Annotated in this window: 208 protein-coding genes, 3 tRNA genes, 3 pseudogenes and 1 other annotated feature (2 of these 215 only partly in view); of the genes and pseudogenes, 124 read left to right on the top strand and 90 right to left on the bottom strand. The window is 62.6% G+C overall.

Going from position 1 to position 227568, the window contains the following annotated elements; genetic code table 11:
- Positions 1-429 carry the 3' portion of an HlyD family secretion protein gene (locus BSG19_RS12160; protein ID WP_092988121.1) on the top strand. 639 nt of this gene lie to the left of the window's left edge, so 429 of the gene's 1068 nt are visible here — the last part of the coding sequence; its start codon lies off the left edge, out of view; its stop codon occupies positions 427-429.
- Positions 430-514: 85 nt separating this feature from the next.
- On the opposite strand, the gene rplI is transcribed toward BSG19_RS12160, so the two are convergent.
- From rplI to BSG19_RS12135, 5 genes are all read right to left on the bottom strand, one after another.
- Positions 515-1090: a 50S ribosomal protein L9 gene (gene rplI, locus BSG19_RS12155; protein WP_092988119.1), complete on the bottom strand. Its 576-nt coding sequence runs from the start codon at positions 1088-1090 to the stop codon at positions 515-517.
- 36 nt (positions 1091-1126) lie between these two features.
- The gene (locus tag BSG19_RS12150) at positions 1127-2113 is read right to left on the bottom strand and encodes a DUF2232 domain-containing protein (RefSeq protein ID WP_092988117.1); all 987 of its coding nucleotides are present in this window, start codon (positions 2111-2113) and stop codon (positions 1127-1129) included.
- Positions 2114-2269: 156 nt separating this feature from the next.
- Positions 2270-2518 (bottom strand): 30S ribosomal protein S18, encoded by a 249-nt coding sequence (rpsR, locus tag BSG19_RS12145; RefSeq protein WP_062468866.1) that lies wholly within the window; start codon positions 2516-2518, stop codon positions 2270-2272.
- 20 nt (positions 2519-2538) lie between these two features.
- Positions 2539-2979 carry a 30S ribosomal protein S6 gene (gene rpsF, locus BSG19_RS12140; protein WP_092933040.1) on the bottom strand — a complete coding sequence of 147 codons (441 nt, stop codon included), beginning with the start codon at positions 2977-2979 and terminating at the stop codon, positions 2539-2541.
- Positions 2980-3276: 297 nt separating this feature from the next.
- Entirely contained in the window at positions 3277-4320 is a 1044-nt protein-coding gene (locus tag BSG19_RS12135; protein WP_092988115.1) for an aldo/keto reductase, read from the bottom strand.
- 291 nt (positions 4321-4611) lie between these two features.
- Here BSG19_RS12135 and fabD point away from each other — a divergent pair, with 291 nt between their 5' ends.
- From fabD to gmk, 7 genes are all read left to right on the top strand, one after another.
- A complete protein-coding gene (gene fabD / locus BSG19_RS12130) occupies positions 4612-5553 on the top strand; it encodes an ACP S-malonyltransferase (RefSeq protein ID WP_092988113.1) in 942 nt (313 codons plus the stop codon).
- A 79-nt stretch (positions 5554-5632) separates the two neighbouring features.
- Positions 5633-6370, top strand: coding sequence for a 3-oxoacyl-[acyl-carrier-protein] reductase (gene fabG / locus BSG19_RS12125; RefSeq protein WP_062594962.1), 738 nt, complete (start codon positions 5633-5635; stop codon positions 6368-6370).
- Between the two features lie 326 nt (positions 6371-6696).
- A complete protein-coding gene (locus tag BSG19_RS12120; RefSeq protein WP_062468856.1) occupies positions 6697-6933 on the top strand; it encodes an acyl carrier protein in 237 nt (78 codons plus the stop codon).
- Positions 6934-7208: 275 nt separating this feature from the next.
- Positions 7209-8468 (top strand): beta-ketoacyl-ACP synthase II, encoded by a 1260-nt coding sequence (fabF, locus tag BSG19_RS12115; RefSeq protein ID WP_092988111.1) that lies wholly within the window; start codon positions 7209-7211, stop codon positions 8466-8468.
- 355 nt (positions 8469-8823) lie between these two features.
- Positions 8824-10026, top strand: coding sequence for an endolytic transglycosylase MltG (gene mltG, locus BSG19_RS12110; protein ID WP_092988109.1), 1203 nt, complete (start codon positions 8824-8826; stop codon positions 10024-10026).
- Positions 10027-10194: 168 nt separating this feature from the next.
- Positions 10195-11082 carry a YicC/YloC family endoribonuclease gene (locus BSG19_RS12105; protein WP_092988108.1) on the top strand — a complete coding sequence of 296 codons (888 nt, stop codon included), beginning with the start codon at positions 10195-10197 and terminating at the stop codon, positions 11080-11082.
- Between the two features lie 2 nt (positions 11083-11084).
- The gene (gmk, locus tag BSG19_RS12100) at positions 11085-11753 is read left to right on the top strand and encodes a guanylate kinase (protein ID WP_092988106.1); all 669 of its coding nucleotides are present in this window, start codon (positions 11085-11087) and stop codon (positions 11751-11753) included.
- 42 nt (positions 11754-11795) lie between these two features.
- On the opposite strand, the gene rsmA is transcribed toward gmk, so the two are convergent.
- The 6 genes from rsmA to lptF form a co-directional block, all read right to left on the bottom strand.
- Entirely contained in the window at positions 11796-12635 is an 840-nt protein-coding gene (rsmA, locus tag BSG19_RS12095; protein WP_092988104.1) for a 16S rRNA (adenine(1518)-N(6)/adenine(1519)-N(6))-dimethyltransferase RsmA, read from the bottom strand.
- Positions 12635-13687, bottom strand: coding sequence for a 4-hydroxythreonine-4-phosphate dehydrogenase PdxA (gene pdxA, locus BSG19_RS12090; protein ID WP_092988102.1), 1053 nt, complete (start codon positions 13685-13687; stop codon positions 12635-12637). The genes rsmA and pdxA overlap by 1 nt, the downstream gene beginning before the upstream one ends.
- A 10-nt stretch (positions 13688-13697) precedes the next feature.
- Positions 13698-14666, bottom strand: coding sequence for a SurA N-terminal domain-containing protein (locus tag BSG19_RS12085; protein WP_092988100.1), 969 nt, complete (start codon positions 14664-14666; stop codon positions 13698-13700).
- Positions 14667-14858: 192 nt separating this feature from the next.
- The gene (locus tag BSG19_RS12080; protein WP_092988098.1) at positions 14859-17192 is read right to left on the bottom strand and encodes an LPS-assembly protein LptD; all 2334 of its coding nucleotides are present in this window, start codon (positions 17190-17192) and stop codon (positions 14859-14861) included.
- On the bottom strand, positions 17192-18268 hold the full coding sequence (gene lptG / locus BSG19_RS12075; protein ID WP_092988096.1) for an LPS export ABC transporter permease LptG: 1077 nt from the start codon (positions 18266-18268) through the stop codon (positions 17192-17194). Before lptG ends, BSG19_RS12080 begins: the two co-directional genes overlap by 1 nt.
- A gap of 4 nt (positions 18269-18272) precedes the next feature.
- Entirely contained in the window at positions 18273-19442 is a 1170-nt protein-coding gene (lptF, locus tag BSG19_RS12070; RefSeq protein WP_092988481.1) for an LPS export ABC transporter permease LptF, read from the bottom strand.
- Between the two features lie 399 nt (positions 19443-19841).
- Between lptF and BSG19_RS12065 the strand changes: the two genes are divergently transcribed.
- Genes BSG19_RS12065 through BSG19_RS12055 form a run of 3 tightly spaced genes read left to right on the top strand, consistent with a single transcriptional unit; the run spans position 19842 to position 22269 of the window.
- A complete protein-coding gene (locus BSG19_RS12065; protein WP_092988094.1) occupies positions 19842-21329 on the top strand; it encodes a leucyl aminopeptidase in 1488 nt (495 codons plus the stop codon).
- A 29-nt stretch (positions 21330-21358) separates the two neighbouring features.
- The gene (locus tag BSG19_RS12060; protein ID WP_092988092.1) at positions 21359-21820 is read left to right on the top strand and encodes a DNA polymerase III subunit chi; all 462 of its coding nucleotides are present in this window, start codon (positions 21359-21361) and stop codon (positions 21818-21820) included.
- Positions 21817-22269: an OsmC family protein gene (locus BSG19_RS12055; protein WP_092988090.1), complete on the top strand. Its 453-nt coding sequence runs from the start codon at positions 21817-21819 to the stop codon at positions 22267-22269. The genes BSG19_RS12060 and BSG19_RS12055 overlap by 4 nt, the downstream gene beginning before the upstream one ends.
- A gap of 98 nt (positions 22270-22367) precedes the next feature.
- On the opposite strand, the gene BSG19_RS12050 is transcribed toward BSG19_RS12055, so the two are convergent.
- The 3 genes from BSG19_RS12050 to BSG19_RS12040 all read right to left on the bottom strand — a co-directional run bounded on the left by BSG19_RS12050 (position 22368) and on the right by BSG19_RS12040 (position 25657).
- The gene (locus tag BSG19_RS12050; protein ID WP_092988088.1) at positions 22368-23279 is read right to left on the bottom strand and encodes a hypothetical protein; all 912 of its coding nucleotides are present in this window, start codon (positions 23277-23279) and stop codon (positions 22368-22370) included.
- A 254-nt stretch (positions 23280-23533) separates the two neighbouring features.
- Positions 23534-24949, bottom strand: a complete 1416-nt coding sequence (gene tldD, locus BSG19_RS12045; protein WP_092988086.1) for a metalloprotease TldD — start codon at positions 24947-24949, stop codon at positions 23534-23536.
- Positions 24950-25114: 165 nt separating this feature from the next.
- Positions 25115-25657 (bottom strand): invasion associated locus B family protein, encoded by a 543-nt coding sequence (locus tag BSG19_RS12040; RefSeq protein ID WP_092933071.1) that lies wholly within the window; start codon positions 25655-25657, stop codon positions 25115-25117.
- Positions 25658-26160: 503 nt separating this feature from the next.
- Between BSG19_RS12040 and coxB the strand changes: the two genes are divergently transcribed.
- The 6 genes from coxB to BSG19_RS12010 all read left to right on the top strand — a co-directional run bounded on the left by coxB (position 26161) and on the right by BSG19_RS12010 (position 31721).
- Positions 26161-27054: a cytochrome c oxidase subunit II gene (gene coxB / locus BSG19_RS12035; protein ID WP_092988480.1), complete on the top strand. Its 894-nt coding sequence runs from the start codon at positions 26161-26163 to the stop codon at positions 27052-27054.
- A gap of 19 nt (positions 27055-27073) precedes the next feature.
- The gene (gene ctaD, locus BSG19_RS12030) at positions 27074-28765 is read left to right on the top strand and encodes a cytochrome c oxidase subunit I (protein WP_092988084.1); all 1692 of its coding nucleotides are present in this window, start codon (positions 27074-27076) and stop codon (positions 28763-28765) included.
- A 220-nt stretch (positions 28766-28985) separates the two neighbouring features.
- Positions 28986-29939 (top strand): heme o synthase, encoded by a 954-nt coding sequence (locus BSG19_RS12025; RefSeq protein WP_092988082.1) that lies wholly within the window; start codon positions 28986-28988, stop codon positions 29937-29939.
- Positions 29939-30079 (top strand): hypothetical protein, encoded by a 141-nt coding sequence (locus BSG19_RS26050; protein ID WP_092988080.1) that lies wholly within the window; start codon positions 29939-29941, stop codon positions 30077-30079. The genes BSG19_RS12025 and BSG19_RS26050 overlap by 1 nt, the downstream gene beginning before the upstream one ends.
- Positions 30080-30092: 13 nt before the next feature.
- Positions 30093-30707 (top strand): cytochrome c oxidase assembly protein, encoded by a 615-nt coding sequence (locus BSG19_RS12015; RefSeq protein WP_092988479.1) that lies wholly within the window; start codon positions 30093-30095, stop codon positions 30705-30707.
- A gap of 138 nt (positions 30708-30845) precedes the next feature.
- Positions 30846-31721: a cytochrome c oxidase subunit 3 gene (locus tag BSG19_RS12010; protein WP_092988078.1), complete on the top strand. Its 876-nt coding sequence runs from the start codon at positions 30846-30848 to the stop codon at positions 31719-31721.
- A gap of 456 nt (positions 31722-32177) precedes the next feature.
- On the opposite strand, the gene BSG19_RS12005 is transcribed toward BSG19_RS12010, so the two are convergent.
- On the bottom strand, positions 32178-33107 hold the full coding sequence (locus BSG19_RS12005) for a Gfo/Idh/MocA family protein (protein WP_092988076.1): 930 nt from the start codon (positions 33105-33107) through the stop codon (positions 32178-32180).
- Between the two features lie 115 nt (positions 33108-33222).
- Here BSG19_RS12005 and BSG19_RS12000 point away from each other — a divergent pair, with 115 nt between their 5' ends.
- The gene (locus BSG19_RS12000) at positions 33223-34077 is read left to right on the top strand and encodes a GNAT family N-acetyltransferase (protein WP_092988074.1); all 855 of its coding nucleotides are present in this window, start codon (positions 33223-33225) and stop codon (positions 34075-34077) included.
- 110 nt (positions 34078-34187) lie between these two features.
- Here BSG19_RS12000 and BSG19_RS11995 read toward each other — a convergent pair whose 3' ends face one another.
- From BSG19_RS11995 to BSG19_RS11985, 3 genes are all read right to left on the bottom strand, one after another.
- Positions 34188-36263, bottom strand: coding sequence for a prolyl oligopeptidase family serine peptidase (locus tag BSG19_RS11995; protein ID WP_092988072.1), 2076 nt, complete (start codon positions 36261-36263; stop codon positions 34188-34190).
- 57 nt (positions 36264-36320) lie between these two features.
- Positions 36321-38204, bottom strand: a complete 1884-nt coding sequence (locus BSG19_RS11990; RefSeq protein WP_092988070.1) for an ABC-F family ATP-binding cassette domain-containing protein — start codon at positions 38202-38204, stop codon at positions 36321-36323.
- Between the two features lie 64 nt (positions 38205-38268).
- Complete coding sequence (locus BSG19_RS11985) at positions 38269-39315, bottom strand: GGDEF domain-containing protein (RefSeq protein ID WP_170865939.1); 1047 nt, start codon at positions 39313-39315, stop codon at positions 38269-38271.
- Positions 39316-39667: 352 nt separating this feature from the next.
- Between BSG19_RS11985 and BSG19_RS11980 the strand changes: the two genes are divergently transcribed.
- On the top strand, positions 39668-40435 hold the full coding sequence (locus tag BSG19_RS11980; protein ID WP_092988066.1) for a class I SAM-dependent methyltransferase: 768 nt from the start codon (positions 39668-39670) through the stop codon (positions 40433-40435).
- 4 nt (positions 40436-40439) lie between these two features.
- On the opposite strand, the gene BSG19_RS11975 is transcribed toward BSG19_RS11980, so the two are convergent.
- A complete protein-coding gene (locus BSG19_RS11975) occupies positions 40440-40940 on the bottom strand; it encodes a DinB family protein (RefSeq protein WP_092988064.1) in 501 nt (166 codons plus the stop codon).
- 141 nt (positions 40941-41081) lie between these two features.
- On the opposite strand from BSG19_RS11975, the gene BSG19_RS11970 reads away from it, so the two are divergent.
- Complete coding sequence (locus BSG19_RS11970; protein ID WP_092988062.1) at positions 41082-41789, top strand: glutathione S-transferase family protein; 708 nt, start codon at positions 41082-41084, stop codon at positions 41787-41789.
- Between the two features lie 126 nt (positions 41790-41915).
- Complete coding sequence (gene ndk / locus BSG19_RS11965; RefSeq protein ID WP_092933099.1) at positions 41916-42338, top strand: nucleoside-diphosphate kinase; 423 nt, start codon at positions 41916-41918, stop codon at positions 42336-42338.
- 80 nt (positions 42339-42418) lie between these two features.
- Here ndk and BSG19_RS11960 read toward each other — a convergent pair whose 3' ends face one another.
- Entirely contained in the window at positions 42419-42970 is a 552-nt protein-coding gene (locus tag BSG19_RS11960; protein ID WP_092988060.1) for a hypothetical protein, read from the bottom strand.
- Positions 42967-43512, bottom strand: a complete 546-nt coding sequence (locus tag BSG19_RS11955; protein ID WP_092988058.1) for a CGNR zinc finger domain-containing protein — start codon at positions 43510-43512, stop codon at positions 42967-42969. Before BSG19_RS11955 ends, BSG19_RS11960 begins: the two co-directional genes overlap by 4 nt.
- A gap of 59 nt (positions 43513-43571) precedes the next feature.
- Here BSG19_RS11955 and BSG19_RS11950 point away from each other — a divergent pair, with 59 nt between their 5' ends.
- Positions 43572-44465, top strand: coding sequence for a branched-chain amino acid ABC transporter permease (locus tag BSG19_RS11950; protein WP_092988056.1), 894 nt, complete (start codon positions 43572-43574; stop codon positions 44463-44465).
- Positions 44466-44504: 39 nt separating this feature from the next.
- Here the strand turns inward: BSG19_RS11950 and BSG19_RS11945 are convergent, their stop codons facing one another.
- The 3 genes from BSG19_RS11945 to pgsA are packed head-to-tail and all read right to left on the bottom strand — an operon-like array spanning position 44505 to position 45821.
- Positions 44505-44969 carry a molybdenum cofactor biosynthesis protein MoaE gene (locus BSG19_RS11945; protein WP_092988054.1) on the bottom strand — a complete coding sequence of 155 codons (465 nt, stop codon included), beginning with the start codon at positions 44967-44969 and terminating at the stop codon, positions 44505-44507.
- A 4-nt stretch (positions 44970-44973) separates the two neighbouring features.
- The gene (gene moaD / locus BSG19_RS11940) at positions 44974-45234 is read right to left on the bottom strand and encodes a molybdopterin converting factor subunit 1 (protein ID WP_092988052.1); all 261 of its coding nucleotides are present in this window, start codon (positions 45232-45234) and stop codon (positions 44974-44976) included.
- Entirely contained in the window at positions 45231-45821 is a 591-nt protein-coding gene (gene pgsA / locus BSG19_RS11935; protein WP_092988050.1) for a CDP-diacylglycerol--glycerol-3-phosphate 3-phosphatidyltransferase, read from the bottom strand. Before pgsA ends, moaD begins: the two co-directional genes overlap by 4 nt.
- Before the next feature lie 278 nt (positions 45822-46099).
- Between pgsA and BSG19_RS11930 the strand changes: the two genes are divergently transcribed.
- Positions 46100-46651 carry an acyl-CoA thioesterase gene (locus BSG19_RS11930; RefSeq protein WP_092988048.1) on the top strand — a complete coding sequence of 184 codons (552 nt, stop codon included), beginning with the start codon at positions 46100-46102 and terminating at the stop codon, positions 46649-46651.
- Between the two features lie 4 nt (positions 46652-46655).
- Here the strand turns inward: BSG19_RS11930 and uvrC are convergent, their stop codons facing one another.
- Together uvrC and BSG19_RS11920 are read right to left on the bottom strand one after the other, a co-directional pair.
- Positions 46656-48719 (bottom strand): excinuclease ABC subunit UvrC, encoded by a 2064-nt coding sequence (gene uvrC / locus BSG19_RS11925; RefSeq protein ID WP_092988046.1) that lies wholly within the window; start codon positions 48717-48719, stop codon positions 46656-46658.
- The gene (locus tag BSG19_RS11920) at positions 48716-49480 is read right to left on the bottom strand and encodes an SDR family oxidoreductase (RefSeq protein ID WP_092988478.1); all 765 of its coding nucleotides are present in this window, start codon (positions 49478-49480) and stop codon (positions 48716-48718) included. The genes uvrC and BSG19_RS11920 overlap by 4 nt, the downstream gene beginning before the upstream one ends.
- Before the next feature lie 364 nt (positions 49481-49844).
- On the opposite strand from BSG19_RS11920, the gene BSG19_RS11915 reads away from it, so the two are divergent.
- The 7 genes from BSG19_RS11915 (at position 49845) to BSG19_RS11885 (ending at position 57679) form a co-directional block, all read left to right on the top strand.
- Positions 49845-50483 (top strand): outer membrane protein, encoded by a 639-nt coding sequence (locus tag BSG19_RS11915; protein ID WP_092988044.1) that lies wholly within the window; start codon positions 49845-49847, stop codon positions 50481-50483.
- A gap of 140 nt (positions 50484-50623) precedes the next feature.
- Positions 50624-51085, top strand: a complete 462-nt coding sequence (locus BSG19_RS11910; protein ID WP_092988042.1) for a DUF1284 domain-containing protein — start codon at positions 50624-50626, stop codon at positions 51083-51085.
- Between the two features lie 81 nt (positions 51086-51166).
- Positions 51167-52960 carry a sensor histidine kinase gene (locus tag BSG19_RS11905; protein WP_092988040.1) on the top strand — a complete coding sequence of 598 codons (1794 nt, stop codon included), beginning with the start codon at positions 51167-51169 and terminating at the stop codon, positions 52958-52960.
- Positions 52957-54327 (top strand): sigma-54-dependent transcriptional regulator, encoded by a 1371-nt coding sequence (locus BSG19_RS11900; RefSeq protein ID WP_092988038.1) that lies wholly within the window; start codon positions 52957-52959, stop codon positions 54325-54327. The genes BSG19_RS11905 and BSG19_RS11900 overlap by 4 nt, the downstream gene beginning before the upstream one ends.
- A 214-nt stretch (positions 54328-54541) precedes the next feature.
- Positions 54542-55519, top strand: a complete 978-nt coding sequence (locus tag BSG19_RS11895) for a tripartite tricarboxylate transporter substrate-binding protein (RefSeq protein WP_092988477.1) — start codon at positions 54542-54544, stop codon at positions 55517-55519.
- A gap of 180 nt (positions 55520-55699) precedes the next feature.
- Positions 55700-56161 carry a tripartite tricarboxylate transporter TctB family protein gene (locus BSG19_RS11890; protein WP_092988036.1) on the top strand — a complete coding sequence of 154 codons (462 nt, stop codon included), beginning with the start codon at positions 55700-55702 and terminating at the stop codon, positions 56159-56161.
- Between the two features lie 12 nt (positions 56162-56173).
- The gene (locus BSG19_RS11885; RefSeq protein WP_092988034.1) at positions 56174-57679 is read left to right on the top strand and encodes a tripartite tricarboxylate transporter permease; all 1506 of its coding nucleotides are present in this window, start codon (positions 56174-56176) and stop codon (positions 57677-57679) included.
- Positions 57680-57784: 105 nt separating this feature from the next.
- Here the strand turns inward: BSG19_RS11885 and BSG19_RS11880 are convergent, their stop codons facing one another.
- From BSG19_RS11880 to BSG19_RS11870, 3 genes are all read right to left on the bottom strand, one after another.
- On the bottom strand, positions 57785-58375 hold the full coding sequence (locus BSG19_RS11880; protein WP_092988032.1) for a glutathione S-transferase: 591 nt from the start codon (positions 58373-58375) through the stop codon (positions 57785-57787).
- Between the two features lie 55 nt (positions 58376-58430).
- Positions 58431-59225, bottom strand: a complete 795-nt coding sequence (locus BSG19_RS11875; RefSeq protein ID WP_244529214.1) for a ribonuclease T2 family protein — start codon at positions 59223-59225, stop codon at positions 58431-58433.
- Between the two features lie 166 nt (positions 59226-59391).
- Positions 59392-60273: a 23S rRNA (adenine(2030)-N(6))-methyltransferase RlmJ gene (locus BSG19_RS11870; protein WP_092988028.1), complete on the bottom strand. Its 882-nt coding sequence runs from the start codon at positions 60271-60273 to the stop codon at positions 59392-59394.
- A gap of 68 nt (positions 60274-60341) precedes the next feature.
- On the opposite strand from BSG19_RS11870, the gene BSG19_RS11865 reads away from it, so the two are divergent.
- Both BSG19_RS11865 and BSG19_RS11860 read left to right on the top strand, forming a co-directional pair.
- Positions 60342-62519 carry a molybdopterin-containing oxidoreductase family protein gene (locus BSG19_RS11865; RefSeq protein ID WP_092988026.1) on the top strand — a complete coding sequence of 726 codons (2178 nt, stop codon included), beginning with the start codon at positions 60342-60344 and terminating at the stop codon, positions 62517-62519.
- Entirely contained in the window at positions 62516-63130 is a 615-nt protein-coding gene (locus BSG19_RS11860) for an NUDIX domain-containing protein (protein WP_092988024.1), read from the top strand. The genes BSG19_RS11865 and BSG19_RS11860 overlap by 4 nt, the downstream gene beginning before the upstream one ends.
- A 53-nt stretch (positions 63131-63183) precedes the next feature.
- Here the strand turns inward: BSG19_RS11860 and BSG19_RS11855 are convergent, their stop codons facing one another.
- The 3 genes from BSG19_RS11855 to purM all read right to left on the bottom strand — a co-directional run bounded on the left by BSG19_RS11855 (position 63184) and on the right by purM (position 66051).
- A complete protein-coding gene (locus BSG19_RS11855) occupies positions 63184-64137 on the bottom strand; it encodes an omptin family outer membrane protease (RefSeq protein WP_092988022.1) in 954 nt (317 codons plus the stop codon).
- A gap of 202 nt (positions 64138-64339) precedes the next feature.
- Positions 64340-64942, bottom strand: a complete 603-nt coding sequence (purN, locus tag BSG19_RS11850) for a phosphoribosylglycinamide formyltransferase (protein WP_092988020.1) — start codon at positions 64940-64942, stop codon at positions 64340-64342.
- Between the two features lie 26 nt (positions 64943-64968).
- Entirely contained in the window at positions 64969-66051 is a 1083-nt protein-coding gene (gene purM, locus BSG19_RS11845) for a phosphoribosylformylglycinamidine cyclo-ligase (protein WP_092988018.1), read from the bottom strand.
- A 261-nt stretch (positions 66052-66312) separates the two neighbouring features.
- On the opposite strand from purM, the gene BSG19_RS11840 reads away from it, so the two are divergent.
- From BSG19_RS11840 to ppx, 4 genes are all read left to right on the top strand, one after another.
- Positions 66313-67434, top strand: a complete 1122-nt coding sequence (locus BSG19_RS11840) for an AI-2E family transporter (protein WP_244529239.1) — start codon at positions 66313-66315, stop codon at positions 67432-67434.
- On the top strand, positions 67431-68138 hold the full coding sequence (hdaA, locus tag BSG19_RS11835) for a DnaA regulatory inactivator HdaA (RefSeq protein ID WP_092988014.1): 708 nt from the start codon (positions 67431-67433) through the stop codon (positions 68136-68138). Before BSG19_RS11840 ends, hdaA begins: the two co-directional genes overlap by 4 nt.
- A 64-nt stretch (positions 68139-68202) precedes the next feature.
- Complete coding sequence (locus BSG19_RS11830) at positions 68203-70416, top strand: RNA degradosome polyphosphate kinase (RefSeq protein ID WP_092988012.1); 2214 nt, start codon at positions 68203-68205, stop codon at positions 70414-70416.
- Positions 70417-70428: 12 nt separating this feature from the next.
- Positions 70429-71949, top strand: coding sequence for an exopolyphosphatase (ppx, locus tag BSG19_RS11825; protein WP_092988010.1), 1521 nt, complete (start codon positions 70429-70431; stop codon positions 71947-71949).
- A 16-nt stretch (positions 71950-71965) separates the two neighbouring features.
- Here the strand turns inward: ppx and BSG19_RS11820 are convergent, their stop codons facing one another.
- Positions 71966-72757, bottom strand: a complete 792-nt coding sequence (locus BSG19_RS11820; RefSeq protein ID WP_244529213.1) for an AraC family transcriptional regulator — start codon at positions 72755-72757, stop codon at positions 71966-71968.
- A gap of 100 nt (positions 72758-72857) precedes the next feature.
- Between BSG19_RS11820 and BSG19_RS11815 the strand changes: the two genes are divergently transcribed.
- The gene (locus tag BSG19_RS11815) at positions 72858-73265 is read left to right on the top strand and encodes a DUF2000 family protein (RefSeq protein ID WP_092988006.1); all 408 of its coding nucleotides are present in this window, start codon (positions 72858-72860) and stop codon (positions 73263-73265) included.
- A gap of 38 nt (positions 73266-73303) precedes the next feature.
- Here BSG19_RS11815 and rnd read toward each other — a convergent pair whose 3' ends face one another.
- Both rnd and BSG19_RS11805 read right to left on the bottom strand, forming a co-directional pair.
- Complete coding sequence (rnd, locus tag BSG19_RS11810) at positions 73304-74449, bottom strand: ribonuclease D (protein ID WP_092988476.1); 1146 nt, start codon at positions 74447-74449, stop codon at positions 73304-73306.
- 114 nt (positions 74450-74563) lie between these two features.
- Positions 74564-75961 (bottom strand): multicopper oxidase family protein, encoded by a 1398-nt coding sequence (locus tag BSG19_RS11805; RefSeq protein ID WP_092988004.1) that lies wholly within the window; start codon positions 75959-75961, stop codon positions 74564-74566.
- 247 nt (positions 75962-76208) lie between these two features.
- Here BSG19_RS11805 and aspS point away from each other — a divergent pair, with 247 nt between their 5' ends.
- A complete protein-coding gene (aspS, locus tag BSG19_RS11800) occupies positions 76209-77999 on the top strand; it encodes an aspartate--tRNA ligase (protein WP_092988002.1) in 1791 nt (596 codons plus the stop codon).
- 64 nt (positions 78000-78063) lie between these two features.
- Here aspS and BSG19_RS11795 read toward each other — a convergent pair whose 3' ends face one another.
- Entirely contained in the window at positions 78064-79080 is a 1017-nt protein-coding gene (locus BSG19_RS11795) for a lysophospholipid acyltransferase family protein (RefSeq protein ID WP_170865936.1), read from the bottom strand.
- The gene (locus tag BSG19_RS11790; protein ID WP_092987998.1) at positions 79077-80501 is read right to left on the bottom strand and encodes a cytochrome P450; all 1425 of its coding nucleotides are present in this window, start codon (positions 80499-80501) and stop codon (positions 79077-79079) included. The genes BSG19_RS11795 and BSG19_RS11790 overlap by 4 nt, the downstream gene beginning before the upstream one ends.
- Positions 80502-80675: 174 nt before the next feature.
- Positions 80676-80733 (top strand) — a sequence feature (sul1 is cis-regulatory element that is thought to sense ions involved in sulfur or methionine metabolism; They are found in Alphaproteobacteria).
- A 74-nt stretch (positions 80734-80807) separates the two neighbouring features.
- On the opposite strand from BSG19_RS11790, the gene BSG19_RS11785 reads away from it, so the two are divergent.
- Positions 80808-82289, top strand: a complete 1482-nt coding sequence (locus tag BSG19_RS11785; RefSeq protein ID WP_092987996.1) for a SulP family inorganic anion transporter — start codon at positions 80808-80810, stop codon at positions 82287-82289.
- A 243-nt stretch (positions 82290-82532) separates the two neighbouring features.
- On the opposite strand, the gene BSG19_RS11780 is transcribed toward BSG19_RS11785, so the two are convergent.
- Positions 82533-83726, bottom strand: a complete 1194-nt coding sequence (locus BSG19_RS11780) for a hypothetical protein (protein WP_092988475.1) — start codon at positions 83724-83726, stop codon at positions 82533-82535.
- 215 nt (positions 83727-83941) lie between these two features.
- On the opposite strand from BSG19_RS11780, the gene parC reads away from it, so the two are divergent.
- Positions 83942-86194 carry a DNA topoisomerase IV subunit A gene (parC, locus tag BSG19_RS11775; RefSeq protein WP_092987994.1) on the top strand — a complete coding sequence of 751 codons (2253 nt, stop codon included), beginning with the start codon at positions 83942-83944 and terminating at the stop codon, positions 86192-86194.
- A 127-nt stretch (positions 86195-86321) separates the two neighbouring features.
- Here the strand turns inward: parC and BSG19_RS11770 are convergent, their stop codons facing one another.
- From BSG19_RS11770 to hemB, 6 genes are all read right to left on the bottom strand, one after another.
- Entirely contained in the window at positions 86322-86720 is a 399-nt protein-coding gene (locus BSG19_RS11770; protein ID WP_092987992.1) for a type II toxin-antitoxin system death-on-curing family toxin, read from the bottom strand.
- The gene (locus tag BSG19_RS11765) at positions 86717-86938 is read right to left on the bottom strand and encodes an AbrB/MazE/SpoVT family DNA-binding domain-containing protein (RefSeq protein ID WP_092987990.1); all 222 of its coding nucleotides are present in this window, start codon (positions 86936-86938) and stop codon (positions 86717-86719) included. Before BSG19_RS11765 ends, BSG19_RS11770 begins: the two co-directional genes overlap by 4 nt.
- A 96-nt stretch (positions 86939-87034) precedes the next feature.
- Positions 87035-87808 (bottom strand): arginyltransferase, encoded by a 774-nt coding sequence (locus tag BSG19_RS11760; protein ID WP_092988474.1) that lies wholly within the window; start codon positions 87806-87808, stop codon positions 87035-87037.
- Positions 87809-88051: 243 nt separating this feature from the next.
- Positions 88052-88525, bottom strand: coding sequence for an RDD family protein (locus BSG19_RS11755; RefSeq protein WP_092987988.1), 474 nt, complete (start codon positions 88523-88525; stop codon positions 88052-88054).
- A gap of 62 nt (positions 88526-88587) precedes the next feature.
- Positions 88588-89184, bottom strand: a complete 597-nt coding sequence (locus BSG19_RS11750) for a class I SAM-dependent methyltransferase (RefSeq protein ID WP_092987986.1) — start codon at positions 89182-89184, stop codon at positions 88588-88590.
- 7 nt (positions 89185-89191) lie between these two features.
- Positions 89192-90208, bottom strand: a complete 1017-nt coding sequence (gene hemB, locus BSG19_RS11745; RefSeq protein ID WP_092987984.1) for a porphobilinogen synthase — start codon at positions 90206-90208, stop codon at positions 89192-89194.
- 763 nt (positions 90209-90971) lie between these two features.
- On the opposite strand from hemB, the gene BSG19_RS11740 reads away from it, so the two are divergent.
- The 8 genes from BSG19_RS11740 (at position 90972) to BSG19_RS11705 (ending at position 98395) form a co-directional block, all read left to right on the top strand.
- Positions 90972-91379, top strand: coding sequence for a DUF6163 family protein (locus tag BSG19_RS11740; RefSeq protein ID WP_092988473.1), 408 nt, complete (start codon positions 90972-90974; stop codon positions 91377-91379).
- 160 nt (positions 91380-91539) lie between these two features.
- Entirely contained in the window at positions 91540-92076 is a 537-nt protein-coding gene (locus tag BSG19_RS11735) for a transcriptional regulator LdtR (protein WP_092987982.1), read from the top strand.
- Between the two features lie 497 nt (positions 92077-92573).
- Positions 92574-93896, top strand: coding sequence for a L,D-transpeptidase family protein (locus BSG19_RS11730; RefSeq protein WP_092987980.1), 1323 nt, complete (start codon positions 92574-92576; stop codon positions 93894-93896).
- 342 nt (positions 93897-94238) lie between these two features.
- Positions 94239-94634 carry an endonuclease domain-containing protein gene (locus BSG19_RS11725; protein ID WP_092987979.1) on the top strand — a complete coding sequence of 132 codons (396 nt, stop codon included), beginning with the start codon at positions 94239-94241 and terminating at the stop codon, positions 94632-94634.
- 144 nt (positions 94635-94778) lie between these two features.
- A complete protein-coding gene (glyA, locus tag BSG19_RS11720; protein ID WP_092987977.1) occupies positions 94779-96077 on the top strand; it encodes a serine hydroxymethyltransferase in 1299 nt (432 codons plus the stop codon).
- A 12-nt stretch (positions 96078-96089) separates the two neighbouring features.
- Positions 96090-96563 (top strand): transcriptional regulator NrdR, encoded by a 474-nt coding sequence (gene nrdR / locus BSG19_RS11715; RefSeq protein WP_092987975.1) that lies wholly within the window; start codon positions 96090-96092, stop codon positions 96561-96563.
- Positions 96564-96671: 108 nt separating this feature from the next.
- Complete coding sequence (gene ribD, locus BSG19_RS11710) at positions 96672-97778, top strand: bifunctional diaminohydroxyphosphoribosylaminopyrimidine deaminase/5-amino-6-(5-phosphoribosylamino)uracil reductase RibD (protein ID WP_244529238.1); 1107 nt, start codon at positions 96672-96674, stop codon at positions 97776-97778.
- Positions 97778-98395: a riboflavin synthase gene (locus BSG19_RS11705; RefSeq protein ID WP_092987971.1), complete on the top strand. Its 618-nt coding sequence runs from the start codon at positions 97778-97780 to the stop codon at positions 98393-98395. Before ribD ends, BSG19_RS11705 begins: the two co-directional genes overlap by 1 nt.
- A gap of 16 nt (positions 98396-98411) precedes the next feature.
- Here the strand turns inward: BSG19_RS11705 and BSG19_RS11700 are convergent, their stop codons facing one another.
- A complete protein-coding gene (locus tag BSG19_RS11700) occupies positions 98412-98930 on the bottom strand; it encodes a GNAT family N-acetyltransferase (protein WP_092987969.1) in 519 nt (172 codons plus the stop codon).
- A gap of 170 nt (positions 98931-99100) precedes the next feature.
- On the opposite strand from BSG19_RS11700, the gene ribH reads away from it, so the two are divergent.
- Positions 99101-99562, top strand: coding sequence for a 6,7-dimethyl-8-ribityllumazine synthase (gene ribH, locus BSG19_RS11695; protein WP_092988472.1), 462 nt, complete (start codon positions 99101-99103; stop codon positions 99560-99562).
- Positions 99559-100044 carry a transcription antitermination factor NusB gene (nusB, locus tag BSG19_RS11690; RefSeq protein ID WP_062596697.1) on the top strand — a complete coding sequence of 162 codons (486 nt, stop codon included), beginning with the start codon at positions 99559-99561 and terminating at the stop codon, positions 100042-100044. Before ribH ends, nusB begins: the two co-directional genes overlap by 4 nt.
- 55 nt (positions 100045-100099) lie before the next feature.
- Here nusB and BSG19_RS11685 read toward each other — a convergent pair whose 3' ends face one another.
- The gene (locus BSG19_RS11685; protein ID WP_092988471.1) at positions 100100-101065 is read right to left on the bottom strand and encodes a bifunctional helix-turn-helix transcriptional regulator/GNAT family N-acetyltransferase; all 966 of its coding nucleotides are present in this window, start codon (positions 101063-101065) and stop codon (positions 100100-100102) included.
- Positions 101066-101359: 294 nt separating this feature from the next.
- On the opposite strand from BSG19_RS11685, the gene BSG19_RS11680 reads away from it, so the two are divergent.
- Positions 101360-103495 carry a sodium-translocating pyrophosphatase gene (locus tag BSG19_RS11680; protein WP_092987967.1) on the top strand — a complete coding sequence of 712 codons (2136 nt, stop codon included), beginning with the start codon at positions 101360-101362 and terminating at the stop codon, positions 103493-103495.
- Between the two features lie 69 nt (positions 103496-103564).
- Here the strand turns inward: BSG19_RS11680 and BSG19_RS11675 are convergent, their stop codons facing one another.
- Positions 103565-104089 carry an outer membrane protein assembly factor BamE gene (locus BSG19_RS11675; RefSeq protein ID WP_092987965.1) on the bottom strand — a complete coding sequence of 175 codons (525 nt, stop codon included), beginning with the start codon at positions 104087-104089 and terminating at the stop codon, positions 103565-103567.
- Between the two features lie 147 nt (positions 104090-104236).
- Here BSG19_RS11675 and BSG19_RS11670 point away from each other — a divergent pair, with 147 nt between their 5' ends.
- The 8 genes and pseudogenes from BSG19_RS11670 (at position 104237) to BSG19_RS11640 (ending at position 110884) form a co-directional block, all read left to right on the top strand.
- Positions 104237-104830 carry a ubiquinol-cytochrome C chaperone family protein gene (locus tag BSG19_RS11670; protein WP_092988470.1) on the top strand — a complete coding sequence of 198 codons (594 nt, stop codon included), beginning with the start codon at positions 104237-104239 and terminating at the stop codon, positions 104828-104830.
- Positions 104827-105378, top strand: coding sequence for a YceD family protein (locus BSG19_RS11665; RefSeq protein WP_092987963.1), 552 nt, complete (start codon positions 104827-104829; stop codon positions 105376-105378). The genes BSG19_RS11670 and BSG19_RS11665 overlap by 4 nt, the downstream gene beginning before the upstream one ends.
- A gap of 218 nt (positions 105379-105596) precedes the next feature.
- Entirely contained in the window at positions 105597-106655 is a 1059-nt protein-coding gene (gene plsX / locus BSG19_RS11660; RefSeq protein WP_092987961.1) for a phosphate acyltransferase PlsX, read from the top strand.
- Positions 106656-106662: 7 nt separating this feature from the next.
- A complete protein-coding gene (locus BSG19_RS11655; RefSeq protein ID WP_092987959.1) occupies positions 106663-107634 on the top strand; it encodes a beta-ketoacyl-ACP synthase III in 972 nt (323 codons plus the stop codon).
- A gap of 116 nt (positions 107635-107750) precedes the next feature.
- Complete coding sequence (locus BSG19_RS11650) at positions 107751-108089, top strand: integration host factor subunit alpha (protein ID WP_062468629.1); 339 nt, start codon at positions 107751-107753, stop codon at positions 108087-108089.
- Between the two features lie 204 nt (positions 108090-108293).
- Positions 108294-108836 carry a MerR family transcriptional regulator gene (locus tag BSG19_RS11645; protein ID WP_092987957.1) on the top strand — a complete coding sequence of 181 codons (543 nt, stop codon included), beginning with the start codon at positions 108294-108296 and terminating at the stop codon, positions 108834-108836.
- Positions 108837-109229: 393 nt separating this feature from the next.
- Positions 109230-109688, top strand: coding sequence for a hypothetical protein (locus tag BSG19_RS25710; protein WP_139274759.1), 459 nt, complete (start codon positions 109230-109232; stop codon positions 109686-109688).
- 77 nt (positions 109689-109765) lie between these two features.
- A pseudogene (locus BSG19_RS11640) lies at positions 109766-110884 on the top strand (IS5 family transposase).
- A 537-nt stretch (positions 110885-111421) separates the two neighbouring features.
- Here the strand turns inward: BSG19_RS11640 and BSG19_RS11635 are convergent.
- Both BSG19_RS11635 and BSG19_RS11630 read right to left on the bottom strand, forming a co-directional pair.
- Positions 111422-112072, bottom strand: a complete 651-nt coding sequence (locus BSG19_RS11635) for a class I SAM-dependent methyltransferase (protein ID WP_092987955.1) — start codon at positions 112070-112072, stop codon at positions 111422-111424.
- Positions 112073-112649: 577 nt separating this feature from the next.
- Positions 112650-112726 (bottom strand) — tRNA-Pro (locus BSG19_RS11630).
- Between the two features lie 217 nt (positions 112727-112943).
- On the opposite strand from BSG19_RS11630, the gene BSG19_RS11625 reads away from it, so the two are divergent.
- Positions 112944-113447 (top strand): BA14K family protein, encoded by a 504-nt coding sequence (locus BSG19_RS11625; RefSeq protein WP_092987953.1) that lies wholly within the window; start codon positions 112944-112946, stop codon positions 113445-113447.
- A gap of 135 nt (positions 113448-113582) precedes the next feature.
- Here BSG19_RS11625 and BSG19_RS11620 read toward each other — a convergent pair whose 3' ends face one another.
- The 5 genes from BSG19_RS11620 to BSG19_RS11600 form a co-directional block, all read right to left on the bottom strand.
- On the bottom strand, positions 113583-114836 hold the full coding sequence (locus tag BSG19_RS11620; RefSeq protein ID WP_244529212.1) for a glycosyltransferase: 1254 nt from the start codon (positions 114834-114836) through the stop codon (positions 113583-113585).
- 22 nt (positions 114837-114858) lie between these two features.
- Positions 114859-116127, bottom strand: coding sequence for an O-antigen ligase family protein (locus BSG19_RS11615; protein ID WP_244529211.1), 1269 nt, complete (start codon positions 116125-116127; stop codon positions 114859-114861).
- The gene (locus tag BSG19_RS11610) at positions 116124-117686 is read right to left on the bottom strand and encodes an undecaprenyl-phosphate glucose phosphotransferase (RefSeq protein WP_092988467.1); all 1563 of its coding nucleotides are present in this window, start codon (positions 117684-117686) and stop codon (positions 116124-116126) included. The genes BSG19_RS11615 and BSG19_RS11610 overlap by 4 nt, the downstream gene beginning before the upstream one ends.
- Positions 117687-117879: 193 nt before the next feature.
- Complete coding sequence (locus BSG19_RS11605; RefSeq protein ID WP_244529210.1) at positions 117880-119073, bottom strand: glycosyltransferase family 4 protein; 1194 nt, start codon at positions 119071-119073, stop codon at positions 117880-117882.
- A 4-nt stretch (positions 119074-119077) separates the two neighbouring features.
- Positions 119078-119653 carry a polysaccharide biosynthesis/export family protein gene (locus BSG19_RS11600; RefSeq protein ID WP_092987949.1) on the bottom strand — a complete coding sequence of 192 codons (576 nt, stop codon included), beginning with the start codon at positions 119651-119653 and terminating at the stop codon, positions 119078-119080.
- 202 nt (positions 119654-119855) lie between these two features.
- Here BSG19_RS11600 and BSG19_RS11595 point away from each other — a divergent pair, with 202 nt between their 5' ends.
- Complete coding sequence (locus BSG19_RS11595) at positions 119856-122075, top strand: GumC family protein (RefSeq protein ID WP_092987947.1); 2220 nt, start codon at positions 119856-119858, stop codon at positions 122073-122075.
- Between the two features lie 7 nt (positions 122076-122082).
- Here the strand turns inward: BSG19_RS11595 and BSG19_RS11590 are convergent, their stop codons facing one another.
- The 3 genes from BSG19_RS11590 to BSG19_RS11580 form a co-directional block, all read right to left on the bottom strand.
- On the bottom strand, positions 122083-123345 hold the full coding sequence (locus BSG19_RS11590; RefSeq protein ID WP_092987945.1) for a GNAT family N-acetyltransferase: 1263 nt from the start codon (positions 123343-123345) through the stop codon (positions 122083-122085).
- A gap of 144 nt (positions 123346-123489) precedes the next feature.
- Positions 123490-124233, bottom strand: coding sequence for a metallophosphoesterase family protein (locus BSG19_RS11585; RefSeq protein WP_092987943.1), 744 nt, complete (start codon positions 124231-124233; stop codon positions 123490-123492).
- A gap of 27 nt (positions 124234-124260) precedes the next feature.
- Positions 124261-124473 (bottom strand): DUF2842 domain-containing protein, encoded by a 213-nt coding sequence (locus tag BSG19_RS11580; protein WP_092988466.1) that lies wholly within the window; start codon positions 124471-124473, stop codon positions 124261-124263.
- Between the two features lie 224 nt (positions 124474-124697).
- Here BSG19_RS11580 and BSG19_RS11575 point away from each other — a divergent pair, with 224 nt between their 5' ends.
- Positions 124698-125795, top strand: a complete 1098-nt coding sequence (locus tag BSG19_RS11575) for a COX15/CtaA family protein (RefSeq protein ID WP_092988465.1) — start codon at positions 124698-124700, stop codon at positions 125793-125795.
- A gap of 84 nt (positions 125796-125879) precedes the next feature.
- Here BSG19_RS11575 and argC read toward each other — a convergent pair whose 3' ends face one another.
- From argC to rplM, 4 genes are all read right to left on the bottom strand, one after another.
- Positions 125880-126812, bottom strand: a complete 933-nt coding sequence (argC, locus tag BSG19_RS11570) for an N-acetyl-gamma-glutamyl-phosphate reductase (RefSeq protein WP_092987941.1) — start codon at positions 126810-126812, stop codon at positions 125880-125882.
- Positions 126813-126863: 51 nt separating this feature from the next.
- Positions 126864-127856, bottom strand: a complete 993-nt coding sequence (gene speB / locus BSG19_RS11565) for an agmatinase (protein ID WP_092987939.1) — start codon at positions 127854-127856, stop codon at positions 126864-126866.
- Positions 127857-128004: 148 nt separating this feature from the next.
- Complete coding sequence (gene rpsI / locus BSG19_RS11560; RefSeq protein ID WP_092987937.1) at positions 128005-128478, bottom strand: 30S ribosomal protein S9; 474 nt, start codon at positions 128476-128478, stop codon at positions 128005-128007.
- Between the two features lie 2 nt (positions 128479-128480).
- A complete protein-coding gene (gene rplM, locus BSG19_RS11555) occupies positions 128481-128945 on the bottom strand; it encodes a 50S ribosomal protein L13 (protein WP_062596672.1) in 465 nt (154 codons plus the stop codon).
- 360 nt (positions 128946-129305) lie between these two features.
- On the opposite strand from rplM, the gene BSG19_RS11550 reads away from it, so the two are divergent.
- The gene (locus BSG19_RS11550) at positions 129306-130127 is read left to right on the top strand and encodes an enoyl-CoA hydratase-related protein (RefSeq protein WP_092987935.1); all 822 of its coding nucleotides are present in this window, start codon (positions 129306-129308) and stop codon (positions 130125-130127) included.
- Positions 130128-130133: 6 nt separating this feature from the next.
- Here the strand turns inward: BSG19_RS11550 and BSG19_RS11545 are convergent, their stop codons facing one another.
- Positions 130134-130970: an EamA family transporter gene (locus BSG19_RS11545; RefSeq protein WP_170865964.1), complete on the bottom strand. Its 837-nt coding sequence runs from the start codon at positions 130968-130970 to the stop codon at positions 130134-130136.
- Positions 130971-131210: 240 nt separating this feature from the next.
- Here BSG19_RS11545 and BSG19_RS11540 point away from each other — a divergent pair, with 240 nt between their 5' ends.
- The 4 genes from BSG19_RS11540 to BSG19_RS11525 all read left to right on the top strand — a co-directional run bounded on the left by BSG19_RS11540 (position 131211) and on the right by BSG19_RS11525 (position 134606).
- Positions 131211-131639 (top strand): CoA-binding protein, encoded by a 429-nt coding sequence (locus tag BSG19_RS11540; protein WP_092988463.1) that lies wholly within the window; start codon positions 131211-131213, stop codon positions 131637-131639.
- A 240-nt stretch (positions 131640-131879) separates the two neighbouring features.
- Positions 131880-132752, top strand: coding sequence for a sensor domain-containing diguanylate cyclase (locus BSG19_RS11535; protein ID WP_244529209.1), 873 nt, complete (start codon positions 131880-131882; stop codon positions 132750-132752).
- 223 nt (positions 132753-132975) lie between these two features.
- Positions 132976-134256: an O-acetylhomoserine aminocarboxypropyltransferase gene (locus tag BSG19_RS11530; protein WP_092987931.1), complete on the top strand. Its 1281-nt coding sequence runs from the start codon at positions 132976-132978 to the stop codon at positions 134254-134256.
- A 5-nt stretch (positions 134257-134261) separates the two neighbouring features.
- Positions 134262-134606 carry a cupin domain-containing protein gene (locus tag BSG19_RS11525; protein WP_092988462.1) on the top strand — a complete coding sequence of 115 codons (345 nt, stop codon included), beginning with the start codon at positions 134262-134264 and terminating at the stop codon, positions 134604-134606.
- 27 nt (positions 134607-134633) lie between these two features.
- Here the strand turns inward: BSG19_RS11525 and BSG19_RS11520 are convergent, their stop codons facing one another.
- Positions 134634-135896 carry a cytochrome P450 gene (locus tag BSG19_RS11520; RefSeq protein WP_092987929.1) on the bottom strand — a complete coding sequence of 421 codons (1263 nt, stop codon included), beginning with the start codon at positions 135894-135896 and terminating at the stop codon, positions 134634-134636.
- A 388-nt stretch (positions 135897-136284) separates the two neighbouring features.
- On the opposite strand from BSG19_RS11520, the gene BSG19_RS11515 reads away from it, so the two are divergent.
- The 4 genes from BSG19_RS11515 to clpX all read left to right on the top strand — a co-directional run bounded on the left by BSG19_RS11515 (position 136285) and on the right by clpX (position 141169).
- Positions 136285-137205, top strand: coding sequence for an endonuclease/exonuclease/phosphatase family protein (locus BSG19_RS11515; RefSeq protein ID WP_139274758.1), 921 nt, complete (start codon positions 136285-136287; stop codon positions 137203-137205).
- Between the two features lie 55 nt (positions 137206-137260).
- On the top strand, positions 137261-138817 hold the full coding sequence (locus BSG19_RS11510; protein WP_092987927.1) for a phospholipase D family protein: 1557 nt from the start codon (positions 137261-137263) through the stop codon (positions 138815-138817).
- 149 nt (positions 138818-138966) lie between these two features.
- Positions 138967-139599, top strand: a complete 633-nt coding sequence (locus BSG19_RS11505) for an ATP-dependent Clp protease proteolytic subunit (RefSeq protein ID WP_062596660.1) — start codon at positions 138967-138969, stop codon at positions 139597-139599.
- A 292-nt stretch (positions 139600-139891) separates the two neighbouring features.
- Positions 139892-141169 (top strand): ATP-dependent Clp protease ATP-binding subunit ClpX, encoded by a 1278-nt coding sequence (gene clpX, locus BSG19_RS11500; RefSeq protein WP_092987925.1) that lies wholly within the window; start codon positions 139892-139894, stop codon positions 141167-141169.
- Between the two features lie 78 nt (positions 141170-141247).
- Here the strand turns inward: clpX and BSG19_RS11495 are convergent, their stop codons facing one another.
- Together BSG19_RS11495 and BSG19_RS11490 are read right to left on the bottom strand one after the other, a co-directional pair.
- Complete coding sequence (locus BSG19_RS11495; RefSeq protein ID WP_280142401.1) at positions 141248-141829, bottom strand: YbhB/YbcL family Raf kinase inhibitor-like protein; 582 nt, start codon at positions 141827-141829, stop codon at positions 141248-141250.
- Between the two features lie 97 nt (positions 141830-141926).
- A complete protein-coding gene (locus BSG19_RS11490) occupies positions 141927-142745 on the bottom strand; it encodes a helix-turn-helix transcriptional regulator (protein WP_244529208.1) in 819 nt (272 codons plus the stop codon).
- 433 nt (positions 142746-143178) lie between these two features.
- On the opposite strand from BSG19_RS11490, the gene lon reads away from it, so the two are divergent.
- The 3 genes from lon (at position 143179) to BSG19_RS11475 (ending at position 148606) form a co-directional block, all read left to right on the top strand.
- The gene (gene lon / locus BSG19_RS11485; protein WP_244529207.1) at positions 143179-145599 is read left to right on the top strand and encodes an endopeptidase La; all 2421 of its coding nucleotides are present in this window, start codon (positions 143179-143181) and stop codon (positions 145597-145599) included.
- Between the two features lie 277 nt (positions 145600-145876).
- Positions 145877-146152 (top strand): DNA-binding protein HupB, encoded by a 276-nt coding sequence (hupB, locus tag BSG19_RS11480; protein ID WP_062468444.1) that lies wholly within the window; start codon positions 145877-145879, stop codon positions 146150-146152.
- 261 nt (positions 146153-146413) lie between these two features.
- Positions 146414-148606 carry an esterase-like activity of phytase family protein gene (locus tag BSG19_RS11475; protein WP_092987921.1) on the top strand — a complete coding sequence of 731 codons (2193 nt, stop codon included), beginning with the start codon at positions 146414-146416 and terminating at the stop codon, positions 148604-148606.
- A 106-nt stretch (positions 148607-148712) separates the two neighbouring features.
- On the opposite strand, the gene BSG19_RS11470 is transcribed toward BSG19_RS11475, so the two are convergent.
- The gene (locus tag BSG19_RS11470) at positions 148713-149192 is read right to left on the bottom strand and encodes a MarR family winged helix-turn-helix transcriptional regulator (protein WP_092987919.1); all 480 of its coding nucleotides are present in this window, start codon (positions 149190-149192) and stop codon (positions 148713-148715) included.
- Positions 149193-149428: 236 nt separating this feature from the next.
- Here BSG19_RS11470 and BSG19_RS11465 point away from each other — a divergent pair, with 236 nt between their 5' ends.
- The 3 genes from BSG19_RS11465 (at position 149429) to BSG19_RS11455 (ending at position 154810) form a co-directional block, all read left to right on the top strand.
- Complete coding sequence (locus BSG19_RS11465) at positions 149429-150709, top strand: metallophosphoesterase family protein (RefSeq protein WP_092988460.1); 1281 nt, start codon at positions 149429-149431, stop codon at positions 150707-150709.
- Complete coding sequence (locus BSG19_RS11460; protein ID WP_092987917.1) at positions 150709-154188, top strand: ATP-binding protein; 3480 nt, start codon at positions 150709-150711, stop codon at positions 154186-154188. Before BSG19_RS11465 ends, BSG19_RS11460 begins: the two co-directional genes overlap by 1 nt.
- 241 nt (positions 154189-154429) lie before the next feature.
- On the top strand, positions 154430-154810 hold the full coding sequence (locus BSG19_RS11455; protein ID WP_092987916.1) for a CAP-Gly domain protein: 381 nt from the start codon (positions 154430-154432) through the stop codon (positions 154808-154810).
- Positions 154811-154885: 75 nt separating this feature from the next.
- Here BSG19_RS11455 and BSG19_RS11450 read toward each other — a convergent pair whose 3' ends face one another.
- The 3 genes from BSG19_RS11450 to BSG19_RS26045 all read right to left on the bottom strand — a co-directional run bounded on the left by BSG19_RS11450 (position 154886) and on the right by BSG19_RS26045 (position 157212).
- The gene (locus tag BSG19_RS11450; protein WP_092987914.1) at positions 154886-155116 is read right to left on the bottom strand and encodes a hypothetical protein; all 231 of its coding nucleotides are present in this window, start codon (positions 155114-155116) and stop codon (positions 154886-154888) included.
- A 205-nt stretch (positions 155117-155321) separates the two neighbouring features.
- Complete coding sequence (locus BSG19_RS11445; protein ID WP_092987912.1) at positions 155322-155678, bottom strand: response regulator; 357 nt, start codon at positions 155676-155678, stop codon at positions 155322-155324.
- Positions 155671-157212 (bottom strand): sensor histidine kinase, encoded by a 1542-nt coding sequence (locus tag BSG19_RS26045; RefSeq protein ID WP_170865935.1) that lies wholly within the window; start codon positions 157210-157212, stop codon positions 155671-155673. Before BSG19_RS26045 ends, BSG19_RS11445 begins: the two co-directional genes overlap by 8 nt.
- A 211-nt stretch (positions 157213-157423) precedes the next feature.
- Here BSG19_RS26045 and BSG19_RS11435 point away from each other — a divergent pair, with 211 nt between their 5' ends.
- The 6 genes from BSG19_RS11435 to BSG19_RS11405 all read left to right on the top strand — a co-directional run bounded on the left by BSG19_RS11435 (position 157424) and on the right by BSG19_RS11405 (position 164195).
- Positions 157424-157702, top strand: coding sequence for a hypothetical protein (locus tag BSG19_RS11435; protein WP_092987910.1), 279 nt, complete (start codon positions 157424-157426; stop codon positions 157700-157702).
- A 24-nt stretch (positions 157703-157726) separates the two neighbouring features.
- Positions 157727-158146, top strand: a complete 420-nt coding sequence (locus BSG19_RS11430) for a DUF4174 domain-containing protein (protein ID WP_170865934.1) — start codon at positions 157727-157729, stop codon at positions 158144-158146.
- Between the two features lie 586 nt (positions 158147-158732).
- Entirely contained in the window at positions 158733-160343 is a 1611-nt protein-coding gene (locus BSG19_RS11420; RefSeq protein ID WP_092987904.1) for a peptide ABC transporter substrate-binding protein, read from the top strand.
- A gap of 202 nt (positions 160344-160545) precedes the next feature.
- A complete protein-coding gene (gene oppB, locus BSG19_RS11415) occupies positions 160546-161469 on the top strand; it encodes an oligopeptide ABC transporter permease OppB (RefSeq protein ID WP_092987902.1) in 924 nt (307 codons plus the stop codon).
- The gene (locus tag BSG19_RS11410; RefSeq protein WP_092987900.1) at positions 161462-162592 is read left to right on the top strand and encodes an ABC transporter permease; all 1131 of its coding nucleotides are present in this window, start codon (positions 161462-161464) and stop codon (positions 162590-162592) included. Before oppB ends, BSG19_RS11410 begins: the two co-directional genes overlap by 8 nt.
- A 1-nt stretch (position 162593) precedes the next feature.
- A complete protein-coding gene (locus BSG19_RS11405; RefSeq protein WP_092987898.1) occupies positions 162594-164195 on the top strand; it encodes an ABC transporter ATP-binding protein in 1602 nt (533 codons plus the stop codon).
- A 137-nt stretch (positions 164196-164332) separates the two neighbouring features.
- On the opposite strand, the gene BSG19_RS11400 is transcribed toward BSG19_RS11405, so the two are convergent.
- Positions 164333-164408 (bottom strand) — tRNA-Val (locus tag BSG19_RS11400).
- Positions 164409-164426: 18 nt separating this feature from the next.
- Between BSG19_RS11400 and BSG19_RS25705 the strand changes: the two genes are divergently transcribed.
- From BSG19_RS25705 to dnaE, 26 genes and pseudogenes are all read left to right on the top strand, one after another.
- Positions 164427-164762 (top strand): hypothetical protein, encoded by a 336-nt coding sequence (locus BSG19_RS25705; RefSeq protein ID WP_139274757.1) that lies wholly within the window; start codon positions 164427-164429, stop codon positions 164760-164762.
- An 88-nt stretch (positions 164763-164850) separates the two neighbouring features.
- A tRNA-Asp gene (locus tag BSG19_RS11395) sits at positions 164851-164927 on the top strand.
- Between the two features lie 343 nt (positions 164928-165270).
- Positions 165271-165636, top strand: a complete 366-nt coding sequence (locus tag BSG19_RS11390; protein ID WP_062468417.1) for an NADH-quinone oxidoreductase subunit A — start codon at positions 165271-165273, stop codon at positions 165634-165636.
- A complete protein-coding gene (locus BSG19_RS11385) occupies positions 165627-166205 on the top strand; it encodes a NuoB/complex I 20 kDa subunit family protein (RefSeq protein ID WP_062468416.1) in 579 nt (192 codons plus the stop codon). Before BSG19_RS11390 ends, BSG19_RS11385 begins: the two co-directional genes overlap by 10 nt.
- Before the next feature lie 77 nt (positions 166206-166282).
- Positions 166283-166882 carry an NADH-quinone oxidoreductase subunit C gene (locus tag BSG19_RS11380; RefSeq protein WP_092987896.1) on the top strand — a complete coding sequence of 200 codons (600 nt, stop codon included), beginning with the start codon at positions 166283-166285 and terminating at the stop codon, positions 166880-166882.
- A 51-nt stretch (positions 166883-166933) separates the two neighbouring features.
- Positions 166934-167296: pseudogene (locus tag BSG19_RS11375) on the top strand (four helix bundle protein).
- Positions 167297-167366: 70 nt separating this feature from the next.
- A complete protein-coding gene (locus BSG19_RS11370; RefSeq protein WP_092987894.1) occupies positions 167367-168557 on the top strand; it encodes an NADH-quinone oxidoreductase subunit D in 1191 nt (396 codons plus the stop codon).
- The gene (locus BSG19_RS26040) at positions 168557-168727 is read left to right on the top strand and encodes a hypothetical protein (RefSeq protein WP_170865933.1); all 171 of its coding nucleotides are present in this window, start codon (positions 168557-168559) and stop codon (positions 168725-168727) included. The genes BSG19_RS11370 and BSG19_RS26040 overlap by 1 nt, the downstream gene beginning before the upstream one ends.
- 17 nt (positions 168728-168744) lie before the next feature.
- Positions 168745-169533, top strand: a pseudogene (gene nuoE, locus BSG19_RS11365) (NADH-quinone oxidoreductase subunit NuoE); the annotation flags it as partial.
- Between the two features lie 298 nt (positions 169534-169831).
- Entirely contained in the window at positions 169832-171136 is a 1305-nt protein-coding gene (gene nuoF / locus BSG19_RS11360; RefSeq protein ID WP_092987890.1) for an NADH-quinone oxidoreductase subunit NuoF, read from the top strand.
- A 4-nt stretch (positions 171137-171140) separates the two neighbouring features.
- Positions 171141-171875: an NADH:ubiquinone oxidoreductase gene (locus tag BSG19_RS11355; RefSeq protein ID WP_139274756.1), complete on the top strand. Its 735-nt coding sequence runs from the start codon at positions 171141-171143 to the stop codon at positions 171873-171875.
- Positions 171876-172064: 189 nt separating this feature from the next.
- The gene (gene nuoG / locus BSG19_RS11350) at positions 172065-174146 is read left to right on the top strand and encodes an NADH-quinone oxidoreductase subunit NuoG (RefSeq protein WP_092988459.1); all 2082 of its coding nucleotides are present in this window, start codon (positions 172065-172067) and stop codon (positions 174144-174146) included.
- A gap of 20 nt (positions 174147-174166) precedes the next feature.
- Positions 174167-175210: an NADH-quinone oxidoreductase subunit NuoH gene (gene nuoH, locus BSG19_RS11345; protein ID WP_092987886.1), complete on the top strand. Its 1044-nt coding sequence runs from the start codon at positions 174167-174169 to the stop codon at positions 175208-175210.
- A gap of 64 nt (positions 175211-175274) precedes the next feature.
- Positions 175275-175766 (top strand): NADH-quinone oxidoreductase subunit NuoI, encoded by a 492-nt coding sequence (nuoI, locus tag BSG19_RS11340; protein WP_062468397.1) that lies wholly within the window; start codon positions 175275-175277, stop codon positions 175764-175766.
- Between the two features lie 143 nt (positions 175767-175909).
- A complete protein-coding gene (locus BSG19_RS11335) occupies positions 175910-176524 on the top strand; it encodes an NADH-quinone oxidoreductase subunit J (RefSeq protein ID WP_092988458.1) in 615 nt (204 codons plus the stop codon).
- A 29-nt stretch (positions 176525-176553) separates the two neighbouring features.
- Complete coding sequence (nuoK, locus tag BSG19_RS11330; RefSeq protein WP_062468393.1) at positions 176554-176862, top strand: NADH-quinone oxidoreductase subunit NuoK; 309 nt, start codon at positions 176554-176556, stop codon at positions 176860-176862.
- Between the two features lie 6 nt (positions 176863-176868).
- Positions 176869-178866 (top strand): NADH-quinone oxidoreductase subunit L, encoded by a 1998-nt coding sequence (gene nuoL, locus BSG19_RS11325; protein WP_092987884.1) that lies wholly within the window; start codon positions 176869-176871, stop codon positions 178864-178866.
- Entirely contained in the window at positions 178866-180377 is a 1512-nt protein-coding gene (locus tag BSG19_RS11320; protein WP_092987882.1) for an NADH-quinone oxidoreductase subunit M, read from the top strand. Before nuoL ends, BSG19_RS11320 begins: the two co-directional genes overlap by 1 nt.
- 18 nt (positions 180378-180395) lie before the next feature.
- Entirely contained in the window at positions 180396-181835 is a 1440-nt protein-coding gene (nuoN, locus tag BSG19_RS11315; RefSeq protein WP_092987880.1) for an NADH-quinone oxidoreductase subunit NuoN, read from the top strand.
- 23 nt (positions 181836-181858) lie between these two features.
- Positions 181859-182599, top strand: coding sequence for a biotin--[acetyl-CoA-carboxylase] ligase (locus BSG19_RS11310; RefSeq protein ID WP_092987878.1), 741 nt, complete (start codon positions 181859-181861; stop codon positions 182597-182599).
- Between the two features lie 19 nt (positions 182600-182618).
- Positions 182619-184289: a ribonuclease J gene (locus BSG19_RS11305; protein ID WP_092987876.1), complete on the top strand. Its 1671-nt coding sequence runs from the start codon at positions 182619-182621 to the stop codon at positions 184287-184289.
- A 133-nt stretch (positions 184290-184422) separates the two neighbouring features.
- Complete coding sequence (locus BSG19_RS11300) at positions 184423-184692, top strand: DUF1467 family protein (protein WP_092987874.1); 270 nt, start codon at positions 184423-184425, stop codon at positions 184690-184692.
- A 765-nt stretch (positions 184693-185457) separates the two neighbouring features.
- Positions 185458-186786 carry a proline--tRNA ligase gene (gene proS / locus BSG19_RS11295; RefSeq protein WP_092987872.1) on the top strand — a complete coding sequence of 443 codons (1329 nt, stop codon included), beginning with the start codon at positions 185458-185460 and terminating at the stop codon, positions 186784-186786.
- A gap of 9 nt (positions 186787-186795) precedes the next feature.
- Positions 186796-188184 carry a lipoprotein-releasing ABC transporter permease subunit gene (locus tag BSG19_RS11290; protein WP_244529206.1) on the top strand — a complete coding sequence of 463 codons (1389 nt, stop codon included), beginning with the start codon at positions 186796-186798 and terminating at the stop codon, positions 188182-188184.
- Between the two features lie 13 nt (positions 188185-188197).
- The gene (locus BSG19_RS11285; protein WP_092987870.1) at positions 188198-188884 is read left to right on the top strand and encodes an ABC transporter ATP-binding protein; all 687 of its coding nucleotides are present in this window, start codon (positions 188198-188200) and stop codon (positions 188882-188884) included.
- A 454-nt stretch (positions 188885-189338) separates the two neighbouring features.
- Complete coding sequence (dnaE, locus tag BSG19_RS11280; RefSeq protein ID WP_092987868.1) at positions 189339-192848, top strand: DNA polymerase III subunit alpha; 3510 nt, start codon at positions 189339-189341, stop codon at positions 192846-192848.
- A 24-nt stretch (positions 192849-192872) separates the two neighbouring features.
- On the opposite strand, the gene BSG19_RS11275 is transcribed toward dnaE, so the two are convergent.
- From BSG19_RS11275 to BSG19_RS11265, 3 genes are all read right to left on the bottom strand, one after another.
- Positions 192873-194099 carry a L,D-transpeptidase family protein gene (locus tag BSG19_RS11275; protein ID WP_244529237.1) on the bottom strand — a complete coding sequence of 409 codons (1227 nt, stop codon included), beginning with the start codon at positions 194097-194099 and terminating at the stop codon, positions 192873-192875.
- 177 nt (positions 194100-194276) lie between these two features.
- Positions 194277-194942: a hypothetical protein gene (locus BSG19_RS11270; protein WP_170865932.1), complete on the bottom strand. Its 666-nt coding sequence runs from the start codon at positions 194940-194942 to the stop codon at positions 194277-194279.
- Complete coding sequence (locus BSG19_RS11265; RefSeq protein ID WP_092987866.1) at positions 194939-195214, bottom strand: DUF3572 domain-containing protein; 276 nt, start codon at positions 195212-195214, stop codon at positions 194939-194941. The genes BSG19_RS11270 and BSG19_RS11265 overlap by 4 nt, the downstream gene beginning before the upstream one ends.
- A 159-nt stretch (positions 195215-195373) precedes the next feature.
- On the opposite strand from BSG19_RS11265, the gene BSG19_RS11260 reads away from it, so the two are divergent.
- Both BSG19_RS11260 and BSG19_RS11255 read left to right on the top strand, forming a co-directional pair.
- A complete protein-coding gene (locus tag BSG19_RS11260; protein WP_062468369.1) occupies positions 195374-195745 on the top strand; it encodes a response regulator in 372 nt (123 codons plus the stop codon).
- Between the two features lie 121 nt (positions 195746-195866).
- Positions 195867-197234: a PleD family two-component system response regulator gene (locus tag BSG19_RS11255; RefSeq protein WP_092987864.1), complete on the top strand. Its 1368-nt coding sequence runs from the start codon at positions 195867-195869 to the stop codon at positions 197232-197234.
- A gap of 544 nt (positions 197235-197778) precedes the next feature.
- On the opposite strand, the gene rpmG is transcribed toward BSG19_RS11255, so the two are convergent.
- From rpmG to topA, 6 genes are all read right to left on the bottom strand, one after another.
- Positions 197779-197946, bottom strand: coding sequence for a 50S ribosomal protein L33 (gene rpmG, locus BSG19_RS11250; RefSeq protein WP_062468365.1), 168 nt, complete (start codon positions 197944-197946; stop codon positions 197779-197781).
- 88 nt (positions 197947-198034) lie between these two features.
- Entirely contained in the window at positions 198035-199219 is a 1185-nt protein-coding gene (locus BSG19_RS11245; RefSeq protein WP_092987862.1) for an MFS transporter, read from the bottom strand.
- Positions 199220-199228: 9 nt separating this feature from the next.
- A complete protein-coding gene (locus BSG19_RS26035) occupies positions 199229-199945 on the bottom strand; it encodes an NUDIX hydrolase (protein WP_092987860.1) in 717 nt (238 codons plus the stop codon).
- Positions 199945-200382: a DUF983 domain-containing protein gene (locus tag BSG19_RS11235; protein WP_092987858.1), complete on the bottom strand. Its 438-nt coding sequence runs from the start codon at positions 200380-200382 to the stop codon at positions 199945-199947. Before BSG19_RS11235 ends, BSG19_RS26035 begins: the two co-directional genes overlap by 1 nt.
- Before the next feature lie 50 nt (positions 200383-200432).
- The gene (rnr, locus tag BSG19_RS11230) at positions 200433-202670 is read right to left on the bottom strand and encodes a ribonuclease R (protein WP_244529236.1); all 2238 of its coding nucleotides are present in this window, start codon (positions 202668-202670) and stop codon (positions 200433-200435) included.
- A 138-nt stretch (positions 202671-202808) separates the two neighbouring features.
- Entirely contained in the window at positions 202809-205520 is a 2712-nt protein-coding gene (gene topA / locus BSG19_RS11225; protein ID WP_092988453.1) for a type I DNA topoisomerase, read from the bottom strand.
- 410 nt (positions 205521-205930) lie between these two features.
- Between topA and BSG19_RS11220 the strand changes: the two genes are divergently transcribed.
- Entirely contained in the window at positions 205931-206188 is a 258-nt protein-coding gene (locus BSG19_RS11220; RefSeq protein ID WP_092987856.1) for a hypothetical protein, read from the top strand.
- Here BSG19_RS11220 and dprA read toward each other — a convergent pair.
- Genes dprA through BSG19_RS11200 form a run of 4 tightly spaced genes read right to left on the bottom strand, consistent with a single transcriptional unit; the run spans position 206117 to position 210176 of the window.
- Positions 206117-207289 (bottom strand): DNA-processing protein DprA, encoded by a 1173-nt coding sequence (gene dprA, locus BSG19_RS11215; RefSeq protein WP_092987854.1) that lies wholly within the window; start codon positions 207287-207289, stop codon positions 206117-206119. The two genes, BSG19_RS11220 and dprA, sit on opposite strands and share 72 nt — an antisense overlap.
- A gap of 6 nt (positions 207290-207295) precedes the next feature.
- The gene (gene plsY / locus BSG19_RS11210; protein WP_092987852.1) at positions 207296-207910 is read right to left on the bottom strand and encodes a glycerol-3-phosphate 1-O-acyltransferase PlsY; all 615 of its coding nucleotides are present in this window, start codon (positions 207908-207910) and stop codon (positions 207296-207298) included.
- Positions 207911-207933: 23 nt separating this feature from the next.
- The gene (locus BSG19_RS11205; RefSeq protein WP_092987851.1) at positions 207934-209220 is read right to left on the bottom strand and encodes a dihydroorotase; all 1287 of its coding nucleotides are present in this window, start codon (positions 209218-209220) and stop codon (positions 207934-207936) included.
- On the bottom strand, positions 209217-210176 hold the full coding sequence (locus BSG19_RS11200; protein ID WP_092987849.1) for an aspartate carbamoyltransferase catalytic subunit: 960 nt from the start codon (positions 210174-210176) through the stop codon (positions 209217-209219). The genes BSG19_RS11205 and BSG19_RS11200 overlap by 4 nt, the downstream gene beginning before the upstream one ends.
- A gap of 210 nt (positions 210177-210386) precedes the next feature.
- Here BSG19_RS11200 and BSG19_RS11195 point away from each other — a divergent pair, with 210 nt between their 5' ends.
- From BSG19_RS11195 to BSG19_RS11190, 3 genes are all read left to right on the top strand, one after another.
- On the top strand, positions 210387-212036 hold the full coding sequence (locus BSG19_RS11195) for an acyl-CoA dehydrogenase family protein (protein ID WP_092987847.1): 1650 nt from the start codon (positions 210387-210389) through the stop codon (positions 212034-212036).
- 134 nt (positions 212037-212170) lie between these two features.
- Entirely contained in the window at positions 212171-212341 is a 171-nt protein-coding gene (locus tag BSG19_RS26030; protein WP_170865931.1) for a hypothetical protein, read from the top strand.
- The gene (locus BSG19_RS11190) at positions 212338-212673 is read left to right on the top strand and encodes a DUF6105 family protein (RefSeq protein ID WP_092987845.1); all 336 of its coding nucleotides are present in this window, start codon (positions 212338-212340) and stop codon (positions 212671-212673) included. Before BSG19_RS26030 ends, BSG19_RS11190 begins: the two co-directional genes overlap by 4 nt.
- Here the strand turns inward: BSG19_RS11190 and ruvX are convergent.
- Positions 212613-213104, bottom strand: a complete 492-nt coding sequence (gene ruvX, locus BSG19_RS11185; protein WP_092987843.1) for a Holliday junction resolvase RuvX — start codon at positions 213102-213104, stop codon at positions 212613-212615. The genes BSG19_RS11190 and ruvX overlap by 61 nt on opposite strands.
- A gap of 131 nt (positions 213105-213235) precedes the next feature.
- Between ruvX and BSG19_RS11180 the strand changes: the two genes are divergently transcribed.
- The 8 genes from BSG19_RS11180 to BSG19_RS11145 all read left to right on the top strand — a co-directional run bounded on the left by BSG19_RS11180 (position 213236) and on the right by BSG19_RS11145 (position 219853).
- Complete coding sequence (locus BSG19_RS11180) at positions 213236-213940, top strand: metal-dependent hydrolase (RefSeq protein ID WP_092987841.1); 705 nt, start codon at positions 213236-213238, stop codon at positions 213938-213940.
- 99 nt (positions 213941-214039) lie between these two features.
- Entirely contained in the window at positions 214040-214327 is a 288-nt protein-coding gene (gatC, locus tag BSG19_RS11175; RefSeq protein ID WP_092987839.1) for an Asp-tRNA(Asn)/Glu-tRNA(Gln) amidotransferase subunit GatC, read from the top strand.
- Positions 214328-214395: 68 nt separating this feature from the next.
- A complete protein-coding gene (gene gatA, locus BSG19_RS11170; RefSeq protein WP_092987837.1) occupies positions 214396-215877 on the top strand; it encodes an Asp-tRNA(Asn)/Glu-tRNA(Gln) amidotransferase subunit GatA in 1482 nt (493 codons plus the stop codon).
- Between the two features lie 96 nt (positions 215878-215973).
- The gene (locus BSG19_RS11165; RefSeq protein ID WP_092987835.1) at positions 215974-216474 is read left to right on the top strand and encodes a GNAT family N-acetyltransferase; all 501 of its coding nucleotides are present in this window, start codon (positions 215974-215976) and stop codon (positions 216472-216474) included.
- 121 nt (positions 216475-216595) lie between these two features.
- Positions 216596-218098: an Asp-tRNA(Asn)/Glu-tRNA(Gln) amidotransferase subunit GatB gene (gene gatB / locus BSG19_RS11160; RefSeq protein ID WP_092987833.1), complete on the top strand. Its 1503-nt coding sequence runs from the start codon at positions 216596-216598 to the stop codon at positions 218096-218098.
- Position 218099: 1 nt separating this feature from the next.
- The gene (locus BSG19_RS11155) at positions 218100-218594 is read left to right on the top strand and encodes a GNAT family N-acetyltransferase (protein WP_092987831.1); all 495 of its coding nucleotides are present in this window, start codon (positions 218100-218102) and stop codon (positions 218592-218594) included.
- 135 nt (positions 218595-218729) lie between these two features.
- Positions 218730-219125: an NADH:ubiquinone oxidoreductase subunit NDUFA12 gene (locus BSG19_RS11150; protein WP_092987829.1), complete on the top strand. Its 396-nt coding sequence runs from the start codon at positions 218730-218732 to the stop codon at positions 219123-219125.
- A gap of 269 nt (positions 219126-219394) precedes the next feature.
- Entirely contained in the window at positions 219395-219853 is a 459-nt protein-coding gene (locus tag BSG19_RS11145; protein WP_244529205.1) for a DUF2155 domain-containing protein, read from the top strand.
- A 69-nt stretch (positions 219854-219922) separates the two neighbouring features.
- Here BSG19_RS11145 and aat read toward each other — a convergent pair whose 3' ends face one another.
- The 5 genes from aat to BSG19_RS11120 form a co-directional block, all read right to left on the bottom strand.
- Entirely contained in the window at positions 219923-220537 is a 615-nt protein-coding gene (aat, locus tag BSG19_RS11140; protein WP_092987827.1) for a leucyl/phenylalanyl-tRNA--protein transferase, read from the bottom strand.
- A gap of 119 nt (positions 220538-220656) precedes the next feature.
- Complete coding sequence (gene accC / locus BSG19_RS11135) at positions 220657-222006, bottom strand: acetyl-CoA carboxylase biotin carboxylase subunit (protein ID WP_092987825.1); 1350 nt, start codon at positions 222004-222006, stop codon at positions 220657-220659.
- A 4-nt stretch (positions 222007-222010) separates the two neighbouring features.
- A complete protein-coding gene (gene accB, locus BSG19_RS11130) occupies positions 222011-222466 on the bottom strand; it encodes an acetyl-CoA carboxylase biotin carboxyl carrier protein (RefSeq protein ID WP_092987823.1) in 456 nt (151 codons plus the stop codon).
- An 18-nt stretch (positions 222467-222484) separates the two neighbouring features.
- Positions 222485-222928 carry a type II 3-dehydroquinate dehydratase gene (gene aroQ / locus BSG19_RS11125; protein ID WP_092987821.1) on the bottom strand — a complete coding sequence of 148 codons (444 nt, stop codon included), beginning with the start codon at positions 222926-222928 and terminating at the stop codon, positions 222485-222487.
- Between the two features lie 130 nt (positions 222929-223058).
- Positions 223059-223811 (bottom strand): DsbA family protein, encoded by a 753-nt coding sequence (locus tag BSG19_RS11120; protein ID WP_092987819.1) that lies wholly within the window; start codon positions 223809-223811, stop codon positions 223059-223061.
- A 221-nt stretch (positions 223812-224032) separates the two neighbouring features.
- On the opposite strand from BSG19_RS11120, the gene BSG19_RS11115 reads away from it, so the two are divergent.
- Positions 224033-225193: a pyridoxal phosphate-dependent aminotransferase gene (locus BSG19_RS11115; protein WP_092987817.1), complete on the top strand. Its 1161-nt coding sequence runs from the start codon at positions 224033-224035 to the stop codon at positions 225191-225193.
- Between the two features lie 187 nt (positions 225194-225380).
- Here the strand turns inward: BSG19_RS11115 and BSG19_RS11110 are convergent, their stop codons facing one another.
- A protein-coding gene (locus tag BSG19_RS11110) for a ribonuclease E/G (protein WP_170865930.1) crosses the window boundary here: on the bottom strand, positions 225381-227568 show its 3' portion. Its footprint extends 992 nt past the window's final position; only the last 2188 of its 3180 coding nucleotides appear in the window; its start codon lies off the right edge, out of view; its stop codon occupies positions 225381-225383.

The following is a 227568-nucleotide window of genomic DNA, read 5'->3' as shown; positions in this document are numbered from 1 at the left end:
ACCGCCATCCGTGCGCCGCGCGACGGGCATCTGGGCGAAGTCGGCGTGCGCCTGGGGCAGTATGTGACGGCCGGCACGCAGTTGATGTCGGTGGTGCCGGGTGAATTGTGGGTGGTCGCCAACTACAAGGAAACGCAGCTCGACGGCATGAAGGTCGGCCAGCCCGTCACCTTCACGGTGGATGCACTGGAGCACCAGAAGCTGACCGGCCACGTGCAGCGCTTCTCGCCGGCAACGGGCTCCGAGTTCAGCGTCATCCGCCCCGACAACGCCACCGGCAATTTTACCAAGATCGCCCAGCGCGTCGGTGTCCGCATCTCCATCGATCCGGACCAGCCCGCCGCCGAACGGCTCGCACCGGGCCTTTCGGTCGTCGTGCGCATCGACAAGTCGCTCGATCCCGACGCAAAGATCGCCGACGCCGAGTAACGGCACAGAATGTTGGGTTTCAAACGACAAAGGCCCCGGAGCGGCGAACGCTCCGGGGCCTTTGTCGTCAATCGATCGCGACGGCTTATTCTTCGTCGTTGTCGAATTCGGCTTCCGGGTTGAAGAAGTCTTCCGGACGCAGGGCATCTTCGTCGACGCCGTAGATAGCATCGGCGGAGTTGAGGTTTTCGCCCTTGGCCTGGCGCTCGGCTTCATCGGCCGAACGGGCAACGTTCATCGTAACCGTGATTTCGACTTCGGCATGCAGGTGGATCTTCACCGCGTGCAGGCCGATCGACTTGATCGGGTTGTTCAGATCGACCTGGTTACGGCCGACGTTGAAGCCTTCGGCAGCAAGCACTTCGGCAACGTCGCGAGCCGCGACAGAACCGTAGAGCTGGCCGGTTTCGCCGGCGGAGCGAACGACGTTGAAGCTCTTGCCGTCGAGCTGTTCGGCAACCGTCTGGGCTTCCGATTTGCGCTCGAGGTTGCGGGCTTCGAGCGTTGCGCGCTCGCTTTCGAAACGGGCCTTGTTGGCAGCGTTGGCGCGCAGCGCCTTGCCGAGCGGCAGCAGGTAGTTACGGGCAAAGCCGTCCTTGACCTTGACCGTTTCGCCCATCTGGCCGAGCTTGGCGACGCGTTCGAGAAGAATGACATCCATTGTATTGTCCTTTCAGGTATCGGTTGTCTGGAATGGTTATTCAGGCGTCTTTCCCGTCGGCTTCTGCCCAGGTGTTTTCTGGGCGGGAGACAGCGCGATCGCTCGGCGTGTATCCATGAGGCCGGACAGGAGGAAGAAGAAAGCGGGAATGGTGAACAGCAGCACCGAGAGGTAGCCGAGCCAAAGGACCGGCAGCCGCCAGGACTTGCCCCGGGTGCGGAAGTGGAAGACGGCGAAGCCCGAGAGCAGGAAGCCGGCGCCGAACGTGCCGCAGACGAGAGCGCCCACAGCACCCGCCGCACCGCCGGCAAATGTCAGCACCAGCCCGCCGAGAAAGGCGAAGATGGCGAAGCGATGCATCCGCAACGTCGACGGGATATCCTCGCGGGGACGCAGGCTACGACCGGAGATCTGCACGATCCGTGTTGCGGTGTAATAGGCTGCAAACAGCATCAGCACCCAGAGCGCGCCCTGAACCATCGGAAGCGCGACGCTGAACACCGCCTTGATCTGCGCGAGAGCGGCGGGATCCGGATTGTAGGTCGGCTCCTGGCTCTTCAGCGCTTCAATGACGATATCGACCATGCCGGCCGCCGTTTCCGTGCTGTAGCCGAGCACGACGCCGATGATCAGCATGCCTCCGGCAACGAGCCCCGCCAGATGGGTCAGAATATCCGAGAGCGGATACCATGCCATGGCATCGTCAGGTCCGCCGATCTCGCTGGCCGGCCGCGCAAGGTTTGCCAGATGCGACAGCCATGCGGCGGGGATGAGCGTGACGACGAGGATGAGCAGGGCGAAATAGGGAGAGACGGCGACAGCCGCAAGGAAACCTGCAACGACGACCGCGACGATGGCCGCGACATTGCCCCAGCCAAGCCCTGCGATCAGGATCGGCAGCGCGGAGGCGGCATAGAGAACAATGGCGAGTGAGGAAGGCGTGGTTGCGCCGAACGACAGGAACGCGGCGGTAACGCCGGCCAGAATGCCGGTGAGCAACGATGTCCTGTCGATGGCTGTCACGTTTCGCTGTCCTGCTCTTCGGCAGTTAGAGGAGGGTCGATACCCGTCCCCAACATGGGTTTGATCGCTCGAAAACGATCGTTCCGATCCGCGCCCATCGCGGAAGGGAGAAGGCGGCCGATAGAGACCGGCCGCCTTCGTCAATCAGAGCCTGACTTACGAGAGAACGTAGGGCAGGAGGCCGAGGAAGCGGGCGCGCTTGATGGCCTGGGCCAGTTCGCGCTGCTTCTTCTGGGAAACGGCGGTGATGCGCGAGGGTACGATCTTGCCACGCTCGGAAATGTAGCGCTGCAGGAGGCGTACGTCCTTGTAGTCGATCCGCGGAGCGTTTGCGCCCGAGAAGGGGCACGTCTTGCGGCGGCGATGGAAGGGGCGGCGTGCCGGAGCGGAGGAGATATCAGCCATTGTCTATAATCCCTTCGAACTTAAACGCGGTCTTCGCGCGGACGGCGCGGACGATCTTCGCGGTCGCCATCACGGCGCGGACGGTCGCCGAAGCCCCGGTCCGGACGGTCGCCGTCACGGCGGGGACGGTCGTCGCGGTCACGCTTCTGCATCATGGCGGACGGGCCGTCTTCATGCTTTTCGACAGCGATGGTCATGTAACGAAGAACGTCTTCGTTGATGCGCATCTGGCGCTCGACTTCGTGGACGGCCGGTGCCGGAGCATCGATGTCCATGAGGACGTAGTGAGCCTTGCGGTTCTTGGCGATACGGTAGGTGAGGGACTTGAGGCCCCAGTTTTCCACCCGGCCGACCTTGCCGCCATTGGCTTCGATCACACCCTTGTACTGTTCGACGAGGGCTTCGACCTGCTGTGCGGACACGTCCTGGCGGGCCAGGAACACATGTTCATAGAGAGCCATGATTGGCTTACCTTTCTTGCGTTTAACGTCACCCGGCAACGGCGCTAAGCCTCAACGACTGTTCTTAAGGACGCGCGAGGCATCGGCAAGAAAGTGTTGTTTCGAGACGGTCGAGAGCGGAGACACGGGAGGCTGGATCCCTTCAGGATCCCGACAGGCACTACAAGAGCGCCGGCCCTCCGTTCAGCCACCAGCCAGATGGACCGGGTGTTTCGAACAGGGCGGCTTATACGCGGATTCTCCGGGATTGCAAGACCCGGAGCGCGAAACACCCGTATCGAGAGCGCGATATGCCGATCAGATCGGCATCGGATAGAGGCGGTGGATCCGGCGAATGCCGTTGACCAGTTCCGGTGTCAGCGCCAGATCGGCGGCGCCGAGATTGATGTCGAGCTGCTCCATCGTCGTCGCGCCGATGATGGCGGATGTCGTGAAGGGGCGCGAGAGCACGAAGGCGAGCGCCAGCTGAGACGGGTCGAGCCCGTGGTCGCGGGCAAGCGCCACATAGGCCTCGACCGCCGGCTCCTGATGTGGTGTGAAACGACCGCCAAGGTCGCCGTTGATCGACAGGCGGCTGCCATCCGGCCGCGATCCACCGATATATTTGCCGGACAGCAGCCCGGCGGCAAGCGGCGAATAGGCGAGAAGTCCGACCGATTCGTGATGCGACAGCTCGGCAAAATCGAGATCGTGCGGACGATAGAGAAGGTTGTACTCGTTCTGTACGGAGGCGACCCGTGGCAGGCCGTGGCGCTCGGCGAGATCGAGCAGCTTCTGGGTGCCCCACACCGTATCGTTGGACACGCCGACCGCCCGGATCTTCCCCGCTTTTACCTGCGTGTCGAGCGCATGCAGCAGCGCGCCGAGATCCTCGACCACCTTGTCGGTGTCCTGCTTGCTCGGATCGTAGCTCCAGGCATTGCGGAAGTGATAATGTCCACGGTTCGGCCAGTGCAGCTGGTAGAGGTCGACATGGTCGGTCTGCAATCGCTCAAGGCTGGCGTCGAGCGCCGTCACGATGCCGTCGGCCGTCATAGGGCCGCCGCCGCGAATGTAATTGCGGCCCGATCCGGCGATCTTGGTTGCGAGCACGATCCGGTCGCGGTTGCCGCGCTCCGCCAACCAGTTCCCGATGATCCGTTCGGTGCCGCCATAGGTCGCTTCCGAAAGGGGCGTCGTCGGGTAGAGTTCCGCCGTATCGATGAAGTTCACCCCGGCTTCGACAGAGGCGTCGAGCTGGGCGAAGGCCTCGTCCTGCGTGTTCTGCGATCCCCACGTCATGGTCCCCAGGCAAATGGTGGAGACCTCGATGCCGGTGCGGCCGAGTTGTTTATACTGCATGAAGGAATGACCTTGTCGAACGAGACCGGAGACCCGGTCCCTTGTGATCTATGAAGAGGGGTGATCCATGAAGAAGGGTGATCCACGAAAGAGGGTGATCCGCGAAAAATGCTCGCGCCCTGCTGCGACGCAACATAATCGGCATCGGCACAAGGTCAAGCGCTTCAGGGGACGCATCGGGGTCTCGCGAAGCCTTCACGAGGTCGTGCTTCCCCGCCGGCATTTCCCCTCGCTCCTTGACTCGCCCGCCCTTAATGTGAATGGAGAAGCCAAAAATTCAGGAGGTTCGTCATGGCGATCGCATTTACGTTTCCGGGACAGGGCAGCCAGGCGGTTGGCATGGGGCGCGATCTCGCGGAGGCTTTTCCAGAAGCGTCTGCCGTTTTCGCCGAGGTCGATGATGCTCTGGGCGAGAAGCTTTCGGATGTCATGTGGAACGGCCCGGAAGATCGGCTGACGCTGACGGCCAATGCCCAGCCGGCGCTGATGGCCGTCTCGGTCGCTGCCGTCAGGGTTCTGGAAGCTCGCGGGCTCGATCTTGCCAAGCATGTCCAGTTCGTTGCCGGTCACTCTCTCGGCGAATATTCGGCTCTCTGTGCTGCCGGCACCTTTTCTCTGGCCGATACCGCCCGCCTTCTGCGGATTCGCGGCAACGCTATGCAGGCGGCCGTGCCTGTGGGCGAGGGCGCAATGGCTGCGATCATCGGGCTCGATCATGACGCCGTCCAGGCGCTCTGCGCCGACATGTCGGAGATCGGCCCGTGCCAGATCGCCAACGACAATGGCGGCGGGCAGATCGTGATTTCCGGCGACAGGCAGGCCGTGGAAAAGGCCGCAAAGCAGGCCAGCGAGAACGGTGCGAAGCGTGCCATCATTCTGCCTGTATCCGCGCCGTTTCATTCTGCTTTGATGGCGCCTGCGGCGGATGCCATGCGGCAGGCGCTGGCAACCGTGGAACGCCACGATCCTGTCGTGCCTTTGATAGCCAACGTCCGTGCCGCTCCCGTCACCTCGGCCGACGAGATCGTCGATCTCTTGGTCGAGCAGGTCACGGGGCAGGTGCGCTGGCGCGAAACCGTGGAGTGGTTCGGTGCAAACGGGGTCACGACGCTTTACGAGGTCGGCTCCGGCAAGGTCCTGACCGGGCTTGCGCGCCGCATCGACAAATCCGTCACGGGGCTCGCGGTCAATTCGCCGGCCGATATCGAAGCCGTTCTCGCAGCCGTACTGTAAACGCTCGCGGTTGCGGGCAATTGATCTCGAACTGCGGCTGGATGGTCGCCTCGGGAACCGAAGATAAAGGAAGATGATCATGCTCGACCTGACAGGCCGCAAAGCCCTGGTGACCGGTGCCTCCGGCGGCATCGGCGAAGAGATCGCCCGTATCCTGCACGCGCAGGGCGCGACCGTCGGTCTGCACGGCACGCGCGTCGAAAAGCTCGAAGAACTCGGCAATGCGCTCGGCGAGCGCGTGCACCTGTTCCCGGCCAACCTGTCGGACCGCGACGCCGTGAAGGCGCTGGGGGAGAAGGCCGAAAGCGAACTCGGCGGCGTCGATATTCTCGTCAACAATGCCGGTATCACCAAGGACGGTCTTTTCGTCCGTATGAGCGATGCCGACTGGGACGCCGTGCTGGAAGTCAATCTGACCGCCGTGTTCCGGCTGACCCGAGAGTTGACCCATCCGATGATGCGCCGCCGCCATGGCCGCATCATCAACATCACCTCCATCGTCGGCGTCACGGGTAATCCCGGGCAGGCCAATTACTGCGCCGCCAAGGCCGGCATGATCGGCTTTTCAAAATCGCTCGCACAGGAAATCGCGACCCGCAACGTAACGGTCAACTGCGTCGCGCCGGGTTTCATCGAAAGCGCGATGACGGGTAAGCTGAACGACAAGCAGAAAGACGCGATCATGGGCGCCATCCCCATGAAGCGCATGGGTACCGGTGCGGAAGTGGCAAGCGCCGTTGCCTATCTCGCATCCAACGAGGCGGCCTACGTCACGGGCCAGACGATCCACGTCAATGGCGGCATGGCGATGATCTGAGTCGGGTGCAGGGAGGCCGTTCGCAAGCGGCAGGATTGGTCCTAAATGCTTGTTGAGCAAGGGTTGCCGCCCCAAATTCGGACTTTGCGCGGCCGTTAAACCGTGTTAATCGGGCCGTAGTGGTCTGGACGGCATGGAGCTTTCGCCCTTCGCCGGACGGTCCGAACGGATCATGGAGAAGACGCGGATGCCGGCTTGCCGGCGCCCGTCCGGGCTCTCCCGGTTTGAAAGATTGCCGGTTGAACCGCAGTGGTTTAACAGGCTTTGGCAAGGGAGCGCTTTCGGGCGTCCCTGATAAAGAGAAAACGAAGGTCGAGGAATCCGACATGAGCGACATCGCAGAACGCGTAAAGAAAATTGTCATTGATCATCTTGGCGTCGATGCCGAAAAGGTAACTGAAGGCGCAAGCTTCATCGACGATCTCGGCGCGGACTCGCTCGACACGGTCGAACTGGTCATGGCCTTCGAAGAAGAATTCGGCGTTGAAATTCCTGACGACGCTGCCGATTCGATCCTGACCGTCGGCGACGCCGTCAAGTTCATCGAAAAGGCCCAGGCTTAATCGCCACGGGATGTTTGCCCCGGCCTGATGTGCCGGGTGCGATCAAGCGGGTTGCGGCGGGCGCGAAAGCAGCCCGCCCACCAACGTCCGGTGAAACCGGTTCGGGCATTGCTTGAACGACCGGCCTGTTCTCCGGGCTCGGAGACGCCCTTCAGCGGCAAGCCGCTGCACACAGGGCAGACGCGACGAGGTCCCGCCGCGGGATCGGCTCCGTCGACCGGCAGCGCTCGTCCGCGCCGGAGCATATCGAGACTTACGAGGATGGATCGCGGTTCATGAGACGTGTCGTTATCACCGGTACCGGCATGGTATCGCCGTTGGGTTGCGGAACGGAAGCAAGCTGGGCGAGACTGATTGCCGGCGAGAATGCTGCCCGCACCGTCACCGAATTCGACGTTTCGGACCTCCCGGCCAAGATCGCCTGCCGCATTCCCTTTGGCGATGGTTCCAACGGCACGTTCAATGCCGATGACTGGATGGAGCCGAAAGAGCAGCGCAAGGTCGATCCCTTCATCATCTACGCCATGGCTGCGGCCGATATGGCGCTGAACGACGCGGACTGGCACCCCAAGACCGACGACGACCAGATCGCCACCGGCGTGATGATCGGCTCCGGCATCGGTGGTCTCGAAGGCATTGTCGAGGGCGGCTATACGCTGCGCGACAAAGGCCCCCGCCGCGTGTCCCCCTTCTTCATTCCCGGCCGCCTGATCAATCTGGCTTCCGGCCAGGTTTCTATCCGCCACAAGCTGCGCGGTCCCAATCACTCGGTCGTGACCGCCTGTTCGACCGGAGCGCACGCCATCGGCGATGCCTCCCGGCTGATCGCGCTCGGCGATGCCGACGTCATGGTGGCCGGCGGTACGGAATCGCCGATCTCCCGCATCGCGCTGGCCGGCTTTGCCGCCTGCAAGGCGCTCTCGACACAGCACAACGACGATCCGACCAAGGCCTCCCGCCCCTATGACAAGGACCGCGACGGCTTCGTCATGGGCGAGGGTGCCGGCATCGTCGTTCTGGAAGAGCTTGAACATGCCAAGGCACGCGGCGCGAAGATTTATGCCGAAATCGTCGGCTACGGCCTTTCGGGCGATGCGTTCCACATCACCGCGCCATCCGAAGACGGCGACGGGGCCTATCGCTGCATGAAGATGGCGCTGAAGCGCGCTGGTCTGCAGCCCTCCGACATCGACTACATCAACGCCCATGGCACATCGACCATGGCGGATACGATCGAGCTCGGCGCCGTCGAGCGGGTCGTCGGCGAGAGCGCGTCCGGCATATCGATGTCCTCCACGAAATCGGCAATCGGGCATCTGCTGGGTGCGGCGGGCTCCGTCGAGGCAATCTTCTGCGCGCTCGCCATTCGCGACAATATCGCGCCGCCGACGCTCAATCTCGATAACCCTTCCGTCGAGACGGCCATCGATCTCGTGCCTCACAAGGCGCGCAAGAAGACGATCGACGTCGCGCTTTCGAATTCCTTCGGTTTCGGCGGCACCAATGCCACGCTGGTCATCCAGCGTTACGCCTGAGGCCCTCGCGCAGACGTGATCGCAGACCCATGGCGCAGACCGGACGATATTGTTCGGTCGGCATGGGGCGGTCCTGTTTTTCGCCGCATTGCTCATCTCAAAGCACCTTGCTGATCCACCCACGGCAGAGCATCTTCGGCGGCCTGGTTTTCTCTGGAGGATCGCCGGGGTGAAGCGACTGCATGTCGGTGTCGTCTTTTGGCAAGAGACATGCTAGGGGTGGCCACGCTCGCGCAAGGCGGCTCCGTCAGGCTGGCGGCCTGTCCCGATCGTTTTTTCGCTGTCCCGAACCTCTTCCGGAGTTCGCATCGGGAAGCGGGGCGTGCAAGATGCGAACTCCGGATGCAGGACAGGCGTGAGCGACGGACAAGAAAACAGCACGGCTCCGAGCGGCCGGAACGACGGCGGCACCAAGGGGCCGATCATTCCGAAATCGCCGATCGAGGCTCTGCGACCGGAAAAGGTTCCGCAGCCGCCCAAGCGCTCGCGCAAGGCGCGCAGCCAGGTGGTGATCTTTCTCAATTTCCTCATGACGGTCATCGTCGTGCTGACGCTGGCGGCAGCCGGCACGGCCTATTACGCCATGACCTCTTACGAGGCACGGGGACCGCTCGTCGCCAACACCAATTTCATCGTGCGCAACGGCGCCGGCATTGCCGAGATCGCCTCGAGCCTCGAACGCAACCAGATCGTTTCCGACGGCCGCGTCTTCCGCTTCATGTCGGAAGCCTATCTGGATGACGAGACGCTGAAGGCCGGTGAGTACGAGATCAAGGCCGGCGCCTCGATGCAGGAGATCATGGAACTCCTGAAATCCGGCAAGTCGATCCTCTATTCGGCCTCGCTGCCTGAAGGGCTCACCGTCAAGCAGATGTTCCGCAAGCTGCAGGACGATCCCATTCTCGAAGGCGACCTGCCGGCGAGCCTTCCGGAGGAGGGCACATTGCGGCCGGATACCTACAAGTTCTCACGCGGAACCAAGCGCGCGGAGATCGTCGCGCAGGCCACGGCCGCGCAGAAGACCATCGTCGATCAGATCTGGGCGAAGCGCGACCCGAAGTTGCCGATCAAGACGCGGGAAGAGTTCGTGACGCTCGCCTCGATCGTGGAGAAGGAAACCGGCATCGCCGACGAGCGCTCGCGCGTCGCGTCGGTCTTCCTCAACCGTCTCGACAAGGGCATGCGCCTGCAGTCCGATCCGACGATCATCTACGGTATCTTCGGCGGCGAGGGGAAGCCGGCGGATCGCCCGATCCTGCGGTCCGACCTTGAGAAGAAGACGCCTTACAACACCTATGTCATCAAGGGTCTGCCGCCGACGCCGATTGCCAATCCGGGCCGGGCCGCGCTCGAAGCCGTCGCCAATCCCTCGCGCACCGCCGATCTCTACTTCGTGGCGGACGGTACGGGCGGGCATGTGTTTGCGACCACGCTCGACGATCACAACGCCAATGTCCGGCGCTGGCGCAAGCTGGAGGCGGAGAAGGCCAGCGCCGCGAAGGCGGCAGGTGGGGCAGCCCCGCCGGCAGACGCTGTCGAGGCGCCCGTCCAGAACTGACGACAGGCGCGTCTCGTGAGACGCATATGGCAGCCGGGCCCGGTACGTCACCTTGTGGATGACGCGCCGGGCCCGGTCCTGCTTTCGCAATAGACCTTGCAGGTGCGGTCGCTGCGGTCTTAAACAGGACGCTCGCTCATCCCCGAGGCGTTTCCCCAGGAGTTGCCCATGCCCTTGCAGTCCATGACCGGATTTGCCCGCCGGGAGGGTACGTCCGGTCGCAGTCGCTGGGCCTGGGAACTGCGCTCGGTCAACGGCAAGGGGCTCGACGTCAAGCTGCGCCTGCCGGGTGGGCTCGAAGCGCTGGATGCCGATATCCGAAGACGCATTGCCACGCGCTTTTCGCGTGGCAATATGCAGGTCGGCCTCAGCCTCAATGCCGGGGAAACGCAGATCCAGACGACCATCAACCAGACGGCGCTCGCCTCCGTCCTGTCGCTGCGCGAGCAGCTGCGCGACGTGATCGATCCCGCGCCGCTGAAGCTCGATACGCTGCTCGCCATCCGGGGCGTCATCGATTTCAAGGAGCCGGAAGAGACCGACGCGGACAAAGCGGCACGGGAAACGGCCGTCCTTGAAGGCCTCGACAAGGCGCTTGCGGATCTCGCCGCCATGCGTGAAAGCGAAGGTGCTGCGCTCGAACAGGTGCTCTTACGAGAAATCGGCGAGATGGAAATGCTGCTGACCACGATCGAAGCCGATCCGTCACGCGCGCCCTCCGCTATCGCCGCGAAGCTCGTCCAGCAGATCGACTGGTTGACGAACCACGCCACAACGCTCGACCGCGACCGCCTGCATGCGGAAACGGCGCTGCTCGCCGCCAAGGCGGATGTGCGCGAAGAGATCGATCGGCTGCGGGCGCACATCGCCGCTGCCCGCGTCCTACTGTCGAAAGGCGGCCCGATTGGCCGCAAGCTCGACTTTCTCTGCCAGGAATTTAACCGGGAAACCAATACGATCTGTTCGAAGTCGACCTCCGCCGCCGTCACGGCCGCAGGCGTCGATCTCAAGGTCGTCATCGACCAGTTCCGTGAACAGGTCCAGAATCTGGAGTAATGATGAGACCCGCCGAAACACCGAAGAAGGCTTCCGCGATTGCGCGCAGGGGCCTGATGCTCGTCATCTCCTCGCCTTCTGGCGCAGGAAAATCGACGATCGCCCGCAACCTGCTGGAGGCCGATCCGGAGATGAGCATCTCCGTCAGCGTCACCACGCGCAAGCGCCGTCCAAGCGAGATCGACGGCCGTCACTATCACTTCAAGTCGATCCGTGAGTTCGAGGGCCTGCGCCAGACGGATGCGCTTCTGGAATGGGCGGAGGTTCACGGCAACTTCTACGGAACGCCGCGCGATGCGGTGGAAGAGGCGATGTCGCAAGGGCAGGACATGCTGTTCGACATCGACTGGCAGGGCGCCCAGCAGCTTCAGGACAAGATGGCCGGTGACGTCGTCTCGATCTTTATCCTGCCGCCGACGATGGCGGAACTCCAGTCCCGTCTGCACCGCCGTGCCGAAGATACGGACGAAGTCATCGCCACACGCCTCGCGAATTCCCGGGCAGAGATCGAGCACTGGCTGGAATACGACTACATCGTCGTCAACGAGGATCTGGACACGGCCTTCGCCGCCGTGCGCGCCATCGTCGAAGCCGAGCGCCTGCGCCGCGACCGGCGCCCGGGCCTGTTCGAATACGTGCAGGGTCTCCTGACGGAAACGCCGAAGCTCTGATGGACCTGAGGGAGAAGCATTTCGCGCTTCTCCCTCATCCTGCTACAGGCAGTTCGCCAACCGGCAGAATTCTTCCACCGATAGCGTTTCCGCCCGACGCTGCGGGTCGATCTCGGCCTTCGCGAGCAAAGTCTCGCCGCCGAGCGATTTGACGCTCTGGCGCAGCATCTTGCGTCTCTGACCGAAGGCTGCCTGCGTCACGCGTTCGAGTGCCGAGATCGAGCAGGGAATCGGGTTCTCGCGCGGCTCCAGATGCACGACGGTCGAGGTGACCTTCGGCGGCGGCGTGAAGGCCTGGGGAGGCACGTCGAAGGCCATGCGGGCCTCGGTGCGCCAGCCGGCGAGCACGCCCAGCCGGCCATAGTGGTCGTTCGTCTCGTCCGCCACGATCCGCAAGCCCACCTCGCGCTGGAACATCAGCGTCATCGAGGCGTAGAAGGGCGGCCAGACGTCCGATGTCAGCCAGTTGACCAGAAGCTGCGTGCCGACATTGTAGGGCAGATTGGCAATGATGCGGATAGGCCCTTCTGCGCCGGACTGGCGCGCCAGCTCCGCGAAATCGACTTTCAGCGCGTCCCCCTCGATGACGTCGAGCCGGCCGGGATAATGAGCGGAAATCTCGGCAAGGGCCGGCAGACAGCGGCTGTCGCGCTCGATGGCGATCAGCTTGCGGACGCCGAGGGAGAGAATGGCGCGTGTCAGTCCGCCCGGGCCGGGGCCGACCTCGATAACGGTAGCATCCTCCAGCGGTCCTGCCGTGCGCGCGATCTTCTGCGTAAGATTGAGGTCGAGAAGGAAGTTCTGACCAAGTGCCTTCTTTGCGTCCAGCCCGTGACGCTGGATCACGTCGCGCAGCGGCGGCAGTCCGTCGATGGCCGCCATCAGGACGCGCTCTCGACTTTGTCGCGCTCGGTGTCGGCAAGCTCGCGCGCCATGCGCAGCGCCGCCACAAGGCTGTCCGCCCTTGCGACATTTCGGCCGTTCACCCGCTGTCCGGCAATGCCGAAGGCGGTGCCATGGTCGGGTGAGGTGCGAATGAAGGGCAGACCGAGCGTGACGTTGACGCTGTCGTCGAAGCCCAGGGCCTTTGCCGGGATGAGCGCCTGATCGTGATACATGCAGAGCGCGACGTCGTACGTGGCGCGGGCCCGGTCATGAAACATCGTGTCGGCGGGCAGGGGACCCACGGCGTCGATGCCTTCCGCCAGAAGGCGCTCGACCACGGGCCGGATGATGGCATCGTCCTCGCTTCCAAGCGCGCCGCTCTCCCCGGCATGCGGGTTGAGCCCAGCAATCGCGAGGCGTGGAGCGGCAATGCCAAAGCGGGCCTTGAGATCGGCCGCGGTGATCACAGCCGTCCGGTAGATGAGGTCGGCCGTCAGCAGAGCAGGCACGTCCTTCAGGGGAATATGGATCGTCACGGGCACCGCCCGCAGCTTCGGGCCTGCCAGCATCATGATCGGCAGCAGCGGCGTGTTGCGCGCAACGCTGCCGAGTTCCGCAAGGAACTCGGTGTGGCCGGGAAAGCGGAAGCCTGCCGCGTAGAGCACCGATTTGGCGATCGGGTTCGTGACGACGGCAGCGGTCTGCGAGGCCAGCGTCATTTGCACGGCGGTCTGGATGGCACCGATGATTGCCGGTGCATTCGCGCTGTCAGGCCGGCCCGCGATCACGGGTGCCGGACAGGCGACGGGAAGAACGGGAAGGCTGTGCGCAAAGAGACTGGGGGCCAAGCGATGGTCGGCCTCCGCAATCGGAACGTCGAGGCCGAGCAGGCGGCTCCGTTCGGCCAGAACTCCGGGATCGCCGATGTACAGGAAGGGTGCAAGCCCGAACTCTTCACGGCGCGTCCAGGCTTCCAGCGTGACGTCGAGCCCGATGCCGGCCGGGTCGCCCATGGTCAGGGCAAGCGGCGCCCGGGTCTCGTCTGTCATGATGGTCCGGTTACTTCCCCACGATCTGCGCGCGCTTGCGCAGTTCTTCCATGTATTTCGCGCTGTTCGGGTCTTCGCCACCCTTCTGCTTGCCGAGATCCTCGGCGCGGAAGACAACTTCGGCCGCGAGATCGTCAGAAACCTGACGCTTCTTGCAGATGCCGAGATATTCGACGCCCTTTTCGGTCACGCGCGTCGCGGTCGTCTTGCCTTCGCCAGCCTTTTCGACGAGCGGGCGCCAGTCTTCGGGAATCTCCTGCACCATCATGCGGCCGAGATTGCGAATGGACACGTCGCGCATGGTTGCTGCGAAAACCTTGGCATCGTCGCAGCCCGGATAGGAAGAGCGCGAGGCATTGGCTTCGGCCTGACGTTTGCCGATGATGGCGTTCCGCTTGGCTGCGGGAACGACGAAGATCACCTGCTGGAGGAAGTATTCGGTCGTCACCGGCTTGTTGCCGCCATTCTCCTGCATGCGGCGCACCAGCTCCTCGTTGGAGAGCCGCCCGCCACCGCTGCCGAAACGCACGCGCACGGCACGCGGCCAGCTCATGGAGATTGCAACGTAGGATTTGAAATGGTCGATCCCGACGCCGGCCTGACCCAGAACCTGTGTGAGCTGCGCAACCGTCAGCTTGTTGCCGGAGGCAAATCGCTGCACGGCAGCGTCCACTTCGTCGGTGCTGACGGACTGCTGGAGACGCAGCACTTCGGCGCGCTTCAACGCCTCGTCGATCAGCTGCTCGCGCGCGCCGGAGGGGTTTTGCCGCTGCAGCTTCAGGAAGGCCGCACGCTTGGCGATGTCACCGGTCGTGATCGGCGTTCCGTTCACGACAACGGAAACCGCTGTTCCACCGCCCGCTGCGGCCGCGGCAGGCAGAGTGGTCGGCAGGCAGAGCGCGCCGGCAAGCAGGCCCGCACGCAGAATATCCGCCGCCATTCGCAATGACGTTCGCTTTTGCAAGGTTGTGTTGCCCATCAGACATCCCCTTCAGAGCAAGCCGCACGGTTTAAGGGGCTCGCACGCTCCATGAAGCGCCAAGCCTGCGGCCGCGCTTGTTTCCCGCTGGATGCATAAACCATGCGGCCGAATGATGACAAGCCCTCGATATCGCGGAACGGGGGCGCAGAAGCGCGCCCACAGGCCTGTTTTACCGCATAACAGCCGTTATCAGTCGAGCGCGTTGAACGAGCTGTCGCCGACATTGATATCACCCAGCGTACGGAACGAGATCCGCGCGCCGATCGACCAGTCATTGGCAAGCGACTGGTCCGGGTCGCGCTCGTTCTTGTAGACGAGCGAGAACAGCGTGTCCTGATCGTCATAGGTGATGCCGAGGCCGTTGCGGGTGACGAGGCTGTTGTTGAGGTCGTAGGTGACCGAGCCGAACACCGACCAGTATTCCCGGAACCGCCAGGCTGCCGCCGTCTGGATTTCGTCCTGATCATAGGGCGAGCCGTAGGTCGGCTGCGCCTTGATGCTGGTATAGGTGATGGCCGTCTGCCAGGCGATGCCTTCGTAGCCGACCGAGAAGTCCGTCCGGCGAAGGTCGAAATCCTCCTCATCCAGCCGGCCGCTGAGGCTGGCCGTCAGGCCGGAGGGCGCATCGATGCCGAACATGCCGACATAGTCGGACCGGTCGGTCTCAAGGCCGGAATCGGCGCCCACCTTCACCAGATCGTCTGTCGCGAAGGAATTCACGCCGCCGAGGTGGAAGGACTGGCCGACGATGCTGCGAACGCCATAGCCATTGGCAAGCGTGCCCGTGTAGCGCAGACCCAGATTGGCGCGCGAGCCGCCCTCGATGCGGTCGAAGCCCGAAAACTTGTCGCGATCGAACAGGTTGGTCGCGTCGAACACGAAGCTCTGCGCGTCCTCGTTCGGCAGGCTGCCGGGATTGCTCTCGTCCGGGCGAACATAGACCTGCGCGATCGGCTCAAAGATGTGGCTGCTGTTGGCGGTCGCCATCAGGATCGGATAGCGCGCCTCGAGCCCCGCCGTCACCATGCCGCGCGTCGAGGTATCGTCGCCGTTGTAGTCTCCGGTATAGGCCGGGCCAGGATTGTCCATCGTCAGGCCGAGAATATCGCCGCGCGCCGCCACAAGCGGCGTCAGCGAAAGACCGCCGGGAACGATGAACGTCTTCTTCCACTCGGCCTCCGCCGTCAGCCGATGTGCCGAACCTTCGAGGCCGCGGAACCGGTCGACGCCGAACACATCGACGGAGTCCTCACGATTGCGGTTGACGTTGGTCAGGTTGACGGTTGCGGAAAGCTCGCCGCCGGCAACCGCCTGCGGTGCCGTATAGTCGTAGTCGAGAACCTGCGCATAGGCCTGCTGATTCTCGGCAACGCTGCCCGGGTCTGCATCCTGGATATCGAAGTAGAAGGCGCGCAGATCGAAATAATTGCGCTTGCCGAGACCCGTCAGGTAGGCCTGGTTCGTGTGCGTCGTACCGTCGAACGTCGAGAGTTCGTAGGTCTTGGCGAAGTTGTTGTCGCTCTGCACGAGGACGTCCCAGCCGAACGACCAGCGCGGATTGATCTTGAAATCGGCGCGCGAGCCGATGAGGCCGCGTTCCGTTTCCTCGGCGTCAACGGTTCCATCCGTGAACAGCCCGCGATCCAGCTGGCTGATGCCCGCCATGCGCAGAACATGCTGCCCGGTCTCGAACTGCTGGCGGAACTCGCCTTCCAGCAGGAAACCCTGCCGCGTCAGGCCCGTCGCCGTCACGGTCGCGTCCATGGTGGGCGAGATCGCCCAGTAGTAGGGTACGCTGACGCCGGCACCCAGCTTCTGCGTGTAGCGGAAACGCGGAAACAGGAAGCCGCTCTTGCGCTTCACGGTGCCATCGGGAACTTCCAGCACCGGCAGATAGAGAATGGGCTTGCCGAACAGTTCGAAGCGCGCGTTCTCCAGACGAACGGTGTGCGTCTTGCCGTTCTGGATGATGCGCTGTGCCTTGATATGCCAGAGCGAGCGGTAATCCGGATTGGTCGCGCAGGGTGTACAGGCCGTGTAGACTGCCTGGTTCAGGATGATCTCGTCGCCATTGCGCCGCTCGCCATTGACGGCGGCGAGCTTGGTGAGGTCGGTCGTCTCGACGCGCATCGTCTCGATGAAGCCATCGGCGAAATTGTCCGTGACGTCCATCTTCTCGGCATAGATCTTGTTGCCGGTCGGCTCGATCAGCTCGATCTGGCCGGTTGCGACGATTCGGCCGGTCTTCTGGCTGTACTCGACCTGCTGGGCGACCATCTGGTAGCCGCCATAATTGATCTGCACGGCGCCACGCACGATGACGCGTTCGGCATCGCGGTTGTACACGAGCTCGTTGGCCGACAGCACCATCTTGGCGTCGTCGGGCAGCTTCGGCGCAAGCGTCGTCGGCGCGGACTGGGCCCAGGCCGAACCGGACGCGTCCGGGGATACGGAAAGGCATGCAACGCTGGAGAGCAGTATGGCCGCCAGTAGCCTTGTATGATTGCGGTCACAGCCCGCCACTAGCCATCCTCCTGATGCAACAAAATCGTGGACCCCAGCGCCATCGCGACAACAACCGGCAACCAGGCTGCAACGAACGGAGGCAAGATGCCGCTGCTCCCGAATGCTCTGACCAGCACGGTCACGACATAAAGCACGAAGCCTGCCAGGATTCCACCGAGAATTACCGAGCGTGATTGGTGGAAGCGGCTGAATTTCAGCGACACGCTTGCGGCAATCAGCGTCATGGCGACGAGAAGAAGCGGCAGAGATAGCAGCGAATGGAGCTGGGTCTGCATGCCATAGGTCGGAAACCCGAAGGATTTCGCGATCGAAATTTTATGAGGCAACTCGAAAAACGGAATGGATTCAGCTTTGTCGAGGGATTCCTGAACGAATTCCGCTCTCAGGTTGGTGGGTAGCCGTGCCGTTTCGAAACGCTTCGGCAGCACGCCGTTGCGCGTCTCGGTGACGCCGTTAAGCAACCAATAACCATCTTCGAGTTTTGCGCTCTGCGCATCCTGCCGGAAGACGATGCGGCCCTGCTTGTCGAGATGGATCACCGTGACGGTCACGAGCGTCCGGCCGTCGTCCTGCACGGCGCGCGCGCCGATGATGCTGTCGTCGTCACCGTAGATCTGGCGCAGCCACGGAATGGTCTTGGAGCTGCGCGACGACGAGCTTCCCCAGGTGGTCTCCAGAAGCTCGGCACTGCGCGAACCCCACGCGGCGATCGGGTTGAGAATGGCGACAGCAAGCGCGCCGAAGAGAAGGGCGCCAAGCACGAAGGGCTGCAGAAACTGCCACGCCGAGATGCCCGCCGCCCGCGTCACCACCAGTTCGTAGCGCCGGTTGAGTGCTATCAGCGTCACCATGCCGGCAAACAGCGCGATGAAGGGCACGGTCTGCTGCATGATCATGGGAATGCGCATGGTGGTCATCAGCAGCGCGCCGCCGAGCGAGTAGCCCGGCAGGTTGGACATGCGGTTGGAGAGCTCGCTGAAATCGATGATGAAGACGAGCGAGAACACACCGATGAGGAACCAGCCGATCGTCACCATGAACCGGCGAAAGAAGTAGATCTTGAGCGTGCTCATCGGATCAGCGCGCCTCCCGGTCGGAATTGCCGAAACGCAGCAGGCGGAGCCGTCCGGTCAGGTCGGCAAACTTCTCCTGGAAGGTCTTGGGAATGACAAGCCGCTTGTTGCTCGCGAGCTGGCGAACGCACAGGAACGTCGTGATGGCGGGAATGACATACATCAATGGCACGAACAGCTGCTCCTCTTCCGCGCCGTTTGCAGCGTAGAAGGTCATCCAGCGGAAGAGCAGCATCAGCAGCAGGGCAGTCGCCGTCGGGTGCAGGCGGGCTTCGCGGTGCGAGCGCGCATCGCTGCTGACGACGAGGCCGATGAGGGCGAAGATGATCGGGAACGTCCACTCCGTCAGCCGGCGGTGCAGCTCGGCCACATAGGTCTGCGGACGGCGCTGGTAGTTGCTGTCCGCGGGGTCCGGGTGAAGGAGCGTCAAGAGATCCTGATCCTGCGCGCGCAGCGTCGCCGCACCCACCTTGCGGGTCATCTCGGTGAGGTCGAAGGCGTAGCTGTCGAACTTGATGATGGAGACGCCGCCGTCCGGCAGCTTCCGGTGCACTTCGCCGTCCTTCATCACCAGCGCGGAGCTTGCCTCGTCGACGGCGCCTTCGCGGGCGTAATAGACGAACTCGACGTTCGGATCGCGCGAATCGCCAACGAAGATGCCGGTGAGAACGCCGCCGCCACGCCGTCCGCCGATCTGGATATAGAGGCCGTCCGCAATTTTGCGGAACGTATTCTCCTGCACCACCGAGGAGAGAAGGTCGGCATTGGCGCTCGCGATCATCTGGCGCACTTGCTGGCGCACCAACGGCTCTACGAAGTTGTCCACGGTGAAGGATACCGCGCTGACGGCGAGAGCGAGGCCGAGAATCGGGCGCAGGATGATGCCGCGGCTTCCGCCGGCTGATTCGATCACCGTCAGTTCCGAATCATTGTTCATCGTCGCCAGCGCCTGCGTGATGCCGATGGCGAGTGCGAACGGCAGGACGAGCGGAATGACGGTCGGCAGAATGAGCGTCGCAAGCTGCAAGAATGCGCCGATCGACTGACCGGTATCGGTCACCAGATTGATGCGCTGCAGCGCCTGCGTGGTCCAGATGATGCCGAGAACCGGTAGGAGTGCCGACAGGAACATCTGGACGACACGCCGAAGAATATAGCTTTGAAGAATGGTCATCTCGGCCTGTTCCGAGCGCAAGCGGGCGCGGACGGGGCCGTCCGGCGGGCTGCTCTGGCGCATGAGCGCTGTGGGGCTTCGATCATCATCGGTATCGCAGTAGCCAAGTTACTGAGGGCCCGCAACGCTCAGGCTGTCATCGGCGCCTAGATTTTCCCATTTGGTGTCTTTTTGGTGACGCATCGACCGAAGGGCGCGCAAAGCCTGAAGCGTGTTTTTTCGGCCCCGAGCGATGGGCGGGCCGGAAGCATGGCGGGTTTTGCTTGGCCTTTGCGTCCCGTCACGCTACGTCGGTAGCGGAGACGCGATGAACGGTTGACGATGTCGTGCCTGTGGAAAAACATGCTTTAAAGACGTTGTCCGGCGCGATGTCCGGGCAGCGGAAGGATCGGAGCGAAAATGGCCGGAATGTTCGAGATTGTCTTCAAGGAGCAGCGCAAGAAGACGGAGGGCACGGTCCTGTGCCTGGTGGCTGCCGGGCAGGAGGCGGCCGGTGCCGCGACGGTCGATCCCGCCGGGGTCATCGTCCGCGCAACCAAGGCCGGAAAGTTCAAGGCGCGCGCGCTTTCGACGCTCGACATACTCGCACCCGAGGGATCGCCGGCCGACCGGATCCTTCTTCTCGGTCTCGGTGACCCCAAGGCGCAGACGGCCCATGACTGGCTGAAGGCCGGCGGAACAGCAGCCGCAAAACTGCGCGGTGCAGGCGAGGCCACGGTCTTTCTGGATGCGCCCGGCGTGGAGATCACACCGCGCGCCGCAGCCGATTTCGCGCTCGGCATGGAGCTGAACGCCTACCGCTTCGACAGCTACAAGACGACGAAGAAGCCGGATGAGGAGCCGACGCCGCAGCGCACGAAGGTGACGATCGTCACTGCGATCGCGGCCGAGACGAAGAAGGGTCTGGCGCTGTCCGAGGCCGTTTCCGAAGGCGTGTTCATCGCCCGCGATCTCGTCAACGAGCCGCCGAATGTGCTCGGACCCATCGAATTCGCCGCCAAGGCCAAGGCGCTCGAAGATCTCGGCGTCGAGGTCGAGGTCTTGGGCGAGAGCGAGATGAAGGACCTTGGCATGGGCGCGCTTCTGAGCGTCGCTCAAGGCTCCGCCCGTCCGCCGCGGCTGGTGGTGATGCGCTGGAACGGCGGCGCGAAGAAGGAAAAGCCGATCGCCTTCATCGGCAAGGGCGTGGTGTTCGATTCGGGCGGCATCTCGATCAAGCCCGGTGCCGGCATGGAAGACATGAAAGGCGACATGGGCGGTGCCGCCGCCGTCACCGGTCTCATGCATGTCCTCGCCGCGCGCAAGGCAAAGGCCAACGTCGTCGGCATCATCGGCCTTGTCGAGAACATGCCGGACGGTAACGCCTATCGTCCAGGCGATATCGTCACATCCATGTCGGGCCAGACCATCGAGATCATCAATACGGATGCCGAAGGTCGCCTCGTGCTCTGCGACGCGCTCTGGTACTGCAACGAGCGCTTCCAGCCGCGCTTCATGATCAACCTCGCCACGCTGACGGGGGCGATCCTCGTGGCGCTCGGCGGCCATCAGGCCGGCCTCTTCTGCAACGACGACACGCTCGCCACCGAGATCACACAGGCTGGTCTCGTAACGCAGGAGCGCGTCTGGCGCATGCCGCTCGGTCCAGAATACGACAAGATGATCGACAGCAAGTTCGCCGACATGAAGAATACCGGTGGCCGGCACGCCGGCTCGATCACCGCGGCGCAGTTCCTCAAGCGCTTCGTCAAGGATACGCCCTGGGCGCATCTCGACATCGCCGGCACGGCGATGGGTTCGCCGAACGACGAGATCAACCAGTCCTGGGCATCCGGCTATGGCGTTCGCCTGCTGAACGAACTGGTGCGCGCCCACTACGAAGGCTGATCGCAAGCATTGAAAGGCATGAACCCGACGTGACGGACATCCTGTTCTATCACCTGACCGAATCGAAGCTGGAGGATGCCCTGCCGCCGCTGGTCGACAAGAGTGTCGAGCGCGGCTGGCGGGTCGTCGTGCAGACGGCGGACGAGGAACGGCGCGACAGGCTGGACGATCACCTCTGGACCTGGCGGGAGGACAGCTTCCTCCCGCATGCGACAGACGATGGCCCCCATGCAGCGGTTTCGCCGGAAAACCAGCCGGTCTTGCTGACCACCGGCGCCGGCAACCCCAACAACGCGACCGTCCGCTTTCTGGTGGACGGCGCCGTTCCACCCGATCTCGCATCTTACGACCGCGTCGTCTTCATGTTCGATGGCTACGATCAGCCGCAACTCGAAGGCGCGCGCGCGCAGTGGAAGCGGCTGAAGGGCGAGGGCCACGCGCTCACCTACTGGCAGCAGAGCAGCGAGGGACGCTGGGAGAAGAAGGCATGACGGACGGCGCGGGAGAGGCCGGGCCGCCGCGATCGAAGGCCCGCATTCGCCCGACAGGCGTTACGGCGACCGTCGGCCGCACCGGCTTTCCGCAACTGACCAGCGTCACGGGCGGCACGCTCGACATCGTCACCGGTGCCTCGCAGCCCGGCTTCAACCCCATCGATCTCCTCTATGCCTCGCTCTCCGCCTGCCTCGTGCTCAGCGCCCGGATCGCCGCCAGTCGCATGGGCATCCTTGGCGGGATCACCGGCATTCGGGCCGATGTCACGGGCGAAAAATCGAAAGAGGAGCCGAGCCGTATCGTCCGTTTCGACGTGACGTTCACGTTCAAGGGCAATCTGGATGCCGTTACCCGGCAGGAACTGGCGGAAGCGGCGGAAGAGATCTGCACCGTGAGCAATACCCTGCGAGGCGATGCTCTGATGGATGTGCGGATCGCCGACTGAGAGGGAGCGCCTTCCACTCCGGCATCTTCACATCATGGTCTAAATATGGAAACGGGCCACTCTCGCGGCCCGTTCCAACGTCATCTTCGTGCGAACGATTATCGACGGATATACAGGTTGTCGTCGTCGCGCTGGCGGCCGCCGAGCGCCGCCCCGATACCGGCGCAGATAGCACCGATGAGAAGCGACACGGCGCCGATGAGGGCTGTCGTGGCGCTCGCCTTGCGAGCGGTCTCCGCAGCGTCGGCAGCAGCGGTCTTCGCATCCTCGATGCTCTTCAGCACGCTATCGACGCGGCTGTTGGCATCGGCTTCGGACAGGCCGGTGCGGGCGGCGATCAGCTGCGACAGGTATGTCCGGTCGCCTTCCGGGATCGTGCCCGTTGTCGCGCCGTTCATCAGGATACGCGAAACCTCTGAGGTCGCGTCCGTCCCGTTCGGGCCTGTCTGCGCGGTGCGCGGATCGGCCGGACGCAGCAACGTATCGACGAAGTAGGACGTCGCATTGCCGGCGTTATCGGAGGTCGCCGCGGCGCCAGCCGTCGTGGCGGCTGCGGTGCCGGTCATGGAAGCCGCGGCCTGCAAGCCTGTGCCGATGGTCGAGGAGACCACGGAGCCGAGAAGTCCGGCAGCAACGAGCGTGGCGATGGCCCAGGCAAGAATGCCATGCGCCGTATCGCGAAAGAACGCTTCGTCATTGTGGATTCCGCTCCATTTGGTGCGCAATCGACCGGTCATGTAGCCGCCGAAGGCGGACGACAGCCACTGCACGATGACCAGCCACACCGCCGCCGAGACCGCGAAGGTCGTGACCGACGGACCATCGCCACCGAAGGGCGTTGCAAGGCTGAGGCCAAGGCCGGAGCCGAGAAGGGTGAGAAGCAGCGTGAGAGCCGATGCAGCGACGGCGCCCGCGAAGATGGCGCCCCAGCTGACGGCGGATTTCGCGGATTCGGCCGAGGAAACGGAGGCCGCCGCCGCGGGGATGGCGGCGGTGAGTGGCTTTGCCATCTCTGTCTCCCTAGCGCACGAACAGCATGATCAGGATGATGATCGGGATCGGAATCCCAAGCAGCCAGAGAAGAATTCCGCGTCCCATGATGTCTCTCCTTCGATAGCCGGACGCAGTGTCCGGTTTTGACCACCGTCAACGAGGCGAAGAGAAAAATGTTCCGCGAGATCAGGCGAAGGGAGCTGGCCTTCCGCCTGAAATGAAACGCTTTTTTAGCTGGATGAAGAAAGTGGCTAGAGAATGTGGTGGCGAATCAGGCCTGTGTACCGCCAACGGTCATGTCATTCATCCGCAGGTGCGGCTGGCCGACGCCCACGGGCACCCACTGTCCGCCCTTGCCGCAATTGCCCATGCCTGTATCGAGCTGCATATCGTTGCCGATCATGGTGATGCGCTTCATCGCGTCCGGCCCGTTGCCGATCAGCATGGCACCTTTCACCGGCGCGCCGACCTTGCCGTTCTCGATGAGATAGGCCTCCGTGCAGCCGAACACGAACTTGCCCGACGTGATATCCACCTGACCGCCGCCGAACGACACGGCATAGATGCCGCGTTTGACCGAAGCGATGATCTCTTCCGGCGTCTTGTCGCCCGCCAGCATGTAGGTGTTGGTCATGCGCGGCATCGGCACATGGGAGTAGGATTCGCGCCGTCCGTTTCCGGTCGCCTTCATGCCCATCAGGCGCGCGTTCTGCCGGTCCTGCATGTACCCGACCAGCTTTCCATCGTCGATCAGCACGTTGTAAGCCGAAGGCGTGCCTTCGTCGTCTACGGTCAGAGATCCCCGGCGCTGCTCCATCGTCCCGTCGTCCACCACGGTCACACCCTTTGCCGCAACCTGCTCGCCGATCAGGCCGGCGAAGGCGGAGGTCTTCTTGCGGTTGAAGTCGCCCTCTAGCCCGTGGCCGACGGCCTCGTGCAGCATGACGCCCGGCCATCCCGAAGACAGAACCACGTCCATGGTCCCGGCCGGCGTGTCGATCGCATCGAGGTTGACGAGCGCCTGCCGCAGGGCCTCGTCCGCGCCGTAGCGCCAGGTCTCGCTCGTGATGAGGTCGCCGAAGCCGCGCCGTCCGCCAAAGCCGTAGGAGCCGCTTTCCTGTTTGTCGCCATCGCCAACGACGACGGAAACATTCACGCGCGTCATCGGCCGGATGTCCTGAACATGCTCGCCATCGGCGCGCAGGATATCGACAACCTGCCAGCTCGCCGCGATGGAAGCCGTGACCTGCCGCACCTTCGGGTCTTTCGCCCGGATATAGGCGTCGATCTCCGACAGCAACGCGACCTTTGCCTCGAAGCTCGGTTCGCCGATGGGGTTTTCGTCGCCATAAAGCTTGCGATTGGTCTTCTGTGGAGCGGCGGCATAGGTGCCGGCATAGCCGCGCGTGACAGCGGAAACAGCATCCGACGCGCGCTTGAGCGCGGCCAGCGAGAGATCGCCCGAATGGGCATAGCCGACCGCTTCACCGGCCACCGCCCGCAGTCCGAAACCCTGGTCGGTGTTGAAGCTGCCGCCCTTCAGGCGGCCATTGTCGAAGGACAGCGATTCCGACTGGATGTGCTCCATGAACAGCTCGCCATCGTCGGCGCCCTGCAGCGTCTGCGCAAGGATGCGCCGCACCGCCGCCTCGTCGCCGTCGAACAGGGTGATGAGGTCGGTGTTCATGTCTGGCACTCCGTCAGAAAGGTGAAGCCGCTATGTAGGCATGCGCTGGGGCAGGGGCAAGGTCGATGCGGGAGAGCGTCTCAACCCTGCCGGCACCCTCTGCTCGCTTTCCCGGAAGACGTCAGGGCGAGGCGCTCATGTCCCGGTCACACGCTCGCAAACCTCTTAAGGCAGCGCGTCATAACCTTCGCCGAAGCCCTTGAGATCGACCGGAATGCCGATGCCTTCCTCGGGCGACTGGAAGACGATGAAGGTTGCGGTAGCACCCGAGCGGAAGGTCTTCAGCAACTCTTCCTCCAGCACCACCTCGGCATAGCAGCCGTCCGAGAAACAGCGGACGAAATACGCACGGCCGATATCCTTGCCGTCGACATTCAGCCCGAGACCGTTCGGCAGAAGCACGCCGAGCGGCGCGAGAACGCGCAGGATCTTCGCCTTGCGGTCGGCGGTCTTCAGAACCACCACCGAAAGGCCGACCTCCGGCCGGTCCTCGGCGATCACGTTCTGCATGAGCGCGCACTGTTCGGCCGAAGCACCGGCCGGCTGATCGCAGACGATCGACCAGGCGCCATGGTTCGACTTGACGGTGCCGGGGGCCGCAGGCGTCTGCTGTTGCGCGACGGCGGAGACGGGCAGAAGCCCCAAAGGCAGAGCCAAGGCGAGGGCGGCTCCGATGATCGACGGGCGAAAAAGCAGGGACAGGCCCATGAAAACCTCAAAATACCGAATCAGTCCGGCTATTCTTGAAGGGCCGGCCCGGAAATGAAAACCCCCGGAGGGGCGCGTGACGTCTCGTGCCGCTCGTCTTTCAAAGGACACTTGAAAAGCCGAGCCCGTTCCATCGAAGGCCAGAGACAGGTGTCAAAGGCAGGCGACGTTCTATCAGAGGGCGGTGTGGCGGAAATACGACCCGGAATCCGGCATTTCTCCGCTCACATCACGTCTGCGGCATCATCTATCCCGCGGAGGTGCGCCCTGTCCACCTCCGCGCGAAAGGCCGCCCGGCGCTTGCGCGAAATGCCGCATGGAGAAGGTCTGCGCCACGGTGGCGGCAACAGCCGTTCTGTGGCATTCTGTAAGCGAGGAGCAGGCCGTTTGCCGGGACGCATGGACAGATGTTGCGGCACTGGCCAAACTGTGGTTTGAAGCGCTGTAGAGGGCGGAGATTGTTCGATCCGGCGAAAGCGGGATGGAGAGGGGAATTGCGAATGGTGAGAAACAAGGCTTTTGCGGGTCTCGCGGCATGTGTGGCGGCAGCGAGCTGTCTGCTTTCCGCGGGCACAGCGCTCGCGGACAAGCCCGTAAACTGGCAGACCAATTTTCAGGCCGCCGCGACCGGCATCATGGAAGAGGTCACCTGGTTCGAGCATTACACGCTGTGGTTCATCATTCCGATCACGCTGTTCGTGCTGGCGCTGCTGGTCGTCGTGGTCGTCAAGTTCCGCGAGAAGGTGAACCCGGTTCCCTCGCGCACCAGCCACAACACCGCCATCGAGATTGCCTGGACCGTCGGACCTGTCGTCATCCTGCTGTTTCTGGCCATTCCTTCGTTCCAGCTTCTGACCGCGCAGCTGACGCCGCCCGCCAATCCCGACCTGACCGTCAAAGCGACGGGCAATCAGTGGTACTGGTCCTACGAGTATGAAGTCGGCGAAACCCCGCTCTCCTTCGACAGCCTGTTGATGAAGGAAGAGGACCGCGCGGCGCTCGGCAAGGAAGACAAGAACGCCTATCCGCGCCTGCTTGCGGTCGACAACGAGGTCGTCGTGCCCGTCGGCAAGACGGTGCGCGTGCTCGTCACCGCGGCCGACGTCATCCACGCCTTCGCCATGCCCTCCTTCGGCGTCAAGATCGATGCCGTTCCCGGTCGTCTGAACGAGACCTGGTTCAAGGCCGATCGTGAAGGTCTCTATTACGGTCAGTGTTCCGAGCTCTGCGGCAAGGATCACGCCTATATGCCGATCGCCATCCGCGTCGTCAGCCAGCAGCAGTACGATACGTGGCTGACCGCCGCCGCTGCGAATATCGGCGATGCCAACAAGGCCCTCATGGCCTCCGTCGATGCGGTGAAGACGACCGACGTCGCCACCGCCGCCGCACAGTAATTCGGGGAGCTTGAGAAAAATGGCCGGAACAACCGCGCACACCGATCACCTTCAGGATCATTCGCTCGACCACGCGCATGACGATCACGTCCACAAGCCGCTGACCTTCTTCCAGCGCTGGTTCCTGTCCACCAACCACAAGGACATCGGCACGCTGTACCTGATCTTCGCGATCTTCGCGGGCATCATCGGCGGCACGCTGTCGGTGTTCATGCGCGCCGAGCTGCAGGAGCCGGGCATCCAGATCTTCCACGGTCTGGCCTCGATGGTCTACGGCTTCGAGGGCGACGCCGCCATCGACGGCGGCAAGCACATGTACAACGTGTTCACGACCGCGCACGCGCTCATCATGATCTTCTTCATGGTCATGCCGGCGATGATCGGCGGTTTTGCCAACTGGATGGTTCCGATCATGATCGGCGCGCCGGACATGGCTTTCCCGCGCATGAACAACATCTCCTTCTGGCTGATCATCCCGGCCTTCCTGCTCGTCCTCCTGTCCATGTTCGTGGAAGGTCCGGCCGGCGGCTTCGGCGCGGGCGGGGGCTGGACGATCTACCCGCCGTTCTCGACGTCAGGACAACCCGGGCCGGCCATGGATCTCGTGATCCTCGGCCTGCACATCGCCGGCGCATCCTCGATCCTCGGCGCGATCAACTTCATCACCACCATTCTCAACATGCGCGCACCGGGCATGACGCTGCACAAGATGCCGCTCTTTGCCTGGTCGGTGCTGATCACCGCGTTCCTGCTGCTCCTGTCGCTGCCGGTTCTCGCCGGTGGCATCACCATGCTGCTGACAGACCGCAACTTCGGCACCTCCTTCTTCGCGCCGGAGGGCGGCGGCGACCCGATCCTGTTCCAGCACCTGTTCTGGTTCTTCGGTCACCCCGAGGTGTACATCCTGATCCTGCCCGGCTTCGGCATCATCAGCCATATCGTCTCGACCTTCTCGCGCAAGCCGATCTTCGGCTATCTCGGCATGGCCTATGCGATGGTCGCCATCGGCGCCGTCGGCTTCATCGTCTGGGCGCACCACATGTACACGGTCGGCATGTCGCTCGATACGCAGCGCTATTTCGTGTTCGCCACCATGGTCATCGCCATTCCCACAGGCGTGAAGATCTTTTCCTGGATTGCGACGATGTGGGGCGGCTCGATCCGCTTCGCGACGCCGATGGTCTGGGCGATCGGCTTCATCTTCCTGTTCACGGTCGGCGGCGTTACGGGCGTTCAGCTCGCCAATGCCGGTCTCGACCGCGCTCTGCACGACACCTATTACGTCGTCGCGCACTTCCACTACGTCCTGTCGCTGGGCGCCGTCTTCGCCATCTTCGCCGGCTGGTACTATTGGTTCCCGAAGATGAGCGGCTACATGTACAACGAGTTCATCGGCAAGCTGCACTTCTGGGTCATGTTCATCGGCGTCAACCTGGTGTTCTTCCCGCAGCACTTCCTCGGCCTTGCCGGCATGCCGCGCCGTTACATCGACTACCCCGACGCTTTCGCAGGCTGGAATTTCGTCTCCTCCATCGGCTCGTATATTTCGGCCGTCGGCGTGCTGATCTTCCTCTTCGGCGTCTGGGAAGCTTTTGCCAAGAAGCGCATTGCTGGCGACAATCCATGGGGCGAGGGCGCGAATACGCTGGAATGGCAGCTGTCATCGCCGCCGCCGTTCCACCAGTGGGAGCAGCTGCCGCGCATCCGGTAAGGATTGGGGAGGGGCGTGTTTGCGGCTTGCCCCTCATCCGCCTGCTGGCACCTTCTCCCCGCATGGCGGGGCGAAGGGACTTGCGGCAACCGCTCGTGTTATATTGACCGATTGGGACGTATCCCAACGCTTGGGGCACGTCCCCTCTCCCCGCAAGCGGGGAGAGGGTTAGGGTGAGGGGCAGGCAGCCCCACCCGGAAACGTAAGGAACACAACCGGAATGACCGTTATCGACACCACCGGAAACCTCAACGACGGCGATATCCGCCTGTCGGAGGCCTCGGCGCGCGATTACTGGGCGCTCCTGAAACCCCGCGTCATGTCGCTCGTGGTGTTTACGGCCTTTGCCGGCATGGTGCTGGCGCCCGGAGAGATCAACCCGTTCATCGGCTTCGTCGCCATCCTCTGCATCGCGGTAGGTGCCGGCGCGTCCGGCGCGCTGAACATGTGGTACGATGCCGATATCGATGCGGTGATGAAGCGCACGGCGACGCGGCCCATCCCCGCCGGCCGCATCACTGGCCAGGAGGCGCTCGGCTTCGGCCTCACGCTGTCGGCCTTTTCGGTCTGCATTCTCGGCTTGGTGGTCGGCTGGTTCGCCGCCGGCTTCCTCGCCTTCACCATCTTCTTCTATGCCGTCGTCTACACGATGTGGCTGAAGCGGGCGACGCCGCAGAACATCGTCATCGGCGGCGCGGCCGGCGCCTTTCCACCCATGATCGGCTGGGCCTGCGTCACCGGCGGCGTGTCCATCGAGAGCACGGTTCTCTTCCTCATCATCTTCCTCTGGACACCCGCCCATTTCTGGGCGTTGGCGCTGTTCAAGATGGGCGAATACGGCGCCGTCGGCGTGCCGATGCTGCCCAATGTCAAGGGCATTCCCGCGACCAAGGTTCAGATCCTCGTCTATGCCGTCCTGACGGCGGTGGCAAGTATCTGTCCGACGCTGCTCGGCTTTGCCAGCATCGGATACGGCATCGTCGCGCTGGCGCTCGGCCTTGGCTTCGTCTGGTATTCCATCAAGGTGCAGTCCATGTCCGAAACGGACGAGAAGATGCTGCCGGCCAAGAAGCTTTTCGCCTTCTCGCTGGTCTACCTCTTCGCGATCTTCTCGGCGCTGCTGGCCGACCGTGCGGTGCTGGCGCTGCTCGCAGCCTTCGGAAAGGGCTTCTGATGGATCTCATCACACTGACCCCGGCCCAGAGGCGCGCCCGTCGTGGCCGCAACATTGCCCTCGGCCTGGTCCTCTTCGGGCTGGTAGCGCTGTTCTATGTCGTTACGCTCGTGAAATTTTCGAACGGTCTGGCGCAGTAGGAGACGGATGGCGATGGAACGGCATCCGGCAAGACCGACGGGGCAGAGCGAGCGCCGCAATGGCGTGATTGTCGGCGCCTGCGTCGCCTTCGTCGTGGGCATGGTCGGCATGGCCTATGCTGCCGTGCCGCTCTACGACATGTTCTGCAAGGTAACCGGTTACAACGGCACGACGAAGCGCGTCGAGCAGGCCTCCGACACGATCCTCGACAAGACCATTCGTGTCACGTTCGATGCCAACACGTCGGGTGACCTGCCGTGGCGCTTCACGCCCGTCGTGCGCGAAATCTCCCCGAAGATCGGCGAGACGGTGCAGGTCGAATTCAAGGCGAAGAACATGGCGGACGTTCCGACGACGGGGCAGGCCGTGTTCAACGTCACGCCCATGCAGGGCGGTGCCTACTTCAACAAGGTCCAGTGCTTCTGCTTCACAGAGACGACGTTGCAGCCGGGCGAGGAACTGGAGATGCCGGTCGTCTTCTTCGTCGATCCGGAGATCGTCAAGGCGGCGGAAACGAAAGACATCGGCACGCTCACCCTGTCCTACACCTTCTATGCGCGCCAGCCGTCGAAGCCGGTCGCTGCTTTGAAGCCGCAGGACGGCGCGGTGCCGGACAGACAACTTTAACGCGCTGCACCGGCAGAACCGGCGGGCGTCAGCAACATCAGGAGACCGATCGCCACGCTTGTAATCTGGCGGGCGTTCGGGAAGAGTGGGACGGCAAGACCGGACCGCTTCAGGCGAGGGGACGACGGGGAGAACGACATGGCCGACACGCATCAGAAGAACCACGATTATCACATCATCGATCCCAGCCCATGGCCGCTGCTCGCCTCCATCGGCGCCTTCGTCATGGCCTTCGGTGGTGTCGCCTACATGCGCTATCTCTCGGGCGGCTCGTTCAAGATGTTCGGCCTGGAATGGGCCAATCCGTGGATCCTCTTCATCGGCCTCGCGATCGTGCTCTACACCATGTACGCCTGGTGGGCGGATACGGTGAAGGAGGCGCACGAAGGCCATCACACCCGCGTCGTCTCGCTGCATCTGCGCTACGGTATGATCATGTTCATCGCCTCGGAAGTGATGTTCTTCGTCGCCTGGTTCTGGGCCTATTTCGATGCGAGCCTGTTCCCCGGCGAAGCCATCCAGGCAACCCGCACCGCCTTTACCGGTGGCCAGTGGCCGCCGAAGGGCATCGAGGTTCTCGATCCCTGGCATCTGCCGCTCTACAACACCGTCATCCTGCTGCTTTCCGGCACCACCGTCACTTGGGCGCACCACGCGCTGCTGCACGGCGACCGCAAGGGCCTCATCAACGGCCTCACGCTGACGGTCGTTCTCGGCGTGCTGTTCTCCTTCGTCCAGGCCTACGAGTATGTGCACGCGCCCTTCGCCTTCAAGGACTCGATCTACGGCGCCACCTTCTTCATGGCGACCGGCTTCCATGGCTTCCACGTTCTCGTCGGCACCATCTTCCTCGCCGTCTGCCTCATTCGCGCGCTGAGGGGCGACTTCACCCCCCAACAGCACTTCGGCTTCGAAGCGGCCGCCTGGTACTGGCACTTCGTCGACGTCGTCTGGCTCTTCCTCTTCTTCTCCATCTACATCTGGGGCGGCTGGGGCGCACCACTCGCCGGCTGATAGAGAGCGGACCATGGGACGGACGCTTCGGTGTCCGTCATTCGCAGAGCGGACGGCATGTGAATTTGGGCGGCATTGCGGTGCCGTCCTTATTGGCTTTGCTCACCGTCATAGCAATTTTGAAGGCTGCATGACTGACAGAGAAGCTGCATCATGCTGTTTCATTCTGTCAACGCAGGGACGGTGGGATGCTCGGAGCGGCATTCCCATGCTTTTTTATAGAGCCTCGGATCGTCGCGAAGGTTCGCAGAGCGCCGACTATCGCGTCGTCCCGTCTGCGGGGATGCTGCTGTGAACAGCCCTTCGAGCGTGGAGATGTGCTGTGCTCGACCCCGCGGCGGCCCTGTTCAGTTCGTTCACACGCAAATGGACAATTGGCGGAGTAATGAGGCCACCAGTGTTCCCGTCAGGTCTGATGTCAGCCCCGACGGATGTCTCACCCCGCAGCCCCCAGTCTCAATCATAGAAAGCCTCGACCGTCTTCCGGCTGCCAAGCATGAAGATGTCGGCGATGTGGCGGAGCGGGGCAACATCGACCTCGGAGCGCCCGGCGCGCACGAGGTCGTGGAAACGGGCGTAGAGTGTCGGATATTCCGTTTCCTGCTCATCTGCACGCATCACGCCATCGACCGAAAGGCGGGCGCCGCCATTGCCGAGAATCATCCTTCCGGCATCCGTCTCCACGATGATGTCCCAGCGGTCGTCGCTCGACTGGCGGCGCCAGTCCATGTCGGCTGTCACGGGAATGCCCGACGCGCTCTGGAAGTCGATCTGGGCTGCAATCGGCGCGTCGCGGTTCTCGGGGATTTCGAGCGTCGAGCGTGTGACGAAGACCGGCATGGGCAGGATATGCGTCATGATGGAGAGGGCGTTGATGCCGGGATCGAACACGCCGAGCCCGCCCGCTTCCCAGATCCAGTCCTGGTTCGGGTGCCAGCGGCGCACATCCTCGTTCCAGATGATATCGACGCGCGAGATGGTCTTGTCGGCGAGAAAGGCTCGTGCCGGTTCTACGGCAGGCCCGAAGCGCGAATGCCAGCTGGTGAACAGCGTGACGTTCTGTCGCTTGGCCAGCGCCTCGAGGATGGCGACTTCGCTCAGCGTCGCACCCGGCGGCTTTTCGAGGAAGACGTGCTTGCCGGCTTCCAGCGCTTTATAGGCGGCATCGAACCGTACGCGGGGCGGCATGCAGAGTGAAACCGCCTCGATCTCCGGCATAGCGGTCAGCATGTCCTCGATGGCGGTGAAATTCTCAACGCCATCCACGCTGCCGTGTCGGCTTGCGGCGGCAACCAGCCGGTATCCGGGATTGTTGTGAATGGACGGCAGATGCTGATCGCGTGCGATCTTGCCAACGCCGACGACAGCAATAGAGATGGGGTTCATGGTGTTCCGCCAGATTGTATGACTTATGTCCGGCTTTGTACCAGAAAGGCCGGGGCGGGCAAGGCGCTCCAGCCTGCAATGATCAAGGCCTTATAGAACGGACAAAGGAGACCTGATGTCCCCGACGATACGCAACGCGACACGCGCGGAAATCGACGAAATCGTTGAATGGGCCGCACGCGAAGGCTGGAATCCCGGTCTCGACGATGCCGCCGCGTTTTACGCGGCGGACCCTGAGGGTTTCTGGGTAGCGGAGGCGGACGGCACGCTGGCGGCGGCCATCTCGGTCGTCCGCTTCGGCCCGGATTACGCCTTCCTCGGCTTCTATATGGCGCATCCCGATTTTCGGGGGCAGGGGCTTGGCTACGCCCTATGGCAGGCCGCGCTTTCCGCGCAAGGCACCCGTATCGTTGGCCTCGACGGCGTCGTCGCGCAGCAGGCGAGCTACCAGCGCTCGGGCTTCGCCTATGCGCATGCGAATATGCGCTATGGCGGAACGCCGCAGGTGACGGCGCCGCCCGGCACGGATCTGGTCGAGGTCGCTCCCGTTCATCTGCCGCTGCTCATCGACTACGATGCGCGGTTCTCTCCGGCGCGGCGGGATTCCTTTCTGACGCAGTGGCTGAAAGCCCAGCCGACCCGCCAGAGCGTGGCGCTTCTGCGCGGCACCGAGGTGCAGGGATACGGCACGATTCGCACCTGCCGCGACGGCCAGAAGATAGGGCCGCTCTTTGCCAATACGGAAACCGGCGCCGATCTCCTGTTCCGCAAGCTGGTGGCCACGGGGCTGGAGATGGGCGGCGACGGGCGGATCTTCCTGGATATCCCCGAGCCGAACGGCGCTGCAAAGGCACTCTGCGACCGCTACAATCTGAAGCCGGTCTTCGAGACGGCCCGCATGTATCGCGGCGAGGTTCCCGATCTGCCGCTCTCCCGGATCTTCGGCATCACGACCTTTGAGCTGGGATAGAGCATTTCCAGCCGAAGCGGGATCGCTTCGGCGTCGGACAATGCGGAGAAAACAAGAGGTTAGAGTATTTCCGGTGAATCCGTGTTCACCGGAAATACTCTAGACGCGCATCACGCGGATACGTCCGACTTCATGATGGTCTGCCGCAGGAAGCTGTAGCCTATCGCAATTCGGGCAGCGGATGCCGCCGTGTCGCCTTCGCCGCCATGGCCACCGGATGTGAATTCGTGAAACAGCGGCTCGTGGCCGAGCTCCCGCAGCCGTGCGGCAAAACGGCGGGCATGCGAGGGATGCACCCGGTCGTCATTGCTGGAGCTTTCGATGTAGATCGGCGGGTAGGTGACCTCCGTCGCCGGTCGCACGGCCTGAAGCGGTGAATAGGCCAGCATCGCTTCTCGGTCCTGTGCATTGTCGGGGTCGCCGTACTCGTCCATCCACGCCCGTCCGGCCGGGAAGGTGTGGAAGCGCAGCATGTCGAGCACGGGCACCTGGCACCACACCGCGCCGAAGAGGTCCGGATACCGCGTCAGCATCACGCCGGTCAGAAGTCCGCCATTGCTGCCGCCATTGCAGGCGATGTGGCGGTGCTTCGTGTAGCCGCGGGCGACGAGGTCACGGGCGATGGCGGCGAAGTCGGCAAACGCCCGGTGCCGTCCATCGCGCTTTGCCGCACGGTGCCACTCTGCGCCAAACTCGCCGCCGCCGCGAATATAGGCCTGCACATAGGCGCCGCCCTGTTCCAGCCACCGGCCGGTGACGCCGGAGTAGTAAGGCTGCAACGGCACTTCAAAACCGCCATAGCCGTAGAGAAGCACGGGCAGGGCGCCCATCTCGAAGGTTGCGGGCAAAACCAGCCTGTAGGGAACCGCCGTCCCGTCCTCCGACGTCGCCTCCAGCAGCTGGCTCGACATGCCGCTCGCATCGAAATAGGTCGGCGAGGCTGCAACAGGATGCAGCGCCAGCGGCTTCGTCCGGTCGGAAAGCTCCAGCCGATACAGCGTCGGCGGTTGCAGGAAGCCTTGGCCCGAAACGATCAGCGTGTCGTCGCCCAGATGCAGGTCCGAATAGAGCGGATGATAGGATAGGGTTTCCACCCCGCCCGGCAGGGGCAACTCGAACGGTTCTGCGCCTTCGGTGCGCAGATCTAGGAGAAAAGGACGGGGTGTCATGTTGTCGGCGATGGTGAAGACGCACCAGTCTCGAAGCAGCATGAAGCCCGTGCAGAACTGACGACCTGATGGCGTGAACAGGACGCGCGCCGGCGCAGGCGGCTGGTCGCTGCCGAGCCGCACTGGAAGCTCCTGCAGCACCAGCGAGCCGCTGGGAACCCGCTCATCCGTTTTTGCCCGCCACAGGCAGAACCGATGGTTGGAGTCCGCGTCGCTCTCGCTGGGGATGTCGATGCGCACCGGTGTCCCGCCGTTTTTCGAGACGACATGGCTGGCCGTGCCGATCGTGTGCACCGCCGTGAAGATCGCCAACCTGTCCCTGCCGGAAACACTGTCATTGCTGGAGAGGCCCATCATCTCAGAGCCGTAAACCGCCGCATATCCGGTTACGTCGCTGTGCTCTGCGGCAAAGACAGTCGCTGCCGCTGAAACATCCTCACCGCGCGCCACGCGCCGACCGACCCGTGGCCAGCTCGATTGGGTGGCCGATGTCACGTCGATCGAACCGAAATAGAGGATGTGGTCGAGGCTTTCCCACGTGGCATGCGAACGGACGAGCGGCGTCGAGAACCCGCCTTCCACGAAACGGAGGCTCTTGCAGTCGAACTCGCGGAAGACGCGCAGATCCGATCCACCGTCCGACAAGGACAGGAGCACAAGAGAGGGATCCCAGGGACAGGTCACGGCACCGCGCCAGATCCACGTGCGGCCTTCAGACGCGTTATAGGCGTCGAGATCGAACATTGTCTCCCATGCCGCCTCCGGCACGGGTACCTCGGTTGCCGGCAGCCGTTGCCAGACACCCATCGGATTGGCAGCGGTCTTGCGGAACGTCGTCAGCCAGTCGCCGCGCCGGGTAAAGTGGATCAGGCGGTCTTCCCGCTCCATCATCGCCTTGAGGGCCGCAGCGTCCGCCTCGAAGGCTTCCGTCTTCAGCGCGGCGTCCGAGTGCGCGTTCTCACGCGCGACGAAGTCGAGCGTGCGGGCGTCGTCGTCGGTCTCGAGGTAAAGGTACATGGGGTTGTCTGCCTTTCCGTTGAAGCCGGTCGATAGATACGAAGAGGAGGCGGACCGTCAGCCGGCCATCGCCTCCTCATATTGGGCGGACAGGTCCAGCCACTGCTCTTCGGCCGTGCTGAGCTTTGCCGCCGTCTCGCCGCGCTGCTTCACCTTTTCGGCGGCCTTGGCGGGAAATTTCTCGTAGAGCACGGGATCTGCAAGTTCTACGTCAAGCGCCTGAATCTGCTTCTCAAGCTTTGCCGTCAAGGACTCCAAATCGTTGATCTTCTTGCGCAGCGGCGCAAGGGCGGCGCGCTTTTCCGCATTCGCCTTGCGCTGGTCCGCTTTTGACGTCGGGTCCTCGATTACCTCAGGTTTTTCGTCTTTTTTTTTGCCCGAGGAGACGATGATGCTCCGATATTCCTCCATATCGCCGTCGAAATTCGACACCGTGCCATTGTTGACCAGCCACAGGCGGTCCACGGTGGCTTCGATCAGGTGGCGGTCGTGCGAGATCAGGATCACGGCGCCATCGTAATCGTTCAGCGCCTCGATGAGCGCGCGCCGGCTGTCGATGTCGAGATGGTTCGTCGGTTCGTCGAGGATCAGCAGGTTGGGGTGGTGGAAGGCTGCAAGACCCATCAGAAGGCGTGCTTTTTCGCCACCGGAGAGATCCTTGGCCGCTGTCGACATCTTCTCCGTCGCAAGGCCCATCTGCGCCACGCGGGCGCGGACCTTGGCTTCGGGAATGCCCGGCATCAGGCGGCGCACGTGTTCCACCGGCGAGTCGGCCGGAACGAGGTCGTCCATCTGGTGCTGCGCGAAGAAGCCGATCTTCAGGTTCGGCGCCAGCTTGATCTCGCCGCCATCCGCATCCAGCCGCCCCGAGACGAACTTCGCAAAAGTCGATTTGCCGTTGCCGTTCGAACCCAGCAGCGCGATACGATCGTCATTGTCGATCCGCAACGTGATGTTCTTGAGGATAGGCTTGCCCGGCGTGTAGCCGACGGAGGCGTTCTGCAACTGGATGATCGGCGAGGCCGGCTGCTTCTCGGGAACCGGGAAGGTGATCGGCTGGACGTGATCCTCGATGACGGAGGCAACCGTGCCCATGCGCTCCAGCGCCTTGACGCGGCTCTGCGCCTGCCGGGCCTTTGAGGCCTTGGCTTTGAAGCGGTCGATGAAGGATTGCAGGTGCTTGCGCGCCGCATCGTTCTTCACCTTCGCCTTTGCCTGAAGCTCCATCGCCTCGGACCGCTGACGCTCGAACTGGTCGTAGGAGCCGCGATAGAAGGTCAGCTTTTGCTGGTCGAGATGGATGATGGCGTTGACGGCGGTGTTCAGCAGGTCGCGGTCGTGGCTGATGATGATGACCGTGTGCGGATAGCGGCGGATGTAATCCTCCAGCCAAAGCGTGCCCTCGAGGTCGAGATAGTTGGTCGGCTCGTCGAGCAGCAGCAGGTCCGGCTCGGAAAAGAGCACGGCGGCCAGCGCCACGCGCATCCGCCAGCCGCCCGAGAAGGACGAGGCCGGGCGCAGCTGCGCCTCATGGTCGAAGCCGAGGCCGGCAAGGATCGAGGCCGCGCGCGCCTCGGCCGAATGCGCCTGAATATCGGCAAGCCGCATCTGGATGTCGGCGATCCGGTTCGGGTCGGTCGCGGTTTCAGCTTCGGCCAGCAGAGCCTCGCGCTCCTTGTCGGCCTTCAGCACGATCTCGATCAGTGGCTCTTCCGTGCCCGGCGCTTCCTGCGCCACCTGTCCCATGCGGGCGTTCTTGGGGATGGAGATGAAGCCGCTCTCGCTTTCCATCTGCCCGGTCAGGATGCGAAACAGCGTGGATTTGCCCGCGCCGTTGCGCCCGACGAGGCCGGCCTTCGTCCCCTCGGGGAGCGAAATATTGGCGTGGTCGATCAGGAGGCGTCCGGCGATGCGGGCCGAGAGATTGGATATCGTAATCATGCCGGCGTTTTGGCGGATATAGGGCAGGAAGGCAAGAGAAGCCGCAAGGACTCCAGCTATGCCTTCACGCCCGTTGCAGTCCGGCGATCTGCGCGCACATCATCGGCGTGCACCGCAGAATGCCCTGTCGCCCGTCTGCCCTGACGACGGTCAGCGCCATTTCCGCGTGATGCATCAGGTCCTGTGGCCCGTTGACCGTCGCCGTCGTCGCGATGCCGGCCGAGAGCGACAGCGCCTCGGTGGTAAACTCGCGGTTGGCGAGGCGGATCTGGAGAGACTGCACGGCATCGCGGATACGGGTCGCGATGGCCTGCGCGTTTTGCTCGCTGACATCGTTCAGCAGAAACGCGAAGGCGTCGTATCCGACGCGCGCCACCACGTCGCTCTTCTTGACCGACTTGCGAAAGATCGCGGCGCATTTCTTCACGGCCTTCTCGCCGGTTTCCGGACCGTGGCGCTCCGCCAGTATCTTCAGCCGCTCCACAATCACCAGAACCAGCGCAGCCGGCTCCGACCTCACTGCGGCCTCGTCAAACAGCGCTGCGATCTTCATCGAGAGGGCCGCGCCGTTCGGCAGCCCGGTCAAGCCATCGCGAAGCGTTGCCCGCTGGTCCGCAACGATGCGGCCTTGCGCATCGCCGAGTGCTGCGACCGTGGTTTCCAGGGTTTCTGTCAACCGCTTTTCGCGCTTGCGGAGCTGGGTCAGCGTCTGGCGAAGCGCGCGCGCATCCTGCGCAAAGTCCGACATCGACATGACCGGGTCAGCGTCGAGCCTCTCGAGGAAGCTGTCGAGCGCGTCGAAAGCCTCACCCTTCGGCCGGCTTTCCCCCGAGATCGCGGTCGTCATGGTCTGGATCGCCTCTATGGCGGCCTGCTGTGCTTGCCCCAGCGCCTGACCCATATGCCCCGGCAGTTTGCGCCGGAGGCCGATCGCATCGAGGGCCTTTTGCGAAGGCGCGGCTCCAAGAGCAGCAAGATCGCGGCTGAGGCCGGAAGGTCCCCCGGAGAAAGCTTCGTAGAAGAGCTCGTAATTACGCGGCAATGGCTGCACGCCGAGTTGCGCCATGGCCTGCGCCACGCGCTGCACCACGCCGTTGGTCTGCTCCGCCATATGCCTGTCGGCTCGCAATGCAGTTCCGCTGCGGCTTACCTGCTCTTTCATGTCCTGTTGTTACCTATCCCGAGCGTACCGAATCCGTTGGTCGTTTCCAGCTTTATATCCTGAGAAGCTTACGTAAACATCTCTGTCCGCTCTGTCAGCACCCTTCTGGCGACGCGCCGCCGCTGACGCTTGTGTGAGCGCCCATCACAGGAGCGACCGTTAGCTTCTGCTGGCTCGTCCGCACAATTTTCCTTTTGTCGCTCGTGCATCAGGGAATCCTGCCATAGCTTCGCCGAACGAGGCCCGACGCGAATCGGGCAAGGCAATTCTGTGCGTTCGGATGGGACGAGCGCCGCTTCAGATGAACGGAACGTCGGCCATGAACGTCCTGCGCACCCAGCTTCTACCCTGGATCAAGGTTCTCGCCTGTCAGGCCGTCGTTCTCGTTGCCGTCCTCTCGCTGTCGCGCTGGGTGACGCCGGGCACGCTTCCCGTTCTTCTGGGGCAGGGTGCGGCGGCTGCCGGTCTCGGCTTCCTGCTGCGCATGCCGCGCATCTGGCTCGTCGTGCAGTTTCTGCTGCCGGTCGCGGTCGTCTATGGCGATGCGGTGCCCGCCTGGGCCTATCTCGCGGCCTTCGTTCTCTGCGCGCTGATCTACTGGAACAGCGCCTCCGAGCAAGTGCCGCTCTACCTCACCAATCGTCGCACATGGCAGGCGCTCGCCGATCTCGTTTCGGCGTCCGGGGCGAGGAGTGTGGTCGATCTCGGCAGTGGCATGGGCGGCGTCGTCACCTTCCTCGCCCGAGCATATCCCGGCGTTGCCGTGAGCGGTCTGGAGACCGCGCCGCTGGTGGTTGCCGCATCCAAGCTCCGCATCGCCTTCAGTCGCCTTCCCAATGCCCGCATCGTCTATCGCAGCCTGTGGGATGCGGACCTTGGCGCCTATGACGTGGTCTATTGCTTCCTCTCGCCGGTGCCGATGGCGCGGCTGTTCGAAAAGGCGCGGCGCGAAATGCGCCCGGGCACGCTCTTCGTCAGCAACAGCTTCACCATCCCGGGCCGCGCCGCCGACCGTATCCTCGACGTCGACGACGGCCGCCGCACCCAGCTCCACATCTACACGCTCTGACGTCTCAGCTTTTCTGCTGGCGTTGAAAAAAGACGAGGTCCAGCACCACGCTCGGCTGCCCGAGGCTAGTCAGGATCATGTGGCACTGTCCGCGATGGTGGGTCTGGTGGTTGAAAAGGTGGGTAAGGCAGGGGCTGAGAGCCTGGCTGATCGGCTGGGGAATGCTGATCGGCGTATAGGTGAAGACGCCGGCGAGATCCTGTTCGGTGAGGCTTTCGATCCACGTCGCCAGCCGCAGATCCTCCGCCACCCGCGCCGAGCGCAGATCCTCGAAATCATCGAACAGAAGGGCGTCGAGCGCGTTTGGCGCCTCGCCCTTGCCGGTAAAGCGTTTCATCCAGATCCGGTCTGTTGCCAGAAGATGGTTGAGCGTTCCGTGCAGGGAGCCGAAGGCGGCGCCGGTTTGCGTGCGGCGTCCTTCGTCGCCCAGCACTTCGGCAGCGGCGTAGATGCGCGCGTTGGCCCAGCTGTTATAGGCGGCGAACATGCGGAAATGATCGATCATGGCGGTTCCTGCGGTTGGAAACTCGATCCTAACCCCTCAAGGCTTCAACAGGTGTGATGCCAATCATGAATTTTGCTGATTTGCTTTCGCCCGCCGTCCGCGCTCACATGGCGAAGAAACAGACTCTTTCGGAGACGTGCCATGACGAGAACGCTTTACGGCCTGTGTGGCGAAGATCGGGAGCGGCCCTTTTCACCGCATGTCTGGAAGGTCGTGATGGCGCTTGCCCACAAGGGCCTCGACTGCCGCTTCGTGCCACTGGGCTTCACCGAGATCCCCAAGGTCGAAGACGGCGCGACCAAGATGGTGCCGTATCTGCTTGATGGCGAAGAGGCCGTGGTGGACAGCTTCGCTATTGCCCAGCATCTGGATGCAACCTATCCGGACCGGCCCACGCTGTTTGCCGGGGAGGGTGGTCGCGCAACGGCACGCTTCGTGGAGGCCTTTTCCCAGACGGTTCTGCATCCGGCGATCGTTCGCATCATCCTCGTCGATATCCACGACCGTCTTGCACCCGAGGATCAGGCCTATTTCCGCAAGAGCCGCGAGGCAGCGTTCGGAAAAACTCTGGAGGAGGTCGTGGCTGCGGCACCCGAGGAGCGTGCGACCTTTGCTGAAAAGCTCGCGCCCCTGCGCTTCATGCTGAAGAAGCAGCCCTTCATCGGCGGCGAGACGCCGCTGTTTGTGGATTACATCGTCTTCGGCGCCCTGCAATGGGCCCGCATCATGTCGCCTCGGCCCTTGCTGGAAACGGGCGATACCGTCTCCGACTGGTTCGAGCGGTGCCTCGATCTACACGACGGTCTCGGCCGCGCCATCTCGCCGGCCAGCGTGGCGGAGGCTGCCTGAAGCAGGCTCCCGTCTACGGAGCGTCTTCGCCGAAATACGGCGGCGGCGCGCCATTCCCCTTGTCTTGCACGCGGCGTCTCGCTAAGGAACCGTTCAAACGAACGCAACTCCTAGGGATTTGACACCATGGCGATTGAACGCACCTTTTCGATGATCAAGCCGGACGCAACGAAGCGCAACCTGACCGGCGCGATCACCAAGATGATCGAAGACGCCGGCCTTCGCGTCGTTGCTTCCAAGCGCGTCTGGATGAGCCAGCGCGAAGCCGAAGGCTTCTACGCCGTTCACAAGGAACGCCCCTTCTTCGGCGAACTGGTCGAAGGCATGACGTCTGGCCCGACGATCGTTCAGGTTCTGGAAGGCGAGAACGCCATTCTGAAGAACCGCGAGATCATGGGCGCGACCAACCCTGCCAACGCCGACGAAGGCACGATCCGCAAGACGCACGCTTTGTCGATTGGCGAAAATTCCGTCCACGGCTCCGACGCTCCGGAAACCGCTGCCGAAGAAATCGCTTACTGGTTCTCGGCCACCGAAATCGTCGGCTGATACGATCGGGCGATCTGGAATGACAAAGGCCGGGGCAGCAATGCTCCGGCCTTTTGCGTCTGTGATAGGCCTGTTTCAAATCATTGTTTTTGCAATAATTCCTCGTGAGCTTCGTCCTTGCCCGGGCAGTCCGAGGTCGGTGCGTAGTCGACGGTGCCGTCGGTGCGCAGGATGTCCGGATTGATGGCATAGCCCGGTCCGGCAACGAGCGGCTTTGCGGTGAGGACGGTCTGGTCGACGGTCGATGTTGCCGTTGTCTCGATCGACTGCAAGAGCGTATCCCGACCGTCGACGATCCGGATCTCGACGGCATAGGGTCTGTCCTTGACGATGCATTGCACCGGCGGACTTTCCAGCACGATCGTCTCCCAGAACGGAAAGATCTTGGAGCGCGTCACGAGCGGCTCTCCACCGCGCGGGTTTTCGAATGTGGCGATAGCCACGGCGGGGTCGGGCAGGGCACCGGTACGGCGCAGGGTGATCATGTAGTGCGCCTGTGCGACGCGGTAGTTGAAGACGAAGAGCCGCCCGGAAACCTCGGTCGGACCTGTCGCCGTCTCACGCTGGCATCCGGCAAGACCTGCGGCCGCAAGCGCCGCCAGGAGACAGGTTGCGGTCTTGCGTGCTGTCATCGCGGTCCCTCGTCCTTCGTACGGCGATAATGCCTGCTGGCCTTGCGCCGATTGCCGCACACGGTCATGTCGCACCACATCCGGCTTTTGTTCTTGCTCCGGTCGAGAAACAGCCATCCGCAGTTCGGACAGATCTTCAGCCGCCCGTCATCGGGCCGCGTCGCGAGACGGAGAGCGGAACGCGCCGTCGATGTCGCGAGCCCGCTCTCGTCGTGCGCAGCGCGCAGCACGCGTGCCGCCGTATCGAGAAGATCGGCGAGCAGAACCGGATCGTCCATGCCCTCGATCCGCCTTCGAAAATACCGGTCGATCGCCTCGCGCAGGGCGAGGAACGATGCCCGGTCCTGCACCGTCGGCGGCACGAGCGCCGGCAAAGGCTCGGCACAGAGCCGCATGGCCGCAGCCGCGAAGGCATCGAGTTGCTCCGGCTCGGCAAACCGGTCGATCGAGCGATCCGCCGCCGTCCGCAGGATGACGCTGTTTGCAACGTCGAGTGCGAGAGTGCCTCCGGAGAAGCGATGAGCCGTCCATTTGAAATCCATACCTAGATATAACTGGTAAAAGCTGCTTTACCAGTTATAATTTTTCAGGGGAGACACGCATGTACCTGTTGCAACAGCTTGCCAATGCCGTGCCGGTCGCAGCACTCTATGCGGTGCTCGCCTTTGGCTACGCGATCGCTTTCGGCGTCACGAAGCGTGTCGATCTGACCTATGGTGCGCTCTTTGCCTTTGCCGGTCAGATTTTCGTCCTGTTTGCCGATATCGGCTGGAACCGCCTCTGGCTGGTTCTGCCCGCCTGCATCGCGCTCGGCGCCGCCTGTTCCCTTGCCTATACCGCAGGTGCAGGGCTGCTCGTCGGACGTTTTGTCATGGCGCGGCTCGTGCGGGCCTCTCCGAACACGGTGATCGTCGCCAGCCTCGGGGTGTCGATCGTGCTGATGGAAGCGGCACGCCTGGCCTCCGGGACGCGCAGCCTCTGGCTGCCGCCATTCCTGAACGCACCGGTTACGTTCTGGACGGAAGGTGCCGCCACTGTCGGACTGACGGTGATCCAGCTCGGCAATACCGCGCTCATGCTGGCAATGATCGGCTTGGGTGCCGCGGTCCTGCGTTTCGGAAGGTTCGGGCGGCTATGGCGGGCGGTCAACGACGATCCGCGCGCTGCGGAACTCTGCGGGGTCGATGCGAGCCGCGTCTTTCTCGGGTCTTACGTCACGGCAACGCTGGTCGCCGCTGTCAGCGGCCTTCTCTCGACATCCTATTACGGAAATATGGATTTTGGCGCGGGCATGATGTTCGGCCTGAAGGTGGTGATGATCGCGGGCATAGGCGGCGCCTTTCATCCGCTCCACGCGGCGGCGGGCGCTGCCTTGCTCGGGCTGGCCGAAACGCTGTGGAGCGCCTTCGCACCCATGGCCTGGCGCGATCCCTTCGTTTTTGCGCTGCTTGTCCTGATCGTTATCACCGGCCGGCACGAGCGACCCGTTCCCTGAAGCGGCTGCATTCTGCGGGGTGTCAGGGGCAGGGGCGTCTCAGGTCCATCGCGCCCGCGCCGTGTCGTCCGCATCCTTCGCCGAGACCCAGTCACGCGCCGTTCCGTCCTTCAGGTGCTCCTTCTTCCAGAAGGGCGCGGCGGTCTTCAGGTAGTCCATGATGAAGGATGCGCCGTCGAAGGCGGCCTGGCGGTGGGTGGCGGCGGCGATGACGAGGACGATGCGGTGGCCGGGGTCGATGCGGCCATAGCGGTGGATGGCGGTTGCGCCGTGAAGCTCGAAGCGCGCGACGGCCTCTTCGCAGATCCGGCGGATCTCGGCCTCCGCCATGCCGGGATAGTGTTCCAGCTCAAGTGCCGAGAGCTGGCCTTTTTCCTCCCGGCAAAGGCCGGAGAAGGTCACGACCGCGCCGATATCGGTCCGGCCGGCCGAAAGCGCCTCGATCTCCGCCGCAGTGTCGAAATCATCGGCCTGCACGCGAACGGTTATCAAAGCCGAATCCATCTCGTCAGCCGCCCGTCATCGGCGGGAAGAGCGCAATCTCGCGAGCGGAGCCAAGCGGTTCGTCATGCTCGACATGCTCCTGGTCGATCGCTACCCGAATGACGTTCTCATGCTCCAGGGCTGCTTCGTAATCCTCGCCGCGGGTCTTGAGAAAAGCGATGAGATCGCCGGCGGTGACGACGGTGTCGGGAAGAGAGACCATCTCCTCACCGACGCCGATGCGTTCGCGGACCCAGGCGAAATAGACGAGCCGGACCTCTCTCATTCATCCACCAGATGCTTCAGGCCGGCGCGGAAATAGTCGTAGCCGGTATAGAGCGTGATGGCGGCTGCGATCCACAGCATGCCGATGCCGATTTCCGTCGTGTAGGGCAGAACCTTGTCGCCGGCGGGGCCTGCCAGCAGCAGGGCGATAGCCACCATCTGGATGGTCGTCTTCCATTTGGCGATCCGCGTTACCGGCACGCTGACCTTCAGCGCCGCCAGATATTCGCGCAGCCCGGACACGAGGATCTCGCGGCAGAGGATGATGATCGCGGCCCAGATCGACCAGCCGGCAATGGTGCCGTCGGCAGCCACCAGCAGCAGCACGGAGGCGACGAGCAGCTTGTCGGCGATCGGGTCGAGCATGCGCCCGATATTGGAGGTCTGCTTCCAGATCCGCGCGAGATAGCCGTCGAAGAAGTCGGTGATCGAGGCGATGGCGAAGAGGCCGAGCGCGGTCCAGCGGGCAAAATCGGAGCTTTGCAGCTTGCCCTCGATGAAGAAGCACAGAACGATCAGCGGAACCGCGAGAATGCGCCCGTAGGTGAGGAGATTGGGGATATTGTAGGCGACGGGCACGGTTCGCATGTCAACTCGGTCTCTGGACTGGGTACGCATTTCGTACAGGCGTGATGAAAGACGTCGTGACCCGGAGGTCAACCGGTTTTTGATGAATGAGCGGCAATTGTGGCGGAATTCATCTGAACAGTCCGTGAACCACCGCGACATGCCCGTCCTGATCTGCGACGTTTCCCCCGGAAATGTGTCGCGCGCATGACACGGACATTATACGCCGATGACGCGTTGCGAAAGCCAGCCGGCGCTGTAGTGTCCTCTCCTTCAGGCACGCCATGAAAGGAAACGGAATGGACGAGACGCACGTGACGCATGAATCGGGGCAGCTGGAGATGGTCGTGCTGATGACGCCCGACATGGCCAATTTTTCCGGCAAGGTCCATGGCGGTGCGCTGCTCAACCTTCTTGACCGCGTCGCCTTTTCCTGCGCCTCGCGGTACTCGCAGCGCTATGCAGTCACACTGTCGGTCGATCAGGTCGTGTTTCGCCAGCCGATCCTCGTCGGCGAACTCGTGACGTTCCGTGCCTCCGTCAACCAGACCGGCCGGACATCCATGGAGGTCGGTATCCGCGTCGAGGCCGAGGACATCCGCTCCGGCGTTCGTCGTCACACCAATTCCTGTTATTTCACCATGGTCGCCGTGGATGACGAGGGTCGCCCGACCGTCATTCCCGCCATCGAGCCCAGAACGGAAATGGCCATCCGTCGGCAAAAGGCGGCTGACATTCGCCGCTCCCTCCGCCGCGAGTTCGAGGCGCGTTTCCACGCTGCCAGCGAAGATGGCAGTCACGCCGCCAGCGAAGATGGCGGCAACGCCGCCGTGGAGAAGAGCGAAGGGTAAGCCTTTAGCTCCGGGACGCGGCAGCGCCATCCTCGTGGAAATGATCGTAAACAAGCTTCGCCACGGCTTCCGATATGCCTTCGACGGCAACAAGGTCGTTCATGCCGGCGCGTGAGACCGCTTTCGCAGTGCCGAAATGGTGGAGCAGCGCCCGCTTGCGCGTCGGGCCGATGCCGGCGATCTCGTCGAGCGGGTTCTTCACCATCTCGCGCTTGCGCCGCGCCCGATGGCTGCCGATTGCAAACCGGTGGGCCTCATCCCGCAGCCGCTGGATGAAGTAGAGCACGGGGTCGCGCGGGGGCAGGGTAAAGCCATCGCGTCCGACCGTCAGTCCGCCTTCCGTGTTGACGGGCGGGAAGAACCGTTCGCGGCCTGCTTCCCGGTCGACACCCTTGGCGACACCGATCGCGACCACGCAGTTCTCGATGTCGAGTTCCTTCAGGATGGCGCGAACAGCCGTCATCTGGCCCTGTCCGCCGTCGATCAGGATCACATCAGGCCAGGCGGGAAAGCCAGCGTCTTCGCCGGGCTCGACACTTCGGTCCGGCTTGCCTTCCTCCTTCAGCAGCCGCGAGAAGCGCCGCATCATGACCTCGCGCATCATGCCGAAGTCGTCTCCGGGCGTGATGTCGGTCGATTTGATGTTGAACTTGCGATACTGCCCTTTCACAAAGCCTTCCGGCCCCGCGACGACCATGCCGCCCACAGCATTGGTGCCCATGATGTGGGAGTTGTCGTAGATCTCGATGCGCCGTGGCACGCGGTCCAGCTTGAAGGTCTGCATGAAGCCTTCCAGCAGGCGCCCCTGCGAGGCGGTTTCCGCCAGCTTCCGGCCGTGAGCCTCGCGCGCATTGGTCATGGCGTGATCGACGAGATCCTTCTTCTCACCGCGCTGCGGCGCGAGAATCGTCACCTTGAACCCGGATTTCTCCGACAGCGCCTGACCCAGAAGATCCTGCTCGGCCACTGTCTCGCACAGCAGGATCTGCTTCGGACACGGCTTGTCGTCGTAGAACTGCGCAAGGAACGCGGCCAGCACTTCGGCCGGAGCGAGCGAAGGATCGGCCTTGGGGAAGTAGGCGCGGTTGCCCCAATTCTGCCCGGTGCGGAAGAAGAACACCTGAATGCAGGACACGCCGCCTTCGTGATGGATGGCAAAGACGTCCGCCTCCTCCACGCCCGAAGGGTTGATGCCCTGATGGCTCTGTACATGGCTCAGCGCCGCCAGCCGGTCGCGGTAGAGCGCAGCGCGTTCGAAGTCGAGATTGTCGGACGCCTCGCTCATCGCGGACGCGATGGTCGCCTTCACGGCTTGGCTCTTGCCCGACAGGAAGTCCTTGGCCTCGGTCACCAGTTCTGCATAATCCTCGTCGCTGATTTCGCGTGTGCAGGGGCCAGCACATCGCTTGATCTGGTGCAGCAGGCAGGGACGCGTCCGGCTTTCGAAGACACTGTCCGTGCAGGTGCGCAGCAGAAAGGCGCGCTGGAGAGAATTGATGGTGCGTCCCACCGCGCCGGCAGAGGCGAAGGGGCCGAAATACTGCCCCTTTCGGCTGCGCGCGCCGCGATGCTTGTAGAGCGCGGGCGCTCGGCTGTCGCCGGTCACGAGAATGTAGGGGAACGACTTGTCGTCGCGCAGAAGCACGTTGTAGCGTGGCCGCAACCGCTTGATCAGGTTCGCTTCGAGCAGCAGCGCCTCGATCTCGGTGCGCGTCGTCACGAACTCCATGTTCGCCGTCTGGCGGATCATCTGGGAGATGCGATTGGAGTGGCCGCGCCCCTGTGCATAGTTGCTGACGCGCTTCTTCAGGCTGCGCGCCTTGCCGACATAGAGCACGTCGCCCGCCTCGTTGAACATGCGGTAGACGCCGGGGCTGTTGGGCAGCAGCTTGACGAAGGCCTGGATCAGCTCGGCACCGCGCAACCCGTCGGGAACGGCGGAGGTTTCCGCCCAGTCGATATCGGCCACCGGCAAGGGGGCTTCGACCGCCTCCGTCGAATCCTCGTCGTCGTCATTGACAGTCTCGTCGTACAAGATGCCGCCATCTTGCGGCGTCCGTCCGTTCATTCCACGATCTCCATTTGATCCGGCGTCTGCCACGCCAGATGCTGGCCGCCGTCCAGCGCAATCATTTGCCCGGTCATCGACGGCGTGTCGAACATATAGCGAATGGTGCGCCCGAAATCCCCAAGTCCCGGGCCGACCTTCAGCATCAGCGCATCGACCTGCGCCTTGAAGTCGGCATCGTTCTGCCGGTCGTTCGGCAGCGTCGGGCCGGGACCGATACCATTCACCCGGATTGCAGGCGCGAGCGACTGCGCCATCGTCACCGTCGCCGTCAGCAGCGCCGACTTCGATAACATATAGGAATAAAATCGCGGGTTTGGAGACCAGACGCGCTGGTCGATCATGTTGACGATCAGTCCCGTCGCGTCCGTCGGCATCTGCGCGGCGAAGTGGCCGGCGAGAACCGAGGGCGCCTTGACGTGCAGCGCGAAGTGCCGATCCCACACGGTCTCATCGAACGCATCGAGGCTGTCCTTGGCAAAGACGGAGGCATTATTGACGAGCAGCCCGAGCGGTCCGATCGCGTCCGCGGCATCGCGCACCAGCCGGCCGAGATCTTCGGCACGGGAGAGGTCCGCCTGAACGACGGCGACTTTTGCACCCTCGGCTTTGAGATCGGCACAAAGCGCATGCGCTTCGTCGAGCGAGCCATTGGCATGGATGGCAACGGCAAAGCCATGCCGCGCGAGATCTTCGACGATCGCGCGGCCGATCCGCTTTGCCCCGCCCGTCACGAGTGCCGTTTTCAGAAGATGTCTCACGCGCGTTCGTCCTTCACGATTCTGATCGGCGCCGAGCCAGATCATAAAAGAACACCTTACGCACGGCAAAACCGTCGGATCATCCGTTAATGGAGCATGAACGAAAAACGGAAAAAGTAGTGAAAATGCAACGGAATGAAGAGGAGCTGCAGTATAGTGCGAGCATGGTTAATCAATACCCTGTTGCATTGAAACAACATCGTTTTTCAGCCATGTCTCTGCCTCAATCATTTCACAATTCGGCTCTTGGAAATCCGCAATTGGACATCAATTTCACCTCAACCGAGCGGGGTTGAACGAAATTGCCGGCGCCGCATCGGACACAGGAAATCGGTCCAGCGCCGGTCTGATAAGGAGATCTAGTATGCGTACTCTCATCACCACTCTCATGGCTTCCGCCATGTCTCTCGTCGCTTTCTCGGCTGTCAACGCAGCTGACGCCATCGACGAAGTTCCCGCTGCACCGGCTGCCGACTACACGGCTCCGGCTGTCAAGAACTGGGCCGGCGCTTACGTCGGTGGTACCGCCAACTGGGGCCATGGCAAGTTCAAGGGCACCGGCGACAAGAGCGCAGCCGGCTTCGGCGGCGGTCTGTACGGCGGCTACAACATGCAGGAAGGCCAGATCGTGTACGGCGCTGAAGCCGACATCAACTATGGCGACAACGATGCGAGCCGTCCGGGCCGCAGCATGGAACAGGGCGTCAACGGCTCGCTCCGCGGTCGCGTCGGTTACGACGTCAACCCCGTTCTGCTGTACGGCACGGCCGGTGTGGCTGCTTCCAGCCTGAAGGCCCGCCAGCTCGGCGGTTCCGACAAGAACACGGCCATCGGCTGGACGGCCGGTGCCGGCGCAGAAGCCTTCGTGACCGACAACGTCACTGCCCGCGTCGAATACCGTTACACCGACTACGGCAAGGAAAGCTTCAACGTTCCCGGCCGCAACTTCTCCTCCGGCTATGACGAACACAGCGTCAAGGTTGGTATGGGCGTGAAGTTCTGATCGACGGATAAGACCGGGAGGTCGAATTCGGACTGACGAAACCGCTTGCAGCGTCCGCTGCAGGCGGTTTTTTCGTGTGGGCTTTGAACGGCTCGTGCGAAGATGCGCTGCCGGACTATCCTGACGGAGACCGCCACCCAATGACAATCCGCTTGCGCCCGCATCACCTCCTCTGCATGCTCACCTATATCGGCAAGGGCTACAGTCCCGGCTTCGTTCGCAACTATGACGCCATTGCCGCGCGGATCAGCGCCGGCGAAGCCCTCGATGTGGTGGATGGGCCGGACGACATCTGTCGGCCGCTGCTGGAAACGCCGAACCCGCATTGCTTCAACGACAGCGTGGTTGCCCGCGACCGCCAGGCCGCAGCGGACGTGGCGGCGTTGCTCGGCTCCGGCATCCATGTGGGCGTCCGCCTTGTTCTGAATACAGCGCAGATCGCGCTCCTGCGCACCCACTTTGCTTCCGGTGGTATCCGGGCTGCCTGCGGGGGCTGCGAATGGTCAACCCTTTGCGACGGCATCGCGGCCGGAGGCTTTCGCGAGGTCCGCGTGGCACCGGACGATCTCCAAGCCCTTGGAAAGCCACCAACCTCTCTGTAGGCTGTTTCCACGCGTTCACGGCTCTTCGGAGAGCGTCGACGGGTGAGGCGAGGGGGACGCTGTGAGGAGGATCGAGAGGAGATGCTGAAGAGCCTGCGTCGCAGTCTGGTCGTGCCTGTTCTTCTGGTCGTCATCGCCGCGACGGGCCTTGCCGTCTGGGGCAACGCCTATGCGAGCCGCCGTTTCATGGCCGAGGCCTCGCTACAGGCGGGGACGGCTCTGCGGCTCGCGGTCGCTGCCTTGTCCGGCCACCTTCGCCGCTACGAGGCATTGCCGGCGCTGATCGCCGATCACGACGATATCCATCGGCTTGTCTCGAACCCCGGAGATCGCAGCCTGCGCGACAGCGCCAACCGGTATCTCAAGGAGATCAACGGCCTCCTGCGCTCGTCCGACATCTACGTCATGACCCGCGACGGCGAGACCATCGCTGCCAGCAATTATGACCGGCCGACAAGTTTCGTCGGCGAAAATTTCAGTTACCGCCCTTATTTCCGGCAGGCGGCGGAGGGAAAGCGTTCGCGCTTCTACGCTCGCGGCACCACGTCGTTCAAGCGCGGCTACTTCTTCGCGGCGCCGATCGACATCGACGGCAGGGTCGCCGGCGTCATCGTCTTCAAGGTCGATATCGACATGATCGAGGCTTCCTGGCGAGGCGGCGAATACGAGATCTTCGTGTCCGATCCGGAAGGCGTGATCTTCATGACAAGCAATCCGGAATGGCTCTTCGCCAGCATTTTGCCGCTGACGCCCGAACGTCTGCGCCGTACCGAAGCCTCGCGGCGTTATGCGGAGGCAGACTTGAAAGACCTCGGCGTCGTCAGGTCGCGCGTCGGCGAACACACGTTGATGGCGATCCCGACACATGACGCCACGCGGGATTATCTCGTTCTCTCCGAATATGTCAGCGATGCCGACTGGACGGTTCGCGTGCTGATGGACATGAGCTGGGTGCGCTCCCAGACCAATGTCGCGGTGGCCGCCGTGTTTCTCTTCCTCTGCCTTGCCGGCCTCAGCCTCGCCATCATCCTCCAGCGGCACGCTCGGCGCAACGAGCGCATGCAGATGCAGATCGAGGCGAAGGCCGAACTGGAACGCCGGGTCGAGGAGCGCACGGCCGACCTTGCCGACCTCAACGCCCAGCTGCGCAGCACCCAGGCCGATCTCGTCCAGGCCGGCAAGCTGGCCGGCCTCGGGCAGATGTCGGCGGCACTCTCGCACGAGTTCAACCAGCCTCTTGCGGCCGCAAAGACCTATGCGGAAAGCGCCTCGCTGCTGATCGAGCGGGACCGCATCGATGAGGCGAAGGACAATCTCAGGCGCATTTCCAACCTGATCGACCGGATGGCCTCCATCAGCCGCCACCTGCGCAATTTCGCTCGCAAGCCCAATGAGAAGCTGGGGCCGGTGGCGCTCGACGAGGTGCTGCGCGACACGCTGGAAATCGTCTCGGCCCGGCTCGCCTCTGCAGATGCCGAACTCGTTGTCGCGCTCGGAGAGCCTGCGCCGTTCGTGCGCGCCGGCTCCGTCCGCCTCCAGCAGGTGCTGGTCAATGTCATCTCCAACGCGGCCGACGCCGTGGAAGGCCTTGAAGACAGGCGCATCACGGTGACCGCGACGACGGCAGGCGACCGCGTGGCGATCATCATACGCGATGGCGGGCCGGGCATACCCAAGGCGATTGCCGAGCGCATTTTCGACCCGTTCTTCACCACCAAGGGTGTCGGCAGGGGGCTCGGCCTCGGGCTCTCGATTTCCTATAATATCGTCAAGGACTTCGGGGGCCGCCTTTCCGCGGAAAATCACCCTGAAGGCGGCGCGATGTTCCGCATCGAACTCGACCGCGTGGACAGCATAAGTGAGGCAGCCGAATGACAGGCGAAGCGGCCACCGTTCTTCTGGTCGATGACGAAGAGGAGCTGCGTCGCTCGACGGCGCAGGCGCTCGAGCTTCAGGACCTGACCGTCGAAACCTTTGCCGGTGCCGAGGACGTGCTGGCCCGCGTCGGCTACGGTTTTGCCGGCGTCGTGGTCAGCGATATCCGCATGCGCGGCATGGATGGCATGACGCTGTTGCAGCGCATCCGCGAGATCGACCACGAAATCCCCGTCATCCTCGTCACCGGTCATGGCGATGTGCAGCTGGCCGTGAAGGCCATGCGGGAAGGGGCCTATGATTTTATGGAGAAGCCCTTCGGCGTGCAGGCGCTTGCCGGCATCATCCGCCGCGCCCGCGACCGTCGCGGCCTCGTGCTGGAGAATCGCCGCCTGCGCGCGGTTGCGGGCAAGCGCGACGACATCGAGGCGCGCATGCCCGGCCGCACTCCCGTGATGGTCGATCTCCGCTACCGTCTGCGCGCCATCGGGGCGACCGATGCCGATACGCTGATCATCGGCGAGACCGGTGCGGGCAAGGAGGTCGCCGCCCGCGCGCTGCACGATATCAGCGCCCGCGCCAACCGCCCCTTCATCGGCATCAACTGCGCCGCCTTGCCGGAAACCCTGATCGAGAGCGAACTCTTCGGCCACGAGGCCGGCGCCTTTCCGGGCGCGATCCGTGCCCGCTATGGCAAGTTCGAGCATGCCCGTGGCGGAACGATTTTGCTGGACGAGATCGGCTCCATGCCGATCGAGCTTCAGGCAAAGTTCCTGCGCGTACTTCAGGAGCGCACGATCACGCGTCTGGGCTCCAACGAGATCGTGCCGCTCGATGTCCGCTTCGTCGCCACCAGTAAGGTCGATCTGGAAGCTGAGGTGACAGCCGGTCGTTTCCGGGCCGATCTGTTCTATCGCCTGAACGTGGTCACGCTGCACGTACCGTCGCTCGCCCAGCGCGCCGCCGATATCCCGCTTCTCTTTCTCCAGCTCGTGCGCGAGGCTTCGGCACGTTACGGACGCGAGGATATCGATGTGCCACCGGCTATCGTCGCCGAGGTCGCGCACCGGCGCTGGCCGGGCAATGTCCGCGAGTTGCGCAACGCCGCGGACCGCCTCGTGCTCGGGCTCGACGCCCGTGGTCTCGATACGTTCACCGAGGATCGCGAGGAGGAGAGCAGGCTTGCGCCGCGCGTTGCCGCCTTCGAGCGCGGGCTGATCGCCCGGACACTCGCCGTGCATGGCGGTGCGCTTCGTCCGGTCTACGAGGAACTCGGAATTTCCCGCAAGACGCTCTACGAAAAGATGCAGAAATACGGTCTCGACAAGCGCGCTACCTTCGACGACGGACCTCCCTTCACGGACTGAGAGACGGGACCGACCCGTTTGTGTCGGTTTCCACCCATCCGATCCCGCTCAGGGGCCATTTCCACCCATGATGCACTGCAAAAACGCGTCCTTGGCCCGCAGGCCCGCTAATAAGCGGTTGCGCACGGGCTTCTGAAAGCCACACTCACACCTATTCCATGACCGGCAGAGGAGGAGCCTTGCCGGCATGTCGATCATGTCTTGGGAGGACATCATGACGTATTTCAAGTCGCTGCTGGCAGCGACCGCGCTTGCCGCAACCGCTTTTGCAGGTGCCGCGCAGGCGGAATATCCGGAGCGGACGATCACGATGGTCGTTCCCTTCTCCGCAGGTGGTCCGACGGATACGGTCGCGCGCCTCGTTGCCGAATCCATGTCGAAGGATCTCGGCCAGCAGGTCATCGTGGAGAATGTCGGCGGTGCCGGCGGAACGCTGGGTGCCGGTCGCGTTGCTAGCTCGGAGCCGGATGGCTACACGGTACTGCTGCACCACATCGGCATGGCCACCAGCGCCACGCTCTACCGCAAGCTTGCCTACGACCCGCTGAACGCCTTCGATTATGTCGGTCTCGTTACCGAAGTGCCGATGACCATCGTCGCCCGCAAGGATCTGGAACCGACGGATCTCAAGGGCCTCGTCGAATATGCCAAGGCCAACAAGGATACCGTGACGGTTGCCAATGCCGGCATCGGCGCGGCCTCCCACCTCTGCGGCATGCTGTTCATGAGCGCCATCGAAACGCCGCTCGTCACCGTCCCCTACAAGGGCACGGGCCCGGCGATGACCGATCTTCTCGGCGGCCAGGTCGACATCATGTGCGACCAGACCACCAACACGACGAAGCAGATCCAGGGCGGCACCATCAAGGCTTTCGCCGTAACGTCGCCAACCCGCCTCGACATCTTCCCGGACATGCCGACAGCCATCGAAGGCGGTCTGCCGGGCTTCGAAGTCGGCATCTGGCACGGCGTCTACACCCCCAAGGGCACACCGCCGGAAGCCATCGCAAAGCTCGAAGGCTCGCTCCAGAAAGCGTTGAAGGACGAGAACGTCGTTGCCCGCTTCGCAGAGCTCGGCACCAAGCCTTCCTCGGAAGCCGATGCGACGCCCGCAGCCTTGAAGGCAAAGCTCGAGAGCGAAATCGCCCGCTGGAAGCCGATCATCGAGAAGGCCGGCCAGTACGCCGACTGATCGTTCGTCCGTTCATGCACGCTCTGCAAGCCCTTCCCGCGACGTCGGCGGGAAGGGCTTCGCCGGATCGCAGGCTGCGTCCGAAGGTCTCAGCCTCGTCCGTGTTCAACGCCGGCCATCCGGGCGCCTTGGGGTGCGCCTTGGGGGGCGTCTTCGGTTCTGCTCCATTGGGGAACAATCATGAAACCACTCAGTCTCGACAGGACGAATGCGCTCTGCGGCATCCTGTTTATCGTCCTCGGTCTCTTCTTCGTGGCCCAGTCGCTGTCGCTCGAACTCGGGACGACGTTCCGCATGGGGCCGGGCTATTTCCCGCTGGTCCTCGCTCTCTTCCTCACCAGCCTCGGGCTCGTCATCTTCGTGCAGGCAACACGCTCGAAGAGTGATCCGATCGAGCCTCTCGCATGGCGCGGCATGTTCTTCATCCTCGTGTCGCCCATCGTCTTCGGCCTCACGGTCCGTGGGCTCGGCTTCGTGCCGTCGCTGTTCATCTCTGCCTTCATCGCAGCCTTCGCATCGCAGCGCATGAAGGTGGGCTGGGCGTTCGTTCTGGCCATCGGCATCACGATTTTCTCCGTCGCCGTGTTCAGCTACGCGCTCGGCCTGCCGTTCGAACGCTTCGGCCCCTGGCTCCGGTTTTAAGGATCGTCACTGATGGATCTCTTCAGCAATCTCGCACTCGGTTTCGCCACGGCCGGCACGCCGGAAAATCTTCTCTTCTGCCTCATCGGCGTTCTCCTCGGCACGCTCATCGGCGTCCTTCCGGGCATCGGCGCGACCGCCACCATCGCCATGCTCCTGCCGATCACCTTCCAGCTGGAGCCGGTCTCCTCGCTGATCATGCTGGCCGGCATCTATTACGGCGCCCAGTATGGCGGTTCCACCACCGCGATCCTGATCAACATGCCCGGTGAATCCTCGTCGGCCGTCACCGCCATCGATGGCTATCAGATGGCGCGCAAGGGCCGGGCAGGGGCAGCCCTCGCCATCGCGGCGCTCGGCTCCTTCTTCGCGGGTACGGTGTCCACCTTCCTCGTCGCCGTCTTCGCCCCGCCGCTGACCGCCGTGGCACTCGAATTCGGCGCCGCCGAATACTTCTCGCTGATGGTCGTCGGTCTGGTGTCCTCGATTGCGCTTGCCCATGGCTCCATCGTCAAGGCGCTCGCCATGGTGTCGCTAGGCCTGCTGCTCGGCCTCGTCGGCACGGATATCTACACCGGCACGCCGCGCTTCACGCTCGGCATCCGGGAATATGCGGACGGGTTGAACTTCGTCGCGGTGGCCGTCGGCGTCTTCGGCGTTGCCGAGATCCTGCGCAATCTCGAAGGCGAGATGACGCGCACCGTGCTGATCAGCAAGGTCACCGGCCTCATGCCGACGCGGGACGATTTCCGCCAGATGGTCGGTCCGGTCCTGCGCGGCACCGGCATCGGCTCGGCGCTCGGCATCCTGCCCGGCGGCGGCGCCATCCTCGCGGCCTTCGCGTCCTATACGGTCGAGAAGCGCATTTCCAAGCATCCCGAAGAGTTCGGCAAGGGCGCCATCGCGGGTGTCGCAGGTCCCGAATCGGCCAACAATGCCGGTGCGCAGACTTCGTTCATTCCGCTGCTCACGCTCGGCATTCCGGCAAACCCGGTCATGGCCCTCATGGTCGGCGCGATGATCATCCAGGGCATCGTCCCCGGCCCGAACGTCGCCGTCGAGCAGCCGGCCCTCTTCTGGGGCATCATCGCCTCCATGTGGATCGGCAACCTGATGCTGGTCGTGCTCAACCTGCCGCTGATCGGCCTCTGGGTAAAGCTGCTGACGGTGCCTTACTACGTGCTGTTCCCCATCATCATGGCCTTCTGTGCCATCGGGGTCTACAGCGTCAACGCCAATGTGTACGACCTCTATGCCGTCGCCTTCTTCGGCCTTGCCGGGTACCTTCTCGTCAAGCTGCGCTGCGAACCGGCACCGCTTCTGCTCGGCTTCGTCCTCGGGCCGCTGCTGGAGGAGAACCTGCGGCGCGCCATGATCCTGTCGCGAGGCGATGCCACCACCTTCGTCACGCGCCCCATCAGCGCCGGCCTCCTGCTTCTGGCCGCCGCCGTCCTCGTCGTGGTCTTCCTGCCGAGCATCAAGGCCAAGCGCGAAGAGGTCTTCCAGGAAGAAAGCTGATCGCATCCGGCGACCCGAACGAAAAAGGCGCCACCGGAAACGGTGGCGCCTTTCTGTTTGGCCATGGGCACATGTCGGGGGGGCACATGTCGGGGCGTGTCGCGATCACGCCTTGAAAAGCTTGTAATCCGGAAACTGCTTTTCGAACTTGTCCGGCCAGTTCTTCAGCTTCGAGCGGCCCTTCTGCCATTCGCCGGCAAAGCGCAGCTCGATGTAGCGCAGCGTGGCCGCCAGCGCGAAGTGGCCCGCGTGGAGCTTCGTTCCGGTCTTCGGCATGTTTGCGTCCAGATAGTCCAGCGCGCGCTCGACCTTCTCCCACTGACGCTCGATCCATGGCTCGTGCACCTTTTCCGGCGGGTGGAAGCGCTTCTCGTAGACGATGGCAAGCAGGCTGTCGCAGATCCCGTCGCAGAGCGCCTCCAGCACCTCGGCCTGCACGCGCTTTTCCGGGTTGCGCGGGTAGAGCGCGCCCTTCGTCTCCCGGTCGATGTAACGCATGATGACGCTGCTGTCGAAGATGGCCTGACCGCTGTCGAGCACCAGCGTCGGGATCTTGCCGAGCGGGTTGCTGGCGATCAGGTCCGGCGGGTTGGAGTTCGTGTCCGTCAGCACGCTTTCGGCCGGCAGCCCGGCATAGTGCGCGGCCATGCGCACCTTGGTCGAGTAGGGCGAGGCGGGGGAGTAGAGGATCTTCATCGGCGGTCCGTTCGTCTGCTGTGTGGGGTTCGGAATGGGATTGCTGTGGGAAACGTCATCGTCGGCCCGCAGCAGGAATGGTCAGGTCCCGCGCCCGGCAGCCGCCGCGATCGACCTCGCCGCAGGCGCGAAAGGCAAGGTCGCGGGTGAAGCAGATGCGGATCTCGTCGAGCTTGTCGTCGCCGCAGGTCACCGCGACACCTTGTGGGGTCAGCCCCGGATTGGCGTCCGCCACCGCTGTCTCGATGGCCGCCGGGCTCATTCGCCGCCGCGCGTCGGCGTTCTCTATGCTTGCGGGTATGTGCACCCGGTCGCGCGCTGCCCGGAGCACGGAGAAATAGGCGCGCTGGTCGAGCCCGGAACACGTCCCGTGCTTGCGCCACTGATGCCCGATCAGGCCCATGGAGGGGATGATGTCGAACAGGCCACGGCCGAGCGCATCGGGCACGCGGTCGCTGTCGCGCGACGGGCAGAAGGCGGGAAAGCCCCGCTCGTTCTGCGGCCACAGACCGTGGACGATGAAGCCGTATGTCCGGTTGCCATTGCACTGCGCCGTCTTGCCCGCGCGGTCGTTCTCCGCGCACCATGTCGGCGACCAGGACAGCGAGAGGACGTAGAAATCGAACCCGCTTCCCATCGGCACGTCTGGAGGCGCGGACGCAGGCGTGATTTTCGGGGCCTGCGATGGTGTCTGTGAGGACGGCTTTGCCGGTGGCTTGGGCACATGCTGGAGAATGGGAGGCGTCGCCGTGGCTTGCCTCTCCGCCGGCTTATCACCGCAGCCCGACAGGAGGAGGCCCGAGACCAGCGCCATCACGATCCGCACGGAAGAGAGAGGCCGGTGCATCATGCCGGAAACCCCCGCGCAGCGTGGCTGACAGGGTTACATACGGGGATGGGGAGATCCTTCGTCATCGTCGTCTCCCGTTTCCGCCCTTGGCGCTTCGTTGCGCCGCGGGAGATTGCGTCGGGCGGGTGCGTCGCGTCAAGCGCTGCACGGCAAAGTCCCCGCTCGATCAGGCCTCGTCGTCATCCTCTGGAAGATCCCGCTCTTCGCCCCGCAGCCAGATGGCGCGCGCGGAGGCGAAGCGGTCCTGCTTCAGGCGATCCTTGAGGAAGGGCAGCAGCACGTCCAGCTCGCTTTTCAGCGTGAAGGGCGGGTTGACGATGATGAGGCCGGTGCCGGTCAGGCCCGTCGTGCCGCGGTCGCTCTTCACCGTCAGCTCGCAGCAGAGCATCTTCGGTATATTCAGCGCCGTGAGGTTTTCGTGAAATTCGGCAATCGGCGCGCCCTGCTTCAGCGGATACCAGAGGCAGAACGTGCCGCCGGGGAAGCGGCGATAGGCCTTGGCGAGGCCCTTCTCCAGTCGCTCGTATTCGCCCGGCTCCTCGAAGGGCGGATCGACCAGCACCAGCCCGCGCTTTTCTTTCGGCGGCAGATGCGCGCCGAGCGCCAGCCAGCCATCGAGTTCGGTGATGCGGCTCTGGTAGTCGCCGTCGAACAATCGGTGCAGCGTCTCGTAGTCGTCGGGGTGCAGCTCCATGGCCGACAGCCGATCCTGCGGCCGCATCAGCAGGCGCGTCAGCTTCGGCGAGCCGGGATAATGCGCCATTCCACCTTCGGGGTTGAGGGCGGCGATGGCCTCCAGATAGGGCGCAAGGATCGGCGCCACAGCAGGCGGCACCGGGTCAGCCAGCAGCCGGCCGATGCCGTCGCGCCACTCGCCGGTTTTCTGCGCTTCCTCGCTCGAAAGATCGTAGAGCCCGATGCCGGCATGGGTGTCCAGCACGCGAAACGCCTTGTCCTTCTGCTTCAGATAGGTGACGAGACGGGCGAGCACCGCATGCTTCAGCACGTCGGCGAAATTGCCCGCATGGTAGATGTGCCGGTAATTCATGATCTCTGGTGATCGCCTTGATGAAATGTTGAGATGCAAAGGGCAAAGCGCTTTGAGCTGCTTTGGCGATGTCCTATAGAAAACCTATGAACCTTGCGACCCCCATCAAAGCGGAAAACCCCATGAAAACGGGAAATGCTGTCGGACATTCCGTCTGTCCGCATGACTGTCCTTCGGCCTGCGCGCTGGACGTGGACCTGACCCCGGACGGCCGGATCGGCCGGCTGCGCGGTGCTGCCGCCAACACCTACACCGCCGGCGTTATCTGCGCCAAGGTAGCGCGCTACTCCGAGCGTATCTACCATCCGGGCCGCCTGCTCGTGCCGCAGCGCCGCGTCGGTGGCAAAGGCGAGGGCGGGTTCCAAGGCATCTCCTGGGAGGCAGCGCTCGACGAGATTGCCGAGGCATTCCTGAAGGCGGAGGCGCAGCATGGCTCGGAAGCCGTCTGGCCGTACTTCTACGCCGGCACGATGGGGCAGGTGCAGCGTGACAGCATCGAGCGGCTGCGCCATGCCAAGCGTTATTCCGGCTTTTTTGGTTCGATCTGCACCAACCCGGCCTGGACCGGCTTCACCATGGGCACCGGCGCGCTGCGCGGTCCCGATCCGCGCGAAATGGCGCTGTCGGATTGCGTCGTCATCTGGGGCACCAACGCGGTCTCCACCCAGGTCAATGTGATGACCCATGCCATTCGCGCCCGCAAGGAGCGCAAGGCGAAGATCGTCGTCATCGACATCTACGACAACCCGACGATGAAGCAGGCCGACATGGCGCTGACCGTGCGTCCCGGCACGGACGCGGCGCTTGCCTGCGCCGTCATGCACATCGCCTTCCGCGACGGCCACGCCGATCGCGCCTACCTCGCCACCCATTCGGATGATCCGGCCGGACTGGAAGCGCATCTCAATAGCCGCGACCCCGCATGGGCGTCGGAAATAACGGGCCTTTCGGTCGAGGAGATCGAGGCTTTCGCGCGTCTGGTCGGCACGACGCCGAAGACCTACTTCCGCCTCGGCTATGGCTTCACCCGCCAGCGCAACGGGGCAGTCGCCATCCATGCGGCCTCCAGCATCGCCACCGTGCTCGGCTCGTGGAAGCACGAGGGCGGCGGCGCGTTCCACTCCAACAACGATATCTTCCGCTTCGACAAGCGCGAACTGATGGGCACCGCCATGGTGGACCCTGATATCCGCATGCTCGACCAGTCGCAGATCGGCCGCGTGCTGACCGGCGACGCGGAGGCGCTGCGACATCGCGGGCCGGTCACGGCGCTCCTCATCCAGAACACCAATCCCGTCAACGTCGCGCCCGAGCAGCGACTGGTAAAACGCGGCTTCCAGCGCGACGACCTCTTCGTCGCGGTGCATGAGCAGTTCATGACCGATACGGCCAAGCTTGCCGATATCGTGCTGCCAGCCACCATGTTCCTTGAGCATGACGATCTCTACCGCGGCGGGGGCCATCAGCATATTCTGCTCGGACCAAAGCTGGTGGAACCGCCGTCGATGGTGCGCACCAACCTCTTCGTCATCGAGGAGCTGGCAAAGCGTCTCGGGGTTGCCGACCGCCCCGGCTTCGGCTTGAGCGAGCGCGACCATATCGACCGCATCCTCGTCAACTACGACAGCGGTTACGATCACCTGAAGGCGGAGAAATGGCTGGATGTCCAGCCGGACTTCGCCACCGCCCATTTCATCGAGGGCTTTGCCCATCCCGATGGCCGCTTTCGCTTCCGCGCCGACTGGACCGGCACGCCCGCGCCCAATCGCCCGCCCGCCGCCATCGGCATGCTCGGCCCGGTCGCGGGCCTTCCGGTCTATCCCGACCATGCCGACCTCATCGAATCTCCCGACGCGGATCATCCGTTCCGTCTGGCGACATCGCCGGCGCGCTCCTTCCTTAATTCGAGCTTTGCCGAAACGCCGGGCTCGGTGCAGAAGGAAGGCCGTCCGGAGGTGATGATCCATGCGACCGATGCCGCGCGTCTCGGCATTGCGGATGGCGACATCGTTCGGCTTGGCAATGTCAGGGGCGAGATCCGCCTCCACGCCCGCCTTGGCGGCGGCACGCGGCCGGGGGTGGTGGTTGCCGAAGGTCTGTGGCCGAACGGCGCCCATCTCGACGGCGAAGGCATCAACGTGCTGACCGGCGCCGATAGCGTCGCGCCCTATGGCGGCGCCGCCTTCCACGACAACCGCATCTGGCTGAAACGCGACGAGACCCTTCGAATGGCAGAACCCGCATGAGCAAGTCCGATAACGTGACCATCGAGATCCTGAAGGACGAGACGCTTTCCAAGAACTGGTATCACCTGCGCAACATCACCTTCCGTTACACGGATGGCGAGGGTCGCGCCAAGGTGCTGAAGCGCGAGACCTATGATCGCGGCAATGGGGCGACGATCCTGCTCTACGATCCGCGCCGCGATGTCGTGGTGCTCGTGCGCCAGTTCCGCGTGCCGACCTATGTCAATGGCGGCACGGGCTGGATGCTCGAAACGCCAGCTGGTCTGCTGGATGGCGATGCGCCGGAGGATGCGATCCGCCGTGAGGCGATGGAGGAAACCGGTTATCGCGTCGGCGCCGTCCGCTCGCTCTTCAAGGCCTATATGTCGCCCGGTGCCGTCACTGAAATCGTCCACTGCTTCGCCGCCGTCATCGATGTCGAGGACCGGGTGGAGGAGGGCGGTGGCCTCGCATCGGAAGACGAGGACATCGAAGTCGTTGAACTCGGCCTCGACGACGCGATGTCGATGATCGCCTCCGGCGAGATCTGCGACGGCAAGACGATCATGCTGCTGCAATGGGCGGTGATGAATCGCGAGAGCCTGAAAGCGACGACATCCACCACGCCCTGAGCGTCATCATGGCTGTCATTTCGGTCCAAGAGGAACGACCCCTGGCGGGCTGACTAGAATGCGCCCTTGATACCGAATGATACCGCGACGCTGCGGAACGCGGCGCCAGCGCTGTCCTTGGAGACGTCGCTATTGCCTGTCGAGCGTTCCAGGATCTGTGTGTCACCCCTCTTGCGAAACACGTTCTCGAAACTCGCGCCGAAATAGAGGCCTGCTTTGTCCGTCAAAGCGTAGCTCACTTCCGCGGAGAGGAGAGCGACGGGGGCAGGTTTCATCCTGTCGTCAAAGCGCAGGTCGCGCATCCAGTGATGGTCGATATCGTTGATCCCCGAGGTCACGCCGATTTTCGCGCCGCCGGAAAAGCCGAAACGGTCGATAGTCGCAGCACCGGTGATGCCTGTGTAGAAGACCGGAATGCGCTGGCGATAGCTGATGCCGCGTTCGCCATCGGCAAAGGTTCCGATATCGTCCCGCGGAGCGTTGACGCTGTAGAGGTAGGAGCCGCCATAGGCATCCCACCGCACGTCAGTGTAGCGAAATCCGCCGGCGATCCCGAGCGTCGCCGCTTCGGTTCGGTAGACGGAACGCACGACGGAGATATCGCCGTCGACATAGTATTTCAGCCGGGTATCCGGATGAATCGAGCGGTCGCTCCAGCCGTCTTTGGATGTGCCGTCGTTGAAAGGCTCGATCCAGTCATAGTCGGTCATCCCGCTGTCGCCGCCATCGCCGTAGCGCAGGGTCGCCTGCACGATCCAGTCCGCGCTGAGATCGGCAATAACCGATGCGGTGTAAAGCGTTACCGCACGGCTCTCCCATTCGAGCTGGCTCAGCTTGCTGCCGCCGTCATAGACCAGTTCCGTGGCCTTGAGATCGAGAAGGCCAATGCCACCCGACAGCCGGATGGAGCCGTCTGCCGATTGTGTGATCGGCTCGGCCGCAAGTGCGGGGGAAAGGGAGACGAGAACGCCGAGAATGGCCGGTGCCGCAAACCGCCTGAATGTCATGAAACCGCCCGCCGATATGAATATAATCAAATATTTTCATAAACGGAATGGTTGCAGCGGTGGCAAGGGTAAAACAGACTTGAGCACAGGCAAGTCGGGGTGCCGCGACGATGCGGCGTCAGAATCTGTAGGGAATGTTGCGTTCCGGCATCATTCTCGATGTGCCAATGAACCTGGGGGCCGGCAGTAGGCGAACCAGCCCCTAAGCGCCCATCCGAACGTCGCCGCTCGCCACCCTCCGCAATGCCTCTGCATAGGTCTTGTGCTCGACCGTCAGCACGCGGGCCGCCAGCGTTTCCGCCGTGTCGTCTGCAAGAACCGGCACGCGGGTCTGCAGGATCACGGGCCCTTCGTCCATGCCCTCCGTGACGAAATGAACGGTACAGCCGGCTTCCGTGCGGCCGGCATCCAGCGCGCGCTGATGCGTGTGCAGGCCGGGGAAATCGGGCAGGAGGGAGGGGTGGATGTTGAGGATGCGGCCTTCGTATCGGCTGATGAAGGCGCCACTCAGCAGGCGCATGTAGCCGGCAAGACACAGGAGATCGGGACGCAGCTTTTCGGCATGATCGAGAATGGCGGCCTCGTGCGCCGCCTTGTCGGCATAATCGCGCCGCTCGAAGGCAGCGGTGGGAATGCCGCGCGCGGCAGCCTTTTCAAGGCCACCTGCTGCCGCGCGGTCGGAGATCACGCCGACGATCTCGGCCGGGTAGTCGGTCGCCGCGCAGGCGTCCGCTAGCGCCAGCATGTTGGAGCCGCCGCCGGAGATGAACACGACGACGCGCTTGCGCGATGTAGCCTCGCTCATGCCTATCTCGCTCTGGCCCATCCCGTTCACAGCGCCAGCGTTCCCTCGTAGACGACGCCCGGCGCGCCCTCGTTGCGGGCGATCATCCGGCCGAGGCGGAACACCGTCTCGCCTTCGGCCGCAAGCGCTGCCGTCACGCTATCGGCAAGCTCCGCCGGGACGACGGCAATCATGCCGACGCCGCAGTTGAAGGTGCGCAGCATCTCGGTTGCCGCGACGCCGCCGGTGCGGGCAAGCCAGGAGAACACGGGCGGCGCCTTGACGACCGCCAGGTCGATTTCGGCCGCAAGATGCTTCGGCAGCACGCGCGGAATATTTTCGGGAAACCCGCCGCCGGTGATGTGGGCCAGCGCCTTGATGCCGCCGGTCTCGCGGATGACGTTCAGGAGCGGCTTTACGTAGATACGCGTCGGCGTCATCAGCACGTCGGCAAGGGTCGCGCCTTCGGTGCCAGTGTCGAAGGGGGCCGGCGCGTCCCAGGCAAGGCCCGAGAGACCGACGATCTTGCGCACAAGCGAATAGCCGTTGGAGTGAACGCCGGAGGAGGCGAGGCCGAGGATGATGTCACCTTCGGCAATGTCGCCCGCCGGCAGCAGACGGCCACGCTCGGCCGCGCCGACGGCAAAGCCGGCAAGATCGTAGTCGCCGCCGGAATACATGCCCGGCATTTCCGCCGTCTCGCCGCCGATCAGCGCACAGCCCGCGTCCCGGCAACCCGCCGCGATACCGGCGACGATGGCCGCGCCCTGATCGGGATCGAGCTTGCCGGTTGCGAAATAGTCGAGGAAGAACAGCGGCTCGGCGCCCTGCACCACGAGGTCGTTGACGCACATGGCCACGAGATCGATTCCGACGGTGTCGTGCTTGTCGGCGTCAATGGCGATCTTCAGCTTGGTGCCGACGCCGTCGTTCGCGGCGACCAGCACCGGATCGGTAAAGCCGGCGGCCTTCAGGTCGAACAGGCCGCCGAAGCCGCCGATCTCGCCATCGGCGCCAGGCCTGCGGGTGGAGCGGACATGCGGCTTGATCTTTTCGACCATCAGATTTCCGGCATCGATATCGACGCCCGCATCGCTGTAGGTCAGACCATTGTGTTCCGACTGGCTCATGTTTGGCTCTCCACGCACCCGTTCAAGCCCTGCGATTGGCATGTGGTGCGGGCAAGTGCAAGCGTGCAAGCGCTCTCGCGGGGCTTTTTCCCGCATGGATCTCGGCGCTTTCTCAAAGTCATCCCTGTGTCATCCCTGGGGGATAGCGAATCACCGGCGCTTGACCGGCCGCCTTGCGCCGTCCTATCTCGGGCCTATCTCATTGGAAGCGAGCCCCGGGCCGCCGCGATGTCAACAGGATCGGAGCATCAGATGGCCACCATGTTCAGCGGAAAGGGATTTCGCCGCCAGGCGTTTTTCTGGCTTGCCTTCTTCATCCTCTTCATCGCCTTTCTGTTCGTCTTTTCTTCCATCCTTCTGCCGTTCCTGGCCGGCATGGCGCTCGCCTATTTTTTGGATCCGATCGCCGACCGTCTGGAAAAATGGGGCCTGAGCCGGATGATGGCAACCGTCGTCATTCTCATCGGCTTCATTGTCGTCTTCGCGCTGTCGCTCGTGCTCGTCATCCCGATCATCTTCACGCAGGCGTCCGAGTTCATCGCGAAGATCCCGGATTACGTGGCGAGCTTCCAGGATTTTCTGGCAAGCCCTCATGCCGATCTCCTTCCGGATTGGCTGCAGAGCCAGCTGCCGGCCATTCGCCAGAACTCGTCGCGCCTGCTGGCGCAGGGCGCTAGCTTCCTCGGCACGCTGGTGCAGCAACTCTGGAACTCCGGCGTCGCCCTGCTCGATATCATTTCCCTCTTCGTGGTGACGCCGGTCGTCGCCTTCTACCTGCTGCTCGACTGGGACCGCATGGTCGCCAAGGTCGATAGCTGGATCCCGCGCGGCCAGCTCTCCACCGTCCGCCAGATCGCGACCGACATGGACAGCTCCATCGCCGGCTTCGTGCGCGGTCAGGGCTCGCTCTGCATCATCCTCGGGCTCTATTACGGCATCCTGCTCACCGTTGCCGGGTTGAACTTCGGCCTGCTGATCGGCTTCTTTGCCGGCATCATCAGCTTCATTCCCTATGTCGGCTCCATGGTGGGTCTGGTGCTGGCGGTGGGTGTGGCGCTGGTGCAGTTCTGGCCGGATTATTTCTGGGTCATCGTCGTCGCCTGCATCTTCTTCTCGGGTCAGTTCCTTGAAGGCAACATCCTGCAGCCGAAGCTGGTCGGCAGCAGCGTCGGCCTGCATCCCGTCTGGCTCATGTTCGCCCTGCTGGCCTTCGGTTCGCTGTTCGGCTTCGTCGGGCTGCTCGTGGCCGTCCCAGCGGCGGCAGCCCTCGGCGTCCTCGTGCGCTTCGCACTGGCGCGCTACCTGGAGAGCGACGTCTATCACAGCCCGCCGACCCACACGACCATCGAAGCCCAGCCGAACGTACCGCACAGCCTGACATGAACCGCCGAGACGACCAGCTGCCGCTGCCCCTGGGCCACGCGCCGCAAATCAGCCGGGACGACCTGCTCGTTTCGTCCTCGCTGGAGGCCGCGGTGGCGATTGTCGATGGCTGGCCGCAATGGCCATCGCACGTCGTGGTGCTCGTCGGGCCGCCGGGCTCCGGCAAGTCGCATCTCGCCGCCATCTGGGCGCAGACCAGCGGCGCAAGCCCTATCGATCTTCAGCCGGGAGGCGAGGCGCCAGAGATCGCGGCCAGCGGTCCGGTCCTGTTCGAGGATGCCGACCGGCGCGGATTTGACGAAACCACGCTGTTTCATGTCATCAACAGCGTGCGCGAAAACGGAACCTACCTCCTCGTCACGGCCCGCACCCGGCCGGCTGCCTGGGGCGTGGCGCTGCCGGATCTCGCCTCGCGCCTGAAGGCGGTAACCGTCGTGGAAATGAGCGAGCCGGACGACGATCTTCTCGGTCAGGTCCTGATGAAGCTCTTTGCCGACCGTCAGCTTTTTCCCGACGAACGCCTGATCGCCTACCTCGTCGCCCGCATGGAGCGGTCGCTGGAAAGCGCTCATCGCGTGGTCGAGGATATCGACCGTCTGGCGCTCGCCCGCCGCACAAGGATCAGCCGCTCGCTCGCCGCCGAAGTGCTTGAAAAAATTGGGAATGCAGGGGATACACAAGAAATCCCTGAACAAGACGATTGACTGTCACAGTTCCGTCGTCAAACTCGTCTAGCAGCTTTTCGCAAAGCGTATGAGGGAACCGGACATGGATACGACGACTGCTGCGGCAAAGACGACCACTCCGCCAGCCAACCCGGTCGACAAGGACGCTGTCGACAAGGGAATCGATCTGCTGAACAGCCCGGAGCGGTTCATCAACCGCGAGTTCTCGTGGCTGCAGTTCAATCGCCGTGTTCTCGAGGAAACCCTCAATACGGCGCATCCGCTCCTGGAGCGCGTCCGCTTCCTGTCGATCTCGGCTGCCAACCTCGACGAGTTCTTCATGGTCCGCGTCGCCGGTCTCGAGGCGCAGGTGCGCCAGAGCGTCGTGGTGCGCAGCCCCGACGGCAAGACGCCGGCCGAGCAGCTGGGCGACATCCTGAAAGAGATCAACACGCTGCAGATGGAGCAGCAGGCGTCGCTGGCCGTGCTTCAGCAGTATCTCGCCAAGGAAGACATCCTCATCGTCCGCCCGGTCTCGCTGTCTGCCGATGACCGGACCTGGCTGGAGACGACGTTCGACCAGTCGATGTTCCCGGTTCTCACCCCGCTGTCGATCGATCCGGCGCACCCGTTCCCCTTCATTCCCAACCTGGGCTTCACCATGGGGCTTCAGCTCGTCAGCCGCTCAGGGCGGGACCCGATGACCGCGCTCCTGCGTCTGCCCGTGGCGCTCGACCGCTTCGTGCGCCTACCGGACGTGCGCTCCACCATCCGCTACATCACGCTCGAAGACGTGGTGGGCATGTTCATCAGCCGCCTTTTCCCGGGCTACGACGTCAAGGGAGCGGGCACGTTCCGCATCATCCGCGACAGCGATATCGAGGTGGAGGAAGAGGCGGAAGATCTCGTTCGCTTCTTCGAGACCGCTCTGAAGCGCCGCCGCCGGGGCTCGGTCATCCGCATCGAGATCGATTCGGAAATGCCGCTGGAGCTGCGCCGTTTCGTCATCTCGGAGCTCGGCGTGCCGGAAAACCGCGTGGCCGTGCTGCCGGGGCTCTTGGCGCTGAACACGCTGTCGGAAATCACCAAGGCTCCGAGGGAGGATCTGCGGTTCGCGCCGTACAATGCGCGATTTCCCGAGCGAGTCCGAGAGCACATGGGAGACTGCTTCGCCGCCATTCGCGAAAAAGACATGGTGGTTCACCACCCCTATGAGAGCTTCGACGTCGTTGTCCAGTTCCTCCATCAGGCTGCGCGCGATCCTGACGTCCTTGCGATAAAGCAGACGCTCTACCGGACCTCCAACGACAGCCCCATCGTGCGTGCACTGATCGATGCCGCCGACGCCGGCAAATCGGTGACGGCGCTGGTCGAACTCAAGGCACGCTTCGACGAGGAAGCGAATATCCGCTGGGCGCGCGATCTGGAGCGTGCCGGCGTGCAGGTCGTCTTCGGCTTCATCGAGCTGAAGACCCACGCCAAGATGTCGATGGTCGTGCGCCGCGAAGAGGGCAAGCTGCGGACCTACTGCCACCTCGGCACCGGCAATTACCACCCTGTCACCGCCAAGATCTACACGGATCTCTCCTTCTTCACCTGCTCGCCCGTGGTCGGCCACGACATGGCGAATATCTTCAACTTCATCACCGGCTATGGCGAGCCCGAGGCCGGCATGAAGCTGGCGATCTCGCCGCACACGCTGCGTCCGCGCATCCTCAAGCACATCGAGGAGGAGATCGTGCATGCCGGCGCCGGTCGTCCGGCCTCCATCTGGATGAAGATGAACTCGCTGGTGGACCCCGAGATCATCGATGCGCTCTACCGCGCCAGCCGTGCGGGCGTCGAGGTCGAGCTGATCGTGCGCGGCATCTGCTGCCTGCGTCCGCAGGTGCCCGGCCTGTCGGAGAATATCCGCGTCAAGTCCATCGTCGGGCGCTTTCTGGAACACAGCCGCATCTTCTGTTTCGGCAACGGCCATGCTCTTCCCTCCGAGCATGCGCTTGTGTATATCGGCTCGGCGGACATGATGCCGCGCAACCTGGACCGGCGCGTGGAGACTCTCGTACCTCTCGTCAACCGGACCGTGCACGAACAGGTCCTGTCGCAGATCATGCTGGCAAATCTTATCGATAACCAGCAGAGCTACGAAATTCTCGAGGACGGCACCTCGCGGCGGATCTCGGTGTCCAAGGACAGCGAGCCGTTCAACGCGCAAGTCTATTTCATGACCAATCCCAGCCTGTCGGGCCGGGGCGAGGCCCTGAAGTCGAGCGCGCCCAAGGTTATCGCCGGCTGGGACAGCGACCGCAGAAAGTAAAGCTGGACCCGCATGGTAGAATCCGAAGCTCAGGGGCGCTTGCCTGGCATCGCCCCTGTTTCCGTCGTCGATATCGGGTCCAACTCGATCCGTCTTGTGATCTATGAAGGGCTGAACCGCTCGCCTGCGGTGCTGTTCAACGAAAAGGTCATGTGCGGCCTCGGTAAAGGCATCGATGCCACAGGCCAGATGGATGCCGAAAGCGTGGAGCGTGCGCTGAAGGCGCTGCACCGCTTCAAGGCACTGGCGACGCAGGCCCGCGCATCCACCGGCTTCGTGCTGGCGACGGCTGCTGCCCGCGACGCCTCCAACGGTCCCGATTTCATTCGCCGCGCCGAGCACATTCTCGGCCAGAAGATCCGCGTCCTCTCCGGCGAGGAGGAGGCCTACTTCTCCGCACTCGGCATCGTCAGCGGCTATCATGATCCCGACGGCGTCGTCGGTGATCTCGGTGGCGGCTCGCTGGAACTGGTCGACGTCGTCGGGCGAAACATCGGCACGGGCATTACACTGCCGCTCGGCGGTATCCGCCTGTCGGAACATGCCGGGGGATCGCTGGAGCGGGCGCGAACCTATGTCCGCAAGACGGTGAAGAACGTCGATGTGCTGAAGCGCGGCGCGGGCCGAAATTTCTACGCCGTCGGCGGCACATGGCGCTCCATCGCCAAGCTGCACATGGAGTTGCGCGACTATCCGCTGCACATGATGCAGGGCTACGAGATGACCTATGAGGAGGCGATGAGCTTCCTGCCCGAGGTGATCGAGCCCAAGGATCTCAAGATCCCCGCCTTTGCCGCTATTTCCCGGAGCCGCCGAAACCTTCTGCCTTATGGCGCCATCGCCTTGCAGGAGACCATCGCGCTTCTCAAGCCCGCCCGCATCTCGTTCTCAGCACTCGGCGTGCGCGAAGGCTATCTGTTCTCGCTCCTGTCGGAGCAGGCCCGCAATGCCGATCCGCTGCTGACGGCAGCTTCCGAACTCGCCATCCTGCGCGCCCGCTCTCCCGAGCACGCCCGCGAACTGGCGGACTGGACGGGCAGGGTGCTGCCGGCGCTCGGTGTCACGGAAACCGAAGAGGAAGCCCGCTACCGGCAGGCCGCGTGCCTGCTCGCCGACATCTCCTGGCGGGCCCATCCCGATTATCGCGGCCTTCAGGCGCTGAACATCATCGCCCACTCCACCTTTTCCGGCATCACCCATGCCGGCCGCGCCTATATCGCGCTCGCCAACTACTACCGGCACGACGGCCTGAACGACAACGGCGCGACCAGCCCGCTTTCCACCATCACGCCGGCGCGCATGCTGGAACAGGCCAAGATCCTCGGCGCCCTGCTCCGCGTTGCTTACCTGTTCTCCGCCTCCATGCCGGGCGTGGTCCGCAACCTCGCCCTCCGCCCATCCTCTGCGGCAAATACCGACCTCGATTTCGTGGTGCCCGCCGACTACAGCGAGTTCGCAGGCGAGAGGCTGGATGGCCGCTTGCAGCAGCTTGCGAAACAGACGGGCAAGCGGATCGCGTTCCGGTTCGAGTAGCCGGCCGTCCTGCGGGCTAGTTTCGCGAGAGCGCAACCCACCGGCCGGGTGTCATTCCATGGGCATTCTTGAAGTGCCGCGTGAAATGCGCCTGGTCGGCGAAGCCTGTCTCCAGCGCAATCTCGGCAAGCGGCAGGCCGCGCCGGATCAGGGCGCGGGACTGCTCCAGCCGACGCATGATCAGGTAGCGATGCGGGCTCGTGCCGAGGCGGGCACGGAACTGCCGGGCGAGGGCGAAACGGTCGAGCCCCGTCACCGCTTCCAGATCCGCCGACGTGACAGGTTGCGAGCGGGACGCCTGCAAGTATTCGCAGGCTCGCCGCACGGCATGCACGTCCACTTTCACCCCCGCGACGTCCTGCCCCCGGCCGTGTCGCGACAGTCCGTCGGCAACCGTGCTCATGAGTTCGGCGCATTGAAGGTCGTCGATCTCGCCATCCAGATCACGCATCGCATCCGCCAGACTGGCCGCCAGCAGAGCGTCGGAAATGACCGGCGATGCCACGAAAGGAAGCTCTCGGGTGCCCAGCGCGTCGATCAGCATGTCCGGTGGCAGGTACATCATCCGGTAGCGCAGCCCGTCTTCCGTTGCCGCACCGCCATCGTGGACCTCGTCGGGATGCAGCACGATGATGTTGCCCGGCGCGCTGTACCGGACTTCGCCGCGATAGCGAAACGTCTGAACGCCGTGGAGCGTCAGGCCGAGCGCATAGGTGTCATGCCGGTGCGGGGCAAAGGCGTTGCCCCGAAAGGCCGCCTCGATCCGCTCGATGCCTGTTCCCCGGGCAATGCGGATGCGGTCCGTCACGGGCGATCCGCACGAACGTTCAAGATCGCGGGTCGTGCGATCGGCTAGGGAAGCCGCGGGCGCATCGGGCGTCCGATATCCGAGAATGGAGTTTTCCGTCATGTTCGAGACCAAATTCGTCATCGTGTTGCGCGAGGATCTCGCCGTCTGGCAAAAGCTGAACGTGACCGCCTTCCTGACGAGCGGCATCGTCGGCGCAAAGCCCGACCTGATCGGAGAAGCCTACCGCGACGCTGACGGTAACGTCTACAACGCGTTGAGCGTCCAGCCGATCATCGTCCTGTCGGCCGGACAGGACCTTCTGCGCACCATCCTCGTCCGCACGCTGGAACGGGACGTCCGAACGTCGCTCTATATCGAGGACATGTTTTTCACCGGGCATGACGCCGCCAACAGGGCCGTTTTTGCTGACTGCGCACCCGATACCGCCAAGGTGGTGGGCATCGCGCTGCATGCCGACAAAAAGATCGCGGACAAGATCGTCAAGGGCGCCAAGCTGCACCCTTAAAGCCGGTCACCGACGATGAAGCGCTTTTCGCTGAGGCCTCAGAGTTCCACGGCCTCGATCTTCCGGTCCACGAAGCGCAGGGCCACGTCGCCATTGATCAGCTTCAGCGCGATCTCGCCGAACAGCTCGCGACGCCAGCCCTTGAGAGCGCCGACATCGGCCTTTTCGCCTTCGGACGCGATCCGCTCGATATCCTCGCTATTGGCGATGATCTTGGCGGCTACGCCCTGCTTTTCCGCGACGAGCTTCAGAAGAACCTTGAGAAGCTCGATAGCAGCGGCAGCGCCCTCGCTCGTCTGGTTCTGGCGGGGCAGGCGGGGCATGTCGGCCTTGGGCAGGGCGAGGGCCTCGTTGACGGCCTCGATGATGGCGGTACCGGCACTGGAGCGTTCCCAGCCCTTCGGCACCGTGCGCAGCCGTGACATGGCCTCGGCGTCTTTCGGCTGCTGCTGGGCGATCTCGTAGAGGGCGTCGTCCTTGAGGACGCGGCCGCGCGGCACGTTGCGGGACCGTGCCTCGCGCTCGCGCCAGGCGGCGATGCGCTGGAGGACGGCAAGCTCGATCGGCTTCTTCAGGCGCATCTTCAGCCGCTGCCAGGCGTCGTCGGGATGCATGTCGTAGGTTTCGCGCGATTCGAGAACCGCCATCTCCTCCGTCAGCCACAACGAGCGGCCTTCGCGCTCCAGCTCGGCTTTCAGGTGGTGGTAGACGTCGCGCAGATGCGTCACATCGGCCAGCGCATAGTCGAGCTGCTTGTCCGTCAGCGGCCGCCGGCTCCAGTCCGTGAAGCGCGAGGACTTGTCGATGTGCTCGCCCTTGATCCGGCTGACGAGCTGGTCATAGGACACGCTGTCGCCGAAGCCGCAGACCATGGCCGCCACCTGCGTGTCGAAGATCGGGTGGGGAATGAGCCCGCCGAGATGGAAGATGATTTCGATGTCCTGCCGCGCGGCATGGAAGACCTTGATGATGTCGGCATTCGCCATCAGCGCGAAGAAGGGGGCGAGGTCGAGACCCTTGGCGAGCGGATCGACGATGACGGCGATGTCGGGACCGGCCATCTGGATCAGGCAGAGCTGCGGCCAGAACGTCGTCTCACGCAGAAACTCGGTGTCGATCGTCAGATAAGGCGCGGTGGCCAGCGTGTCGCAGGCTGCCTGCAGCGCCGCTGTCGTATCGATAATGTCCATCGGATCTCCGGGGATATGGAGGCGGGTTTTCTCTCTCTTCTCTTTTGATGCGGGGATGTCAACCGAGCGACATGAAAAAGCCGCGATTCGGCGACCTCGGGCAGTCTATCAGACGATCCTGAGATAGGAGGACATGCCCGTCTTCTGGTGCTCGATGATGTGGCAGTGGAGCATCCAGTCGCCCGGATTGTCGGCAACGAGGGCAAGCTCCGCCTGCTCGTCCGGCTGCAAAAGGATCGTGTCCGTCGGCGGCGGCAGCACGGTGCGCTTGTTGGAGGCGATGACGTGGAACGTCAGCCCGTGCAGGTGGATCGGGTGGGCATGCGGCGTGCGGTTCGCGATCTGGAAGACGTAGCTCCGGCCGAGCTTCAGTTCGGCGAGCGGGGCGACCGGGTCCGGCGTATCCCCCGGCCACGGCACCTTGTTGATCGCCCAGAACGTATAGCCGAGCGAGCCGCAGATACTCTCCACAGCCTTGTGCTCGGCCGTCGCCGTGAAATCGAGCGGAATGCGCTCGGCGCCGGCAATATCGGGCCGAGCGATCGGGTTTTGAGCCAGTGCCGTTACATCCGCCACATCGCGCTTCAGCGATGAACCGCGTGCGACCAGTGTCGCAATCGTCCAGGGCTGCGAGCCGCGCAGGTTGCCGAGCGTCACGCTCTGTCCTTCGCCATCCGGCATGCGGACCACGATATCGGCGCGTTGGCCCGGTCCGAGATCGAGCGTATCCAGCGTGAGCGGCACGGCAAGGGCGTTCGAATCGAGTGCCAGAATGGAGGCGGGTACGTCGATGCCGAGCGTATAGATGCGCGTGACGTCTGTTGCCGCGATCCGCAGCCGCACAAGGCCCCCGGCCGGCGCTTCGAACTGCGGCGCGCGCTGCCAGTTGGCTGTCCGCACCGTGCCGTATGTGCCGCCACGCGCCGCATCGCGCGGCTTGAACGGCGCGATGAAAGCCCCGTCCGCGCCCAGCCGCCAGTCGCGCAGGTTCAGCACGATCTCGGCGTCGAAGACGGGATCGTCGGGGTTCTCCACGACGATGACGCCGGTCATGCCATGACCCATCTGCGTCAGCGTGTTGCAATGGGGATGATACCAGAACGTGCCGGCATCGGGCGGCGTGAAAGCATAGTCGAAACCATCGCCGGGATACACATAGGGCTGCGTCATTTCCGGCACGCCGTCCATGGCATTGGGCACGCGAAGCCCGTGCCAGTGCACGGTCGTCGGCTCGTCGAGGGTATTGAAGAGCCGTGCTGCGAAAGGCTGGCCCTGCCGCATTCTGAGAACCGGCGGCACGCCCGAGGCGAGGGGATCGTCGCCGAGCCCCCAGGACATCACCCGTGTCTCCGCGCCGCTCTCGGCAATCTTCGCGGTGCCGAACTGCGCCGTCATGGTCAGCGGTGCCGCAGTGCCCGGACGCGCGGCAAGGCCGGCGCCCATCGCGAAGGATGCGGCGGTGGCGGCACTGGCTTTCAGAAGCGTTCGTCGGGTGAGGGCGGGCATGATCCGGTCTCGGAAACATCGATGGGCTTCTCCTTAAACTTGATCGCGCTGTTCAGCAATTGTGCCGGCGATCTTTCCCGCCTGCCGCGTTGTCGCAGGCCTCGCCCCGGCGTATGATGGGGCCTCACGGGTGGGCTCCGGCCTTGACAAATCGGACCCGCCATGCGCTTTTCCGCGCGATTTCGACGCCGCCGGGACAGCGATGGTTTTCCCGTGTGCGGCATTTTGCCAGTTCCAGGATACTCCCATGCACCGTTACCGCAGTCACACTTGCGCCGCCCTTCGCCAGACCGATGTCGGCGCAAACGTTCGTCTCTCCGGCTGGGTGCATCGTGTCCGCGACCATGGCGGCGTCCTGTTCATCGACCTGCGCGACCACTACGGCCTGACCCAGGTCGTGGTCGATCCCGACAGCCCGGCCTTCAAAGCGGCCGAGAGCGTGCGCGGCGAATGGGTCATCTGCATCGATGGCCGCGTTAAGGCCCGCACGGCCGAAACGGTCAACAAGACCATGCCGACCGGCGAGATCGAACTTTACGCCGAGGGTATCGAAGTTCTTTCCGCCGCCAAGGAACTGCCGCTGCCGATCTTCGGCGAGCCGGATTACCCCGAGGACGTGCGCCTCAAGTACCGCTTCCTCGACCTGCGCCGCGAGACGCTTCACCGCAACATCGTCAAGCGCACGCAGATCATCGCCGACATGCGCAACCGCATGAACGCGGAGGGCTTTGCCGAGTACACGACGCCTATCCTGACCGCGTCCTCGCCGGAAGGCGCACGCGACTTCCTCGTGCCGTCGCGCATCCATCCCGGCACGTTCTTCGCGCTGCCGCAGGCGCCGCAGCAGTACAAGCAGCTGTTGATGGTGGCCGGCTTCGACCGCTATTTCCAGATCGCGCCCTGCTTCCGCGACGAAGACCCGCGCGCCGACCGCCTGCCGGGCGAGTTCTACCAGCTCGATGTGGAGATGAGCTTCGTCGAGCAGGAAGACGTCTGGAACACGATGGCGCCCGTCATCACGGGCGTGTTCGAAAAATTCGCGGACGGCAAGCCCGTGACCAAGGACTGGCCGCGCATCCCCTATGACGTCGCGATCCGCAAGTACGGTTCCGACAAGCCGGACCTGCGCAACCCCATCGAGATGCAGGCCGTGACCGAGCATTTTGCCGGCTCCGGCTTCAAGGTGTTCGCCAACATGATCGCCTCCAACCCGAAGGTCGAGGTCTGGGCGATCCCGGCGAAGACCGGCGGCTCCCGCGCCTTCTGCGACCGGATGAACGCCTGGGCGCAGTCCACCGGCCAGCCGGGGCTGGGCTACATCTTCTGGCGTGCCGAGGGCGAGACCGTCGAGGGCTCCGGCCCGCTCGCCAAGAACATCGGTCCCGAGCGCACCGAGGCGCTGCGCGTCCAGCTCGGTCTCGAAGCGGGCGATGCCTGCTTCTTCGTCGCGGGCGATCCCGCCAAGTTCTACAAGTTCGCAGGCGAGGCCCGCACCCGGGCCGGCGAAGAACTGAACCTAGTCGACCGCGACCGGTTCGAGCTGTGCTGGATCGTGGATTTCCCCTTCTACGAATGGAGCGAGGAAGAGAAGAAGGTCGATTTCGCGCACAACCCCTTCTCCATGCCGCAGGGCGGGCTTGAGGCGCTGGAAACGCAGGATCCGCTGACGATCAAGGCCTACCAGTACGATGCCGTCTGCAACGGCTTCGAGATCGCGTCAGGCTCCATCCGGAACCAGTCGCCGGAGCTGATGGTGAAGGCGTTCGAGCTGGTCGGCCTGTCGAAGCAGGACGTCGAGGACCGCTTCGGCGGCATGTACCGCGCCTTCCAGTACGGCGCGCCTCCGCATGGCGGCTGCGCCTTCGGCATCGACCGCGTGGTGATGCTGCTGGTCGGCGCCAAGAACCTGCGCGAGATCTCGCTGTTCCCGATGAACCAGCAGGCGCAGGACCTGCTGATGAACGCACCGAGCGAAGCAAGCCCGACGCAGCTGCGCGAACTCGCACTGCGGGTCGTTCCGCAGCCGAAAAAGGACTGACCGGCAGCGCGCCATCGACGCGCCATCGAATTGGAAGGGCGGCCATGGGCCGCCCTTTTGCGTTTCAGCCGCGCTCTTTCGAGGCGGTCGATTTCGGCAAGGCACTGTCCACGAAGAACCACTGTTCGAGATGCGCCGAAATCACGGGTTCGATCAGGGCATTGAGCCGTTCGGCATCGGCGGCAAGCATACTGTCGGACGCCGGGCCCTCCGGGAGCCTGAGTGCAGGCAGGCACTGGAAGGTAAAGCGGAAGCCGTCGCCGCGCACCGCATACCACGGGCAGATCGTTGCGCCGGTCAGCCGGGCGAGCCGCACGGCAAGCGCCATGTTGCCTTCCAGATGCGCCGGCCGCCCGAAGAACGGTCCCCGGATCTTCCCCGCGAACGCCTCGTCGCAGAAAATCGAGATGACCCCGCCCTGCTGGAGGACCTTCAGGGCGGGGCGCATGCCCTGCACGCCGGGCGGCAACAGGCGGAGCCCTATCTTGCGGCGCACATGGCTGGCGATCCAGGCCTGGGCGCGGGCAGAGGGCGGCACATAGGTCGAATGGACGGGGATGTCGGCCGTCGCCATGACGATGGGCAGGATCTCCCAGTTGCCGAGATGCATGCCGGCCAGGATGACCGGACCGTTTCCGGCGGCCTCCCTGACGATGTCGAGGTCGGAGATCGAGATCCGGTCCGGATGCGCCGCGATGCGGCCGACGGCGGAAAACTCTGTCATGACGCGTCCCTGCGCGGCGCAATAGGCCTGAAAGCGACGGTCCTCCTCGCCTTTGTCCCCGGTTGGGCGAAGGCGCTGCATGGTATCGCGGGCGCGGGCTGCGGCACCCTTGTGATATCTCGGGATGGCGAAGCGACCGAGTGCCGCGCCGAAGCGGGACACCGTATCCATCGGCAGGAGGCGCAGCGAGACATAGGTCGCGAGATGCGCCGCATTCCAGAGGTTGTCGCTGATCCAGTATCGCAGGAACGCCTGTCTCTGCGTCCTGCCGGCCCAGAGATGGCCGAGGGGCGGCGCGGCCTTCGGCGCATAACGCCACGCCTTGCGTCTGCTCGGTGGTTTGCCGCCGGGGGTCATGCCGTTGCCGCCCGGCGGGGATGAAGCGTCACAGGCAGGCCGCCGATGGGGCGCAGGGTCAGGCGGCATTGCGGCGCTACCTTGTGCCCCTCCCGCACGCGAACGCGAAAATGCTGGGCGAGGGTCGCCAGGCACAGGATGGATTCCGACAGACCGAATTGCAGGCCGGGACACACACGCGGCCCGGCAGCAAAGGGAATGTAGCTGTAGGGCGTCGGACGCTCCGGGCCGAGAAAGCGCTCCGGCCTGAAGTGGTGCGCATCGGGAAACAGGGTCTCGGTGCGATGCAGCAGCCACGGCACGATCATGATCAGCGCCGCCGGCTGCACATCGACGGAACCGATCCTGTCGGCTTTCAGCGCCTGCCGCGCAAGGATCGGCACCGGCGGGTAAAGCCGAAGCGTTTCCTCGACGATGGCGCGGCACCAGTTGAGACCGGGCACGTCCGCGACGGTGGGCGCACGCGTTCCGCAGACACTGTCGATTTCCGCATGCAGTGCCTCTTCCGCCCAGCGGGCGGAGGAGAGCAGATACCAGGCCCATGTGAGCGTCGCGGCGGTGGTCTCGTGGCCGGCCATGAAAATGGTCGCCGCCTCGTTGCGCAGGGCGACCACGTCGAGCTTCAGCTCGGGGCTGCGCTGCTGGCGGCGGATCAGCAGGTCCACCATGGAATTGTTCTCGCCGTGCCCGGCCAGATGATCCTCGATCACCTTGTCGATGATGCCGTGGATCCGCTTCACGGATCGTCGCAGCGATGGCGTGCGCCGCACCGGCAGGCCGTTATCCGCGCCGAGGAAGTAGCCGAGATTGACCGAATCGATGAGCGACTGATAGCGCGCGAACCCGTCCGTCACGACGGCGGCCTTTTCCTCGCCGAGGTCGTTGCCGAACACGCTGCGCGAGATGATCTCGGCCGTCAGCCCCGCCATCTCGGTCAGCGCGTTGACCGAGGCGCCATCCCCCAGAGATCTCCAGCGCTGCACGAGTTCGCCGGCCGTGCCGCTCATGATCGGGCCGAAGGCGGGGACGCGGTTCTTGTGGACGATGTCGGAGACCAGCGGCCGGCGATCTTTCCATGTTTCCTTGTCGGAGATGAACAGGCCGTCGCCCAGCAGATGCTCCAGCGCCCGCCGCATCTGCGGCGATTTGCGCTCATAGTTGTCGTGGCGCTTGGCGACGACATAGCGGACCTCCGACGGCGCATTCACGATGACGATCTGCCGGCCGAGGATCCTGACGGAGCTGACTTTCTCGGCGAAATCGCTCTTCCGCCAGACCGACAGGAAGTCGGTGCGGGCCTGGAGCAGTTGCAGCAGGCTGTTGCCGGGGCGGCCCGTGTAGTAATCGGCGCGCGCCGGCTCGAAACGGTTGCCCTCAAGCGTCTCCCGGTAGGTGACCGGGCGCGACAGCCACTGAAACATGATGAAATATCCTGAATATGCCTAATATAGAGAATACAGGGATACAGCAGGAGACGGACCGGTCAAGCATCGTGTTTTGAAGCGGGGCGTGCGGTGCAAGGCGGCCACCGCCGTTCGCGTCCGGGAGTTTGGCGTTGCGCCTTCCGCGTGTCCGGGCTATGGAAGGTTCATCACAACGGACCCGGGTGCGATCCCCGGGTGGCTCTTCCGGCCGCCGATCCGCCGGACAACGCAAAGCATCAGCCTTCATAACCGCTTCGGACCTCGTCCCGGCTGATGCGTTCCTGTTTGCGAAACGTTCAATCCATGTTTTCATTGTCTACCTACCGCCACGAATGGTTTTCCAACATTCGCGGCGACGTGCTTTCCGGCATCGTCGTGGCGCTGGCGCTCATTCCCGAGGCGATCGGCTTTTCCGTCATTGCAGGCGTCGATCCGAAGGTGGGGCTATTCGCCTCCTTTGCCATCGCCTGCGTCGCCGCCTTCACCGGCGGGCGACCCGGCATGATCTCGGCCGCCACGGCGGCAACCGCCGTCGTCATGGTCAGCCTCGTGCGCGACCACGGCCTGCAATACCTCTTTGCCGCCACCATCCTCATGGGCATCCTGCAGATCGCGGGCGGCTTCCTGAAGCTCGGGCGGCTGATGCGCTTCGTGTCGCGCTCCGTCATCACCGGCTTCGTCAACGCGCTGGCGATCCTCATCTTCATGGCGCAGCTGCCGGAACTGATCGGCGTGCCCGGCCTGACCTATGTCATGATCGCGCTCGGCCTCGGGATCATCTATCTCTTCCCCTACGTGACGAAGGCGATCCCGTCGCCGCTGGTTGCCATCGCGGTGCTGACGGCGGTTGCCGTCTTCGGTGGGCTCGACCTGCGCACCGTCGGCGATCTCGGAGAGCTGCCCTCAAGCCTGCCGATCTTTGGCCTGCCGGACGTGCCGCTGACCTGGGAAACGCTCCGGATCATCTTCCCTTACTCCGTGACGCTGGCAGCCGTCGGCTTGCTCGAATCGCTGCTGACGGCGCAGATCGTCGACGACATGACGGACACGCCGAGCAACAAGAGCCAGGAATGCGTGGGGCAGGGGGCCGGCAACATCGCCTCCGCGCTGATCGGCGGCATGGGCGGCTGCGCGATGATCGGCCAGTCGGTGATCAACGTGTCCTCCGGCGGTCGCGGGCGGCTTTCCACGTTCGTCGCCGGTGCCTTCCTGCTGTTCCTCATCCTCGTTCTCGACGATATCGTGCGCATCATTCCGATGGCCGCTCTCGTCGCGGTGATGATCATGGTCTCGATCGGCACCTTCTCCTGGCGGTCGATCCTCGACCTGCGGACCAACCCGCTGTCATCCTCCGTCGTCATGCTGGCAACGGTGGTTACCGTCGTCGCGACGCATGACCTTGCCAAGGGCGTCATCGTCGGCGTGCTTTTGTCGGGCGTGTTCTTCGCCGGAAAAGTCGCAAAGCTTTTCCGCGTCGTGCCGCTTGGTGACGCCAATGCCCGGACCTACCGTGTGGAAGGTCAGGTCTTCTTCGCCTCGGCCGACAGCTTCATTGCGGCCTTCGACTTCGGTGAAAAGACCGGCAGCGTCACCATCGACGTCTCCGCCGCGCATTTCTGGGATATTACGGCCGTCGGCGCGCTCGACAAGGTGGTGCTGAAGTTCCGCCGATCCGGCGTTCCCGTCGAGGTCGTCGGCCTGAACGAGGCGAGTGCCACGATGCTTGATCGCTTCGCCGTGCACGACAAGCCGGATGCTCCGGCACTGCCGCAAGCCTCGCACTGAGGCATGAAAAAGCCCGCCGGGCTCCGTGAGAGGCTGCGGGCTCAGGTTGCCGGTGAGGGGTGTGGTCGTGCAGCGTCATCGTCGGCCTTGTTCCGAGGATCTGCTAACCTGAAGAAGATCAAAGCGTTGCAGATGCCCGGGACAGGCCCGAGCATGACGGCGGAGAGAGTTCTGGACGTCAGGAGGCGTGGAACCCGCCGGCCTACGTGTTGCATGCCGGCGGGTTTTCCGTTTCAGGTAGCGTCAGTCGTTCGCGGTCACCTTGACGCCCAGCACGCTTGGCAGCGTGTTCGGCGCACCCATGCCGGCGCCCATGATCATCGGGAAGGGGACGGGCTTGGCCGGTTCTGCCGTGATCGTCAGGTTCTTCGGCGCGTCGAGATAGGCATTGATGGCGGCCGTCAGCTCGTTCTGGAGATCGGGAACGTTCAGCTGCGCGATCATGATCGGAGCGAGGCCCTTCAGCGACTGCGCCAGCTGCTCGCCCGTGACGCCCTGTTCCGCACCGAAATAGTCGAGCAGGCGCTTGGTGATCGAGGCATCCTCGAAGCGGATCGAAGCGGAGTTGAAGTTCAGCTGTTGGATGAGGCCCATTGCCGACAGCCCGAGCGCCTGATTGGCGGCGTCCTTGTTCGGGTTGGCCTCGGCCGCCTTGAACGCTTCCTGCAACGAATTCAGCAGCTGGAGCGTGTAGCCGGACACATTGAAGCCGACCGAAAGGCGGCCGACATTGTCGACGTTGAGCGAGTTGTCACGCACGGCAAAGACGCCCGAGGCAAGATCCCAGCTGCCTTCCACGGTGAACTCGCCGGTCGGGTTCTGCAGGCCGAGCTTGTCGATCGCCATCTTGGTCTTGGCGTCCTTGACGTCCGAAAGGTCGGCCTTCACGCCGCTGACGATGCCGTCGAAATCGATGCCCTTGTCGTCATCCTGACGGGTCAGGTTGCTTTCCGACTTGTCGATGGCGAACACGGTCTTGCCGGCGATCTCGACCGCGATCGGACCGGTTCCGGCCGATTCGTAATAGAGCAGATCATCGATGCTTCCGGTTCCGGTCTTGGCGGGAACACGAAGACCGGTGATGGAGATGTCCTTGGCGGTCAGGCGAGCGCCGTCGGACGTCCGGTCGATGTCCGGGAAGACGACCGTTTCGACCGTGTAACCCCCGTCCGAGAGTTCCTCGACGCCATCGAAGCTGAGGTCGCCGATCTTCAGTTCGTCCGTCTTCTTGACCGTGCTCTGGACGCTGGCGCCCTTCAGGACCACGCTGTCATCGTTGACATCGACTGCCTCGTAAGCAAGCGTCGCGCCGTTGCTGGCGTAGGCCGCGTTGAGTTTGTCAACGAAATCGACACCATCGAGCGCGAAGGCTGGCGAGGCGAGGCCGGCAAAGGCCACACCCGCCAGCAGGAAGCGAAGTCTTGGAAACTGCATCATCATTTGGTCCTTGAAAAGCCTGTGATATCGGGGTCGATGTCTCCAAGGCGATTGGGGCGGAAATATATGCGGCTGGCGGGAAAATGTCAGGTCGGTATCATGCTTTATTTGGCGACAGGCTTAATCGACCCGTTCCATCGCGCCCGGCGGTTAGCTGGGGATAGCGTCGGCAAGACAACTTGATGTTCACGGTTTGTTGAGGTAGCTACGAAGCCATGGGACAGAGCCTTTTGCCGCCGTCGGGCGGAGACGATCATATTCAGCCCGTCGATCTGAAGGCGGCACTGGAAGAGCGCTATCTTGCCTATGCGCTCTCCACCATCATGCACCGCGCTCTGCCGGACGTTCGCGACGGCCTGAAGCCGGTCCATCGCCGCATTATCCATGCGATGAGCGAGATGGGTATTCGCCCGAATACCGCCTTCAAGAAATGCGCCCGTATCGTCGGTGACGTCATCGGTAAGTTCCACCCGCATGGCGACCAGTCGGTCTACGATGCGCTCGTGCGCCTCGCCCAGGATTTCTCCCAGCGCTATCCGCTGGTCGATGGACAGGGCAATTTCGGCAATATCGACGGCGATAATGCTGCGGCCTACCGATACACCGAAGCGCGTATGACCGAGGTCGCGGCGCTGCTTCTGGAAGGCATCGATCAGGACGCCGTCGACTTCCGCGCCACCTATAACGAGGAAGACGAAGAGCCGGTCGTCATGCCCGGCGCTTTCCCCAACCTGCTGGCCAACGGCGCCTCCGGGATCGCGGTGGGAATGGCGACCTCCATTCCGCCGCACAATGCGCATGAGCTTTGCGATGCCGCGCTGCTGCTGATCCGCAAGCCGGATGCGACGATCGAGGAGCTGGTCGATCTCGTTCCGGGCCCGGACTTCCCGACCGGCGGCATCATCATCGACAACAAGGCCAGCATCACGGAGGCCTATCGGACCGGTCGCGGCGGTTTCCGCGTGCGGGCGAAGTGGGTCGTCGAAGATCTCGGTCGCGGTGTCTGGCAGATCGTCGTCACGGAAATTCCCTACCAGGTGCAGAAATCACGGCTGATCGAAAAGATCGCAGAGCTGCTGATCGCCCGCAAGTTGCCGCTGCTCGAAGACGTGCGCGACGAATCCGCCGAAGACGTGCGTGTCGTGCTGGTGCCGAAGAGCCGCAGCGTCGATCCCACGATCATGATGGAGTCGCTGTTCCGCCTGACGGATCTCGAAAACCGGTTCCCGCTGAACATGAACGTGCTGTCGATGGGGCGTGTCCCCCGCGTCATGTCGATCTTCGACGTCCTGACGGAATGGCTGCAGCACCGTCGCGAGGTCTTGCAGCGCCGGTCGCGTTTCCGTCTGGCCGCTATCGAGCGCCGACTGGAGATCCTCGGCGGCTACCTGATTGCCTATCTCAACCTCGATGAGGTCATCCGCATCATCCGCGAAGAGGACGAGCCGAAGCCGTCCTTGATGAAGCGGTTCACGCTGACCGATCTCCAAGCCGAATCGATCCTCAACATGCGCCTGCGCTCGCTGCGCAAGCTGGAGGAATTCGAGATCCGCACCGAATTCGACGGTCTGACGGCCGAGAAGGCCGAGATCGACGCGCTGCTCGCGTCCAACGAAAAGCAGTGGCAGACGGTTGCCTGGGAAATCGGCGAGGTGAAGAAAAAGTTCGCCAAGGCGACCGAGCTTGGCCGCCGCCGCACGCTGTTTGCCGATGCGCCGGAGACGGACGACGAGGCCATCCAGCAGGCGATGATCGAAAAAGAGCCGATCACGGTCGTGCTCTCGCAAAAAGGGTGGATCCGCGCGCTGAAGGGGCACATCTCCGACACCGCGACGCTGCAGTTCAAGGAAGGCGATGCGCTGAAATTCGCCTTTCCGGCATCGACCACGGACCGCATTTTGATCGTTACCACAGGTGGCAAGGCCTATACGCTCGGCGGCGACAAGCTGCCCGGCGGGCGCGGCCATGGCGAGCCGCTGCGGATCATGGTCGATATGGAAAACGATCAGGACGTGCTGACCGCCTTCGTGCACGACGCGACACGCAAGCTGCTGATCGCATCGGCCGCCGGCAATGGTTTCGTGATTTCCGAAAACGAGATGGTCGCCAATACCCGCAAGGGAAAGCAGATCCTCAACGTCGCCATGCCGGACGAGGCCAAGATGGTCGTGACGGTCAAGGGCGATCAGGTCGCGATTATCGGCGAAAACCGCAAGCTCCTCGTCTTCCCGCTGGCGCAGATCCCGGAAATGACCCGTGGCAAGGGCGTGCGCCTCCAGCGCTACAAGGACGGCGGCGTCTCCGATATCCGCTGCTTCACGCTGGCAGACGGTTTGACCTGGAGCGACAGCGCTGGCCGAAGCTTCACCAAGACCCCGGCCGAACTCACCGAATGGATCGCCGACCGCGGCACCGCCGGGCGTGTCGTGCCGAAGGGCTTTCCGCGGAGCGGGAAGTTTGGGGGGTGAGGCGTGTGCTGCGGCCGAGTGATCAACGCCCGGTCATGAGCCGGTCTGGCGCATAGCGCAGTCTCTAGCTTGTTGTTTTAGCCGCATTATCCGACGCCGATGCGACGACGCTTCGGCTGGAATTGCTCTACGACTGCGCGTCCAGAGGTTTCACGACGTCTCTGAGGAAGCGCACAGCGCCTTCCTCGTTGATATCACCGGAAGCGACGCCCAATACGAAGCTGTAGAGGATCGCGTCGGTCGTTTCGATCTGGAAGCCGTTTTCCATCAGGAAGACCGCGCAGGCCACGATAGCGATGCGCTTGTTTCCGTCGATGAATGCATGATTCTTGGCCAAGCCGAACACGTAGGTCGCAGCGAGTTCAATGACATCGTCACATCCGTAGGTCGCACGGTTGAGGGGCCTGCCAAGAGCGGACTCCAGTGCTCCTTCGTCTCGCAATCCGTATGAGCCTCCGAAACGTTCGATCTGGCGTGAGTGCAAAATCTCTACCAGAGTCCGATCGAGGAAGATGAAATCGGTCATTCCGCAAGCTTTTTCAGCGCGACCTTGTAACGGTCCATGAAAGCTTCAGCATGCGCCAGTTGCCGCGTAAACTGCTCGTCGGGCACTCGGAGTGTCAGAGTGCTGGCCTCCACCTGAACCTCCAGTTCATCACCGGCCTTTACGCCCATACGATCCAGCACGTCCTTGGGCAGGATGACGCCTTCGGAATTTCCGATTTTGCGGATGGTGATGTTCATGATCTCGATCCTTGTTATAACCTGAGTTATAACAAAAAGGAGACGCTCATACAAGCGGGCGGTAAAAACGATCTGCTATTGCGAATGAAAAGCGATTTAACCCGCCGCATCCTCGCCCGCAGGCCCCGAGTATCGTTCCCAACCACGGGCCATCAGATGCTCCTGCGGCAGGAACTTCGTCTTGTAGTTCATCTTGCGGGAGCCTTTGACCCAGTAACCGAGATAGACGTGGGGCAGGCCGCGATCTCTTGCCTTGCGGATGTGATCGAGGATCATGAACGTGCCGAGGGACCGGTCGGAAAAGGCGGGGTCGAAATAGGAATAGACCATCGACAGGCCGTCGCCCATCTTGTCGGTCAGCGCGGCGGCGATCAGCGGGCCGTTAGCCCGGCCGGAAATACCGTCGCCTTCTGCGCGCAGACGGTATTCGATGATCTTCGTGTTCACATGGGTGTCCTCGACCATCATCGCATAGTCGAGCACCGACATGTCCGACATGCCGCCCTTCTGGTGGCGGTGGTCGAGATAGCGTCGGAAGAGGGCGTATTGCTCACTCGACGGCTCTGCCGGGTATTCGGTAGAGACGACGTCGGTATTCTCGGCGAGCACCCGCTTCATGGAGCGCGTGGGCTTGAACTCACCGGCGACGATGCGCACGGAAACGCAGGCGCGGCAGCTTTCGCAGGCGGGGCGGTACGCGATGTTCTGCGAGCGGCGAAAGCCGCCCTGCGTGAGGAGGTCGTTCAGCTCCGGCGCCCGCTCGCCCACCATATGGGTAAACACCTTCCGCTCCATCTCATGCGGCAGGTAGGGGCAAGCCGCCGGTGCCGTAAGATAGAACTGCGGAGACGGGGCGGTGTGGGTGTTCATGTTCATCTGGGGCGGCGATCACACTTCATGACCATACGATCACACGACAGCGTCGTGCGCCATGTCAGGCGCACTCGGGTTCGCTGTAGCACTTACCTGCTGCATCATCTCATCCTGAAATCGACTCCGATTTACCGGATTATGCAGTAGCATGGCTCAAGAATGAAAAAGGTCAACCGGCCGTTAACACGACCGGTCGAAAACACGTCGGATTGATGCGGCAGTGTGGCCGCGCGGGCGCTTCTAGCGTAGCGGGTAACTGTCGCGGCGCACGGTAACCGTTCCGATGAGGAAGTCGTGGAGCAGACGACCACGATCCGTGAAAAGGCCGATCAGCACGATGAACGGCGTCAGGAAGGCGTTCGCGATCCAGAAGATCACGAGATGCACGATCGCCGTCATGAAATCCATGGGCCGCCCGTCGGTGCGCGCAATCGCCAGTCCCATCATGGCCATCCCAGGCGATGCCTGCGAACGACCACCAACCGTGACGCCGAAATAGAGCATGGCGACGATGGCAAAGAGTGCGGGATAGAGCAGGAAGCCGAAGCCGAGCGTCAGGATGCCGAGGAAGAACACGACGACGGCCGCGGGAATCCACAGCAGCGCGACGAAGAGATAATCGACGCAGAACGCGATGGAACGACGGCTGAGAACGCCGCGATAGGCGCGCCAGTCGGTACTGGGAAAGCGAACGTCATCATGGCTTACGGTCATCTGGGTCTCCATTTCGATACATGGAATATGGGAATTCGCGGTCTTCTCTACAATGGCACGGTCTATCTCCGGGCCCAGACCGTGATCAAAGAGACATCGATCCCGTCATAGCCATTCGATGTCCGACGCTGCATGTCGAGACGAGCCCACGGCTGAAGCTCGAACTGTTCTCGCAGCCAGTCGTGCGAAGGAAAATTGAAGTGGCGGCCGAGGCTGTCTTGGCCTTCCCCGTTGCCCTCTTTGAAGGTCGCGAAAAAGATGCCATCGGACCGCAATGCGCTGTGAATGCGATGCAGGATGGCTGCAAGCTCGGCGCGGGGCGCATGCAGCAGGGAGGCATTGGCCCAGACGCCGTCGAATGCCGCCAGCTCCTTAAGTTCAATGAAGCGCATGACGCGGACAGGACGTCCGAGCCGCCGTTCCGCCTCCCGCGCCATCTCCGGCGAGCCGTCCGTTGGCAATACATCGAAACCGCGATCCAGCAGGAGACGACTGTCATGCCCTCCACCGCAACCAAGTTCGAGCACGCGTGCACCCGGCGGGAGAAGTCCACTGAACGTCTCGAGGTCTTCAATGTCGCGATCCTTGCCCGACCACTCGGCATAGGCGCCAGCCTCTTTCGCGTAAAAGGCAAGGGTCGGATCCGGCGGGTTCTGCATGGTACGACTATCCTTTCCGGGCCAGCAGTCGCGCGACATCCAGTGCGAAATAGCTCAGGATGCCGTCGCAGCCGGCGCGTTTGAAGGCGAGCAGGGTTTCCATCATGACGCGCTCCTCGTCGATCCAGCCCTGGGCGCCAGCGGCTTTGATCATCGAATATTCGCCAGAGACCTGGTAGGCGAAGACAGGAAGGCCGAACGCGTCTTTCATGCGCCAGCAGATGTCGAGATAGGGCAGGCCGGGCTTCACCATCATCATATCGGCACCTTCCTCCACGTCGAGGGCGGCGTCGCGGAGGGCCTCGGTGGCATTGGCTGGGTCTATGTAATAGGTCTTCTTGTCACCCTTCAGCAGGCCGCTGGTGCCGATGGCTTCGCGGTAGGGGCCGTAGAAGGCCGAGGCGAACTTGGTGGCATAGGCCATGATGCCGACATTCTGGTGACCGGCGGCATCCAGTGCCTGACGGATCACGCCGATTCGGCCATCCATCATGTCTGAGGGCGCGATGATATCGGCGCCGGCATCGGCCTGCGCGACGGCGGCGCGGGCGATCTGGGATACGGTCTCGTCATTGACGATCTCGCCGGCGCGCAGAATGCCGTCATGACCGTGGCTGGTAAACGGGTCGAGCGCAACGTCGGTGATGACGCCGATGCCGGGCACCGCCTTCTTGATGGCGCGGGTCGCCTGATTGATGAGGTTGTCGGCATCCAGACTGTGCGAGCCTGTGTCGTCCCGCAGTGACATATCCACATTCGGAAAAGTGGCGAGCGCGGGAATGCCGAGGTCGGCAGCCTCGCGCGCGGCCTCGACCGCCTTGTCGACGCTCAGGCGCATGACGCCGGGCATGGCCGCAATCGGCTCGACCACGTTCGTGCCGGGCACGAGGAAGATCGGCCAGATCAGGTCGTCCACCGTCAGCTGGTTCTCGCGCACCATTCGCCGTGTCCAGTCCGCCTTTCGGTTGCGGCGCATGCGGCGATGTCCGGTGATGAGGTCCACGATGTCGGTCTTGTCGGTCATCTCTCGTCTTTCCATGGCTTGAGCCGGAAGCAGGGCAGCGGAAGCCCGTTGGCATTGAGTGCGTGTGCGCAGTGGGCGGGTCGCTCCGCCACGCTCGCAAGGCTCTCGGGAATGGGTCTCTTTTATCATGGCTGGCAGGCGAGGCAAAATCGCGGTGGTGCGGCGTGTCGTCCCACAAGCCTGAAGCCGTATAGACGCACCGATAACCACGCACGCAAAAGCGCCGTGGTGATGAAGGGCAAGGTCGGACGGGCGCTGGAAGCTGCCGCGTGGGGTAGATAGTGGAAGATGACATCTTCCAGCGCCTCGTTCGGTGGTTTTTCCCGCAGGCCGGCTGTCTTGCAGAAGCTTCCATCGGCTCGACCCGATGGCGCGTCCGGCAGTCGCGGCGCGACTTGCCGGGTTTCACAGGACGACCGCGGTTTCAACGGTCGCCGCCTCTTCAATGACATCGCCACGCCGAAGGCCCTTTCGAGGTCTACGACGGACAGCCCTTTCACGAGCCCGTATGGGAGGACATGCGTCGTTTCCTCACATCCGGCACCGGCCCCGCCTCGCCGGAACGCCTTCCGGTGCATCCGATAACGGGACGGGCAAAGTATGCTGCGGCAAAAGCGGGCGGGGAAAAGAGGCGCCATGTTTTTTTGCAAGGCGCGGTTGGAAAGCCTGCCGCCGGGAAGAAGGACATGCCGCGATGACTGTTAGCGCTTCCGCGTTCTCCCCGGTCTGGCGGTTGCCCGCGTCCGCCCTTATGGTCGCCGCCATGTCCGATGATTCTGTCCATGTTCCCAAGGTCTCGCTCACGGAGACGCTGTTCGGCGTCTTCCTGCGGCTGGTGGCGATCTCATGCTTCTGGTTCGGCCTGAACTACTGGGCGCTGCTGATCGGCTATTCCTTCAACGGGTCGGGGCGGTTCGATCTGCTGACCGTGCCATGGCGCGTCGCAGCGGCGACGCTGGCGGTTGCCTACCCCGTGGCGGCGCTCGGCCTGTGGCTTCTGGTGTCCTGGGGGCCGGTCATATGGGTCGTTGCGGCGGCGACCGAAATCGTCATGTTCGGCTTCTATCCCGACCTCTTCGGCAGCAAGCCGCTGATCCTTGTCTTGCATGGCGGAGCGGCCCTGATCTTCGTCGCATTTCGCGGCGTGATCCTCTTTCAGCGCATGCGTTAGCAGCGGGGTGCAAGATTTGATTCACCCTGACACAGATGCCGCCAATGGTAAGCTCATGTTAAGGCTGCGGTTTAAGTAGAATTTTATACGTATTCGATAGTGTCTCCCTCAAGGCGGGAAAACATAACCACCGCCACCAAAACAGAGAGAGACCGTCATCATGAACACCAAGCTCAAGGCACAGGCTTCTTCCAATAGCTCGGGCAACACCGTTGCTCACAAAGACCCGCAGGAAGATGCGATCCGCTCCCTGTACATGGAATCGCTCCACCTCGTCGAGCGCCTGCACCGTCGCCTGCTCGACGTCATCAAGGACGAATTCGACCGGCAGGGCCGCAGCGACGTCAACGCCGTCCAGGCGCTTCTCCTCTTCAACATCGGCAACTCGGAACTGACGGCAGGCGAGCTGCGCTCGCGGGGTTACTACCTCGGCTCCAACGTATCCTACAACGTCAAGAAGCTCGTCGACCTCGGCTTCATCAACCACCAGCGCTCGCGCATCGACCGCCGTTCCGTCCGCATCAGCCTGACGGAAGACGGTCAGGGCATCGCCGAGACGGTGGCCAAGCTTTATGAGCGTCACATCGGCTCGATCCACAAGGTCGGCGGCATCGGCACCGACGAGTTCAGCCAGATGAACAAGCTGCTCCAGCGCCTTGACCGCTTCTGGAACGACTCGATCGCCTATCGCATGTAAAGCACGACGGTATACGATCCTCTTTGAACAGGCCGGGCGCGGGATGGCGTCCGGCCTTTCTCATGTCTGGCGGAAGCGCGGGAAGATCGCAGCCTCAACGTGCACCGTCACGATGTTGTCAACGGTCGTGATGCAGGCTTGAGGTCAGGGTGTTGCGGCGTTTTCCCGATGTCCGGTATGGCCCTGAAATCAAGGCGGCCAAGGTTGTTGCAGGAAGGACGCAGTACCTTGCCTCCCGGTGCTTTGAGGCCCTTTCCCACTGGTTGTGTGACACCGTTTGGCCATATTGGTATGGGACGTGAAATGCTGAAAAACCGGCCCGTATCGTGGGTCGGTCAAACGGTTTCCGGCGCTGGTGCGCACGCAGTCGCGGGGTCTTCAGGACCTCTTCGTCCGCCGAGGCGCCAAGCCCGCTCCGGGTAGGTTCGCCTTTGTTAACCGTAATCGTGATAGCGCTGAAGGCGAAATTCGCCTCGCAGCATCTGATGGTAGGGATCATGTCGAAGAAAAACGGAATCGATGCTCATAGCCGCCGCGCCTTCCTGCGCTCCGCCGCCACGCTTGGCGCGGCAGCCTGGGCCGGTGGTGCGTTCGCGCAGGACGCGCTTGTGGACATCATCAACGCACCGCGCCGCGGCGTGTGGGACGACCAGTTCGACGCACAGGCCTCGCGCACCGCGCTCGCGGTGTCGTCCAACAATCCGATCTTCAGCATGGAGACCATCTACAACACGCAGACGGCGATCGGTCAGTATCAGCGCATCGTGTCGGCCGGCGGTTGGCCCGAGGTCAATCCGTCGCAGCGGCTGGAGCTTGGCGTTTCCGACCCGTCGGTGCAGGCGCTGCGTCAGCATCTGATCGCTGCCGGCGATCTCGATCAATCGGCCGGCATGTCGAACAGCTTCGACAGCTATGTGGATGGCGCCGTGAAGCGCTTCCAGGCCCGCCACGGTCTTCCGCCCGATGGCGTTCTCGGCGAATATTCGCTGAAGGCTTTGAACATTTCGGCGAATGTGCGCCTGCAGCAGCTGAACACCAATCTCGTGCGCCTGCAGTCCATGTCGGGCGACCTTGGCATGCGTCACGTCGTGGTCAACATTCCCGCAGCCTATATCGAGGCGGTAGAGAACGGCCGCGTGGTTCAGCGCCATACGGCAATCGTCGGCCGCCTGTCGCGCCCGACGCACATCATCAATTCGAAGATCTATGAGGTCATCCTCAACCCGTACTGGACCGCGCCGCGCTCGATCGTCGAGAAGGACATCGTGCCTTTGATGCGCAAGGACCCAGAATACCTCAAGAAGAACGCCATCCGCCTTATCGACGGGCAGGGCAACGAGGTCTCGCCGGAAACGATCGACTGGAACGCCGAAAAGGCCCCGAACCTGACGTTCCGTCAGGACCCCGGCAAGATCAACGCCATGGCATCGACGAAGATCAACTTCCACAACCCGAACAACGAATACATGCACGACACGCCGTCGCAGGGCCTGTTCAACAAGCTCGCGCGCTTCGAAAGCTCCGGCTGCGTGCGTGTGCAGAACGTGCGCGACCTCACGACCTGGCTCCTGCGCGACACGCCCGGCTGGTCCCGCAGCCAGATCGAGGCGACCATCCGCTCAGGCCAGAACAACCCCATCAAGCTCGCGGTCGAAGTGCCCGTCTACTTCAAGTACATCACGGCCTGGGCTGCCAAGGACGGCGTCGTGCAGTTCCGCGACGACATCTACCAGATGGACGGCGAACAGGAACTGGCGCTCCAGACGACCACCGGCATCGAGCCTGTCACCGGCGGCCTCGACGGCGGCATCGCGCAGTAAGCATTTTTTATGAAGATTTCGACGGCCGCGCTTCCTGGGAGTGCGGCCGTTTTTGTTTGAACGTATCAAGCTGCTCCTCATCCGGCTGCCACACGCTTCCTACGCGCTCAACGATGTGTGGGCCACGTCCCCTCTCCCCGCAGGCGGGGAGAGGGCTAGGGTGAGGGGCCATCCGCAGCGCTTGTGGTTTGAGCTGACGTCTGCCCCTCATCTGCCTGCCGGCATCTTCTCCCCGTTCTGACGGGGAGAAGAAACGTGTGGTTGCGGTTGCATTCCCCTCATCAACGTCGCAGCATGGGCTTCTTCTGCCACAGAGGTGGGCAGCCCCGAAGCGGAGGGCGCATGCGAGGGCCGAACGAGACGAGAACGGAGCGGGCACGCACACTGCGCCAAGCGGATAACAATGCCGAGCGCCTGTTGTGGAGCGAACTGCGCGGACGTCGGTTGAACGGCCTGAAGTTCGTGCGGCAGCTGGCGATCGATCGGTACTTCGCGGATTTTGCCTGCCGGGACATTCGTCTTGTCGTGGAGGTTGACGGTCATCAGCATGCGGGCAGCGATTACGATCGGGTAAGGAACGCGTATATGGTTGCCAATGGCTGGAATGTTGCGCGGTTCTGGAACAGTCACGTTCTGCATGACATGCGGTCGGTTCTCGAGACCATTGTGGCAATCGCTGAAGGCCGTCTGAATGAACCGGTGGCTTCGACCGATCTGACGCTCGTGTTGGCATCCTAACCCAAGGCATTCTGAAGCAACGATCACAGGATCTCCCCCCCATAGCGCAGACGCCGCGGCAAATGGCGCAAAACGCGGGGCGCGGGTTGCCCTTGGCATGCGAGGGAGATAAACACCGTGCCACCGCCCCACAGGAGCCTGATCATGAGCGATACAGCCGCCAACGACGTCTTCTTCAACCGGTCTCTCGCCGATAGCGACCCGGATATTTTCGGTGCGATCGAGAAGGAGCTGGGTCGCCAGCGCCACGAGATCGAGCTGATCGCCTCTGAAAACATCGTCTCGCGCGCCGTGCTGGAAGCGCAGGGCTCGATCATGACCAACAAATATGCCGAGGGCTATCCGGGCAAGCGCTATTATGGCGGCTGCCAGTTCGTCGATATCGCCGAGGAACTGGCGATCGACCGGGCGAAGCAGCTGTTCGGCGTCAACTTCGCCAATGTGCAGCCCAATTCCGGCTCGCAGATGAACCAGGCCGTGTTCCTGGCGCTGTTGCAGCCGGGCGATACCTTCATGGGCCTCGACCTGAACTCGGGCGGGCACCTGACGCATGGGTCGCCGGTCAACATGTCCGGCAAGTGGTTTAACGTCGTCTCCTATGGCGTGCGCGAGGAAGATCACCTTCTCGACATGGATGCCGTGGCCGAAAGCGCGCGCAAGCACAAGCCGAAGCTGATCATCGCCGGCGGCACCGCCTATTCGCGCATCTGGGACTGGAAGCGTTTCCGCGAGATCGCCGACGAGGTCGGTGCGTGGCTGATGGTCGACATGGCGCACATCGCCGGTCTGGTTGCCGGTGGTCAGCACCCGTCGCCGTTCCCGCATTGCCACGTCGCCACCACGACGACGCACAAGTCGCTTCGCGGCCCGCGTGGCGGCATGATCCTCACCAATGATGAGGATCTGGCGAAGAAGTTCAACTCGGCCGTCTTCCCCGGCCTTCAGGGCGGCCCTCTGATGCACGTCATCGCGGCGAAGGCGGTTGCCTTCGGCGAGGCGTTGAAGCCAGAGTTCAAGGACTATGCGGCCCAGATCGTCAAGAATGCCAAGACGCTTTCGCAGACGCTGGTCGATGGCGGTCTCGATATCGTCTCCGGCGGCACCGACAACCACCTGATGCTGGTCGATCTTCGCAAGAAGAACGCGACGGGCAAGCGAGCGGAGGCGGCTCTCGGCCGCGCCTACATCACCTGCAACAAGAACGGCATTCCCTTCGATCCGGAAAAGCCTTTCGTGACATCCGGCGTGCGCCTCGGCACCCCGGCCGGCACGACGCGTGGTTTCAAGGAAGCCGAATTCCGCGAAATCGGCAACCTGATCGTCGAGACGCTGGATGGCCTGAAGGCCGCGAATTCCGATGAGGGCAATGCGGCTGTGGAAGCCGGCGTGCGCGAAAAGGTCGTGGCACTGACGGGCCGCTTCCCGATGTACGGCTACCTGTAAGGCCGTTACGCCATGCGCTGCCCTTTTTGCGGATCGGAAGATAGCCAGGTCAAGGATTCCAGACCTGCGGAAGACGGGGCGGCCATTCGCCGCCGCCGTATCTGTCCGGATTGCGGCGGGCGCTTCACCACGTTCGAGCGCGTGCAATTGCGCGAGCTTATGGTGCTGAAGAAGACCGGTCGGAAGGCGCCTTTCGACCGGGAGAAGCTGATGCGTTCGTTCGAGATCGCGCTGCGCAAGCGGCCGGTGGAACGCGAGCGGATCGAGCGGGCCGTTTCCGGCATCGTCCGGCGGCTGGAGAGCTCGGGCGAAAGCGAGATCGCTTCGGAGGAAATCGGCCTGCAGGTGCTGGAAGCGCTGAAGGCACTCGATGACGTCGCCTTCGTGCGCTATGCCTCCGTCTATCGGGATTTCTCCTATGCGGAGGATTTCGAGAAGGTGATGGCGGAGCTCTCCGCCAAGATCGCCCGTGACCCCGGCGCCTGACCGGAAACCCGAGATATGACGCCCACCGACGACCAGAAAGCCGATGATGCCGCCGACGACGCGGGCGGCGTCGGCTTGGCCCCCGGCGTGCCGGCGGACGAGCAGCTGATGGCGGAAGCGATCGCGGTCGGCGCCGGCAATCTGGGCTTTACGGGCAGCAACCCGTCGGTCGGCTGCCTGATCGTGCGAGAAGACGGGGACGGCCCGCGCGTTATCGCCGCTGCCGTTACCGCACCCGGCGGCCGTCCGCATGCGGAAACGCAAGCGCTGGCGCAAGCCGGAGAGGCCGCGCGCGGCGCTACCGCCTATGTCACGCTCGAACCCTGCTCCCACCACGGACATACGCCGCCCTGTGCCGATGCCCTGATCAAGGCGGGTGTCGCCCGCGTCGTCGTGTCCGTCGTGGATCCTGATATCCGCGTTTCCGGTCGCGGCATCGCCATGCTGCGCGAGGCCGGCATCGCCGTGGAAACGGGCGTCCTGGCGGCGCAGGGCGAGCGCGCACTCGAAGCCTATCTCATGCGCAAACGCGTCGGCCGTCCGCATGTCACGCTGAAGCTTGCGCTTTCGCGCGACGGCATGATCGGCTCCCGTGCACTGGGTCCGGGACAGGGACAGGTGGCCATCACTGGCCCGGAAAGCCGGAACTACGTGCAGCATCTGCGCGCCCGCTCGGACGGTATTCTGGTCGGCATCGGAACGGTTGGGGCCGATGATCCTGAACTGACGGTGCGATTGCCCGGTCTTGAGGACCGTTCGCCGATACGCATCGTGCTGGATGCAAACCTGCGGCTTTCGCCCGATAGCAAGCTCGCTCGTACGGCTCGTCAGGTTCCGGTTATCGCCGTTGGCGGGGTGCTGTCATCGGAAGATGGAGATGCGGACGCCGACGGGCGGCAGGCCCGCGCCGATGCCCTGTCGGCGCTCGGCGTCGAGGTGCTCGAGTGGGATCCGCGCCGCCTCGATCTGCTGCTCCCGGCGCTTGCCAGCCGGGGCCTTTCCTCGCTTCTTGTGGAGGGGGGCGCAAGTACCGCAGCCTCTTTCCTCGAAGCGGATATGGTCGATCGTCTCCTTCTTTTCACCGGCTCACCGACCATTGGCGCTGACGGAATCGCATCGCCCATCCGCCCCGGTCTTGTACGGGCGCCATTCGTGCATACGTCTGGCGAAGCCTTCGGGCCTGACCACCTGGATATTTACGAGAGGACACCCTGATGTTCACCGGCATCGTGACTGACATCGGCAGGGTCGCAAGCGTGACGCCGCTCGATGAGGGCGTTCGGCTGCGGGTCGCGACGGCCTACGATCCCGCCACAATCGATATCGGCGCGTCCATCTCGCATTCCGGCGTCTGCCTGACCGTAACGGCACTGCCGGAGGCCGGAGCAAATGAGCGCTGGTTCGAAGTGGAAGCGTGGGAAGAGGCGCTGCGGCTGACGACAATCGCCGGCTGGTCGTCCGGCGCGCGGGTCAATCTGGAGCGGGCGCTGAAGATCGGCGACGAACTGGGCGGTCACATCGTATCCGGCCATATCGACGGCACGGCCGAGATTCTCTCGGTGGAAGCGGAAGGGGAGGCCACCCGCTTTCGGCTGAACGCACCCGAACACCTCGCACGCTTCGTGGCTCCCAAGGGCTCCGTCGCGCTCGACGGGACGTCGCTGACCGTCAACGCCGTCAATGGCACGGAATTCGATGTGCTCCTGATCCGCCACTCGCTGGAGGTCACCACCTGGGGCGAGCGGAAGGCGGGCGACCGAGTCAATTTCGAGGTGGACACGATGGCGCGCTATGCCGCGCGTCTTGCCGACTTCCCTGCAAAGGGTATCTGACGCACTCCGTAGCGGTCTACCGCTCGCAAAGAACGACCTGCGCGCCGTGATAGACCGTGCGGGCCGTCTCCCGGAACCCGAGCTTGGTGGCAACACGCAGAGATGCGATATTGCCGAGATCGATCAGGCAGGTGCGGCGGCCCTTGGGATAGGTCTGTTCGCCCCACCTCAAGGCGGCCGACACCGCCTCGGTGGCATAGCCTCGGCCGTGAGCTGCCGGCGAGAGAGCCCATCCGGTCTCCATCGTGCCTTCGAGCGAGGGCTGGATGACCCGGTGCAGATCGTGAAAGCCAGCCTCGCCGATAAAGGCCCCGCTCTCCCGGTCTTGCAGAGCGAAGAAGCCGAAGCCGAAATAATGCCACATGCCGACCTGCCGCAGAAACCGCGTCCACGCCTGCTCCCGCGAGAACGGAACGCCGCCGATGAAGCGAACGACCTGCGGATCGGCAAAGAGGGCGGCATAGGCCGGGAAGTCGTCGCGGCGATAGGGGCGGAGGATGAGGCGGGGCGTCTCGAGGATGGGGACGGTTTGCATGATATCCCTCTTAAACGCGAATCGCGCCTGTCGCAAAGCTGCCCTGCGTTGCCCGAACTGGAAAAGGCTTGCCATTCCGGCCTTGTCGTGGTTTGACCCGTGCCTCTGCCGGCAAAGCGACCGGCAATTTCCACATTCCATTTTGCCTCTATTTCCAGACAGGTGAACCGATGGCCGAAAGCGGCAAGCCCCATATCCTCATCGTCGAGGCCCGCTTCTACGACGACATGGCAGATGCGCTGCTCGACGGCGCGACCTCCGCGCTGAAGGATGCCGGCGCCACCTATGACGTCGTGACCGTGCCTGGCGCACTCGAAATCCCCGGCGCAATCGCCATGGCGCTCGACGGCATCGACAACGGCGCCACCGAATATGACGGCTTCGTCGCGCTCGGCATGGTCATTCGCGGCGAGACCTATCACTTCGACATCGTCGCCAACGAGAGCTGCCGCGCCATCATGGACCTGACCGTGAGCGAAAGCCTTGCCATCGGCAACGGCATTCTGACCGTCGAGAACGACGAGCAGGCCTGGGTTCGCGCCCGTAAGTCCGAGGGCGACAAGGGCGGCTTTGCCGCGCGCGCGGCCCTGACCATGATTGCGTTGAAAGCCAAACTCGGAGGCGAACAGTGAGCACTCCGACCGAACAGACGCCGCCGCTCAAGCAGGCGAACCAGCGCGGCGCAGCCCGTCTTGCCGCCGTACAGGCGCTTTACCAGATGGATATCGGCGGCACCGGCGTGCTGGAAATCGTCGCGGAATACGAGACGCACCGCCTCGGCCAGGAGATCGACGGCGACACCTACCTGAAGGCGGATGCCTCGTGGTTCCGCTCGATCGTCTCCGGCGTGGTGCGCGACCAGCGCAAGCTCGACCCGTTGATTGGCGCGGCACTGCAGGACGACTGGGCGCTGTCGCGTCTCGACTCGACCGTTCGCGCCATCCTGCGTGCCGGCACGTTCGAATTGACCGAGCGCAAGGACGTGCCTGTAGCCGTCATCGTTACCGAATATGTCGAGATCGCCCGTGCCTTCTTCGAGGAAGACGAGCCGAAGCTCGTCAACGCGGTCCTCGATCGCATCGCACGGCAATTCAGGACGGACGTGCGGAAGTAGGCCTCCTGCTTCAGACAGGTTTCGAGGTTCCCGGTGTTCGGGTCTCAAATTCTGCCTATGGACCAGACCGGGTCGCCTTGCGGACGAAGCGCTGTTCGGTGACGTCCTCGCCCCATTGCCGCCCGGGCTGTTCGTCATCAAGCACAAAGCCGTTGGCCTCGTAGAGGTGGCGTGCCGCGTCCAGTCCGCGGAACGTCCAGAGGTGCGTTTCGCGAAAGCCCAGGCGGTCGCAGAAGGACAGGGCTTCGCTCAAAAGGCGGCGGCCGGTGCCGCTTCCGCGTTGCCTTTCATCGACGATGAACCATCGCAAATGGGCAAGGCTCTCGCCCAGATCCTCTCCGTCGATCGCCACGGTGCCGACGATTCTTCCGCTTTCCACAGCCGACCAGAGCCCGTTGACCGGCTCGTTCAGTCTCTGGACGAACGCAGCCAATCCTGCGGCGACCTGGGCCTCGAAGTAAGCGCCGAAGCCGACCCGACGATAGAAGGCCGCATGTATCTCGGTCGATCTGCCGATGATGCCGGATCGATACCCGCTCTGGATCGTGATGGCGGGGCGCTCGATGGCCCGGGCATCGGTCCTGCCGGCATGAAGGGCATCGGTATAGGTGCGAAGGCCGGTGAGCACCGTCAGGCGGTCTGCTATCTCCATCCGGGAGAGGGCGGCGGAAACCTGCAATGTGGCGAAAGCATGGATGGCGGCAACGGTATCCTGTCCCTTTGTCGTCAAGCTCAGGCATTTCGAGCGTCCGTCTCCATGGCTGCTTTCCTCCTTGACCTCTCCCGCATCGACAAGTTTGCGGACAAGACGGCTGACGCTTGATTTCTCCAGTCCAAGCAACGTGCAGAGCACGCCTGCCGTCATTGCCGGATGTGCCTCGATCTCGATCAGGGCGTGAACGCCGGACGGGGCCAGATCCGTGCCCGCAAGCGTCGGCTCGAGGAAACCGAGTTCCCGCACGAGACCACGGGATGCATCGCGGATGGACCGGATGGTCTCGTCAATGTCTGTCGATAGCATGATGATCCCCAAAGTAGTTGTATGGTGCAACTATTTATCAGGAGGTCGTCATTGTCAAATGTGGACTATGCCTCAAGCCGAAAGACAGAGTCGCGCGTCATCGGGAGATGTACAAGTCTTCCACGGCAGGTTCGAAATTCACTGCCACCATTGTACCCGCGATCCCCGCTTGACCTTGCCGATTCTCCGCCGCACTCTTTACCCAGGCCCGGCGGCGCGAGGAGGCGGTGCAGGGAGGGGACGGGACCGGCGAGCAATGTGCGACGCGGGTCCCCAAAGGAGGAAACATCCGAAATGATTGTTCTACTGGGCGTAATTCTTTGCGGGCTGGTTTCGGTGGCCTATGCCATCTGGGCCACACGCTCCGTGCTGGCGGCCGATCAGGGCAATGCCCGCATGCAGGAAATTGCAGGCTATATCCGTGAGGGGGCACAGGCCTATCTCGCACGCCAATATCTCACCATCGCCATCGTCGGCGCCATCGTCTTCGTCGCCGCCTGGATGCTGCTGTCGGGCACCGCCGCCATCGGCTTTCTGATCGGCGCGGTTCTCTCGGGTGCGGCCGGCTTCATCGGCATGCATGTCTCCGTTCGGGCGAACGTTCGCACGGCACAGGCGGCATCCGTCAGCCTTTCGGCCGGCCTCGACATCGCCTTCAAGTCCGGCGCCATTACCGGCATGCTGGTTGCAGGCCTCGCGCTGCTTGGCGTCTCGCTCTATTACCTCATCCTGACGGCCGGGCTCGGCCATGCACCCGGCGACCGCGAGGTGATCGATGCGCTCGTTTCGCTCGGCTTCGGAGCTTCGCTGATCTCTATCTTTGCGCGCCTCGGCGGCGGCATCTTCACCAAGGGCGCCGATGTCGGCGGCGATCTCGTCGGCAAGGTCGAGGCCGGCATTCCGGAGGACGACCCGCGCAACCCCGCCACCATTGCCGACAATGTCGGCGACAACGTCGGCGATTGCGCCGGCATGGCGGCAGACCTGTTCGAAACCTATGCCGTCTCGATCGTCGCGACCATGGTTCTCGCGGCGATCTTCTTTGCCGGCAGCGCGGAGCTGGCCTCCACCATGGTCTATCCGCTCGCCATCTGCGGCACCTGCATCATTACGTCGATCATCGGCGCGTTCTTCGTGAAGCTCGGCTCCAACGGCTCCATCATGGGCGCGCTCTATCGTGGCCTGATCGTGACGGGCCTCCTGTCCATCGTCGGCCTCGCTCTGGCAACCACGGTTACGGTCGGCTGGGGTGTCATCGGCACCGTGGAGGGCAAGGCGATTACCGGCGCGAGCCTCTTCGTTTGCGGTATTCTCGGTCTCGTCGTCACCGCGCTGATCGTCGTCATCACCGAATACTATACCGGCACCAACAAACGCCCGGTCAATTCCATCGCGCAGGCCTCCGTCAGCGGCCATGGGACGAACGTCATCCAGGGGCTGGCCGTTTCGCTCGAATCGACGGCACTACCCGCCATCGTCATCGTGGGTGGCATCATCACGACCTACCAGCTCGCCGGCCTGTTCGGCACGGGTATCGCCGTTACGGCCATGCTCGGTATTGCCGGCATGATCGTGGCGCTGGACGCCTTCGGTCCCGTGACCGACAATGCGGGTGGCATCGCCGAGATGGCGCATCTGCCGCCGGAAGTGCGCAAGTCCACCGACGCGCTGGATGCCGTCGGCAATACGACCAAGGCGGTCACCAAGGGCTACGCCATCGGATCGGCCGGTCTCGGCGCACTGGTGCTCTTCGCCGCCTATGCCAACGACCTCAAATACTTCGCTGCCAATGGTGACAAATATCCCTATTACGCCGATGTCGGCGTGATCTCCTTCGATCTCTCCAACCCCTATGTCGTCGCCGGGCTGATCTTCGGCGGCATGATCCCCTATCTCTTCGGCGGGATCGCCATGACGGCGGTCGGCCGGGCGGCGGGCTCGGTGGTCGAAGAGGTGCGCCGCCAGTTCCGTGAAAAGCCCGGCATCATGGCGGGAACGGACAAGCCCGATTACGGGCGGGCGGTGGATATGCTCACCAAGGCTGCCATCCGCGAGATGATCGTGCCATCGCTGCTGCCGGTTCTCGCGCCCATCGTCGTCTATTTCGGCGTGCTGGCTCTCTCGGGTTCGAAAGCCTCGGCGTTTGCGGCGCTCGGCGCGTCGCTGCTCGGCGTCATCGTCAACGGCCTTTTCGTGGCCATCTCCATGACCTCAGGCGGCGGCGCATGGGATAACGCCAAGAAAAGCTTCGAGGATGGTTTCGTCGACAAGGACGGGCAACGCCACCTGAAGGGTTCGGAAGCTCACAAAGCCTCCGTTACCGGCGATACGGTGGGCGATCCCTACAAGGACACGGCGGGCCCGGCCGTCAATCCGGCGATCAAGATCACCAACATCGTGGCGCTCCTGCTGCTCGCCGTTCTCGCCTGATTGGCGTAGAGGCGAAAAGAAACCCGCAATGCCTTGGGCATTGCGGGTTTTGGCTGTGATCCAGCGCGTTTAGCGGGCGTCGCTGCCGTCCGAGAGAACGGAGCGCGCCATTGTCTTGCCGATGCCATTGCCGGTGAGAAGCTGGCTGAGGAAGGTGAGTTCCTTGCCGCCCGTCGGCGTCGTGCGGGAGATCATGTCGAACACCTTGCCGTCCTGCTGCGTGTAGTGCGCGAGCTGGGATACGGTGCCGTCCTTGTCGAAGTAGACGGCCAGAATGCTCTGGTCGATCAGCTTCGGCTTCATGAAGGCAACCGGGCGGCGGCGCTTCTGCGAGATGTAGTAGAACACCTCGTTGTCGAAGGTCGCGGTGGTGGACGGCGTGCCGAGTGAGAGCAGCACCTGCTCGCGGCTGGAGCCGACAGGCACGAGTGCCAGCGTCTGCTGGTCCACCACATAGCCCTGATTATAGGTCTGCGACACGGTGAACAGGTCGCCCGAGCTCTGGCAACCGGCCAGAAGGCCTGCGCAGAGGGTGACGGCGAGGCCTGTCCGGTTCAGAATATGCATGTCGGACTTGAAAAAACGTCTCGTCAACGACATCTCCCTTGAAGATACGCCGGCAGATGCGCCATTGCTTTTCGTGCCTGCTTCGGTAAACCAGCTTCCGCGATCATGCAACAACACGATGCGCGTGCCCCCGGTCTTTCAGAGTGTTTGAAGCGGGGAAAGTTGGGCTTAATGATGTTTTTCGGGCTGTTCGGCAAAAAAAACGGCAATGCCGCCATCGTCGCCCGTCAGTATGACCTCCTGACGGCCGCTGCGCGTCAGCCTGTGCTCTATGAAAGCATGGATGTGCCCGATACCGTCATGGGGCGGTTCGAAATGGTCTCCGCCATCCTGATTCTCTACTTCCGCCGCACGCGGTCCTCCGCTCGCGCAGGCCAGGAGATCGCGCAGGAGATCGTGGACGCTTTTTTCGAGGATGTCGATCATTCGATCCGCGAGCTCGGTGTTGGCGATGTCAGCGTACCCAAGCGCATGAAGAAGCTGGCATCCATGTTCTACGGTAGGCTGGAAAGCTATTCCGCCGCGCTCGATCAGGGCGACCGGCCAGCGCTGGAGGCAGCACTCCGGCGCAATTTTCACCCGAAGGCCGTGGAGCAGGCTCCTTCGATGGCAGCACTTGCCGCCTATATGATGTCGGCGGAGGCTGCGCTGGCCGCGACCGACGAGGGGCGGGTCGAGACGGGAGCGCTTGCGATTCCCCGGCCAAAGGCCCAGCCGGTGCCAGAAATGACGATAGCAAGAGACGCGATGCAAAGGAATGACCTGTGAAGCCCGATGAAATTTCTGCCTATTCCCATCCGGTCAAGGTCAGCACGCTTTCCGCAAGCCTGACGAACCTTCATCTGGAAGCTGATGCGCGAGCGCTGGAAGCGCTGGCGCGCCAGTGGAACGTGACGGAGGTCCGCAGCCTCAAGGCGGAACTGCAGATCGCCCGCTGGAAGAAGGATGGCGTTCGGATCAAGGGGCGCGTGATGGCGGATCTGGTGCAGGAATGCGTGGTGACGCTGGAGCCGGTGGAAAATCATATCGACGAACCGGTCGAAGCGACCTTCGTGCCGGATGGCTCGAAGCTTGCCCGCGCGCTGACCATCGAGACCGCCGAGATGGTGGTGGATCCCGACGCTCCGGATGCGCCCGACATTTTCATTGGCGATACGATCGACATCGGTCAGACGGTTGCAGAGCATGCGGCCATGGCGATCGATCCCTATCCGAAAAAGCCCGGTGCTGCCTTTCCCGATCACATCGAGAGCACCGACAAGGACGACAAGCGTCCGAACCCGTTCGCAGTCTTGAAGGACTGGAAGAAAGACTGAAAGATACGTCGAACAGCGCCTGCCGGGAGGTGTTTCAGGCATGACTTATGGGAAAACAGGCATTTTGGCGGAAAACCGCCCGGGGGAACGGCGGGATCGGCTCGCATTCCCCTGCGTGAACGGTTAAGGACCACTTCGTGTCGCCATGAGCGATTGCCAGCGCGGTCAGTTGCGGGCAGGGCAGGCGGGCACGAAACGGACAGCAGGATAGGAAACACGTGGTCAGAATTTCCCTCGATCTGATGGGCGGCGATCATGGTCCGCAGGTCATCATCCCCGGCGCCGCCAAGGCGCTCGAGCGGCATCCCGACATCCGATTCGTGCTCTATGGTCTGGAGGCCGACTGCCTGCCGATTCTGGAGAAGTACCCGAAGGTCAAGGCGGCAAGCACATTCCACGCCTGCGAACTCGCCATCGCCATGGACGAAAAGCCGAGCCAGGCCTTGCGCCGCGGCCGCGGCAAGGCCTCCATGTGGCAGGCGATCGACGCGATCAACCGCGGTGAGGCCGATGTGGTCGTATCCGCGGGGAATACGGGCGCGCTGATGGCAATGTCCGTCTTCTGCCTGCGCACCATGGCCGGCATTCAGCGCCCGGCAATTGCCGCGATCTGGCCGACGGTCAAGGGCGAGAGCATCGTGCTCGATGTCGGCGCCACGATCGGTGCGGACGCCCAGCAGTTGATGGATTTCGCCCTGATGGGTGGCGCGATGGCGCGGGCGCTCTTCGAGATGGACCGTCCGACCATCGGCTTGCTGAATGTCGGCGTCGAGGAGATGAAGGGCCAGGAAGACGTCAAGGAGGCCGGCCGGCTGATCCGCGAGGCGAATCTCGACGGCATCGATTACTTCGGCTTCGTCGAAGGCGACGATATCGGCCGTGGCACGGTGGATGTCGTGGTCACCGAAGGCTTTTCCGGCAACATCGCGCTGAAGGCCGCCGAAGGCACGGCTCGCCAGATCGCGGAATATTTGCGCGCGGCCATGTCCCGTACTCTTTTGGCCAAGATCGGCTATATACTGGCAAAAGGCGCCTTCGACCGCCTGCGCGAGAAGATGGACCCGCGCAAGGTCAATGGAGGCGTGTTCCTCGGCCTCAACGGCGTGGTGATCAAAAGCCATGGCGGTGCGGATGCCGAGGGTTTTGCAGCGGCGATCGATGTCGGATACGACATGGTCCGCAATGGTTTGAAAGCCAAGATCGAGAGCGACTTGGATAAATACCGCGCGACCCGGGCCCCTGAAGGGACGCCGACGGGTGCCGGTGGTGAGGTTTGACAAAGACATGATCCGTTCTGTGGTGCGCGGTTTCGGAGCAGCGCTTCCGAAACAAGTGGTGACCAACCGTGACCTGGAGGCGAGGGTCGACACGACCGACGAGTGGATCGTGCAGCGAACCGGCATCCGGCAGCGCTACATCGCCGGCGAAGGCGAGACGACGGCGTCGCTCGGCGAGGCCGCCGCGCGCGCAGCGCTCGACCGCGCCGGCCTGACGCCGGCCGATATAGACGTGATCATTCTCGCGACCTCGACCCCCGACAACACGTTTCCGGCCAGCGCCGTCAACATCCAGGCGCGTCTCGGCATGCATCACGGCGCTGCTTTCGATATACAGGCCGTGTGCTCCGGCTTCGTCTATGCCATGACGACGGCTGACGCCTATATCCGAGGCGGGCTGGCACGCCGCGTTCTCGTGATCGGCGCGGAGACCTTTTCCCGGATCATCGACTGGAACGACCGCACCACCTGCGTGCTCTTCGGCGACGGTGCCGGCGCGGTGGTGCTGGAAGCCGGCGAGGGCGATGGCACGATCGCGGATCGCGGAATCCTCACCGCTCATCTGCGATCCGACGGCGCTCACCGCGAAAAGCTTTATGTCGATGGCGGTCCGTCAACCACCGGGACGGTCGGCCACCTGCGCATGGAGGGCCGTGAAGTCTTCAAGCACGCCGTGGGCATGATCACCGACGTGATCGAGCAGGCCTTCGACGCGACGGGGACCACGGCCGACGACATCGACTGGCTCGTGCCCCACCAGGCCAATCGCCGCATCATCGACGGCTCTGCAAAGAAGCTCGGCATCCCCCCGGAGAAGGTCGTCATCACCGTCGACCTGCATGGCAACACATCGGCCGCCTCCATTCCGCTCGCGCTGAACGAAGCGGCCTCCGACGGGCGCATCAAGAAGGGCGATCTCGTTCTCCTCGAAGCCATGGGCGGCGGTTTCACCTGGGGCTCCGTCCTTATTCGCTGGTAGGGGAAGGCGGCGGCGCTGCTAGATGAAAAGCCAAGGGGAATGAAGGCCTTGACCCACGTGGTCAACGGCAATAGTCTTCCACCGAGATCGATATTCCAGAACATCGGTGGGGGATCATGAGCGGTAAAACGGTAACGAGAGCAGACCTCGCAGAGGCTGTTTTTCGCAAGGTCGGCCTGTCGCGTACTGAATCCGCCGAGCTGGTAGAGACGGTCATCGACGAGATCTGCAACGCGATCGTTCGCGGGGAAAGCGTCAAGCTGTCGTCTTTCGCGACGTTTCAGGTACGCGACAAGAACGAGCGCATCGGCCGCAACCCGAAGACCGGCGAGGAAGTGCCGATCTCGCCACGCCGCGTGATGACGTTCAAAGCCTCGAACGTGCTGAAACAGCGTGTTCTCAAGGCGCATCTGGCCCGCAAGGCCAAGCAGAAGCCAGCCGCCCCAGCCCCTTGATAGCGTTGCGCGCAGGGCCTGATATCAGGCACCGAATAGACGCAGCTGCTTTTTCCGGTTGAAAACCCTCGCCTAAGCCGTTGAAAGACGGCGCGATTGTGCGATCATGGTCCGCAGAGCGGATCCCTGTGCCGAATCGGGACGCGGCCGCACCCTGCCACGGCTTTCCAAGCCCGTGGCGCACCTGGCGTGATTGAGGACGATATGGACAAGAGCCCGGATGCGTTTCGCACGATCAGCGAAGTCGCCGACGATCTCGATCTGCCGCAGCACGTGCTGCGGTTTTGGGAGACGCGTTTCATCCAGATAAAGCCGATGAAGCGGGGCGGGGGGCGGCGCTACTACCGGCCCGAGGATGTGGACCTTTTGAAAGGCATCCGCCACCTGCTCTACGATCACGGCTACACCATCAAGGGTGTGCAGAAGCTCCTGAAGATGAACGGCAACAAGTTCGTGGCGGCTATCGCCAGCGGCGACCTTGCAACCGTCGAGGCGCTGGCCGCAGCCAGCAGCGATGAATCAGCCTCGCAGCAGCAGCCGAAGGTTGGCATGCCCGACGAGGACCAGATCGTCGGCCGCGCCAAACTCCCCACCAGCCGCCGCTTCTTCTCCTTTGGCAACGGCAGTGACGACATGCCCGAAGTTTCCGTGGGCAAGACATCCGTCAACAAGGAGGATCGCGCTCTGCTGCAGGAAGCGCTCTACGACCTGCTGGAATGCAAACGGCTGCTCGATCAGGTGAGGTAGAGCCGTTCTTGGCTAGCAAGGTCGCTGTTCCGCTGAAGAGGCAGCGAGCCCTCCAAACGGGAGCTTTCCGGTGAACCGGATATCATGGTGAAGGCTTTGGTGCTTGAAAGCTTCTGCATAGCCTCGATCCTGACATCGACCGCGATTTGAGGAATGTTGCCGTCGCGGCGGCATCCCGGTCTCCTCGCCGTGGATCACCCGTTCTCCCTCTTGTCTTCTGTCTGAAACCTCGTCGGTTCCAATAGCGATCTGTCCAACGCGGACATGTACGCTTCCCGACGGTGCGCGCTCCCTGACGCCGATATGGCCAAGACTTGGGAACAGCTTGGCCCAAAAGCGGTTGGTCTTGCGTCAACGCCGGCCAGAGAGCCGGCCGTAAAGGGAGAAGACACGATGATGAAATCATATCTGACAGCAACCTTGCTGGCTTTGAGTCTTGCCGGAACGGCTGTTGCGCAGACCGGCTCCGGTGCGGGTTCCGGCACCGGAACCACCGGAACGGGCGCTGCGGGGACGGGTGCAGGCACCGGAGCAGGTGACGCAGGCGCAACCGGCGCCGGTGGACCGACGACCCTCGATACAGGTACGGCAACGGGGTCGGGCGCAGGAACCGGCACGAGCACCGGGTCAGGCGGAAGCACGACCACCGGGGCCGCAGGCGCAGGCACAACCGGATCGGGCGATGCCGGCGCGGCGAGTGGAAGCGGCCTTGGTAGCGGAGGCCAGCCCAGCACGGGCACATCCAATACCGGAACATCCGGCGCCGGCAGCGCCGGTACGGGTACATCGGGCACCAATCCATGCCCTCCGGGTGCAACATCCACGTCTGGCGCGACATGCACCACGCCTTAACAGGCTGCTGCAAAACTTCTCGTCAGCGGGGTGAGTTTGTGATTCACTTTCTGCATGGATTTGCAGGGGGTGGATTGATGCGCGGGCGATGGGATCACGGGGATGAGCTTTTCAGTTTCGTACGGCTTGAGGAACGTGTTCCGGCAGATCATCCGTTGCGGGCGATCCGGGCGCTGGCGGATGAGGTGCTGGCGTCGCTCAGCGGCCGGCTTGAGATGCTTTACGCGCGCGTCGGCCGACCTTCGATCCCGCCCGAAATGCTGCTTCGGGCCACGCTGTTGCAGGCTTTCTTCTCGATCCGCTCCGAGTGCATGCTGATGGAGCAGATCAACTATAATCTCCTGTTTCGCTGGTTCGTCGGCCTGTCGATGGATTGAGATGTCTGGCATCCAACCGGCTTCACGCACAATCGCGATCGTCTGCTTGAGGCGGACGTGGCACGGGATTTCCTGTCCGCACTGATGTCGCTGCCCAAGGTCAAGCGGTTGATGTCGAGCGAGCATTTCTCGGTGGATGGCACGCTGATCGACGCCTGGGCCAGCATGAAGAGCTTTCGTCCCAAGGACGGTTCGGGCGATCCGCCGCAGCCCGGACGCAATGGCGCGCGAGACTTTCACGACGAGAAACGCTCAAACGACACGCATGCCTCGACAACCGATCCCGATGCGCGGCTCTATCGCAAGGCCAATGGTCGGGACAGCCGGCTGTGCTACATGGGCCACGCGCTGATGGAGAACCGCAACGGGCTTGTCGTCGATGCCGAACTGACACTGGCAACCGGGCTGGCCGAGCGCGAGGCGACGCTCGCCATGCTCGACCGGCGAAGCGCAAAGAGCCGGCGCATCACGCTTGGCGCCGACAAGGCCTATGATGTCGAAGATTTTGTCAGGCGCTTACGTGAGCGCAAGGTCACACCGCATATCGCCATCAACGGCAGTGTTTCCAAGACGGGCAAGGTCCGCAAAACCGCCATCGACAAACGTACGACACATCATCCCGGCTACGGCATCAGCCTGCGCTGCCGCAAGCGCATCGAGGAGGTGTTCGGCTGGATCAAGACGCAGGCCGGCTTCGCAAAGGTCAAAGTCCGGGGCAGACCGAAAGTCGCCGCTGTCTACGGATTCGCAATCGTAGCCTATAACCTCGTCAGACTGCCAAGACTGATCGCCGGAGCCGCCACATACGCTGCAACCTAGCCACCAAAGACCCCGAGCCGCCACTGGCAACCAAAGGCAGAACCGCATCAAAGAGAATAACCTGCCGAACAAGCCACCAAAACAATCAATGCAGCCGTTTTGCAGCAGCCTGTTAAATCGCAGTGCAAACGTCCAGATCCGTTGAGACGCGGCAGACCCCTAATGTATGCGTGGCGTTCTCAGAAAGCCGACGCGCGGCTTCCGGGCATGCATCAAGAGCCTTGAACGTCAAGACTAAGCCCTTGAGACGACATGTCGTCTACTCAAGGGCTTTTTTATTTGAAGCCTTCCATTTCTCTTCATTTGTGAAGGCCGATAACAATCTCCTCCCAAAAAGATCGGATACGCCGCATAACGAAGATCAACCCGTTATGGGGCGCACCCTTGTCTAGGTCACAGCGCAAAACTCGCGTCTTTTGCTACGGGATTTGCAGTCTCTGAGGGACAAGAGCCGCCGTGTAGGCAAGAATGCGAGCAGCCGTGAAGTTGCCAGTATGTCAAGAACCGAAGCTGTGTGCTGTAGCGCCTGCCGGCACCTTAAGGCGCAACGCGGTCTTGCCCACAGAACCACATCCGGCGTCGTCCATGCGCTATTTCTCCAGTATTCATGACTGGCCAATCGTAGACGTGAATGTTCGCGTTGCAGCGATTGTCGCTAACACGAGACAGAATCATTCCGCCCTCTCGGATCTCCCGCTCAATCCGATCTGCTGACGGTCTGGTGCCTACACCGCTGACTGCCTGGTCATATCCTGTTTCCGTTCTTTGAAACTCGAAATCAGGATCGTCGCTGTCACAAACTTCCGTCTCGAGAGCAAGAAAACGAGACATGCTGAGGCAGTCATTCAGAGACGTCTTCCAGTCCTGAAGATGATACAGCACGCCGAAATGGATAATGAGATCATAGCTGTCAGCCAATCCCACTCCTTTGAGGCCGTCCTCCATATTGCCGACGATCGTTCTGTTTGACGGCAGCATTGGCATGCGCTTGCGCAGAACGTCGATGTGTTCAGCTCTTCCCTCAAGGAAGGTCACATCGGCGCCCAATGTCCATAGGCTCGCTCCGATATCCCCGTAGCCACAAGCCAACTCGAGAACGCGTCGCCCCCGAAACCAATCTGCGCCATAGTTCTCAACCAGCGCCCGAACGCGTTTCAGTCGCCATTCAACGTAGTGCCCATCAAACATGTTTTGCCCCTGCGTGGGCAGCCTGGATGAATGCAACGACTACAATCAGCCTTCTTTGCTGCCATTGGATCTGCGGCTAACGCCTGCATTGGTTGGTGTAGTTGGCGAAACTTGCGCGGTGCGTTCGTGATACGCTTAAACGGATCAGCTACAGCCTGGCCTTCAGAAGTGCTTCTGCGTTAAATATACGGGCCAACGAGAACTCCAGCGGCGTAACCACCGATGATCATCTGCACGATTGCGACTGGTAGTTCCGTCAGAGTGCTCAGCATATTCATACGTGACTATTTTGCCCTCGGCTGACGCTGAGCGAACGATTCATGCTTCTGGTTCGAAAGGATGGCTTCGATCAAAACCGGGGCAAGCGAGATTGAACTTTGCTCACGCATCTTCTGGCCGAACGCACAGCGAACATCGCTGCCCTTGGAACGGCAGAGACCACGTTTCTCGGACAAGAAATGAACTTAGACGGCTCAATCAGCCGGAATGTCAGTATATCTTTAACTGCGTTCCGTCGCCGGTGGCGCCGGGGAGCTCTGGGGGAGCTCTGTTCAACCAGCTAAGTGGTTGATTTAAATGGTCGGAATGGCCGGATTCGAACCGACGACCCCTTGACCCCCAGTCAAGTGCGCTACCGGGCTGCGCTACATTCCGTTCCGAGGGAAGGCCTATATTCTCAGGCGTGCAGGTGCAAGGAGAAAATGGAGAGTGGGAAACAAAATAGGGGATAGGACCCGCAGCGAGACCACGCGAAGTCTTTGTGGGATGCGTTCGGAGATACAGTCGCGCGAACGTGATGTTTTCGAGGTGCGTGCGCATATTGCCGGCAGAGGCCTGAGGCCTATCTTCTGACGTACGGAAGGAGATATCCATGAAAAAAATCATCATTGCGCTTGTGTCGCTTGTGACGGCGTTCTCCGGCATCGGTCCCGCGAGCGCCATGCCGCTATCCAAGGTTCAGCCCGTACAGACGAATTCGGACGTGCAGCAGGTTCGCGACCGCGACCGTATCATCATGCGCCGCCATGGCGGGCGTGACTGGCACGGCGGCAGGAACTGGCGTGGCGACCGGAACTGGCGTGGACACAGGAACTGGCGAGCAGATCGCAATTGGCGTTACGATCGTCGTTACCGCGATCGTCGCTACTATCGCGACCGCGGTATCGGCGTGCCTCTCGGTGCTTTCGCTGCCGGTGCGATCATCGGCGGCGCACTGAACGCGCAGCCGCGATATGCACGGCCGGCCTACACCCGGACGTATGGCGGCAACTCGCACGTTGCATGGTGCCAGGCCCGCTATCGTTCGTACCGAGCCTACGACAACACGTTCCAGCCGTATAACGGCCCGCGTCGTCAGTGCAATTCGCCGTATTGAGGCGGTAGCGCGACTGCAGGATGAAGCGGAAAAGCCCACGTGAACCGTGGGCTTTTTGCTTTGCAGACGTGTCAGTATCGCGCCTCGTTGCGTTTGGCTCCCGCTCTCTCGACACGCTGCTGACCCGTCCGGCCGTCAGCGGCGCGTGCCGAGCATCTTGTAGATGGCTTCGGTCTTGTCGATCATGACATCGAGGGCGAAGCGGGCGCGGGCGTGGTCGGCGGCTGCGCGGAAGGACTGGTATTTGGCGGGTTCTGCGAGCGTTATCATGGCGCTGGCGAGCTTGGTGGCGTCACCGTCATTGGGAACGATGATGCCCGTCTCGCCTTCCTCCACGGCCGTCGTCGCACCGCCGACAGCGGTGGAGATGATCGGCCGACCGGCGGCTGCGGCCTCGAGCATGACATAGGACATGGCTTCGTAGCGGCTTGGCATGACGAGGCAGTCGAAGGCGGGGATGGCCTGCGGGCCTGAGAAGGCGGATGTCAGGTGGATGCGGCTTTGCAGGCCGCTTGCGGCGATGGCGGCACGTACGGGCGCATCCTGCTCCCCAAAGCCGATCATGATCAAATGGGCTTCCGGCAGCTTTGCCGCCGCATGTCGGAAGGCTTCGATCAGGCGCTCGGGCGCCTTCTGGTGCGATAGCCGGCCGACGAAGCCGAAGACGAAGGTTTCCGGCGTGATGCCGAAGCTCGCCCGCACCGTCATCGCCATGTCCTTCACAGGCTGCGAAACGCCGTTGACGATCACCGACATCCGATTCTCTGGAATGCCGAGCGTGATGGCGTGGCGATATTCGTCCTCGGAGACGCAGATGAGGTGGTCCGTCAGGAATCGGCCCAGAAACGTCTCGACCGAGCCGAACAGCTTGCGGCCGGTGGAGCCGAGCGTGGGGTCCATCGTGCGAAACGCATGGGGCGTGTAGATCCGCGGCACATGCCGGCCAGGCAGGCGGAGGCGGGCAAGCGCTCCAGCCTTGGAGCTGTGGCCATGGACGATATCGAACCCGCCACGGGAGATAATGCGATGGAGCTTTTTCCACGAAGCAATATCGGCGCGGCCGGGCGAACGCGTCATCTCGACCTTGTGGATTGCGGGGAGGCCGAGCGACTTGAGTTCGCGCACGAAGCTTTCCTCGGCGCGAAGCGGGGAGAAAACGGCTTCGACGCGGTGGCCTCGCCGCGACAGGCCGTGGCAGAGATCGAGGAAGTGGCGACCCGAACCGCCGCCGGAGGGTTCCAGCACCTGGAGGATCGACAGCGAAGCGCGATCCGCATCGGTTTGCAGGCGTCCGGCTGCCGGCGCCGTTGATCCATCTTGCCCGCCGGTTCTGTCGGTCGCCTGCATCTCGGTCGCCTTGGTTTCCGTCGTCGAGGTCGGGGTGGTCATACGTGTCGATCGCGATGGCGTGTCAGGCCGCTGCGCCTTCTGAAGTCGTTTCGCGCAGGCCCTGTGCCTGCGACCGTCTGCTGTAGCGGTATTCGAGCGCGCCGCAACCCCAGATGATGCCGAGAAGCAGATAGAAATGACGCCAATGATCCGTATCGATCACATTTCCAATCCCGACATGCCCCAGGAGCACGATCCAGGCAATCATCATATAGGGTTGCCACGGTCGGTCCAGCAGCATGAAGCGGAAACCGATGGAGAGCGTCCAGACGATGAGCGTCACGTAGGAGACGAAACCGAGCCAGCCGTACGAGGTCAACGTCTTCAGCCAGATATTGTGCTCATCCTCCGGGAAGATCTTGGAGAACATCATGGGGCCGATGCCGAGCGGCTTTTCCATCGACATCAGGAAGCCGATGCGGTGGCGCTCGAATCGGCCGAGGTGGCCACCATCATAATCCTGAACCAGCTGGGTCCGGTTGGAAAACAGGTCTGCGACCTGGGGGATCTGCAGAGCCACGACCAGCGATGTCACCATGAGCATCACACCGCCAAGCGCGATGACGAAAATCTTCAGGCGGAAGGCGCCCGTCCGCTCCTTCAGGAGCATGATGAAAACGAGCATGCAGGCGGAAAAGAGATAGAGCGCCCAGGCAGCGCGGGAGAAGGACAGGAACAGGCCGAACGCCATGACGAGGATGCCGAGCGCGCGGAGCGGCAGGTCGATCAGCCGACCTTTGAGCACCCCGTGGATGAGGTAGAGGGATGGTGCGACCAGGAAGGGGCCGAAGACGTTCGGATCCTGAAAAGCGCCCATGGCGCGGTCGTAGCGGGTGAAAGCTTCGCCGCCCGGAATCGCGCCGAAATAGCCAAGAATGCCGAGGGTGGCCGTGCCGACGCCGGCGGCGACCCAGGCTCTGAACATCAGCTTCAGCCGTTCGTGACGCGCCTCGATGATGGCGGCGTAGAAGATCGAGGTGATCGCGAGGAAGCCCGAGATCGCCATGTACATCGGCGCGACGTCGAGATCGTCCATGACGGTCAGAGACAAGATGCCGCCTGTCATGAAGAGAACCAGAAGCGTGAAGAGCGGTGCCGTCGAGCGCGAAATGCGCAGGCCGCAGAACGCCCAGACGCCGATGAGACCCGCGACGAACAGCTCGTGCGGCGCCGGCTCGACAATGACGAAGCCCTGAAGAAACACGCCGAAGGCAACGGCCATCGAACCGAGAACTGCGAACGCAGCCAGCTGCGGCCGGAACACGCCGGCAGGGGCGACGATCGTGCTCAATATGCGTTTTCCGTGTTGAGAAGGCGGATGGGCGTGAGGAACAGGATCTTCAGATCGAACCAGAGCGACCAGTTCTCGATGTAGTGCAGATCGAAGGCTGTGCGAAACCGGATCTTCTCGTCATTGTCGATCTCGCCGCGCCAGCCGTTGATCTGCGCCCAGCCGGTGACGCCGGGCTTTACGCGGTGGCGGGCGAAATAGCCCTCGACCACATCGCTGTAGTTCCGGTCGGCGGTCTGCGCGGCGACGGCGTGGGGGCGCGGGCCGACGAGCGACAGCTGTCCGCGCAGCACGTTGAAGATCTGCGGAAGCTCGTCGATGGAGGATTTGCGCAGGAAGCGGCCGACGGGCGTTACCCGGGGATCGCCTTTGGTGACGGCGTTGCGGGCGCTGGGATCGCTCATGTCGGTATACATCGAGCGGAACTTGTAGACCTCGATCTGCTCGTTGTTGAAGCCGTGACGCATCTGCTTGAAGATGATCGGGCCGGAGGAGGTCAGCTTGACGGCAAGCGCCGCGCCGATGAAAACTGGCCAGAGCAGCACGAGCGCCACGATGCTGAAAACGACGTCGAAGATGCGCTTCGCAACCCAATCCCAGTCGGCAATCGGCTTGTCGAAGATATCGAGCATCGGCACCTGGCCGACGTGGGAATAGCTGCGCGGGCGAAAACGGAGGTTGGCGGCGTGGGCGGCCAACCGGATGTCCACGGGCAGGATCCAGAGCTTCTTCAGCAGATCGAGAATGCGCCGCTCGGCCGATAGCGGCAGGGCTATGATCAGCATGTCGATACGCGCAAGGCGGGCGAATTCGATGAGTTCGGCAAAGGTGCCGAGCTTGGGATATCCGGCAATGATATTCGGCGAACGACGCTCGTCGCGATCGTCGAAGATGCCGCAGATCCGGATGTCGTTGTCGGTCTGCTGTTCGAGGACGCGGATGAGATCCTTAGCGGGCTGGCCGCCTCCGACAATGACGACGCGGCGCTCCATCATGCCGTTGCGCGCCCAGCGCCGGATGGAAAAGGCGATGACGGCCCGCTCGATGAGGAGAAAGCCCGTCCCGGCGAGGAACCAGATGCCGAAGGAGAGGCGGGAATAGGCGTCGCCGGTCTTCAGGAAGAACATGACGATGGTAATGACGCCGAAGCCGAGCGTCCAGGCGCCCAGCAGGCGCGGCAACGCACGCGGCACCGAGCGCAGGATCGGAATCTGGTAGCCGTCGGAGAACTGCAGAAAGACGACCGTGAGAGCCGAGCTGGCGGCGAGCATAACGCAATATTCGACCCAGCGACCGAACTCCGGGGCCACATAGAGGCTGTTGATGATGTAGCCGATAATGAACAGTGCCGCGAATTCGAACAGGCGAAGGCAGCCGAGCACCATAGCGGGAGAGTAGGTGTCGGTGCGGAACTGCGCCGCGATCCGCCGCGCCAGCGGGTTGAGTTCCCTGCGCGTCTCGGCCGGGCGCACCTCGTCGCGCGAGATCGTCCGGATTTCCGAAATCTGCCGGCGCAAAGCTTCTGGGTCGAAGGTTTCCGGCTTCTCGATCTGGTTCATGATGCTGCCCATCCTGCCGTTGGCTCGAAAAGACTTAGCAGGGATGACCTAAGAAACGTTTACAGCAGTGCCTGCAATCCGACCCGTTCCGAAATGGGTTAAGAGAAATAGCTTCGTAATTTCAACAAGGTGCTGCAAAATCCGATGCGGCGTGGATGGCCGCGGTTGTAGGACGGCCGGTCATACATGCGGATCAGCCGCCGGCTTCGTTTGCCAGTCGCCGGTATAGCTGCATCATCGATCTGGCCATGGTGGCGGAGGAGAAGGTCGCCTTGAAAGCCGCCGGGTCGGGCATGGTGCGTTCGGCCCAGCCATCTTCCGTCAGCGCACGGTGCATGATGCCGGCGAGCGATTGGGCATCGTTCGGTTCGGCCAGGGCTGCGCTGTCTGCGCCGAGGATTTCCGGCGTTCCACCGACACGCGCGGCAATGACGGGGCGTCCGGCCGCGATGGCTTCCAGAACGATATAGGGCATCGATTCGGCTCGCGAGGGCACGACGACGAAGCGCGCGCGGGCGAAGGCCTCCCGGGCCGGCATCGCAGGCGCCATGGCGATCCGCTGTCCCAGCCCGCGGTGGAGTTTCATGCGCAGATAGTCTTCCTGCTGCGGCCCGTCGCCGATCATCATGGCGCTGAGCGGTCGGCCGGCGAGACGCTCCGTGTGTCCCAGCGCATCGATGAAGATGTCGGGACCCTTCATGTCGCGCAGCATGCCGATATAGAGGAAGTCGACGGCGTCAGGTGCCGGCTCTACGGGCGTGAACTCGGCGTCTTCGACACCGTTGTAGATCGTCTCTGCGAGCGGGCGGGGATGGCCGACCTTTGTCTCGTAGGTTCGCCGCTCGAAGTCGCAGACGAAGACGAGCGCGTCCGTCGCATGCTCCTGAAAGCGCTCCAGCGAGAGAATGCCTTTTCCCTGGAGAGACTTACGGTCGTAATGCAGGCTGCCCCCATGGGGCGAGTAGAGACGGGCGACGTGGGAACCGTTGATCCTCAACACCGTACCGATCATGCGGGCGAGGGCGCCGCCTTTGGCCCCGTGGCCGTGAAGGATGTCCGGCTTGAGCTGCCGCAGTTCCTTGTAGCTCGTCCACAGCGCCTTGGCATCCGAGGGGCCTATGGAGCGGCGGATCGGCAGGCGCACGAGCCCGAGAGCCAGATGCGGCTGGATCTCTTCGAAGAGACGTTCCTCGTGAGGCCCACCCGTGGAACTGTCGCAGAGAATGCCGACCTGATGGCCTTGGGCTGCGTGGGCGGCCGCAAGGTCACGCACATGCCGGAAGATGCCGCCCACCGGCGAACGGAAGCAATGGATGATCCGAAGTGGCCTGCCTTGCGACGAGGGCTCGACGGACGCTGGTGAAAACGGCGTGGATTCTGAAAGCATGGTCTCAGAACAGTCGTTCACGAACATAGACGGTGTCGCCCGCCATGATCGGATCGGAAATCGAAACGCGGCCGGTGATGATGCGCCCGTTGATCTTACGGGTCACATCCACCGTCCGCTGATTGGCGCGCGGCGAGAAGCCGCCGGCAACCGCGATCGCGTTCTGTACCGTCATGCCGGGCACGTAGGAATACTGACCGGATTGACCCACTTCGCCCATGATAAAGACGGAGCGATAGCGATCGACCTCGATCGTCACGTCGGGATCGCGCAGGTAACCGGCGCGCAGTTTCTGCGCGATCATGGTTTCCATCTCGCTCAGCGTATGACCGCGTGATGGGACCGAACCAATGAGCGGAAAGGCGACGTAGCCAGCCTGATCGACGGTGTAGGAACCGGTGAGGCCCGCCTGCTCGAAGACGCTGATGCGCAGGCGGTCGCCGCTATCCAGCCGGTAGGGCTGAATGGTGGCCTCGCTGAAGGCGCGAGGTGCGGGCTCGTAGCTGCTGCACCCGGCTATCGTGATCGACAGCAGGGCGATACCCAAGGCCAGACCTGACTTCAATCGTGCGAAGGTCATGCGATTCTCGCGTTTCAAGGATCAACGTGATGCCGTTATCGATCTGTTAGGGTTAACAGGCGGTAAAGGGACCCGGCAATCAGCATGAATATTGAATCGCTAAAATAGTATAAAGAAAGGTCTCTGCCACCCACGCGTTAACGCTCGGGTTACCATCTTTCTTTACCTTGCACCCCAACAATGCTCGTTTGCAGGTGCGTGGATGTCAGGCTTTAGCGGCAGTCAACAGGACGTGGATATCGACCTTGGAGGTCTGTTCCGTGCGATCTGGCGTCGCCGGACGCGGGTTCTCCTGACCACCGTGGCCGTCGCGGCGCTCGCCTTTACCGCAGCGCATATGATTTCCCCGCGCTACGACAGCGAAACACGATTGCTGATCGAGCCACGCGAGCCGGAATTCAGCTCGACGACGCTGCAACCATCTGCGGCGAGCGCGACGTCCTTCGACGAGCCGGGCATTTCGAGTGAAGTGCAGTTGCTGCGCTCTGTGGACCTGATCAAACAGGTGGCGCGCAACATGCGCCTGCACGAGTTGAAGGAGTTCGACCCCACGGCCGACCCGTCCGCCGTCTCCGATATCCTCGTGATGCTCGGTCTCAAGCGCAATCCGCTCGATATGCCACCCGAGGAGAGGGTGCTGAAGGAGTTTCAGGATAAGCTGCAGGTCTATCAGGTCGAGAAGTCGCGCGTCATCGGCATCCAGTTCACGTCCAAGGATCGCGCACTCTCCGCCGCCATTCCCAACGAGATGGCGAAAATCTATCTCGCTCTGAAGGCCGGCGCAAAGCTCGATTCCAACACCGAGGCCAGCCGATGGCTGGAGCCGGAGATCGCGAACCTCAGGGAAAAGGTGCGTGCGGCGGAAGGGAAGATCGCGGAATACCGCTCCAGCGCCGACCTGCTGCCCTCCGGCGACAGCGGCTCGTTTGCCACGCGCCAACTGACGGATATCTCCACGGAGCTTGCCCGCGTGCGCGGCGAGCGGGCGACGGCCGAGGCGCGAGCCGAAAATGTCCGCGCGGCCTTGTCGAGCGGCCGTGGCGCCGAGACGCTGAACGAAGTCGTGGGCTCCGCGATGATCCAGCGACTGAAAGAATCGGAATCCCAGATCCAGAACCAGACGGCCGACCTGTCGACCACGCTGCTCGACGGCCATCCCCGCATCAAGGCGCTGCGGTCGCAGCTGACGGGCATCCGCGAGCAGATCCGCGAGGAGACGCAGAAAATCCTGGCGAGCCTCGAGAACGAGGCAAAGGTCGGCGAACTCCGGGAGCGCCAGCTGACCCAGCAGATGAACACGCTGAAAGCGTCTTCCGCCAAAGCCGGCGAAGACGAAGTCGGTCTGCGCGCGCTGGAACGCGAAGCCGCCGCCCAGCGGCAATTGCTGGAAACCTACCTCTCGCGGTATCGCGAGGCGAGCTCCCGCACCGGCGCCAGCGCCGCGCCCGCCGATGCACGCGTGATCTCCAGCGCTGTCGAGCCGACGGAAGCGAGCTTCCCGAAGATCCTGCCGATCACCGTCGTTGCGGCGATGGCGGCATTTCTGCTGAGCTGCGTCGTCATCATGCTGCAGGAGCTTTTCAGCGGCCGCGCCCTGCGCCCGGTCGGTGCGCCCGTGCCGGCGCCGCTTGCCGTCTCCACGCAACCGGTGCCGCCGGTACCGCCGAATACGCCGGAGCCGAACAAGCGCGGCTGGGGTTTCCGCAGGCAGGCTGCGACCGTTCAGGGCGTGCGCCAGGGGGCAGAGCCCGCAGCCGCCCGAGGCATCGCCGTTGCCTCCGCCTTCGACGCGAGGGAACAGGACGTGGCGACCGATGTGCCGCTCGACGGCTTCTTCGTGGAGAACGTGGCTGCCGCGTTGATCGTCGACCGCATACCGCTCGCCTTTATCGTATCCCCCACGGGCGACGCCGGTTCCACCCAGACGGTGGCACTGGCGCGGATGGTTTCGGAAGAGGGGCGGCGCGTCGTGCTGGTCGATCTCACGGCATCCGGTTGCCCGACGGACCTGATGGCGTTGTCGGCAAACATGCCAGGGATTACCGATCTGCTCGCCGACGACATCGCCTTTGCCGATGCGCTGCATGCGGACCGCGGCTCGGATGCGCATATCGTTCCGCGCGGCAACGCCGATCCGGCGGTGGCCATGCAGGCGATGGACCGCCTCCAGATTGTCATCGAAGCCCTGACGGATGCCTACGATCTCGTGCTGGTCGAATGTGCGGATGCCGATGCCGAGGCGGTGTCGCGTCTTGCGCGGGCCAACGATGTCGAGATCATCTTCTCGGTTCCCGAGGTTTCGGCCGAGGACATCGTCGAGATCATCACGGAATTTGCGGAGGCCGGTTACGACCACATCCACATCATGGATGCGCGGCTCGCCGGCCAGCCGCTGCCGGAACCGGACCGCCGCGCCGCCTGAGGCGCATTCAGTCCGCCTCGACGTCCGTCGATGCCGGAGATATCTTGCCCTGATGCTTCTGCCGGAACCGCTGCACGGCGGCATAAACACTGCGATTGGACTTGATGGCGCGTTTGGTGCGCACGATCAGCCGGTGGACGCCGGCAGCAAGACGGCCACGAACTGTCAGCGGCAGGACGATATCGTGATGGGGCGTTTCGACCGTGCACCACGAGCGCTTGTAGGGCTGGTCGCCGATCCCGAAATCGAACAGACGCACCCCTTCGCTGCAGGCGCGTTCGATGATCCTGTAGAACAGAAGTTCGCCGGGGCTCGCATCTGCGGCGAGCGTCTCATCGATCGAACCGAACTGGCAGATCATGTGGTCGCCCTTGCGCGAGACGCCTGCAATCGCAACGATACGACTGTCGGCGTCGCTGCGAAGGCGTAGAGCGTGCAGGGATAGTGGCCTGTTTTCGAGCGTTCCGTCCTGTGAGATGGCGGCGCGCAGGAAGGCCTGCGTCGAAGCGTCCCGGAAAACGTTCGGCAAGCCCAATGCTTCGAACCGTGCCGCTTTCTGGGCGAGAAAGACGTCGAGTATCGCGCGGCGCTCATCGAGGCTGTCGGCAATGATGTAGTCGTAGCCGCCATAGCTCTCCATGCGCCGTTCGGACACACGGAACTTCTTGCGCCGGCGCTTGGCATTGATCTGCGCCAGCGTGGCTGCGAAATCCGGCAGAAGCGGAAGCTGATAGGAGGAATTCTGGTTGCGGATCGAGGGCAGGGAGGCGAGCGGATGAGGCAAGCCCCGCCATTCCAGCGGCATCTTCTCCAGCGTGATGATGTCGGCGACATGGGCCAGCTTCGCGATAAGTTCGTCAAGGATGAACGCCGCCAGTTTCTCGGGGGGCAAGCCGCCCAGATCCTCGGCGAACAGTCCGGTATTGATGTTGCTGTGCGGGGAACCGATGAAGCGGGCCGTGCGGAACAAGCCGTTTCGCACCAGCTCCAGCGGAAGAATGAAGACCGTACGATCGCCAAGGCGGCCGCGCAGAAAAAGCGGCCTCTCGACATGAGTCATCACCCAGCTGGCGCACCAGTCGAAACTCTGATGCAGGGAAACGGTATTCGAAGCCTCCAGCTCACGCCAGTCCGCTTCAAGCGCGGACATGAGGACGTGAACGGAAACGGTGATTTCCGCCGGTTTTGCCGGCGTCATATCGCTCTCGACGGAGCTGCGCAGGCCAGCCAGCGGCACATCGATCGAAAAACTGCTGATATGGGCATTCATCACAAAAAGGCCCTCCGTCTGAAAAGCGTTGCCGGCATCTAACCCGGAAAGCCTCTGACGTTTACTTAAGCCCACGCGCATTTGCGCGGCTTCCCGGCGATATCCGAAGACGGGGTTATCGGCAGGTTAAGACATCCCGGTTCGTTACATCCAGCCTGTGGAAAGTGCCCGTGCCCAGTCCGGTCGTCCGTTTCGCTCAGCGAGACGGGCGGCCGAAGCATGGTCATAGGCGACGAGCCGGAAGCTGACGTCCGCTTTGCCCTGCCCGGTTTTGTCGATCACGGCGTAGGACGCATGCGGCGTGCCGGTTTCCACCTTGTGCGCCACGGGTTCATCGTCCTCATAGGCAGGGCAGCCGACGCTTCCGGGGTTGAGCACGATGCGGCCGTCGGACAGCGTGACGAGGCGCGGGATATGCGTGTGGGCGCAGAGGAGCACGGACGCCATGACGCCGGCCCCCAGACGCTCGATACGTGACGCATCCGAGCGGTGCACGATGCCCTCCGGCGTCAGGTCCTCCAGCCAGTAGACGAGATCGCTTTCCGGTGTGCCATGGCAGAGGAAGAGACCGTGCTCGTCCATGTGCCGCGTCGGCGCAAGCGTGCGCAACCAGGCGAAATGATGATCAGAGAGGGCGGCATGCGTGAAGCGATCGGTCGCGATCATCTCGTCAGGGGCGAGCGTGATCAGCGCGCGGTCGTGATTGCCGCGAATGGAAACGATGTCGCGTGCCATCAGGAGATCGGCGGTGCTGGCCGGATCGATCGGGCCGCTGAGGTGATCGCCGAGATTGACGATGTCACGGATGCCCTGACGGTCGATATCGGCGAGCACGGCCTCGAGTGCCGGTGCATTGCCGTGGATGTCAGCGATGACGGCGATCTTCATGAGCGGTGGTTTCCTTTACCCGGCGCGTCAGCGCGGTTTGGCGGGCTTCTCCATCCACTTGATGATCAGCATGGCCGGCAGCACCCAGAGAAGACCTGTGAAGAAGAAGTAGAGAAGATGCACCCACCAGGGAGACGCGCCGAGCAGCAGTTCGGCAAAGGTGGTGGCGATAAGAGCATAGGAGATGACGAGGACGATGATGAGGATCGTCCCGATCAGCTTGCGAAGGCGCACCGGCATTGTCTCAATCTCCTCCAGAAGCATTCGGCATGTGACAGACGCGATCACATTGATGACAACAGGGCTGAACGCGGCCACAGCCGCGACCGCATGCCGCAAAGTCCCTCCTTGTCATGCCTGCCTGACTGATGCAAATCAACGCTGTACCGGAAGACACCCTTCTTTCTGTCTCCGGCGACCGCCAGCAAGGCGAACGGAGCAGTGCGATGACCAGTGCCAAGCCAATGATGCCCTCGGCAATGACGGAACAACGGCTGATGCGAGAGATGGATCTCGCCCGGCGCAACCGTCGCCAGATCCGCATCTGGCTGGGCGTCGTCGTCTTCGCATTGTTCGCGCTGGTTCTCGTCGGCGGTGCGACGCGGCTGACCGAATCGGGCCTTTCCATTACCGAATGGAAGCCGATCCACGGTGTCATTCCGCCGCTGTCGGAGGCCGAGTGGGAGGAGGAATTCACGCTTTACAAGCAGATCCCGCAATATTCGCAGATGAACAGCGACATGACGGTCGAGGGCTTCAAGACCATCTTCTGGTGGGAATGGGCGCACCGGGCTCTGGCGCGCTCCATCGGCGTCATCTTCGCTCTGCCGCTCGCCTTCTTCTGGCTGACGGGCCGTATCGAGCGGCGGCTGAAACTGCCGCTTCTCGGCATTCTCGCCCTCGGCGGCTTTCAGGGCTTCATTGGCTGGTGGATGGTTTCATCCGGTCTCGTCAACCGTACGGATGTGAGCCAGTATCGGCTGGCGACCCATCTGATCATCGCCTGTCTGATCTTCTCCGCCTGTCTGTGGATCATGCGGGGCCTCTCGCCGCACCGTGATGACGCGCCACCGACACGCTATTCGATTCTGGTTGCGGCCGGTATCGCCCTGATGGCGCTGTTCCAGATCTATCTCGGTGCTCTTGTTGCCGGTCTGGATGCGGGCCTCAGCTACAATACCTGGCCGCTGATGGATGGGGCACTGGTGCCCGGCGACCTCTTCATCCAGAGCCCCGGCTGGCGCAATCTTTTCGAGAACCCGAAGACCGTGCAGTTCGCTCACCGCTGCGGCGCCTATGTCCTGCTTGCGCTGGTCGTGGTCCACATGATCGCCAATCTGCGTCTGGCGCCGCATTCCACCCACGCCCGCCGCTCCGTCGTTCTCGCCTGTCTGGTCCTGATGCAAGCATCGATCGGCATCATGACGCTGATTCTGCAGGTGCCGATCGTCTGGGGCGTCGCGCATCAAGCAGGCGCGCTCCTCGTACTCGGCTTCGCCATTGCGCACTGGCGCGGCTTCGCCGGCGAATATCCACCGGAAACGCGAATGGTGCGGGGGTAGCCGTCTCCGCAGAAAAAACGCCCCGGTGCCGCTTGGGCTCCGAGGCGATCAGACGTGCGGTGGCCGAAGACGGAGCTCTGCTCCTCAGGCCGACAGCATCAGGTCCATGTTCTGCACGGCAGCGCCCGAAGCGCCTTTGCCGAGATTGTCGAGCAGAGCCACGAGGTTGACGTGTTCGCCGCCGGGTGTGCCGAAGACGAAGAGCTTCATGCGGTCTGTGCCCGCGAGTTCGACGGCATCGACGCGGGGCAGGGCGGCGCTGGTTTCCAGCGGTACGACCTCGACGATCGACTGGCCCGCATAATGCGCAAAGAGCGCGCCGTGGATGCTCTCGAGCGTCGCACCGTTGCCGACGTCTTCGAGAAACAGCGGAACCTGCACGATCATGCCCTGCGGAAACTTGCCGACGGAGGGCGAGAACAGCGGCGTGCGTTCCAGCATGCCATGGGTCTTCATCTCGGCCACATGCTTGTGCTTCAGCGGCAGGCCGTAGAGGAAGCCGGGCGAGGTGATGGGATCGGGGTTCGCAGGGTCTTCGATCTGGGCGATCATCTGCTTGCCGCCGCCGGTATAGCCGGAGATCGCGTTGACACTGACCGGATAGTTTTCCGGCAGGATGCCTGCCTGCCGCAACGGCCGCACGAGGCCGATGGCGCCGGTCGGGTAGCAGCCGGGATTGGCGACGAGGCGCGAGGCGCGAATCTTGTCGGCCTGCGCCGCATCCATTTCCGCAAAACCATAGGCCCAGTCAGGCGCGACACGGTAGGCGGTGGACGTGTCGATGATACGGACGCTGTTGTTGCCGGCCAGCATGGCGACGGCCTGGCGCGACGCATCGTCGGGAAGGCAGAGAATGGCGATGTCGGCGCTGTTCAGAAGGTCTTCGCGCAGCGCCGCATTGCGCCGCTCGGCCTCCGGGATCGACAGAAGCTCGACATCCTTGCGATCGGCCATGCGGGCGCGGATCTGCAGCCCTGTGGTGCCGTGTTCGCCATCGATGAAGATCTTAGCCGTCATGTCTTTGTCCCGTCGGTTCAAGGGGTTGGGCGCAAGCCCGGACTCAGTCTATCACGTCGTTGATTCAGTTTGATAACAGTCCGGCGACGATGACCGCCCGCTTGCAAGCCGCTCTGCGCGCAGGCCGAGCATATACATCGCGACGGCGGAAGCGGCAATGGCGGTGATATCGGCATGGTCGTAGGCGGGCGCCACCTCGACCACGTCGGACCCGCGAATGTCGAGCGGCGCCAGCTGCCGCAGCACCGACAGGAGCTTCGCGCTCGAAAACCCGCCGGAGACCGGTGTGCCCGTGCCCGGCGCGAAGGCCGGATCGAGGCAGTCGATATCGACGGTGAGGTAGGTGGCGGAACCCCCGGTATGCGCAAGGATGTCTGCCGCAATGGCGGAGGCGCTCATCTCCTCGACGGCTTCGCCATAGAGAATGCGAATGCCGAAATCCTCCGGCGCATGTGTGCGGATGCCAACCTGAATCGAGCGTGCGGGATCGATGAGACCCTCGCGCACGGCGCTCCCGACGAATGATCCGTGATCGATCCGCCCTTCCGCATCGGGCCACGTATCCTGATGCGCGTCGAACTGGACGAGGGCCAGAGGCCCGTGCTTGGCGGCATGCGCCCGCAACAGCGGCAAGGTGATGAAATGGTCGCCGCCGAGCGTCAGCAGATAGGGCACGGACCCGATGATGCCCGCGGCCTCCCGCGCAATCGTGGCCGGCGTCTTGTCGTGACGCCCATAGTCGAGCAGGCAGTCGCCTGCATCGATCACGGCCATTTCGGCAAAGAGGTCGCGCTGGAACGGATATTGCGGATCATTGTCGAAAATGGCCGACGCCCGACGAATGGCCTGCGGTCCGAAGCGGGCACCCGGCCGGTTGGACGTCGCCGCGTCGAACGGAATGCCCCAGACGACGGCATCGACACCCGAAAATGTCTTGCTGTATCGGCGGCGCATGAAGGACAGAATGCCCGCATGCGTGGGGTCGGTGGCGGCGCTGAACAGCGAACCGGCTGTGATGGCGTGATCGATCGATTTGGCGGCCATGAGAACTCCGTGGGATTTCCCGAGAAGACTATCGTAGGAGAGCCGTCATCGGGAAGAGAGATCCCGGATATTCAGCGCGGGTGGCCATACAAACGAAAAAGGCGGAGCCGAAGCCCCGCCTTTGACAATTCCAAAATGCCCGAAGCGATTAACGCTTGGAGAACTGGAACGAACGACGGGCCTTCGCCTTGCCGTACTTCTTACGCTCGACGACGCGGCTGTCGCGGGTCAGGAAGCCACCCTTCTTGAGAACCGGACGCAGGCCGGGTTCGTAGTAGGTGAGAGCCTTGGAAATGCCGTGACGGACGGCACCGGCCTGACCGGAGAGACCGCCGCCGGCAACCGTGGCGTCGATGTCGAACTGGCCGTCACGAGCAGCTGCGAAGATCGGCTGACGCAGAATCATCTGCAGAACCGGACGCGCGAAATACTCGAGATAGGCCTTGCCGTTGACGGTGATCTTGCCGGAGCCCGGCTTGACCCAGACGCGGGCAACGGCGTTCTTGCGCTTGCCGGTCGCGTAGGAGCGGCCCTGGGCGTCGATCTTCTTGACATGAACGGGAGCAGCGTTGCTGGCTTCCGCGACCGTGCCAAGTTCTTTTAGAGAGGAGAGGTCGGCCACGATCAGGCGCTCCTTACGTTCTTCGTGTTCAGCTTGGCGACGTCGAGGACGGTCGGCTGCTGGGCTTCATGCGGATGGTTCGTGCCTGCGTAGACGCGAAGGTTCTTCATCTGGCGACGGCCGAGAGGACCGCGGGGAACCATGCGCTCGACAGCCTTCTCGAGAACGCGCTCCGGGAAGCGGCCTTCGATGATCTGGCGCGCAGTGCGCTCCTTGATGCCGCCGGGGTAGCCGGTGTGCCAGTAGTACTTCTTGTCGGTGTACTTCTTGCCGGTGAGCACGGCCTTCTCGGCATTGATGACGATGACGTTGTCGCCGTCGTCGACATGCGGAGTGTAGGTGACCTTATGCTTGCCGCGCAGGATGTTGGCGATGATGGTCGCGACGCGACCCACAACGAGGCCTTCGGCGTCGATGAGGATCCACTTCTTCTCCACCTCTGCAGGCTTCTGAACGAAGGTTGACATGATGAAACTCTTTCGTTTGGGACCCGATACGTTTCCGCCGGGCGTTTTTTGTTGCTTGATTTGCAAGATCCGACCCGAGGGAAGATCTGCAAAAACGAACGCGGACGTGACCGCCCGCGAACAGGGTGGCTTATAAGGGGAGGTCGGTTCGTCCGTCAATAGCCGAGAAGAGGTAGCGTCTCGCGCGTATCCAAGGAAAACAATGGGTTAGTAGTGTGGTTTTATGATACCACAAGAAATACCGCCGATTTTGCGTGGCTGGACCCGCTGTTGCGGCACATTTACCGCCGTTCGGCTTGAAAGCGGAAAGCAGCCGGCGTAGCTGGAGACCACGTTTTCGCCCCTTCAGAAGGAGCCGACATGGCCGAGATTGTTTCCCTGCGCCCTCAGGAACCCCGCGACCTCGTGCTGCGGGAACGCGAGGGCAGCGTGCTGCGCCTGACGCTGAACCACCCGCCGCTCAACGCGCTTTCGACGGCGGTCATCGAGGCGCTGCTGGCTGAACTCGACACGGCGGCAGCGGATGCCGCGCTCCGCGTGATCATCATCGCCGCGACCGGACCCGTGTTCTCGGCGGGTCTCGATCTCGATGAACTGACGCGGCGGCGCGGGGAGGAGGATGGGGGCCGTGATGCGTTCGAGGCGGCTTTTACCCTCTCGGCGCGGTTGATGACGACGATCTCGGCGCTCCCGCAGCCTGTCATTGCCGAGATAGACGGTCTGGCGACGGCGGCGGGGTGCGAACTGGTTGCGGCGTGCGATCTCGCGATCTGCACGGACACCGCGACGTTCTGCGCGCCGGGCGTCAATATCGGCGTTGCCCCGATGGGCGCGGTCGTGGCTTTGGCGCGCGCAGCCAGCCGGAAGCAGGCGATGGAAATGTTGCTGACCGGCGAGACGATCGACGCGTCCACGGCAAAGGATTTCGGCCTCGTGAACCGTATCGTGCCCAAGCCGTATCTGCGGCAGGTGGTGGACAAGTATGCCGCCGTCATCGCCTCGAAGTCGCAGGATGCGCAGCGGGCGGTAAAGGCCGCTTTCGACCGGCAGGCATCGATGTCGCTTGAACAAGCCTATGCCGAGGCCGCGAAGGCGGAGGCTGAAAGCGCGATGACGCCGGATGCTGTCGAAGGCATGGAGGCATTTCTAACGAACCGCGCGCCTCTCTGGCCCAGGTCCTAGCGACCGTCAGGCGAGCTTCAGAAGCAGCGCGCCGAATGCGATCAGGCAGGCCGCCGCGATGCGGAAGGGGCTGATGCGCTCCTTCAATACTGTGACGGAGATGACGATCGCAAAGAGGATCGAAGTCTCGCGGAGGGCTGCGACGGTTGCGACCGGCGCTTTCGTCATCGCCCAGAGCGCGATGCCGTAGGAGCCGATGGAGCCCGCGCCGCCCACGATTCCCCGCCAGCCGTTGTGCCGGATATGGCGCAATACGGGTGCCGCGCCGCGCCGCGAGATCGCCCAGCCGAAGAGCAGAACGGGCGGCAGCAGCGCCATCCACAGCGTGTAGGAGATGGCATTGCCCGACAGCCGCGCGCCGATACCATCGACATAGGTATAGGCGGCGATGAACACGGCATTGGCGAGGGCGAGAACGATGGCCCGTGTTCCGCTTCGCCGCGCCTCGAAGGCCAGCGTGAAGATGCCGGCGGAGATGGCGAGGATGCCCAGGAAAGCGCCCTTTGTGAGCCTTTCCCCGACGATCATGCTGCTGGTCGCAGCAATGAGCAGCGGCGCGCCGCCCCGCATCAACGGATAGACCAATCCGATATCGCCGGCCGTGTAGGCGGCGGCCACGAGATGGAAATAGCCGAACTGCAGAAAGGCCGAAGCAAGTAGAAACGGCACCGCCCGCGCATCCGGCAGCGGCATGAAGGGCAGAATGGGCAGGGCGATGACGGCAGCGCCGAGCGCGATCATCGCCGCATCCAGCGATTTGTCCGTCCCTGCCTTCACCATCGCATTCCACCCGGCATGCAGCAGGGCGCCGAAGAGAACGAAGAGGAGGACGTCGAGCGGCACGGGAAACCGAAGGGCGAGGGTGGCGGAAGCGCACCTTCTTTGTGGCAAGCGAGAGACCGGATCGCAAGCACGGCGATGTGTCCGTGCGACAGTTTTATGACAGGAACAGCGCTTTACAACGATGCCAAAAGTTTTTCCCTTGGGAAAGATGCGTTTTCTCTGGAACCGCGCAGGTCACCCTCATCTTTTCCGTTGGAAAGATGGGAAATGCGCGCCAGAAAGAAGATGCAGGAGGCTATCATGAATCACGATCAATACCCGGACATCTACCTCACCGACATTCTGCGCTCGACGCGGACGATCGCGCTCGTCGGCGCCTCGGCCAACCCGGAGCGCCCGAGTTACCGGGTGATGGGTTTCCTGCTGCGCAAGGGCTACATCGTCCACCCCGTTAACCCGGGCCTTGCAGACCGCCAGCTCCAGGGCCGCACCGTCTACGCTCGTCTGGCCGATATACCGGAGCCCATCGACATGATCGACGTCTTCCGCGCCGCCGACGCCCTGCCGGCGCTTGTGGACGAAATCCTGGCGCTCGATCCGTTGCCGAAGGCCATCTGGGGCCAGCTCTCGGTCCGCGACGATGCAGCGGCGAAGAAGGCGGAAGCGCGTGGTATCAAGGTGGTGATGGATCGGTGCCCGGCGATTGAGTATCCCCGGCTTGTGGGGTGATTGGGCACCGATCCCCGGACTGCAATTCGTCTACCGGGAGGGCATTTCGCCAAACGCGCCTTGCACCGATAAATTGGAGATGCGTTATTTAGAGAATTGAAATGCTGTTGTGGTATCCGAGACGGTAGAAGCCCGAACTGCAGATAGAATAAGCACCGTTTGCATATACGGGTGTTTTATCCGCAGGGCCGTCGTCACGTGATGTGGGAAAGTGGTTCCTTGTTTACGCAGCAGCAACTGATGTCCATCCTTTCCTCGCTTCCGGACCCCGCGTTCATCCTGACGCGAAGCGGCCGGTATGCGGCGATATTCGGAGGGCGCGATCTGAGGCACTATCATGACAGCAGCGGTCTTGTGGGACGCAGCATATCCGAGGTGGTGAAGGAGGAGAAGGCAAAGTGGTTCATTGCTGAAATTGAAAAGGCGCTGGAAAGCAGTGGCCTCCAGATCGTCGAATACGAACTCAGCGGCAGTGACATTAACGGAGCCGGCGACGGACCGAGCCACTCACTCTGGTTCGAAGGCCGCATCCAGGCGCTCGATTTTCAGGTAGAGGGCGAGTCTGCCGTCGTCTGGGTGGCGAGCAACATCACGGACAAGAACGAGATTCAGCAAGAGTTGCGCCAACTCAGCGAGACCGACGCCCTGACGGGGCTCTACAACCGGCGGAAGCTCATCGAGACCCTGGATCGACGCCTTGAGATCTTCAGGCTGGAAGAATCCCAGACATCGGTCCTCGTTTTCGATCTCGACAACTTCAAACAGCTGAATGACGAGATGGGGCATCAGGCCGGCGATGCCGCTTTGGTGGAAATCGCTCGCCTGTGCCGACAGGTTCTGCGCCAGAACGATGTGATCGCCCGTTTTGGAGGCGATGAATTCGTGGTCGTCATGCCCAGTACGCATCGTCGCGATGCGCTGGAAATTGCAGAGCGATTGCGTGCACGCGTTCCCATCGTCCTTCGCGAAACCTTGCACCGCGACGCGACAATCAGCGGCGGCGTCAGCGAGTTCGATCGGCCGGATTGCTTTTCCAGCGATATCCTCAAACGCGCTGACGAGGGATTGTATCTTTCGAAACGCGCCGGCCGCAACCGGGTCTCGGCCCTTTAGGTGCCGATCATCGCCTGACGCGAAAGCCGGACGCCGATGTCGCCATGACTCGTCACCCGACGCCGGTGCTTCGATAAAAGAGCACGCCGTTTGCCTCTTTCGGTCCGACCGTGGGTCTGGAATAGTGTGCTGGACATGAGAACGTCGCGGCTGGCTGGGCTAGGCGCATAACAGACGCAACAACGAGCGCCGGCACCCACGCCCGCGACAGGGAGGACAAGACATGACGAACGCACCGGGGTTCCATACGCTGGCTATTCACGCCGGGGCGCAGCCGGATCCGACGACCGGGGCGCGCGCCACGCCGATCTACCAGACGACGAGCTTCGTCTTCGACGATGCCGATCATGCGGCGTCTCTGTTCGGCCTTCAGTCCTTCGGCAATATCTACACGCGCATCATGAACCCGACGCAGGCCGTGCTGGAAGAGCGCGTGGCGGCGCTGGAGGGCGGGGCGGCGGCCCTTGCGGTGGCGTCGGGCCATGCGGCCCAGCTGATCGCTTTTCACACGCTGATGTCGCCGGGCGACAATTTCATTGCCGCGCGCAGGCTTTACGGCGGTTCCATCAACCAGTTCGGACAGGCGTTCAAATCCTTCGACTGGCAGGTGCGGTGGGCGGATACGGCGGCGCCCGAGAGCTTCGAGGCTGAAATCGACGGGAGGACGAAGGCGATTTTCATCGAAAGTCTCGCCAATCCCGGTGGCACCTTCGTCGATATCGAGGCCATTGCCGAGATCGCGCATCGCAACGGTTTGCCGCTGATCGTTGATAATACGATGGCGACCCCCTACCTCGTTCGGCCCATCGAGCATGGCGCGGATGTCGTCGTGCACTCTCTGACGAAGTTCATGGGCGGGCATGGCAATTCGATGGGGGGCATTCTGGTGGATGGCGGCACGTTCGACTGGTCGGCATCGGGCAAATATCCAGCGCTGTCCGAGCCGCGTCCGGACTATAACGGCATGGTGTTGCACGCGACCTTCGGCAATATCGCCTTCGCGATTGCAGCCCGCGTGCTCGGCCTGCGCGATCTGGGCCCGGCGATCTCCCCGTTCAACGCCTTCATGCTGCTGACCGGCATCGAGACGCTGCCGCTGCGCATGCAGCGCCATTGCGACAACGCGCTGGTCGTCGCGCGCTATCTGAGCGGACACGACAAGGTGGCCTGGGTCAATTATGCGGGCCTTGAAAGCGATCCGAACCATGCGTTGCAGCAGCGCTACGCACCGCGCGGCGCAGGCGCCGTCTTCACCTTCGGCCTGAAGGGCGGCTATGCCGCAGGCAAGGCCTTCGTGGAGGGCGTCTCGATGCTGTCGCATCTTGCCAATATCGGTGACACCCGATCGCTCGTCATCCACCCGGCTTCCACCACGCATAGCCAGTTGAACGAAGAACAGCTGGTATCGGCTGGAGCGGGACCCGAGGTGGTGCGCCTGTCGATCGGCATCGAGGACGCCGCCGACATCATTGCCGATCTCGAACAATCGCTGGCAAAGGTGTGATGCCGATGACGGTTTCGCTCACTTTCGACATCACCGGCATCCAGCCGGATATCGGTGCTCCGGCCGAAGATCGCCTCATTTCCGGCGAGCCGGAGTTCCGCACATGGAACATCGAGGAAGCCCCCGGTGGCCTCTACGCAGGCATCTGGGAGGCAACGCCTGGCAAGTGGCGGATCGTCTACGAGGAGTGGGAGTACTTTCACATCCTCTCGGGGCATTCGGTGGTGACCAGCGACGATGGAGCAACCTTCGACCTGAAGACCGGCGACAGCCTGATCCTGAGACCCGGCTTCAAGGGAACCTGGGAAGTGCTTGAAACGACTCGCAAGGACTACGTGATCCGGATCTAGACGTCACGGCTTCACTCCATGCCAGCCTCACCATGCCAGATCCAGCCGCTCAAGCCCGTGGAAGTGATAGCTGTCCTTGAACACCGGCGTGCCCGCCAGACGCATCGCCGGCAGGCGTTCGAAGAGGATCGGCAGGGACAGTTTGAGTTCCAGCCGGGCGAGCGGCGCGCCGATGCAGAAGTGGATGCCGGCGCCGAAGGAGAGGTGGGGGCCTTCGTTGCGGCCCGGCCGGAAGATAGACGGATCGCTGAAGCGTCGCGGATCGACATTGGCGGCCGCGAGCATGAGGCCGATACGGTCGCCCTTTTTCAGCGAAATTCCGTCTTCGAGCTCGATATCCGATAGAGCATGGCGCTGGAAGATGTGCAGAGGTGCAGCGTACCGCATGCATTCTTCCACCGTTCTTTCGGTAGCGGCGTCGTCGGCGAAAAGGGCGGCTGGATCCGCTCCTGTTTGCAGGATGGCCGCGACCGCGTTGCCGAGCTGGTGCACCGTCGCCTCATGGCCTGCATTCAGCAGGAGAACGGCGGTCGATACAAGCTCGTCTTCCGTCAGCCGTTCGCCGTCCTTCTCGGATGTGATCATGTGGGTCAGCAGGTCGTCGGCAGGATTGTCGCGCTTCCAGGCGATAATGCTGCGGAGATAGGCATCGAACTCGGCGGAGGCCCGGTTCGCATCGTGCTCCGTTTCCAGCGAGGGATTGAACACATACATCTTCACCATGCGGTGCGACCAGTCGAGCAGGCTCGGCGCCATGTCGAGCGGCACGCCCAGCATGCGGGCGATCACGGTAACGGGCACGATCTCTGCATAGGTTTTCAGCAGCTCGACGCTTCCGTCGTTCTTAAACCCGTCGATCAAACGGTGACAGAGCGCGGCGATCTCGGGTCGCAGCGCTTCCACATGGCGTGACACGAAGGCGCGGTTGACGAGCGTGCGCAGGCGCGTGTGCGCCGGCGGCTCCAGTTCCAGGAGCGAATGGTGCTCCAGCCGGTCGAAATCGGCGAGATGCGGCGTCGGATCGGGAAGGCCGAGTTCCTCGCGGGTCGCCACATGCAGGATCTGCCGCCCGAAACGGCGGTCGCGTAACAGCGCGTTCACCTGGTCGTAGCCCGTAAAAAACCATTGTCCCGGCTCTTCCCAGAAGAACGTAGGGCAGGCCGCATGCAGTGCAGCATAGGTCGGCAGCGGATCGCGGTAGAAGGCGGGATCGTGGATGTCGAGCCGCACGTGCCGCGTGACGGCATCGATGATGACGGGAGACGGAGCGGAAGGTGTGGCAGTCGGCATTGCATGTCCAATACAAGCGGCGGCGCAGTGCGCGCTGCTGGAATGTGAGTGAGGGCGTTGACCGGGGCTGGGGCCACGTCGACCGAGCCATCGTGACCTGAAGCTCCGGCGCGCGGGAACGCCGTCTTGGCGCGTGCGACAGAAGACGATCGGCATGGCCGCGTTGTCAAGATCAGCCGTGCTGCCTGCTCGATATTCCCCAGGTTCGGGCGGTCGCCGTTTCACCGAAATCGTCTTGCAGATGCGTGGGTCGGCGGCTGGTAACATACGGCATCCCGCTTGCCGCGCGGCGTCTTTGCCTTGTCTTGCGCCATGTTCTTGCTATCTCCAGAGCGATGGAGACATCCATTCCGACCCGAAGCATCCAAGAGCGAAGGTGAGCCCTGCCATGTCGCAAAAGCCAGCCAAGCCCGTCAAGTTTCTGAAAGCCGGCAAGACGGCCGGCGGGTTGCTTGCGGCCCTGAGAGCGCGTCGCGTGCCGCTGCCCGGGCGGGAGGCGTCCGGGGGTGCGCGTGGGGATACGGTGGTCGCCTCATACAATATTCATAAATGCGTCGGCACCGACAAACGCTTCGACCCGGGCCGCATCATGGATGTGATCTGCGAGATCGATGCCGATATTATTGCGCTTCAGGAGGCCGACCAGCGCTTTGGGGAGCGGGCAGGGCTTCTGGATCTTGAGCGGCTGCACCGGGATTGTCACCTCCTGTCGGTGCCGATCGCAGCCTTCTCGCCAAAAGGTCATGGCTGGCATGGAAATCTGCTGCTGGTGCGCGAGGGGGCCGTCGCCAAGGTCAGCCAGCTGAAGCTGCCGGGTGTCGAGCCGCGCGGTGCGCTGGTGGTGGACCTCGACCTCAAGCACGGGCCGCTGCGCATCATCGCTGCCCATTTCGGCTTGCTCAGGCATTCCCGGAGCCAACAGGCGCGTGCGATCCTTGCTGCGATCGAAGAGGCCGAGGAACGGCCGACGCTGCTGATCGGCGACCTCAACGAATGGCGGATCGGCAAGCGCTCTGCGCTGTCTCTGCTCAGCCCCGTCTTCGACCACTCGATTTCGGCGGTTCCGAGCTTCCCGTCGCGCTACCCGCTGCTGGCGCTTGATCGGGTGATGGGCAGCCCGCATACGCTGGTCACGCATGTCGAGGTGCACAATTCGACCCTCTCGCGTGTCGCATCCGACCATCTGCCACTGAAGGCGCATATCGATCTTCAGGCAGCCCTCTCGACCCGCAAGGACCTTGGCGAAGGTGCGGCCCCCCGGACCGAGGCGATCACGACGGACACGACGGGGACGATATTGCCGGTGTAAGTGGCATCTGCGAAACCCGGCTTGCCCGACTCACACAAAGGCCTGCGTCCTCTCCATGAAATGGCTGATCATCTTCCTTGGCGTGCTAGCCGTTCTGGCGGCGCTCGGCACGATCTACATCTACGGTCGCTTCGGACGGCATCTTTACGGACAGCCGGCAAAGGCGATCGAGCCGGTAGAGGGGCAGACGGACATCGACCGGGAGAGCGTGCCGCTGCTTGCGGACAAGATCGGGCAGAGCGCGGTCACGCTCGTTTCCGACAACATGGACGCCTTCTCCGTCCGGGCCATCTCGGCGCGCAAGGCGGGGCGCAGTCTCGATCTGCAATACTACTACTGGCGTCGCGATCTCACGGGACGGCTTCTGGCAGGCGAAGTGCTGGCCGCTGCAGACAGGGGCGTGAAGGTCCGCCTGCTCCTGGACGACATCAATGCCGGGCTGCACGACCGCTTCTGCCTGGCGCTGGACGCGCATGAGAACATTCAGGTGCGGCTCTTCAACCCCAGCCGCGCGCGAAACGACCGCTTCCGCCGCGGGCTGGAAATGATGCTGCGGCCGCTGCGGGCGACGCGACGCATGCACAACAAGACCTGGATCGCCGACGGTCGCGTTGTCATCGCCGGCGGCCGCAATATCGGCGACGCCTATTTCGATGCGGCGGAGCAGGCGAATTTCCGGGATCTCGACATGTGGATGCTCGGTCCTATCGCCCGGGAGGCGGCAAGCGTCTTCGACGACTACTGGAACAGCTCCATGGTGCTGCCGATCGGATCGCTGCGCACCCCGCATCGCCACTACCTTCCGCGCCTGCGCCGCAAGCTCGCCAAACTCGCGCGCGGCAAGGGCGGTCGGCATTATCTCGGTCATGTGGAGCAGGCGGCAGTCGAACCCGGCCTGTTTCACGGCAATGGTGAACTGCGGTTCACCGGCGACATCACCATCAAGGCCGATCCGCCGGAAAAGGCCCATCTGGAGCGCCGCCAGAACTGGCTGATGCAGGAACTGCTGCCGCATATCACGGCGGCGGGCCAGAGCGTGAAGATCATTTCGCCCTATTTCATTCCCGGTGCCGATGGCGTGAAGGAACTGTGCGGACTGGTGGAGAAAGGCGTCGATGTGGCGATCCTGACCAACTCGCTGGCCGCGACGGACGTTGCCGCCGTCCACGGCGCCTATGCCAACTACCGCCGCAGGCTCGTGGCCGCCGGCGTCACGCTCTACGAGCTGAAGGCGGTGCAGGAGGCGACGGAAACGCAGCGTATCTCGCTTTTCGGGTCGCGCGGAGCAAGCCTCCACACCAAGGCGTTCACCATCGACGGCAAGGGCGCTTTCGTCGGCTCCATGAATTTCGATCCGCGTTCCGCCTCGCTCAACACCGAGATGGGCGTGCTCTTCACCTGCCCGTCGCTGGTGGCGGATGTCGATGCGATCTTCGCGCTCGAAACCCATCCCGGCACGAGTTTCAGGCTCTCGCTGGAAAAGGGCAAGCTCTGCTGGAACGACGAGGCGCAGCACTGCTCGCGGATGCTCGAACGTGAGCCGGATGCCGGTTTCTGGCGCCGGGTGACGGCCGCGATCATCGGCTACCTTCCCATCGAATCCCAGCTCTGACGCCACTTTCGGGCAAGCGGCTCTCGTTAACGTTATAGATGGCAGCCGACTTGAAGTGCCTACCTCTGACACTCTATGTAAAGGGGCAGAGATATTCGAATGATTCCGATACGCGAAGTGTTCGCGCATTCATGAGACGAAGGGCTGACATGACAAATCCCGTTGATACCGCTATGGCGCTCGTGCCGATGGTCGTCGAGCAGACCAACCGTGGCGAACGATCCTACGACATCTTTTCGCGCCTCCTGAAGGAGCGCATCATCTTCCTCACCGGCCCTGTGGAAGATCATATGGCAACGCTGGTCTGCGCCCAGCTTCTCTTCCTCGAGGCTGAAAACCCGAAGAAGGAAATCGCGATCTACATCAATTCGCCGGGCGGCGTCGTCACCGCCGGCATGGCGATCTACGATACGATGCAGTTCATCAAGCCGGCCGTATCGACGCTCTGCATCGGTCAGGCTGCGTCCATGGGCTCGCTGCTGCTGGCCGCCGGCCATAAGGACATGCGCTTCTCCACGCCGAATGCCCGCATCATGGTTCACCAGCCCTCCGGCGGTTTCCAGGGGCAGGCCTCCGACATCGAGCGTCATGCGCGCGACATCCTGAAGATGAAGCGTCGCCTGAACGAGGTTTACGTCAAGCATTGCGGACGGACCTACGAAGAGGTTGAACAGACGCTCGATCGTGACCACTTTATGACGTCGGACGAGGCTCTTGCCTGGGGTGTGATCGACAAGGTCATCACCTCTCGCGAGGCAATGGAATCGGCCGTCGAAAGTTGATCATGGCTTTTGTGTCGCGAATGATGCATTTGTGACACAATTGTAACTTTCAAGGGTCTTTATCCCGAGACCAAAGCCGTTACTATCGACCGTTAATGCTATCTTGAGTTCTCGCGTTTTAGCATTCGGTTTTCGGTGGGAGAGAAGTTGCCGCCGGTCCGCGTGAGAATGCGGCCGGTTCGTACTCCCGGAAGCAATGCACTGACGCTGAACGGCGCGCCAGTCTGCGGAGCGGTTTGAGTGGTTCGTTGCGTCCCGTACGGGACGCGCGGCGTGCTGGAAGGAAAGTGAAATGAGCAAAGTCAGCGGCAGCAACGGCGGTGACTCTAAGAATACCCTGTATTGTTCCTTCTGCGGCAAGAGCCAGCACGAAGTCCGGAAGCTGATTGCCGGACCGACCGTTTTCATCTGCGATGAATGCGTCGAACTGTGCATGGACATCATCCGCGAGGAAAACAAGACCTCGATGGTGAAGTCCCGCGATGGCGTTCCCACGCCGCAGGAAATCATCAAGGTTCTCGACGAATACGTGATCGGCCAGCAGCAGGCCAAGCGCATCCTGTCGGTTGCCGTCCACAACCATTACAAGCGCCTGGCGCATTCCGCCAAGGGCAGCGACATCGAGCTGGCCAAGTCAAACATCATGCTCGTCGGCCCGACCGGCTGCGGCAAGACCTATCTCGCCCAGACGCTCGCCCGCATCATCGACGTGCCTTTCACGATGGCCGATGCGACGACGCTGACCGAAGCCGGCTATGTCGGCGAGGACGTCGAGAACATCATCCTGAAGCTGCTTCAGTCGGCCGACTACAATGTCGAGCGCGCCCAGCGTGGTATCGTCTACATCGACGAAGTCGACAAGATCTCGCGCAAGTCCGACAATCCCTCGATCACAAGGGACGTCTCGGGCGAGGGCGTGCAGCAGGCGCTTCTGAAGATTATGGAAGGCACCGTGGCCTCGGTTCCTCCGCAGGGCGGACGCAAGCATCCCCAGCAGGAATTCCTGCAGGTGGATACGACGAACATTCTGTTCATCTGCGGCGGTGCCTTTGCCGGCCTCGACAAGATCATCTCCGCCCGTGGCGAGAAGACCTCGATCGGCTTCGGCGCTGCTGTCCGCGCGCCGGAAGATCGCCGCGTCGGCGAAGTCCTGCGCGAGCTGGAGCCGGAAGATCTGGTGAAGTTCGGCCTTATTCCGGAGTTCATCGGCCGTCTGCCCGTGCTGGCGACGCTGGAGGATCTCGATGAATACGCGCTGATCCAGATCCTGTCGGAGCCGAAGAACGCGCTGATCAAGCAGTACCAGCGCCTGTTCGAGATGGAAGATGTGGAATTGACGTTCCACGAGGATGCGCTGCGCGAAATCGCAAAGCGCGCCATCATCCGCAAGACGGGCGCGCGCGGCCTTCGCTCGATCATGGAGAAGATCCTGCTCGACACGATGTTCGAACTGCCGACACTCGAAGGCGTTCGCGAAGTCGTCATCTCCGACGAGGTCGTCAAGGGTTCCGCCCGTCCGCTCTACATCTACTCGGAGCGCACGGACGAGAAGGCCAATGTTTCGGCCTGATCCGGATTTATCGAACGAAAAAGGGCTCGCAGCGATGCGGGCCCTTTTTCGTTTCCGGGTCGGTAAGTCGAGCGGGACCTACCTGTTGTAAACAGCCGTCAGGCGCGTGATGGCGAGTGTGGCGCTGCCGATCATGAAGCCTGCAAGGGCGTTGCTGGCATCCTTCGGCAGATCCAGTGTTTCGACATTGAGGGCGTGCACGGAGAAGATATAGCGATGGACAGCACCGGGAGGCGGGCAGGCGCCTCCAAACCCGACGATCCCATAGTCGTTCCTGAGTTCGACAGCGCCCTTGGGAAGAGCCTCCGTGCTACTTGCGCCAGCGGCAACCTCGGTCTCTGCTGCCGGGATATCGACGATGTTCCAGTGCCACCATCCCGATCCTGTCGGCGCGTCCGGATCATAGGCCGTGATGGCGAAGCTCTTGGTACCCGCCGGCGCCCCCGACCAGGCAAGTTGCGGAGACGTGTTGCCGCCGTCGCAGCCAAATCCCTTGAAGACCTGAGCGGAAGAGAGCTGGCTGCCCTCGCTCATGGACGTGCTCGTTACCCGAAACTCCTGCGCCTCGGCCCGCGTGGCGGCACCCCCGAGCACGGAAATGGCCCCGAGCATGGCCAGCCCCATGAGGATCGACCGGCGGTTCATAAATGCGGAAGACATGCTTCTGTCCTTTCTGAAGATGGTTCAAGACACCTCAGACTAACCTTCCGCAGCGGATGCCACTTTCGTCCGACCTTCAAAATTTGTCGAAAAACGCTCAATCGCTGGCGATACGAATCGCGCGGGGCTGGATGCCGAACCGCTTCCGGAAAGCATCGGAAAAGTGGGACTGCGTTTTGAAGCCGCATTCGAGCGCGATCTGCGAGACAGGCAGTCCCGTCGTCTGGACCAGCGCGAGCCCCTTCTCCAGCCGGGTGTTCTGCAGGATCTTTGAAAATCCCTGTTCCGATCGCCCAAGCCAGCGACGAAGGGTCGCCTCGCTCATGGCAAAATGGTCCGCGACTTCGGATGCCCGCCAGGGATGGCTCAGATCCGTCTCCAGCAGATGGCGCAAGCGGATCATGGGCTGATGATCCGCTTGGGCGGGCAGACGCACGCCCTGATGCCGCAGCCAGATGAGAGGTTCGAGCAGGCGATGACGCCGGATTGCGGGCGGCAGGCCCGTTGCCGACAGTGTTTCCCGTATGATGTCGAGAATGGCGCCCGGCCGATGCGGTTCGGCCCGGATGATGTGGATGCCGGAAGGGGCTGACCGCGGATGCTGCTCGGGAAAGACCGAGTCGAGAAGCTCCTGTGAGAAGTAGACGCCCTCGGCGCGGTAGGTGGCGTTCAATACCGGGCGATTCTCCAATGTCACGATGGAGCCGGGCGGAAAGACGAGGAGGTCTCCCTCGCAGCCGATAATCTCTCCGTTGACCGGGCATGTCACGCGCTTGGAGCCAACCTCGATGAAGCACAGGAAGGCGAGCCCGATAAAGAGATCCGGAAAGGTTGCCGCCGTGGCTTGGCTGATTGACAGCAATATGACGCCGCCTGTTTCGGAGGCCTCTTCCATAGGGCGGGAATGAAGGTTCACGCAGGCTCCGGATCGAAGAGTTGATGGAGGCGAAGGAGGTCCCGCCAATCAGGTTCGCTGCATTGCACGGTCGCAGATCGGGCAAGGAGGCACAAGGTGTTCGTTCACTCCCCAAATTGCGGACATCCGTGCGTTCCCATGCCCGGCTGCTGATAACAGCATTGCTAAATCACCCCGGCAGCGCGATGATATGACGGTTTCGTGTCGTGTGCCGGAGGTTCGAATCATGAGGCGTCGAGATGCGCGGCAAGGTCCGCGACAGCAACGTAGCCTCTACTGTGCGATACGCTTCGATTGCAGCTGGGTCAGGCCGTCGAAGGGTTGAAAACGGGTCTCGCAACCTCCACTTCTGACAGTGGAAAAAGTGATGACCGGAAGCACCCTTGAAGTGCTTCGGGTAACGCTCCCGGAAACGGGACGGAAAGGAAATGACATGACGAACAAAACGTCTCCGGCAGCCGAGAGCGGGACCTTCCCAGTCCTTCCCCTGCGTGACATCGTGGTGTTCCCCCATATGATCGTGCCCCTCTTCGTGGGTCGCGAAAAGTCGATCCGTGCCTTGGAAGAGGTCATGGGCACCGACAAGCAGATCATGCTTGCCACCCAGATCAACGCCGGCGATGACGATCCGGAGCCCTCTGCGATCTACCAGATCGGCACCATCGCCAACGTGCTTCAACTCTTGAAGCTGCCTGACGGCACCGTAAAGGTGCTGGTCGAGGGCCGCTCGCGCGCGGAAATCGACGGCTATACGCGCCGTGAGGAATTCTACGAGGCGATGGCGCATCCGCTGGCCGAACCTGCCGAGGACCCGGTCGAGATCGAGGCGCTGTCGCGCTCCGTTGTCTCCGAGTTCGAGAGCTACGTGAAGCTCAACAAGAAGATTTCGCCCGAGGTTGTCGGTGCTGCCAGCCAGATCGAGGACTACTCGAAGCTGGCCGATACGGTCGCCTCGCATCTCTCCATCAAGATCGTCGAGAAGCAGGAAATGCTGGAAACGACGAGCGTGAAGGGACGCCTTGAAAAGGCGCTCGGCTTCATGGAAGGCGAGATCTCCGTTCTTCAGGTCGAGAAGCGCATCCGCTCGCGCGTCAAGCGCCAGATGGAGAAGACCCAGCGCGAATACTACCTCAACGAACAGATGAAGGCGATCCAGAAGGAACTCGGCGACGGCGAGGAAGGCCGCGACGAGATGGCCGAACTGGAAGACAAGATCAACAAGGCCAAGCTCTCCAAGGAAGCGCGGGAAAAAGCCGACGCCGAGATGAAGAAGCTGCGCCAGATGAGCCCGATGTCGGCGGAAGCCACCGTCGTGCGCAATTATCTGGACTGGCTGACGGGCATTCCGTGGAACAAGAAGTCGAAGGTCAAGACCGACCTCAATGCCGCCGAAAAGGTGCTTGAGCTCGATCACTTCGGCCTCGACAAGGTCAAGGAACGGATCGTCGAGTATCTGGCCGTGCAGGCGCGTTCGCAGAAGATCAAGGGGCCGATCCTGTGCCTCGTCGGTCCTCCGGGCGTCGGCAAGACCTCGCTTGCCCGCTCCATCGCCAAGGCTACAGGCCGTGAATACATCCGCATGGCACTCGGTGGCGTTCGGGACGAGGCGGAAATCCGCGGTCACCGCCGCACCTATATCGGCTCGATGCCCGGCAAGGTCATCCAGTCGATGAAGAAGGCCAAGAAGTCCAACCCGCTGTTCCTGCTCGATGAAATCGACAAGATGGGTCAGGACTTCCGTGGCGATCCGTCGTCGGCGCTTCTCGAGGTGCTCGATCCGGAACAGAACGCAACGTTCATGGACCACTATCTGGAGGTCGAATACGACCTTTCGAACGTGATGTTCATCACGACGGCGAACACGCTGAACATCCCTGCGCCCTTGATGGACCGTATGGAAGTCATCCGTATTGCCGGCTACACGGAAGAGGAAAAGCTGGAGATCGCCAAGCGGCACCTCCTGCCGAAGGCCATCGCCGATCACGCCCTGAAGCCTGCCGAATTCTCGGTGACGGACGGCGCGCTGATGGCGGTGATCCAGACCTATACCCGCGAGGCGGGCGTTCGCTCCTTCGAGCGCGAGCTTATGAAGCTCGCCCGCAAGGCAGTGACCGAAATCCTCAAGGGCAAGGCCACGAGCATTCAGGTGACGGCCGAGAATATCAACGACTATCTGGGCGTTCCGCGCTTCCGCCATGGCGAAGCCGAGCGCACTGACCAGGTGGGCGTGGTCACGGGTCTGGCCTGGACCGAGGTCGGCGGCGAACTGCTGACGATCGAAGGCGTGATGATGCCCGGCAAGGGCCGCATGACGGTGACGGGCAACCTGAAGGACGTGATGAAGGAATCGATTTCGGCAGCGGCGTCCTATGTCCGCTCGCGTGCGATCGACTTCGGCATCGAGCCGCCGCGTTTCGACACGAGCGACATCCACGTCCACGTTCCCGAAGGGGCAACCCCGAAGGACGGCCCATCGGCAGGCGTCGCGATGGCAACCGCCATCGTCTCGATCATGACGGGCATTCCGGTCGACAAGAACGTGGCCATGACGGGTGAGATCACCTTGCGCGGCCGGGTTCTGCCGATCGGCGGCCTCAAGGAAAAGCTGCTTGCAGCTCTTCGTGGGGGGATCAAGAAGGTGCTCATTCCGGAAGAGAACGCCAAGGATCTGGCGGAGATTCCGGACAATGTGAAGAACAACATGGAGATCATCCCCGTGTCGCTGATCGGCGAAGTTTTGAAGCACGCTCTGGTCCGCATGCCGGAAGCCATCGAATGGGATCCGGCGAAGAACGTCACCCCGGTCAAGGTTGCGGCCGATACGGACGAAACCACGACGGGCTTTGCTCACTGAGTGACATCACCCGGAGAGGCGGCTTCGCTGTCTCTCCGGGAGGCCTGTCGCTGGCGGCGGGGCCGATTCAAAGGTGTCATGAGAGCGTGCTCGCACCGTCATTCATCGCTTAAACAGTGGAAGACCGGCCCTCGCGCCGGTCTTTTTTCGTAAAATGCACCGCAAAGCCTTGCATTTCCGGGCATTCGGCGCGATTGGGTTGCCAAGGCGACCGCTGCGACACTGGCGCGGCCGCCCGAAAACAAGTGGTTTCGGACCAAGTTGAAAGGGTGGAAACATGAACAAGAATGAGCTCGTATCGGCTGTTGCCGAAAAGGCCGGCATCACGAACAAAGAGGCAGCAGCGTCTGTCGAAGCTCTGTTCGACGTGATCCAGGGTGAACTGAAGAACGGCGGCGACGTTCGCCTCGTCGGCTTCGGCAACTTCACCGTGAGCCGCCGCGAAGCCTCCAAGGGCCGCAACCCCTCCACCGGTGCGGAAGTCGATATCCCTGCTCGCAACGTTCCGAAGTTTGCGGCCGGCAAGGGCCTCAAGGACGCTGTGAACTCCTGAGCATTTTCGGGCGAAGCCGATCGCTTCGCCCTCTTTATCGCCGGGCTACGCAATCACGGGTCTGTCCCTGTATTGTATGGCCTGGCCGGGGAGGCTTCTCATACAGCGCCCCTCTCTTCAGGCCCGGGTTTTCCCGGGCCTTTTTCGTCTCTGTCATTCCCCTGTCATGCGGGCGCTCCAGAAACCTCGGCATGTGCCGCGCGCAAGGATGCAAGCGGCTACGCGGCTTGAACCGCCGCTTGAACGCCGAGGGGATGTCTCATGAAAACCGTATCTGTCACCGCTGCACTTGCGGCCCTGCTTGCGACCTCGGTTGCCGGCAGTGCTTTTGCCGAACCTGTCTTCAACCGCATCTCGTCCTTTGCTGTCGCGGACAATCTGCCGGCCGGGACCGACCGCAAGACCGTGACGTCGGCCGAGATCGTGACCGCCACGGAAGACGGCAACACGCTGATCTATTCCGATAGCCCGCTGAAGGCCATTGGCTTCATCGATATCACGGATGCATCCGCACCGAAGGCCGGCGGCATCGTCTCCTTCGATGGCGAGCCGACATCGGTCACCGTCGCCGGAACGAAGGCGCTCGTCGCCGTCAACACGAGCCCCGACCACGCCAACCCGTCGGGCGTTCTCGCCGCGGTCGATATTGCCGGCCGCAAGGTTACCTCAAGCTGCGAACTTGGCGGCCAGCCCGATTCGGTCGCGGTGAACAAGGACCGCACGATTGCCGCCATCGCCATCGAGAACGAGCGCGACGAGAAGGTGAACGACGGAGCGCTGCCGCAGATGCCGGCGGGCGACCTCGTCATCGTGAAGCTCGCCGATGGCACGCCGGATTGCGCGACGATCCGCCACGTCTCGCTAACCGGTCTTGCCGCGGTCGGCGGTGACGATCCGGAGCCGGAATTCGTGTCCTTCAACGGCAAGGATCAGATCGCGCTGACCTTGCAGGAGAACAACCATATCGTCATTCTCGACGGTCGCTCGGGTGACGTCGTTTCGCATTTCTCGGCCGGCACCGTGGATCTGGACAAGGTCGATACGAAGCGCGACGGCAAGCTCTCCTTCACAGGATCGCTGAAGGGTGTGGCGCGGGAGCCGGACGCGGTGAAGTGGCTCGATGACGACAGGCTGGTCGTTGCCAACGAGGGCGACTGGAAGGGTGGCTCGCGCAGCTTCACCATCTTCGACACGAGCGGCAAGGTGCTTTACGAGGCCGCAGCAAGCCTCGAGCATGCCGCCGCTGCCATCGGGCATTACCCGGAGAAGCGCTCCGCTGCCAAGGGCATCGAGCCGGAGGGCCTGGAAGCCGCGACGTTCGGGCAAGACCGGCTGTTCTTCGTGCTGGCGGAACGGGCATCGCTCGTCGGCGTCTACAAGGATACGGGCGCTGAACCTGAACTGCTGCAGCTGCTCCCCTCGGGCATCTCGCCGGAAGGCGGCGTTGCCATTCCCGCCCGCAACCTGCTGGTGACCGCCAATGAGGCGGATCTTGTCGAGGACGGTGCGGCGCGCTCGCATGTCATGATCTACGAGCGCAAGGAGGGCCAGCCGGCCTATCCGCAGATCCGTTCCGTAGAGAAGGACGGCGTGCCGATCGGCTTCGGCGCACTGTCCGGCCTGTCCGCGGTTCCCGGCCAGCCGGGCAAGCTCTATGCCGTCAGCGACTCCGTCTATGGCGCCGAACCGCGCATCTTCACCATCGACACGACAAAGACCCCGGCCGAGATCACGGATGCGCTGACGATCACCCGCGACGGCGCACCCGCACAGAAGCTCGATATCGAGGGTATCGTCGCAACGGCCGACGGCTTCTGGCTCGCGTCGGAGGGAAATTCCGACAAGCTGGTGCCGCATGCGCTGTATCAGGTAAACGCGAAGGGCCAGATCAAGAAGGAAATCGCGTTGCCGGAAGCCTTGCGTGCATCCGAGACACGCTACGGCTTCGAAGGCATCACCGTGGCGGGCGAGGGCGACGACACCACGCTGTGGATGGCCGTGCAGCGCGAATGGAAGGACGACGAGAAGGGCTTCGTCAAGCTTGTCTCCTACAATCCGAAGTCCGAGGAATGGGGCGCGGTGCGCTATCCGCTGGAGAAGAAGGGTGATGGCTGGGTCGGTCTCTCCGAAATCACCATTCACGGCAACTACGCCTATGTCATCGAGCGCGACAACCTCGTGGGTCAGGCTGCAAAGCTGAAGAAAATCTATCGCGTGGCGCTGAGCGCGTTGAAGCCCGCCAAAATCGGCGGCCCGCTGCCGGTCGTCGCCAAGGAAGAGTTTCGCGATCTGCTTCCTGACCTGAAGAAGCTCAACGGCTATGTTCTCGATAAGGTCGAGGGCTTTACGATCGATGAAGCCGGAACCGGCTTCGTCGTGACCGACAATGACGGTGTGGACGATAGCTCGGGCGAGACGATGTTCTGGAGCATCGGCAAGATCGACGCGATGTAATGACGAGCGCCGCGGTCGTGCCGGGGATGATAATGCCGGGCCTGCACTTGCGGGCCCGGTCGGTGCGAGACCGGGACGATGTCGCGTTGGCCTTGGCGCTTTGGCCTCAGGCCTCTCGAGCCGCCGCAGGCCCTACGGCCTCCTCTTGCTCCCGCCGCTCGCGGATCTCATCCGTGCGGCGCACAAGCTTGCTGACGATCTCGTGCAACTGGTCCAGCTGTTCGTCATCGAGGGCCGAGAAGATCTCTTCGATCAGCTGCTTGCGCGGGTGCTCGGCAGCCTCCAGCGCGATACGTCCGACATCGGTGATGGAAACGATCTTCGCGCGACGATCCTCGGGATCCGGCTGGCGTACCACAAGCTTGTCCCGCTCCAGCCCGTCGATTGCCTCGGTTACGGTGCGTGGAGCAAAGTTGAGCGCGCAGGCAATATCTGTCGAGCGGCATGGGCCAAGCTTGTTCAGGAAGAACAGAAATTTGCTGCGGGCCAGCGACACGCCTTCTTCCGTCATTGACTGGTTGATGAGCCGATGAACGCGGTGATAGAGCTCGAACAGCTTGTCGGAGACGTCGAAGGTCGTTTTCATAGACTGGAAATGGACGTTATGAGGGTCCATGTCAAATGCCTTCACGGCGATGTCAAGGCAGGGCACCCGAAACCCGGCGGCGGTGTCGGCAGTGCCACAGCCGCCGGACGGAGCCCATCTCCGCGGTTCCTGTATCACACTGCCGAACGTCGCGCTGCTGCACGGTCCGGTGGAAAGACGAGACCTCCCGGACCGAAACGATTGACGTTCATATGTCGGCGGGGCCATGGTCGGGCATGGCTTTCCGCTTCGTTCACACCGCAGATCTTCACCTCGATTCTCCCCTCCGCAGTCTGGCGCTCCGCAATGGTGAGCTCGCCGAGCATGTCCGTGGCGCAACCCGCGCGGCGTTGACGGCTATCGTCGATCTCTGCATCGCAGAGGCGGTCGATGCCCTGCTGATTGCCGGCGATCTCTATGATGGCTCGCAGACCTCGATGAACACGGCGCTGTTTCTGATGGGCGAGATGCGCCGGCTGGAAGCGGCCGGGGTGCGCGTCTTCGTCATTCGCGGCAATCACGACAACCAGTCCGCCATCCGCCGCGAGCTGACCTTTCCCGATAATGTGCATGTGTTTTCCAATCGCGCGAAATCGGTCAAGGCGGCAACGCTTGCCGACGGGCGCGGGGTCTATATTCATGGCATCGGCTTCGACCAGCCGCACGCGCCGGACAGTCTGTTGCCATCCTTCCCGGTTCCGCAGGCCGATGCGGTGAATATCGGCATGCTGCACACGAGCCTTGCCGGTGCGCCGGGACACGATCTCTATGCGCCTTGCAGCGTGGCGGACCTGGCGTCTCATGGCTTCGATTATTGGGCGCTCGGCCATGTCCACCATCGGCTCGTCCACAGCGAAACGCCGCTGATCGTCATGCCCGGCATGCCGCAAGGCCGCGATATCAACGAGGCCGGGGCGAAGAGCGTGACGCTCGTGACGATCGAGGCTGGCGGCGCAATCCATCATGACGAGCGCCGCATTGGCGGCGCCGTTTTCGAGCGGGCGATCATAGATCTCACCGGTGTCACGGAATGGCGCGAACTTCTTGTCCGCGTCGGTGACGATCTTGCGCGCCGCGTGACAGCGGCCGGTGCCCAACACCTGATCCTGCGGCTGCATCTGACGGGCGCCACGTCGCTCGCCTTCCGTCTGAAGCGCGACCCCGCCTTTCTGATGGACGAGGTGACAGGTCTTGCCAATGCCTTGCCCGGCTGCTGGGTGGAGAAGGTCGAGATCGACTGCCATGCTCCGGAAACGGCGGCGGCAGGCGGAACGGATACGGGGCTCGATCCCGCCGCCGAACTGTCGGCGCTGATCCATAGCGATGTCCTTGTGTCGCACGGGTTCCGCCAGCAGGCGGCCGACCTGATGACGGAGCTTCTCGGCCAGCTACCGCGGGAACTCCGGGAGACCTTCGGGACGGACGAGGCGACCGTCGAAGCTCTCCTCGCCGAGATTGCGCGAGACGGCAGCGACGAGGTGCTGGCGCATGTGCGGGCGGGTGAGGGAGATCGCTAATGCGCCTTTCAGCACTCGATCTTGTCCGCTACGGCAAGTTTACCGGCAAGCAGCTTGATTTCGGCCCGACCCGGGCGGGCAAGCCCGACCTGCATCTGGTCTACGGGCCGAACGAGGCAGGAAAATCCACGCTGTTTTCGGCCGTGCTCGATCTGTTCTTCGGTATCGAAGGCCGCAGCCCCTACAATTTCCTGCATCCGTACCCCGCCATGCGCATTGGTGCGACGGTGGAGACCGGCGGGCGCAGCCAGTCCCTGTTTCGTGTGAAGCGTCAGCAGAACACGCTGATAGACGGGAGCGAGCAGCCGCTGCCCGAAGGGCTTCTCGCCAACGCCTTCGGCACGGTGGATCGTGCAACCTATCAGCTCATGTTCTCGCTCGACGATGACAGCATCGAAAAGGGCGGCGAAAGCATTCTGCGGAGCGAGGGCGAGCTTGGCTCTCTGCTGTTCTCCGCCAGTTCGGGCCTGCCGGACCTGACGGGCGTCATGGCCGACCTGAAGGGCCGCACGGACGCCTTCTATCGCCCGCAGGCGCGCAAGCACCGGCTGGCCGAGCTGAAGGCGGAACTGGATGCGCTGAAGGACGAGCGGGCGGCCATCGATGTCAGCCAGCGGGAATATTCGGCGTTGCGCAAGACGCGCGATCTTGCAATCGAGCGGCACGAGGCGGCGCTTGCCGCGCGCGCCGGGCTGCGCGTTCAGTGGGATGGCGTGAAGGCGAAGCTCGACGGCCTGCCGCTGCTCTTGCGTCTTCGGGCGCTGCGCAGCGAACTGGCGACGCTCAGCGACCTGCCGGACCCGCCGGCCGTCTGGCACCAGATGCTGCCGGAGCTGATGCGGGCGGAAACCGAGATCGGCACGCGCCTGACGCAGATCGCTGCGGACATCGCTCGCCGCACGCAGGAGCGCGACCTCCTCGCGCGCGACGAGACTGTACTCGCCCTGCGCGCCGACCTGCGCCATCTGGAAAGCTCGGGGCTGGAGGCCCGCTACCGCACGGCGGCGCAGGACATGCCATCGCGCAGGCAGGACAGGGCGGCGGTTTCCGCCGAACTCGCCGCGCGGCTGCTGCAACTCGGCCTTGGCGTGGATGAAAACCCGGCGACGCTCCTCATTCCGGCAGCAACCATCGGCAAGCTGCGTGCGCTCGCCGAGACGCACGCACGCCTGTCGGAGCGGCAGGAGGCGGCACGTCGGGAATTTGGAATGGCTGAGGCCGCCCATCGCGAGGCGGCCGAACGGGTCGAGGCGGCTGGCGACAAGCCGGCCGGACAGGCCTCCGCGTTGACGACGACCAGCGATCCACAGGTTCTGTCCGATCTGCTGCGAGCGTTGCGGCGCGAGGATTTTCCGCTCCGGCAGAAGGCTGCGAGCGAGGAAGCGGCGCGGCTGGAGGACCTTCTGGCCGACCAGCTGGCGGCGCTGCCGGGCCGTCACGATGCCGAAAGCCTTGCGCTCGCACCGGTTCCGGCGGAAGGTGATCTTGCCGACTGGTCTTTCAGGAACGAGACGTCGAGCGACCGCCTGCGCCGGCTCGACGAGCGACGCGCGGACATTGCGCTGCAACGGGCCGCCGCGCAGGCGGAGCGGGAGACGCTTCTCGTTCAGGCGGAATTTGCTGACGATGCGCGTGTTGCCGCACTGCGTCTCGCGCGCAGTGCGGCGTGGCAGGCTCATCGGCACGCGCTGACGCCCGACACGGCCGATCAGTTCGAAGCCGCGCTCGACAAGGACGATCAGGCGAGCGCCCTGCGGCTGACCCAGACCGAGCATATCGCCCGCAGCCGTGCTCTGGCGGTGACCATTGCCGACCTCACTGCACGGCAGACGGCGTACGACCAGCAGCGCGCGGAACTGATCGCAGAGCGGAGCGTGCTGGATGCCGCCATCGCTGCCGCGGCCACCGCCTGCAATCTTCCCGCTGATCTGTCGCTGGCACGGCTGGAGGAGTGGCTACAACGCCGGCTGAAGGCGCTGGAGACACGCACCGCATTGCGCGCGATACGTCAGAAGCTGGCCCAGGCGGATGCCGATGAGGCACGGGCCATGGCGCGGCTTGCCGTGGCTTTCGGCAATGACGTTTCCCTGCCCGACGATTTCGAGACGGCGCTGGCCTTCGGCGAGCGTCTTCTCATGGCGGCGCAGGCCGAGGCAGCCGAGGGGCGGACGCTGTCCGAAAACCTGAATCGGACGGCATCGGCCCTCGCATCGCGCCGTGGCGATGCGGACGCGGCCGATGCCGCGATGGCCGCATGGGCGGATGCATGGAGCGAAGGTCTCTCGGGCCTCTGGCTGGCACGCGATGGCGTGGTGCCGAGCCCGGTCGAAGTGATGCCGACGCTGGCGGTTCTCGCCGAGATCGATCGCCTGGTGCAGCGGCGCAACGATTTCGACCATCGCATCGAGGCGATGGGCCGCGACCAGACAGCCTTCGCGAATGTCATTTCCGGCTGTTGTACGCGGCTGGATCTGCCGGCCGGCGACGATCCCCTGGCGGTCTTCACGGCGTTGCAGCAGAGGGTGGCCGATGCCGAGCATGTGGAAACGCTGTTCGACCGGCTATCGACCGAGCTGGAGGAGCGCGAGCGCGAGGCGCAGGCGCTGGCCGAAAAGCAGGAGCGGCACGAGGCCGGCAAGCGCGATATGCTCGCCTTCTTCGGCTGCACGGAACTCGGTGATGTCGCCGCCCACCTCGAAACCGCGAAAGCCCGGACGCGGCTGCGGGAGCGCATTGTCGAAGCCGAGGCCGACCTTGCCGGACGTTTGCGCGTTGGCTCGGCAGAGGAGGCGGAGATGGTTCTCGTCGCTCTGGACGAGGACGGGCTTCGCCGCGAGGAGGCTGAACTCGCCGCGCGTCACGATGAAGCCGACCGGATGGTGCAGGACCGCCATGCCGAACTGCGCGATGCGGTGCGCGGACTTGAGAAGGCGGCCGGCGACGATGCAGCCGCCCATATCGAGGAGCGCCGCCGCACGGTGCTTGCCGATATCGAGGAGCAGGCGCTGGCCTATCTCCGACTGCGTTCCGGCTTGCTTGCCGCCGATATGGCGCTGCGCCTCTATCGGGAGCGGCACCGCAGCGCCATGATGCAGAGGGCATCCACAGCTTTCGCCACCATCAGCGGCGGGGAATATGAGGGTCTTTCGACCGAGATGGAGAAGGGTGCGGAGTTCCTGCTGGTCCGTTCCGCTTCGGGCGCGACGAAGCTTGCGAAGGATCTCTCGAAAGGAACGCGCTTCCAGCTCTACCTCGCGCTGCGCATGGCCGGCTTCCACGAAATCAGTGCCCAGCGTGAAGCTTTGCCGTTCATCGCTGACGATATCATGGAAACCTTCGACGACGCCCGCGCCTTCCACGCCTTCCGGCTGATGGCCGACATGGCGGGTGTGGGGCAGGTGATCTATCTGACCCACCATGAACACCTGTGCGAGATCGCGCGCAAAGCCTGCCCGGATGTGGTGCTGCACCGGCTATGAGGCGTTGCGGAGCCGATGGCAACCATACGTCCTGCGCCGCTCTTGCAGGCCGATGGCATCAGGCACTATAGGGATGTAGCGTGTCAGCCTTTCTCACCATGGCGGCCACGGGCAATCTTCGAGCTTCGACGCCCATCGCTTTAGATGACGGCGTCGGGACGGAGATCGCGACAGAAAGTCGGTGCACGCTCGCGTGACAGGCTTTGCTTATCCAGGCGTGGCCATTCGGCCGGAGGCAGCGATGAACAATTTCCACGTCGGCCAGAAGGTCGTCTGCATCGACGACAAGTTCAAGAACGTCTCGATCGACCAGCTGATCCGCAAGGGCGAGATCTACACGATCCGCTGGGTGGGGCCGTACAGCCACTACATCGACGGCGAGTTCATCGGCGTGAAGCTCGAGGAAATTCATCGCGGCAATGACGATGGCCCCGAGGGCTATGGCGCTGCCGATATGCCCTATCGCGCGACGCGGTTCCGTCCTCTCCTGAAGGATCGCCTCTCGACGCTGAAGAACCTGCTGGCCCCGACGCCAAAGGGGGAAAAGCCCTATTCGCCGCCGGCGCCCGAAGAGCCAAAGCGCGCCGCCCCGAAGCGGGAAAAGGAAAAGGTGGATACCTGACACCCGCGCTAACGGGTTCCTGCGTCGATACGGCCATATGACGCAGCAGCGCGCGCCCGCTTCGACGGAATGTGTTCAGCGTTCGCCGCCGCGGCGGTTGCTGTCCTGCAGAAGGTCCTGCAGCGCGGCTTCGCTGATCATGCCGCACTGGAAGACGTGGATCCGGCGGGCAGCCGCAACGTCGCCGGTCTCGGCGCCTGCCGTGCAATGGTCCTCGAAGACGCGCTCCAGCGCATGGCCGCCGCGAGGGGCGTGCCGTGCATTCAGGCATCCATCGGCGACACGGCCGAAATCCCTTGTGGGCATGATGATCTCCACGGGTTTGACTGACGTGCGATTGTACAGGACAGAGCGAAACTGGCGATTACCAGATCTGGCCTATCAATCATCGTAGAGCCGGTGAAATTTCCGAAGCGCTCTGAAGAATTCTACATCTGGAAAGATACTACGCGAGCCCGATGACGTTGAAATGACCGTTTCGTGACATCGCCGGAGCGTGAGGTGACGGTCTTCAGACCACACCTGCGAGAAGCCGCCTCACATCGCTCACATCGAACGGCTTCTGCAAGACCGGCGCCGAAATGCCGGAGCCTTCGAGGCCTGCAACACCATAACCGCTGGCAAAAACGAATGGTATGCCGCGCTCTCGCAGCATTTCCGCGACCGGGAAGGATGGTTTTCCCGCAAGGTTGATGTCGAGGATTGCCACATCGATATCGATGGTCCGGGCAAGATCAAGGGCCGGCTCAAGTCGCATGGCCATTCCGGCGATCTCGCAGCCGATCTGAAGAATGAAGTCCTCGATGAGGAGCGCGACCAGCATCTCGTCCTCAACGATCAGCACGCGTTTCCCGGCAAGCTTATTCAAGGCCGACGCCTTCGCGGACGGCGGAAAGCGGAGCGGCGAGTTCGAAGACGAGACCATCCGGCCTGTGGTGGATGCGGACCTGACCAGAAAGCTCCGCAGGCAGGGCGCGCTCGAGAAGATGGGAACCGAAGCCGCGCCGCTGCGGCGTCTGCACCGGGGGGCCGCCGATCTCGCGCCATGTCATTCGGAAGATCTCCCGATCCTCTACGACAGTTGTCTCGCACACGATCTCGACGCGGCCCTCCGCGCGCGAAAGAGCGCCGAACTTCGCGGCGTTGATGGCGAGCTCGTGGAGCGCGAGCGCGATGGACAGAGCTGCGTGCGGCTCAAGGCGCAGGGGCGGGGAGGAGACATCGAGCTGGGGGCGGTCCGGATCGTCATGTGTGGAAAGCGCCGTCTCCAGCACCTCGTTCAGATCGGCACCCGTCCAGTTCTGCGCGGTCAGCATGTTGTGGGCCCGCGACAGCGCGAGAATGCGGCCGTTGATCGAATCGGAGGCCTCCTTCAGCGACATGGCGCCGCGAAGGGTCTGCGACGTGATCGCCTGCACCGAGGCGAGCGTGTTCTTTACCCGGTGATTGAGCTCGTTGACCAGCAAACGTTGCCGATGCTCGGCGATGACCCGCTCCGTGACGTCAGAGCCCTGCACGAAGATATGCGTCACCTCGCCGCTGTCGGCGGTAATCGGCTGGTAGACGAAATCGACGAAGCGTTCCTCTGGTCCCGCCTCCTTCGAGCGGACAAGAATGAGGCGCTCGGACCAGCGGCTGATGGGCTCGCCGGACCGATAGGCCTGATCGAGGAGCGCGCCGAAGCCTTGATCGGCAAGCTCCGGCAATGCCTCTTTGACCGGCTTGCCGATCACGTCGCGCTCGCCGATCAGCGTCTGGTAGTTGGGGTTGACGAGCTCGAACACATGGTTCTCGCCGCGCAACATGGCCATGAAGGTCGGTGCCTGTGCGAAGAGTTGCAGCAGTCGCTCGTGCTCCCGCGCGATCCGCTGACGGGCCAGAACCTCGCTCGTCGTCTCCACGACGATGGCGATGACGCCTGCCGGCGTGCCGGTCTCGTCGAGCACCGGGGAATAATCGAGGTTCATCCAGACCTGTTCCGGCACGCCGCGACGATGCAGCGTCAGTTCCTGATCGCGATAGGCAAGCGTTCCCCCCGAGAGCCCGACCCTCATCACATTGTCGTTGAAGTCGGCAATCTCGGCCCAGCCCTCCCGCACGCGGGATCCCAGAAGCTGCGGATGCCGCTTGCCTGCAAAGCCGGAATAGGCATCGTTATAGATCATGATGCCATGCTCGCCCCAGAGCATGACGATCGGGACGGGTGACTGAAGAAGAAGGGCCGTCGCGGTGCGGAGGCTGCCGGGCCATGTCTCGACCCGCCCGAGCGGCGTGGAGCCCCAATCGAATTCACGGATCAGCCGCCTGATTTCGCCGCCTTTTCCAAGGAAAGCGAATGCGTCTTCGGCTCCGTCCGTCCCGCCTGTGGCAAAAGCCCCTTCGGCCCGGTTGTTCTCGGCCATTCCCACCACCGTTTTTCAGTCCGTCTGTCGGTGAGACGGCGGCAGCAGCGGCGCGCGTCTCATTGGTATGACGAAATAGCAATGTCACTTCATCTGGCAAGATGCGTTCATGACAACTCTTCGCGCATCCGGAACAATCCCCACGATTAGGGTGTTGATAAGACAACGCTGACGCAAGAGGTGCGCCCATGCGTGCGGGAGGACGGATGTCATGAGCAGCAATGTCGAACCGAGGACGTTCGGGCATGGAACAATGGAAGGTAACAAGGATGTCGATGCCTGTAAGGCAGCCCTTGCAGATGCCTTCCGATGCGTCACCGAGAACGGCGAGGTGAGTATGGGTTCGGCTGCCGGTGCCGAGATCCCGAGCGAGCTTCAGGAACTTATCAAACAGGCCGAAGCGTCAGGCTGGCATCGCGACGTGGCGGAAGAGGCCGTCCGTACATTGGCGCGCGAATTGCTCGGTGCCCAAGGCGCATCCTTCGACTGACAAGGGAGAGACAAGGAGATGACCATGCTGAAATCCCTGATGACCGAGATCTTCGGCGTCGGCCCTCATCCGGAGGAAACGTCCGGAAACCTCCACGATCTGCAGTGGGAAAAGCGCGTGATCGTCATCTTTGCGGATCCCGCTGGCAGCAAGTCTGAAAGACAGCTTCAGGCTTTCAAAGCGGATAAGGATGCACTTCGCCAGCGAGACCTGGCCATCTTCACGGTGGATGGCAATGATGTCCGTCCGGAATTCGGCTCGGACGTGGTGCCGCAGGCTCATACGCTACGGAAGGAACTGGGATGTGTTCCCGGCACCTTCGCCCTTGTGCTCGTCGGCAAGGATGGTCACGTGAAAAGTCGCTTCAACGATTTTGTCGATCCCGATGTCCTGTTCGCGGAGATCGACAGCATGCCGATGCGACAGGCCGAAATCCATCGGTAGCCTCTCTCGCATAACACGGAAAATCCCCATTCCTGTCAGGAGCCATCATGTCGACTGTACCCGATCCCATCCCGACCCCGATCCCAGGCAACCCACCGGTTCCCACACCTATGCCCCCGATCACGGAGCCTGAACCGGATAGGCTTCCCGATGAGACGCCCAATCCCAATCCGGACGAGAACGACGCTCCCCCGCTTTCGGTGTAATTTTCCGGGTTAGACATTCCGCACAGTTTTCTTGCGCGACTGTCAGGGGCGAAGCGGAATGAAAAACGCGTGCGACGGCAACCAAGAGCTTTCACATTGTGTGCTGGATCATCGTCATTTGAAGTGCCATGTTGAGAAAGCGGTCCCTATCCAAGTTGCCTTTGACGTAAGATGCCACTGACTGCGTTGTTCCGGGGAGCGCTGGCGAACCTGAGACGGAATACCTTTCCTGCAACCCTTGGGACCGTAATTTTCTCTTTCCTCGTCCTGTGCAGTATTAGAAGTCCGGTTCTCGGACGGGGTTGCGTTTCACGCGCTTTTCGCCTTTGCTGCCGCTTTGGCGCCCTCTGCAATGGCGCGAACGGGCAAGGAGATGACCGATGACCGCACCCCTGACTGCCATGACACGAAGCATGCGACGTGCCGCTCTTGTCGGCTCGCTGCTGCTTGGCGCGAGCCCTGCGCTTGCCGAAGTCGTGCTGAACCGTGGCAATGCCGGCGAGCCGCAGACGCTCGATCAGGCGCATACATCGATCAACATCGAGGCGTTTATTCTCAAGGACCTCTACGAAGGCTTGACGATCCACGACGCGAAGGGCGAGATCGTGCCGGGCGCGGCGGAGAGCTGGACCGTTTCGGACGACGGCACGGTCTACACCTTCAAGCTGCGCGAGAATGGCAAGTGGTCGGATGGGTCGCCGGTCACGGCGGAAGACTTCGTGTTCTCGTTGTCGCGCATCGAGGATCCGAAAACCGCAGCCGGCTACGCCAATATCCTCTACCCGATCAAGAATGCCGAAAAGATCAACAAGAGCGGCCTGGCTCTTGATCAGCTGGGCGTGAAAGCCATCGACGCGAAGACCCTTGAAATCACACTCGAACGCGCGACGCCCTACTTCCTTGAGCTGCTCGCCCACCAGACGGCCCTGCCGGTTTCCAAGGCAAGTTTTGAGAAGAACGGCACGGACTTCGTCAAGCCGGGCATCATGGTGTCGAACGGCGGCTTCAAGCTGGCCGAGCACGTCGCCAACGATCACCTGACACTGGCGAAAAACGACCAGCACTGGGATGCTGCGAATATCAAGCTGGACAAAGTGGTCTTCTATCCGCTTGAGGATCAGGCCGCTGCCGTACGCCGTTATGAAGCGGGCGAACTGCATGTGAACTATAATTTTTCCGCTGACCAGATCGAACGGCTGAAGACGCAATTCAGCGATCAGGTTCACATCTCGCCGGCGCTCGCGACCTATTACTACGTGTTCGACACCCGCACCGCGCCGATGGACGATGTCCGCGTACGTCGCGCGCTTTCCATGGGGATCGATCGCGACTTCCTGGCCAAGGAAATTTACAGCGGCTCGCAGCAGCCGGCCTATGGCTTCGTTCCCCCGGGCCTGCCGGATTACGGCGAGCCATCCCTTGCCGACTACGCAACGAAAAGCCAGCTCGACCGCGAGGACGATGCGCTCGCGCTCCTCAAGGACGCCGGCTACGGCGAGGGGGGCAAGCCGCTCGAGATCGAGATCCGCTACAACACCAACCCGAACCACGAGCGTGTTGCGACCGCCGTCGCGGATATGTGGAAGACGGCGTTCAACGCCAAGGTGACGATGGTCAATCTCGACGTCTCCTCGCACTACGCCTACTTGCAGGAAGGCGGCAAATTCTCCGTCGCCCGCGCTGGCTGGACGGCGGACTATGGCGATCCGGAGAACTTCCTCGCCATGAATACGACGAGCAATGTCACCTTCAACTACGCCAAGTGGAGCAATGCCGACTACGATGCACTGATGGCGAAATCCTACGACGAGAAGGACCCTGCTGCCCGCGCAAAGATTCTGCACGAGGCCGAGGCGATCCTCATGAAGGAGCAGCCCATCGCGCCGCTGCTCTACCAGAACGAATTGTGGCTCGTGTCCAACAAGGTCAAAGGTTGGGTGGACAATGCCAATAACGAGCACCCGAGCCGCTTCCTCAGCATCGCCGAGTGATGTGCGAAGGCAGGGACGTCGGACGATGCAACGCGCCGAACGCCCCGCGCTGGAGCCTGACGATCGCAAGGCCTTGACCGGCCTTGCGGACTGTCTTTCTTTTGGCTCTGAGCCGATTTAGGGCTCTGCCCGTCGTCGCAAGGGCGCTCGTCGCCCGTCTCGCAAAAAGCTATCGTGCCTCCGCCCTCCCATGGAGATGGCCATGTTAACCTTCGTTCTCCGCCGCCTGGCGAGCGCCGTGCCGACGCTGTTCATCGTCGTCACGATCTCGTTCTTTCTCATGCGCTTTGCGCCCGGCGGCCCGTTCAATCTCGAACGACCGCTCTCGCCGCAGACCATGGCCAATATCAACAAGGCGTATGGGCTGGATCTGCCGCTGTGGCAGCAGTATCTGCGCTATCTCGGCAACGTCGTGCGCGGCGATTTCGGCCCGAGCTACATCTACCGCGACAACACGGTCGATCAGCTGATCGGCATGGGGCTGCCCTATTCGATCGAGCTCGGCCTCTGGGCGCTCGGTGTTGCGCTGGTGGGCGGTGTCGCTGCCGGCACCTTTGCGGCCCTGCGGCAGAACAGCTTTCTCGATGTCGCCATCATGACGCTCTCGACGGTGGGCGTGACGGTGCCGAACTTCGTCGTTGGCCCCGTGCTGACGCTGGTCTTCGCTGTCACGCTCTCCTGGTTGCCTGCGGGCGGCTGGGGCGATGGCTCGCTGCGATATCTGATTCTGCCGATGATCGCGCTGGCGCTTCCCCAGCTGGCCGTCTTCGCCCGGCTGACCCGCGGCGCGATGATCGAGGCGCTGCACACGGACCATATCCGCACCGCACGCGCCTACGGCCTTCCGGCGCGAACGGTGGTGGTGACACATGCGATGCGCGCCGCCATGCTGCCGGTCGTCTCCTATCTTGCACCCTGCGCCGCAGCGCTCCTCACCGGTTCGGCTGTCATCGAGACATTGTTCACGATTCCGGGAGTCGGCCGCTTCTTCGTGCTCGGCGCCATCAACCGCGATTACACGCTGGTCATGGGCACGGTCGTGCTGATCGCCGTCTTCGTCATCGTCTTCAACCTTGTGGTCGATATTCTCTACGGCCTTCTCGATCCGAGGGTTCGCCATGAGTGATCTTGCCCAGCTGCCCGCGGTTTTGCCGGAAGCGGCCAGCCGCAGCCTGTTCCAGCTCGCGGCAACGCGCTTCCGGCGCAACCGTGCAGCCATGGCAGGTAGCGTCGTGTTGCTGTTGGTCGCCTTGTTTTCGTTCCTTGGGCCGCTGTTCATCAGCCACAGTTACGATCAGGTCTTTCCGTCCTACGTCTCGGTGCCGCCAAGTCTGGAGCCGCGACCGGGTGCCGACAGCTTGCAAGGCGCCATCTCTTCAGCGGCGGCGCGTGCGCGCGTGACCCTTCAGGCCTTCGAGGTGGACGGCCAGACTTTCACCGCGACCTTCACATCCGAAGCGGCCATCGATCCGCGCACCACCCGCTATATCGACCGTGCCAACGAATTCGACGATACCAAGGTTACGGAAACCCGCGACGACGGTCGTACGATCGTGGTCGAGGGGCGGGTATCGAGGGAATACTTTCTGTTCGGCACAGATTCGAACGGTCGCGACCTCGTGGCACGCGTCATGCTGGGCGGGCAGATCTCGCTTGCGGTGGGCCTCCTCGCCAGCCTCGTCTCGCTCGGCATCGGCGTTCTCTATGGGGCGACGTCGGGCTATCTCGGCGGCCGGGTCGACAACATCATGATGCGGTTCGTGGAGATCCTCTATTCGCTACCATTCGTGTTCCTCGTCGTCGTGCTGGTGGTCTTCTTCGGCCGGTCCTTCATTCTCATCTTCCTCGTCATCGGCGCGGTGGAGTGGCTCGATATGGCGCGAATCGTGCGCGGTCAGACCCTGGCACTGAAGCGTCGGGAGTTCGTGGCGGCCGCACAGGCGCTGGGGTTGACCGACTGGCAGATCATCCGTCGGCACGTGATACCCAATACCATCGGGCCTGTGGTCGTCTTCGTCACCGTCGTCGTTCCCAAGGTGATCCTGCTCGAAAGCTTTCTCTCCTTCCTCGGCCTTGGCGTTCAGGCACCGCTGACGAGCTGGGGCGCCTTGATCTCGGAAGGCGCGAACAACATCCAGTCGGCTCCCTGGCTGCTCATCTTCCCCGCCATCTTCTTCGTCCTCACGCTGTTCTCGCTGAACTTCGTCGGAGACGGGCTGCGCGACGCACTCGATCCGAGGGACCGTTGACATGAGGCAAGAAAACGAGATCATTCTCGACGTTCGCGACCTGAAGGTGACGTTCGATACGCCGGACGGGCCTGTCGAGGCGGTGAAGGGCATCGATCTCGACGTTCGCGCCGGGGAGACGCTTGCTGTCGTCGGCGAAAGCGGTTCCGGCAAAAGCCAGACGATGATGGGTATCATGGGGCTGCTGGCCGCAAACGGCCGCGTGACGGGCAGGGCGGCCTATCGCGGGCAAGACCTGATCGGCCTGCCGGTGAAGGCGCTGAACGCGGTGCGCGGCGCGAAGATCACCATGATTTTCCAGGAGCCGATGAGTTCGCTCGATCCGCTCTACACCATCGGCCGTCAGATCTCCGAGCCGATCGTCCACCATCGCGGCGGCAGCTTCCGACAGGCACGGACGCGCGTTCTCGAACTCCTCGAACTCGTCGGCATTCCCGACCCGCAGCGGCGCATCGACAGCTACCCCCACGAGCTCTCCGGCGGCCAGCGTCAGCGCGTCATGATCGCAATGGCGCTGGCAAACGACCCCGACATCCTCATTGCTGACGAACCGACGACGGCCCTCGATGTAACGATCCAGGCCCAGATCCTCGATCTTCTCCAGTCGCTGCAAACGCGATTCGGCATGGCGGTCGTTCTCATCACGCACGATCTGGGCGTCGTGCGCCATGTTGCCGAACGCGTCGTCGTGATGCGACGGGGTGAAGTGGTGGAGCAAGGGCTGACGGCGGACATCTTCGAGCGCCCGCAGGCGCTTTATACAAAGATGCTGCTCGACGCGGAGCCGCGTGGCGAGAAGCAGCCGGTGCCGGCGTCTGCGCCCATTCTTCTTGAGGGGCAGCGTGTTTCCGTGGACTACGCGACGGGCGGCGGCCTCTTTTCCAAACGCTCCGGAACATTCCGCGCGGTCGACAATGTCAGCATCCGCCTGCGGGAGGGGCAGACGATCGGTATCGTCGGCGAATCGGGTTCGGGAAAATCGACGCTCGGGCGGGCGCTGCTACAGCTGGTTCCCGCCTCCGGCATTATCCGCTTTGACGGTCAGGATATTTCCGGCTTCGACAGGAAGGCGATGCGCCCGCTGCGGCGGGAGATGCAGCTGGTCTTCCAGGACCCGTTCGGCTCGCTCTCGCCTCGTCAGACAGTCGGCGAGATCATCACCGAAGGTCTCTATGTCCACGAACCGGAGCTAAGTCGCGCTGATCGCGACAAGCGCGCGATCGCGGCTCTGAAGGAGGTCGGTCTCGATCCGCAAGCGCGCAACCGCTATCCGCATGAGTTTTCCGGCGGTCAGCGACAGCGCATCGCCATCGCCCGTGCGATGATTCTCAAACCCCGTCTCGTCATCCTCGACGAGCCGACATCTGCGCTCGATCGTTCGGTACAGGGGCAGGTGATCGACCTCCTGCGCAGCCTGCAGGACGCTCATGGCCTTTCCTACGTCTTCATCAGCCACGACCTCGCCGTCATCAGGGCCATGGCAGACTATGTCATCGTCATGAAGGATGGGGAGATCGTGGAGGAGGGGGAGACAGACGCCCTGTTCGCTGCACCACGACAGGCCTACACGCAGACACTCCTCAGCGCTGCCTACACGGCCTGACGACGGACAGAGCCGGCACGCCTCGATGCGTGTCGGCTTAACGAGCCAAATATGGACCAAGCCCAGCGGGCGCGTGTGAAACAGCGAACCGCACATAGGCTATGTTTTATAGACGGTGAAAACAAGGCGGGGAAGAATGGTGGGCGATGACGGACTCGAACCGCCGACATCCTCGGTGTAAACGAGGCGCTCTACCAACTGAGCTAATCGCCCGCCGCGTTGGTGGCCGTGATGTATTCGGATCTGCTGCAAACCGCAAGGCCGCTTGAGCGGTTTTTCCAACTTTTTTGCCGGCTATCGCAAATCTCGTTATTTTTGAAGGTTTCGGGTATTTTCAGAGACGAAACCGGCCGTTTTCACGTCTCTGTGCCGGTGTTTACGAGAGGAGAGCGGCCTTGTGGAAAAAACGCGTCATTTTCTAAGACGCGGAAAATGAGAGGTTTTTTGGCGCCAAGCCCTGAAGAGCAAGGGTTTCCCAAGCACTGCAAGAGCGGGAGCGGGAACGTCGCTCGCAAGAAAATTCAATTTGTCATGATTTTGTATTTCAACGCGCTTGACACTCCCTGAAACCCCCCGTAAACAGCCGCTCATCGAACGGCGCAACGCCGAACGGTCACGGAAGACGGGCTGAAAAGAACGGTTTTCCAAACAATGCGCGGGTGTAGCTCAGTTGGTTAGAGTGCCGGCCTGTCACGCCGGAGGTCGCGGGTTCGAGCCCCGTCACTCGCGCCATTTTACTCTCAGAGTAAAATGAAAATGTCGATCAGCGGTCCTCGAAAGAGGACCGCGACATTTTGCCCCTCCACACTTTCATGTCTTCTGAAGCGTGGTAATTTTCACAGAAACACCTATGTAGTTTACAACCCAGTCCTGCTTCGGGCGTGATCCGTGCGGCTGGGATGGAACCACCGAATATGCAGAATCTTCATTCGCTTGAACGAGCGGATGAAAACGGAATGCGAGGCTTGCGCCACGGCGCGGGCTGGGCTAACGACTTTGGCGTTGCAACATTTTTCGGCCTGCAGGCAGACGCCAATCGCGCCTTACCGGCGCGGCCGCGGGCAGGGACAAAATAATGACAGACCTTCTCGGTTCTTATATCCCGATCGCCATCTTCATCGGCATCTCGCTGGTCATCGGGCTGGCACTTCTTGCCGCGCCGTTCGCAGTCGCCTTCAAGGCGCCGGACGACGAAAAGCTTTCGGCCTACGAGTGCGGCTTCAACGCGTTCGATGACGCGCGCATGAAGTTCGACATCCGGTTCTATCTCGTCTCGATCCTGTTCATCATCTTCGATCTGGAAGTTGCCTTCCTCTTTCCCTGGGCTGTCGCCTTCAAGGGTATGGGCTGGTTCGGTTTCTGGTCCATGATGGCGTTCCTCGGCGTGCTGACCATCGGCTTCATCTATGAATGGAAGAAGGGAGCACTCGAATGGGAGTAGCAACCACGAACCCTATGGTGGCGCAGTCCCCCAAGGGCATCATCGACCCCTCGACCGGCAAGCCTGTCGGCGCGAACGATCCGTTTTTCGGTGAGATCAACAATGAGCTTGCCGACAAAGGTTTCCTCGTCACCTCGACCGACGAACTGATCAACTGGGCCCGCACCGGCTCGCTGATGTGGATGACCTTCGGTCTGGCCTGTTGCGCGGTCGAAATGATGCAGATGTCGATGCCGCGCTACGACGCCGAGCGTTTCGGTTTCGCGCCGCGCGCCTCGCCGCGCCAGTCCGACGTGATGATCGTTGCGGGAACGCTGACCAACAAGATGGCGCCGGCGCTCCGCAAGGTCTATGACCAGATGCCGGAGCCGCGTTACGTGATCTCGATGGGTTCCTGCGCGAATGGTGGCGGCTACTATCATTATTCCTACTCGGTGGTGCGCGGATGCGATCGCGTCGTGCCTGTCGATATCTATGTGCCGGGCTGTCCTCCCACGGCAGAAGCGCTGCTTTACGGCGTGCTCCTGCTGCAGAAGAAGATCCGCCGCACGGGCACGATCGAACGCTAGGCCCTCGGGGTCTTCGATCAGGGGATTTCAGGCCGCATGGGTCTCAGTCCCGATGATCATCCGGATAAGGACATGCAATGAGTGAAGCTCTGAACAGCCTCGCGACCTATCTTCGGGAAACCAGTGGCGCCCTTTTCGCCGAAGCGAACATCGCTTTCGGAGATCTGACGCTGACGACGACCGGCGAGAATATCGTCGCGCTCCTCACGTTCCTGCGCGACGATGCCCGCTGCGGTTTCGTGAACATTATCGACGTGTGCGGCGTGGACTACCCATCCCGTGCAGAGCGCTTCGATGTGGTCTACCACCTCCTGTCGCCGAAGCAGAACCAGCGTATCCGCGTCAAGGTCGCGACGTCGGAAGAAGAGCCCGTCCCGTCGATCTGCAGCGTCTTCCCCGGGGCCGATTGGTTCGAGCGCGAAGCCTACGATATGTACGGCATCCTTTTCACCGGTCACCCGGACCTCCGCCGCATCCTCACCGACTACGGCTTCGAGGGCTACCCGCTGCGCAAGGATTTTCCGCTCACGGGTTATGTCGAGGTTCGATATAACGACGAAGCGAAGCGCGTGGTGTATGAACCGGTCGAGCTGAAACAGGAATTCCGAAACTTCGACTTCTTGTCGCCTTGGGAGGGGACGGACTACGTTCTGCCCGGTGACGAGAAGGCGAAGTGATCAGTGAGTAGCGAATAGCTTTTCGAATAACGACAGACGGGGAGGCGATCGATAGACCCCTACAAAGACCTGAAAGTCTGGCAGCAGGCGGTCGAGTTGGCCGTAAGCTGCTATCAATGCACATCAGGCTTTCCCAAACAGGAGATGTTTGGTCTAACGGGTCAGATAAGACGTTCGGCGACATAGATTGCGGCGAACATCGCGGAAGGTCATGGTCGAGAGAGTGCAGGAAGCTTCATTCAGTTCCTGCGTATTTCCCAAGGCTCTCTCAAGGAACTGGAAACGCATTTGTTGATTGCTCGACGCGTTGGGCTCTTGCCGGTTGGTGAGGCCGAACATCTGGATGGACGATGCAATGACATCGGAAAAATGGTACGGGCTCTGATCAGGAGTCTGCAAGGATCCTCACGATGAAGACGGATAAGCCCGCGCGCCTCGAAAACTATTCGCTATTCGCTATTCGCTTCCGCTTCGGAGCACGCACATGAACGAACATAATATCCGCAACTTCAATATCAATTTCGGGCCGCAGCATCCGGCCGCACACGGCGTTCTTCGCCTCGTGCTGGAGCTTGACGGGGAAATCGTCGAGCGGGTCGATCCGCATATCGGCCTCTTGCATCGCGGCACCGAGAAGCTGATCGAGGCGAAGACCTATCTGCAGGCTCTGCCGTATTTCGACCGTCTCGACTACGTCGCGCCGATGAACCAGGAGCATGGCTTTTCGCTCGCAGTCGAGAAGTTGACCGGCACGGTCGTCCCGATCCGCGGTCAGCTGATCCGCGTGCTTTATTCCGAAATCAGCCGCATCCTGTCGCATCTGCTGAACGTTACCACGCAGGCAATGGACGTCGGCGCGCTGACGCCGCCTCTCTGGGGCTTCGAAGAGCGCGAAAAGCTGATGGTGTTCTACGAGCGTGCCTCCGGCTCGCGCATGCACGCCGCCTACTTCCGTCCGGGCGGCGTTCACCAGGATCTTCCGCACGAGCTGGTCGAGGATATCGGCAAGTGGATCGATCCGTTCCTGAAGACGGTCGACGATATCGACGACCTTCTCACCGGAAACCGCATTTTCAAGCAGCGCAACGTCGACATTGGCGTCGTCAGCCTTGAAGATTGCTGGGCCTGGGGCTTTTCGGGCGTCATGGTTCGCGGTTCGGGTGCTGCGTGGGATCTGCGCAAGTCGCAGCCCTACGAATGCTACGCTGACATGGATTTCGATATTCCGATCGGCAAGAACGGCGACTGCTACGATCGTTACCTGATCCGCATGATCGAAATGCGTGAGTCGGCCAAGATCATGCGCCAGTGCGTGGATCGTCTTCTGGGCGACGCAAAGGTCGGCCCGGTCTCCTCGCTCGACGGCAAGGTCGTGCCCCCGAAGCGGGGCGAGATGAAGCGGTCGATGGAAGCTCTGATTCACCACTTCAAGCTCTACACGGAAGGCTACCACGTGCCGGCCGGCGAAGTTTACGCCGCGGTCGAGGCGCCGAAGGGCGAATTCGGCGTCTATCTCGTGTCGGACGGCACCAACAAGCCGTATCGCTGCAAGATCCGTGCGCCAGGCTACGCCCATCTCCAGGCGATGGATTACATCTGTCGTGGCCACCAGCTTGCCGACGTCTCGGCCATTCTCGGCTCGCTGGATATCGTGTTCGGGGAGGTCGATCGCTGATGCTCGACCGTTCCGTCGCCGCCCGCCGTTTCGTCATCCAGACGCTCGACCGCCTTCTGGCCCAGTCGGCCAAGAACGGGCAGTCTTCCGCCGCGGCCGATCGCCGCGAACAAAATTCATCCGGGTCCGAGCCGCTGTTCACCAGCATGTTCGCCGGATCGAGAAACTGAAATAGGGTGCGGTAAACATGTCCGTTCGTCGACTAGCCGATGAAACCGTCCAGCCGCAGCAGTTCGCGTTCAGCGATGCAAATGCTGCCTGGGCTCAGACCACGATCCGGAAGTATCCGGAAGGCCGCCAGCAGTCCGCTGTCATCCCGCTGTTGATGCGGGCACAGGAGCAGGACGGCTGGGTCACCAAGGCCGCGATCGAGAGCATCGCCGACATGCTCGACATGCCATACATCCGCGTTCTCGAAGTGGCGACCTTCTATACCCAGTTCCAGCTGAAGCCGATCGGTACGCGGGCGCACATCCAGGTCTGCGGTACGACACCCTGCATGCTGCGCGGCTCGGAGGAGCTGATCGCACTCTGCAAGCGCAAGATCCATGGTCAGCCGCTGACCCAGAACGAGAGCGGTACGCTCTCGTGGGAAGAGGTCGAGTGTCAGGGCGCCTGCGTCAACGCGCCGATGGTGATGATCTTCAAGGACAGCTATGAAGACCTCACGGTCGAGCGGCTGGAAGAGATCATCGACGCTTTCGACGCCGGTCGTGGCGCCGAGATCGTTCCGGGCCCGCAGATCGACCGCATTTTCTCCGCGCCGATCGACGGTCTGACGACGCTGACCGAAGAGCCCACGGCGCAGCGCAACCAGGTTACCGAGCCTCCGGCACCGCCCGCGCCGGCAGAGGGAGCTTCGGTTCCTCCGTCGGAAGCCGGCCGTCCGAAGAGCACGGATGCCGAGACCAATCCGACCATGAAGACGCCGGCGACCGCCAAGGGCGAGGCCGCAGCGAACGCGAAGACGGAGGGCGGCGAGACCAAGGACGCCGCAACGGTCGATACGCCGGAGGGCGGCGAAAAGACCGACCTGACGGCTGGTGCCGGGAAGCCGGCGCCTGAGGGAAAATGATATGACGGTCGGGCACCGTTGCGCCTCGTTTCGGCGCACGGTTGCTCTGGCCACGGGCTGCGAAGCCTTGTACACCGGAACGATCGGCAGCCGCCGGCGACCGGTGCCAAGAGGCAAAGACGGCAGCCCGAAGAATGGACGCAAGGACTGACCCGCTTGACGGCGGATCCACATTCTCGAAGAATCGGCGGACTGAGCCATGCTTGACGATAAAGATCGCATCTTCACCAATCTCTACGGCCTTCACGACAAGTCGCTGAAGGGCGCTATGTCGCGCGGCCACTGGGACGGCACCAAGCAGATCCTGGAAAAAGGTCGCGACTGGATCATCAACGAGATGAAGGCGTCCGGTCTGCGCGGTCGCGGTGGCGCTGGCTTCCCGACGGGCCTCAAGTGGTCCTTCATGCCGAAGGAGAGTGACGGTCGCCCGCACTACCTCGTCGTGAATGCCGACGAATCCGAACCCGGCACCTGCAAGGACCGTGACATCATGCGTCACGATCCGCACACGCTGATCGAAGGCTGCGTTATCGCCAGCTTCGCCATGGGCGCGCACGCGGCGTATATCTACGTTCGCGGCGAGTACATGCGCGAGCGCGAGGCTCTGCAGGCTGCCATCGACGAATGCTATGATGCGGGTCTTCTCGGCGCGAACAACAAGCTCGGCTGGGACATGGAGATCTTCGTCCACCATGGTGCCGGAGCCTATATCTGCGGTGAGGAAACTGCGCTGCTCGAAAGCCTGGAAGGCAAAAAGGGCCAGCCGCGCCTCAAGCCGCCGTTCCCGGCCAATATGGGCCTTTATGGCTGCCCGACGACGGTGAACAACGTCGAGTCGATCGCTGTCGCACCGACGATCCTTCGTCGCGGCGCGGGCTGGTTCTCGTCGATCGGCCGCCCGAACAATGTCGGTACGAAGCTGTTCATGGTTTCCGGCCATGTCAACAAGCCCTGCACCTTCGAAGACGCGATGGGAACGCCGTTCCGCGAGATGATCGAACGGCATTGCGGCGGCGTACGCGGCGGCTGGGATAATCTTCTTGCCGTTATTCCCGGCGGCTCGTCCTGTCCCGTGGTCAAGGCCGAACACATCATCGATGCTCCGATGGACTTCGATGGGATGCGCGACGTGAAATCGTCGTTCGGAACGGCCGCCATCATCGTGATGGATCGTTCGACGGATATCATCAAGGCTATCTGGCGCCTTGCAGCATTTTACAAGCACGAGAGCTGCGGCCAGTGCACGCCCTGCCGCGAAGGCACGGGCTGGATGATGCGCGTCATGGAGCGCATGGTTCAGGGTCGCGCCCAGAAGCGGGAAATCGACATGCTGTTCGATGTGACGAAGCAGGTCGAGGGGCACACGATCTGCGCACTCGGCGATGCGGCCGCATGGCCGATCCAGGGCCTGATCCGTAACTTCCGCCCCGAGATGGAAGCCCGTATCGATGAATACACGCGCAACGCCTCCTCGCATGGCGCCGTTCTGCAAGCTGCGGAGTAAATGAATGACAACGTCGCCGTACGACGATGAGCAGGCCGGACCCGCATGTGAGCAGAGCCCTTCGTCGTCTAAGGGCGATCCTGCGGGATTTGCTGGCTGGACAAAGGAGGGCGGTCCGCCCTTGCCTCCGCTGATGCAGCACCCGACGGCTTCGGTTGCAGCGGCAGCAGCGATGGGTTTTGGAATGGCAAGCCATTTTGCAGGCTTCATGCTCGGTGCGATGCAGGGCTTCATGGAAGCAGCGCAGAAGGCAGCGGCCACCGCCGAGGCAGAGCGTCAGGCGGGGCACGGGACGGAATCTGCTGGAAAAGCGGAAGGCGCACCGGGCAGAGCGGTTGAGCCCGGTATTGCCGATGAAGCTGCGCCGGAAACGGACGCTGGGCTTCCTGTCGAGCCGGTAACATCGATCAATGCGGCCGCTGCTGAAGCGACGGCTGCCGTCATGGAACGTGCGTCGGCGGCTGTTGCCGAGACAACTCCGCGAACCGCAAACGAGAAGCGCCCGGCGGCAAAGCCGGTACGCGTCCGGCGGGGCAAGGTGGCTGACGACCTGAAGAAGATCTCGGGCATTGGTCCGAAGCTCGAGCAGGTCCTTAAGAGTTTCGAGGTCACGCGGTTCAGCGAGATCGCGGCTTGGGACGAGAACGACATTGCCCGGTTTGACCGGGAACTGAATGTGAGTGGTCGGATCGTAAGGGACCGCTGGGTTGAACAGGCCAAGGTTCTCGCCAAGAGTTGAGAACGGACGCCGGACGGCGGGTGACCCTGAGATAGAAGCAGGAGCTTCTGCAAGCGGTCGCGCATCAGGGCTCTGACCCGCATGGATGATCGAGGCCGATGGCCTCGGGACAGATTGGGCCGCTAAGGCCCTTTGACGATCGATCCGTCGCTTGAAGACCGGCGGAAGAAGACAGGATTGAGTGCGAAGATGGCAAAGCTGAAAGTCGACGGAAAAGAGATCGAAGTCCCGGATCATTTCACGCTGCTTCAGGCATGCGAGGAAGCCGGCGCCGAGGTTCCGCGCTTCTGTTTCCACGAGCGGCTGTCGGTTGCCGGCAATTGTCGCATGTGTCTGATCGAGGTGAAGGGGGGGCCGCCAAAGCCGGCTGCCTCCTGCGCCATGGGCGTGCGTGACCTGCGCCCCGGCCCGAATGGAGAAACGCCGGAAGTCTTCACGAACACCCCGATGGTCAAGAAGGCCCGCGAAGGCGTCATGGAATTCCTGCTGATCAACCATCCGCTGGACTGCCCGATCTGCGATCAGGGCGGCGAATGCGACCTGCAGGACCAGGCGATGGCCTTCGGCGTCGATTCGACTCGCTACAACGAGAACAAGCGTGCGGTCGAGGACAAGTATATCGGTCCGCTTGTGAAGACGGTCATGAACCGCTGCATTCACTGCACGCGTTGCGTTCGCTTCACGACCGAGGTCGCCGGCATTGCGGAACTGGGCCTCATCGGTCGCGGTGAAGATGCCGAGATCACGACCTATCTCGAGCAGGCGATGACGTCGGAACTTCAGGGCAATGTTGTCGATCTGTGCCCGGTCGGCGCGCTGACGTCCAAGCCCTACGCGTTCAACGCTCGTCCGTGGGAACTCGGCAAGACCGAGTCGATCGACGTCATGGACGCCGTTGGTTCGGCTATCCGTGTGGATACGCGCGGTCGCGAAGTCATGCGCGTGATGCCGCGCATCAACGAAGAGATCAACGAGGAGTGGATCTCCGACAAGACCCGCTTCATCTGGGATGGCCTGAAGACCCAGCGGCTCGATCGCCCCTATGTGAAGAAAGACGGCCGTCTGCAGCCCGCCAGCTGGGGTGAGGCGTTCGCGGCCATCAAGGCTGCGGTGGCGGGAACGAGCGGCGAGCGAATCGGCGCGATTGCGGGCGATCTCGCATCCGTCGAGGAGATGTACGCGCTGAAGAGCCTGATGACGGCGCTCGGTTCCGCAAATATCGACTGCCGCCAGGATGGCGCAGCGCTCGATCCCTCGCTCGGCCGTTCAAGCTATCTCTTCAATCCCACGATCCAGGGCATTGAAAACGCTGACGCGCTGCTGATCATCGGTGCAAATCCCCGGTTCGAAGCGTCTGTGCTGAACGCCCGTATCCGCAAGCGCTTCCGGATGGGAAAATTCCCGATTGGCGTCATCGGCGAAGCGGCCGAACTGCGCTATTCCTATGACTACCTCGGCGCAGGCACGGACTCGCTCGGCGAACTGCTCGCCGGCCGTGGAAGCTTCTATGAGGTGCTGACGAAGGCCGAGCGTCCGATGATCATCATCGGGCAGGGCGCACTTATCGGCGAAGGTGGCGCGTCTGTTCTCGCTTCCGCTGCTAAGCTTGCGGGCGCGATCGGTGCTGTTTCCGAAGGCTGGAACGGCTTTGCCGTGCTTCATACGGCGGCAGCACGTGTCGGCGGCCTCGACCTCGGCTTCGTGCCGGGTGCGAATGGCAAGACGGCGCACGAGATGGTGACGGGCACGGACGTGCTGTTCCTGCTGGGTGCCGACGAGATCGATCTGGCAACCCGCATGAGCGGCTTCACGGTTTATATCGGCTCGCATGGCGACAATGGCGCGCATGGTGCAGATGTCATTCTTCCCGGTGCGACCTACACCGAGAAGTCCGGCATTTGGGTCAACACCGAAGGCCGCGTCCAGATGGGCAATCGTGCCGGCTTCGCGCCGGGCGAAGCCCGCGAGGACTGGGCCATCCTGCGGGCCTTGTCCGACGTCCTCGGCAAGAAGCTGCCCTTCGATTCGCTGACCGATCTCCGGCGCAATCTGGTGGCGGAATTCCCTCATTTCGGCGATGTCGACATGATCGCCGAGGCAGTTGACGGCGAAATTGCCGCACTTGCACAAAAAGCCGGTGAGATGACCAAATCCGTGTTTGCGTCTCCGGTGAAAGACTTCTATTTGACGAACCCGATAGCGCGCGCTTCCGCGGTCATGGCCGAATGTTCGGCGCTGGCACGCAGCAACTTCAAAGCGGCAGCGGAATAAGCGCGGGAGAATAAGGCACCATGGACGGTTTTCTTTCGACCTACGTCTGGCCGGCGGCCATCATGATCGGCCAGTCGCTTCTGCTGCTGGTCGCCCTCCTGATCTTCATCGCCTATATCCTGCTGGCAGACCGCAAGATCTGGGCGGCAGTGCAGATGCGCCGTGGACCCAACGTGGTGGGCCCCTTCGGACTTTTCCAGTCCTTCGCCGACCTTTTGAAGTTCGTCGTCAAGGAGCCGGTCATTCCCGCCGGCGCGAACAAGGTTCTCTTCCTGCTTGCCCCGCTGGTGTCGGTGACGCTGGCGCTCGCGGCCTGGGCCGTCGTTCCGCTGAACGACAACTGGGTCATGGCAAATATCAATGTCGGCATTCTCTACGTGCTCGCCATCTCTTCGCTCGAAGTCTATGGCGTCATCATGGGCGGCTGGGCGTCGAATTCAAAGTACCCGTTCCTGTCTGCCCTGCGCTCCGCCGCGCAGATGGTGTCCTATGAAGTGTCAATCGGTTTCGTCATCGTCACCGTGCTGCTCTGCGTCGGCTCGCTGAACCTGACGGATATCGTCAATTCGCAGCGTGACGGCCTCGGCACGATGATGGGTCTTCCAGGCTCGTTCCTCGACTGGTACTGGCTGCCGCTGTTCCCGATGTTCATCGTCTTCTTCATCTCGGCGCTTGCCGAAACGAACCGGCCGCCCTTCGATCTTGTCGAAGCCGAATCCGAACTCGTGGCCGGCTTCATGGTCGAATATGGTTCGACCCCGTATATGATGTTCATGCTCGGCGAGTACGCTGCCATCTGCCTGATGTGCGCGCTCACCACGATCCTCTTCCTCGGTGGCTGGTTGCCTCCGGTTGACGTCTGGTTCCTCAACTGGGTTCCCGGTATCATCTGGTTCGTGCTGAAGGCTTCGCTGGTGTTCTTCATGTTCGCGATGGTCAAGGCATTCGTGCCGCGTTATCGCTACGACCAGCTGATGCGTCTTGGCTGGAAGGTTTTTCTTCCGCTGTCGCTCGTCATGGTCTTTATCGTTGCAATCACGCTGAAGCTCGGTGGATGGGCCTGATGCCCGTCCGGAGCTTCGTGACAGTCGCTGGCGTCTCCCAGGCCAGCTCATTCGGAGGTAAATGATGGCCGCCATTTCGCAAGCCGTCAGATCGCTGTTCCTCAAGGAGTTCGTCGGCGCGTTCTTCCTGTCGATGCGCTATTTCTTCGCACCGAAGGCGACACTGAACTACCCGTTCGAAAAAGGCCCGATCAGCCCGCGTTTCCGTGGGGAGCATGCGCTGCGTCGCTACCCGAACGGGGAAGAGCGCTGCATCGCCTGCAAGCTGTGCGAGGCGATCTGTCCCGCCCAGGCCATCACCATCGAAGCCGGCCCGCGCCGTAACGACGGCACGCGCCGTACGGTGCGTTACGACATCGACATGGTGAAGTGCATCTATTGCGGCTTCTGCCAGGAGGCCTGCCCAGTCGATGCCATCGTCGAGGGGCCGAATTTCGAATTCGCCACCGAGACGCGCGAAGAGCTTTACTACGATAAGGAACGCCTTCTTTCGAACGGCGATCGCTGGGAGCGCGAAATCGCCCGCAACATCGGTATGGACTCGCCGTACCGCTGAGGTTACGGCGCCTCTCGGCGAAGTGTCGCCCGCCCGGGCGGCGATAAACTGGAAATTTGGGTGCCGACCGGACCTCTCCGGTCGGCCAGGAACGGTCTGCGCAAAGGCACATCGTTCCGGGGAAGACGAAAAAGGCACCGGTCATGGGTCTGCAGACTCTATTCTTCTATCTCTTCGCCTTCATCGCCGTCGCATCGGCGTTCATGGTGATCTCGGCCAGGAACCCGGTTTACTCGGTCCTGTTCCTCATCCTGTGCTTCTTCAACTCGGCGGGTCTGTTCCTGCTGACGGGGGCCGAATTCCTCGCAATGATCCTGCTCGTCGTCTATATCGGCGCCGTTGCGGTTCTCTTCCTCTTCGTCGTGATGATGCTCGACATCGACTTCAAGCAGCTTCGTTCGGGCGTGCTCGACTATGCGCCGGTGGGCGCTCTGGTCGGTTTGATCCTCGCCGCCGAGTTGATCATCGTCGTTGCCGGCAGCACCTTTTCTCCGGAGATTGCAAAGACCGTGTCGATGCCTATCCCGGCCGTGACCGACCGAACCAATACCGCCGCCCTCGGCGACGTCATCTACACCCATTACATCTACTACTTCCAGATTGCCGGCCTCGTGCTGTTCGTCGCCATGATCGGCGCGATCGTGCTCACGCTGCGCCATCGCCCCAACATCAAGCGCCAGAACATCTCCCAGCAGGTCGCCCGCGTTCCCGCCACCGCCGTCGAGGTGGTCAAGGTCAAGCCGGGGCAGGGGCTCTGAGCCGGTACTGAAGGTCAAGGACACACATCATGGAAATCGGTATTTCCCACTATCTGACCGTCAGCGCCATCCTGTTCACGCTGGGCGTCTTCGGCATCTTCCTCAACCGCAAGAACATCATCGTCATCCTGATGTCGGTGGAACTCATCCTGCTCGCGGTCAACATCAACATGGTCGCCTTCTCGTCGTTCCTCAACGACATCACCGGCCAGGTGTTCGCGCTGTTCATTCTGACGGTCGCCGCGGCGGAAGCTGCCATCGGTCTTGCAATTCTCGTCGTCTTCTATCGTAACCGCGGCTCCATCGCGGTCGAAGACGTCAACATGATGAAGGGCTGATCGGCCATGGATACCATCATCAAAGCCGTCGTCTTCCTGCCGCTCATCGGCTTCCTGATCGCGGGCCTCTTCGGTGCGAAGATCGGCGCCAAGGCGTCCGAATATGTCACGACCGGCCTCATGGCCGTCGTCGCCGTCCTGTCCTGGGTGGTGTTCTTCCATGTCGGTCTCGGCGAAACGGAGATGATCAAGGTCTCCGTCATGCGCTGGATCCAGTCCGGTAACTTCGACACCGAATGGGCCTTCCGCGTCGATACGCTGACGGCTGTCATGTTCGTCGTCGTCAACACCGTGTCGTTCCTGGTGCATCTCTATTCGATCGGATACATGCACCACGATCCGCATCGCCCGCGCTTCTTCGCCTATCTCTCGCTCTTCACCTTCGCCATGCTGATGCTGGTGACGTCCGATAACCTGCTGCAGATGTTCTTCGGCTGGGAAGGCGTGGGTCTTGCGTCCTATCTGCTCATCGGCTTCTGGTACAAGAAGCCGTCGGCCAGTGCTGCGGCCATGAAGGCGTTCATCGTCAACCGCGTCGGTGACTTCGGCTTCGCGCTCGGCATCTTCGGTGTCTTCGTTCTCTTCGGTTCGATCTCGTTCGAAACCATCTTTGCAACTGCCGCGACTTACCTTCCGGCAGAAGGTGCGGCGAATGCAGCCGAGCCGGTCATTACCCTGTTCGGCATGCATCTCGATCGCGCGGACGCGGTCACCGGTGTCGCGCTGCTGCTCTTCATGGGGGCCATGGGCAAGTCGGCGCAGTTTCTGCTGCACACGTGGCTGCCCGACGCCATGGAAGGCCCGACCCCTGTTTCGGCGCTCATCCATGCCGCGACGATGGTGACGGCCGGCGTCTTTCTCGTTGCCCGCATGTCGCCGGTGTTCGAACTGTCGCCGACGGCCCTGACGGTCGTAACGCTGATCGGAGCGATCACCGCCTTCTTCGCGGCAACCGTCGGTCTTGTCCAGAACGACATCAAGCGCGTCATCGCCTATTCGACATGTTCGCAGCTTGGCTACATGTTCGTCGCGCTCGGCGTCGGTGCCTATGGCGCAGCCGTGTTCCACCTCTTCACGCACGCCTTCTTCAAGGCGCTTCTGTTCCTGTGCGCCGGGTCGGTCATCCATGCCGTCGATGGCGAGCAGGACATGCGCCACATGGGCGGCCTGCGTCCACACATCAAGATTACCTTCGCGATGATGCTCATCGGAACGCTGGCCATCACCGGCGTTGGCATTCCCTTCACGCCGGTCGGGTTTGCTGGCTTCTTCTCCAAGGACGTGATCATTGAGGCGACCTATGCATCGCATTCGCCTCTCTCGGGCTTCGCCTTCACGCTGCTGGTCATCGCCGCTCTGTTCACGAGTTTCTACTCGTGGCGCCTGATGTTCCTGACCTTCTTCGGCAAGCCGCGCGCGAGCCACGAGGTCATGCATCATGTGCATGAATCGCCGATGGTCATGCTGCTGCCGCTGTTCGTTCTCGGCTTCGGCGCGGTCGTTGCCGGCTTTCTCGGTGAAGGCTACTTCTACGGCCACGAATATGCGGAGTTCTGGCAGGGCGCACTGTTCACATCCGCCGAGAACGAGCTGCTGGAGGAATTCCATCACGTTCCGGCTCTCGTCGCGCTCAGCCCGTTCATCGCCATGGTGCTCGGCTTCGTGACCGCCTGGTATTTCTACATCAAGTCGCCGGAAACGCCGAAGGCGCTGGCGCGCCAGCATCGCGGCCTGTATCAGTTCCTCTTGAACAAGTGGTACTTCGACGAGCTTTACGACTTCCTGTTCGTGCGTACAGCCAAGCGCCTTGGTACCTTCCTCTGGAAGGAAGGTGACGGTCGGGTCATCGACGGCTTCGGTCCGAACGGGGTTGCGGCCCGGGTTATGGACGTCACGCGCGGCGTGGTTCGCCTGCAGACCGGTTACCTTTATCACTATGCGTTCGTGATGCTCATCGGCATCGCTGCGCTCGTTACCTGGATGATGCTCGGGAGCTCCTTCTGATGACCGATTGGCCTATTCTCTCGGCGGTCACCTTCCTGCCGCTGGTCGGCGTTGTGCTTCTGCTTCTGATGCGTGACGACAGCGCCGCCGGTCGTCGCAACGTGCTCAACATCTCGCTGGCGACGACGGTTGTCACCTTCCTGCTGTCTCTGTTCATCTGGGCCGGGTTCGACAATGCGAACCCGGGCTTCCAGATGGTCGAGCGCCACGCTTGGCTGGGCACTGGCATATCCTATCATCTGGGCGTGGACGGCATCTCCATGCTGTTCGTCATCCTGACGACATTCCTGATGCCCTTCTGCGTCCTGGCCAGCTGGCACTCGGTGGAAAAACGCATCAAGTCCTACATGATCGCCTTCCTGCTGCTGCAGGTGGTCATGACCGGCGTGTTCGTCTCGCTCGATATCGTGCTCTTCTACGTGTTCTTCGAAGCGACCCTGATTCCGATGTTCGTTATCATCGGTGTCTGGGGTGGCAAGGAGCGCGTCTATGCGAGCTACAAGTTCTTCCTCTACACGCTGTTCGGTTCGGTCCTCATGATGCTCGCCATCATGGCGATGTATTGGCAGACCGGTACGACCGACATGGTCGAGCTTCTCAAAGCCGGCTTCCCCGCCGGCATGCAGACCTGGCTCTGGCTCGCCTGCTTCGCAGCCTTCGCGGTCAAGATGCCAATGTGGCCCGTCCACACCTGGCTTCCGGATGCGCACGTTCAGGCGCCGACGGCGGGGTCCGTTATCCTCGCCGGCGTCATGCTGAAGCTCGGTGGCTATGGCATGATCCGCATCTCTCTCGGCATGTTCCCGCTGGCCTCCGACCAGTTCGCACCGCTCGTCTTCACCCTGTCCGTTGTCGCCATCATCTACACGTCGCTGGTCGCCATGATGCAGCAGGACATCAAGAAGCTGATCGCCTACTCGTCCGTCGCCCACATGGGTTACGTCACCATGGGTATCTTCGCTGCGAACGTGCAGGGCGTGCAGGGCGCGATCTTCCAGATGCTCTCGCACGGCATCGTCTCCTCGGCGCTCTTCCTCTGCGTCGGCGTGGTTTACGATCGCCTTCACACCCGCGAGATCTCCGCCTATGGTGGTCTCGTCAACAATATGCCGAAATACGCTGTGATCTTCATGATCTTCACGATGGCGAACGTCGGTCTTCCCGGTACGTCCGGCTTCGTCGGGGAAATCACGACACTGCTCGGCGCCTTCCGCGCCAATACATGGGTGGCCTTCTTCGCCACGACCGGCGTCATTCTTTCGGCCTGCTACGCGCTCTGGCTCTATCGCCGCGTCATGTTCGGTGCGCTGGAGAAGGAGAAGCTGAAGGCTCTGCTCGACCTGTCGCCGCGTGAAAAGGTGATCCTCTATCCCCTCGCGGTGCTCACCATCTTCTTCGGCGTCTATCCGGCGCCGGTCTTCGATGCCACGGCGGCTTCCGTCGATGTGCTGGTCAATAACTACACGACCGCCGTTCAGGCAGCGCAGTCCCTTGCGCTCTCGGCAAACTGACGACGGGGCGAGAAAAACATGAACGCTGATATTCTGGTCGCTAGTCTCCATCTGTCGCTTCCCGAAGTAACGCTGGCCATCGGTGCGCTCGCGCTGCTGATGATCGGCGTGTTCACGGGCGAACGATCCTCCGGCCTCGTTACGTGGCTGGCGATCGCGGTGCTGGTGGTTGCGGGCGTTCTGCTGAGCAACACGGGGGACGGGGTCGCCTATAACGGCGCCTTCGTCGCCGATCCCTTCGCCCGCTTCATGAAGATGCTGACGCTGTTTGCATCCATCGTCGCGCTCTTCCTGTCGGCAGGACAGGCGAAGATCTTCGGTCTGGACCGGTTCGAGTATCCGGTGCTCGTGGTTCTCGCGACCTTGGGCATGCTGCTGATGATCTCGGCCAACGACATGATGTCGCTCTATATGGCCCTGGAACTTCAGTCGCTCGCAGCCTACGTCGTCGCCGCGATGAACCGTGACGATTTGCGTTCGACGGAAGCCGGCCTGAAATACTTCGTTCTCGGTGCGCTTTCCTCCGGCATGCTGCTCTACGGCATGTCGCTGGTCTATGGCTTCACCGGCCATACGGGCTTCGTGGAAATCGCCGCGGCTTTGTCGGCCGACGGTCGCTCGCTCGGTCTGGTCTTCGGCCTCGTCTTCGTGCTCGCTGGTGTCGCCTTCAAGATTTCGGCAGTCCCGTTCCACATGTGGACCCCGGACGTCTACGAGGGTGCACCGACGCCGGTTACCGCGTTCTTCGCCGGCGCTCCCAAGATCGCTGCCATCGCCATGCTGGTCCGTGTCGTCGTGACGGCATTCGAACCCATCCAGCTCGATTGGCAGCAGATCATCGTCTTTATCTCCATCGCCTCTATGGTGCTCGGCTCGTTCGCCGCGATCGGACAGAAGAATCTGAAGCGTCTGATGGCCTATTCGTCCATCGGCCATATGGGCTATGCTCTGGTCGGCCTCTCCGCAGGTTCGATGGCTGGTGTGCGGGGCGTCGTGCTCTACATGCTGATCTATATGGTCATGACGCTCGGCACCTTTGCGTGCATCCTCGCAATGCGTCGCAAGGAAGGTCATCACGTCGAGCAGGTGGACGACCTCGCAGGCCTGTCGCAGACCAACCCCTTCATGGCCGTCGTGCTGACGATCCTGATGTTCTCGCTTGCTGGCATCCCGCCGCTGGCCGGTTTCTTCGCCAAATACTTCGTGTTCATGGCGGCGATCGAAGCAAAGCTGTACGCGCTGGCCGTCATCGGCGTTCTCGCGTCGGTCGTCGGTGCCTACTACTACCTGCGCGTCATCAAGCTGATGTGGTTCGATGAGCCGGCTGGCGAGTTCGCCCGTCCATCGGGTTCGTTGAAACTGGTCTACGGTCTCTCCGGTCTCTTCATCGTCGGATACGTCATTGTCGGCGGGCCGATCGGTGCTGCGGCCGAGGCTGCTGCCCGGACGTTCTTTTGAGCGGCCCGAGCCGGCTCACCCGCATGTCCGTTGACGATTTCCGCCACGTCGCGCTGGACGAGGTGGGCTCCACCAACACCGAATGCCTCGCGCGAGCGCGCGCAGGCGATCCGGGAAATCTCTGGATAACAGCCGGCCGGCAGACCGATGGTCGCGGCCGGCGCGGTCGTTCCTGGAGTTCCGAGGGCGGAAACCTCTATTCATCGCTTCTTCTGATCGACCCCGCGCCGCTGGAGATGATCCAGTCGTTGCCTCTCGCTGTAGCCGTTGCGGTTCGCGATGCGATGCAGGCTGTCCTGCCGGCAGGCGCCAGGCAGGCCGAGATCAAGTGGCCGAACGATATCCTGATCGGCGGCCAGAAGACCTGCGGGATCCTGCTCGAAGGAGAGCGGCTTGCCGATGGACGATATGCCCTCGTCATCGGCTGCGGAATCAACGTGGTGAGCGCGCCGGACCACGGGCTTTACCCTCTGACCAATTTGCGGGCCGAAGGCTCTTCGGCGTCGCCGGAGGAACTGTTCGCACATCTTTTCATGACCATGGCCGAAACACTCGGCATCTGGAATGGCGGCCTCGGAATCGGCGACATCATCGCGCGCTGGCGGCAACATGCTGTCGGCATCGGTCGTCCCATTACGGTCAACCTTCCCGATCGGTCCCTTCATGGACGTTTTGACGATATCGACGGCTCAGGCCGATTAATTCTCACGGATGAAAACGGCATGCGCCGGCACATAGCCGCCGGTGATGTCTTTTTCGGATGATACAAGGCATAATTCTCTGATGACTGAGAAAAACGAACTGGTTTTCCTGCCGCTTGGCGGCGTCGGCGAAATCGGCATGAACCTGGCGCTTTATGGTTACGGCCCCGCCGCCAACCGCGAGTGGATCATGGTCGATTGCGGCGTAACTTTTCCCGGGCCGGATCTGCCGGGTGTCGACCTCGTGCTTCCCGATATCCGCTTCCTTGCGGATCAGCGGAAGAACCTCAAGGGCATCGTCATCACGCATGCGCATGAAGATCACTACGGGGCGCTGTCCGACCTCTGGCCGGGCCTGAATGTGCCGGTCTATGCCTCGCCCTTCACGGCCGGCATGCTGGAGGCGAAGCGCCAGTACGAGCGCAGCCGCAACGAAGTGCCGATCACCATCTTCAAGCAGGGCGACCGCGTGCAGATCGGTCCGTTCGAGGTCGAGGCCGTCGGCGTCAACCACTCGATCCCGGAGCCGATGTCGCTCGTTATTCGGACACCGCTCGGTAATCTCGTGCATACGGGCGACTGGAAGATCGACCACGCTCCGTCGCTTGGACCGTTGACGGATGGCGACCGCTTTACCGCCGTTGGTGACGAGGGCGTGCTGGCGCTGATGTGCGATTCCACCAATGCTCTGCGGGATGGCGTTTCGCCGTCCGAGGAGGAAGTGTCCGCCAGCCTCGAAAAGGTCATTCGCGCTGCGGAAGGCCGCGTTGCGATCACCACCTTCTCGTCGAACGTCGGGCGTATCCGTTCGATTGCAAAGGCTGCCGCAGGTGCCGGGCGCGAAGTTCTGCTCATGGGCTCGTCCATGAAGCGGGTCGTGCAGGTTGCCCGCGATGTCGGGCTTATGGAAGGCATCCCTCCCTTCATCAGCGAAGACGAGTTCGGCTTCATCCCGCGTGATCGCGTCGTGGTCATCCTGACCGGCAGTCAAGGCGAGCCGCGTGCTGCGTTGGCCAAGATCGCGCGTGACGAAATGCGCAACGTGGCCTTTTCGGCCGGCGATACGGTCGTCTTCTCGTCGCGGGCCATTCCCGGTAACGAGAAGGCCATCAACGAGATCAAGAACGGTCTGATCGAGCAGGGCATCCTGATCGTCACGGACAGCGATGCGCTCGTGCATGTTTCAGGCCACCCCCGCCGCAACGAACTGAAGCAGATGTATCAGTGGATTCGTCCGAAGCTGCTGGTCCCGGTGCACGGGGAGGCGGCGCATCTCGTCGGACAGATGGAGCTTGGTCTTCAGTCGGGCATCCCGAACGTGCCGCGTGTTCGCAACGGCGATATCCTGCGGCTTGCGCCCGGTATGGCACAGGTGATCGGTGAGGCGCCGCATGGCCGCATCTTCAAGGATGGCGGCCTGATCGGCGACTTCCAGGAAATGGGCATCGGCGACCGCCGCAAGCTATCCTTCGCCGGTCACGTCTCTGTCAACGTCGTGCTCGATGCGCGCTACGACTTCGCATCCGATCCGATCGTCGTTCCAATCGGTCTGCCCGAGTTCGACGACGAGGGCGAGGACATGAACGACACGCTCTATGATGCGGTTCTCGGTGCGGTCGAGAGCATTCCGCGTGCGCGCCGGAAGGACCTCGCCATGGTGCAGGAGGCCGTGCGCCGGGCCATTCGTGGGACGGCAAACGATGTCTGGGGCAAGAAGCCCGTCGTCACCGTCTTCATCAACCGTATGTCCTGACGCCACGCTTCCTTGCGTAAACGCACAAAGGCCTCCGTCGCAGCAGCGCCGGAGGCCTTTTCATCTGCATCCGGCTTTCAGCCGGCCGCGCCACAGCGTATAAGGCGGACAGCTCCTCAACCGGGATGTCGTCATGCCGCTCTTTTCCGTCTTTGCCATCTACTTCATCATCTGGTGGATGACGCTCTTCATCGTTCTGCCGATCGGCTTGCGGACGCAGGCGGAGGAAAGCAACGTGGTGCCGGGAAGTGTAGAAAGCGCACCGGCTCGTTTTCGTGCATTGCGGATTTTCGGCCTGACCACGATCCTCGCAGCCGTGATCCACGTCATCTGGTATGTCCTCTCTGTTCGCTACGGATACGGGATTGATGCCATCCCGCAATTTGCTCCAAAATTTTACTGAAGCAGGCCGCCATTTTCGATCAAAGCTCGAGTCCCTGTTTCACGAGAGATGTGTGAGAGGGAGATTTGGGGGCGGGAGATCCGAAGCAGAAGTCTGCTTATGCGATCAGCACTATACATTAAGCTGGAAGGCAATTGCTCAGTAGACTGGCAAATGCTTAGTCGTGTGCATAAGCGGGCAGCTTGCATCGGCAAGCGCGTGATGCCTGACCATTTCCTCCGCGGAGTTGATCGCGAAAAGCCAAAAAAAAACAAGGCTGGAAGCCTTGTTTTTTAAGCAATCGCGTGACCCGTAACCGTTGCCGGTGGCTGCGTATGACCGCGCCTAAGATCTGATCCTCCCAAGACTTTTTCCGCGACGTCGACAAGAATTTAATCTTCCTGCCTGTTTTGTGGGCTGAAACTAACCCAAATCGACGCAAGTGTCATCAGCTTTTTTTGCATTTATGCTACAGTCGAGCAAAAAATATTCATTGACACGAAGAGGTCATTTGCCGTTACTCACGCTCCCTTTTCCTGCTTCGATCTGTCGCAGAAGCAAGGCTGGTGGTGATGGCGCAGGCTCATGATACACCGCGACCCGCATGGGTTTTCATCCCGTCTCGAAGCGTTTAAGACCTCCAGCGTGGGTGTTGCTGGATTCGAGAGATCGGATCGCCTCGCCCGCCGTTCGTCCATACGGCTCCGCGCAAGGCAGAAGCCGTAAGCAAACCTCATTTCGCCCGAATCCGTGCTTAGACGGAAGGCGCCACTCCGGAACCTGTTCATGCGTCTGTCCCGCTATTTCATGCCGATCCTGAAGGAAAACCCCAAGGAAGCGGAGATCGTTTCGCATCGCCTGATGTTGCGCGCGGGCATGATCCGCCAGCAGAGCCAGGGCATCTATTCCTGGTTGCCGCTCGGCAAGCGCGTGCTCGACAAGGTCAATGGTATCATTCGCCAGGAGCAAAACCGCGCCGGCGCCATCGAACTGTCCATGCCGACGCTGCAGTCGGCGGAGCTGTGGCAGGAAAGCGGGCGCTACGACGACTACGGCAAGGAAATGCTGCGCATCAAGGACCGCCAGGAGCGCCCCATGCTCTATGGCCCGACCAACGAGGAGATGATCACCGACATCTTCCGCTCCTCGGTCAAGTCTTACAAGAACCTGCCGCTGAACCTCTATCATATCCAGCTGAAGTTCCGTGACGAGATCCGTCCGCGCTTCGGCACCATGCGCTCGCGCGAGTTCCTCATGAAGGACGCCTACTCCTTCGACCTGACGAAGGAAGGTGCCGAGCATTCCTATCGCAAGATGTTCACCGCCTATCTGCGCACCTTTTCGCGGCTCGGCCTGCGTGCCATTCCCATGCGTGCCGATACCGGTCCGATCGGTGGCGATCTCAGCCATGAGTTCATCATTCTTGCCGATACAGGCGAGTCCGAAGTGTTCAGTCACCGTGATTTCGTAAACTTCGATATTCCCCCTGAAACGACGGATTTCGATGACGTCGCCGCTCTGCAGGCCGTCTTCGACCAGTGGACGTCTGTTTACGCCGCGACATCGGAAATGCATGACGAGGCGGCGTTTGACGCGATCCCCGAAGGCGAGCGCCTGTCGGCTCGCGGCATCGAGGTCGGTCACATCTTCTATTTCGGTACGAAATACTCCGAGCCGATGGGCGCCAAGGTCCAGGGCCCCGACGGCAAGGAACATCTGGTTCACATGGGTTCCTACGGTATCGGGCCGACGCGCCTCGTGCCTGCGATCATCGAAGCGTCGCATGACGAGAACGGCATTATCTGGCCGGCTTCCGTTGCGCCATTCGATGCTGTCATCATCAATATGAAGGCTGGCGACGCCGCCTGCGATGCTGCCTGCGAGACGATCTACGCCGCGCTTTCAAAGGCGGGTATCGATACGCTCTACGACGATACCGACGACCGCGCAGGCACCAAGTTCGCAACGGCTGATCTCATCGGCGTGCCCACGCAGATCATCGCCGGGCCCCGCGCAGTTGCGGCTGGCGAGGTCGAGCTGAAGGACCGCAAGACCGGTGCGCGCGAGACCATGACCATCGAAGCTGCGATCAACAAGCTGACCGCTGCGAAATAAGGACAAGGCATGAGCGCCCCTTCCACGGACCCGAAACCGGCAAAGGCATCGGCGACGCCGCCCAAGGCCGGACTGAAGACAGCCTCGAAGGGCGCACCGCCGAAGGAAACGCCGTCCGGTGAAAAGCCGTCGAAGGCTGCTTCCAGCCGTCCGTTTTCGACCTTCGAGCGGCTGGTCGCATGGCGCTATCTGCGCTCGCGCCGCAAGGAAGCGTTCATCTCCGTCATTGCCGGTTTCTCCTTCATCGGCATCATGCTCGGTGTCGCCACGCTCATCATCGTCATGGCGGTGATGAACGGGTTCCGGACGGAACTCATCTCCCGTATTCTGGGCATCAACGGCCACATGATCGTGCAGCCGCTGGATGGCCCGCTCGACAACTACGCCGATCTGGCGACGCGCTTCTCCGGCATCAAGGGCGTCACCATGGCGATCCCGATGATCGAGGGGCAGACGCTGGCTTCCGGTCCCGGCGGGGCGGGCACCGGCGCGCTCGTGCGCGGCGTGCGCGCCGATGATCTCGTGAAGATGAAGTCGATCTCCGATCACCTGAAATCAGGCGATCTGACCGGTTATGCGACGGGCGGCGGCGTCGCCATCGGCTCGCGCATGGCCGACCAGCTCGGCCTCCAGGCCGGCAGCACGATCACGCTGGTGGCGCCGGAAGGCGATGTGACGCCCATGGGCGTCAATCCGCGCGTGAAGTCCTATACCGTGTCCGCGATCTTCGAGATCGGCATGTCGGAATATGACGCGTCGATCATCTTCATGCCGCTGGAGGAGGCGCAGCTCTACTTCAATGCCGAGGGCATCGCGCAGTCGATCGAGCTCTTCGTGGAGAAGCCGGATCTCGTCGACAGCCTGCGCCAGCCTGTGGAAGACGCCGCCCAGAGGCAGGTGCTGATCAGCGACTGGCGAGACCGCAACAAGACCTTCTTCTCGGCGCTTCAGGTCGAGCGCAACGTCATGTTCATGATCCTGACCCTGATCGTTCTGGTTGCGGCGCTGAATATCGTGTCGGGCCTGATCATGCTGGTGAAGGACAAGGGCAGCGACATCGCCATTCTACGCACCATGGGCGCGTCCTCCGGCGCGGTCATGCGCATCTTCTTCATGACGGGTGCGGCCATCGGCATCGTCGGCACGCTGGCGGGTGTGGGGCTGGGTGTTGTCGTGTGCCTGAATATCGAATCGATCCGCCAGTTCTTCTCATGGATCTCGGGCACGACGATCTTCAACCCGGAGCTCTATTTCCTCAGCCAGCTGCCCGCCGATATGAATCTCGGCGAGACCGTCGCGGTCGTCGGCATGGCCATCGGACTGTCGTTCCTGGCAACCATCTTCCCCGCATGGCGGGCCTCCCGACTGGATCCCGTCCAGGCGCTGCGTTACGAGTGACAGGAACGATATGATGGCCCCTCGCGTGGCACTAGAGCTTTCCGGCGTCGAGCGCCACTACAGTCAGGGCGAACAGGCGCTCTCGATCCTGAAGGGCGCCGACTTCCGTCTTCTCGGCGGGCAGACGGTCGCACTCGTCGCGCCATCGGGCACCGGCAAATCGACTCTTCTGCATCTGGCCGGCCTGTTGGAGCGCCCGGATGCCGGTGAGGTCTCGATCAACGGTCGGGCATGCGGCTCGCTCAGTGATCCCGAGCGAACAGCCATCCGCCGGAACGAGATCGGCTTCGTCTACCAGTTCCACCATCTGCTGCCGGAATTCACAGCCGTGGAAAACATCATGATGCCGCAGCTCATCGCCGGCCTCTCGAAGAAGGAGGCGCGCGAACGCGCCTCGGCGTTGCTCGATTATATGCGCATCGGTCACCGCGCCGATCATCGTCCGTCGGAGCTGTCGGGTGGTGAGCAGCAGCGCGTGGCGATCGCCCGGGCGGTCGCCAATGCGCCTTTCGTGCTCCTGGCCGACGAGCCGACCGGCAACCTCGATCCCGAGACGGCCGGTTATGTCTTCGAGGCGCTGAAGGCCCTCGTCAAGCAATCCGGCCTGGCCGCGATGATCGCGACGCACAATTACGATCTGGCTTCCAAGATGGACCGTCGCATCACGCTTCAGGACGGCAAGGTCGTCGAACTCGCCTGATGCTTGGCGTCATCGCCTCCTTCTGATCCTCGTCCTGAAAGAAGGGCACGCATGGCACCGGCGCGACGCCGGTGCGTGCGTACCGAGACCCGCACGCCGCATTCCCAGGCAAACATCCCGGGCGGCTCTCGCACAGCGGACGCTGGCCCAAACTCTCCAAAATCCCATCGAAAATTGTTAACCATCCATAAGATTCAGAACTTGAAACGCGAACAGAAATAGAACATAAGATGAACATAACCAAAAGGAGCACGCCATGTCCGACTTCCTTCGTGATCTCGCCGCACTGACCTCCATCGCCATGTTCGTTGCCAGCTTCTCTATCCTTCTCCTCGGCCTCTAGGACAACGCCGGTCTGGAATCCCGGAAGTTCCGGGGGAGAACACCACGCCGTTGTCGCTTCGCATGGCCGAAGAGCGTATGCTTTCATCTCATGCAAGAGTCGGAGTGACCTATGGCGGATGCAGGTGGAAGCTTTGCGGGCGGGACGGGCAGTGGTGACAAGCCTGCGCCGCAGTTCGTCCACTTAAGAACCCATTCGGCTTTCTCGCTTCTCGAAGGCGCTTTGCCGATCAAGAAGATCATTGGCAAGGCCGTTGCCGACGCGCAGCCGGCCATCGGGATCGCCGACACGAACAATCTGTTCGCGGCGCTTGAATTTTCACTGAAATGTATGGATGACGGCATCCAGCCGCTGATCGGCTGCCAGTTATCGATCGATATGGAGGATGAGGTCGAGGGCGAGAAGCGCGGGCATGCGCAGCACCTTGCCAAGCTTCCGGCCATCGTTCTTATTGCGGCGACGGATGCCGGCTACGTCAATCTCGTGGACCTCGTCAGCCGTGCCTACCTCGGCGGGGAGGGCAACCAAAGTGTCCGGATTTGCCTGTCCTGGCTGAAGGAGATCGGCACAGACGGGCTCATTGCTTTGACGGGCGCATCCGGCGGGCCGATCGATATCGCCATCCGTTCCGGCCATGCAGCGCTTGCCGAGGCGAGGGCGCGTTGCCTAATGGAGCTTTTCGATGATCGACTTTATATCGAGTTGCAGCGCCACGGGCGCTACGACAAGCGGCATGAGAACCGGATGATCGATCTTGCCTACCGGCTGGAACTGCCGCTGGTGGCGACCAACGAACCCTTCTTCCCCACGCCTGGCGACTATGATGCTCATGACGCGCTGATGGCGGTTGCACATAACGCGATGGTGTCTGACGATACCCGCTTCCGCCTGACGCCCGACCACTACCTCAAGAGCCGGCAGGAGATGGCGAAGCTGTTCGCCGATCTGCCGGAAGCGCTCGACAACACGATCGAGGTCGCGCGGCGATGCACCTTCGTGCTGAAGACCCGCGCACCGATCCTGCCGCGCTTCACCGGTGTGTCCGACGATCCGGCGGAGGCCGAACGGGCGGAATCGCTCGAACTGCGCCGTCAGGCCATAGAAGGTCTGGAAGAGCGGATGCAGAAGCTCGGCCTGTCGCCCGGCTATAGCGAGACGGACTATCGCGAGCGGCTGGATTTCGAACTCGGCGTCATCGAACGGATGAAGTTTCCGGGCTACTTCCTCATCGTTGCCGACTTCATCAAGTGGGCGAAGCTGCAGGATATTCCGGTCGGTCCGGGCCGCGGCTCGGGCGCGGGATCGCTCGTCGCCTATGCGCTGACGATCACCGACGTCGATCCCTTGCGCTTCTCGCTGCTCTTCGAACGGTTCCTCAATCCGGAACGCGTGTCGATGCCCGACTTCGATATCGATTTTTGCCAGGACCGGCGCGAAGAGGTCATCCGGTACGTTCAGGCCAAGTATGGCCGCGAGCAGGTGGCGCAGATCATCACGTTCGGATCGCTACAGGCACGCGCCGCTCTTCGCGACGTCGGTCGTGTGCTGGAAATGCCCTACGGGCAGGTCGACAAGATCTGTAAGATGGTGCCGAACAACCCGGCCAACCCCGTCACGCTCGCCAAGGCGATCGAGGACGAGCCGCGCTTTCAGGAAGAGGTCGACAAGGAACCGGTCATCGGCCGCCTGCTCGATATCGCCCAGAAGATCGAAGGCCTTTACCGCCACGCATCCACCCACGCTGCAGGCATCGTCATCGGCGACCGTCCGCTGTCGAAGCTGGTACCCATGTATCGCGATCCGCGTTCCGATATGCCGGTGACGCAATTCAACATGAAGTGGGTCGAGCAGGCCGGCCTCGTGAAGTTCGACTTCCTCGGACTGAAGACACTGACGGTGCTGAAGACGGCGGTCGATTTCATCGCGAAGCGCGACATCCATGTCGCTCTTGAAGCGCTGCCGCTGGACGACGCCAAGACCTACGAGATGCTGTCGAAGGGCGATACGGTCGGCGTGTTCCAGGTGGAAAGTGCCGGCATGCGCAAGGCGCTGATCGGCATGCGGCCGGACTGCATCGAGGATATCATCGCGCTTGTCGCTCTCTACCGCCCCGGCCCCATGGAAAACATCCCCGTCTACAATGCTCGAAAGCATGGCGAGGAAGAGATCGAATCGATCCATCCCACCATCGACTATCTGCTGAAGGAGACGCAGGGCGTCATCGTCTATCAGGAACAGGTGATGCAGATCGCCCAGGTCCTGTCCGGCTATTCGCTCGGCGAGGCCGATCTTCTGCGGCGTGCCATGGGCAAGAAGATCAAGGCCGAGATGGACATGCAGCGGGCGCGCTTCGTGGATGGCGCCGTGAAGAACGGCGTGTCGAAGCCTCAGGCCGATTTGATCTTCGATCTGCTCGCGAAATTTGCCAATTACGGCTTCAACAAGAGCCACGCGGCGGCCTACGCCATCGTTTCCTATCAGACGGCTTATCTCAAGGCGCACTATCCGGTCGAGTTCCTCGCAGCGTCCATGACGCTCGACATGGGGAACACGGAAAAGCTGGTCGATTTCCGGCAGGATGCCGGTCGGCTCGGCATCACCGTGGTTCCCCCCTCCGTGCAGACGTCGTTCCGTCGCTTCGAGACAGGTGACAATCGCATCTTCTACTCGCTCTCGGCGATCAAGGGCGTGGGTGAGGCGGCCGTCGATCATATCGTGGCTGTGCGAGGCGAGACCCCGTTCAAGAGCCTTGAGGATTTCTGCCTGCGTATCGACCCGAAGCTCTTGAACCGCCGCGTGTTCGAAAGCCTCATCTTCGCCGGCGCCTTTGACGGCTTCGGCTACGACCGGGCGCAACTCAGCGGCGGTCTCGACCGGATCCTCGGTTTCGCGCAACGCGCGCTCACCGACAAAGTCAGCGGCCAGAGCGACATGTTCGGCGCTGGAGCCGCGACAGGTCCGGAGAAGATCAGCCTCCCGGATTTTACGCCATGGCTCGCGTCGGAAAAGCTGCAACGCGAGTTCCAGGTGCTCGGTTTCTACCTCTCGGCCCATCCGCTGGATACCTATAACGACCTGCTCGCAAAGATCCGGTGCCAGACCTTTGCCGACTTCGCTCTGTCGGTGAAGAAGGGCAATACGGCGGGACGTCTGGCAGGCACCGTCACCTCCAAGCAGGAGCGCAAGACCCGCACCGGCAACAAGATGGGCATCGTCACCTTCTCGGATTCGTCCGGACAGTTCGAGGCCGTGCTGTTTTCGGAAATGCTGCAGCAATATCGCGACCTGCTGGAGCCGGGGAAATCACTCGTGCTGACCGTGCAGGCGGAGGAACGTCCGGAAGGGATCGGCCTGCGAATCCAGACGCTGCAATCGCTGGAGGAGCGCTCGTTCCAGATGCAGAAGGCGCTCCGTGTCTATGTCCGCGACAGTGGACCGCTCCGCTCCGTTGCTACCCATCTGAACACGAGGGGTGACGGGCAGGTGTCGTTCATCATCGTGAAGGACAACGGTCAGCGCGAGATCGAGGTGGAACTGGGCGACAAATATCGGATCTCCGCCGAGATCGCCGCTGCTCTGAAAACAGCCCCCGGGGTGATCGACGTCGAGCTGATCTCTTGAGCCTGGCTGTATGCCCGTGTGAGATCAGCCCTTCGACGGATGCGTGATCGTCACGAAGTCCGTGCCGCGGCCGGTTTCCGGGCCGAGGCCCATATCGGAGATGGTAAGGGATGAGCCGGGAGCAAGGACGTCCTCGACCTGTTCGCGGAGCTCTGCCGTCATCTGGATACGGTCGAGCACGCGGGTGGCCGCGTTATAGGCGAGCGCATCGTCATCAACGGTTATCCCCAGCCGCGATTTCATGGCCTTGGGGATGACGTTGTCGAGGGACAGCGAGAACCAGTTGCCCTTGCCCGTCGTCGCATCGATATCCTGAAACTGGTAGAAATGCGCGCCGAGAGCGATCTCCGGCTCCGTGATCGTCACCGGCGCTTCGAAGAGTGGCGTGAAATCGCGGCGAACCAGAAGCTGCCCGTTGGCGGGCGGCGGCAGGTTGGCCTTCTTGAAGAGCGCGTCCACCAGCTCCGGCGTCACGCGACCTTTCGGCTCACGGCCTTCCGCAAGTTCGAATGCGCGGATGGCGGTGGTGGACCGCGTGCCCAGTGCGCCATCCGGCACGCCGGCGTCATATCCGAGGCTGTTCAACGCCGCCTGGACATCAAGATTGCGTTCGCGCTCGCCCCGGCGGGTAATGAGGATGCGAATCGGTGCGCGATTGTCCTCGGCGTGGGCAGCGGGTGCCGCGACGGCTGGCTCGCTCATCGCCACTTCGACATTACCGCTCGGTATCTGCGACATGGCAGGACGCAGCGTAGCATCCGACAAGAGTTGCGGCTCGGGCTCGGACGGCTGGAAGAGAAAGCTGTGGGAGACCGGCTGTGGCGCGATCTGGCGATCGGAGATCACGACATGCAGCCCGCGTCCGGTCATCTTGTAAAGCGACTTCGCAAAGGCATTCGGCAAGCGCACGCAGCCATGTGAGGCCGGATAGGAGGGGACGCTGTTGGACGCGTGAAGCGCGATGCCCGACCATGTCAGCCGCTGCATGAAGGGCATGGGCGCGTTCGAATAGATATTGGATTCGTGATAGCGGCGTTTTTCAAGTATGGAGAAGATGCCGGTCGGCGTCTCATGTCCGCGCTTGCCGGAGGAGACCTTCGAGGTCGCAACAACCGTGTCGCCATCGTAGACGACCAACGACTGCTTGTCCTTAGAAACGACAACCTGCAGCGGTGCCTGTCCGTCGGCAGCATATGTCGCCGTGCTGGCGAGAGCGAGCAACAGGAGCCCGAGACCGAGAGTAGAACGCAAAACCATCGACACCATCCGGATCATTCGAACCGGCTGAAGGCTACGGTAAGACATTTAAGGAAGCTTTGCCGTCTGGCGCAAAAAGACACACGAAAAGCGCTATCCCCATCACCAAATGGTGAGATCACCGGACAATCAAAGTCCGTCTGTTCCGCTGTTCTCGAACGTGAACAGGCGTCAGCGCAGGAAATGCTGTCGGATGATCCGCGCGGCGTCGTTCCAGTTCGCGGCGCTCTCGATGCCCTGGCTTGGCACGGGCGCCATCGCCAGAAACTCCACATTGGCCATCAGGCGGATCAGCAGACAATCGGGCGCATGCTCGCGCACGGATTCCAGATTGCGCAGAATGTCGTCGATGAAGGCCACGGGAACATCGCGCGCATCGTGAAGCCGCTTCACGACGGGCCCCTTGGGCGCTTCGGTCGCCAGCAAAGGATAGGCCGAGAGCCCGTGGCGGTCGAGCAGCCTGCGGCGCACGTCCGTGTGGCGGGGTGGCATGGCGGTCAGGAAGACGATGTCTGCCTCGCCGGAGAGGTCCGCAAGCGTTTCGGTCACCTGCTCAGCGGGTGTCTGCCAATCGTCCTGCGACAGGAAGAAGTCCTCCAGCAGCGTGGGCACCATGGCGTCCGGCACGGGTTCGCCACTCTCCATGTGCACGATGTTGCCATGTAAGCGAAACGACCGGGGCAACAGGTCTCGCCCACCGGATTTCAGAAAGTTCTGAAAGGGCGTCACGAATTCGAGGACCACCTCATCGATATCGCAGACGATCAACGGGCGGTCGGTCAACGCGATGTGATCGAAGCAGAGTGGCGTGTTTGGATCGATCGTCTCGATGGTCATGCGCTGCCCGTATCGCCGCGGAAGCCCGAGAGCGCAGCATGCGCGCGCGCCACCGTTTCCGGCTTCGTTCCCGTGGCTTCGCAGAATTGCAGCAGCGTCGGTTCGTGATCCATGAGGAAATCGAGGAGCCCCGCCATGAAACCGGGGTCGCCCACGGCGCCGCGCAGGCTGGTCGGGTCGGTGCCCGTCAGTGCCAGAAAGCGGCTTAGAAGCTCGGGCTCGCCTGCAAGCCAGCCGAGCACGGCAATGGCGGTCTCATCGGCTGTCGACACTGTTTTCACCCTATTCCGAAACACGTTGGCTTTTCTGACCCATGATTACCTCTTTTTCAACCAAATAGGCCTAACTCTTCACCAGTCATGCGCGAATGCTCGTCTTGCAGCTGGCGAAATGACCCCCGGCCACGGCCGTAGACGCGGGAAGGTTCTGATATGCCGAAACAGGTAATGATCGTAGAGGACAATGAGCTGAACATGAAGCTCTTCCGCGACCTGATCGAGGCATCGGGCTACACGACCATCCAGACCCGGAATGGACTGGAGGCGCTCGACCTCGCGCGCAAGCACCGGCCTGACCTCATCCTCATGGACATCCAGTTGCCGGAGGTTTCCGGCCTCGAGGTCACCAAGTGGCTGAAGGAAGACGACGAGCTCCACGTCATTCCCGTCATCGCCGTCACGGCCTTCGCCATGAAGGGCGATGAGGAACGGATCAGGCAAGGAGGCTGCGAGGCCTACGTCTCGAAGCCGATTTCGGTGCCGAAATTCATCGAAACCATCAAGACCTATCTGGGCGATGGTTGACCGAGAGCTGAGACTGCCGCAACGACGCCGCCATGATGGTGCGCTTGAGTGATCATGTAACCCCTCGCATCGGCCCGTTCGGGCCGAACGGGACGAGGGGCGATAGGATAGGACCGACCGCATGACCGCACGCATTCTCGTCGTCGACGACATCCCGGCAAACGTCAAGTTGCTGGAGGCGAGGCTTGTCGCGGAGTATTTCGACGTCCTCACGGCCGCCGATGGCTATCAGGCGCTTGCCATATGCGACAGCCGCCCGGTCGACATCATTCTTCTCGACATCATGATGCCTGGCATCGACGGTTTCGAAGTTTGCGAACGGCTGAAGGCGAACCCGAAGACGGCGCATATTCCCGTCGTCATGGTGACTGCGCTCGACCAGCCATCCGACCGGGTGCGAGGCCTGAAGGCCGGCGCGGACGATTTTCTGACCAAGCCTGTCAACGATCTGCAGCTGATGTCGCGGGTAAAGAGCCTCGTTCGCCTGAAGAATGTGAGCGATGAATTGCGCCTTCGCGCCGAGACGGCAAAGAGCGTCGGCTTCGAGGATCTTTCAAACGCAGAGCGCCCCGACGAGCCGGGCAATATCCTCCTCGTGGATGCCCGTGCCAGCTCTCAGGATCGCATTGCCCGAGCCCTGAAGCCGGTTGCCGGCCTCACGATCATGAGCGACCCGCAGGCGGCTCTCTTCGAAGCGGCGGAACAGTCATTCGACCTCGTCATCGTCAATGCGAATTTCGACGACTACGACCCGCTGCGGCTCTGCTCGCAGCTTCGCTCGCTGGAGCGCACACGCTACATCCCGATTCTTCTTGTGGCCGAGCAGGGCGCTGAAGATCTCGTGGTGCGCGCCCTCGACCTCGGCGTTACCGATTACATCATGCGGCCGATCGACCCGAACGAACTGATCGCGCGGTCGCTGACACAGATCCGTCGCAAGCAGTGTAACGACCGCCTCAGGCTCAGCGTCCATCAGACCATCGAACTGGCCATCACGGATGGACTGACGGGGCTTCACAACCGTCGCTATCTCGACAACCATCTCAAGCTTATGATCGAGCGCGCCACGAAGCGCGGCCGCAGCCTGTCGATCTGCGTCACGGATATCGACCGCTTCAAGGTCGTCAACGACACGCATGGGCATGACGCGGGAGACGAGGTTCTGCGCGAATTTGCCCGGCGCCTGCGCAGCACCGTTCGCGGTGCCGATCTCGCCTGCCGATTCGGCGGTGAGGAGTTCGTGCTGATCATGCCGGACACGGATGCGCCTACGGCAAGCGCCATTGCCGAGCGCCTCCGCGCAAGCGTCGAGACGACGCCGTTCCTGGTGCAGGATCATAGCAAGGAACTGACGATCACGGCATCCATGGGGATCGCGGTGCTCGACCCGGCTGGTGAAACGCCGGACAGTTTCCTCAAGCGTGCGGATACCGCGCTGTATCAGGCAAAGCGCAACGGGCGGAACCAAGTTGTCGGAGCAGCGGCCTGAGCGAAAGTTTGCGAATCGGTCGCGAGACAGACGACCGTCGCGTTACTGACATCCGGATATGTAATGCTACGCCAGCGCGTCATCACGCAGTTGTGCGGCGCGTTGGCAATTCCGGCGACCTGTGGTGGAAAAACGCCGCAATTTCTCCCGAATCGGCCTGCACGTCATGGATCTTGTTAACCATGACTGTATCAAAGCGAACCAAGCTTTAAGATTTCATTGATTTTCTTCTGTATCTCGCCGATGTTCTTATGCAGGGGAAGTGTCAAGCTCCCAAGCCGATCAGTTACCCCATGATGTCAGGTCCGCCGCATCTCCTGGGTCGTGGGGTCGTCGGCCGGTACGTATCAGTGGTTCCTCGTGCCGCTCTGCGTGCCGGCCGGCATCCTTTCAACGCCGCTTCTGTTCCAGGAGCGGCGTTTTTCGTTTGTCCCGACCTCCGCTGCTGCACAGCGGGAGGCCGCAACCACGGCAGAATCCCGCAGACGCAAAAAAGGCGCCTGACGAAGTCGTCGGCGCCTTTTTACACGATGAAAGCAAGATCTTACTTGATCTTGGTTTCCTTGAACTCGACGTGCTTGCGCACGACCGGATCGTACTTCGTCATGCTGAACTTGTCTGTCTTCGTGCGGCTGTTCTTCGAGGTCACGTAGAAGAAACCTGTGTCGGCCGTCGACAGCAGCTTGATCTTGATTTTTGCAGCTTTCGCCATGGTCGTCCTGCCTTCTTAAATAACAAAGCCGGACTTCGAAGAAGGTCCCGGCGAGCTTGGCGCGAAACTACAAATCGCGCCCGAAAAGTCAACCCTGTTTCGGGTTATAAACCAGGCGAACCAGGGAAAGCACGATGTAAAGCCCGAAGAATCCGGCGATCGACCACGCGAAGCCGTGATTGCCGAACACATCCATCGAAGCACCGATGACCTGCGGCCCTGCGACGGTGCCGAGCGCGTAGCAGAAGACGAAGGCCGCATTGGCGGCGGCGAGCTCCGGCCCGTGAAGGCGCGAGCCGAGATGGCTGAGGCCGATCGTATAGAGGCCGGAGATGATGCCGCCCCAGAGAAGCAGGATCGTCGCCAGCGCGTACCAGTTGGTCGACAAGGCGGGTAGGCTGAGCGCACCTGCAAAGCCGATGACGGTGAGCGCTACGAGAAGCTTGCGGCGGTCCTTCATGCGGTCCGAAAGGAGACCGAGCGGGATCTGGAAGATGAGATTGCCGACGCCCATGATGGTGAGCAGGAGCGCTGCCTGCGATTCGGAGAACCCGACGCGCGTGCCGTAAACCGGGAAGAGCGACAGACCGCCATATTCGACCGCGCCGAACACGAAGACGGCGGCCGTCGCCATGGGGACCATGTAGACGTAGCGCAGGAAGTGCATCTCCGGCATCTCGTCGATATCGGGGCTTTCCTTGCGGGCTATGATGATCGGGATCGCACCGAGCAGAATGATTCCGGCGCCGACTGCGAAGGGCAGGATGCCTTCGCTGCCAAGCAGGGAGAAGAGCAGGGGCCCGGCGGCAAAGCCGAGCGACAGGACCGTGCCGTAGATACCGAATACCAGCCCACGGCGGTGAGAGGGTGCCGTGGCGTTGATCCAGAACTCGGAGAGCACGAAGAGAATCGTGATGCCGCTTTGAAAGACGATCCGCAGCGGGAACCAGAGCCAGAAATTCTCGACGAAGTAAAAGCCCAGTGCCGGAGCGGCGGCCAGCAGAACGGCAAACACCATGACCTGCGCCACGCCGAATTTGTGGGCGAGCCTTGTGGTGAACGAGGCTGCGACCATGGAGGCGAGGCCGGCCACGGTGGAGTTGAGGCCGATCAGCGTCGAGGAGACGCCGCGGCGCTCCATGATGAAGCTGAGAAGAGGCACGCCGAGGCCGATGGCGATGCCGACCGTGGTGACGGCAGCAAGCGCCGCGATCAGCGACAGCCAATGGATATCCTCAACCGGCCGAGACGAGCCAGGGGTCGTCTGAGACATTCGGTGTCCTCACAGAAGATCGCGGATGGGGCGTCCATTCCGGACGTGGAAATACGGCACGGTGCCGTCAAAGCCGAGCAGAGGGTCGGCGTCAAGCCTCGTGTGCAAGGCTTCGAGAATACGCGCGGTGATATCGGGGATGGAGACCTCGGAAGGATCCTTCACGGGGACCCAGCGCAGGTCCTCAAGCTCCCGGCTGTCCTGCAATCCGGAAAGGTCGAGGTCGACCTCGTCTGTGAATAGCGCGAAAAAATGGGTGTCGAATCGCCTGACATGCCCGGGCGGCGTCAGTGCGCGGGCAACGTAGCGCAGGCGGTCGAGTTGGGGACGGAACGGAAGGCCGGCTGGAAAACGAGGCTTGCAGGGCGGTCCCACAATCAGGCTCGTCTCCTCATGCAATTCCCGCATGGCGGCAAGCGCCAGCGCACGTACGGCGGAAACCGACAGGCGCCCGCGATAGATGCCGACGAGGCGGTCGAGCAGAGCGGCCGGGAGGTCGCTTGCAAAGGCGATCCGGTGATCGCCGGGGTCTCGCCGCCCGCCGGGGAAGACGTGGACGTCCGGCATGAAGACATGCTTCTTGCTGCGTCGGCCGACGAGAACGCGCACGCTACCGCCGCTGCGGTCGAGAAGAAGAATGGAGGCGGCAAGGCGCGGGCGCAGAGCCTTCTCCGGTGCGATGACGGCCTTAGATGCGCCGATGCTCGCAGCATTGTCGATGCGCATCAGGCGCGGTCCTGCGACGGCAATTCGTCTTCCGGTCGGTCCTCGTGCCCGCCGAAGCCATGCATGCGCAAGGCCCATTGCAGCCCGACGACGCCGCCCTTGACCGGCTGCATGAGGGCTATCGAGCCGGCAATCGTGATCGGCACCCAGATGGCGAGGTGCTGCCAGTTCGACAGCGTTACCAGCATTTCCGTCATCATGAAGCCTCCGAGCACCAGATGGCCGACGATCGTGACGACGATATACGGCGGAAAATCGTCAGCACGATGATGATGAAGCTCTTCTCCACAGACCGAGCAGGTATCCTTGACCTTGAGGAACCGACCGAACATACGGCCCTGGCCGCAATTGGGACAGCGGTTGAACAGTCCGCGCCGGATGGAGCGCCCGACCGGACGCTCACCGACCGGTGCGTCGCCAAGATGCAGCGTCTCCATAGCAGGGCCTGCATCGCTCTGTCTCGTACCGTCACTGTCCGCCATCGGGGTCAGCGCCGCCCGCGCGGCGGGCGGGTGCCGGGCGCTTTGCGGGCCCCGGCTTTGTCCCGGCGTCCGGCCTTGTGGAAGGAGCGCGTGGCTGTCGGCATCTTGCGGCCCTCGTCCAGCATTTCAAAGCGCAAGGCGCCAGCCAGCGGCACGGCATCCACCAGCTTCACGCGCACCTCGTCCCCAAGGCGATAGCCGAGGCCGGTCTTGTCGCCGACCAGCGCCATATGCGCCTCATCAAAGATGAAGTAGTCGCGCCCGAGCGTCGAGATCGGCACGAAACCGTCAGCGCCATATTGCGGCAGCGAAATGAACAGGCCTGACTTTGTGACGCCCGACACGCGGCCATCGAACTCCTCGTTCACGCGGCCGCTCAGATGGTGCGCGATGAGCCGGTCGATCGTATCGCGCTCGGCTGCCATCGCGCGTCGCTCGAAGGTGGAGATTTCCGCGGCGATGTCCTCCAGCGCGCCTTCCTCAGCAGGCGTAATGCCGCCTTCGCCGAGCCCGAGCGAGCCAACCAGCGCGCGATGCACGATCAGGTCGGCGTAGCGCCGGATGGGCGAGGTGAAGTGTGCATACTTCATCAGGTTCAGGCCGAAATGGCCGATGTTTTCGGGGCTGTAGACGGCCTGGCTCTGCGAGCGGAGCACCATCTGGTTGACGATGGTCTCGTAGGGCTGGTCCTCGGCCTTCGCAAGAATGCCATTGAAGTGGTTGGCGCGCATGTTGCCGCCCTTGACCAGCGTGAGGTCGAGCGTGGCCAGAAATTCGCGCAGCGTCTCCTGCTTGGCGAGCGAGGGTGCATCGTGGACGCGGTAGACGAGCGGCTGACGCTTGATCTCCAGTGTCTCGGCCGCAGCCACGTTCGCCTGGATCATCATCTCCTCGATCAGCTTGTGCGCATCGAGCCTGTCCGGCACGAAAACGCGATCGACGGTGCCGTCCGGCTTCAGGAGGATCTTACGCTCGGGCATGTTGAGCTCAAGCGGCTGGCGACGGTTCCGTCCAACGGTGAGGGTGCGATAGGCATGCCATAGCGGCTTGAGGATCGGCTCGAGCAACGGTCCCGTCTTGTCATCGGGCGCGCCGTCGATGGCGGCTTGCGCTTGTTGGTAGGAGAGCTTGGCAGCACTCTTCATCATGATTCGATGGAAGGTGTGCCCGATCTTCCGGCCTTCGCTGGTGAAGCGCATGCGAACGGCCAGTGCCGGTCGGTCCACGGTCTCCTTCAGCGAGCACAATTCGTTCGAGATGCGCTCGGGCAGCATGGGGACAACCCGGTCCGGGAAGTAGACGGAATTGCCGCGCTTCAGCGCCTCGTTATCCAGTGCAGATTTCGGGCGCACATACCAGGAGACGTCGGCGATCGCGACGGTGACGATGACGCCGCCCTCGTTCTCCGGCGATGTGTCGGGTTCCGCGTGCACGGCGTCGTCATGGTCCTTGGCGTCTGCCGGGTCGATGGTGATCAGGGGCAAGGCGCGCCAGTCTTCCCGATGCGACATGGTGGCCGGACCGGCGGCTTCCGCTTCGCGAATGACGCTATCGGGGAAGATGTAGGGAATGCCATGCGCGTGGATCGCGATCATGGAGATCGCCTTTTCCGATGCGACGGAGCCGATGACCGACTTCACCTCTGCCTTGGCGAGGCCGAATCGGCCGGAGCGAACGATTTCGACCTCGACCAGATCGCCATCCTTCGCCTCGCCGACGCCGCTCGCCTCGACGTCCATCTCCTCGCCGCGCTTGTCGATCGGCATGATGCGACCGGTGCCGGCCGGCATCTCGCGGAAGACGCCGAGCGCGGCATTGGCGCTGCGGCGGCGGTCGAGCACCTTCACGATGCGCCCGGTATAGGCCGGACCTGTCGGCTCCTTTGAGGGGAAGATCTTGGCGAGCACCCGGTCGCCGATGCCGCCGACAGGCATCTTGCCCTTGGCCTTGGCGACGCTCGACTGGCGGATCAGGACGGCCGGTGCGACACCCGCATCCTCGGGCCACTCGGCCGGGCGAGCCACAAGCTCGCCATCCTTGTCGCGCGTGGTGATATCCAGAACGGTCACCGGGGGCAGGGCGCCCGGACGCACAAGCGACTTGCGTTTCTTTTCCACGAGACCGTCATCTTCGAGATCCCGCAGAGCCGCCTTCAGCTCGATACGCGCTTCGCCCTTCAGACCGAAAGCCCGGGAGATTTCACGTTTGGAAGCCTTGTCAGGGTTCTCAGCAATGAAACGCATGAGCACGTCGCGCGGTGGGACCGCGCCATGGATGATGGGCGTGTCATCGGCAGGCGGCAGGGCCGTGCCCGCACGGGCCAGCCGGACCGAGGGTTTTGCGGTCCGTCTCATGCCGATGCGGGGCGATTTGCTCACGGTCTATCCCTTCTGTGCCTTCGCAGCAGCTGCCGTCTTGGGTTTCGCAGCCGCTTTCGTCTTTGCCGTCGTCTTCGCCGCAGGCTTGACCTTCGCAGCGGCCCGAGGTTTCGCAACCTTCCCGGCGCCATCCGCTGAGGCCGCAGCCTTGGCAGGCTTTGCAGTCTTCGCCTTAACGGCCTTGGCCTTCACAGGTTTCGCCTTGCCCGCACGTTCTGCCAGAAGCGGCAGTGCCTCTTCGAGCGTCACGGATGTCGGATCCTTGCCCTTGGGCAGCGTCGCATTGACCTTGCCCCAGTTGACATAGGGTCCATAGCGCCCATCGCGAACGGTGATGGCGCCCCCATCGGGATGCTCCCCGAGTTCCTTCAGCGCGGCGACAGCCGCCCCGCGACCCGCTGGCCCCTTGGACGCCTTGTCCGCCAGTACCGAGACGGCGCGGTTGAGGCCGATCGAGAACACGTCCTCGATGGTCTCGACATTGGCGTATTTCCCGTCATGCAGGATGAACGGGCCATAGCGTCCGAGGCCGGACGAGATCATCTTGCCGGTTTCCGGGTGCTGGCCGATGTCGCGCGGCAGCGACAGAAGCGCCAGGGCCTTCTCATGGTCTATGCTCGCCGGTGTCCATCCCTTCGGCAGGCTGGAGCGTTTGGCTTCCTTGCCCTCGCCGCGCTGGACGTAAGGGCCGAAACGGCCATTGCGAAGCGTGATCTCTTCGTCCGTATGCGGGTCCTTGCCCAGCGCCTGCGGCTCGTTGGATGCCTGCGCCTCCGCATCGCCGTCGGACGACAGCTGCCGCGTGAAGTTGCACTCCGGATAATTCGAGCAGCCGACGAACGCGCCGTACTTGCCGAGTTTCAGCGACAGCTTGCCGGTGCCGCAGACCTGACAGATCCGGGGATCACTGCCGTCCTCGCGCTTGGGGAAGACGAGCGGCGCGAGTTCCTCGTTCAGGGCGTCGAGCACGTTGGTGACGCGCAGCTCCTTGGTGTCCTCGATCTGCGCGAAGAAGTCCTTCCAGAAGTCGCGAAGCACGTCCTTCCAGTTCAGCTCGCCAGCCGAAATCCGGTCGAGCTTCTCCTCGAGCGAGGCCGTGAAATCATACTCGACATAACGGTGAAAGAAGCTTTCGAGGAACGCGGTGACCAGGCGGCCCTTGGCTTCCGGTATCAGTTTGCGCTTGTCGATCACGACATATTCGCGGTCCCGCAGGGTTGCGAGCGTCGAGGCATAGGTCGAGGGACGGCCGATGCCGAGCTCTTCCATCCGCTTGATCAGGCTTGCTTCGGAATATCGCGGTGGCGGCTCGGTGAAATGCTGGCTTGCGTTGACCTTCTGCTTGGCCACGGCTTCGCGCGCCTTGATCTCGGGCAGGCGGCCTTCGTCCTCGCCGTCATCGCTCTGCTCGCCATCTTCCTTCTGGTCCGTGTAAGCGGCGATGAAACCGTCGAAGCGAATGACGGAACCGACAGCACGCAGGCCGGCCTTGCGGTCTCCGTTTTCAGCGAGGATTTCGACCGTCGTCCGCTCGATTTCGGCAGACGCCATCTGGCTGGCGATGCCGCGCTTCCAGATCAGGTCGTAGAGGCGAAGCTGGTCGGCATCGAGGAAGCGGCGCAGCTGGTCGGGCGTGCGGGTGAAGTCCGTCGGGCGAACGGCTTCGTGCGCTTCCTGCGCGTTCTTCGCCTTGGTCGAATAGAGGCGCGGCTTTTCCGGCACGTAGCGCGCGCCGAACTGGTCGCCGATGGCGCTGCGGGCGGCATCGATCGCTTCCGCGGCCATCTGCACGCCGTCGGTTCGCATATAGGTGATGAGACCGACCGTCTCGCCGCCGAGGTCCAGACCTTCGTAGAGGCGCTGTGCGACCTGCATGGTGCGCGACGCGGAGAAGCCAAGCTTGGAGGATGCCGCCTGCTGCAGCGTGGAGGTGGTGAAGGGCGGCGATGGGTTCCGCTTGACCGGCTTCGCCTCAACCGTATCGACGACGTAGGACGCGCCTTCGAGCAGGGCCTTGAGGTCGCCTGCCTGTTCGCCGTTGCCGACCGAGCGCGCCTGGAGGCGCTTGCCGTCGGCCGAAACAAGGCGTGCTTCGAAGTCGTCGCCACGCGGCGTCTTCAGGATGGCGGAGAGGTTCCAGTATTCTTCGGAGACGAACCGTTCGATCTCCGACTCGCGATCGCAGACGAGGCGCAGCGCGACGGACTGGACGCGGCCGGCCGAACGGGCGCCTGGCAGCTTGCGCCACAGGACGGGCGACAGGTTGAAGCCGACGAGATAGTCGAGGGCGCGGCGTGCCAGATAGGCATCCACCAAGGGCACGTCGATGTCGCGCGGATTGGCCATCGCGTCGAGCACGGCCTTCTTGGTGATGGCGTTGAAGACGACGCGGCTCACCGGCTTGTCGCCGATCAGCTTCTTTTTGCGCAGAAGATCCAGCACATGCCAGGAGATCGCCTCACCTTCGCGATCCGGGTCGGTCGCGAGAATAAGGCCGTCGGCATTCTTCAAGGCGGTGCCGATGTCGTTCATCCGCTTGGCGGATGCGCTGTCCACCTCCCACAGCATGGCGAAGTCTTCATCCGGCTTCACCGAGCCGTCCTTGGCCGGAAGGTCGCGAACGTGACCGAACGAGGCCAGAACCGTGTAGCCGGGGCCGAGATACTTGTTGATGGTCTTTGCTTTGGCCGGCGATTCAACGACGACGACATTCATGGTCATAGGATTCAGCAACCATAGAAGAGGGGTGACGGACTTCCCTCAGCCGTCACGCCGGGAACTTTTGAAGCCCCGACATGGAGGGGGATTTCGTCGCGGTCAAGTGGCGACCGTGAAATTAGCCAGTTTGCATGAACGGGTGAGAGGCTCGCAACCTCTTCATTTGCAGGCGTTTGACGATCTTCCTGCACCACCTCGCATGAGACGGCCCGAAAACACCGAATACAACGCGCTGCAACCTTTGAGGGATAATCTTATTATTGCAATTAGAAATATTTGAGTTATCGTCTGTCGGAGACGAGAGAGTGCAGTGACGGCCAAGCCGTGGTGATAGCCGTACAGGTTGTTGCCGCGTAGGCTGTCGGCTGCGTGCTCGGGATGAAGGCCAAGCCCAACAGGACGTATTCATGGTGCCCGTATATAATGACGCTTCTGTCCCCGCGAAGCCCGCCGACGAAAGTCTTGCCTATATTCGTCAGATGCTCGGAGAGTTGCGCGGCGTCGCCGACGAGAAGGGAGCGGATATGCTCTGCTATCTCCTGGAGATGGCTTATGTGGAGACGGGCGATCTCCTTTCCGGTCGGCGTGCTTTGTCAGCCAAGGGGATCAAGGGAAACGAGGCCACCGGGGTGGCGATGAAGCCGCCCGGCAAGATCAAGCTCTAGCAGCACGAGATAGACCGCAGAGGCGGCAAGGCCCGTATGGCGGATGATGTCGTCGGTCTCGACCGGCGTCGGCCCGAGCGCATCGATGATTGCCTCGCGCTCCCTGTCGCCCGGTAGCGCAGCCATGGACCGTCCCTCCGTTCCGCTTTCCATCTCGCGCTCCGCCTCGCGCGCCTGAGGCTGGTCGAAAAGATCGATGCGGCTGAGGGGCGCCAGCGCCTCCAGAATGTCCCGCGCTTCCGTCGTCACGACGGCGCCGTCTTTCAGCAGGCCATTCGTGCCGTGACACCGCGGATCGAGCGGCGATCCCGGCACCGCAAAGACCAGACGCCCGAAATCTGCGGCGTAGCGTGCCGTGATCAGCGATCCCGATCGACCTGCGGCCTCCACGACGGCGAGCCCGAGTGCGACGCCGGCAATCAGCCGGTTGCGGCGGGGGAAGTCGCGGGCGCGTGGCTCCCATCCGAACGGCATCTCCGTGATGGCAAGGCCCGCGCCTTGGGTGATCTCGTCGAGCAAAGGTACGTTTTCGGGCGGATAGGGCTTGTCGATGCCGCCGGCCAGAACGGCAATGGTGCCGGTGTCGAGACTTGCGCGGTGCGCTGCCGTGTCGATGCCGCGCGCGAGCCCGGAGATGATCGTATAGCCCGCCCGCCCGACATCACGCGCGATCATGGCCGCGAACTTGGCGCCGCTGATGGAGGCATTGCGGGCGCCGACGATGCCAAGCGCCGGCACTGTGCCGGTGGACGCGCGACCCTTGACGGCGAGAAGCGGCGGTGCGCCGTCGATCTGGCGAAGCGCTGCGGGATAGTCGGGTTCGCCGATGCCGACGAATCGCGCGCCGCAGCGGGCGGCCATCGTCAGTTCCCGCTCGGCTTCCGCCACCGTGGCGATGCGGATGGCGCGCGAGGAGCCACCACGGCGCGAGAGTTCCGGCAGCATCTCCAGCGCTGTCTCGGCCGATCCGACATGGTTGATAAGATCGCGGAAGGTGACGGGACCGACATTGTCGGAGCGGATAAGGCGCAGCCACGCCAATCTTTGACGATCCGTCAGCGCGATGCCCTTGCTTGTCTGGCCCTTCGCGCTGTCGCTCATCGAAGATTATCCTTTCTGGCCGATCCGGCTTTCCGTTCCCGCGATCAGCCGCTCGATATTGGCGCGGTGTTTGATCCAGGTGATGACGCTCAGGACCACGAAAAGAAGGCCGATGCGCCCATAGCCGGCGACCAAGAGCACGACGGGCACCACGACCGTGGCGATCAGCGCCGACAGCGAGGAATAGCGCGTTACCTTGGCAACGATCAGCCAGCAGGCGGCGAAGACGAGGACGACGAGCGGTGCAAGGCCGAGGAGCACGCCGATATAGGTCGCGATTCCCTTGCCACCCTTGAAGCCGAGCCAGACCGGAAAGAGATGCCCGAGGAAGGCGCCGAATCCTGCGGCGATGCCCGCCTCCGGGCCAAGAAAGTGATAGCCGACGGCTGCCGCCAGCGTTCCCTTCAGCGCGTCCAGCAGCAGGGTCGCGGCCGCGAGCTTCTTGTTGCCGGTTCGCAGCACGTTGGTGGCGCCGATATTGCCCGAACCGATCTTGCGCACATCCCCGAGCCCCGCCGCTCGCGTCAGGAGAAGGCCGAACGGAATCGAGCCGAGCAGGTAGCCGAAAAGAAGGAAGCCGAGCGTCGGCAGAGCCGGCAGCGGCCACATGAAAACGTCCATGAATGTCCCCTCGCGTCAGCCTCCTACAGGCTGTACACGCACTTTCCCGCAACATAGGTGCGAACCGCGCGGCCCGTAAAGCGGGCATTTTCGAACGGCGTATTTTTCGAGCGCGAGACGATGGCCTCCTTGGAGACGATCCATGGCTCATCGAGATCGATCAGCGTGATATCCGCTTTCGCGCCGGGCTTCAGCGTGCCCGCATCGAGCCCGAAGATCTGCGCCGGGCGCGTGGAGAGCGCGTCGATCAGGCGCATCAACGGGACTTCGCCGCTATGGTGAAGCCGCAGTGCGGCGGCGAGCATCGTCTCGAGGCCGATCGCACCGTCGGCGGCGTCCGCAAAGGGCAGGCGCTTGGTATCGACATCCTGCGGATCATGCGAGGAAACGATGATGTCGATCCGCCCGTCCGCCAGCGCCTGGACCATGGTCTTGCGGTCGTCCTCACCGCGCAGCGGCGGCGTCAGCTTGAAGAAGGTGCGGTACTCCCCGATATCGTTTTCGTTCAGGGACAGATGATTGATCGAGATCCCCGAAGTCACGTTGACACCGCGGGCCTTGGCGAGCGCGATGGCATCGACCGATTCCGGCAGCGAAATCTTCGCGGCGTGGTAGGCGGCGCGGGTCAGGCCTGCGACGCGCAGGTCGCGTTCCAGCGGAATGATTTCCGCCTCTCGCGGCACACCGGACAAGCCCAGCCAGCTGGCAAGCAGACCTTCGTTCATGACGCCACCGGCGCCGAGATATTTGTCGCGCGATTCGAGCGCGATCACCATGCCGAACTCGCGGGCATAGGTCATCGCGCGGCGGAGCACGAGCGTATCGTGCAGGGCTTCGCGGCCATTGGTGAAGCAGACGGCGCCGGCTTCGCTGAGAAGGCCGAACTCGGTCATCTCGGTTCCGTGCAGACCCTTGGTCAGCGCGGCAGCGGGATAGACATTGACGGCCGCCTTGTCGCGTGCCGTTTTCATGACGAACTCGACCAGCGCGATGTCGTCGATGACAGGATCGGTATCCGGCATGGCGATGAAGGACGTGATGCCGCCGACGGCGGCCGCCTGCGCCGCGGACGCGATCGTCTCGCGGTGCTCGGCACCGGGTTCGCCGACGAAAACGCGGGCATCCACGAGGCCGGGGACCGCGATGAGACCCCGGCAATCCTGAACGGTTGCGCCTTCCGGTATCCCTTGGTTGGCCGCATCGCTGCCTGCGGCCAGAATCACGCCGTCGCGAATAAGGATAGCCCCGGTTTCGTCGAGGTTGCGCGACGGATCGAGGATGCGCAGGTTGGTGAGGATAAGATCGGTCATGCGCGGGAACCCTGATTGTTGAGGCCGCCCTGATGTTGCGAAACGAGCAGTGCTTGCATGACGGCCATGCGAACGGCAACGCCCATCTCGACCTGCTGCTCGATAACGCTCTGCGGTCCGTCGGCGATCTCGGAGGCGATCTCGACGCCGCGGTTCATGGGGCCGGGATGCATGACGAGCGCATCCTCCTTGGCGGCTTTCAGCTTTTCAGCGTCGAGACCGTAATAGCGGAAATATTCGCGCACCGAGGGCACGAAGGCGCCGGCCATGCGCTCGCGTTGCAGGCGCAGCATCATCACGACATCCGCGTCCTTCAGGCCCTCCTCCATCGAGTGATAGACCTCTGCGCCCATGTCGGCGATGCCCGACGGCAGGAGGGTCGCCGGCGCGACCACGCGCACGCGTGCGCCCATCTGGTTGAGAAGAAGGATGTTGGAGCGGGCGACACGCGAATGCAGCACATCGCCGCAAATGGCCACGATGATGCGCGACAGCTTGCCTTTGGCCCGCCGGATGGTCAGCGCATCGAGCAGCGCCTGCGTCGGGTGCTCATGCTGGCCGTCGCCGGCATTGATGACAGAGCAGGAAACCTTCTGCGCCAGCAGGGCGGCGGCACCGGCCGAAGAGTGGCGCACGACAAGAACGTCGGGGTGCATGGCGTTCAGCGTCATCGCGGTATCGATGAGCGTCTCGCCCTTTTTCACCGAGGAATTGCCGACGGACATGTTCATGACGTCGGCCCCGAGCCGCTTTCCCGCAAGCTCGAAGGAGGATTGCGTCCGGGTGGAGGCTTCGAAGAAGAGGTTGATCTGGGTGAGACCCCGCAGCGTCGAGGTTTTCTTCTCGCGCTGACGGGAAATTTTGACCGCCTCGTCGGCAAGATCGAGAAGTCCGGTGATATCGCGCTCGTTCAGGCCCTTGATGCCGAGAAGATGGCGATGCGGAAAGAAATCCATGGGAAGCCCGCCTCAGATGGTCGCGTTGCCGCGCTCTATAGAGCCTGTGCGGGTGAGCGGCAAGGCAGCGCGTGAGAACAGGTGAGGACAACAGCTCCGGGCACCCACGCATCGGCGCCGCGAAGGCGAATATCACGGCAACATTCGATTTTGCGGGAGGGCGCATCCGGTGCTGTTCCTAACGTTCCGGACTTCGGCTAGAACCGGATCATGACCGTGACTCGACCTGACCAGACACCTGACGACCTCAACCAGCCGAAACCCTGGTCGGGCATCAACGCCTATCGTTCCGATCCCCTGCTGACAGACGTCGCGAGCGGGCTGCCGAAGGTGTTGCGCGACGATTTCGACGGGCTCGGCCGTTATGTAACCTCGCCGGAAGCGCAGGATCTCGCGCGCATGGCCAACCAGGGCGTGCCGCAGCTGCGCACGCACGGGCCGCGCGGCGAACGGCTCGACGTGGTGGATTTTCATCCCGCCTGGCATGCGCTGATGCGCCGTTCCATGACGGCGGGTCTGCATTCCTCCGTTTGGGAAGATGCGCCCGACGAGCGCGGCCACAACCACAAAAGCCGCGCTATCCGTTTCTACCTGACCTCACAGCTGGAAAGCGGCCACCTCTGCCCGCTGACGATGACCAGCGCCTCTCTGGCCGCAATGGCCGCGACCCCTATGGTGCAGAAGGAATGGGCGCCGAAAATCCTGTCGCGAAAGTACGACGCTTCGAACAGGCCTTTCATGCAGAAGTCTGCCGTCACCATCGGCATGGGCATGACAGAGAAACAGGGCGGCACGGACGTTCGCGCGAATGTCTCCACGGCCGAGCGGGTGGGCGAGGGCATCTACCGGCTTTCCGGCCATAAGTGGTTCATGTCCGCGCCGATGAGCGATGCCTTCGTCATGCTGGCCCAGACGCGGGAGGGGCTGGCCTGCTTCCTCGTACCCCGCCTGCTGGAGGACGGTTCTGCAAACGGATTGCGGTTCCAGAGGCTGAAGGACAAGCTCGGCAACCGCTCGAATGCCTCCTCAGAGGTCGAGTTCTCGGAAACCTTCGGCTTTATTCTCGGCGCGCCGGATGCGGGCATCACCACAATCCTTGACATGGTCACGCTGACGCGGCTCGATTGCGCCCTTTCCTCGGCGGGCATGATGCGCGCCAGCCTCGCCGAAGCCGTACATTACACCCGTGGACGCTCCGTCCTTGGCCGTCCGCTGGTTGCGCAGCCGATGATGACCCGCGTGCTGGCCGATATGGCGCTGGATGTGGCGGCCGCAAGCGCGCTTTCCTTCCGGCTTGCCGATGCCTTCGACCGCGCACGTGACAGCGCGGAAGAGGCGGCCTATGCCCGTATCATGACGCCGGTGGTCAAATACTGGGTCTGCAAAACCGCGCCGACGCTCATCGCCGAAGCGATGGAGTGCCTCGGCGGCAATGGCTATGTCGAAGAACGACCGATTGCCCGGCATTACCGCGAGGCGCCGGTCAATGCCATCTGGGAAGGGTCCGGCAATGTGATGGCGCTCGACGTGCTGCGCGTGCTGAAGCGCGGCCGCGAGCTGTTCGAGGCGTTGTTCGAGATCATCGGCCGAGATCTCGGACCCGCCGCGCGAAAGACCATCGATGTGCTGCGCGCCGCCATTTCGCTCTGCGAGCGCGACGAGGGGGCGGCTCGCCTGCTGGTCGAGCAGCTTGCGCTCGCAGCTGCTGCCGCCGAACTCTACCGCCTCGGTGCCGGTCGTATCGCGGACGCGTTCATGGAGTCGCGGCTCGCAGCCGGTTGGCGCTCCACCTACGGGATGCTCGATTCGCGATTCGACAGCGCGATGATCGTCGATCTTCTCTATCCCGCTTCCAGCTGATCGCCGATCTGAATGAATGGATCGCCGTCCAGCGCACGCAGATCCCGCCCGTTAACCTTAACAAAAGGTTGACGTTGCCTCCTCAAGGTTAACGTTCCATGTGTGGTGGATCGCAACCGCACGGAGCCTGCATCATGCGCGCAGCCCTGACGTTCATTCCCATGTCGATCTTCGCGGTTGTCGCGCTGGACGTGGCCGTGCCGGCATTCGTTCTTCTCGCCTGTGTCCTCGCCACCGGCGCTGTGGCATCGATCGGCGCCTGGGGAGCCCGTGGCGCATCGATCATCAGAGGAGACCGGACATGAAGTGGCTTCTGATCCTCTGGGGCGGGCCGGTCCTGTTCCTGACGAGCTGGTACATGCTGTCCTATAACGACATCAGCTTCGGCATCTTCATGCTCTCGCGGGAGGCGAACGACCTCGTATTCCAGATGTACGGCAACGTGCTCGGCATCGACCCGGAGACGATTCCGCCGCTCGTGGCGCGCGCGATGATCCTGGACAGCTTTATCGTCTTCGGCCTTCTGGCGCTGCGCAAGCGCAAGGCGATCGTCGCCTGGTATCGTCGCAGGCGCGATCAATCGTCCGGGGACGCTGCCGCGCGTGCGAGCGACGCAAGCCTGTCCAGCGCACCCTGAAGAATGAAGGACGCGGCGGCCGAATCGATCCGCTCCGCCCGCTTGGCGCGCGACACGTCCATCTCGATCAGCGTGCGCTCGGCAGCCACCGTCGACAGGCGCTCGTCCCAGTAGACGAAGGGCAGGGCGGTCTTCTGCTCCATGTTGCGCACGAAAGCGCGTGTTGCCTGCGCCCTCGGACCGAGCGAACCGTCCATGTTGACGGGAAGACCGATGATAAAGGCGGCAATCTTTTCCTTATCGGCGAATGCCAGCAGCGCGACCGCATCGAGCGTGAACTTCGTTCGCTTGATCACCGTTCGCGGCGTCGCCAGCCCCCGGCCGAGATCGGACACGGAGAGGCCGATCGTCTTGGTGCCCAGATCGAGCCCGGCAATCGCCTGACGCGGCAGCAGCGCCTCCGCAAGCTCCTCGATGGTCATCACGCTCATGCTGAATCCTCTCCGGCGGCCTTTGTCTTTGCCTGTCGATGTTCCATATGCTCCGCGGGCACGGATTTCACCAGCGAGCTTTTACCGCTGGCGTTCGGGGCTCGCCCGCTACAGATGACAGGAGATATGTCATGAAGATCAAATGGCTCGGCCATTCCGCTTTCCATATCGAGACGACAAAAGCCAAAATCCTGATCGATCCGTTTTTCTCGGGCAATCCGTCCTTCGACGAATCGACCCGCAAGGATGCGGCCGCAGGTCTTGACTATATCCTGCTCACGCACGGGCATGGCGACCATGTTGGCGATACCATCGCGCTTGCCAAGGAAACCGGCGCGACCGTCGTCGCAAATGCCGATCTCGCCGCCTGGCTCGGTTCACGTGGCGTGTCAGCGCTCGAAATGGGCAATACCGGCGGCACGATCCACCTCAATGGCTTTTCCTCGACCTTCGTCAACGCTCTGCATTCCTCCGCGCAGATCACCGAGGATGGCGTTTCGCACTCGCTCGGCAGTGCCAATGGCCTCGTGCTGCATTTCGATGACGCACCGACGCTCTACCACATGGGCGACACCGACATCTTCTCGGATATGGCGTTGATTCAGGAGCTCCACCAGCCCGATATCGGCCTCGTACCGATCGGCGACCGGTTCACGATGGGCGGTGCCGTGGCCGCGCTCGCCTGCCAGCGCTACTTCAGATTCGGCACCGTGCTACCCTGTCACTACGGCTCTTTCCCGATCGTGGACCAGACGCCGGACCTCTTTGTCGCCGCTATGGAACCGGCCAGCACCAAGGTCGAAGTGCCCGCTGTCGGTGGTGTCGTGACGCTCTGATCCGGACGCGAACGGCGTCTTGAAGGTAATCCCCCGTTGCGCGCTCCCGTCGCGGTCAGTATAGCGGGGGATCATTTCCCGTCAGGCCCGGAGTCCGCCATGTCCGTCGATCTCGCCACCGTCAAGCGCGTCGCGCATCTCGCCCGCATCGCCGTCAGCGAAGACGACGCCAACCGCATGACCGGCGAGTTGAACGCGATCCTCGGCTTCGTCGAACAGCTCGGCGAAGTCGATGTCTCCGGCGTCGAGCCGATGACCTCCGTCACGCCGATGGCCATGAAGAAGCGCGAGGACATCGTGACGGATGGCAACAAGGCCGACGATATCGTCGCCAATGCACCGAATTCCGACCGGAACTTCTTCCTCGTGCCGAAGGTCGTCGAATAGACGACCAACCTGCTCGCGCACCGAAGACCGTTTCGCCCGTCTGCCGTTTTTCGAAAGTCCCGTCCGTCATGACCGAACTCACCCACCTCACCATTGCCGAAGCCCGCGACCGGCTGACCGCCCGCGACATCACGGCCGTCGAACTGACCGATGCCTATCTCTCCGCCATCGATGCTGCCAACGGCGCCCTGAACGCCTACGTCACCGTGACGCCGGAAAAGGCGCGTGAGATGGCGAAGGCTTCCGACGAGCGGCTTGCAGCCGGCAAGGCCGGCGCGCTTGAAGGTATTCCTCTGGGGATCAAGGACCTCTTCGGCACCGAGGGCATCCATACGCAGGCCTGCAGCCACATCCTCGATGGGTTCGCCCCGCGCTACGAATCGACCGTGACCCAGAACCTGTGGAACGACGGCGCCGTGATGCTCGGCAAGCTGAACATGGACGAGTTCGCCATGGGCTCTTCCAACGAGAGCTCGTACTATGGCCCGGTGAAGAACCCCTGGCGCGCCACCGGCTCGAATGCAGACCGTGTGCCCGGCGGCTCGTCGGGCGGCTCGGCCGCAGCCGTTGCGGCCTTTCTCTGCGCCGGCGCCACGGCCACCGACACGGGCGGATCCATCCGTCAGCCGGCAGCTTTTACCGGCACGGTCGGCATCAAGCCCACCTATGGTCGTTGCTCGCGCTGGGGCATCGTGGCCTTTGCCTCCTCGCTCGACCAGGCGGGGCCGATCGCGCGCGATGTCCGCGACGCCGCCATCCTTTTGAAGTCGATGGCAAGTGTGGACGCCAAGGATACGACCTCCGTCGATCTGCCGGTGCCGGATTACGAAAAGGCCATCGGACAGTCTCTGAAGGGCATGAAGATCGGTATACCAGCCGAATACCGTGTCGAAGGCATGCCGGAGGAAATCGAGGCGCTCTGGCGGCAGGGCATTGCCTGGCTGAAGGACGCCGGTGCCGAGATCGTCGACATCTCCCTGCCGCATACGAAATATGCTTTGCCGGCCTACTATATCGTGGCGCCGGCGGAAGCGTCCTCCAACCTCGCGCGCTACGACGGCGTCCGCTACGGCCTGCGTGTCGATGGCAAGGACATCGCCGACATGTACGAGCAGACGCGCGCGGCAGGCTTCGGCCAGGAGGTCAAGCGCCGTATCATGATCGGCACCTATGTGCTGTCGGCCGGCTACTACGACGCCTATTACCTGCGCGCCCAGAAGGTCCGCACGTTGATCAAGCGCGACTTCGAGACCGCCTTCCACGCCGGCGTCGATGCCATCCTGACGCCTGCCACGCCCTCGTCTGCCTTCGGCATTGCCGATCAGGAACTCGCGGCCGATCCGGTGAAGATGTACCTCAACGACATCTTCACCGTAACGGTGAACATGGCTGGCCTGCCGGGCATCGCCGTGCCTGCCGGTCTTGATGCCAAGGGTCTGCCGCTCGGCCTCCAACTCATCGGCAAGCCGTTCGAAGAGGAAACGCTGTTCAAGACCGCCCACGTCATCGAGCAGGCGGCGGGTCGCTTCACGCCTGCCAAGTGGTGGTAGGCCGAGCGACCTTAAGCGCCGGTGGACAAAGCCGTTTGACGCCCGCAGAATGACCGCTGTCGGGCAGCTGCTGCCGCTTGGGAGTTTTCACGCGCTATGGTGCTGGTACGCGGTGCGCGCGAGGATGAAGTGCCTCGTCTGGTGAAGATCGGCCTTGCCGCCTGGGAGCAGGCGGTGGTCGGCTTTGCCGATGTGACCAAGATGCGGACGACCGCCGAATACTCCTTCGGCTCCTTCCTGCGCGAAGGCTGGCCTCGTATCCTCGTGGTGGAGGCCGGCGGCGCAAGCGTCGGCTGGGCCGCTCGCGAAAACGGGGATGTCGAGATCAGCGACCTCTGGATCATGCCGGATCACCAGCGGCAGGGACTGGGCAGCGCGCTGATCGATGCTCTGCGCAGCGATATCGAGGGGACGGGACTGACGGAAATGACGGCACGAACACATGCCGGCAACGAACCGGCAATCGCCTTCTTTCGCCATCACGGTTTTCACGTTGCATGGTTTTCGACCGCCTACCTTGCCCGGCTGGATCGCGATGTGGAGCAGATCGGCCTTTCCCTAACGCTCTCGAAGGGCGAGGGCGCGGTGAACCTATGACACGTTCGATTGCCGGACCCCGGCGGAAACAGGTGCTGGATATTCTCGCGCGTCTTGCACCCCTCCAGCATTTGTTCTAACCCGAACCTACCCAAAAGAAGCCTGCAGGAAGAGCTTTTCCATGACCCTTGTCGACGTTCGCACGCCCGATCCGAAACGCTTCATTCCCGGCGCCACCGGCGACTGGGAAGTGATCGTCGGCATGGAGGTGCACGCGCAGGTCACGAGCAATTCGAAGCTCTTCTCCGGGGCGTCCACGACGTTCGGCAACGCAGCCAACGCCAACGTTTCGCTGGTCGATGCGGCCATGCCGGGCATGCTGCCCGTGATCAACGAGGAATGCGTTCGCCAGGCTGTTCGCACGGGCCTTGGCCTGAAGGCGCAGATCAACCATCGCTCGATCTTCGACCGGAAGAACTACTTCTATCCCGACCTGCCGCAGGGCTACCAGATCTCGCAGTTCAAGGACCCGATCGTTGGCGAAGGCCAGATCGTCATCTCGCTCGGCCCCGATCGGCAAGGCAATTTCGAGGATATCGAAATTGGCATCGAGCGCCTGCACCTGGAGCAGGACGCCGGCAAGTCGATGCACGACCAGCACCCGACGATGTCCTATGTTGACCTGAACCGCTCGGGCGTCGCGCTGATGGAGATCGTATCCAAGCCCGACATGCGCTCGTCCGACGAGGCGAAGGCCTATATGACGAAGCTTCGCTCCATCGTGCGCTATCTCGGCACCTGCGACGGCAACATGGATGAAGGCTCGATGCGCGCCGACGTCAACGTCTCCGTGCGCCGCCCCGGCGAAGACTTCGGCACGCGTTGCGAGATCAAGAACGTCAACTCGATCCGCTTCATCGGGCAGGCCATCGAATACGAGGCCCGTCGCCAGATCGCGATCCTTGAGGATGGTGGCAAGATCGATCAGGAAACGCGCCTGTTCGATCCGCACAAGGGCGAGACACGCTCGATGCGCTCCAAGGAAGATGCGCATGATTACCGCTACTTCCCCGATCCGGATCTCCTGCCGCTCGAATTCGACGAAGCTTTCGTCGAAGCTCTGAAGGTCGATCTGCCGGAACTGCCTGATGACAAGAAGGAGCGCTTCGTGCGCGATCTCGGCCTGTCCATCTATGACGCCTCCGTGCTGGTGTCGGAGAAGGCGATTGCCGATTATTTCGAGGCGGTGGCAGCCGGCCGCGACGGCAAGGCGGCCGCGAACTGGGTCATCAACGACCTGCTGGGCGCCTTGAACAAAGCCGGTAAAGGCATTGAAGAGACTCCGGTTTCCCCGTATCAGCTCGGTGGCATTCTCGACCTCATCAAGTCCGAGGTCATTTCCGGCAAACTCGCCAAGGAGTTGTTCGAGATCGTCTTCAACGAGGGTGGTGACCCGGCCGAAATCGTCGAGGCCCGTGGCATGAAGCAGGTGACGGACACCGGCGCCATCGAGAAGGCCGTGGACGAGATCATCGCCGCCAACCCGGATCAGGTTGCCAAGGTTCAGGCCAAGCCTTCGCTAGCCGGCTGGTTCGTCGGGCAGGTCATGAAGTCCACGGGCGGCAAGGCCAACCCGCAGGCCGTGCAGGCGCTGGTGAAGGCAAAGCTCGGGCTCGAGGAGTAATATGTTCTTCGTCCGCACCGCGACCGAACAGGATCTCGCCGCGATCAGCGCCCTTCTGGGCGAGACCGCGCACGCGACGTACGATGTCACCTATGGCGCGGATAAGGTTGCGGAGATGACGGGCAAGTGGCATTCGGTAGCGGCACTGAAAGCGAATTTGCAGCGCAAGAATAGCGAGTTCGTCGTGGCCGACGACGGCAAGCGCATCGGCGGCATGGCCTATGCGTCGATGTCGGAGACCCTTCACGAGACGGCCATCCTCCACCAGCTCTACGTGCTTCCCGCTTTTCAGCGGCAGGGGATCGCCCGCGATCTCTTCGCCGAACTCGAGACCTGCTTTCCCTATGCCGGGCATATGCGCGTCGAGGTCGTCAGCGACAACGCGCCGGCTATTTCCTTCTATGCAGCACATGGGTTCACCGAGATCGGTCCGGGCTCGGAAGCCTGGGGCATGCCGACGGTTGAGATGGAGAAGGTTCTCGACGCCGCGGGTTGAGAGCCTTTCGAAGCCGGTGCAAACACGTTGCGCCACTTGCTGCAGGCTGGACAAGAACGGTCCGGCAGGCCATAAGCAGAAGCAATCATAAGGCATCCGCGCGCAGCTTTCGTGCGCCGGTCCAAGGACGGTTCGATGAAGACTTTTCTACAGATTTTCACCTGGTGGAACGGCTCGACGATCGGGACGCGGTTCCACACCTGGCGCTTCGGCAAGAAGGTCGGGCAGGACGAGCTCGGCAACACCTACTATGAAGGCGGCAAGGACTCCGAGGGCAGAACCCGCCGCTGGGTCATGTATAACGGCTATGCAGAGGCGACGGCGATTCCGCCGGGCTGGCACGGCTGGATGCATCACCGCACGGACGTGTCCCCGGCCGACGAGACCTACGCCGCCCGCGAGTGGCAGAAGCCGCATCGCGTGAACATGACCGGAACTGCCGAGGCTTATCGCCCACCGGGCTCGCTCGCCAAGCCGGGCGAACGTCCGCGCGTTACCGGCGACTACGACGCCTGGACGCCCCGCTCGTAACGCTTGTGCGTTTCTGGCAGATCCAGGGAAAGATCATCTCGCGGCCATGATTGGCATATACGTCAAGCCGTGAGATCGAGTCTCAGCAATCTCTCCGGGCGCTACGATGTTGTCAGACACATCAGCTCCATTCGAACGGATGCGGCTTCCGATCTTTGGTGATGACACGGTTTTCACCGTCGAGTTGTTGTCTGCTGACATAATCGGATGTTTCCGGACGCCGACATAGGCATGGACTGGAAATAGCAGTGAACAGGATGATCCGGAACATGTCGATGAACCGCAAAGTCGCGATCTGCCGCAAGTCCGCCTATCGCGCCGTTCTATCTCTGATCGCGGCAGCCTCCGCTTTTGCTATGACAGCGCCGCCAACACTGGCCGCGCGTCTCGCCAATCCTGTCGCCGTCTTCTCGGGCATCGACAAAATTACCGGCCGCATCACCACCTTCGACGTCTATATCGGCGAAACCGTCCAGTTCGGTGCGCTTCAGGTCACCCCGCGCGTCTGCTACAGCCGCGACGACACGGAAGCTCAGAAGACGACGTCATTCGTGGAAGTCGAGGAAATCACGCTCGACCGCAAGATCCGGCGCATTTTCACCGGCTGGATGTTTGCCGACAGCCCGGGTCTCAATGCCGTCGAGCACCCGGTCTATGATGTGTGGCTTCAGAGCTGCAAGGCCAAGTCCGATCTTCCGCCGCCGGATAGCGCGTCAAACAGCCAGTAACGGCAGCTCAGCTACCGTTCTTCCTCCCGGCGAACAACCAGCACATCACCAGAGATATTCCAGAATGGCTCAGAACCGCGCGTGCGGCCGCGCGATAGCGTCGGCAAGCATACCGGCATATTCCGCCTTGGGTAAGTCGATTGCGCCGAACGTCTTCAGATGGTCCGTGGTGAACTGTGTGTCCAGCAGGATGAAGCCGCGGTCACGAAGGTGTTCGACAAGGTGGACGAGGCACATCTTGGAGGCATCTGTCCGGCGGGAGAACATGCTCTCGCCGAAGAAGGCGGCCCCCAGCGAGACACCGTAGAGCCCACCGACGAGTTCGTCTCCGTCCCATGCCTCAACGGAGTGGGCATGACCCATCATGTGGAGGGCGGTGTAGAGCCCGCGTATCGTGCTGTTGATCCACGTGGTCGGCCGATCGGGTGCGGGAGCCGCACAGCCATCCATGACGGCCTCGAAGGCGGTATTGCGCCGAATGGAGAAGGGCGAACGCCGGATAGTCTTGGCCAGACTGCGGGGGACATGGAAGTCGTCGAGGGGGATGACACCGCGGATCTCGGGCTCGACCCAGAAGATTTCAGGATCGTCAGCCGAATCGGCCATGGGAAAGAGGCCGATGGAATAGGCGCGTAGCAGCAGCTCAGGCGTTATATCCGGTTGCTTGCGGCGGCTGCCTCTCATGCTGTGCCTCTGTTTGCCGGCTCGAAATCCGCAACCTGCCGAGGCTGAGGTATCGGGCAGCGCGTTTGAAAGGCAGGAGCGCCACGACCAAAAGGGTCAGGTAGCGCTCCGCCGTAGCATTACTCCGCAGGCTGGGCGAGGTAGTTTTCCAGCCAGTGGATGTCATAGTCGCCGTTTGCGATGTCCTGATTATTGATCAGGTCCTGAAACAGCGGCAGCGTTGTCTTGATCCCGTCGATGACGAACTCGTCGAGAACACGGCGGAGGCGCATCATGCATTCGACGCGGGTGCGTCCATGCACGATCAGCTTGCCGATCAGGCTGTCGTAGTAAGGCGGGATCCGGTAGCCCTGATAGGCGCCGGAATCGACGCGCACGCCGAGACCGCCAGGTGCGTGGAAGTGTGTGATCGTGCCGGGCGAGGGCACGAAGGTCCGTGGGTCCTCGGCATTGATCCGGCACTCGATGGCGTGGCCCTGGAAGACGATTTCGTCCTGTGTGACGGACAGGCCAGCGCCGGAGGCGACGCGGATCTGCTCGTGGACGAGGTCGATGCCGGTAATGGCTTCGGTGATCGGATGCTCCACCTGAAGGCGCGTGTTCATCTCGATGAAATAGAACTCGCCGTTCTCGTAGAGAAACTCCACCGTGCCGGCACCGCGATATTTCAGCTTGCGCATGGCATCGGCGCAGATCTCGCCGATCTTCATGCGCTGCTCGACATTGAGCGCCGGTGAGTTGGCTTCTTCCCACACCTTCTGGTGACGCCGCTGCAACGAGCAATCGCGTTCGCCGAGATGGATGGCATTGCCCTCGCCATCGCCGACGACCTGAATTTCGATGTGGCGCGGCTTGCCGAGGTATTTTTCCATATAGACGGCATCGTTGCCGAAGGCGGCTGCGGCTTCGGAGCGGGCCGTTGAAACGGCTTCCTCGACTTCGTCCTCGTTGCGCGCGACCTTCATGCCGCGACCACCGCCGCCGGCTGTCGCCTTGATCAGCACAGGGAAGCCGATCTCGCGGGCGATCTCAAGGGCGTTTTCGGGACGAACTTCACCGGTCGAACCGGGTACGACCGGAATACCGAGCGCCTTGGCGGTTTCCTTGGCCGTGATCTTGTCGCCCATGATGCGGATGTGGTCGGCGGTTGGGCCGATGAAGGTGATGCCATGCGCATCGAGGATATCCGCGAACTTCGCATTCTCCGACAGGAAGCCGTAGCCGGGGTGTACGGCATCGGCGCCTGTGATCTCGCAGGCCGCGACGATCTGATGGATGTTCAGGTAGCTGTCGCGCGACGGCGGCGGGCCGATACAGACGCTTTCATCCGCCAGGCGCACATGCATGGCGTCGGCGTCGGCCGTGGAGTGCACGGCAACGGTTGCGATGCCGAGTTCCTTGCAGGCCCGCAGGACCCGAAGCGCGATTTCGCCGCGATTGGCGATGAGAACCTTGGAGATGAGGGGCATGGGCTTACTCGATGACCACGAGCGCTTCGCCGTACTCGACCGGTGCGCCATCTTCCACGAGGATCTCGACGACCTTGCCGGCACGTGGCGCCGGTATCTGGTTCATCGTCTTCATGGCTTCGATGATGAGGATCGTCTGGCCTTCCTTCACCGTGGCGCCAACCTCGACGAACGGACGCGAGCCGGGAGCAGGCGAGAGATACGCCGTGCCGACCATCGGAGCCGTCAGTGCATTCTTCGAATTCCGGGCTGCGGCATCCGATGCGGCAGCAGCGGCCGCGACAGCCACGGGAGCGGCGACCGGAACCGGTGCGGAGACATATTGCGGCGTGCCGGCGCGCGAGACGCGGATGCGCAGGTCTTCCTGCTCGATCTCGATCTCGGTCAGGTCGGTCTCGTTCAGGATATTGGCGAGATCGCGGATCAGTGCCTGATCGATGCCGGTCTTCTTGTCAGCCATGAGAGCCTCTTGTTCTTTTTATTTCGATGTTTGAAGGAGGGTATTTAGTGCATTGAGCGCAAGAATGTAACTCTGCGCTCCAAAGCCGCAAATCACGCCTTTCGCTGCTGGGGCAAGCATGGATTTGTGGCGAAATTCCTCGCGCGCGTGAACATTCGAGAGATGAAGTTCGACGACCGGGATGCCGATGGCGCGTGTGGCGTCGTGCAAGGCAACCGATGTATGGGTGTAGGCGCCGGCGTTCACTGCAATGCCGACAGCACTCTCGCTGGCCTCGTGAAACCAATCGACCAGTACGCCTTCATGATTGGTCTGGCGGAAATCGATGGTCAGGCCGAGCTTTTCGCCCTCGGCGACGCACATCGCCTCGATGTCGGCGAGGGTCTGGCCGCCATAGATGCCCGGCTCGCGCTTGCCCAGCATGTTGAGGTTCGGGCCGTTCAGGACGAAAATCGTTGGCATTTGGTGAGCATCCTCTCGTCGTGCCGACAGCTATAGACGGTTGGACCGTTTAAAAAAAGCCTTTTGCGCCCGTCGCATTGTTGCGAGCCGTTCGCCAAGGCCTTGTCCACAAGGCATGTCGGCTCGGGGGTCAGCAGGCTGTCTTGCCGCAGGTACGCATGTTGGCGATCTTGAAAGCCAGTTCGTCGGCACCCACCGCACCGAAGACGGCCTCGTTGCCGATGATGTAGGACGGCGTGCCGGTGACGCCGAGCGCGTTGGCGAGCGTGTAGGATTCCCGAACCTCGTCGTCATGGCTCGGATCGACCATTTTGGCGCGGATATCCGCTTCCTTCACGCCCAGACGGGTCGCAACGGCCATCGCGGTCTCTTCTGTCGCCCGGTCTTCGCCGCCAAGAAGCGCACGGTGGAAGTCGCCGTATTTTTCAGGCGCGAGCTTCCGGAATGCCGAACTGACGCGATGCGCGTCCAGCGATTCCTGTCCGAGGATCGGGAGCTCTTTCAGCACGAAGCGGACGTTCTTGTCGGCTTCGATGATCGCCTCCATGTCCGGCAGGGCGCGTTTGCAGTAGCCGCAGTTGTAGTCGTAGAACTCGACCACAGTCACGTCGCCCTTGGGATTGCCGAGCGACACATCGTATTTCGAGTTGAAGATCGTTTCCTTGTTGGCGCTGATCGCCGATTCGGCAACCTGCTGCTGCGTCGCAGCCTGCTTTGCCTTCAGCGCTTCCTGAACCTCCAGCATGACCTCCGGATTGGCGATCAGATATTCGCGGATGAAGGCGCCGAATTCGGCTTTCTGACTATCATCCAGCGCCAGAGCCGGGGTGGTGGAGAGGAGCAGGAGCGATGCGGCGAACAGTCTGCGTACGGGGAAGGTCATGCGGTCCTCGCTGAGATGGCGCTGCCGACGCGGAGAAACGCCGGCGTACGATCTCGGTGCGATAGCACATGCAAAGGCATGGGGAAAACAAAACGTCGCGAGCAGTGGTCTTGTCACCGTCGGGTCTTGTGAAGCCCGGCGGCTTGGGGCAATCCATGGCGACCCGCGGGTCATCGATATCATCGATCTTCCGATCCACCTTGCGAAACGAGGATGCCGACATGACCACGCTCTCCCACCGCAGTGCCGTGGAACCCTTCCATGCGATGGACGTGCTGGCGGAAGCGACGCGGCGTCGGGATGCCGGCTTTCCGGTCATCTCCATGGCCGTGGGGCAGCCGAGCCATCCCGCGCCGAAGGCTGCGCTCGATGCCGCCCGCAGCGCACTGGAACACGGACGGCTCGGTTACACGGATGCACTGGGCACGCTTTCGCTCCGCAAGGCGATATCGGATCATTACCAGAGGCATTACGGCATCTCCGTCGATCCCAGGCGCATTGCCGTCACGACGGGGTCATCGGCGGGTTTCAACCTCGCCTTTCTGGCACTGTTCGATCCGGGCGACCGGGTCGCGATCGCGCGGCCGGGCTATCCTGCTTATCGGAACATCCTTGCAGCGCTGGGGCTCAAGGTCGTCGAGGTCGATGCGGACGCATCGAACGGTTTCACGCTGACGCCCGAGGGGCTTGCAGATGCCGAGACGCGCGAGGGCGGACCGATCCGCGGCGTGCTGCTGGCCAGCCCGGCGAACCCGACGGGAACGGTGACGGGGCGGGCCCAACTTCAGGCGCTCGCCGATCACTGTGCCGACAGGGACATCGCCTTCATATCGGACGAGATCTATCATGGACTGACGTTCGTCGGAGAGGAAACCACGGCGCTGGCCGTGACCGACGCCGCTGTGGTCATCAATTCCTTCTCGAAATATTATTGCATGACCGGATGGCGGATCGGCTGGATGGTGCTGCCGGAAGACAAGGTCCGCGGCTTCGAGCGGATCGCGCAGAGCCTCTATATCTCGCCGCCAGAACTCTCGCAGATCGCGGCGGAAGCTGCGCTGGGGGCATCGGCCGAACTTGAGGTCTATAAGAAAAGCTATGCCGTCAACCGCGCGCTTCTTCTCAAGCGCCTGCCGGAACTCGGCTTCACCATCGCCTCGCCGATGGATGGCGCTTTTTACGCCTATGTCGATGCCAGCCGCTTCACCAATGACAGCATGGCCTTTGCCCACCGTATGCTTGCAGAGATCAACGTGGCGGCAACGCCAGGCCGGGATTTCGATCCGGTCGAGGGCCACCGCGCCTTGCGATTCTCCTATGCAGGCGCGCCTGATGACATCGAGACAGCCGTCGAACGAATGGCAGGCTGGCTGAAAACATAGCGGAAGCAGTGGCTTGAAGGATGTGGCCGAATCAGATCGGCAGCTTGTTGAATCGAAATCTGAGGTTCACAGCGGGGCCTTGCCATAATTCTCTGTTGAGGAGGATGCCAGATCTTCCTGTTCACCAACGAAAAAGGCCAGCCGGAGCGATCCGGCTGGCCTTTTTGTTCATTCAGATATCAGCGGCCTAAAGGAAGCCGCGCTTCTGCCACCAGCCGCCCTTCTTGGGCTTCGGTTCTTCGGTCGCCTCATCGCTGGATGCCGCCGAGGAACGAACCAGCGGTTCGCTGGCAATCGTCTCGATATTGCGATTGTTGCGTGCCGGCTTGTCATCCGAAGTTTCGGACGGCGCGTCGGCAGGGCTTTCGTCTGCCGTCTCGACGGCCACATGAGCCTCGTCGCTTTCGCCGAGAGAGGCGGACGCCTCTTCTGTGCGGGCTTCCTCGGAGGAGGGAGCCGTTTCCCTGGCAACAGCGTCCGGAGTGGCTTCGACAGCAGCCTGAGCCGCTTCGTCCGTCGAACCCTCGTCAGCGTCTGCCACCGGCTGGGCAGCGACATCCGTTACCAGATCCTGCGGCGAACGACGGCGACGGCTCCGCTTGCGCGCAACCGGCGCTTCACCACGATCGTCGGTTTCGGCAACAGCGTCGTCGGCCAGCCCGTCTGCTTCCGCAGCAATCGCCTGATCCTCTACGGCATCCTCTTCCGAGTCCCCGGCGTCATCGACGACATCGGCAAGCGAGAGGGCGTCGGTGCTGGCGCCAGCATCACCGGCATCCGCGGTCGATGCCTCATCAGAACCGGCTTCGATCTCGCCATCCTTGTTGCGGCGACCACCGCGCTTGCCGCGACGGCGGCGCTTGCGCTTCTGCCGGTCTTCGCTGCTGACGCCGTCTGTCTGATCCGCGGAGACGGCATCATCTGCTTCGTCCTCGTCATCACCCTCGTCAGCGTCTTCATCCGAAGCGATATCGGAGCCGGCTACGTCGGCGGATGCCTCGGCATCGCCATCACGGCCGCCACGGCGACGACGACGACGCTTGCGCTTGCGACCATTCTGGTCGTCACCATTGTCGCGCTCTGCGCGCTCGGGACGCTCTGCCTTTTCGGGCTTCGCCTCGACCAGCAGTTCCTCGTCGTCCTCGATCTCGTCCTCGATGACGATATCGTCATCCTCGTCCTCGACCGGGGCTTCGAACTGAAGGAGCTGCTCGATCTTGACCGGGTTCTCCACGGCTTCGCCGCGATCGATCGCAAAGTGCAGTGCGCCGACATGCGCGTCCGCTTCCACGACGATGGCGACGCCGAATCGGGCTTCGTAATCGGTGATCGTGGAGCGTTTGTAGTTGAGCAGGTAGAGCGCGATCTCCGGCGTGGCGCGCACGGTGATGTCATGCGTCGTGTTCTTGAGGAGATATTCCTCGACGCCACGCAGGACATGCAGAGCGATCGACGACTGCGACCGCACATGACCCGTGCCGGCGCAATGCGGGCAGACCTGCGTGGTCGACTCGAGCACCGAAGCGCGAATGCGCTGGCGCGACATTTCCAGAAGGCCGAAATGCGAGATGCGGCCGACCTGAATGCGAGCGCGATCGTTCTTCAGATGGTCCTTCAGACGCTTCTCGACGGCGCGATTGTTGCGCTTTTCTTCCATGTCGATGAAGTCGACGACGACGAGACCGGCAAGGTCGCGCAGGCGAAGCTGGCGGGCAACCTCTTCGGCGGCTTCCAGGTTCGTCTGGAGCGCCGTGTCCTCGATCGAATGCTCACGGGTCGACCGGCCCGAGTTGACGTCGATGGCGACCAGCGCTTCCGTCTGGTTGATGATGATGTAGCCACCGGACTTCAACGTCACCTGCGGCTGCAGCATGCGGTCGAGCTGTGCTTCGATACCGGAGCGCGAGAAGATCGGATGCACGTCGCGATAAGGCTGAACCACCTTGGCGTGGCTCGGCATCAGCATCTTCATGAAGGCCTTCGCTTCGCGATAGCCTTCTTCGCCGGAAACGACGATCTCGCTGATATCCTTGTTGTAAAGATCGCGGATCGACCGCTTGATCAGCGAGCCCTCTTCATAGACGAGGCAAGGCGCCGTTGAGGCCAGCGTCAGCGTGCGCACGTTTTCCCAGAGGCGCATCAGATATTCGAAGTCGCGCTTGACCTCGACCTTGGTGCGGTTTGCGCCGGCCGTGCGCAGGATGACGCCCATGCCCTGGGGAACGTCGAGCGCGCGGGCGATTTCCTTCAGGCGCTTGCGGTCCGGCAGGTTGGTGATCTTGCGGGAAATCCCGCCGCCACGCGCCGTGTTCGGCATCAGCACCGAATAGCGGCCGGCCAGCGAGAGATAGGTCGTGAGCGCCGCGCCCTTGTTG

Source organism: Rhizobium sp. NFR03 (assembly GCF_900111275.1).
Taxonomy (GTDB): Bacteria; Pseudomonadota; Alphaproteobacteria; order Rhizobiales; family Rhizobiaceae; genus Ferranicluibacter.
This window is presented reverse-complemented; position numbering and strand designations above follow the sequence as displayed.

What these genes read in the sequence shown, in the direction of transcription:
- rplI (WP_092988119.1), bottom strand. Translation starts at nt 1,090, where the DNA reads ATGGATGTCATTCTTCTCGAACGCGTCGCCAAGCTCGGCCAGATGGGC.
- rpsR (WP_062468866.1), bottom strand. Translation starts at nt 2,518, where the DNA reads ATGGCTGATATCTCCTCCGCTCCGGCACGCCGCCCCTTCCATCGCCGC.
- rpsF (WP_092933040.1), bottom strand. Translation starts at nt 2,979, where the DNA reads ATGGCTCTCTATGAACATGTGTTCCTGGCCCGCCAGGACGTGTCCGCA.
- BSG19_RS12135 (WP_092988115.1), bottom strand. Translation starts at nt 4,320, where the DNA reads ATGCAGTATAAACAACTCGGCCGCACCGGCATCGAGGTCTCCACCATT.
- fabD (WP_092988113.1), top strand. Translation starts at nt 4,612, where the DNA reads ATGGCGATCGCATTTACGTTTCCGGGACAGGGCAGCCAGGCGGTTGGC.
- fabG (WP_062594962.1), top strand. Translation starts at nt 5,633, where the DNA reads ATGCTCGACCTGACAGGCCGCAAAGCCCTGGTGACCGGTGCCTCCGGC.
- BSG19_RS12120 (WP_062468856.1), top strand. Translation starts at nt 6,697, where the DNA reads ATGAGCGACATCGCAGAACGCGTAAAGAAAATTGTCATTGATCATCTT.
- fabF (WP_092988111.1), top strand. Translation starts at nt 7,209, where the DNA reads ATGAGACGTGTCGTTATCACCGGTACCGGCATGGTATCGCCGTTGGGT.
- BSG19_RS12105 (WP_092988108.1), top strand. Translation starts at nt 10,195, where the DNA reads ATGCCCTTGCAGTCCATGACCGGATTTGCCCGCCGGGAGGGTACGTCC.
- gmk (WP_092988106.1), top strand. Translation starts at nt 11,085, where the DNA reads ATGAGACCCGCCGAAACACCGAAGAAGGCTTCCGCGATTGCGCGCAGG.
- rsmA (WP_092988104.1), bottom strand. Translation starts at nt 12,635, where the DNA reads ATGGCGGCCATCGACGGACTGCCGCCGCTGCGCGACGTGATCCAGCGT.
- pdxA (WP_092988102.1), bottom strand. Translation starts at nt 13,687, where the DNA reads ATGACAGACGAGACCCGGGCGCCGCTTGCCCTGACCATGGGCGACCCG.
- BSG19_RS12085 (WP_092988100.1), bottom strand. Translation starts at nt 14,666, where the DNA reads ATGGGCAACACAACCTTGCAAAAGCGAACGTCATTGCGAATGGCGGCG.
- lptG (WP_092988096.1), bottom strand. Translation starts at nt 18,268, where the DNA reads ATGAGCACGCTCAAGATCTACTTCTTTCGCCGGTTCATGGTGACGATC.
- lptF (WP_092988481.1), bottom strand. Translation starts at nt 19,442, where the DNA reads ATGACCATTCTTCAAAGCTATATTCTTCGGCGTGTCGTCCAGATGTTC.
- BSG19_RS12065 (WP_092988094.1), top strand. Translation starts at nt 19,842, where the DNA reads ATGGCCGGAATGTTCGAGATTGTCTTCAAGGAGCAGCGCAAGAAGACG.
- BSG19_RS12055 (WP_092988090.1), top strand. Translation starts at nt 21,817, where the DNA reads ATGACGGACGGCGCGGGAGAGGCCGGGCCGCCGCGATCGAAGGCCCGC.
- BSG19_RS12050 (WP_092988088.1), bottom strand. Translation starts at nt 23,279, where the DNA reads ATGGCAAAGCCACTCACCGCCGCCATCCCCGCGGCGGCGGCCTCCGTT.
- tldD (WP_092988086.1), bottom strand. Translation starts at nt 24,949, where the DNA reads ATGAACACCGACCTCATCACCCTGTTCGACGGCGACGAGGCGGCGGTG.
- BSG19_RS12040 (WP_092933071.1), bottom strand. Translation starts at nt 25,657, where the DNA reads ATGGGCCTGTCCCTGCTTTTTCGCCCGTCGATCATCGGAGCCGCCCTC.
- ctaD (WP_092988084.1), top strand. Translation starts at nt 27,074, where the DNA reads ATGGCCGGAACAACCGCGCACACCGATCACCTTCAGGATCATTCGCTC.
- BSG19_RS12025 (WP_092988082.1), top strand. Translation starts at nt 28,986, where the DNA reads ATGACCGTTATCGACACCACCGGAAACCTCAACGACGGCGATATCCGC.
- BSG19_RS26050 (WP_092988080.1), top strand. Translation starts at nt 29,939, where the DNA reads ATGGATCTCATCACACTGACCCCGGCCCAGAGGCGCGCCCGTCGTGGC.
- BSG19_RS12015 (WP_092988479.1), top strand. Translation starts at nt 30,093, where the DNA reads ATGGAACGGCATCCGGCAAGACCGACGGGGCAGAGCGAGCGCCGCAAT.
- BSG19_RS12010 (WP_092988078.1), top strand. Translation starts at nt 30,846, where the DNA reads ATGGCCGACACGCATCAGAAGAACCACGATTATCACATCATCGATCCC.
- BSG19_RS12005 (WP_092988076.1), bottom strand. Translation starts at nt 33,107, where the DNA reads ATGAACCCCATCTCTATTGCTGTCGTCGGCGTTGGCAAGATCGCACGC.
- BSG19_RS12000 (WP_092988074.1), top strand. Translation starts at nt 33,223, where the DNA reads ATGTCCCCGACGATACGCAACGCGACACGCGCGGAAATCGACGAAATC.
- BSG19_RS11995 (WP_092988072.1), bottom strand. Translation starts at nt 36,263, where the DNA reads ATGTACCTTTACCTCGAGACCGACGACGACGCCCGCACGCTCGACTTC.
- BSG19_RS11990 (WP_092988070.1), bottom strand. Translation starts at nt 38,204, where the DNA reads ATGATTACGATATCCAATCTCTCGGCCCGCATCGCCGGACGCCTCCTG.
- BSG19_RS11985 (WP_170865939.1), bottom strand. Translation starts at nt 39,315, where the DNA reads ATGGCGGAGCAGACCAACGGCGTGGTGCAGCGCGTGGCGCAGGCCATG.
- BSG19_RS11980 (WP_092988066.1), top strand. Translation starts at nt 39,668, where the DNA reads ATGAACGGAACGTCGGCCATGAACGTCCTGCGCACCCAGCTTCTACCC.
- BSG19_RS11975 (WP_092988064.1), bottom strand. Translation starts at nt 40,940, where the DNA reads ATGATCGATCATTTCCGCATGTTCGCCGCCTATAACAGCTGGGCCAAC.
- BSG19_RS11970 (WP_092988062.1), top strand. Translation starts at nt 41,082, where the DNA reads ATGACGAGAACGCTTTACGGCCTGTGTGGCGAAGATCGGGAGCGGCCC.
- ndk (WP_092933099.1), top strand. Translation starts at nt 41,916, where the DNA reads ATGGCGATTGAACGCACCTTTTCGATGATCAAGCCGGACGCAACGAAG.
- BSG19_RS11960 (WP_092988060.1), bottom strand. Translation starts at nt 42,970, where the DNA reads ATGACAGCACGCAAGACCGCAACCTGTCTCCTGGCGGCGCTTGCGGCC.
- BSG19_RS11955 (WP_092988058.1), bottom strand. Translation starts at nt 43,512, where the DNA reads ATGGATTTCAAATGGACGGCTCATCGCTTCTCCGGAGGCACTCTCGCA.
- BSG19_RS11950 (WP_092988056.1), top strand. Translation starts at nt 43,572, where the DNA reads ATGTACCTGTTGCAACAGCTTGCCAATGCCGTGCCGGTCGCAGCACTC.
- BSG19_RS11945 (WP_092988054.1), bottom strand. Translation starts at nt 44,969, where the DNA reads ATGGATTCGGCTTTGATAACCGTTCGCGTGCAGGCCGATGATTTCGAC.
- moaD (WP_092988052.1), bottom strand. Translation starts at nt 45,234, where the DNA reads ATGAGAGAGGTCCGGCTCGTCTATTTCGCCTGGGTCCGCGAACGCATC.
- pgsA (WP_092988050.1), bottom strand. Translation starts at nt 45,821, where the DNA reads ATGCGAACCGTGCCCGTCGCCTACAATATCCCCAATCTCCTCACCTAC.
- BSG19_RS11930 (WP_092988048.1), top strand. Translation starts at nt 46,100, where the DNA reads ATGGACGAGACGCACGTGACGCATGAATCGGGGCAGCTGGAGATGGTC.
- uvrC (WP_092988046.1), bottom strand. Translation starts at nt 48,719, where the DNA reads ATGAACGGACGGACGCCGCAAGATGGCGGCATCTTGTACGACGAGACT.
- BSG19_RS11915 (WP_092988044.1), top strand. Translation starts at nt 49,845, where the DNA reads ATGCGTACTCTCATCACCACTCTCATGGCTTCCGCCATGTCTCTCGTC.
- BSG19_RS11910 (WP_092988042.1), top strand. Translation starts at nt 50,624, where the DNA reads ATGACAATCCGCTTGCGCCCGCATCACCTCCTCTGCATGCTCACCTAT.
- BSG19_RS11905 (WP_092988040.1), top strand. Translation starts at nt 51,167, where the DNA reads ATGCTGAAGAGCCTGCGTCGCAGTCTGGTCGTGCCTGTTCTTCTGGTC.
- BSG19_RS11900 (WP_092988038.1), top strand. Translation starts at nt 52,957, where the DNA reads ATGACAGGCGAAGCGGCCACCGTTCTTCTGGTCGATGACGAAGAGGAG.
- BSG19_RS11895 (WP_092988477.1), top strand. Translation starts at nt 54,542, where the DNA reads ATGACGTATTTCAAGTCGCTGCTGGCAGCGACCGCGCTTGCCGCAACC.
- BSG19_RS11890 (WP_092988036.1), top strand. Translation starts at nt 55,700, where the DNA reads ATGAAACCACTCAGTCTCGACAGGACGAATGCGCTCTGCGGCATCCTG.
- BSG19_RS11885 (WP_092988034.1), top strand. Translation starts at nt 56,174, where the DNA reads ATGGATCTCTTCAGCAATCTCGCACTCGGTTTCGCCACGGCCGGCACG.
- BSG19_RS11880 (WP_092988032.1), bottom strand. Translation starts at nt 58,375, where the DNA reads ATGAAGATCCTCTACTCCCCCGCCTCGCCCTACTCGACCAAGGTGCGC.
- BSG19_RS11875 (WP_244529214.1), bottom strand. Translation starts at nt 59,225, where the DNA reads ATGATGCACCGGCCTCTCTCTTCCGTGCGGATCGTGATGGCGCTGGTC.
- BSG19_RS11870 (WP_092988028.1), bottom strand. Translation starts at nt 60,273, where the DNA reads ATGAATTACCGGCACATCTACCATGCGGGCAATTTCGCCGACGTGCTG.
- BSG19_RS11865 (WP_092988026.1), top strand. Translation starts at nt 60,342, where the DNA reads ATGTCCTATAGAAAACCTATGAACCTTGCGACCCCCATCAAAGCGGAA.
- BSG19_RS11860 (WP_092988024.1), top strand. Translation starts at nt 62,516, where the DNA reads ATGAGCAAGTCCGATAACGTGACCATCGAGATCCTGAAGGACGAGACG.
- BSG19_RS11855 (WP_092988022.1), bottom strand. Translation starts at nt 64,137, where the DNA reads ATGACATTCAGGCGGTTTGCGGCACCGGCCATTCTCGGCGTTCTCGTC.
- purN (WP_092988020.1), bottom strand. Translation starts at nt 64,942, where the DNA reads ATGAGCGAGGCTACATCGCGCAAGCGCGTCGTCGTGTTCATCTCCGGC.
- purM (WP_092988018.1), bottom strand. Translation starts at nt 66,051, where the DNA reads ATGAGCCAGTCGGAACACAATGGTCTGACCTACAGCGATGCGGGCGTC.
- BSG19_RS11840 (WP_244529239.1), top strand. Translation starts at nt 66,313, where the DNA reads ATGTTCAGCGGAAAGGGATTTCGCCGCCAGGCGTTTTTCTGGCTTGCC.
- hdaA (WP_092988014.1), top strand. Translation starts at nt 67,431, where the DNA reads ATGAACCGCCGAGACGACCAGCTGCCGCTGCCCCTGGGCCACGCGCCG.
- BSG19_RS11830 (WP_092988012.1), top strand. Translation starts at nt 68,203, where the DNA reads ATGGATACGACGACTGCTGCGGCAAAGACGACCACTCCGCCAGCCAAC.
- ppx (WP_092988010.1), top strand. Translation starts at nt 70,429, where the DNA reads ATGGTAGAATCCGAAGCTCAGGGGCGCTTGCCTGGCATCGCCCCTGTT.
- BSG19_RS11815 (WP_092988006.1), top strand. Translation starts at nt 72,858, where the DNA reads ATGTTCGAGACCAAATTCGTCATCGTGTTGCGCGAGGATCTCGCCGTC.
- BSG19_RS11805 (WP_092988004.1), bottom strand. Translation starts at nt 75,961, where the DNA reads ATGCCCGCCCTCACCCGACGAACGCTTCTGAAAGCCAGTGCCGCCACC.
- aspS (WP_092988002.1), top strand. Translation starts at nt 76,209, where the DNA reads ATGCACCGTTACCGCAGTCACACTTGCGCCGCCCTTCGCCAGACCGAT.
- BSG19_RS11795 (WP_170865936.1), bottom strand. Translation starts at nt 79,080, where the DNA reads ATGACCCCCGGCGGCAAACCACCGAGCAGACGCAAGGCGTGGCGTTAT.
- BSG19_RS11790 (WP_092987998.1), bottom strand. Translation starts at nt 80,501, where the DNA reads ATGTTTCAGTGGCTGTCGCGCCCGGTCACCTACCGGGAGACGCTTGAG.
- BSG19_RS11785 (WP_092987996.1), top strand. Translation starts at nt 80,808, where the DNA reads ATGTTTTCATTGTCTACCTACCGCCACGAATGGTTTTCCAACATTCGC.
- BSG19_RS11780 (WP_092988475.1), bottom strand. Translation starts at nt 83,726, where the DNA reads ATGATGCAGTTTCCAAGACTTCGCTTCCTGCTGGCGGGTGTGGCCTTT.
- parC (WP_092987994.1), top strand. Translation starts at nt 83,942, where the DNA reads ATGGGACAGAGCCTTTTGCCGCCGTCGGGCGGAGACGATCATATTCAG.
- BSG19_RS11770 (WP_092987992.1), bottom strand. Translation starts at nt 86,720, where the DNA reads ATGACCGATTTCATCTTCCTCGATCGGACTCTGGTAGAGATTTTGCAC.
- BSG19_RS11765 (WP_092987990.1), bottom strand. Translation starts at nt 86,938, where the DNA reads ATGAACATCACCATCCGCAAAATCGGAAATTCCGAAGGCGTCATCCTG.
- BSG19_RS11760 (WP_092988474.1), bottom strand. Translation starts at nt 87,808, where the DNA reads ATGAACACCCACACCGCCCCGTCTCCGCAGTTCTATCTTACGGCACCG.
- BSG19_RS11755 (WP_092987988.1), bottom strand. Translation starts at nt 88,525, where the DNA reads ATGACCGTAAGCCATGATGACGTTCGCTTTCCCAGTACCGACTGGCGC.
- BSG19_RS11750 (WP_092987986.1), bottom strand. Translation starts at nt 89,184, where the DNA reads ATGCAGAACCCGCCGGATCCGACCCTTGCCTTTTACGCGAAAGAGGCT.
- hemB (WP_092987984.1), bottom strand. Translation starts at nt 90,208, where the DNA reads ATGACCGACAAGACCGACATCGTGGACCTCATCACCGGACATCGCCGC.
- BSG19_RS11740 (WP_092988473.1), top strand. Translation starts at nt 90,972, where the DNA reads ATGTCCGATGATTCTGTCCATGTTCCCAAGGTCTCGCTCACGGAGACG.
- BSG19_RS11735 (WP_092987982.1), top strand. Translation starts at nt 91,540, where the DNA reads ATGAACACCAAGCTCAAGGCACAGGCTTCTTCCAATAGCTCGGGCAAC.
- BSG19_RS11730 (WP_092987980.1), top strand. Translation starts at nt 92,574, where the DNA reads ATGTCGAAGAAAAACGGAATCGATGCTCATAGCCGCCGCGCCTTCCTG.
- BSG19_RS11725 (WP_092987979.1), top strand. Translation starts at nt 94,239, where the DNA reads ATGCGAGGGCCGAACGAGACGAGAACGGAGCGGGCACGCACACTGCGC.
- glyA (WP_092987977.1), top strand. Translation starts at nt 94,779, where the DNA reads ATGAGCGATACAGCCGCCAACGACGTCTTCTTCAACCGGTCTCTCGCC.
- nrdR (WP_092987975.1), top strand. Translation starts at nt 96,090, where the DNA reads ATGCGCTGCCCTTTTTGCGGATCGGAAGATAGCCAGGTCAAGGATTCC.
- ribD (WP_244529238.1), top strand. Translation starts at nt 96,672, where the DNA reads ATGGCGGAAGCGATCGCGGTCGGCGCCGGCAATCTGGGCTTTACGGGC.
- BSG19_RS11705 (WP_092987971.1), top strand. Translation starts at nt 97,778, where the DNA reads ATGTTCACCGGCATCGTGACTGACATCGGCAGGGTCGCAAGCGTGACG.
- BSG19_RS11700 (WP_092987969.1), bottom strand. Translation starts at nt 98,930, where the DNA reads ATGCAAACCGTCCCCATCCTCGAGACGCCCCGCCTCATCCTCCGCCCC.
- ribH (WP_092988472.1), top strand. Translation starts at nt 99,101, where the DNA reads ATGGCCGAAAGCGGCAAGCCCCATATCCTCATCGTCGAGGCCCGCTTC.
- BSG19_RS11685 (WP_092988471.1), bottom strand. Translation starts at nt 101,065, where the DNA reads ATGCTATCGACAGACATTGACGAGACCATCCGGTCCATCCGCGATGCA.
- BSG19_RS11680 (WP_092987967.1), top strand. Translation starts at nt 101,360, where the DNA reads ATGATTGTTCTACTGGGCGTAATTCTTTGCGGGCTGGTTTCGGTGGCC.
- BSG19_RS11670 (WP_092988470.1), top strand. Translation starts at nt 104,237, where the DNA reads ATGTTTTTCGGGCTGTTCGGCAAAAAAAACGGCAATGCCGCCATCGTC.
- BSG19_RS11655 (WP_092987959.1), top strand. Translation starts at nt 106,663, where the DNA reads ATGATCCGTTCTGTGGTGCGCGGTTTCGGAGCAGCGCTTCCGAAACAA.
- BSG19_RS11650 (WP_062468629.1), top strand. Translation starts at nt 107,751, where the DNA reads ATGAGCGGTAAAACGGTAACGAGAGCAGACCTCGCAGAGGCTGTTTTT.
- BSG19_RS11645 (WP_092987957.1), top strand. Translation starts at nt 108,294, where the DNA reads ATGGACAAGAGCCCGGATGCGTTTCGCACGATCAGCGAAGTCGCCGAC.
- BSG19_RS25710 (WP_139274759.1), top strand. Translation starts at nt 109,230, where the DNA reads ATGATGAAATCATATCTGACAGCAACCTTGCTGGCTTTGAGTCTTGCC.
- BSG19_RS11635 (WP_092987955.1), bottom strand. Translation starts at nt 112,072, where the DNA reads ATGTTTGATGGGCACTACGTTGAATGGCGACTGAAACGCGTTCGGGCG.
- BSG19_RS11625 (WP_092987953.1), top strand. Translation starts at nt 112,944, where the DNA reads ATGAAAAAAATCATCATTGCGCTTGTGTCGCTTGTGACGGCGTTCTCC.
- BSG19_RS11620 (WP_244529212.1), bottom strand. Translation starts at nt 114,836, where the DNA reads ATGACCACCCCGACCTCGACGACGGAAACCAAGGCGACCGAGATGCAG.
- BSG19_RS11610 (WP_092988467.1), bottom strand. Translation starts at nt 117,686, where the DNA reads ATGAACCAGATCGAGAAGCCGGAAACCTTCGACCCAGAAGCTTTGCGC.
- BSG19_RS11605 (WP_244529210.1), bottom strand. Translation starts at nt 119,073, where the DNA reads ATGCTTTCAGAATCCACGCCGTTTTCACCAGCGTCCGTCGAGCCCTCG.
- BSG19_RS11600 (WP_092987949.1), bottom strand. Translation starts at nt 119,653, where the DNA reads ATGACCTTCGCACGATTGAAGTCAGGTCTGGCCTTGGGTATCGCCCTG.
- BSG19_RS11595 (WP_092987947.1), top strand. Translation starts at nt 119,856, where the DNA reads ATGTCAGGCTTTAGCGGCAGTCAACAGGACGTGGATATCGACCTTGGA.
- BSG19_RS11590 (WP_092987945.1), bottom strand. Translation starts at nt 123,345, where the DNA reads ATGAATGCCCATATCAGCAGTTTTTCGATCGATGTGCCGCTGGCTGGC.
- BSG19_RS11585 (WP_092987943.1), bottom strand. Translation starts at nt 124,233, where the DNA reads ATGAAGATCGCCGTCATCGCTGACATCCACGGCAATGCACCGGCACTC.
- BSG19_RS11580 (WP_092988466.1), bottom strand. Translation starts at nt 124,473, where the DNA reads ATGCCGGTGCGCCTTCGCAAGCTGATCGGGACGATCCTCATCATCGTC.
- BSG19_RS11575 (WP_092988465.1), top strand. Translation starts at nt 124,698, where the DNA reads ATGATGCCCTCGGCAATGACGGAACAACGGCTGATGCGAGAGATGGAT.
- argC (WP_092987941.1), bottom strand. Translation starts at nt 126,812, where the DNA reads ATGACGGCTAAGATCTTCATCGATGGCGAACACGGCACCACAGGGCTG.
- speB (WP_092987939.1), bottom strand. Translation starts at nt 127,856, where the DNA reads ATGGCCGCCAAATCGATCGATCACGCCATCACAGCCGGTTCGCTGTTC.
- rplM (WP_062596672.1), bottom strand. Translation starts at nt 128,945, where the DNA reads ATGTCAACCTTCGTTCAGAAGCCTGCAGAGGTGGAGAAGAAGTGGATC.
- BSG19_RS11550 (WP_092987935.1), top strand. Translation starts at nt 129,306, where the DNA reads ATGGCCGAGATTGTTTCCCTGCGCCCTCAGGAACCCCGCGACCTCGTG.
- BSG19_RS11540 (WP_092988463.1), top strand. Translation starts at nt 131,211, where the DNA reads ATGAATCACGATCAATACCCGGACATCTACCTCACCGACATTCTGCGC.
- BSG19_RS11535 (WP_244529209.1), top strand. Translation starts at nt 131,880, where the DNA reads ATGTCCATCCTTTCCTCGCTTCCGGACCCCGCGTTCATCCTGACGCGA.
- BSG19_RS11530 (WP_092987931.1), top strand. Translation starts at nt 132,976, where the DNA reads ATGACGAACGCACCGGGGTTCCATACGCTGGCTATTCACGCCGGGGCG.
- BSG19_RS11525 (WP_092988462.1), top strand. Translation starts at nt 134,262, where the DNA reads ATGACGGTTTCGCTCACTTTCGACATCACCGGCATCCAGCCGGATATC.
- BSG19_RS11520 (WP_092987929.1), bottom strand. Translation starts at nt 135,896, where the DNA reads ATGCCGACTGCCACACCTTCCGCTCCGTCTCCCGTCATCATCGATGCC.
- BSG19_RS11515 (WP_139274758.1), top strand. Translation starts at nt 136,285, where the DNA reads ATGTCGCAAAAGCCAGCCAAGCCCGTCAAGTTTCTGAAAGCCGGCAAG.
- BSG19_RS11510 (WP_092987927.1), top strand. Translation starts at nt 137,261, where the DNA reads ATGAAATGGCTGATCATCTTCCTTGGCGTGCTAGCCGTTCTGGCGGCG.
- BSG19_RS11505 (WP_062596660.1), top strand. Translation starts at nt 138,967, where the DNA reads ATGACAAATCCCGTTGATACCGCTATGGCGCTCGTGCCGATGGTCGTC.
- clpX (WP_092987925.1), top strand. Translation starts at nt 139,892, where the DNA reads ATGAGCAAAGTCAGCGGCAGCAACGGCGGTGACTCTAAGAATACCCTG.
- BSG19_RS11495 (WP_280142401.1), bottom strand. Translation starts at nt 141,829, where the DNA reads ATGTCTTCCGCATTTATGAACCGCCGGTCGATCCTCATGGGGCTGGCC.
- lon (WP_244529207.1), top strand. Translation starts at nt 143,179, where the DNA reads ATGACGAACAAAACGTCTCCGGCAGCCGAGAGCGGGACCTTCCCAGTC.
- hupB (WP_062468444.1), top strand. Translation starts at nt 145,877, where the DNA reads ATGAACAAGAATGAGCTCGTATCGGCTGTTGCCGAAAAGGCCGGCATC.
- BSG19_RS11475 (WP_092987921.1), top strand. Translation starts at nt 146,414, where the DNA reads ATGAAAACCGTATCTGTCACCGCTGCACTTGCGGCCCTGCTTGCGACC.
- BSG19_RS11470 (WP_092987919.1), bottom strand. Translation starts at nt 149,192, where the DNA reads ATGAAAACGACCTTCGACGTCTCCGACAAGCTGTTCGAGCTCTATCAC.
- BSG19_RS11465 (WP_092988460.1), top strand. Translation starts at nt 149,429, where the DNA reads ATGGCTTTCCGCTTCGTTCACACCGCAGATCTTCACCTCGATTCTCCC.
- BSG19_RS11460 (WP_092987917.1), top strand. Translation starts at nt 150,709, where the DNA reads ATGCGCCTTTCAGCACTCGATCTTGTCCGCTACGGCAAGTTTACCGGC.
- BSG19_RS11455 (WP_092987916.1), top strand. Translation starts at nt 154,430, where the DNA reads ATGAACAATTTCCACGTCGGCCAGAAGGTCGTCTGCATCGACGACAAG.
- BSG19_RS11450 (WP_092987914.1), bottom strand. Translation starts at nt 155,116, where the DNA reads ATGCCCACAAGGGATTTCGGCCGTGTCGCCGATGGATGCCTGAATGCA.
- BSG19_RS26045 (WP_170865935.1), bottom strand. Translation starts at nt 157,212, where the DNA reads ATGGCCGAGAACAACCGGGCCGAAGGGGCTTTTGCCACAGGCGGGACG.
- BSG19_RS11435 (WP_092987910.1), top strand. Translation starts at nt 157,424, where the DNA reads ATGAGCAGCAATGTCGAACCGAGGACGTTCGGGCATGGAACAATGGAA.
- BSG19_RS11430 (WP_170865934.1), top strand. Translation starts at nt 157,727, where the DNA reads ATGCTGAAATCCCTGATGACCGAGATCTTCGGCGTCGGCCCTCATCCG.
- BSG19_RS11420 (WP_092987904.1), top strand. Translation starts at nt 158,733, where the DNA reads ATGACCGCACCCCTGACTGCCATGACACGAAGCATGCGACGTGCCGCT.
- oppB (WP_092987902.1), top strand. Translation starts at nt 160,546, where the DNA reads ATGTTAACCTTCGTTCTCCGCCGCCTGGCGAGCGCCGTGCCGACGCTG.
- BSG19_RS11410 (WP_092987900.1), top strand. Translation starts at nt 161,462, where the DNA reads ATGAGTGATCTTGCCCAGCTGCCCGCGGTTTTGCCGGAAGCGGCCAGC.
- BSG19_RS11405 (WP_092987898.1), top strand. Translation starts at nt 162,594, where the DNA reads ATGAGGCAAGAAAACGAGATCATTCTCGACGTTCGCGACCTGAAGGTG.
- BSG19_RS25705 (WP_139274757.1), top strand. Translation starts at nt 164,427, where the DNA reads ATGTATTCGGATCTGCTGCAAACCGCAAGGCCGCTTGAGCGGTTTTTC.
- BSG19_RS11390 (WP_062468417.1), top strand. Translation starts at nt 165,271, where the DNA reads ATGACAGACCTTCTCGGTTCTTATATCCCGATCGCCATCTTCATCGGC.
- BSG19_RS11385 (WP_062468416.1), top strand. Translation starts at nt 165,627, where the DNA reads ATGGGAGTAGCAACCACGAACCCTATGGTGGCGCAGTCCCCCAAGGGC.
- BSG19_RS11380 (WP_092987896.1), top strand. Translation starts at nt 166,283, where the DNA reads ATGAGTGAAGCTCTGAACAGCCTCGCGACCTATCTTCGGGAAACCAGT.
- BSG19_RS11370 (WP_092987894.1), top strand. Translation starts at nt 167,367, where the DNA reads ATGAACGAACATAATATCCGCAACTTCAATATCAATTTCGGGCCGCAG.
- BSG19_RS26040 (WP_170865933.1), top strand. Translation starts at nt 168,557, where the DNA reads ATGCTCGACCGTTCCGTCGCCGCCCGCCGTTTCGTCATCCAGACGCTC.
- nuoF (WP_092987890.1), top strand. Translation starts at nt 169,832, where the DNA reads ATGCTTGACGATAAAGATCGCATCTTCACCAATCTCTACGGCCTTCAC.
- BSG19_RS11355 (WP_139274756.1), top strand. Translation starts at nt 171,141, where the DNA reads ATGACAACGTCGCCGTACGACGATGAGCAGGCCGGACCCGCATGTGAG.
- nuoG (WP_092988459.1), top strand. Translation starts at nt 172,065, where the DNA reads ATGGCAAAGCTGAAAGTCGACGGAAAAGAGATCGAAGTCCCGGATCAT.
- nuoH (WP_092987886.1), top strand. Translation starts at nt 174,167, where the DNA reads ATGGACGGTTTTCTTTCGACCTACGTCTGGCCGGCGGCCATCATGATC.
- nuoI (WP_062468397.1), top strand. Translation starts at nt 175,275, where the DNA reads ATGGCCGCCATTTCGCAAGCCGTCAGATCGCTGTTCCTCAAGGAGTTC.
- BSG19_RS11335 (WP_092988458.1), top strand. Translation starts at nt 175,910, where the DNA reads ATGGGTCTGCAGACTCTATTCTTCTATCTCTTCGCCTTCATCGCCGTC.
- nuoK (WP_062468393.1), top strand. Translation starts at nt 176,554, where the DNA reads ATGGAAATCGGTATTTCCCACTATCTGACCGTCAGCGCCATCCTGTTC.
- nuoL (WP_092987884.1), top strand. Translation starts at nt 176,869, where the DNA reads ATGGATACCATCATCAAAGCCGTCGTCTTCCTGCCGCTCATCGGCTTC.
- BSG19_RS11320 (WP_092987882.1), top strand. Translation starts at nt 178,866, where the DNA reads ATGACCGATTGGCCTATTCTCTCGGCGGTCACCTTCCTGCCGCTGGTC.
- nuoN (WP_092987880.1), top strand. Translation starts at nt 180,396, where the DNA reads ATGAACGCTGATATTCTGGTCGCTAGTCTCCATCTGTCGCTTCCCGAA.
- BSG19_RS11310 (WP_092987878.1), top strand. Translation starts at nt 181,859, where the DNA reads ATGTCCGTTGACGATTTCCGCCACGTCGCGCTGGACGAGGTGGGCTCC.
- BSG19_RS11305 (WP_092987876.1), top strand. Translation starts at nt 182,619, where the DNA reads ATGACTGAGAAAAACGAACTGGTTTTCCTGCCGCTTGGCGGCGTCGGC.
- BSG19_RS11300 (WP_092987874.1), top strand. Translation starts at nt 184,423, where the DNA reads ATGCCGCTCTTTTCCGTCTTTGCCATCTACTTCATCATCTGGTGGATG.
- proS (WP_092987872.1), top strand. Translation starts at nt 185,458, where the DNA reads ATGCGTCTGTCCCGCTATTTCATGCCGATCCTGAAGGAAAACCCCAAG.
- BSG19_RS11290 (WP_244529206.1), top strand. Translation starts at nt 186,796, where the DNA reads ATGAGCGCCCCTTCCACGGACCCGAAACCGGCAAAGGCATCGGCGACG.
- BSG19_RS11285 (WP_092987870.1), top strand. Translation starts at nt 188,198, where the DNA reads ATGGCCCCTCGCGTGGCACTAGAGCTTTCCGGCGTCGAGCGCCACTAC.
- dnaE (WP_092987868.1), top strand. Translation starts at nt 189,339, where the DNA reads ATGGCGGATGCAGGTGGAAGCTTTGCGGGCGGGACGGGCAGTGGTGAC.
- BSG19_RS11270 (WP_170865932.1), bottom strand. Translation starts at nt 194,942, where the DNA reads ATGACCATCGAGACGATCGATCCAAACACGCCACTCTGCTTCGATCAC.
- BSG19_RS11260 (WP_062468369.1), top strand. Translation starts at nt 195,374, where the DNA reads ATGCCGAAACAGGTAATGATCGTAGAGGACAATGAGCTGAACATGAAG.
- BSG19_RS11255 (WP_092987864.1), top strand. Translation starts at nt 195,867, where the DNA reads ATGACCGCACGCATTCTCGTCGTCGACGACATCCCGGCAAACGTCAAG.
- rpmG (WP_062468365.1), bottom strand. Translation starts at nt 197,946, where the DNA reads ATGGCGAAAGCTGCAAAAATCAAGATCAAGCTGCTGTCGACGGCCGAC.
- BSG19_RS11245 (WP_092987862.1), bottom strand. Translation starts at nt 199,219, where the DNA reads ATGTCTCAGACGACCCCTGGCTCGTCTCGGCCGGTTGAGGATATCCAT.
- BSG19_RS26035 (WP_092987860.1), bottom strand. Translation starts at nt 199,945, where the DNA reads ATGCGCATCGACAATGCTGCGAGCATCGGCGCATCTAAGGCCGTCATC.
- BSG19_RS11235 (WP_092987858.1), bottom strand. Translation starts at nt 200,382, where the DNA reads ATGGAGACGCTGCATCTTGGCGACGCACCGGTCGGTGAGCGTCCGGTC.
- rnr (WP_244529236.1), bottom strand. Translation starts at nt 202,670, where the DNA reads ATGCGTTTCATTGCTGAGAACCCTGACAAGGCTTCCAAACGTGAAATC.
- topA (WP_092988453.1), bottom strand. Translation starts at nt 205,520, where the DNA reads ATGAATGTCGTCGTCGTTGAATCGCCGGCCAAAGCAAAGACCATCAAC.
- BSG19_RS11220 (WP_092987856.1), top strand. Translation starts at nt 205,931, where the DNA reads ATGGTGCCCGTATATAATGACGCTTCTGTCCCCGCGAAGCCCGCCGAC.
- dprA (WP_092987854.1), bottom strand. Translation starts at nt 207,289, where the DNA reads ATGAGCGACAGCGCGAAGGGCCAGACAAGCAAGGGCATCGCGCTGACG.
- plsY (WP_092987852.1), bottom strand. Translation starts at nt 207,910, where the DNA reads ATGGACGTTTTCATGTGGCCGCTGCCGGCTCTGCCGACGCTCGGCTTC.
- BSG19_RS11205 (WP_092987851.1), bottom strand. Translation starts at nt 209,220, where the DNA reads ATGACCGATCTTATCCTCACCAACCTGCGCATCCTCGATCCGTCGCGC.
- BSG19_RS11200 (WP_092987849.1), bottom strand. Translation starts at nt 210,176, where the DNA reads ATGGATTTCTTTCCGCATCGCCATCTTCTCGGCATCAAGGGCCTGAAC.
- BSG19_RS11195 (WP_092987847.1), top strand. Translation starts at nt 210,387, where the DNA reads ATGACCGTGACTCGACCTGACCAGACACCTGACGACCTCAACCAGCCG.
- BSG19_RS26030 (WP_170865931.1), top strand. Translation starts at nt 212,171, where the DNA reads ATGCGCGCAGCCCTGACGTTCATTCCCATGTCGATCTTCGCGGTTGTC.
- BSG19_RS11190 (WP_092987845.1), top strand. Translation starts at nt 212,338, where the DNA reads ATGAAGTGGCTTCTGATCCTCTGGGGCGGGCCGGTCCTGTTCCTGACG.
- ruvX (WP_092987843.1), bottom strand. Translation starts at nt 213,104, where the DNA reads ATGAGCGTGATGACCATCGAGGAGCTTGCGGAGGCGCTGCTGCCGCGT.
- BSG19_RS11180 (WP_092987841.1), top strand. Translation starts at nt 213,236, where the DNA reads ATGAAGATCAAATGGCTCGGCCATTCCGCTTTCCATATCGAGACGACA.
- gatC (WP_092987839.1), top strand. Translation starts at nt 214,040, where the DNA reads ATGTCCGTCGATCTCGCCACCGTCAAGCGCGTCGCGCATCTCGCCCGC.
- gatA (WP_092987837.1), top strand. Translation starts at nt 214,396, where the DNA reads ATGACCGAACTCACCCACCTCACCATTGCCGAAGCCCGCGACCGGCTG.
- BSG19_RS11165 (WP_092987835.1), top strand. Translation starts at nt 215,974, where the DNA reads ATGGTGCTGGTACGCGGTGCGCGCGAGGATGAAGTGCCTCGTCTGGTG.
- gatB (WP_092987833.1), top strand. Translation starts at nt 216,596, where the DNA reads ATGACCCTTGTCGACGTTCGCACGCCCGATCCGAAACGCTTCATTCCC.
- BSG19_RS11155 (WP_092987831.1), top strand. Translation starts at nt 218,100, where the DNA reads ATGTTCTTCGTCCGCACCGCGACCGAACAGGATCTCGCCGCGATCAGC.
- BSG19_RS11150 (WP_092987829.1), top strand. Translation starts at nt 218,730, where the DNA reads ATGAAGACTTTTCTACAGATTTTCACCTGGTGGAACGGCTCGACGATC.
- BSG19_RS11145 (WP_244529205.1), top strand. Translation starts at nt 219,395, where the DNA reads ATGTCGATGAACCGCAAAGTCGCGATCTGCCGCAAGTCCGCCTATCGC.
- aat (WP_092987827.1), bottom strand. Translation starts at nt 220,537, where the DNA reads ATGAGAGGCAGCCGCCGCAAGCAACCGGATATAACGCCTGAGCTGCTG.
- accC (WP_092987825.1), bottom strand. Translation starts at nt 222,006, where the DNA reads ATGCCCCTCATCTCCAAGGTTCTCATCGCCAATCGCGGCGAAATCGCG.
- accB (WP_092987823.1), bottom strand. Translation starts at nt 222,466, where the DNA reads ATGGCTGACAAGAAGACCGGCATCGATCAGGCACTGATCCGCGATCTC.
- aroQ (WP_092987821.1), bottom strand. Translation starts at nt 222,928, where the DNA reads ATGCCAACGATTTTCGTCCTGAACGGCCCGAACCTCAACATGCTGGGC.
- BSG19_RS11120 (WP_092987819.1), bottom strand. Translation starts at nt 223,811, where the DNA reads ATGACCTTCCCCGTACGCAGACTGTTCGCCGCATCGCTCCTGCTCCTC.
- BSG19_RS11115 (WP_092987817.1), top strand. Translation starts at nt 224,033, where the DNA reads ATGACCACGCTCTCCCACCGCAGTGCCGTGGAACCCTTCCATGCGATG.